This is a genomic window from Natronorubrum halobium, assembly GCF_051351675.1.
Lineage (GTDB): Archaea > Halobacteriota > Halobacteria > Halobacteriales > Natrialbaceae > Natronorubrum.
Genome location: NZ_CP195595.1, coordinates 4,223,603 through 4,446,719 on the forward strand (window position 1 = coordinate 4,223,603; position 223,117 = coordinate 4,446,719).

222 protein-coding genes, 3 tRNA genes and 5 pseudogenes (2 of these 230 cut by a window edge) are annotated in these 223,117 nt (G+C 64.6%); 107 read left to right on the plus strand and 123 right to left on the minus strand.

The window, feature by feature from the left end; all coding sequences use genetic code 11:
• On the minus strand, positions 1 to 593 hold the 5' portion of the coding sequence (locus ACSFC7_RS21080; protein ID WP_436344770.1) for a PAS domain-containing protein. The gene continues 2,269 nt to the left of window position 1, outside the view; 593 of the gene's 2,862 nt are visible here — the first part of the coding sequence; it begins with the start codon at positions 591 to 593; the stop codon falls past the left edge of the window.
• Positions 594 to 794: 201 nt separating this feature from the next.
• Positions 795 to 1,571, minus strand: a complete 777-nt coding sequence (locus ACSFC7_RS21085) for an SDR family NAD(P)-dependent oxidoreductase (protein ID WP_436344771.1) — start codon at positions 1,569 to 1,571, stop codon at positions 795 to 797.
• Between the two features lie 204 nt (positions 1,572 to 1,775).
• Between ACSFC7_RS21085 and ACSFC7_RS21090 the strand changes: the two genes are divergently transcribed.
• From ACSFC7_RS21090 to ACSFC7_RS21100, 3 genes are all read left to right on the plus strand, one after another.
• Positions 1,776 to 2,993 carry a lactate 2-monooxygenase gene (locus ACSFC7_RS21090; RefSeq protein ID WP_436344772.1) on the plus strand — a complete coding sequence of 406 codons (1,218 nt, stop codon included), beginning with the start codon at positions 1,776 to 1,778 and terminating at the stop codon, positions 2,991 to 2,993.
• The gene (locus ACSFC7_RS21095; RefSeq protein ID WP_436344773.1) at positions 2,990 to 3,730 is read left to right on the plus strand and encodes an HAD family hydrolase; all 741 of its coding nucleotides are present in this window, start codon (positions 2,990 to 2,992) and stop codon (positions 3,728 to 3,730) included. The genes ACSFC7_RS21090 and ACSFC7_RS21095 overlap by 4 nt, the downstream gene beginning before the upstream one ends.
• A 140-nt stretch (positions 3,731 to 3,870) precedes the next feature.
• Entirely contained in the window at positions 3,871 to 4,506 is a 636-nt protein-coding gene (locus ACSFC7_RS21100) for a TetR/AcrR family transcriptional regulator (protein WP_436344774.1), read from the plus strand.
• An 83-nt stretch (positions 4,507 to 4,589) separates the two neighbouring features.
• Here the strand turns inward: ACSFC7_RS21100 and ACSFC7_RS21105 are convergent, their stop codons facing one another.
• A complete protein-coding gene (locus ACSFC7_RS21105) occupies positions 4,590 to 5,381 on the minus strand; it encodes a succinylglutamate desuccinylase (RefSeq protein ID WP_436344775.1) in 792 nt (263 codons plus the stop codon).
• Positions 5,382 to 5,605: 224 nt separating this feature from the next.
• Positions 5,606 to 6,916, minus strand: a complete 1,311-nt coding sequence (locus ACSFC7_RS21110) for an MFS transporter (protein WP_436348001.1) — start codon at positions 6,914 to 6,916, stop codon at positions 5,606 to 5,608.
• 518 nt (positions 6,917 to 7,434) lie between these two features.
• On the opposite strand from ACSFC7_RS21110, the gene ACSFC7_RS21115 reads away from it, so the two are divergent.
• The 3 genes from ACSFC7_RS21115 to ACSFC7_RS21125 all read left to right on the plus strand — a co-directional run bounded on the left by ACSFC7_RS21115 (position 7,435) and on the right by ACSFC7_RS21125 (position 11,655).
• The gene (locus tag ACSFC7_RS21115; RefSeq protein WP_436344776.1) at positions 7,435 to 8,496 is read left to right on the plus strand and encodes a phosphotransferase family protein; all 1,062 of its coding nucleotides are present in this window, start codon (positions 7,435 to 7,437) and stop codon (positions 8,494 to 8,496) included.
• 699 nt (positions 8,497 to 9,195) lie between these two features.
• Positions 9,196 to 11,154 carry a 3-hydroxyacyl-CoA dehydrogenase/enoyl-CoA hydratase family protein gene (locus tag ACSFC7_RS21120; RefSeq protein WP_436344777.1) on the plus strand — a complete coding sequence of 653 codons (1,959 nt, stop codon included), beginning with the start codon at positions 9,196 to 9,198 and terminating at the stop codon, positions 11,152 to 11,154.
• On the plus strand, positions 11,155 to 11,655 hold the full coding sequence (locus tag ACSFC7_RS21125; RefSeq protein ID WP_436344778.1) for a PaaI family thioesterase: 501 nt from the start codon (positions 11,155 to 11,157) through the stop codon (positions 11,653 to 11,655).
• Positions 11,656 to 11,718: 63 nt separating this feature from the next.
• Here the strand turns inward: ACSFC7_RS21125 and ACSFC7_RS21130 are convergent, their stop codons facing one another.
• From ACSFC7_RS21130 to ACSFC7_RS21150, 5 genes are all read right to left on the minus strand, one after another.
• Positions 11,719 to 12,243, minus strand: coding sequence for a winged helix-turn-helix domain-containing protein (locus ACSFC7_RS21130; RefSeq protein ID WP_436344779.1), 525 nt, complete (start codon positions 12,241 to 12,243; stop codon positions 11,719 to 11,721).
• Positions 12,244 to 13,256: 1,013 nt separating this feature from the next.
• A complete protein-coding gene (locus ACSFC7_RS21135) occupies positions 13,257 to 13,715 on the minus strand; it encodes a MaoC/PaaZ C-terminal domain-containing protein (protein WP_436344780.1) in 459 nt (152 codons plus the stop codon).
• 267 nt (positions 13,716 to 13,982) lie between these two features.
• Positions 13,983 to 15,269, minus strand: coding sequence for a phenylacetate--CoA ligase PaaK (gene paaK, locus ACSFC7_RS21140; RefSeq protein WP_436344781.1), 1,287 nt, complete (start codon positions 15,267 to 15,269; stop codon positions 13,983 to 13,985).
• Between the two features lie 219 nt (positions 15,270 to 15,488).
• Entirely contained in the window at positions 15,489 to 16,079 is a 591-nt protein-coding gene (locus tag ACSFC7_RS21145) for an N-acetyltransferase family protein (RefSeq protein ID WP_436344782.1), read from the minus strand.
• 150 nt (positions 16,080 to 16,229) lie between these two features.
• Positions 16,230 to 16,625: a universal stress protein gene (locus ACSFC7_RS21150; protein WP_436344783.1), complete on the minus strand. Its 396-nt coding sequence runs from the start codon at positions 16,623 to 16,625 to the stop codon at positions 16,230 to 16,232.
• A gap of 383 nt (positions 16,626 to 17,008) precedes the next feature.
• On the opposite strand from ACSFC7_RS21150, the gene ACSFC7_RS21155 reads away from it, so the two are divergent.
• From ACSFC7_RS21155 to ACSFC7_RS21170, 4 genes are read left to right on the plus strand one after another with little or no spacing between them, the layout of a single operon-like run.
• Entirely contained in the window at positions 17,009 to 18,274 is a 1,266-nt protein-coding gene (locus tag ACSFC7_RS21155; RefSeq protein WP_436344784.1) for an ABC transporter substrate-binding protein, read from the plus strand.
• Positions 18,275 to 18,305: 31 nt separating this feature from the next.
• Positions 18,306 to 20,270, plus strand: coding sequence for an ABC transporter permease (locus ACSFC7_RS21160; protein WP_436344785.1), 1,965 nt, complete (start codon positions 18,306 to 18,308; stop codon positions 20,268 to 20,270).
• Complete coding sequence (locus ACSFC7_RS21165) at positions 20,270 to 21,070, plus strand: ABC transporter ATP-binding protein (RefSeq protein ID WP_436344786.1); 801 nt, start codon at positions 20,270 to 20,272, stop codon at positions 21,068 to 21,070. Before ACSFC7_RS21160 ends, ACSFC7_RS21165 begins: the two co-directional genes overlap by 1 nt.
• Positions 21,067 to 21,789 (plus strand): ABC transporter ATP-binding protein, encoded by a 723-nt coding sequence (locus ACSFC7_RS21170; RefSeq protein WP_436344787.1) that lies wholly within the window; start codon positions 21,067 to 21,069, stop codon positions 21,787 to 21,789. The genes ACSFC7_RS21165 and ACSFC7_RS21170 overlap by 4 nt, the downstream gene beginning before the upstream one ends.
• A 49-nt stretch (positions 21,790 to 21,838) precedes the next feature.
• Here ACSFC7_RS21170 and paaI read toward each other — a convergent pair whose 3' ends face one another.
• Together paaI and ACSFC7_RS21180 are read right to left on the minus strand one after the other, a co-directional pair.
• Entirely contained in the window at positions 21,839 to 22,231 is a 393-nt protein-coding gene (paaI, locus tag ACSFC7_RS21175) for a hydroxyphenylacetyl-CoA thioesterase PaaI (RefSeq protein WP_436344788.1), read from the minus strand.
• Positions 22,232 to 22,301: 70 nt separating this feature from the next.
• Positions 22,302 to 22,940 (minus strand): helix-turn-helix domain-containing protein, encoded by a 639-nt coding sequence (locus ACSFC7_RS21180; protein WP_436344789.1) that lies wholly within the window; start codon positions 22,938 to 22,940, stop codon positions 22,302 to 22,304.
• A gap of 100 nt (positions 22,941 to 23,040) precedes the next feature.
• Here ACSFC7_RS21180 and paaA point away from each other — a divergent pair, with 100 nt between their 5' ends.
• From paaA to ACSFC7_RS21230, 10 genes are all read left to right on the plus strand, one after another.
• The gene (gene paaA / locus ACSFC7_RS21185) at positions 23,041 to 23,982 is read left to right on the plus strand and encodes a 1,2-phenylacetyl-CoA epoxidase subunit PaaA (RefSeq protein ID WP_436344790.1); all 942 of its coding nucleotides are present in this window, start codon (positions 23,041 to 23,043) and stop codon (positions 23,980 to 23,982) included.
• Positions 23,983 to 23,984: 2 nt separating this feature from the next.
• A complete protein-coding gene (gene paaB, locus ACSFC7_RS21190; RefSeq protein WP_436344791.1) occupies positions 23,985 to 24,302 on the plus strand; it encodes a 1,2-phenylacetyl-CoA epoxidase subunit PaaB in 318 nt (105 codons plus the stop codon).
• Positions 24,302 to 25,174 (plus strand): 1,2-phenylacetyl-CoA epoxidase subunit PaaC, encoded by an 873-nt coding sequence (gene paaC, locus ACSFC7_RS21195; RefSeq protein ID WP_436344792.1) that lies wholly within the window; start codon positions 24,302 to 24,304, stop codon positions 25,172 to 25,174. The genes paaB and paaC overlap by 1 nt, the downstream gene beginning before the upstream one ends.
• Before the next feature lie 5 nt (positions 25,175 to 25,179).
• The gene (gene paaD, locus ACSFC7_RS21200) at positions 25,180 to 25,596 is read left to right on the plus strand and encodes a 1,2-phenylacetyl-CoA epoxidase subunit PaaD (RefSeq protein WP_436344793.1); all 417 of its coding nucleotides are present in this window, start codon (positions 25,180 to 25,182) and stop codon (positions 25,594 to 25,596) included.
• Complete coding sequence (gene paaE, locus ACSFC7_RS21205; RefSeq protein WP_436344794.1) at positions 25,593 to 25,763, plus strand: 1,2-phenylacetyl-CoA epoxidase subunit PaaE; 171 nt, start codon at positions 25,593 to 25,595, stop codon at positions 25,761 to 25,763. Before paaD ends, paaE begins: the two co-directional genes overlap by 4 nt.
• Positions 25,764 to 26,088: 325 nt before the next feature.
• Positions 26,089 to 27,369 (plus strand): phenylacetate--CoA ligase PaaK, encoded by a 1,281-nt coding sequence (paaK, locus tag ACSFC7_RS21210; RefSeq protein WP_436344795.1) that lies wholly within the window; start codon positions 26,089 to 26,091, stop codon positions 27,367 to 27,369.
• Between the two features lie 68 nt (positions 27,370 to 27,437).
• The gene (locus ACSFC7_RS21215; protein ID WP_436344796.1) at positions 27,438 to 27,824 is read left to right on the plus strand and encodes a PaaI family thioesterase; all 387 of its coding nucleotides are present in this window, start codon (positions 27,438 to 27,440) and stop codon (positions 27,822 to 27,824) included.
• 86 nt (positions 27,825 to 27,910) lie between these two features.
• Positions 27,911 to 28,072, plus strand: a complete 162-nt coding sequence (locus ACSFC7_RS21220) for a hypothetical protein (RefSeq protein WP_436344797.1) — start codon at positions 27,911 to 27,913, stop codon at positions 28,070 to 28,072.
• A 94-nt stretch (positions 28,073 to 28,166) separates the two neighbouring features.
• On the plus strand, positions 28,167 to 29,315 hold the full coding sequence (gene pdhA, locus ACSFC7_RS21225; RefSeq protein ID WP_436344798.1) for a pyruvate dehydrogenase (acetyl-transferring) E1 component subunit alpha: 1,149 nt from the start codon (positions 28,167 to 28,169) through the stop codon (positions 29,313 to 29,315).
• Positions 29,312 to 30,340 carry an alpha-ketoacid dehydrogenase subunit beta gene (locus ACSFC7_RS21230; RefSeq protein WP_436344799.1) on the plus strand — a complete coding sequence of 343 codons (1,029 nt, stop codon included), beginning with the start codon at positions 29,312 to 29,314 and terminating at the stop codon, positions 30,338 to 30,340. The genes pdhA (ACSFC7_RS21225) and ACSFC7_RS21230 overlap by 4 nt, the downstream gene beginning before the upstream one ends.
• A gap of 19 nt (positions 30,341 to 30,359) precedes the next feature.
• Here ACSFC7_RS21230 and ACSFC7_RS21235 read toward each other — a convergent pair whose 3' ends face one another.
• Both ACSFC7_RS21235 and ACSFC7_RS21240 read right to left on the minus strand, forming a co-directional pair.
• A complete protein-coding gene (locus tag ACSFC7_RS21235; protein WP_436344800.1) occupies positions 30,360 to 31,376 on the minus strand; it encodes an LLM class flavin-dependent oxidoreductase in 1,017 nt (338 codons plus the stop codon).
• Positions 31,377 to 31,779: 403 nt separating this feature from the next.
• Positions 31,780 to 33,054 (minus strand): M24 family metallopeptidase, encoded by a 1,275-nt coding sequence (locus ACSFC7_RS21240; RefSeq protein ID WP_436344801.1) that lies wholly within the window; start codon positions 33,052 to 33,054, stop codon positions 31,780 to 31,782.
• A gap of 175 nt (positions 33,055 to 33,229) precedes the next feature.
• Between ACSFC7_RS21240 and ACSFC7_RS21245 the strand changes: the two genes are divergently transcribed.
• The 4 genes from ACSFC7_RS21245 to ACSFC7_RS21260 all read left to right on the plus strand — a co-directional run bounded on the left by ACSFC7_RS21245 (position 33,230) and on the right by ACSFC7_RS21260 (position 37,669).
• Positions 33,230 to 35,290, plus strand: a complete 2,061-nt coding sequence (locus ACSFC7_RS21245) for an FAD-dependent oxidoreductase (protein ID WP_436344802.1) — start codon at positions 33,230 to 33,232, stop codon at positions 35,288 to 35,290.
• A gap of 151 nt (positions 35,291 to 35,441) precedes the next feature.
• Positions 35,442 to 35,684 (plus strand): hypothetical protein, encoded by a 243-nt coding sequence (locus ACSFC7_RS21250; protein ID WP_436344803.1) that lies wholly within the window; start codon positions 35,442 to 35,444, stop codon positions 35,682 to 35,684.
• Positions 35,681 to 37,324 (plus strand): sodium:solute symporter family transporter, encoded by a 1,644-nt coding sequence (locus tag ACSFC7_RS21255; RefSeq protein ID WP_436344804.1) that lies wholly within the window; start codon positions 35,681 to 35,683, stop codon positions 37,322 to 37,324. The genes ACSFC7_RS21250 and ACSFC7_RS21255 overlap by 4 nt, the downstream gene beginning before the upstream one ends.
• A gap of 141 nt (positions 37,325 to 37,465) precedes the next feature.
• On the plus strand, positions 37,466 to 37,669 hold the full coding sequence (locus ACSFC7_RS21260; RefSeq protein WP_436344805.1) for a hypothetical protein: 204 nt from the start codon (positions 37,466 to 37,468) through the stop codon (positions 37,667 to 37,669).
• 59 nt (positions 37,670 to 37,728) lie between these two features.
• On the opposite strand, the gene ACSFC7_RS21265 is transcribed toward ACSFC7_RS21260, so the two are convergent.
• The 4 genes from ACSFC7_RS21265 to ACSFC7_RS21280 form a co-directional block, all read right to left on the minus strand.
• Positions 37,729 to 39,753, minus strand: a complete 2,025-nt coding sequence (locus ACSFC7_RS21265) for a primary-amine oxidase (protein WP_436344806.1) — start codon at positions 39,751 to 39,753, stop codon at positions 37,729 to 37,731.
• A gap of 142 nt (positions 39,754 to 39,895) precedes the next feature.
• A complete protein-coding gene (locus tag ACSFC7_RS21270) occupies positions 39,896 to 40,861 on the minus strand; it encodes an NAD-dependent epimerase/dehydratase family protein (RefSeq protein WP_436344807.1) in 966 nt (321 codons plus the stop codon).
• A 96-nt stretch (positions 40,862 to 40,957) separates the two neighbouring features.
• Positions 40,958 to 42,655: a thiamine pyrophosphate-binding protein gene (locus tag ACSFC7_RS21275; protein ID WP_436344808.1), complete on the minus strand. Its 1,698-nt coding sequence runs from the start codon at positions 42,653 to 42,655 to the stop codon at positions 40,958 to 40,960.
• Positions 42,652 to 42,975, minus strand: a complete 324-nt coding sequence (locus ACSFC7_RS21280) for an EthD family reductase (protein ID WP_436344809.1) — start codon at positions 42,973 to 42,975, stop codon at positions 42,652 to 42,654. Before ACSFC7_RS21280 ends, ACSFC7_RS21275 begins: the two co-directional genes overlap by 4 nt.
• A 141-nt stretch (positions 42,976 to 43,116) precedes the next feature.
• Between ACSFC7_RS21280 and ACSFC7_RS21285 the strand changes: the two genes are divergently transcribed.
• The 4 genes from ACSFC7_RS21285 (at position 43,117) to ACSFC7_RS21300 (ending at position 45,908) form a co-directional block, all read left to right on the plus strand.
• Positions 43,117 to 43,584: a VOC family protein gene (locus ACSFC7_RS21285; protein ID WP_436344810.1), complete on the plus strand. Its 468-nt coding sequence runs from the start codon at positions 43,117 to 43,119 to the stop codon at positions 43,582 to 43,584.
• 115 nt (positions 43,585 to 43,699) lie between these two features.
• Positions 43,700 to 44,416 (plus strand): EthD domain-containing protein, encoded by a 717-nt coding sequence (locus tag ACSFC7_RS21290; RefSeq protein ID WP_436344811.1) that lies wholly within the window; start codon positions 43,700 to 43,702, stop codon positions 44,414 to 44,416.
• A 5-nt stretch (positions 44,417 to 44,421) separates the two neighbouring features.
• A complete protein-coding gene (locus ACSFC7_RS21295; RefSeq protein WP_436344812.1) occupies positions 44,422 to 45,021 on the plus strand; it encodes an HD domain-containing protein in 600 nt (199 codons plus the stop codon).
• A gap of 119 nt (positions 45,022 to 45,140) precedes the next feature.
• A complete protein-coding gene (locus ACSFC7_RS21300; protein ID WP_436344813.1) occupies positions 45,141 to 45,908 on the plus strand; it encodes an IclR family transcriptional regulator in 768 nt (255 codons plus the stop codon).
• Between the two features lie 352 nt (positions 45,909 to 46,260).
• Here the strand turns inward: ACSFC7_RS21300 and ACSFC7_RS21305 are convergent, their stop codons facing one another.
• Together ACSFC7_RS21305 and ACSFC7_RS21310 are read right to left on the minus strand one after the other, a co-directional pair.
• On the minus strand, positions 46,261 to 47,130 hold the full coding sequence (locus ACSFC7_RS21305; RefSeq protein ID WP_436344814.1) for an amidohydrolase family protein: 870 nt from the start codon (positions 47,128 to 47,130) through the stop codon (positions 46,261 to 46,263).
• A 599-nt stretch (positions 47,131 to 47,729) separates the two neighbouring features.
• Positions 47,730 to 50,654 carry an ATP-dependent helicase gene (locus ACSFC7_RS21310; RefSeq protein ID WP_436344815.1) on the minus strand — a complete coding sequence of 975 codons (2,925 nt, stop codon included), beginning with the start codon at positions 50,652 to 50,654 and terminating at the stop codon, positions 47,730 to 47,732.
• Between the two features lie 323 nt (positions 50,655 to 50,977).
• On the opposite strand from ACSFC7_RS21310, the gene ACSFC7_RS21315 reads away from it, so the two are divergent.
• Complete coding sequence (locus tag ACSFC7_RS21315; RefSeq protein ID WP_436344816.1) at positions 50,978 to 51,898, plus strand: hypothetical protein; 921 nt, start codon at positions 50,978 to 50,980, stop codon at positions 51,896 to 51,898.
• Positions 51,899 to 51,976: 78 nt separating this feature from the next.
• Here the strand turns inward: ACSFC7_RS21315 and ACSFC7_RS21320 are convergent, their stop codons facing one another.
• Positions 51,977 to 53,050 carry a zinc-dependent alcohol dehydrogenase family protein gene (locus ACSFC7_RS21320; protein WP_436344817.1) on the minus strand — a complete coding sequence of 358 codons (1,074 nt, stop codon included), beginning with the start codon at positions 53,048 to 53,050 and terminating at the stop codon, positions 51,977 to 51,979.
• A gap of 114 nt (positions 53,051 to 53,164) precedes the next feature.
• Here ACSFC7_RS21320 and ACSFC7_RS21325 point away from each other — a divergent pair, with 114 nt between their 5' ends.
• From ACSFC7_RS21325 to ACSFC7_RS21335, 3 genes are all read left to right on the plus strand, one after another.
• Positions 53,165 to 53,899: an MBL fold metallo-hydrolase gene (locus ACSFC7_RS21325; RefSeq protein ID WP_436344818.1), complete on the plus strand. Its 735-nt coding sequence runs from the start codon at positions 53,165 to 53,167 to the stop codon at positions 53,897 to 53,899.
• A 222-nt stretch (positions 53,900 to 54,121) separates the two neighbouring features.
• On the plus strand, positions 54,122 to 57,223 hold the full coding sequence (locus ACSFC7_RS21330; protein WP_436344819.1) for an MMPL family transporter: 3,102 nt from the start codon (positions 54,122 to 54,124) through the stop codon (positions 57,221 to 57,223).
• Between the two features lie 12 nt (positions 57,224 to 57,235).
• Positions 57,236 to 57,997 carry a TrmB family transcriptional regulator gene (locus tag ACSFC7_RS21335; RefSeq protein WP_436344820.1) on the plus strand — a complete coding sequence of 254 codons (762 nt, stop codon included), beginning with the start codon at positions 57,236 to 57,238 and terminating at the stop codon, positions 57,995 to 57,997.
• Between the two features lie 29 nt (positions 57,998 to 58,026).
• Here the strand turns inward: ACSFC7_RS21335 and ACSFC7_RS21340 are convergent, their stop codons facing one another.
• Positions 58,027 to 59,094 carry an mRNA surveillance protein pelota gene (locus ACSFC7_RS21340; protein WP_436348002.1) on the minus strand — a complete coding sequence of 356 codons (1,068 nt, stop codon included), beginning with the start codon at positions 59,092 to 59,094 and terminating at the stop codon, positions 58,027 to 58,029.
• 187 nt (positions 59,095 to 59,281) lie between these two features.
• Between ACSFC7_RS21340 and ACSFC7_RS21345 the strand changes: the two are divergent.
• Positions 59,282 to 59,800, plus strand: a pseudogene (locus tag ACSFC7_RS21345) (hypothetical protein).
• Between the two features lie 47 nt (positions 59,801 to 59,847).
• Here ACSFC7_RS21345 and ACSFC7_RS21350 read toward each other — a convergent pair.
• On the minus strand, positions 59,848 to 60,141 hold the full coding sequence (locus ACSFC7_RS21350; protein ID WP_436344821.1) for a hypothetical protein: 294 nt from the start codon (positions 60,139 to 60,141) through the stop codon (positions 59,848 to 59,850).
• A 389-nt stretch (positions 60,142 to 60,530) separates the two neighbouring features.
• Between ACSFC7_RS21350 and ACSFC7_RS21355 the strand changes: the two genes are divergently transcribed.
• Positions 60,531 to 60,845 carry a hypothetical protein gene (locus tag ACSFC7_RS21355; protein ID WP_436344822.1) on the plus strand — a complete coding sequence of 105 codons (315 nt, stop codon included), beginning with the start codon at positions 60,531 to 60,533 and terminating at the stop codon, positions 60,843 to 60,845.
• Between the two features lie 105 nt (positions 60,846 to 60,950).
• A complete protein-coding gene (locus ACSFC7_RS21360) occupies positions 60,951 to 62,729 on the plus strand; it encodes a nitrite/sulfite reductase (RefSeq protein WP_436344823.1) in 1,779 nt (592 codons plus the stop codon).
• Positions 62,730 to 62,969: 240 nt separating this feature from the next.
• On the opposite strand, the gene ACSFC7_RS21365 is transcribed toward ACSFC7_RS21360, so the two are convergent.
• Positions 62,970 to 64,613, minus strand: coding sequence for an ATP-binding protein (locus tag ACSFC7_RS21365; RefSeq protein WP_436344824.1), 1,644 nt, complete (start codon positions 64,611 to 64,613; stop codon positions 62,970 to 62,972).
• Between the two features lie 271 nt (positions 64,614 to 64,884).
• Here ACSFC7_RS21365 and ACSFC7_RS21370 point away from each other — a divergent pair, with 271 nt between their 5' ends.
• Positions 64,885 to 65,169 (plus strand): DUF6360 family protein, encoded by a 285-nt coding sequence (locus ACSFC7_RS21370; RefSeq protein WP_436344825.1) that lies wholly within the window; start codon positions 64,885 to 64,887, stop codon positions 65,167 to 65,169.
• A 27-nt stretch (positions 65,170 to 65,196) separates the two neighbouring features.
• On the opposite strand, the gene ACSFC7_RS21375 is transcribed toward ACSFC7_RS21370, so the two are convergent.
• Together ACSFC7_RS21375 and rqcH are read right to left on the minus strand one after the other, a co-directional pair.
• On the minus strand, positions 65,197 to 65,538 hold the full coding sequence (locus ACSFC7_RS21375; protein ID WP_436348004.1) for a CBS domain-containing protein: 342 nt from the start codon (positions 65,536 to 65,538) through the stop codon (positions 65,197 to 65,199).
• Between the two features lie 104 nt (positions 65,539 to 65,642).
• Complete coding sequence (gene rqcH, locus ACSFC7_RS21380) at positions 65,643 to 67,799, minus strand: ribosome rescue protein RqcH (RefSeq protein ID WP_436344826.1); 2,157 nt, start codon at positions 67,797 to 67,799, stop codon at positions 65,643 to 65,645.
• A 191-nt stretch (positions 67,800 to 67,990) separates the two neighbouring features.
• Between rqcH and ACSFC7_RS21385 the strand changes: the two genes are divergently transcribed.
• The gene (locus ACSFC7_RS21385; protein ID WP_436344827.1) at positions 67,991 to 68,629 is read left to right on the plus strand and encodes a hypothetical protein; all 639 of its coding nucleotides are present in this window, start codon (positions 67,991 to 67,993) and stop codon (positions 68,627 to 68,629) included.
• Positions 68,630 to 68,694: 65 nt separating this feature from the next.
• Here ACSFC7_RS21385 and ACSFC7_RS21390 read toward each other — a convergent pair whose 3' ends face one another.
• Both ACSFC7_RS21390 and tenA read right to left on the minus strand, forming a co-directional pair.
• On the minus strand, positions 68,695 to 69,084 hold the full coding sequence (locus ACSFC7_RS21390; RefSeq protein ID WP_436344828.1) for a hypothetical protein: 390 nt from the start codon (positions 69,082 to 69,084) through the stop codon (positions 68,695 to 68,697).
• Positions 69,085 to 69,209: 125 nt separating this feature from the next.
• Positions 69,210 to 69,869, minus strand: coding sequence for a thiaminase II (gene tenA / locus ACSFC7_RS21395; RefSeq protein WP_436344829.1), 660 nt, complete (start codon positions 69,867 to 69,869; stop codon positions 69,210 to 69,212).
• A gap of 450 nt (positions 69,870 to 70,319) precedes the next feature.
• Between tenA and ACSFC7_RS21400 the strand changes: the two genes are divergently transcribed.
• Positions 70,320 to 71,102 (plus strand): HpcH/HpaI aldolase family protein, encoded by a 783-nt coding sequence (locus tag ACSFC7_RS21400; RefSeq protein WP_436344830.1) that lies wholly within the window; start codon positions 70,320 to 70,322, stop codon positions 71,100 to 71,102.
• Positions 71,103 to 71,148: 46 nt separating this feature from the next.
• Here ACSFC7_RS21400 and ACSFC7_RS21405 read toward each other — a convergent pair whose 3' ends face one another.
• The 4 genes from ACSFC7_RS21405 to ACSFC7_RS21420 all read right to left on the minus strand — a co-directional run bounded on the left by ACSFC7_RS21405 (position 71,149) and on the right by ACSFC7_RS21420 (position 74,232).
• The gene (locus ACSFC7_RS21405; protein ID WP_436344831.1) at positions 71,149 to 72,864 is read right to left on the minus strand and encodes a tRNA uridine(34) 5-carboxymethylaminomethyl modification radical SAM/GNAT enzyme Elp3; all 1,716 of its coding nucleotides are present in this window, start codon (positions 72,862 to 72,864) and stop codon (positions 71,149 to 71,151) included.
• 131 nt (positions 72,865 to 72,995) lie between these two features.
• On the minus strand, positions 72,996 to 73,196 hold the full coding sequence (locus ACSFC7_RS21410; RefSeq protein WP_436348006.1) for a DUF7344 domain-containing protein: 201 nt from the start codon (positions 73,194 to 73,196) through the stop codon (positions 72,996 to 72,998).
• A complete protein-coding gene (locus tag ACSFC7_RS21415) occupies positions 73,106 to 73,351 on the minus strand; it encodes a hypothetical protein (RefSeq protein ID WP_436344832.1) in 246 nt (81 codons plus the stop codon). The genes ACSFC7_RS21410 and ACSFC7_RS21415 overlap by 91 nt, the downstream gene beginning before the upstream one ends.
• 653 nt (positions 73,352 to 74,004) lie before the next feature.
• Entirely contained in the window at positions 74,005 to 74,232 is a 228-nt protein-coding gene (locus ACSFC7_RS21420; protein WP_436344833.1) for a hypothetical protein, read from the minus strand.
• A 456-nt stretch (positions 74,233 to 74,688) separates the two neighbouring features.
• On the opposite strand from ACSFC7_RS21420, the gene mbhE reads away from it, so the two are divergent.
• The 7 genes from mbhE to mnhG are packed head-to-tail and all read left to right on the plus strand — an operon-like array spanning position 74,689 to position 80,827.
• Complete coding sequence (gene mbhE, locus ACSFC7_RS21425; RefSeq protein WP_436344834.1) at positions 74,689 to 77,049, plus strand: hydrogen gas-evolving membrane-bound hydrogenase subunit E; 2,361 nt, start codon at positions 74,689 to 74,691, stop codon at positions 77,047 to 77,049.
• A 34-nt stretch (positions 77,050 to 77,083) separates the two neighbouring features.
• On the plus strand, positions 77,084 to 77,548 hold the full coding sequence (locus tag ACSFC7_RS21430; protein ID WP_436344835.1) for an MnhB domain-containing protein: 465 nt from the start codon (positions 77,084 to 77,086) through the stop codon (positions 77,546 to 77,548).
• The gene (locus ACSFC7_RS21435; protein WP_436344836.1) at positions 77,545 to 77,898 is read left to right on the plus strand and encodes a sodium:proton antiporter; all 354 of its coding nucleotides are present in this window, start codon (positions 77,545 to 77,547) and stop codon (positions 77,896 to 77,898) included. Before ACSFC7_RS21430 ends, ACSFC7_RS21435 begins: the two co-directional genes overlap by 4 nt.
• Positions 77,898 to 79,580, plus strand: coding sequence for a complex I subunit 5 family protein (locus ACSFC7_RS21440; RefSeq protein WP_436344837.1), 1,683 nt, complete (start codon positions 77,898 to 77,900; stop codon positions 79,578 to 79,580). The genes ACSFC7_RS21435 and ACSFC7_RS21440 overlap by 1 nt, the downstream gene beginning before the upstream one ends.
• Complete coding sequence (locus ACSFC7_RS21445; protein WP_436344838.1) at positions 79,577 to 80,182, plus strand: Na+/H+ antiporter subunit E; 606 nt, start codon at positions 79,577 to 79,579, stop codon at positions 80,180 to 80,182. The genes ACSFC7_RS21440 and ACSFC7_RS21445 overlap by 4 nt, the downstream gene beginning before the upstream one ends.
• Complete coding sequence (locus tag ACSFC7_RS21450; protein ID WP_436344839.1) at positions 80,175 to 80,465, plus strand: monovalent cation/H+ antiporter complex subunit F; 291 nt, start codon at positions 80,175 to 80,177, stop codon at positions 80,463 to 80,465. Before ACSFC7_RS21445 ends, ACSFC7_RS21450 begins: the two co-directional genes overlap by 8 nt.
• Complete coding sequence (gene mnhG, locus ACSFC7_RS21455) at positions 80,465 to 80,827, plus strand: monovalent cation/H(+) antiporter subunit G (RefSeq protein ID WP_436344840.1); 363 nt, start codon at positions 80,465 to 80,467, stop codon at positions 80,825 to 80,827. Before ACSFC7_RS21450 ends, mnhG begins: the two co-directional genes overlap by 1 nt.
• Before the next feature lie 20 nt (positions 80,828 to 80,847).
• On the opposite strand, the gene ACSFC7_RS21460 is transcribed toward mnhG, so the two are convergent.
• The 3 genes from ACSFC7_RS21460 to ACSFC7_RS21470 all read right to left on the minus strand — a co-directional run bounded on the left by ACSFC7_RS21460 (position 80,848) and on the right by ACSFC7_RS21470 (position 84,027).
• Positions 80,848 to 81,348 (minus strand): SHOCT domain-containing protein, encoded by a 501-nt coding sequence (locus ACSFC7_RS21460; protein WP_436344841.1) that lies wholly within the window; start codon positions 81,346 to 81,348, stop codon positions 80,848 to 80,850.
• 111 nt (positions 81,349 to 81,459) lie between these two features.
• On the minus strand, positions 81,460 to 83,679 hold the full coding sequence (locus ACSFC7_RS21465) for a DHH family phosphoesterase (protein ID WP_436344842.1): 2,220 nt from the start codon (positions 83,677 to 83,679) through the stop codon (positions 81,460 to 81,462).
• Positions 83,680 to 83,763: 84 nt separating this feature from the next.
• On the minus strand, positions 83,764 to 84,027 hold the full coding sequence (locus ACSFC7_RS21470; RefSeq protein WP_436344843.1) for a hypothetical protein: 264 nt from the start codon (positions 84,025 to 84,027) through the stop codon (positions 83,764 to 83,766).
• Between the two features lie 156 nt (positions 84,028 to 84,183).
• Between ACSFC7_RS21470 and ACSFC7_RS21475 the strand changes: the two genes are divergently transcribed.
• A complete protein-coding gene (locus ACSFC7_RS21475; RefSeq protein ID WP_436344844.1) occupies positions 84,184 to 84,912 on the plus strand; it encodes a metal-dependent hydrolase in 729 nt (242 codons plus the stop codon).
• A gap of 202 nt (positions 84,913 to 85,114) precedes the next feature.
• Here ACSFC7_RS21475 and ACSFC7_RS21480 read toward each other — a convergent pair whose 3' ends face one another.
• Positions 85,115 to 85,555 carry a response regulator gene (locus ACSFC7_RS21480; protein ID WP_436344845.1) on the minus strand — a complete coding sequence of 147 codons (441 nt, stop codon included), beginning with the start codon at positions 85,553 to 85,555 and terminating at the stop codon, positions 85,115 to 85,117.
• A 246-nt stretch (positions 85,556 to 85,801) separates the two neighbouring features.
• Between ACSFC7_RS21480 and ACSFC7_RS21485 the strand changes: the two genes are divergently transcribed.
• From ACSFC7_RS21485 to ACSFC7_RS21510, 6 genes are all read left to right on the plus strand, one after another.
• Entirely contained in the window at positions 85,802 to 86,197 is a 396-nt protein-coding gene (locus tag ACSFC7_RS21485) for an OsmC family protein (RefSeq protein ID WP_436344846.1), read from the plus strand.
• 184 nt (positions 86,198 to 86,381) lie between these two features.
• Positions 86,382 to 87,428: a ComEC/Rec2 family competence protein gene (locus ACSFC7_RS21490; protein ID WP_436344847.1), complete on the plus strand. Its 1,047-nt coding sequence runs from the start codon at positions 86,382 to 86,384 to the stop codon at positions 87,426 to 87,428.
• Entirely contained in the window at positions 87,425 to 87,697 is a 273-nt protein-coding gene (locus ACSFC7_RS21495; RefSeq protein WP_436344848.1) for a DUF3006 domain-containing protein, read from the plus strand. The genes ACSFC7_RS21490 and ACSFC7_RS21495 overlap by 4 nt, the downstream gene beginning before the upstream one ends.
• 343 nt (positions 87,698 to 88,040) lie before the next feature.
• Positions 88,041 to 88,541, plus strand: coding sequence for a gamma carbonic anhydrase family protein (locus ACSFC7_RS21500; protein ID WP_436348008.1), 501 nt, complete (start codon positions 88,041 to 88,043; stop codon positions 88,539 to 88,541).
• A 132-nt stretch (positions 88,542 to 88,673) separates the two neighbouring features.
• Positions 88,674 to 89,141, plus strand: coding sequence for a DUF5799 family protein (locus ACSFC7_RS21505; RefSeq protein WP_436344849.1), 468 nt, complete (start codon positions 88,674 to 88,676; stop codon positions 89,139 to 89,141).
• Between the two features lie 296 nt (positions 89,142 to 89,437).
• Positions 89,438 to 89,725 (plus strand): DUF7545 family protein, encoded by a 288-nt coding sequence (locus ACSFC7_RS21510; RefSeq protein ID WP_436344850.1) that lies wholly within the window; start codon positions 89,438 to 89,440, stop codon positions 89,723 to 89,725.
• Between the two features lie 138 nt (positions 89,726 to 89,863).
• On the opposite strand, the gene ACSFC7_RS21515 is transcribed toward ACSFC7_RS21510, so the two are convergent.
• On the minus strand, positions 89,864 to 93,616 hold the full coding sequence (locus ACSFC7_RS21515) for a DUF7282 domain-containing protein (protein ID WP_436344851.1): 3,753 nt from the start codon (positions 93,614 to 93,616) through the stop codon (positions 89,864 to 89,866).
• A gap of 497 nt (positions 93,617 to 94,113) precedes the next feature.
• Between ACSFC7_RS21515 and ACSFC7_RS21520 the strand changes: the two genes are divergently transcribed.
• The 4 genes from ACSFC7_RS21520 (at position 94,114) to ACSFC7_RS21535 (ending at position 97,332) form a co-directional block, all read left to right on the plus strand.
• Positions 94,114 to 94,701, plus strand: a complete 588-nt coding sequence (locus tag ACSFC7_RS21520) for a biotin transporter BioY (RefSeq protein WP_436344852.1) — start codon at positions 94,114 to 94,116, stop codon at positions 94,699 to 94,701.
• 16 nt (positions 94,702 to 94,717) lie between these two features.
• On the plus strand, positions 94,718 to 95,422 hold the full coding sequence (locus ACSFC7_RS21525) for an energy-coupling factor ABC transporter ATP-binding protein (protein ID WP_436344853.1): 705 nt from the start codon (positions 94,718 to 94,720) through the stop codon (positions 95,420 to 95,422).
• A 28-nt stretch (positions 95,423 to 95,450) separates the two neighbouring features.
• The gene (locus ACSFC7_RS21530; protein ID WP_436344854.1) at positions 95,451 to 96,155 is read left to right on the plus strand and encodes an energy-coupling factor transporter transmembrane component T family protein; all 705 of its coding nucleotides are present in this window, start codon (positions 95,451 to 95,453) and stop codon (positions 96,153 to 96,155) included.
• Between the two features lie 340 nt (positions 96,156 to 96,495).
• Positions 96,496 to 97,332: an alpha/beta fold hydrolase gene (locus ACSFC7_RS21535; RefSeq protein WP_436344855.1), complete on the plus strand. Its 837-nt coding sequence runs from the start codon at positions 96,496 to 96,498 to the stop codon at positions 97,330 to 97,332.
• A gap of 44 nt (positions 97,333 to 97,376) precedes the next feature.
• Here the strand turns inward: ACSFC7_RS21535 and ACSFC7_RS21540 are convergent, their stop codons facing one another.
• The gene (locus ACSFC7_RS21540; RefSeq protein WP_436344856.1) at positions 97,377 to 97,934 is read right to left on the minus strand and encodes an ArsR/SmtB family transcription factor; all 558 of its coding nucleotides are present in this window, start codon (positions 97,932 to 97,934) and stop codon (positions 97,377 to 97,379) included.
• Between the two features lie 133 nt (positions 97,935 to 98,067).
• Here ACSFC7_RS21540 and ACSFC7_RS21545 point away from each other — a divergent pair, with 133 nt between their 5' ends.
• Complete coding sequence (locus ACSFC7_RS21545; RefSeq protein WP_436344857.1) at positions 98,068 to 100,389, plus strand: heavy metal translocating P-type ATPase; 2,322 nt, start codon at positions 98,068 to 98,070, stop codon at positions 100,387 to 100,389.
• A 13-nt stretch (positions 100,390 to 100,402) separates the two neighbouring features.
• Here the strand turns inward: ACSFC7_RS21545 and ACSFC7_RS21550 are convergent, their stop codons facing one another.
• Positions 100,403 to 100,609 carry a heavy-metal-associated domain-containing protein gene (locus ACSFC7_RS21550; RefSeq protein WP_436344858.1) on the minus strand — a complete coding sequence of 69 codons (207 nt, stop codon included), beginning with the start codon at positions 100,607 to 100,609 and terminating at the stop codon, positions 100,403 to 100,405.
• Between the two features lie 152 nt (positions 100,610 to 100,761).
• Here ACSFC7_RS21550 and ACSFC7_RS21555 point away from each other — a divergent pair, with 152 nt between their 5' ends.
• A complete protein-coding gene (locus ACSFC7_RS21555; RefSeq protein ID WP_436344859.1) occupies positions 100,762 to 101,265 on the plus strand; it encodes a hypothetical protein in 504 nt (167 codons plus the stop codon).
• A gap of 70 nt (positions 101,266 to 101,335) precedes the next feature.
• Here the strand turns inward: ACSFC7_RS21555 and ACSFC7_RS21560 are convergent, their stop codons facing one another.
• The 6 genes from ACSFC7_RS21560 to ACSFC7_RS21585 form a co-directional block, all read right to left on the minus strand.
• The gene (locus tag ACSFC7_RS21560; protein WP_436344860.1) at positions 101,336 to 102,772 is read right to left on the minus strand and encodes an FAD-dependent oxidoreductase; all 1,437 of its coding nucleotides are present in this window, start codon (positions 102,770 to 102,772) and stop codon (positions 101,336 to 101,338) included.
• A gap of 19 nt (positions 102,773 to 102,791) precedes the next feature.
• Complete coding sequence (locus ACSFC7_RS21565; RefSeq protein ID WP_436344861.1) at positions 102,792 to 103,049, minus strand: transcriptional regulator; 258 nt, start codon at positions 103,047 to 103,049, stop codon at positions 102,792 to 102,794.
• A gap of 343 nt (positions 103,050 to 103,392) precedes the next feature.
• Positions 103,393 to 103,863 (minus strand): hypothetical protein, encoded by a 471-nt coding sequence (locus ACSFC7_RS21570; RefSeq protein WP_436344862.1) that lies wholly within the window; start codon positions 103,861 to 103,863, stop codon positions 103,393 to 103,395.
• A 545-nt stretch (positions 103,864 to 104,408) separates the two neighbouring features.
• Positions 104,409 to 104,482: transfer RNA gene (locus ACSFC7_RS21575), tRNA-Thr, on the minus strand.
• 205 nt (positions 104,483 to 104,687) lie between these two features.
• Positions 104,688 to 105,935: an outer membrane protein assembly factor BamB family protein gene (locus tag ACSFC7_RS21580; protein WP_436344863.1), complete on the minus strand. Its 1,248-nt coding sequence runs from the start codon at positions 105,933 to 105,935 to the stop codon at positions 104,688 to 104,690.
• 109 nt (positions 105,936 to 106,044) lie between these two features.
• Positions 106,045 to 107,031: a class I SAM-dependent methyltransferase gene (locus ACSFC7_RS21585; RefSeq protein WP_436344864.1), complete on the minus strand. Its 987-nt coding sequence runs from the start codon at positions 107,029 to 107,031 to the stop codon at positions 106,045 to 106,047.
• A 90-nt stretch (positions 107,032 to 107,121) separates the two neighbouring features.
• On the opposite strand from ACSFC7_RS21585, the gene ACSFC7_RS21590 reads away from it, so the two are divergent.
• The 4 genes from ACSFC7_RS21590 (at position 107,122) to dph5 (ending at position 109,068) form a co-directional block, all read left to right on the plus strand.
• Positions 107,122 to 107,574: a Rieske (2Fe-2S) protein gene (locus ACSFC7_RS21590; protein WP_436344865.1), complete on the plus strand. Its 453-nt coding sequence runs from the start codon at positions 107,122 to 107,124 to the stop codon at positions 107,572 to 107,574.
• Positions 107,575 to 107,622: 48 nt separating this feature from the next.
• Positions 107,623 to 108,018, plus strand: coding sequence for a RidA family protein (locus ACSFC7_RS21595; RefSeq protein WP_436344866.1), 396 nt, complete (start codon positions 107,623 to 107,625; stop codon positions 108,016 to 108,018).
• Positions 108,019 to 108,109: 91 nt separating this feature from the next.
• Positions 108,110 to 108,184 (plus strand) — tRNA-Arg (locus ACSFC7_RS21600).
• Between the two features lie 71 nt (positions 108,185 to 108,255).
• A complete protein-coding gene (gene dph5 / locus ACSFC7_RS21605; protein ID WP_436344867.1) occupies positions 108,256 to 109,068 on the plus strand; it encodes a diphthine synthase in 813 nt (270 codons plus the stop codon).
• A 58-nt stretch (positions 109,069 to 109,126) separates the two neighbouring features.
• Here dph5 and ACSFC7_RS21610 read toward each other — a convergent pair whose 3' ends face one another.
• The 12 genes from ACSFC7_RS21610 to ACSFC7_RS21665 form a co-directional block, all read right to left on the minus strand.
• Positions 109,127 to 110,209, minus strand: a complete 1,083-nt coding sequence (locus ACSFC7_RS21610) for an alpha/beta fold hydrolase (RefSeq protein WP_436344868.1) — start codon at positions 110,207 to 110,209, stop codon at positions 109,127 to 109,129.
• A 98-nt stretch (positions 110,210 to 110,307) separates the two neighbouring features.
• A complete protein-coding gene (locus tag ACSFC7_RS21615; protein WP_436344869.1) occupies positions 110,308 to 110,802 on the minus strand; it encodes a protein-tyrosine phosphatase family protein in 495 nt (164 codons plus the stop codon).
• A 185-nt stretch (positions 110,803 to 110,987) separates the two neighbouring features.
• On the minus strand, positions 110,988 to 111,971 hold the full coding sequence (gene leuB / locus ACSFC7_RS21620) for a 3-isopropylmalate dehydrogenase (RefSeq protein WP_436344870.1): 984 nt from the start codon (positions 111,969 to 111,971) through the stop codon (positions 110,988 to 110,990).
• Between the two features lie 60 nt (positions 111,972 to 112,031).
• Entirely contained in the window at positions 112,032 to 112,946 is a 915-nt protein-coding gene (locus ACSFC7_RS21625) for a DMT family transporter (RefSeq protein ID WP_436344871.1), read from the minus strand.
• Between the two features lie 148 nt (positions 112,947 to 113,094).
• The gene (leuD, locus tag ACSFC7_RS21630; protein ID WP_436344872.1) at positions 113,095 to 113,730 is read right to left on the minus strand and encodes a 3-isopropylmalate dehydratase small subunit; all 636 of its coding nucleotides are present in this window, start codon (positions 113,728 to 113,730) and stop codon (positions 113,095 to 113,097) included.
• Positions 113,727 to 115,148, minus strand: coding sequence for a 3-isopropylmalate dehydratase large subunit (leuC, locus tag ACSFC7_RS21635; RefSeq protein WP_436344873.1), 1,422 nt, complete (start codon positions 115,146 to 115,148; stop codon positions 113,727 to 113,729). The genes leuD and leuC overlap by 4 nt, the downstream gene beginning before the upstream one ends.
• On the minus strand, positions 115,145 to 115,426 hold the full coding sequence (locus ACSFC7_RS21640) for a hypothetical protein (RefSeq protein ID WP_436344874.1): 282 nt from the start codon (positions 115,424 to 115,426) through the stop codon (positions 115,145 to 115,147). Before ACSFC7_RS21640 ends, leuC begins: the two co-directional genes overlap by 4 nt.
• A gap of 23 nt (positions 115,427 to 115,449) precedes the next feature.
• Entirely contained in the window at positions 115,450 to 116,505 is a 1,056-nt protein-coding gene (gene ilvC, locus ACSFC7_RS21645) for a ketol-acid reductoisomerase (protein WP_436344875.1), read from the minus strand.
• On the minus strand, positions 116,498 to 117,166 hold the full coding sequence (gene ilvN / locus ACSFC7_RS21650) for an acetolactate synthase small subunit (RefSeq protein WP_436344876.1): 669 nt from the start codon (positions 117,164 to 117,166) through the stop codon (positions 116,498 to 116,500). The genes ilvC and ilvN overlap by 8 nt, the downstream gene beginning before the upstream one ends.
• On the minus strand, positions 117,163 to 118,983 hold the full coding sequence (ilvB, locus tag ACSFC7_RS21655; protein ID WP_436344877.1) for a biosynthetic-type acetolactate synthase large subunit: 1,821 nt from the start codon (positions 118,981 to 118,983) through the stop codon (positions 117,163 to 117,165). The genes ilvN and ilvB overlap by 4 nt, the downstream gene beginning before the upstream one ends.
• Positions 118,984 to 119,357: 374 nt before the next feature.
• A complete protein-coding gene (locus ACSFC7_RS21660) occupies positions 119,358 to 120,569 on the minus strand; it encodes a LeuA family protein (protein WP_436348009.1) in 1,212 nt (403 codons plus the stop codon).
• Positions 120,570 to 121,034: 465 nt separating this feature from the next.
• Complete coding sequence (locus ACSFC7_RS21665; protein WP_436344878.1) at positions 121,035 to 121,643, minus strand: winged helix-turn-helix transcriptional regulator; 609 nt, start codon at positions 121,641 to 121,643, stop codon at positions 121,035 to 121,037.
• 475 nt (positions 121,644 to 122,118) lie between these two features.
• Between ACSFC7_RS21665 and ACSFC7_RS21670 the strand changes: the two genes are divergently transcribed.
• On the plus strand, positions 122,119 to 122,574 hold the full coding sequence (locus ACSFC7_RS21670; RefSeq protein ID WP_436344879.1) for a ferritin-like domain-containing protein: 456 nt from the start codon (positions 122,119 to 122,121) through the stop codon (positions 122,572 to 122,574).
• A gap of 60 nt (positions 122,575 to 122,634) precedes the next feature.
• On the plus strand, positions 122,635 to 122,925 hold the full coding sequence (locus ACSFC7_RS21675) for a DUF5779 family protein (RefSeq protein WP_436344880.1): 291 nt from the start codon (positions 122,635 to 122,637) through the stop codon (positions 122,923 to 122,925).
• A gap of 364 nt (positions 122,926 to 123,289) precedes the next feature.
• Here ACSFC7_RS21675 and ACSFC7_RS21680 read toward each other — a convergent pair whose 3' ends face one another.
• Entirely contained in the window at positions 123,290 to 123,781 is a 492-nt protein-coding gene (locus ACSFC7_RS21680; protein ID WP_436344881.1) for a ferritin-like domain-containing protein, read from the minus strand.
• Positions 123,782 to 124,045: 264 nt separating this feature from the next.
• A complete protein-coding gene (locus tag ACSFC7_RS21685; protein ID WP_436344882.1) occupies positions 124,046 to 124,729 on the minus strand; it encodes a VOC family protein in 684 nt (227 codons plus the stop codon).
• A gap of 135 nt (positions 124,730 to 124,864) precedes the next feature.
• Between ACSFC7_RS21685 and ACSFC7_RS21690 the strand changes: the two genes are divergently transcribed.
• The gene (locus ACSFC7_RS21690; protein WP_436344883.1) at positions 124,865 to 125,548 is read left to right on the plus strand and encodes a hypothetical protein; all 684 of its coding nucleotides are present in this window, start codon (positions 124,865 to 124,867) and stop codon (positions 125,546 to 125,548) included.
• 49 nt (positions 125,549 to 125,597) lie between these two features.
• Positions 125,598 to 126,020, plus strand: coding sequence for a hypothetical protein (locus tag ACSFC7_RS21695; protein WP_436344884.1), 423 nt, complete (start codon positions 125,598 to 125,600; stop codon positions 126,018 to 126,020).
• A gap of 352 nt (positions 126,021 to 126,372) precedes the next feature.
• Here the strand turns inward: ACSFC7_RS21695 and ACSFC7_RS21700 are convergent, their stop codons facing one another.
• Positions 126,373 to 126,582, minus strand: coding sequence for a ribbon-helix-helix domain-containing protein (locus ACSFC7_RS21700; RefSeq protein ID WP_160064419.1), 210 nt, complete (start codon positions 126,580 to 126,582; stop codon positions 126,373 to 126,375).
• Positions 126,583 to 126,742: 160 nt separating this feature from the next.
• On the opposite strand from ACSFC7_RS21700, the gene ACSFC7_RS21705 reads away from it, so the two are divergent.
• Positions 126,743 to 127,069 (plus strand): hypothetical protein, encoded by a 327-nt coding sequence (locus ACSFC7_RS21705; RefSeq protein WP_436344885.1) that lies wholly within the window; start codon positions 126,743 to 126,745, stop codon positions 127,067 to 127,069.
• A 15-nt stretch (positions 127,070 to 127,084) separates the two neighbouring features.
• Here ACSFC7_RS21705 and aglJ read toward each other — a convergent pair whose 3' ends face one another.
• The 3 genes from aglJ to ACSFC7_RS21720 all read right to left on the minus strand — a co-directional run bounded on the left by aglJ (position 127,085) and on the right by ACSFC7_RS21720 (position 130,792).
• Positions 127,085 to 128,101 carry an S-layer glycoprotein N-glycosyltransferase AglJ gene (aglJ, locus tag ACSFC7_RS21710; protein WP_436344886.1) on the minus strand — a complete coding sequence of 339 codons (1,017 nt, stop codon included), beginning with the start codon at positions 128,099 to 128,101 and terminating at the stop codon, positions 127,085 to 127,087.
• Positions 128,102 to 128,235: 134 nt separating this feature from the next.
• Positions 128,236 to 129,525 (minus strand): UDP-glucose 6-dehydrogenase AglM, encoded by a 1,290-nt coding sequence (aglM, locus tag ACSFC7_RS21715; RefSeq protein WP_436344887.1) that lies wholly within the window; start codon positions 129,523 to 129,525, stop codon positions 128,236 to 128,238.
• Between the two features lie 280 nt (positions 129,526 to 129,805).
• Positions 129,806 to 130,792 (minus strand): alpha/beta hydrolase, encoded by a 987-nt coding sequence (locus tag ACSFC7_RS21720; protein WP_436344888.1) that lies wholly within the window; start codon positions 130,790 to 130,792, stop codon positions 129,806 to 129,808.
• Positions 130,793 to 130,966: 174 nt separating this feature from the next.
• Between ACSFC7_RS21720 and pyrE the strand changes: the two genes are divergently transcribed.
• The gene (pyrE, locus tag ACSFC7_RS21725) at positions 130,967 to 131,494 is read left to right on the plus strand and encodes an orotate phosphoribosyltransferase (RefSeq protein ID WP_436344889.1); all 528 of its coding nucleotides are present in this window, start codon (positions 130,967 to 130,969) and stop codon (positions 131,492 to 131,494) included.
• A gap of 694 nt (positions 131,495 to 132,188) precedes the next feature.
• On the opposite strand, the gene ACSFC7_RS21730 is transcribed toward pyrE, so the two are convergent.
• Together ACSFC7_RS21730 and ACSFC7_RS21735 are read right to left on the minus strand one after the other, a co-directional pair.
• Positions 132,189 to 132,830, minus strand: a complete 642-nt coding sequence (locus ACSFC7_RS21730; RefSeq protein WP_436344890.1) for a class II aldolase/adducin family protein — start codon at positions 132,828 to 132,830, stop codon at positions 132,189 to 132,191.
• A gap of 46 nt (positions 132,831 to 132,876) precedes the next feature.
• A complete protein-coding gene (locus ACSFC7_RS21735) occupies positions 132,877 to 133,587 on the minus strand; it encodes an HAD family hydrolase (protein WP_436344891.1) in 711 nt (236 codons plus the stop codon).
• Between the two features lie 98 nt (positions 133,588 to 133,685).
• On the opposite strand from ACSFC7_RS21735, the gene ACSFC7_RS21740 reads away from it, so the two are divergent.
• The 8 genes and pseudogenes from ACSFC7_RS21740 (at position 133,686) to ACSFC7_RS21775 (ending at position 141,079) form a co-directional block, all read left to right on the plus strand.
• Complete coding sequence (locus ACSFC7_RS21740) at positions 133,686 to 133,859, plus strand: hypothetical protein (RefSeq protein WP_436344892.1); 174 nt, start codon at positions 133,686 to 133,688, stop codon at positions 133,857 to 133,859.
• 1,908 nt (positions 133,860 to 135,767) lie between these two features.
• On the plus strand, positions 135,768 to 135,956 hold the full coding sequence (locus tag ACSFC7_RS21745; RefSeq protein WP_436344893.1) for a MarR family transcriptional regulator: 189 nt from the start codon (positions 135,768 to 135,770) through the stop codon (positions 135,954 to 135,956).
• On the plus strand, positions 135,943 to 136,524 hold the full coding sequence (locus ACSFC7_RS21750; protein WP_436344894.1) for an HTH domain-containing protein: 582 nt from the start codon (positions 135,943 to 135,945) through the stop codon (positions 136,522 to 136,524). The genes ACSFC7_RS21745 and ACSFC7_RS21750 overlap by 14 nt, the downstream gene beginning before the upstream one ends.
• A gap of 134 nt (positions 136,525 to 136,658) precedes the next feature.
• Positions 136,659 to 136,901, plus strand: a pseudogene (locus ACSFC7_RS21755) (SDR family oxidoreductase); the annotation flags it as partial.
• Positions 136,902 to 136,995: 94 nt separating this feature from the next.
• Positions 136,996 to 138,183, plus strand: a complete 1,188-nt coding sequence (locus tag ACSFC7_RS21760) for a thiolase C-terminal domain-containing protein (protein ID WP_436344895.1) — start codon at positions 136,996 to 136,998, stop codon at positions 138,181 to 138,183.
• Positions 138,180 to 138,539: a nucleic acid-binding protein gene (locus tag ACSFC7_RS21765; protein WP_436344896.1), complete on the plus strand. Its 360-nt coding sequence runs from the start codon at positions 138,180 to 138,182 to the stop codon at positions 138,537 to 138,539. The genes ACSFC7_RS21760 and ACSFC7_RS21765 overlap by 4 nt, the downstream gene beginning before the upstream one ends.
• A gap of 1,444 nt (positions 138,540 to 139,983) precedes the next feature.
• Positions 139,984 to 140,553: an HTH domain-containing protein gene (locus ACSFC7_RS21770; protein ID WP_436344897.1), complete on the plus strand. Its 570-nt coding sequence runs from the start codon at positions 139,984 to 139,986 to the stop codon at positions 140,551 to 140,553.
• Between the two features lie 133 nt (positions 140,554 to 140,686).
• The gene (locus ACSFC7_RS21775) at positions 140,687 to 141,079 is read left to right on the plus strand and encodes a DUF7344 domain-containing protein (RefSeq protein WP_436344898.1); all 393 of its coding nucleotides are present in this window, start codon (positions 140,687 to 140,689) and stop codon (positions 141,077 to 141,079) included.
• Between the two features lie 563 nt (positions 141,080 to 141,642).
• On the opposite strand, the pseudogene ACSFC7_RS21780 reads toward ACSFC7_RS21775, so the two are convergent.
• Positions 141,643 to 142,263, minus strand: a pseudogene (locus tag ACSFC7_RS21780) (IS6 family transposase); the annotation flags it as partial.
• 191 nt (positions 142,264 to 142,454) lie between these two features.
• On the opposite strand from ACSFC7_RS21780, the gene thrS reads away from it, so the two are divergent.
• On the plus strand, positions 142,455 to 144,404 hold the full coding sequence (gene thrS, locus ACSFC7_RS21785; protein ID WP_436344899.1) for a threonine--tRNA ligase: 1,950 nt from the start codon (positions 142,455 to 142,457) through the stop codon (positions 144,402 to 144,404).
• A gap of 223 nt (positions 144,405 to 144,627) precedes the next feature.
• Positions 144,628 to 145,932, plus strand: coding sequence for a hypothetical protein (locus ACSFC7_RS21790; protein ID WP_436344900.1), 1,305 nt, complete (start codon positions 144,628 to 144,630; stop codon positions 145,930 to 145,932).
• On the opposite strand, the gene ACSFC7_RS21795 is transcribed toward ACSFC7_RS21790, so the two are convergent.
• Entirely contained in the window at positions 145,933 to 146,553 is a 621-nt protein-coding gene (locus ACSFC7_RS21795) for a methyltransferase family protein (protein ID WP_436348010.1), read from the minus strand.
• A gap of 168 nt (positions 146,554 to 146,721) precedes the next feature.
• Here ACSFC7_RS21795 and ACSFC7_RS21800 point away from each other — a divergent pair, with 168 nt between their 5' ends.
• The 3 genes from ACSFC7_RS21800 to glmS all read left to right on the plus strand — a co-directional run bounded on the left by ACSFC7_RS21800 (position 146,722) and on the right by glmS (position 149,013).
• Positions 146,722 to 147,414, plus strand: a complete 693-nt coding sequence (locus ACSFC7_RS21800) for a helix-turn-helix domain-containing protein (RefSeq protein ID WP_436344901.1) — start codon at positions 146,722 to 146,724, stop codon at positions 147,412 to 147,414.
• A 115-nt stretch (positions 147,415 to 147,529) separates the two neighbouring features.
• Positions 147,530 to 148,240: a phosphoribosyltransferase family protein gene (locus tag ACSFC7_RS21805; protein ID WP_436344902.1), complete on the plus strand. Its 711-nt coding sequence runs from the start codon at positions 147,530 to 147,532 to the stop codon at positions 148,238 to 148,240.
• Between the two features lie 323 nt (positions 148,241 to 148,563).
• Complete coding sequence (gene glmS / locus ACSFC7_RS21810; RefSeq protein ID WP_436344903.1) at positions 148,564 to 149,013, plus strand: methylaspartate mutase subunit S; 450 nt, start codon at positions 148,564 to 148,566, stop codon at positions 149,011 to 149,013.
• A 76-nt stretch (positions 149,014 to 149,089) separates the two neighbouring features.
• Here glmS and ACSFC7_RS21815 read toward each other — a convergent pair whose 3' ends face one another.
• The 5 genes from ACSFC7_RS21815 to ACSFC7_RS21835 form a co-directional block, all read right to left on the minus strand.
• Entirely contained in the window at positions 149,090 to 149,518 is a 429-nt protein-coding gene (locus ACSFC7_RS21815) for a low molecular weight phosphatase family protein (protein WP_436344904.1), read from the minus strand.
• A 120-nt stretch (positions 149,519 to 149,638) separates the two neighbouring features.
• Complete coding sequence (locus ACSFC7_RS21820; RefSeq protein WP_436344905.1) at positions 149,639 to 150,073, minus strand: universal stress protein; 435 nt, start codon at positions 150,071 to 150,073, stop codon at positions 149,639 to 149,641.
• Positions 150,074 to 150,155: 82 nt separating this feature from the next.
• Complete coding sequence (pdhA, locus tag ACSFC7_RS21825) at positions 150,156 to 152,264, minus strand: pyruvate dehydrogenase (acetyl-transferring) E1 component subunit alpha (protein WP_436344906.1); 2,109 nt, start codon at positions 152,262 to 152,264, stop codon at positions 150,156 to 150,158.
• Positions 152,265 to 152,489: 225 nt separating this feature from the next.
• A complete protein-coding gene (locus tag ACSFC7_RS21830) occupies positions 152,490 to 153,080 on the minus strand; it encodes a 50S ribosomal protein L15e (protein ID WP_436348012.1) in 591 nt (196 codons plus the stop codon).
• Between the two features lie 252 nt (positions 153,081 to 153,332).
• Positions 153,333 to 153,866 (minus strand): hypothetical protein, encoded by a 534-nt coding sequence (locus ACSFC7_RS21835; RefSeq protein ID WP_436344907.1) that lies wholly within the window; start codon positions 153,864 to 153,866, stop codon positions 153,333 to 153,335.
• A 279-nt stretch (positions 153,867 to 154,145) separates the two neighbouring features.
• Here ACSFC7_RS21835 and ACSFC7_RS21840 point away from each other — a divergent pair, with 279 nt between their 5' ends.
• Positions 154,146 to 154,385: a hypothetical protein gene (locus tag ACSFC7_RS21840; protein WP_436344908.1), complete on the plus strand. Its 240-nt coding sequence runs from the start codon at positions 154,146 to 154,148 to the stop codon at positions 154,383 to 154,385.
• Between the two features lie 24 nt (positions 154,386 to 154,409).
• Here ACSFC7_RS21840 and kdgK1 read toward each other — a convergent pair whose 3' ends face one another.
• A complete protein-coding gene (kdgK1, locus tag ACSFC7_RS21845; RefSeq protein WP_436344909.1) occupies positions 154,410 to 155,366 on the minus strand; it encodes a bifunctional 2-dehydro-3-deoxygluconokinase/2-dehydro-3-deoxygalactonokinase in 957 nt (318 codons plus the stop codon).
• Between the two features lie 381 nt (positions 155,367 to 155,747).
• Between kdgK1 and ACSFC7_RS21850 the strand changes: the two genes are divergently transcribed.
• Together ACSFC7_RS21850 and ACSFC7_RS21855 are read left to right on the plus strand one after the other, a co-directional pair.
• The gene (locus tag ACSFC7_RS21850; protein WP_436344910.1) at positions 155,748 to 157,286 is read left to right on the plus strand and encodes a S8 family peptidase; all 1,539 of its coding nucleotides are present in this window, start codon (positions 155,748 to 155,750) and stop codon (positions 157,284 to 157,286) included.
• 185 nt (positions 157,287 to 157,471) lie between these two features.
• Positions 157,472 to 158,203: a hypothetical protein gene (locus tag ACSFC7_RS21855; protein ID WP_436344911.1), complete on the plus strand. Its 732-nt coding sequence runs from the start codon at positions 157,472 to 157,474 to the stop codon at positions 158,201 to 158,203.
• A gap of 68 nt (positions 158,204 to 158,271) precedes the next feature.
• On the opposite strand, the gene ACSFC7_RS21860 is transcribed toward ACSFC7_RS21855, so the two are convergent.
• Positions 158,272 to 159,183, minus strand: a complete 912-nt coding sequence (locus ACSFC7_RS21860) for a serine/threonine-protein kinase RIO2 (protein ID WP_436344912.1) — start codon at positions 159,181 to 159,183, stop codon at positions 158,272 to 158,274.
• 228 nt (positions 159,184 to 159,411) lie between these two features.
• Here ACSFC7_RS21860 and ACSFC7_RS21865 point away from each other — a divergent pair.
• Positions 159,412 to 159,812, plus strand: a pseudogene (locus ACSFC7_RS21865) (ArsR family transcriptional regulator).
• A 117-nt stretch (positions 159,813 to 159,929) separates the two neighbouring features.
• Positions 159,930 to 160,766: a lipoate--protein ligase family protein gene (locus ACSFC7_RS21870; protein WP_436344913.1), complete on the plus strand. Its 837-nt coding sequence runs from the start codon at positions 159,930 to 159,932 to the stop codon at positions 160,764 to 160,766.
• A 122-nt stretch (positions 160,767 to 160,888) separates the two neighbouring features.
• On the opposite strand, the gene ACSFC7_RS21875 is transcribed toward ACSFC7_RS21870, so the two are convergent.
• From ACSFC7_RS21875 to ACSFC7_RS21885, 3 genes are all read right to left on the minus strand, one after another.
• Entirely contained in the window at positions 160,889 to 161,167 is a 279-nt protein-coding gene (locus ACSFC7_RS21875) for a hypothetical protein (RefSeq protein ID WP_436344914.1), read from the minus strand.
• Between the two features lie 102 nt (positions 161,168 to 161,269).
• Positions 161,270 to 161,944 (minus strand): class I SAM-dependent methyltransferase, encoded by a 675-nt coding sequence (locus tag ACSFC7_RS21880; protein ID WP_436344915.1) that lies wholly within the window; start codon positions 161,942 to 161,944, stop codon positions 161,270 to 161,272.
• A 60-nt stretch (positions 161,945 to 162,004) separates the two neighbouring features.
• On the minus strand, positions 162,005 to 162,781 hold the full coding sequence (locus ACSFC7_RS21885) for an NAD(P)H-hydrate dehydratase (protein ID WP_436344916.1): 777 nt from the start codon (positions 162,779 to 162,781) through the stop codon (positions 162,005 to 162,007).
• A 551-nt stretch (positions 162,782 to 163,332) separates the two neighbouring features.
• Between ACSFC7_RS21885 and ACSFC7_RS21890 the strand changes: the two genes are divergently transcribed.
• Positions 163,333 to 163,962, plus strand: coding sequence for a phosphoribosyltransferase (locus ACSFC7_RS21890; protein WP_436344917.1), 630 nt, complete (start codon positions 163,333 to 163,335; stop codon positions 163,960 to 163,962).
• A gap of 33 nt (positions 163,963 to 163,995) precedes the next feature.
• On the opposite strand, the gene gdhB is transcribed toward ACSFC7_RS21890, so the two are convergent.
• The 10 genes from gdhB to ACSFC7_RS21940 form a co-directional block, all read right to left on the minus strand.
• Entirely contained in the window at positions 163,996 to 165,312 is a 1,317-nt protein-coding gene (gene gdhB, locus ACSFC7_RS21895) for a glutamate dehydrogenase GdhB (protein ID WP_436344918.1), read from the minus strand.
• A gap of 16 nt (positions 165,313 to 165,328) precedes the next feature.
• Positions 165,329 to 165,469, minus strand: coding sequence for a rubrerythrin-like domain-containing protein (locus ACSFC7_RS21900; protein ID WP_139171254.1), 141 nt, complete (start codon positions 165,467 to 165,469; stop codon positions 165,329 to 165,331).
• A 91-nt stretch (positions 165,470 to 165,560) separates the two neighbouring features.
• The gene (locus ACSFC7_RS21905; RefSeq protein ID WP_436348013.1) at positions 165,561 to 168,575 is read right to left on the minus strand and encodes a bacterio-opsin activator domain-containing protein; all 3,015 of its coding nucleotides are present in this window, start codon (positions 168,573 to 168,575) and stop codon (positions 165,561 to 165,563) included.
• A 103-nt stretch (positions 168,576 to 168,678) separates the two neighbouring features.
• Entirely contained in the window at positions 168,679 to 169,623 is a 945-nt protein-coding gene (locus tag ACSFC7_RS21910) for an alpha/beta fold hydrolase (RefSeq protein WP_436344919.1), read from the minus strand.
• Positions 169,624 to 169,627: 4 nt separating this feature from the next.
• Positions 169,628 to 170,047: a hypothetical protein gene (locus ACSFC7_RS21915; protein ID WP_436344920.1), complete on the minus strand. Its 420-nt coding sequence runs from the start codon at positions 170,045 to 170,047 to the stop codon at positions 169,628 to 169,630.
• A gap of 103 nt (positions 170,048 to 170,150) precedes the next feature.
• A complete protein-coding gene (locus ACSFC7_RS21920; RefSeq protein ID WP_436344921.1) occupies positions 170,151 to 171,005 on the minus strand; it encodes a YihY/virulence factor BrkB family protein in 855 nt (284 codons plus the stop codon).
• Between the two features lie 95 nt (positions 171,006 to 171,100).
• Positions 171,101 to 171,307, minus strand: coding sequence for a DUF2196 domain-containing protein (locus tag ACSFC7_RS21925; RefSeq protein WP_436344922.1), 207 nt, complete (start codon positions 171,305 to 171,307; stop codon positions 171,101 to 171,103).
• Positions 171,308 to 171,923: 616 nt separating this feature from the next.
• Positions 171,924 to 172,355: a peptide-methionine (R)-S-oxide reductase MsrB gene (msrB, locus tag ACSFC7_RS21930; RefSeq protein ID WP_436344923.1), complete on the minus strand. Its 432-nt coding sequence runs from the start codon at positions 172,353 to 172,355 to the stop codon at positions 171,924 to 171,926.
• An 82-nt stretch (positions 172,356 to 172,437) separates the two neighbouring features.
• Positions 172,438 to 172,599: a hypothetical protein gene (locus ACSFC7_RS21935; protein WP_436344924.1), complete on the minus strand. Its 162-nt coding sequence runs from the start codon at positions 172,597 to 172,599 to the stop codon at positions 172,438 to 172,440.
• A gap of 152 nt (positions 172,600 to 172,751) precedes the next feature.
• Positions 172,752 to 173,327, minus strand: coding sequence for an HTH domain-containing protein (locus ACSFC7_RS21940; protein WP_436344925.1), 576 nt, complete (start codon positions 173,325 to 173,327; stop codon positions 172,752 to 172,754).
• A 303-nt stretch (positions 173,328 to 173,630) separates the two neighbouring features.
• Here ACSFC7_RS21940 and ACSFC7_RS21945 point away from each other — a divergent pair, with 303 nt between their 5' ends.
• Positions 173,631 to 174,926 carry a TIGR00300 family protein gene (locus tag ACSFC7_RS21945; RefSeq protein WP_436344926.1) on the plus strand — a complete coding sequence of 432 codons (1,296 nt, stop codon included), beginning with the start codon at positions 173,631 to 173,633 and terminating at the stop codon, positions 174,924 to 174,926.
• Positions 174,927 to 175,121: 195 nt separating this feature from the next.
• Positions 175,122 to 176,429 (plus strand): outer membrane protein assembly factor BamB family protein, encoded by a 1,308-nt coding sequence (locus ACSFC7_RS21950; RefSeq protein WP_436344927.1) that lies wholly within the window; start codon positions 175,122 to 175,124, stop codon positions 176,427 to 176,429.
• 122 nt (positions 176,430 to 176,551) lie between these two features.
• Here ACSFC7_RS21950 and ACSFC7_RS21955 read toward each other — a convergent pair whose 3' ends face one another.
• Genes ACSFC7_RS21955 through ACSFC7_RS21970 form a run of 4 tightly spaced genes read right to left on the minus strand, consistent with a single transcriptional unit; the run spans position 176,552 to position 182,532 of the window.
• Positions 176,552 to 180,034: a carboxypeptidase-like regulatory domain-containing protein gene (locus ACSFC7_RS21955; RefSeq protein ID WP_436344928.1), complete on the minus strand. Its 3,483-nt coding sequence runs from the start codon at positions 180,032 to 180,034 to the stop codon at positions 176,552 to 176,554.
• Entirely contained in the window at positions 180,031 to 181,005 is a 975-nt protein-coding gene (locus tag ACSFC7_RS21960) for a DUF7284 family protein (protein WP_436344929.1), read from the minus strand. Before ACSFC7_RS21960 ends, ACSFC7_RS21955 begins: the two co-directional genes overlap by 4 nt.
• On the minus strand, positions 181,002 to 181,478 hold the full coding sequence (locus ACSFC7_RS21965; RefSeq protein WP_436344930.1) for a DUF7285 family protein: 477 nt from the start codon (positions 181,476 to 181,478) through the stop codon (positions 181,002 to 181,004). The genes ACSFC7_RS21960 and ACSFC7_RS21965 overlap by 4 nt, the downstream gene beginning before the upstream one ends.
• Positions 181,456 to 182,532, minus strand: a complete 1,077-nt coding sequence (locus ACSFC7_RS21970) for a DUF7283 family protein (protein ID WP_436344931.1) — start codon at positions 182,530 to 182,532, stop codon at positions 181,456 to 181,458. Before ACSFC7_RS21970 ends, ACSFC7_RS21965 begins: the two co-directional genes overlap by 23 nt.
• Before the next feature lie 206 nt (positions 182,533 to 182,738).
• On the opposite strand from ACSFC7_RS21970, the gene ACSFC7_RS21975 reads away from it, so the two are divergent.
• From ACSFC7_RS21975 to ACSFC7_RS21990, 4 genes are all read left to right on the plus strand, one after another.
• Positions 182,739 to 183,941 carry a hypothetical protein gene (locus ACSFC7_RS21975; RefSeq protein ID WP_436344932.1) on the plus strand — a complete coding sequence of 401 codons (1,203 nt, stop codon included), beginning with the start codon at positions 182,739 to 182,741 and terminating at the stop codon, positions 183,939 to 183,941.
• 77 nt (positions 183,942 to 184,018) lie between these two features.
• On the plus strand, positions 184,019 to 184,450 hold the full coding sequence (locus ACSFC7_RS21980; RefSeq protein WP_436348015.1) for a helix-turn-helix domain-containing protein: 432 nt from the start codon (positions 184,019 to 184,021) through the stop codon (positions 184,448 to 184,450).
• 64 nt (positions 184,451 to 184,514) lie between these two features.
• A complete protein-coding gene (locus tag ACSFC7_RS21985) occupies positions 184,515 to 185,465 on the plus strand; it encodes a phytoene/squalene synthase family protein (protein ID WP_436344933.1) in 951 nt (316 codons plus the stop codon).
• A gap of 80 nt (positions 185,466 to 185,545) precedes the next feature.
• Complete coding sequence (locus tag ACSFC7_RS21990) at positions 185,546 to 185,698, plus strand: hypothetical protein (protein WP_436344934.1); 153 nt, start codon at positions 185,546 to 185,548, stop codon at positions 185,696 to 185,698.
• 23 nt (positions 185,699 to 185,721) lie between these two features.
• Here the strand turns inward: ACSFC7_RS21990 and ACSFC7_RS21995 are convergent, their stop codons facing one another.
• Entirely contained in the window at positions 185,722 to 185,883 is a 162-nt protein-coding gene (locus ACSFC7_RS21995; protein ID WP_436344935.1) for a hypothetical protein, read from the minus strand.
• A gap of 193 nt (positions 185,884 to 186,076) precedes the next feature.
• Here ACSFC7_RS21995 and ACSFC7_RS22000 point away from each other — a divergent pair, with 193 nt between their 5' ends.
• A complete protein-coding gene (locus tag ACSFC7_RS22000; protein WP_436344936.1) occupies positions 186,077 to 186,232 on the plus strand; it encodes a hypothetical protein in 156 nt (51 codons plus the stop codon).
• 42 nt (positions 186,233 to 186,274) lie between these two features.
• Here the strand turns inward: ACSFC7_RS22000 and cruF are convergent, their stop codons facing one another.
• Genes cruF through ACSFC7_RS22015 form a run of 3 tightly spaced genes read right to left on the minus strand, consistent with a single transcriptional unit; the run spans position 186,275 to position 189,547 of the window.
• Positions 186,275 to 187,159: a bisanhydrobacterioruberin hydratase gene (cruF, locus tag ACSFC7_RS22005; RefSeq protein ID WP_436344937.1), complete on the minus strand. Its 885-nt coding sequence runs from the start codon at positions 187,157 to 187,159 to the stop codon at positions 186,275 to 186,277.
• Positions 187,160 to 187,161: 2 nt separating this feature from the next.
• Positions 187,162 to 188,028 carry a prenyltransferase gene (locus tag ACSFC7_RS22010; RefSeq protein ID WP_436344938.1) on the minus strand — a complete coding sequence of 289 codons (867 nt, stop codon included), beginning with the start codon at positions 188,026 to 188,028 and terminating at the stop codon, positions 187,162 to 187,164.
• Between the two features lie 22 nt (positions 188,029 to 188,050).
• Complete coding sequence (locus tag ACSFC7_RS22015; RefSeq protein ID WP_436344939.1) at positions 188,051 to 189,547, minus strand: phytoene desaturase family protein; 1,497 nt, start codon at positions 189,545 to 189,547, stop codon at positions 188,051 to 188,053.
• A 174-nt stretch (positions 189,548 to 189,721) separates the two neighbouring features.
• On the opposite strand from ACSFC7_RS22015, the gene ACSFC7_RS22020 reads away from it, so the two are divergent.
• Both ACSFC7_RS22020 and ACSFC7_RS22025 read left to right on the plus strand, forming a co-directional pair.
• Complete coding sequence (locus tag ACSFC7_RS22020; protein ID WP_436344940.1) at positions 189,722 to 191,614, plus strand: formate/nitrite transporter family protein; 1,893 nt, start codon at positions 189,722 to 189,724, stop codon at positions 191,612 to 191,614.
• Positions 191,615 to 191,699: 85 nt separating this feature from the next.
• Positions 191,700 to 192,415: pseudogene (locus ACSFC7_RS22025) on the plus strand (SDR family oxidoreductase).
• 21 nt (positions 192,416 to 192,436) lie between these two features.
• Here the strand turns inward: ACSFC7_RS22025 and ACSFC7_RS22030 are convergent.
• The 9 genes from ACSFC7_RS22030 to ACSFC7_RS22070 form a co-directional block, all read right to left on the minus strand.
• On the minus strand, positions 192,437 to 194,380 hold the full coding sequence (locus ACSFC7_RS22030; RefSeq protein ID WP_436344941.1) for a DUF2339 domain-containing protein: 1,944 nt from the start codon (positions 194,378 to 194,380) through the stop codon (positions 192,437 to 192,439).
• 183 nt (positions 194,381 to 194,563) lie between these two features.
• Complete coding sequence (locus tag ACSFC7_RS22035) at positions 194,564 to 194,848, minus strand: translation initiation factor eIF-1A (RefSeq protein WP_076609512.1); 285 nt, start codon at positions 194,846 to 194,848, stop codon at positions 194,564 to 194,566.
• A gap of 118 nt (positions 194,849 to 194,966) precedes the next feature.
• Positions 194,967 to 195,479: a hypothetical protein gene (locus ACSFC7_RS22040; RefSeq protein ID WP_436344943.1), complete on the minus strand. Its 513-nt coding sequence runs from the start codon at positions 195,477 to 195,479 to the stop codon at positions 194,967 to 194,969.
• Between the two features lie 90 nt (positions 195,480 to 195,569).
• Positions 195,570 to 196,433 carry a cupredoxin domain-containing protein gene (locus ACSFC7_RS22045; protein WP_436344945.1) on the minus strand — a complete coding sequence of 288 codons (864 nt, stop codon included), beginning with the start codon at positions 196,431 to 196,433 and terminating at the stop codon, positions 195,570 to 195,572.
• A 3-nt stretch (positions 196,434 to 196,436) separates the two neighbouring features.
• Positions 196,437 to 197,552 carry a hypothetical protein gene (locus tag ACSFC7_RS22050; protein WP_436344947.1) on the minus strand — a complete coding sequence of 372 codons (1,116 nt, stop codon included), beginning with the start codon at positions 197,550 to 197,552 and terminating at the stop codon, positions 196,437 to 196,439.
• 166 nt (positions 197,553 to 197,718) lie between these two features.
• Positions 197,719 to 199,029: a hypothetical protein gene (locus tag ACSFC7_RS22055; protein WP_436344949.1), complete on the minus strand. Its 1,311-nt coding sequence runs from the start codon at positions 199,027 to 199,029 to the stop codon at positions 197,719 to 197,721.
• 155 nt (positions 199,030 to 199,184) lie between these two features.
• Positions 199,185 to 199,556: a helix-turn-helix domain-containing protein gene (locus ACSFC7_RS22060; protein WP_436344951.1), complete on the minus strand. Its 372-nt coding sequence runs from the start codon at positions 199,554 to 199,556 to the stop codon at positions 199,185 to 199,187.
• Between the two features lie 78 nt (positions 199,557 to 199,634).
• On the minus strand, positions 199,635 to 199,919 hold the full coding sequence (locus ACSFC7_RS22065) for a hypothetical protein (RefSeq protein ID WP_436344953.1): 285 nt from the start codon (positions 199,917 to 199,919) through the stop codon (positions 199,635 to 199,637).
• A gap of 74 nt (positions 199,920 to 199,993) precedes the next feature.
• The gene (locus ACSFC7_RS22070) at positions 199,994 to 200,725 is read right to left on the minus strand and encodes a fumarylacetoacetate hydrolase family protein (RefSeq protein ID WP_436344955.1); all 732 of its coding nucleotides are present in this window, start codon (positions 200,723 to 200,725) and stop codon (positions 199,994 to 199,996) included.
• A 174-nt stretch (positions 200,726 to 200,899) separates the two neighbouring features.
• Between ACSFC7_RS22070 and ACSFC7_RS22075 the strand changes: the two genes are divergently transcribed.
• Entirely contained in the window at positions 200,900 to 201,148 is a 249-nt protein-coding gene (locus ACSFC7_RS22075) for a hypothetical protein (RefSeq protein ID WP_436344956.1), read from the plus strand.
• Positions 201,149 to 201,166: 18 nt separating this feature from the next.
• Here ACSFC7_RS22075 and ACSFC7_RS22080 read toward each other — a convergent pair whose 3' ends face one another.
• The 10 genes from ACSFC7_RS22080 to ACSFC7_RS22125 form a co-directional block, all read right to left on the minus strand.
• The gene (locus ACSFC7_RS22080; RefSeq protein ID WP_436344957.1) at positions 201,167 to 202,213 is read right to left on the minus strand and encodes an amidohydrolase family protein; all 1,047 of its coding nucleotides are present in this window, start codon (positions 202,211 to 202,213) and stop codon (positions 201,167 to 201,169) included.
• Positions 202,214 to 202,592: 379 nt separating this feature from the next.
• Complete coding sequence (locus ACSFC7_RS22085) at positions 202,593 to 202,808, minus strand: hypothetical protein (protein WP_436344958.1); 216 nt, start codon at positions 202,806 to 202,808, stop codon at positions 202,593 to 202,595.
• A gap of 127 nt (positions 202,809 to 202,935) precedes the next feature.
• The gene (locus ACSFC7_RS22090) at positions 202,936 to 203,358 is read right to left on the minus strand and encodes a hypothetical protein (protein WP_436344959.1); all 423 of its coding nucleotides are present in this window, start codon (positions 203,356 to 203,358) and stop codon (positions 202,936 to 202,938) included.
• 113 nt (positions 203,359 to 203,471) lie between these two features.
• A complete protein-coding gene (locus ACSFC7_RS22095) occupies positions 203,472 to 204,221 on the minus strand; it encodes an adenosylcobinamide amidohydrolase (RefSeq protein WP_436344960.1) in 750 nt (249 codons plus the stop codon).
• Positions 204,218 to 205,294 carry a threonine-phosphate decarboxylase CobD gene (cobD, locus tag ACSFC7_RS22100; RefSeq protein ID WP_436344961.1) on the minus strand — a complete coding sequence of 359 codons (1,077 nt, stop codon included), beginning with the start codon at positions 205,292 to 205,294 and terminating at the stop codon, positions 204,218 to 204,220. The genes ACSFC7_RS22095 and cobD overlap by 4 nt, the downstream gene beginning before the upstream one ends.
• Positions 205,284 to 206,339 carry a nicotinate-nucleotide--dimethylbenzimidazole phosphoribosyltransferase gene (locus ACSFC7_RS22105; RefSeq protein ID WP_436344962.1) on the minus strand — a complete coding sequence of 352 codons (1,056 nt, stop codon included), beginning with the start codon at positions 206,337 to 206,339 and terminating at the stop codon, positions 205,284 to 205,286. The genes cobD and ACSFC7_RS22105 overlap by 11 nt, the downstream gene beginning before the upstream one ends.
• A 1-nt stretch (position 206,340) precedes the next feature.
• A complete protein-coding gene (locus ACSFC7_RS22110) occupies positions 206,341 to 206,922 on the minus strand; it encodes an NTP transferase domain-containing protein (RefSeq protein WP_436348017.1) in 582 nt (193 codons plus the stop codon).
• Positions 206,922 to 207,677: an adenosylcobinamide-GDP ribazoletransferase gene (gene cobS, locus ACSFC7_RS22115; protein WP_436344963.1), complete on the minus strand. Its 756-nt coding sequence runs from the start codon at positions 207,675 to 207,677 to the stop codon at positions 206,922 to 206,924. Before cobS ends, ACSFC7_RS22110 begins: the two co-directional genes overlap by 1 nt.
• Complete coding sequence (locus ACSFC7_RS22120; RefSeq protein ID WP_436344964.1) at positions 207,674 to 208,780, minus strand: CobD/CbiB family cobalamin biosynthesis protein; 1,107 nt, start codon at positions 208,778 to 208,780, stop codon at positions 207,674 to 207,676. The genes cobS and ACSFC7_RS22120 overlap by 4 nt, the downstream gene beginning before the upstream one ends.
• 85 nt (positions 208,781 to 208,865) lie before the next feature.
• Entirely contained in the window at positions 208,866 to 209,504 is a 639-nt protein-coding gene (locus ACSFC7_RS22125; protein WP_436344965.1) for an HAD family hydrolase, read from the minus strand.
• 121 nt (positions 209,505 to 209,625) lie between these two features.
• Between ACSFC7_RS22125 and ACSFC7_RS22130 the strand changes: the two genes are divergently transcribed.
• A complete protein-coding gene (locus ACSFC7_RS22130; RefSeq protein WP_436344966.1) occupies positions 209,626 to 210,123 on the plus strand; it encodes a helix-turn-helix transcriptional regulator in 498 nt (165 codons plus the stop codon).
• 9 nt (positions 210,124 to 210,132) lie between these two features.
• Here the strand turns inward: ACSFC7_RS22130 and ACSFC7_RS22135 are convergent, their stop codons facing one another.
• Positions 210,133 to 210,744 (minus strand): translation initiation factor IF-2 subunit beta, encoded by a 612-nt coding sequence (locus ACSFC7_RS22135; protein ID WP_436344967.1) that lies wholly within the window; start codon positions 210,742 to 210,744, stop codon positions 210,133 to 210,135.
• A gap of 91 nt (positions 210,745 to 210,835) precedes the next feature.
• The gene (locus tag ACSFC7_RS22140) at positions 210,836 to 211,222 is read right to left on the minus strand and encodes a DUF5789 family protein (RefSeq protein WP_436344968.1); all 387 of its coding nucleotides are present in this window, start codon (positions 211,220 to 211,222) and stop codon (positions 210,836 to 210,838) included.
• A 173-nt stretch (positions 211,223 to 211,395) separates the two neighbouring features.
• Between ACSFC7_RS22140 and ACSFC7_RS22145 the strand changes: the two genes are divergently transcribed.
• Positions 211,396 to 211,596 carry a hypothetical protein gene (locus ACSFC7_RS22145; RefSeq protein WP_436344970.1) on the plus strand — a complete coding sequence of 67 codons (201 nt, stop codon included), beginning with the start codon at positions 211,396 to 211,398 and terminating at the stop codon, positions 211,594 to 211,596.
• Positions 211,597 to 211,940: 344 nt separating this feature from the next.
• Here the strand turns inward: ACSFC7_RS22145 and ACSFC7_RS22150 are convergent.
• A tRNA-Tyr gene (locus tag ACSFC7_RS22150) sits at positions 211,941 to 212,014 on the minus strand.
• A gap of 128 nt (positions 212,015 to 212,142) precedes the next feature.
• Between ACSFC7_RS22150 and ACSFC7_RS22155 the strand changes: the two genes are divergently transcribed.
• The 5 genes from ACSFC7_RS22155 (at position 212,143) to ACSFC7_RS22175 (ending at position 215,868) form a co-directional block, all read left to right on the plus strand.
• Positions 212,143 to 212,823, plus strand: coding sequence for a double zinc ribbon domain-containing protein (locus tag ACSFC7_RS22155; protein WP_436344971.1), 681 nt, complete (start codon positions 212,143 to 212,145; stop codon positions 212,821 to 212,823).
• A 195-nt stretch (positions 212,824 to 213,018) separates the two neighbouring features.
• Positions 213,019 to 213,198: a ribbon-helix-helix domain-containing protein gene (locus ACSFC7_RS22160; protein ID WP_436344973.1), complete on the plus strand. Its 180-nt coding sequence runs from the start codon at positions 213,019 to 213,021 to the stop codon at positions 213,196 to 213,198.
• A gap of 2 nt (positions 213,199 to 213,200) precedes the next feature.
• Positions 213,201 to 214,376, plus strand: coding sequence for a cell division protein FtsZ (gene ftsZ, locus ACSFC7_RS22165; RefSeq protein WP_436344974.1), 1,176 nt, complete (start codon positions 213,201 to 213,203; stop codon positions 214,374 to 214,376).
• Positions 214,377 to 214,556: 180 nt separating this feature from the next.
• A complete protein-coding gene (locus ACSFC7_RS22170; RefSeq protein WP_436344976.1) occupies positions 214,557 to 215,336 on the plus strand; it encodes a nucleotidyltransferase family protein in 780 nt (259 codons plus the stop codon).
• A 97-nt stretch (positions 215,337 to 215,433) separates the two neighbouring features.
• Positions 215,434 to 215,868, plus strand: coding sequence for a hypothetical protein (locus ACSFC7_RS22175; protein WP_436344978.1), 435 nt, complete (start codon positions 215,434 to 215,436; stop codon positions 215,866 to 215,868).
• A gap of 24 nt (positions 215,869 to 215,892) precedes the next feature.
• Here ACSFC7_RS22175 and ncsA read toward each other — a convergent pair whose 3' ends face one another.
• The 4 genes from ncsA to ACSFC7_RS22195 all read right to left on the minus strand — a co-directional run bounded on the left by ncsA (position 215,893) and on the right by ACSFC7_RS22195 (position 219,011).
• On the minus strand, positions 215,893 to 216,852 hold the full coding sequence (ncsA, locus tag ACSFC7_RS22180; protein ID WP_436344980.1) for a tRNA 2-thiolation protein NcsA: 960 nt from the start codon (positions 216,850 to 216,852) through the stop codon (positions 215,893 to 215,895).
• Between the two features lie 80 nt (positions 216,853 to 216,932).
• Positions 216,933 to 217,211 (minus strand): twin-arginine translocation signal domain-containing protein, encoded by a 279-nt coding sequence (locus tag ACSFC7_RS22185; protein WP_436344982.1) that lies wholly within the window; start codon positions 217,209 to 217,211, stop codon positions 216,933 to 216,935.
• A gap of 104 nt (positions 217,212 to 217,315) precedes the next feature.
• Entirely contained in the window at positions 217,316 to 217,864 is a 549-nt protein-coding gene (locus ACSFC7_RS22190) for an NUDIX domain-containing protein (protein WP_436344984.1), read from the minus strand.
• Between the two features lie 406 nt (positions 217,865 to 218,270).
• Positions 218,271 to 219,011, minus strand: a complete 741-nt coding sequence (locus ACSFC7_RS22195) for an alpha/beta fold hydrolase (RefSeq protein WP_436344986.1) — start codon at positions 219,009 to 219,011, stop codon at positions 218,271 to 218,273.
• A 147-nt stretch (positions 219,012 to 219,158) separates the two neighbouring features.
• On the opposite strand from ACSFC7_RS22195, the gene ACSFC7_RS22200 reads away from it, so the two are divergent.
• Positions 219,159 to 219,818: a DUF7095 family protein gene (locus tag ACSFC7_RS22200; protein ID WP_436344987.1), complete on the plus strand. Its 660-nt coding sequence runs from the start codon at positions 219,159 to 219,161 to the stop codon at positions 219,816 to 219,818.
• Positions 219,819 to 219,832: 14 nt separating this feature from the next.
• Here the strand turns inward: ACSFC7_RS22200 and ACSFC7_RS22205 are convergent, their stop codons facing one another.
• On the minus strand, positions 219,833 to 220,204 hold the full coding sequence (locus ACSFC7_RS22205) for a DUF7344 domain-containing protein (RefSeq protein WP_436344988.1): 372 nt from the start codon (positions 220,202 to 220,204) through the stop codon (positions 219,833 to 219,835).
• Between the two features lie 136 nt (positions 220,205 to 220,340).
• Between ACSFC7_RS22205 and ACSFC7_RS22210 the strand changes: the two genes are divergently transcribed.
• Both ACSFC7_RS22210 and ACSFC7_RS22215 read left to right on the plus strand, forming a co-directional pair.
• A complete protein-coding gene (locus tag ACSFC7_RS22210) occupies positions 220,341 to 221,012 on the plus strand; it encodes a helix-turn-helix domain-containing protein (RefSeq protein ID WP_436344990.1) in 672 nt (223 codons plus the stop codon).
• 188 nt (positions 221,013 to 221,200) lie between these two features.
• On the plus strand, positions 221,201 to 221,380 hold the full coding sequence (locus ACSFC7_RS22215) for a hypothetical protein (RefSeq protein ID WP_436344992.1): 180 nt from the start codon (positions 221,201 to 221,203) through the stop codon (positions 221,378 to 221,380).
• A gap of 28 nt (positions 221,381 to 221,408) precedes the next feature.
• On the opposite strand, the gene ACSFC7_RS22220 is transcribed toward ACSFC7_RS22215, so the two are convergent.
• Complete coding sequence (locus ACSFC7_RS22220) at positions 221,409 to 222,203, minus strand: ABC transporter permease subunit (RefSeq protein WP_436344994.1); 795 nt, start codon at positions 222,201 to 222,203, stop codon at positions 221,409 to 221,411.
• Positions 222,196 to 223,117, minus strand: the 3' portion of a protein-coding gene (locus tag ACSFC7_RS22225) for an ABC transporter ATP-binding protein (RefSeq protein ID WP_436344996.1). It continues 92 nt past the right edge of the window; only the last 922 of its 1,014 coding nucleotides appear in the window; its start codon lies beyond the right edge, outside the window; its stop codon occupies positions 222,196 to 222,198. The genes ACSFC7_RS22220 and ACSFC7_RS22225 overlap by 8 nt, the downstream gene beginning before the upstream one ends.

Consider the following 223,117-nt stretch of genomic DNA (forward strand, 5'->3'; position numbering starts at 1 on the left):
CGTTCGGTCATGTCGCGAGTAACCTTCGTAAACCCCCGCAGGCGACCGTCGTCGTCGCGAATCGCGGTGATCGTGACGGACGCCCAGAACCGGGAGCCGTCCTCGCGAACCCGCCACCCCTCGTCTTCGACGTCGCCCTCTCTCGCCGCCGTCTCGAGGTTCCGTTCGGGAACGCCGTCGTCGACGTCACCGTCGGTGTAGAACGTCGAGAAGTGGGTCCCGACGATTTCGTCCTCGTCGTAGCCCTTGATCCGTTCGGCTCCGGCGTTCCAGCTGACGACGCGACCGTCGGGATCGAGCATGAAGATCGCGTACTCTTCGACGGCGTCGACGAACGAGGTAAACTCCTCCCGGTCGGGCCGCTTCGGCTCGGACGGACGCCACCAGACGCGAGTCGTCTCGTCGACGTCTCTCGTCCGGAGCGTCCCCCGTTCGGCGAGGGTCATCAGCGTTCGGCGGGCGGTCTCTCGCGGACACGCCAGTTCGTCGGCGACCTCGGCGGCCCCCACCGGTCTGGACGGGTCGTCGAACTGCGCGAAAATCCGCCGGATGTCCGCTGGAGAGATATCCGACGTCGAATCCGAGGAATCCATTAACGCGAGTATTGTACCCGGATCGTAAACGTATGTTGGTCGGATTGTGAGGGCCGTTTTCGTCTTCGGATTCCGTCACGGGCGACGCCACTGGGAGATTGGGTCGCGATGTGTGAAAATTCACGGATGCGATCGCAATCCGATCGCCGGGCTCGCGGCGATCGAGCCTCGAACCGCGTCGAGCGGCGGTGACGCGGTCCCTCAGACCTCGCGGTCTTCGCTGATCTGCGGGACGCCCTGGACGGTGATCGTCTCGCCGACGACGTACGACGAGGCGGGGCTGGCGAGGAACTGCGTGACGTCGGCGATCTCCTCGACGGTGCCGATCCGGCGGGCGACCTCCTCGCGGTCGATGTTGTCCGCGGAGACGCCCATCTGGCTCTCGACGCCGGGCGTGGCGACGAAGCCGGGGGCGATACAGTTGACGCGGACGTCCTCGTCGGCCCACTCGTAGGAGAGCGTCGTCGTGAGGTTGATGACGCCCGCCTTCGAGGCGCCGTAGGGACTCATCAGCGGCGAGCCGCGCTGGCCGGCGACGCTCGCGAAGTTGACGACGGTGCCGCCGCCGTCCTTGAGGTGCTCCGCGGCGGCGTGCGTACAGTTGTAGGTGCCGTGGAGGTTGATGTCGACGATGGTCTTCCATCCGTTCTCCGAGACGTCGTCGAAGTCGGCCATAAACGACGCGCCGGCGTTGTTGACCAGCACGTCCAGCCCGCCGAACTCCTCGACGGTGGCCTCGACGAGCGCCTCGACGGCTTCCCGCTCGGTCACGTCACACTCGATCGCCAGCGCCTCGCCGGGGCTGGTGCTCGCGTTGATCTCCTCGGCGACGGGGTCGACGTTCTCCTGCTCGCGCGAGCAGACGACGACATCGACGCCGTCGGCGGCGAAGCGTTCCGCGATTCCGCGGCCGATCCCGCTCGAGGAGCCGGTGATAATGGCGACGTCGCCGTCGACGCTGAACTGTTCGGTGCTCATACGCGGTCACCTGCGAACCGGCGCTGGTGAGTTACCATTGTTAGATACACCCGGATATATGAAGACACTGTTAATAAAGATAGGCATCACTCCCGAAGAGCGTAGGATTAAGTGAGTGGCAATCGCTGACACGAATACACGGACAGCGACGGGGTCGCACCTGACACCGGATATCGGCACAGACGGCCCGTCGCCGGAGAATCCATGACAGACGACACCCCAGCGGACACCCCACAGTACGGACCGAAACGGCAACAGGACGTGTATCGCAAGGGCATGCTCGAGGGCCAGCCCCCCGAGATCCCGGTCTCCTACGAGGATCTGGTCGACCGCGCCCGCGAGGAACTGAGCGACGAAGCCTTCGCCTACGTCGCCGGCGGCGCGGGCTCGGAGTCGACGGTCCGAGCCAACGACCGGGCCTTCGACGCCTGGCAGATCGTTCCCCGGATGATGCGCGACGTCTCGAGTCGCGACCTCTCGATCGAGCTCTTCGGTCACGAGTATCCGGCCCCGGTCATGCTCGCACCGATCGGGGTCCAGGGGATCCTCCACGACGAGGCCGAACTCGCCGTCGCCCGCGCGGCGAGCGAGTTCGATGTTCCGATGATTTTGAGCTCCGTCTCCTCTTACACCTTCGAGAAGGTGGCCGACGAACTCGGCGACAGTCCGGGCTGGTTCCAGCTCTACTGGAGCTCCGACCGGGCGGTTGCGGCCAGCTTCCTCGAGCGCGCCGAAGACGCGGGCTACGAGGCCGTCGTCGTCACCCTCGACACGCCGAAGATGGGCTGGCGCGAACGCGATATCGAACTCGGCTACCTCCCCTTCCTGCAGGGCCAGGGGCTCAAAAACTACTTCGAGGATCCCGCATTCTGTGACCGACTCGAGGGCGACGATCCGTGGGCCGATCCCGAGGCGTCGATCGAGTCCTGGAGCGAGTGCTTCGGCGACGCGTCGCTCACCTGGGACGACCTCGAGTGGCTGGACGAGCAGACAGACCTGCCGGTCCTCGTCAAGGGGATCCTCCACCCGGACGACGCCCGCGAGGCGGTCGAGCGCGGCGTCGACGGCATGGTCGTCTCGAACCACGGCGGGCGACAGGTCGACGGCACGATTCCCGCGCTCGAGGCGCTTCCGGACGTGGTCGACGCCGTCGAGGACGCGACCGGCGACGACGAGGACGTCCCCGTGCTCTTCGACAGCGGGATTCGCCGCGGGAGCGACGTCTTCCGAGCCGTCGCGCTCGGTGCCGACGCGGTGCTGTTGGGACGGCCCTACGCGCTGGGTCTGGGCGTCGACGGCGAAGACGGCGTCCGAGCGGTCCTTGAGAACCTGCTGGCCGACGTCGATCTGACGGTCGGCCTCTCGGGCTGTTCGAGCATCGAGGAGGTTGACCGCTCGAAACTGCGGAGGGCGCAGCGGTGAGTAGCGACGATCGGAAGCGCGGCGACACTGCCGCGACCGGCACCGCGGCGTGGGACGCCGTCTTCTGGGACATCGGGGGCGTCATCCTCGAACTCGAGTCCGTCCAGGGCGCACACGCCGCGTTCGTCGAAGGGCTCGTCGAGGAACACGATCTCGAGGTGACGGTCGAGGAGGCCGTCGACACGTGGCGGACGGCCGTCGGGGACCACTTCCGCGAGCGCGAGGGCACCGAGTTCCAGTCGGCCCGCGAGGCGTACGCGACGGGAGTCGAGGCTCTCGTCGGCGAGGATCTCCCGCGCGAGCGATGGGAGTCCGACTTCGAGCACCACGTCGAGTCGTCGATCGAACCGGTTCCGGGCGCCGTCGAGACGATCCGCGAACTCTCCCGGCGCGACGTCCACGTCGGCGTCGTGAGCGACGTCGACGACGAGGCGGGGAAGGAGATGCTCGAGCAGTTCGGCGTCCGCGAACACTTCGACTCGATCACCACGTCCGAGGAGGTCGGCCGGACGAAACCCGATCCGGCGATGTTCGAGACCGCGCTCGAAAAGGCCGACGCCGCGCCCGAGCGGTCGCTGATGATCGGCGACCGCTACGACCACGACGTGAAGGGAGCCGACGATGCGGGCATCCGCGGCGTCGCCTTCGGCGCCGAAGACGGGCCGGCGGTCGCCTATCGAATCGAGTCGCTCGAGGAGATTTTGGAGATCGTCGACGAGGACGGTCCCGGGGCGTAAGCCGGGACGAAGACGTTTCCCGGCGGAAGGCGGACGGTGGGTGAGGCTCGACGCTCGAGACGGGATCGAGCCGACGTCGACCGTGTTACTCAGCCGATACCCAAACCCTTTTTTGGATATTTTGCGACGGAAGAGATAATATGGGGGTCAACGCCGACGGCGAGCCCGTCGACACCGAGGAGGCGATCATGCGGGCCACGTATCGGGCGCTGTGCAAACACGGCTACGCGAACCTGACGATGCAGGCGATCGCCGACGAGTTCGACAAGACGAAAGGCGTCCTCCACTACCACTACGACACCAAGGAAGCCCTGCTCGTCGCGTTTCTCGAGTACCTACTGGACGCCTTCGAGCGAAACATCGCCGTCGAGGGCCACGACGACCCCGTCGAGCGGCTCGAGGCCCTGATCGACACGCTGCTGTTCGGCCCGCCCGAACGGACCGAGTTCGATCACTGGGAACTCACGACCGCGATGCTCGAGGTTCGCACGAAGGCCCCGCACAACGCCGAGTTTCGCCGGCAGTTGAGCCGCAACTACGAGACCGTCGAGGCGACCGTGATCGCGATCGTCGAGGACGGGATCGAACGGGGCGTCTTTCGCGACGTCGATCCGGAACAGGTCGCGACGCTGCTGTTGGCCAGCATCAACGGCGCGCGGATCTATCAGGTCACCCTCGAGCGCGACGACGTCGCGGAGATCACCCGGGCGAGTCTCGACGCGATCGTCCACGAGTGGCTCCGTCAGTCCGATTCGACCGACGACGAGAGCCGCTGAGGTGCGGCGAGCGGTTCCGCGTACTGCGCGCCGATCGATAACTCAGTACGCTACGTCGAGAGAGGTTGCACCGATTCGGCGCGCTACTCGGACTCTCGCGGTTCCCGATTCTCGCCGATCCACGTCGCTTTGACGTCCACGAGCGACTCGCCGATCTCGTGTCCCCGGTAGCCGAAGATGTCTTCGGCGCCGTCGTCGGACATGAGTATCGGCCAAAACGGCTCGTCGGCGGTTAGCTCCTCTCCGTCGACGGTCGCGTAGACGGTCCCCTCGGGAACGCGTTCGAAGTTCTCGACGTGGAACTCTGAGGACTCCCCGTCGGGCTTCGGAACGGGCTCGCCCATGTGGAAGTAGTCCGGATCGGCCTTCGGTGGGTCGCCGGGGAGCGCGTCGACCCGCTCGAGGAACGCGCGCGCCTGATATTCGGCGGCATCGGCCGCGTCCTCGGAGTCGTCCGCGGCGAGTTCGATCTCGACGGTGAAGCCACACGTCGTGATCGTGTGTTCGTTGACTCCCCAGTGATCGACGACGTGTGGCACGGGTAGCTCCGAGGCCAGTTCGAACTCGCGCTCCTGAGCGCTGTGTACGAGCGCGAACGGCGTGGGTTCGGCCTCGGTACCGTGCAGCGAGAGTGACGTGCGGCCGTCGACGACCTCGCAGAGTCGGGCGGCGATCCGTTCCTCCCGGTCGCCGTCCGGGTCGCCGGGAAACGCGCGGTTGAGATCCGAGTCGAGGTACCGCTCGCCGGCCTCGATCGCGGCCGGGTTGGCGAGGACGAACGCGACGCCTCGCTGGAGGTCGAGGTCGGCCCCGCGCAGGCGGCGCACCGCGCGGATGCCGCTCATCTCGTCGCCGTGGACGCCGGCCACGACCACGACCTCGGTTTCTCCCGGTCCCCGAAGGGGTCACGTCGAGCGGACCGAACTCCTCGTCTGTCGTTCTCATACGGATGTCGGACGCAGTAGTTCGCATTCAGCAAAGACGGCGGTGCTTGCGCCTGTCGGGAAGACTGCGCGCCGGATCCGTTCGGGATTCGACGTTCAATTCGAGCGGGCAGGAATCGACGATGCTCGCCGCGTTCACCGGATGTCCAGACCGATCAATCGGCGTGTTCCGACGTTCGACTCGACGCGCGGGCCGACTCCTCGAGCGTCTGCAGATTCGGGAGGAAACGGCCGGTCTCCCGATAGACGCCGCCGAGTAAGATCGCGCCGGCGAGAACGGGGAGCGTCGCACAGGCGACGTAAATCGGGACGAAGCCGAACAGTTCGACGAGCGGCAGCGAGACGATCGGTCCGAGGCCGCCGCCCACGTCGCCGAGGACGTTGTTCGTGCCGACGGCGCGGCCCATTCGATCGTCCGGCGTCAGATCGGCGAGCAAGGCCATCAACGGGCCGCTCGTGCCGCCCTGTCCGGCACCGATCAGGAGACAGGCCGCCGTGAGCGTCGCGATCGAATCGGCCGTCGCGAGCAGGACGAACCCGACGAAGGACGTACCGAGGAAACACAGCAGCGTCGGGATTCGAGACTCCGTGCGATCGCTGACGTAGCCGCCGAGGAACATGAAGATCCCCGCGGAGACGACCGTCACCGCCATGAAGATCCCCGACGACGCCTGGGCGTCGAACCCGAAGACGCCCAGATCGTTCCGGTCGAGAAAGAGGACGAGCGTCGCGAACAGCGCGCCGATGTAGGCGAACAACACCGTGAAGTTCACCAACCCGACGGTCACGGCTGGAACGCTCGTGTCGACGTCCCACGGCGAGACCGACCGGTGTTCGTCGCCCTCGATGTGCGTCTCCGGAATCGTCGCGTACGCGATCACGCTCGCGACGAGCGCGAACGCCGTCGCGACGACGAACGCCGGAACCGTTCCCGAGAGTTCGCTGATGATCCCGCCGATGACGACCCCGCTCGGGAACCCGAAGAGCATCCCACCGCGGATGAGCCCCATGTTCGCGCCCCGCGAACTCCCGTCGCTGACGTCGGCCGCGATCGTGTACGCGGTCGCGAAGACGGCCGCGCTGCCGACGCCCCAGACGATCCTCGAGCCGAGGAACCAGGCTGCGGGGATATCGGGGAGGAACCACAGCGCGGGCCTGGCGGAGATCATGGCGAGGACGTAGCCGAACGTCGCGACGGACTGGACGATCATGCCGGCGACGAACGGTTTGCGCGTCCCGACGCGGTCGACGAGGACGCCCGCCGGCGCGTTCGCGAACAGTCGCGAGAATCGGTTCGCGCTGAGAATGATGCCGACGAGGAACGGCGAGATACCGAGCACGATGCCGAGGTTCGGCAGGATCGGGAAGATCACGCCGCCGCCGAAACCGACGAAGAACGTACTCAGGATGACCGCACCGACCACGACGGTCCGACTCGTCTCCGCGCGGCTCGCGGCGTCCCGCAGTCGCCGGACGGGGTTTCTCGATCCCACGGCGTCACGCCCCGCAGGTGTGACTCGCGGTCGATCGATCGACGGGGCTTCGACAGTCGGTCGGTCTCGAGAATCCGGGACCGTCTCTGCGTTCCAGCTTCACTTAACTAACCAGTTAGTCAGTTCCGTTCAAAAGGGTTTGGGAGCAGGGGTAACGTGTGTCGAGCCAGCACCGAGCACCAGCGTCGTCGACCGACTGGCGCTGCCAGACACTCGACCGCGACGTCTCGCCGAAGCCGACGGAGAACCCGGTCGATGAACGGAACGCAGCCCGCGCGGTTCGCGCCGCTCCACCCGATACACCGACGATTTCTAGCGCTGACAACCGTGGTACTAGATACCTTCAGTCTAGGATACGATGTGAATTTAAACTCGAGTCAAAACTACTTTCGTTAAGCAGTGAAGTAATGGTACTGTACATCATCAGTACGAACCAGCGTTCGAGAGACGACAGCGCGGTCGTCCGATCGGACGGAGTTTACGAGCTACCTATGAGCGAGAACTACTACGAACGCCTCGTCGACGAGGACGCGCTCGCCGCGCACCTCGAGGAACACCTCGGTGAGGCGGACGACTACGACGTCGAGCGGCACCAGGAAGGGCATTCGAACGAAACCTTGTTCGTCACGTGGGGCGACCGGGAACTGGTCATCCGCCGACCGCCGCCGGGCGAGACCGCCGACACGGCCCACGACGTCATCCGAGAGTATCGGGTGATGAACGCGGTCTCCGAGACCGACGTTCCGGTCCCCACCCCGGTGCTCGCCTGCGAGGACCACGACATCATCGGCAGCGACTTCTACGTGATGGAGCAACTCGAGGGCGACGTGCTCCGGGAGGACGAACCGGAGCGGTTCGCCGACCCCGAACAGCGCGAACGGATCGGCGAGGAACTCGTCGACACGCTGGCGAAGATCCATCGACTCGATTACGAGGGGATCGGTCTCGACGAGTTCGGCCGGCCCGCAGGCTACACGCAGCGACAGGTCGACCGCTGGGGCAAACAGCTCTCGTGGGCGTTCGAGGTCACCGAAGACGAGCGGGAGGTACCCGTCCTCTACGAGGTCGGCGACTGGCTTCGGGACAACGTCCCCGAGGACCACCCCCACACGCTCGTCCACGGCGACTACAAACTCGACAACGTCATGTTCGCGCCGGGAACGCCGCCGGAACTGATCGCCGTCTTCGACTGGGAGATGTCCACGCTGGGCGACCCGCGCGCCGATCTGGGCTGGATGCTCTCCTACTGGCGCGACGCGAAGGATCCCGAGCCGTCGATCCCCGAACTCACGACGCAGTTCATGGAACGAGACGGCTACTCGAGCCGGTCCGAACTCGTCGAGCGCTGGGAGGAGCTCACCGGCCTCGAGTTCGAACACGAGCGGTTCTACCGCACGCTCGCCGTCTACAAGCTGGCCGGTCTCGGCGAGATGTTCTTCCGGCGGTATCTCGAGGGCAACAGCGACAACCCGATGTATCCGAAGATGGAGGAGCGCGTGCCGGCGCTGGCCGACCGCGCGAAGCGGATCATCGAGGGCGACGAGCCGCTCTAACGGGCTTTCGAACGAATACCTGACTTTCGTTTTGCGGCCGACGCTACTCGAGCGGTCGCAACGAACGCTGTTGGCGCGCTGAACCGCGACTCCGTCGCGGTTCGAATCGCGAGGGATGAGCGAGTGAAACGAGCGTAGCGCGGAACCAACGGTTCCGCGGACCATTCGAACGGGCGCGTTGCGCCCGTGAGAAGAAATCGGTTGGGGAGGGCGTGGCAATCCCTAGTAGCCAGCTCGAGTTCGAATTACCTGTTCCCCGTCCCCTCAACTGTAGCGGCCCTTGCTGGAGTATTCGAAGTCTCATCTATCGTTTTGCGACCGTGGCAACGGGGACTTCCACGTCCTCCCCAGCCGACTCGCTCGCTTACGGGTCGTCCCTCCCCGTTCACTCGCTCGTCCCTCACACGATATCGCCGGCTGACCGCACTTTCGTTCGGCAGCCGACAGCGCGTGCCACCGCAGAGCGGTTTTTCAGTGATCGATATGTTCGGGAGGTCGATATCATTCCGTTCATCCTACCAGAGCCCGCTCATCCTGATCAGCATCCGTGACGATATCGGGGAATAAACTCGAGCCACCGTTACCGAAGTTCACCGAAACCTCGAGGAGACGTACGAGCGGAACAACCGAGAACAACGCGCTTAACATTGCTAAGTCGGTGTCGGTGGTATTAAGACGATTCCGGTAGACAGCACGACCATGTCACTGGACAGCATCGACCGCGTCGCCGTGCTGGGCGCGGGGAACATGGGGCACGGAATCACCGAGGTAACCGCGATGGCCGGCTACGACGTCACGATGCGCGACATCAAAGACGAGTTCGTCGAGGACGGCTACGAGTCGATCGCCTGGAGCCTCGAGAAACTCGAGGAGAAGGAGTTGATCGACGAGGCGGCCGACGAGGTCCTCGATCGGATCGAGATCACCACCGATCTCGAGGAGGCCGTCGAAGACGCCGACCTCGTCATCGAAGCGGCCCCGGAGAACCTCGACCTGAAACACGACATCTTCGGCGACCTCGAGGAGTACTGCGACGAGAAGACGCTGCTCGCGACCAACACCTCGAGTCTTCCGATTTCGGACATCGCGGAGGCCGTCGACACGCCCGAGCGCGTGCTCGGTCTGCACTTCTTCAACCCGCCGGTCAAGATGGACCTCGTCGAGGTCATCTACGGCGAAGACACCAGCGACGAGGCGGCCGAAGCGGGCTACGAGTGGGTCGAGTCGATCGACAAGACGCCGATCTACGTCCGCAAGGACGTCCGCGGTTTCGTGGTCAACACCATCGTCGGCCCCTTCGGCGGCGAACCCGCGTTCATGGTCTCGGAGGGCGAGGCGACGATCCGCGAGGCCGACGCCACGATGGCCCACGAGCGCGGCTACCCGATGGGGCCGTTCGAACTCGCCGACCTCACCGGCATCGACGTCGGCTACCACGTCCGCAAGGAGGGCGGCAGCCCGATCCCGCCGATCACGGAGGAGAAGGTCGAGGCCGAGGAGCTCGGCCAGAAGACCGGCAAGGGCTTCTACGACTACGAGGACGGCGACGGCGCCGATTACCAGCCCGAGGACGCGGGCGACTTCGACTGGCTCCGCGTCGAAGCCCGAATGATCAACCGCGCGGCGTTCCTCGTCGGCGAGGACGTCGCCACACCCGAGGAGGTCGACACCGGCGTCCAGCTCGGGCTCGGCTTCCCCGAGGGCATCTGCCGCCGCGCGGACAAGATCGGCCTCGATACGGTCCTCGAGAAGCTCGAGACCCTGTACGAGGAGACCGGCTCCGACCGCTTCGAGCCACACCCGTACCTCGAGAAACTCGTCGAGGAGGGCAAGACCGGCGAGGAGGCCGGCGAAGGCTTCTACGAGTACGACGGCGACGACGGTGGGCTCGACTCCTATCACGACCTCAACGCGGAACTCGAGGACGGCGTGCTGCGAGTCGAACTCGACCGCCCGTCCCGTATGAACGCCCTCTCGGGCGACCTGCTCGAGGAAATCGACGACCTGTTCTCGTCGGTCGACACCGACGAGGTTCGGTGTGCGACGATCGAGGGGGCGGGCGACCGCGCGTTCAGCGCCGGTGCGGACATCTCCGGCTTTAGCGGCGTCGAACCCACCGACCTGATGGACGTCACGCCGGCCTTCGAGACGGTCAACGACTTCCCGCGGCCCGTCCTCGCGAAAGTCGACGGCTACTGTCTCGGCGCCGGACTCGAACTCGCACTGGCCTGCGATCTGCGGCTCGCGACCGAGCGCTCGGAGTTCGGCGCCCCCGAGATCAATCTCGGCCTGATCCCCGGCGGCGGCGGGACCCAGCGACTCCTCCGGGTCCTCGGCGAGACCCGCGCGAAGGAACTGGTCTTCCGGGGCGAGCACATCGACGCCGACCGCGCCGAAGACTGGGGCCTGATCAACCGATCCGTCGACCGCGAGGCGTTCGACGAGACCGTCGACGAGTTCGTCGACGACCTCCGTAACGGCCCGCCGATCGGCCTCGAGATCGCCAAGAAGGTCATGAACGAGGGCGAAGACGCGAGCCTCGAAGCCGCCCTGACCATGGAGAGCCAGGGCTTCGGACTCCTGACCAGCACGGACGACGTGCTCGAGGGAACCATGGCCTTCGCCGAGGATCGCGAACCCGAGTTCGAAGGCGAATAAATGTCACCGGAACCGGGACCTGAGCCGGACCCCGAACCGGAGCCGAAATCGGATACGTCGACCGACTGGCCCGAGTGGGTGTCGTTCGTCGAGCGCCACGGCTATCTGTCGTGGCTCGACGTCAGTGTCGACCAACTCGAGGACGGGGCGGCCGTCCTCACCATCGACCGCGACGAGGAGTTCGAGAATCCGGTCGGGAACGACGGCTACAATCCGGTCCACGGCGGCATCGTCGCGACCCTGATCGATACCGCCAGTGCGTTCGCGCTGCGGACGACCTTCGAGGAGCCGAGTCGGGCGCGCCTGACGACGACCGATCTCAACGTCTCCTACCTCCGCCCGGCGACGGGTGATCTCCGCGCCGAAGCGTCGGTGGTACGGGCCGGCGGGACGACCGGCGTCACCGACGTCTCCGTCACCGGCGCCGACGGCGAGGCGGCCGTCGGTCGGACCACCTACCGGCTGTTTCGGGACGGAGACGGTAACGAGAGCGGGACCTGATCGACCCGGTCCCGGTATCGAGTGCCGTTTCGGAGACGATACTCGAGCGCGACGGATCGCGTCCTACTCGTACTGCTCCTCCCGCAGATCCTCGTAGATTCGCGGATCCGTCCGGAACTTCAACACGTTGTGGACCGACGAGTTTCGGATATTCGCGATCACGTCGCCGTGTTCCTTGTAGCAGTTGTGGATCCACTTCGAAATCTGTTCGGAGCCGCGGAACATCATGACGGTCTTCCACTGATACTCCCCGTCGGAGAGGAAGAAAAACAGGGTGTGTTTGTCTTCTTTGATGTGCGTCATTGCGTCTCGCCAACTGTCGGCGAAGTGTTCGGCGTTGAACTTGAACTCGAACAGCGCGAAGGTGTAGTACTCCTCATTGGGAATAATCGCCTCGCGGAAGACGCCCTCGTCGCGCATTCGGCGGATCGATTCGCTAACGGTAACGTGTGAGACGTCGATATCGTACTCCGACTTGAGCACGTTCGTTAGCTCCCGCGAGGAGAGCTGCGGATCGTCCGCGAGCTCACACAAAATGGCGATATCGCGGTCTTTGAAGTCCCAGCTCGGTGATTCGTCGTCAGTCATGCTATCGTCTCCATCTGTAATCTAGTGGTTTGTATCCGTTCGTTCCAGACCGTCGAACGACCGATCGCCGCAGGCGGCCGGTCTCGGAGTCGCGACCCGCTCGGACGACGGTCGCGGCAGTCCGCCGATCGCACCGAGTTCCGTGATCGACCAGCAGACCCCTCCGTCCGCGTTCGCGGGGGTCGTCGAGCGAGTGACGGTCGTCTCCCCGGGTTCAGTACCGGGTAGACGCCGATACTGATCGCTCCAGTCGGACTCGAAAGGGCGACACGGGTTCGAATCGAACCGATCGTCCGGGCTCGATCGCGGTTCTACCTGTGTCACATCCCAGATTGGATTTCCATTGTAAAGTTATTTTGGAATAGTGTTTCGAGTTGGGGGCAGCCCATCCGCCGATACCCTCGCGGGTAATAGCTCCGACCAGCCAAATATGTCTGCGTTCTAGGTATTGTTCGATATACTATGAGAAGTGGTATCTTCGTGGATCTCGTTCGCGGTCGCATCCCGTATTCGAATCGATCGATACGATACAAAAGAGCGGCAGAGTTCTACCGTATAGATTTGCTACGGAGAACGGCAGAAATTCTCCGAAATATTCAGAGATCGGTCCATATTAGCTCTCATTCCGATATGACTATGACGTTTACACTACTACAGTCGATTCACTCCACAAATCTACCACGATCTTCCGTCAGCTATACGGATTTCCCAAATCGGTTATAGAGACGTACAGGCCATATACCCATATAGCATAGTATTAGTTAAATCTGATAGCATCTGCGGAATTGGCGGTGTCGAGTGAGTTTCAGGCGCTCGAGTCACACTGACAGCCTGACCGGATGCTAATCGTGGAACGAGAAGGCACCCGCGTCCCGTACCCAAAGCAACCCCCGTAGCCCATCGGATCGAGCGTGAGGATCGCCGACCGCGAATACTCGTCGCAGTCGGACGACATTTCGATGGCTCTCTCGGACCGTGGCCGCATGCCGGCCTCGTCGGTCACGTCGCGTGCGTTACTCCTTTCGCTTGATGAGGAACTTCATATCGCCCTGGAAGACGACGGTATCGTCCTGATTCGTCATTTCGGTGTCGAGGACGACGATCCCCGCGTCGTCGTGGTCGACGTCCTTCTTTCCGCTGACTTCCATCTCGAGCGAGATCGTATCCCCGATGTAAACCGGATTCGGGAGGTCCATGTAATTCATCCCGAGGAACGCGTACGCCGTGCGCTCGACGATCCCGGTCCGATAGACGAAGCCGGTCGCGTGGACGAACGTCATCGGGCCGTGGGCGATTCGGCCGTCGAAGGGACCTTCTTCCGCGTACTCTTTGTTAGTGTGCAGTTCCGTCCAGTCGCCGGCCAACGCCGAGTGCATGACGAAATCGGATTCGGTGACGGTTCGGCCGACGCTCTGGAACTCCTGGCCCTCTTCGAAGTCTTCGAAGTGATGTGGCTCGTAGCTATATGCCATACGTGGACATCCCAATCACGGTACAAATAGTTTACTTCGGTAAGGGGAATCGGAGACCCGGCGCAGGATTGATACGAGGAGTGTAACGGATCGGCGGCGATCGGACATCGGACACCCACTCTCGCGGGCCCCGAAACCGGTCTCGACAGCGAAACCCGCAGTTGCTCGAGACCGAACGCCGTCGTTCATCGACGCCCGACGGATCGGCTGACGACGCGTATCCGTTCGAACCGACAGCGGACGCCACTCACCCGACCGTCGTCGCGACTACCGGTGATCGTAGACGCGCTTTACCTTCCCGACTTCCGTCCGTTCGATGCTGTCCGGATCGACGATGTCCAACTCGTCCGGCGTAAACGAGAGGACGTTCGACAGGCGGGTGAGGATGCGATCCCGAAGGTCTTCGATGTCACCGTCGAACTCGGGTTCGCGCTCGATCGTCAGTTCGAGGCGGTCGAGGTTGCCCTCGCGGTAGAGGTCGATGCGGTAGTAGGGCGCGACCGCGTCGAACTCGAGGACCACGTCTTCGATCTCGCTGGGATAGAGGTTGACGCCGCGGACGATCAGGAGGTCGTCGGCGCGGCCGGTGACGTTGTCCATCCGGACCATCGTTCGCCTGCACTCACACTCGTCGTACGTCAGCGTCGTCAGATCGCCGGTGCGGTACCGAAGCGCCGGCAGCGCTTCCTTCGTGAGCGTGGTCAATACGAGTTCGCCCTCCTCGCCCTCGGGAACCGGCTCGCCAGTCTGCGGGTCGACCACCTCGGGATAGAAGTGGTCCTCCCAGATGTGCAGGCCCTCCTGGGCTTCGTGGCACTCGTTGGAGACGCCGGGGCCGATGATCTCCGACAGCCCGTAGATGTCGATCCCCGTGACGTCGAGTCGCTCCTCGATCTCCTCGCGCATCGGATCGGTACAGGGTTCCGCGCCGAAGATCACCGTCGACACCGGCAGGTCTTTGATGTCGATACCCATCTCCGCGGCCGTCTCCGCGAGGTACAGCGAGTACGACGGGGTGCACGTGAGGACGTCGCTCTCCAAGTCCTGCAACAACTCCACCTGCCGCTGGGTCTGCCCGCCGCCGATCGGGATCACCGTCGCGCCGAGTTCTTCGATCCCGTAGTGGAGCCCGAGACCACCCGTGAACAGGCCGTATCCGTAGCCGTTCTGCACCGTATCCCCCGGTTCGACTCCGGACGCGGCGAGACAGCGAGCGACGACTTCGCTCCACACGTCCAGGTCGCCCTGGGTGTAGGAGACGATCTTGGGTTTGCCGGTCGTCCCCGACGAGGCGTGGATCCGCCGGAGTTCGTCGTCGTCGACGGCGAACAGGCCGTCCGGGTATTCGGCGCGGAAATCCTCTTTCGTGGTAAACGGTAGCTTCCCGATATCGTCGACCGTTTGCACGTCCTCGGGTGCGACGCCCGCCGCGTCGAGTTCCGTCCGGTAGTAGTCGACGTTCTCGTACGCGTGGCGCACCGTTTCACGGAGTCGTTCGTTCTGCAGCTCTCGAATCTCCGTTCGAGGGGCTGTCTCTATCTGCTTATAACTCATCCTCACTCAACAATCCGGAGCGCCTCGATAAAAATCATGGGGTATGCACACGTGGCACTGATTGACATTTGGAGTGATAGAACGCGGCCGGTCGAGCGCTCGCTGTCGGTTCCGAGAGGACGAACGAGCACCGGTTATCCCACCGTCCGAACCCGCCCGCAGCGGTGCCGACCGAAAAACCTCCCTTCGTACCGATGTCCACCGGCAGGTCGCCGTCGGTCAGGTCGGTCGCTCCGCGGGCGGTAACTGAACCGTCTCGACGATCGGTTCGTCGAACGACAGTCGCATTCGGAGATCGTTCCCGCTTCGCTCGATCGTCTCGAATCCCATTCGGCGGTAGACGTGGACGGCACGCTCGTTCGCTGCATCCACGTCCAGCACGAGCGCCTCGTGCCCGGCGTCGGCAGCGGCAGCGATAACGTGACGGCAGAGTTCGCTCCCGATTCCGCGATCGTGGAAGGCCGGATCCACGAACACGACGAACTGGGGCTCGACGCTCAAGCACGGCGAGTACGCCGCGTGGCCGATAACGCGGCCCCCGTGGGCGGCGACGATGTTGAAGCCGCGCTCGAGCAGCCGTTCGAGCCAGTCTTCGATCCGAGCGCGCGTGGCCGGCGGGATCCCCATCGAACGGTGACGCTGGGGGTAGTCGACGTACATGGAAACGAGGTCGTCGAACCGCGAGAACGAGTACGGTTCGACGAGGACGGGGTCGCCGCGCTTATCGATAAACCGGGGACATCGGGGCGGACAGCCCTCGGTTCCCGTACAGTTCGCCGGATCCCACGCGGAGCAGGTGTCGGTCGTCACGAGCGTTCACACTCGAACGATGGTGTCGAAGCCGCATCACGATCGACCCGTGTATTTACGGCATTTATAAATGGGCGAAACGTGGGTAGCTCGAGGGTCTCGAGATCGAAACGGCCACGATCGCCGGTGTTCGAGGTGCCAGTCGGCTGCTTACTCGTCCGGGCTGACGGTGACGACCGGCCTGTCGGTTCCGAGAATGACCGACTGGGTCACGCTTCCGAAGACGACTTTTCCCGTCGGCGACCGTTTGCGCCCGGAGAGACAGAGCATGTCGGCGTCCAGTTCGTCGGCTGCCGCGATCAGCTCCGGTGCCGGTTCGCCGCTCGCTTCGTAGTACTCGTAGTCGATACCGCTTTCGTCGAACGCCGCGGCTGCGTGGCGAACGCCGTCGAGTTGTGGTATCGACCGTCCTTCGGGGTTGTTCTGGAACACGTGCATGAGTACCGCCGTGATCTCGTTGCTCGCCCCCGGAAGCGATTCGATCATCGACGCCTGTGCCAACGCCCGGTCTTCGTCGGTCTCGAGCCCGACCAGTATCCGATACATAGAACGGTAATTGTGTGCATCTCACATAACGTTCCGGTCTCGTTCCCACGCACCGGGCCGGTACAGCGGTATCGGAGCCGTCCACCGGCGGGCACGGTTGTACGCGAAAGCGAATCACCCTCCGTGGCTGACGAAAGTAAAAGCCCCGCGAGACGTCTGAGGGCTACCACGAGCACCGGTCCGCCGCTCGGGAACCGAACCTGCCCGTCGGACGCGAGCGCGGGCGGGCAATGGCTGCGTCGGAGCTGCTGACAGGTATCTGGTAAACCGGCGGACACAGTGATCTGTATATCGATGGTGGACCCGTATATTGCCGACGTATACTTATAAAACCGCCATAAAACGGGGTCGATTTTTATAGTCGGGTGTAATCTACTGAAGGTATGACTCGAGGTGGCAAATCACAGGGGCGGAGACGTGATATTCTCAAGGCGATTACCGCCGGTAGCGTCGCCGGAATAACCGGGTTAGCCGGCTGTGTCGGCGATCCGGACGAGATGGGGAACGGAGACGACGATGACTTCGATACGGTGCAGTTTGGGGTCCTCGAACCGTTCACTGGTGAGTTCACCGACCTCGCCAACGAACGACACCAGGGGACCGAACTCGCGATCCAAGAGATCAACGAGAGCGACGAGTACGAGTTCACGATCGAGTACAGCGAGTACGACACCCAACTCGATCCCGCGACGGCGACCCAGCGGGCCGAACAGGCGGTGCAGTCGGACGGGGCGCAGTTCATCACGGGGTGTATCTCGAGTTCGGCCGCGCTCGCGATCAACGACTTCGCGCTCAATAACGAGGTCCTCTACACGCCCGGAGCGGCGGACACGTCGATCACGGGAGAGAACTGCAACGAGTACGTGTTTCGATTCGAGACGAGTACCGCACAGGTCGCGGAAGTCATGGCCCAGTGGACCGCCGACGAACTCGGCGACCAGATCGTCTACCACATCGCCGACTACGCCTACGGCGAATCGGTCCTGAACGAGGTCGAGACGCGGATGGAGTCGATCAGCGACTCCTACGAACAGATCGGCGTGACGCGTTCGGATCCGGGATCGACGGACTTCGAGGCGTTCATCAGCCAGATCGCCGACGTCAGCGACGAGGCCGACGCGCTGGTCGTGGGAATGACCGGAGCCGACCTCGCCATCTTCCTCTCGCAGGCTGGCGCACGCGGACTACAGGACGAACTCCCCATCGTGACGACGACCGGCTCGTTCCGGGCAGTTCGGGCGGGCGCCGGCGAGGGGGTCTACAACACCTACAGCGGCGTTCGGTACATTCCAGAAATCGAAACCGGCGACAATCAAACGTTCGTCGAGGCCTACGAGAGCGAGTACGGTGATCCGCCCGATAACTTCTCGCGCGTCGGCTACGAATCGATTCGGATGGTCGCGAACGGGATCCGCGAGGCAGGGTCGCGGAATCCGTCGACGGTCGCGGAGACCCTCTCGGGGATGGAACACGACACGATCTTCGGCCCGAACGAGTTCCGCGAGTGCGACCACCAAGCGATGAACCCGGTCTGGATGGGCGAGTGTACCGAGCCGGACTCGGGAGAACTCGCCGACGTCGAACTCCTCGAGGAACTGTCCGGCGAAGAGGCCGCACCCGATTGTGAGGACACGGGCTGTGAACTGTAATACGAGTATTCGTTCCTCGATTCGTTAACCTATGATTGGCTCACTCTCGCAGGCACTGTTCGACGGGTTGACGATCGGCGTCGTGTACGTGCTGTTAGCCGCCGGGCTCTCCGTCATTTTCGGCGTCATGCACGTCATCAACTTCGCACACGGGGAGCTGTTCGCGCTGGGGGCGTACTTCGCACTGGCGCTGGTCGTTCCGTTCGGCGGGACGGGGTTCTTCGTCGCCCTGTTCGTCGCGCCGTTGCTCGTCGGTATCGTCGGCGTCGCGATCGAACGGTACACGGTGCGGCCGCTGTACGGGCGAAACCCGCTGTATCACATCCTGCTCACGTTCGGACTGGTACTGGTGATAAACGACCTGATCTACCTCGTCTGGGAGCCGGGCAACGTCAATCTCCCCGTTCCGGCGATCCTCAGGGGAACGATCGACGTACTCGGGATCAACGCCAGCGTGTACAACATGTTCATCATCGTCTTCGGTGGCGCGATGGCGTTCGCCGTCTGGGCGATGCTCGAGTACACGAAGTACGGGCTGATCATTCGCGCCGGCTCGCAGGACCGGCAGATGGTCCGCAACCTCGGGATCGATATCGACCGGTACTACTCGCTGGTCTTCGGCATGGGTGCGGCCCTCGCCGCCGTCGCCGGGATCATCCTCGGCGGCTACCAGTCGGTCAGCCCCTCGATGGGGATGTCGGTCATCATCCCGGCGTTCGTCATCGTCGTCCTCGGCGGACTGGGCAGCTTCAAGGGGGCCGTCGTCGGCGGGCTGCTCGTGGGTGTCATCCAGACGCTCCTGCGGCACTACGCCCCGATTTTCGAGGGGACGGTGATCTTCCTGCTGATGATCGCCGTCCTCCTCCTTCGACCGCGCGGACTGTTCGGCGTCGAAACGGAAGAGGAAGGCGGCGAGTTACTGACCGGGACGGGAGGATTCCTCGACGCCCAGACGCGGAACCGACTGGGGATCGCCATGATCGCGCTGTTGGCACTAATACCGCTCGGCGTGGGGACGCTGTACTCGTCCTACGCGGTCACGCTGATGATCGAGATCATCATCTGGGGCCTGTTCGCGCTCAGTCTGGACTTCGTCATGGGCTACACGGGACTGGTGTCGCTCGGTCACGCCCTGTTCTACGGGCTCGGCGCCTACGCCGTCGCGATCACGCTGGTACACGTGAGCCAGTCCGCCTTCGTCGCGATCGGTCTCGCCATCGTTATCTCCGCGGCCATCGCGTGGTTCGTCGGCTTCCTGTCGATCCGGGTCGGCGGCGTCTACTTCGCGATGATTACGCTCGCGTTCGCGGAGCTGTTCTACAACATGCTGTACCGGCTCGACATCACCGGCGGCTCCGAGGGGCTGTTCGGCATCTCGACGTACTACGGCCTCGCCGGGATGGGAATCGAACTCCACGACATCGGGTTCTTCGTCGGCCCGGTGGCACTGACCGGCCAGTCGCTGTTCTACTACATCGCACTGGGAGCGCTCGTCGCCTCGTTCCTGCTCACTCGTCGGATGCTCAACTCGCCGTTCGGCTCCGTGCTCAAATCCATCCGAGAGAACGAACAGCGGGCCACGTTCATCGGCTACGAGACGACCGTCTACAAGCGACGCGCGTTCGTGATCAGCGGCGCGCTGGCCGGTCTGGCCGGCGGGCTCTTCACGCTCAACTCGGGCTACGCGACGCCCTCGTTCGCCTACTGGCTCCACTCCGGCGAGGTGATCGTGATGGTCATCCTCGGCGGCATGGGAACGCTGTACGGACCGATCATCGGTGCGGGCGTCTTCTTCGGCCTCGAAGAGATCCTCACCGGCTTTACGGCCCGGTGGCGGCTGGTCCTCGGGACGATCTTCGTCCTGTTCGTGATCTTCCTCCCGCGCGGGTTGGTCTCGCTGCCGGCCCAACTCGCCCCGTACGTGTCGGGTGGCTCCGGACCCGGTCCGGAAACGGAACCAGCACCGGACGAGCCGAGCGTCAGAGGTGACGATTAATGGCTATGGAAACCACCGAAACGAATCCGCGAACCGCCGGGGAGACGATCCTCGAGACGGAAGACCTGGTCAAGAAATTCGGCCAGTTCACCGCGACGGATCGGATCAACCTGACGGTCGAACGCGGCGAGTTCCGGAGCATTATCGGCCCGAACGGCGCCGGCAAGACCACGCTGTTCAACCTCATCACCGGCGCACTACCCGCCACGGACGGCGCGGTGTACTTCGACGGCGAGGACATCACGACGCTCTCGCCGTCCGAACGCGTCCGCCGCGGCATCGGACGCTCGTTCCAGATTTCGAATATCTTCGGCGGACTCACCGTCCGCGAGAACGTCAGGCTGGCCTCCCAGTCGCTCGACCGCGACCGGTACAACTTCGTCGAATCGCTGTTCAAACCGACCGATCGGTACGGCGAGACGAACGAGCGAACCGATCGAATCCTCGAGCGGATCGAACTACAGGACGTCGCCGACGAGACGGCGGATGCGCTCGCCTACGGCGACAAGCGACGCCTCGAGATCGGCGTCGTCCTCGCGACCGAACCCGAACTCGTCCTGTTCGACGAACCGACGGCGGGCATGAGCGTCGAGGAAACGCAGGCGACGATCGATCTGATCGAGGAGGTCCTGGTCGATCAGACGCTGTTGCTCATCGAGCACGACATCGAACTCGTCATGGAACTCTCGGACCGCATCACCGTATTGAACCGAGGCGAGATCCTCGCGGAGGGGACGCCCGACGAAATCGCCGCGGACGGGGACGTCCAGGACGCCTACCTCGGAGGGATGATGGAATGAGCGCTCCGGAACTGCTCGAGGTCGAGGGGATCTACTCGGGGTACGGCGAGACGCAGGTCCTGCGGGACCTGTCGCTGTCGGTCGGCGAGGGCGAAATCGTCTCGCTCGTCGGCCGCAACGGGGCGGGCAAGACGACGACGCTCCGAACCATCATGGGCATTCTCACCCCGACGAGCGGGCGCGTCACCTATCGTGGCGAGGATCTCTCGACCCTCGAGGCCACGGAAACGGCGAAGAAGGGGCTCGCACTCGTGCCGGAGGAGCGCCAGATCTTCCCGGAGCTGACCGTCCGCGAGAACCTCGAACTCGCCAGCTACGGGGGTGCACCGGACGTCGACTCGCTCTCGGTCGGCGAGGCGCTCGAGATGTTCGAGAACCTGCAAGCGCGGGCGAGCAACGCCGGTTCGTCGCTGTCGGGCGGCGAACAGCAGATGCTCGCGATCGCTCGCGCCCTCGTCGGCGGCGCCGATCTCATCCTGCTCGACGAACCGACCGAGGGGCTCGCTCCGTACATCGTCCAGGACGTGATGGACATCGTTAGCGAACTCAACGAACGCGGGATCACCGTCCTGCTGGTCGAGCAGAACGTCCACGTCTGTCTCGAACTCGCCGACCGCAACTACGTCATCAATCAGGGCGAGGTCGTCTACGAAGGGACGTCCGAAGCGCTCCGGGACGACGAGGAGATCCTCGACAAGTACCTCGGCGTCACCGCCTAAGGTGCGGTTCGACGGTTCCGTCTGTTTTTCACGCTCGTCCGGTGGAACGCTACGGCTTGTACACTCGTCCGCGGAAGGTTGCGATCCGGTCGTCGTCCTCGTCGGTGACGACGACTTCGTACTCGGCGGTGCGCTTGCCGCCGTGGGTCTCCTCTGCGGTAGCGGTCAGCACGGTCCCCACCTCGACGGCCTCGAGATACGAGACGTTCGTCTCGAGCGCGACCGCCGTCTCTCCGTAGGAGTTCGAAGCGGCGGCGAAGGCCGCGTCGGCGAGCGAGTAGATCGCCCCGCCGTGGGGCGTTCCGTGAAAGTTCGTCAGATCCTCGGTGACTTCGAGTCGGGTACTCGCCGCTCCGGGCTCGAGCGAGACGAGGTCGATCCCGAGCGTGTCGCAGTAGGCGTCGCTCTCGATGCGCCGGCGAACGGCTTCTGTATCTGCCATACGGTACCACACTAACCCGGGAGTAAAAGTATCTAGTGGACGGACCTGGGAACGGCGCAGTGAAGCCTCGTTAGCTGAAGAGTTGGTGGAACAGCGCCGCCTCGCCGCGTCGGAGTCGCTCGAGAAACGCCGATTTGCTGATCCCGAGTTCGTCGGCGACCGCCTCCGAAGTTGCCTCCCGCGGAATCGAGAAGTAGCCCAGTTCGAGGGCCGCGCGGATGCACTCCTCCTGGGCCGGCGTGAGGTCCCACCGATGGCTGGGGGATTCCTTCGCTTCGGACTGCAGGGGATAGACGCGCTCGAGTTTGACGCCGACGGTTTCGCCGGCCGCCTCCATGACGCCCTTGAGGACGTCGCGGCCGACGACCGCGCCGAAGATCATCGCCGCACCGTCGCGGTACCGCAGCGTCTCGACGATGAGACCGCCGTCGATCAGTCGGTGGACGACGCACGGCTCTTTGGACAGACAGCGATACCGGTAGCGACCGTCGGTTTTCGAGACGTGCAGGTACGAGATCCGATCGTCGTCGTCGAGGACGCGAGTGAGTCGCTCGCTCTTCGGCGAACCGAACTGGAGCAGATCGTAGCCGTCGCTGCGGTGTTGCGGTGGCTGGGCACCGATCTCGACGTCGACCGCACGCGTCGCCTCCGAAAGCGGGCAATCGTCGTTCTGAACGCGGAATTCGACCGCGAGACATTCGTCGATCATACCGGGTATGTGGTCACCGTTATCATCCACCATTATATAAAACCTCGTTATATGGCGGTCAATTTCTAAGGGTGTATACAGCGTTCATTCGAATGAAACGATGGACCTGGACACAGTCAAAGACCGGGCGGGGCCGCGGGAGTTTAGCCCCGCCGACGACCTCCCCGAGGAGTACCGGAAGGCGGCGACCCGGATGATCGAATTCCACGCGAACAGCGAGATCATGGGCGCGTACCTGGAGCGTCCGTTCATCCGACAGGCGCCGAGTATCGACCGAAAGCTGGCGTGTTCCGCGAAGGTTCAGGACGAGATCGGCCACGGGCAGTTGCTCTACCGCGCCGCGGAGTCGCTCGGCGTCAAGACCCGAGAGGAGATGCTGGACGACCTCGCGAACGGCGACGGGAAGTTCCTGAACTGCTTCCACTACCCGATGGAGAGCTGGGTCGAGACGCCGATGATTGCCTTCTTCGTCGACGGGGCGGCGATGCGCCGACAGGCGACGCTCCGCCGCACGAGCTGGGAGCCCTACGCTCACGCGATGGACAAGGTGTGTTTCGAGGAAGGGTTCCACGTCAAACACGGCGAGGACATCCTCCGCGAGCTCATGTCGGGCTCGAAGAAAGAGCAGGAGCTGACCCAGGAGGCCTTCGAGGAGTGGTGGCCCCGCATCATCCAGTTCTTCGGTCCGACCGACGACAAGAGCACCCACCACGACTTCGCGGCCTCGGTGGGGCTCAAACAGCAGTCCAACGACCAACTGCGCAACGCATTCCTCGATCAGTACATCCCCAAAGCGCGGAAGTACGGCCTCGAGATTCCCGACGAACCGCGCATCCGCGAGCTGGACGACGGCACCTACGAGGTCGAAGAAGGCGACCTCGACTGGGACGAGTTCTTCACGATCGCGAAGAACGACTACGAGCCCGGTCTCGGCCAGATCAACGGCCGCAAGGCCGCACAGGAGGCCGTCCAGTGGGTCCGTGACACGATCGAGAGCGACGCCACCGCCGCCGGCGGCCACGCGCCGCAGGCGGCCGACTGATCATGATCTGGGAAGTCTTCCGCCAGGAGAAAACCGGCGGCTACCACACCCACTGCGGCAACGTTCACGCGCCGGACCGCGAGATGGCGAAGCAGTTCGCCGCCATCCAGCACGGCCGGCGCAAGCCGACCAACAGCCTCTGGGTCGTTCCCAGAGACGAGGTCGGCGAGATCGACGCCGAAGACGTCGCGTTCGGCGGGACGACCGACAAGGCCTACCGCTGGGCGACGGCGTACAACACGACCGGCGAGGACGCCCGCGAGGTCGTCGAATCCGAAGGCGAGCAGGCGACCGCCGAGAGACAGCGGGGTGACGACTGATGGCGACGAGCCTCGAGAACCCCGACGAACTGGACGAGCGCGAGCGGACGGCCCTGGAGACGCTGCTGAAGCGGCTGGCCGACGACGAGTTCGTGTTGGCCGAGCGCTACACCGAGTGGCAGGTCCGCGCGCCCAGCCTCGAGTCCGACCTCGCGCTGGCGAACAACGCCCAGGACGAACTCGGCCACGCCAGACTGTGGTACGACGTCCTCGGCGACATCGGCTTCGAGGAACGAGAGCTGGTGTTCGAGCGCGATCCCGCCGACTTCCGGCACAGTACGCTCGTCGAACTGCCCTTCGAGGACGGCAACTGGGCCGACGCCATCCTTCGGTCGTACCTGTACGACGTCGCCGAGGACCTCCGGCTCGAGGCGCTCGTCGACTCCACCCACCCGAAGATCGCCGACCGCGTCGGCAAGATCCGCAGCGAGGAGGAGTACCACCTCGAGCACGCCCAGAACTGGCTCGAACGGCTCGCCGACGGCGACGAGGGGCGCGAGCGCCTGCAGGACGCGCTCGATCGGCTGTTCCCGTACGCCTTTACGCTCTTCGAACCGGTCGATCCAGATGTCGAGGAAGATATCGTCGACCTCGGACTTCGCGACGCGACCCTCGAAGAGATGGGCGAGGAGTGGCTGTCGATCGTCGTTCCGTACCTCGAGTCGCTCGACCTCGAGCTGCCGGTGGACGGCCGCGTGGGCGACGATACCGACGAGTTCGAGTTCGAAGTAACCGAGGAGATGCTCCCCGAGGAGCGCGGTCGCGACGGGACCCACACCGACGCGTGGTTCGACCTCTACGACGAGTTTACCCACACCTACCGCGAACTCGAGCGCACCGAGACGACCAGAATCATGGACAAACCAGAGTAACCGTAATGAGTAGCAATATTCCGGACGACACCGACGCCACGCCCTGTGCGTACACCGACTACAACGAGGGCGAGGCCGTAGACGACCTTCCCGCAACCGGCGCCGACGCGACCGGCCTCGCGGCCGACGTCTGGGAGGCCCTCTACGGGATCGAAGACCCCGAGATGCCGATCAGCATCGTCGATCTCGGCCTGATCTACGGCGTCGGCGTCGACGACGGCGTCGTGACCGTCGACATGACGCTCACCTACTCGGGGTGTCCCGCTCGAGACATGCTCACGGAAGACGTCGAAGACGCGGTCGCCGCCGTCGACGGCGTCGACGACGCCGAGTTGCGACTCGTCTGGAGTCCGGAGTGGACCGTCGAGATGGTGACCGAACAGGGGAAAGACGACCTGCGAGAGTTCGGGCTCAGCATATGAGACGGAACCTCGATCCGAGCGTCACGACCAGCGGGGAGACAACGGGTGCCGAGTGTCCCTACTGCGAGTCGACCGACACCGTCCGCGAGCACCCGAAAGGGCCGTCGCTCTGTCGGTCGATGCACTACTGCACCAGTTGCGAGCAACCGTTCGAAAAGTTCGAGTGATACTGTCGAACAAACGTCCGTGAACACCCGATCGCGTCTCGAAGCCTGTCGCCACCGGCGACGGCTTCTCGAGTGCGATCGGTGTGTGAACCGTTTTGTCCAACAGTATGAACCGCGCGAGCCGTCGTCGCGTTCGCTCGTCGATTTAGTTAGCGGGCGATCCGCCAGGTCCATCGTCCGCTCGAGCGCTCGATAGCGTCAGCCCGCACCGTTTTCCTCGAGTCACTCGACCCCGCGGCGACTCGTTGACAACCGGCTATCGACGGCCGAACCGTCGAAAAACCAAGTTCTTTGGTAGTTGATACCGTGACTCGAATACGGGCACATGGCAGACACTACCCAGTACAGGTCTCGCGACGAACTGCGGCAACTGCAGTCGGCCCGGCTTCGTGACACCGTCGAGTACGCCTTCGAGAACGTCCCGTTCTACCGGCGGACCCTCGACGACGCTGGCGTTTCTCCCGCGGACGTCGACTCGATCGAGGACGTCCAGTCCCTGCCGTTTACGACGAAAGCCGACTTCCGCGAGACGTATCCCGACGGCCTGTTCGCCGTCGACGACGACGAACTCCGGCGGATCCACGCCTCGTCGGGGACGACCGGCAAACCCAAGATCGTCTCTTACACCGAAGGCGACCTCGAACTGTGGAACGAGGTGATGGCCCGCTCGATGGACGCGGCGGGCCTCGACTCGAGCGACACGGTGCAGAACGCCTACGGCTACGGCCTGTTCACGGGCGGCCTGGGCTTTCACGGCGGCGCCGAGGAACTCGGCGCGACGGTGATTCCGACCGGGAGCGGCAACACCCAGCGCCAGGTCGAACTCGCACGGGATCTCGAGAGCGACGCGATCGCGTGTACGCCGTCGTACGCGCTCTACTTCGCCGAGACGGCCGCGGAGATGGGCGTCGATCCGCGCGAACTGCCGCTCTCGACGGTGCTCTACGGAGCCGAACCCTGCACCGAACCGATGCGCGAGGAGATCGAGGAACGACTCGGCGCCAGGGGGTACGAGAACTACGGCCTCTCCGAACTGATCGGCCCCGGTGTCGCCGTCGAGTGCGAGGCTCAGGCCGGCATGCACGTCTGGGAGGATCACTTCTACCCCGAGGTGATCGACCCGCGGACCGGCGAGCCGGTTCCCGAGGGCGAGGAGGGCGAACTCGTCCTGACGTCGCTGACGAAGGAAGCGCTGCCGGTGCTTCGGTACCGGACCGGCGACCTGACGACGCTCACGCGGGAGCAATGCGACTGCGGCCGATCGATGGCTCGCATGGATAGCGTCACCGGCCGCGCCGACGACCTCCTGATCGTCCGCGGCGTCAACCTCTATCCGAGTCAGATCGAGGACGTCGTCCTCGAGTTCGACGCGGTCGCGCCCTACTACCGCATCGACCTCTTCCGGGAGGGGAGTCTCGACACTCTGGAGTTGACGGTCGAACTGACGGACGCGTTCGACGGCGACCGGGAGCGCCTCCGGAGCGAGATCCACGATCGGTTGCAGAGCGTGCTGTCGTTCAGGCCCGACGCGCTCGAGTTGGTGGAGTACGGGACGATCGAACGGACGGAGGTCGGGAAGGTCAAGCGAGTCTACGATCACCGCTAAGGCGGCTCCCGTCCCCGGTCATCCGCGTCACCTACCACTTTTATCACGGTTCGTGAGGGACGGTGTGTATGGATATCGAATCCTTCTTCGAAGGGATGCCGTTCGCGTCCCTCCTCGGGATCGACATCACCGAATGCGCCGACGGTACCGCCGAGGGTCACCTCGAGATGTCCGAGGAACTCTCCTGGAACGAAGACCAGTTGATGGCCCACGGCGGGGTCACCTTCACGCTGGCAGATACCGTCGGCGGTGCGGCGCTGGTCTCGCTGGTCGATCAGCCCGTGCCGACGATCGATATGCGTATCGACTACCTCAACGCCGGCACGGGCGACCTGTACGCGGAAGCGGACGTCGTGCGCTGTGGCAGCGACGTCGGCGTCGTCGACGTCGAGGTGTACGCCGCCGACGACGACACGCTCATCGCCGACGCTCGGGGGGTCTACAAGACCGGGTAACTCGTTTCGACTGATTCTCGAGGCCGTCGACCGTGACTCCGCGTCTCGCGCAACTATTAAGTGTAATCTCCACGATTGTATATGATATGATATCCGCCAGTCGGCAGGAAGGACGCGCCGTGACCGAGCAACTGCGACGTCTCGTCACCGATTTTAGCGCAAAATTCTTCTTCACAGGGAAACTGGCGGCCGAGACGCGGACGCGAGGCGACACACGCGCTCGCGTCGGTCCCGCGCTCTGGCCCTGACTCGAGGATCGTTTACACCGATCCCGGGGTCACCCGGACCGACCGTGGTACAGCATCACGAGCAGCCACCGGTCCACTCCCACCACCACTACCAATGAGCACGCACGAAGACGTCGACTCGAGCGAACAGACCGAACTCACGCGAACCGACGACGAACCGATCCGGATTCTCGACGCGGACGGGAACGTCCTGCCGAACGCGGAGGTACCCGACCTCTCGGCCGAGGAACTGCTGGCGATGTACGAAGACATCGCGCTCGCGCGCCGGTTCGACGAGCGGGCGATCAGCCTCCAGCGACAGGGGCGGATCGCGACCTACGCGCCGATGACGGGGCAGGAGGGCGCGCAGGTCGCGACGAGTTACGCCCTCGAGGAACAGGACTGGCTGTTTCCGACCTACCGGGAGCACGCGGCCAAGTACGTCCACGGGATGTCCCTCGAGTCGCTGTTGAAGCCGCTTCGGGGCCACCGCGACGGCTACGCGATTCCGGACGACGTCAACGTCCTGCCGGAGTACATCCCGATCGCGACGCAGTTGCCACAGGCCGTGGGGATGGCCTGGGGCCACCAGCTACAGGGCCGGGTCGAGGAGGCCGTGCTGTGTCACTTCGGCGACGGCGCAACGTCGGAGGGCGACTTCCACGAGGGGCTGAACTTCGCCGGCGTCTTCGACGTGCCCGCGGTGTTCGTCTGCAACAACAACCAGTGGGCCATCTCCGTCCCCCGCGAGCGCCAGACGGCGAGCGAGACGATCGCCCAGAAGGCCCGGGCCTACGGACTCGAGGGGGTCCGGGTCGACGGCCTCGATCCGCTGGCCACGTACGAGGTCACGCGGGCGGCCCTCCGGAAGGCGAAGAACCCGACCGACGACGAGCGGCGGCCGACGCTCATCGAGGCGGTGCAGTACCGGTACGGCGCGCACACGACCGCCGACGACCCGTCGGCCTATCGCGAGGACGACGAAGCCGAGGCGTGGCGCGAGAAGGATCCGCTCGAGCGCCTGCGAAACTACCTGTACGCGGAGGGGATCCTCGACGAGGAGTACGACGCCGAACTCGAGGAGCGGATCGAGGCGACGATCGACGACGCGGTCGCCGCGGCCGAGTCGGCCGAGACCGACCCGGACCGCCTCTTCGATCACGTCTACGACGAACCGCCGGAGCGACTCCGCGAGCAGCGCGCGGAACTGAACGCGCTCCGCGAGAAGTACGGCGACGACGCGTTCTCCGGGGTGCTAGAATGAGTTCGGCTGCGTCCGGATCCGAGCCCGAGTCCGGCGAGACCGACACGGATCGCCTCACCCTCGTCGAAGCGGTTCGCGACGGACTCTACACGGAGCTGTCGGCGGACGACCGCGTCGTCGTCCTGGGCGAGGACGTCGGCAAGAACGGCGGCGTCTTCCGCGCCACCGAGGGCCTCTACGAGGAGTTCGGCGGCAATCGGGTCGTCGACACGCCGCTGGCGGAGTCCGGGATCGTCGGAACGGGGATCGGACTGGCGCTGTCCGGCATGCGGCCGGTCGCGGAGATACAGTTCATGGGCTTTTCGTATCCCGCGTTCGATCAACTCGTCAGTCACGCCGCCCGATTCCGGAGCCGAAGCCACGGCGCGTACACGGTGCCGATGGTGGTCCGGATGCCCTACGGCGGCGGGATTCGGGCGCCGGAACACCACTCCGAGTCCAAGGAGGCGTTCTTCGTACACGAGCCCGGACTGAAGGTCGTCACCCCGAGCACGCCCGCCGACGCGAAGGGGCTGCTCACCGCGGCGATCCGGGATCCCGATCCGGTCGTCTTCCTCGAGCCGAAGCTGCTCTACCGCGCGTTCCGGGAGGACGTCCCGACGGGAACCTACGAGGTCCCGCTGGGCGACGCCGCGATCAGGCGGGCGGGAAGCGACGTCACCGTGTACACGTGGGGCGCGATGACCCACCCGACCCGCATCGCCGCGGACAACGTGGCCGACGAGTACGGCGTCGACGTCGAACTCGTCGATCTGCGGACGCTGTCGCCGCTTGACGTCGAGACCGTCGTCGACTCCTTCGAGAAGACCGGCCGGGCCGTGATCGTCCACGAGGGGCCGAAGACCGCCGGCCTCGGCGCCGAAGTCGCGGCGACGATCCAGGAACGGGCGGTCCTCCATCAGGAGGCGCCGATCCAGCGCGTGACCGGCTTCGACGCGCCGGTTCCGCTGCACGCGCTCGAGGACTACTATCTGCCTCAGGCGGTCCGCGTTCAGGACGCCATCCTCGAGACCGTCGACTTCTAACCGCTCGAGTGCCGTCTCGTCACCGGAGCCGCGGGGCGACCTCGTCACCGAGTCGGTGGACGCAGTCGACCATCTCCTCGGTGCCGACGCCCGGGTGGTACGTCCGGAGGATGAAGTGGATATCGTCGCCCAGCGCTTCGCGATAGGTCTCGAGTTCCTCGCGAACCTGCTCCGGCGTGCCGAAGATGGCCTGCTCTTTCAATTCCACTTTGCGCTCGGCCTCGAGTTCGTCGACGGACTCGCCGGAGAAGAGCTCCTGGTACCGTCGCTGGATGTAGAAGTAACCGTCGCGCATCGTCTCCCAGGCGTTCGCTCGGGAGTCGCCGACCCAGCCGTGCTGGAGGACGTAGACCGTGAAGTCGTCGTCCCCGTCGGCGAGGCCCTCCTCCTCGCGAACTCGTCGAATATCCTCGACGCGCTTGCGGACGCCCTCGACCGAGAGCGCGGAGGGGGCACACCACGCGTCGGCGGTTCGGGCCGCCCGACGGACGGCCGGCTTTGCACCGCCGCCGAGCATGATCGGCACCGACTCATCGGTTGGTTTCGGCGTGATAGAAACGTCCGTCGGCACGTCGTGAAACGACGAGTCGTAGTCGAGGTCCCCCTCGCTCCAGCCGGCCCGGAGGAACGGCACGAGGTCGGCGAGACGCTCTGCCCGCTCGTCCTGCGGGACGCCGAAGACGTCGAACTCCCGCGGGTTCGAGCCGATCGCGAGCCCCAGCGTCAGTCGGCCGTCGGCGAGCAGGTCGACGGTGGCGGCGTCCTCCGCGAGGCGAATCGGATCGTACAGCGGGCCGAGCGCGACGCAGCTACCGATCTCGAGGTCGCCCGTCTCGGCGGCCATCGCCCCCAGGGTCGGCATCGTCGCCGAGAGGTAGCCGTCGTCGGCGAAGTGGTGTTCGGACACCCACGCGCTGTCCAAGCCCGCGGCTTCGATCTCGCGGGTCAGCGTCAGCACCTCGTCGTACAACTGGCTCGCCTCGCGGTCGTCGTCCGGCCGCTGCTGGGCGGTGAACAGGCCCGTCCCGAGTTTCATACTCCCGATATCACGCGGAATCGGCTTAATTGTTGGTACCTCGGTTATCAGTCACAGGACTCGGTTTGGTGGTACGCATCGCCGTTGAGAACACCACGAAAGCCCCTGGCGGTATCCGGTCGAAGGGCTCGCTGCGCGCTCCTTCCAGTCGCGTGCTTGCGTCGCCCGTCTTCCCGGATACCGCCAGCCCCTTTCATTCCCACCCGCGGTGGCCTGCCCGACCGGCCGATACGGGTGGGAATGAAAGGGGCTGACTCGCTCGAGGAACCCGGCCGACGGAAGCACCGAACGAAGTGAGGCGCGCAACGAGGCCTGGGAGTCGAGCGAGTCAGGGGCTTTCGTGGTGTTGGTGGCTCGTGTGAGATCGAGAGCGGTCAAATCAAGTCGAGTCGTACTAGCGACTCTAATAGTCGATAACGGTGATCTCCTCGACCGGCCACTGGCTCAGGATTTCGACGCCGTTCTCCCGGACGACGACCATCTCCTCGACGCGCACGCCCTGTCGACCGGCCGGCTCCTGGGTCTCGACGGCCATCGTCATCCCCTCCTCGATCTCGATCGGATGGTCGGGCGAGAGCCCCCGCCAGATCAGCGGCACCTCGTACAGCTGGAGCCCGAGCCCGTGGGCCCAGTGGTTCGTCGTCATCTGCCAGTGTTCGTCGGCGTCGTAGTAGTCGGCGTGTTCGCCTTCCATGTCCGGGAACCCCTGTGCGATCTCGTCGGTCGTCGCGCCGGGTTCGATGCGCTCGAGGACGTCGTAGAGGTTGTCGCGGGCGGTTTCGTACGCCTCTTGCTGTTCCTCGGTCGGCTCACCCATCGAGAACGTGCGGTAGTAACACGATCGGTAGCCGAGGTAGCCGATGTTGTAGAAGTCGGCGTAGACCAGATCCCCCGGCCGAATCGCCCGGTCGGTGGTGTTGGCCTGGTGTTTGGGCCACGTGTTCGGCCCGGCGGTGAGGTAGCCGCCGCCGACGAACGCGCCGTGGCGCCACAGTTCGCGGACGGCCTCGCCCCAGACCTCCGTCTCGCGCATCCCCGGCTTCGCGGCGTCTTTGATCGTCTGGAAGCCCGCCTCGCAGATCGACGCGACCATCCGCAAGCACTCGATCTCGTCTTCGGTCTTGACCTTTCGGGCGTCCTCCATGATCGCGTTGCAGGCCTCGACGTCGGTCTCGAGGCCCTGGTCCTCGAGCGCGGCGAGCAGCCCCCGGTTGCCGACGTCGACGCCGAGTTTCTCGTCGGCGACGCCGTACTCGTCCATCGCCTCGGCGACGCCCTCGGCCATCGTCGAGAGCAGGAAGTCGCGGGCCGAGTCGCGGCCGGACGCCCGCGGAACGTTTCCGAGACCGGGACAGGCGTAGCGGATGTCGTGCAGCCAGGGACAGTTGAACCGCTGGTTGCTCGCGTGATCGGCGGTGTCCCAGTGGACGATATCGCCCTCCTCGGTCAGCAGCGTGTAGTGGTCCGCGCCGCTGCCGCCGGTCATCGCCAGCCCCGTTACGTAGCGGATGTTGGGGTCCGACAGCAGCAAGACCGCTCCAAGGTCCGTCTCCTGAAGGCGCTCGAGCGCTCGTTCCTTGCGTTCGTTTCGGAGCCGCTCGGTGTCGATTCGCTTCTCCCAGTCGACGGCCTGCGTGCCCCGGGTACCCTCCATGAAGCCTCGTTCGTAGAATGACATGGACAGGTACTACCAACCGAAGCGATCCACATAAATGGTACCGCTCTGCACGATCGAAGCGGTATTGCCGTCCCCGATGTGGACGTCGAGGTACTCGGATCCGACCGTCTCTCGGTCGTCTCGCGCAGATCGCCCGAATCGTTATGGGAGATCCTGCGTAACGTTGACTCACATCATGGAGAACGACCGAGCAGTGCTAGCCGACGATACCCCGAACGACTACTCGTTCGAGCACCTCTTCGAGCCGACATCGATCGGGAACGTCGACCTCCGAAACCGGCTGATGATGACCGGCCACACGACCAACTACGCGAGCGGAACGGAAATTACGGACAAACTGATCGACTACTACGTCGAGCGGGCCGAGGGCGGGATCGGCCTCATCGTGATGGCCTACCTCGCCAACCACCCGTCGTCGGTGAGCGGGAGCGCGATCCACGGGTGGGACGCCGAGACGATGGCTCCCCAACTGCGGGACCTCACCGACGCCGTTCACGACGCGGGCGCCAAGATCATCTGTCAGAACCTCCACTACGGCCGCCAGATAACGAGTCTCCAGAGCGAACGGCCGGTCCTCTCGGCCAGCGACATTCCCGGGCCGGTAAACGGAGAGATGCCGCACGAACTGACGCCCGACGAGATCGACGAGATCGTCGACGCCTACGCGCACACGTCGGAAGTGATTCGGGACGGCGGCTTCGACGGCGTCGAGATCCACTCCGGCTACGGCGGGTACTTCCTCTCGCAATTCATCTCTCCGTATTCGAACGACCGCGACGACGAGTACGGCGGGAGCCTCGAGAACCGCCTTCGGGTCGTCTACGAGACGCTCGAGGCGACCCGCGACCGCGTCGGCGACGACTTCGTCGTGGGGTTGCAGATCAACGCGAAGGACTTCGCTCCCGGCGGCATGGATGTCGACGAATACACGGAAGTCGCTCGCCGACTCGCCGCGACGGGACAGGTCGACTACCTCGTCGTCAAGGCCGGGACGTACCTCAGACAGGATTACATCGTCCCCGATATGCAACACGAGCAGGCGCTGTACGCGCCGCTCGCGACGGAGATCGGCGAGGCGGTCGCAGCCGAAACCCCCGACGTCACGGTCGCTGCAGTCGGGCGGATTACCGATCCCCGCGACGCAGACCGAATCGTCGGCGAGAGCGGCGTGGACCTCGTCGCCATGACCCGGGGCCACATCGCCGATCCGGCCGTCGCGGAGAAAGCTCGAACGGGCCGACTCGACGAACTCATCGAGTGCATGGGATGCAACCAGGGGTGTATCGAACGGGTGTACGACGGCGCGGAGTGTCGATGCGTGCTCAACCCCGCGACGGGGTTCGAAGACGAACTCGGGCGGGGAACGCTCCCGACGGCGACGACACCCCAATCCGTACTCGTCGTCGGCGGCGGCCCCGGCGGGATGAAGGCCGCCGAAGTTGCCGCCCGGATGGGACACGACGTCACCCTCTACGAACGCGACGATCAGTTGGGCGGGCAGGTGCGCGCCGCCAAGGAAATCGACGGCCGAGACGAGTTCGAGAAGCCGATTCTCTGGTTGCGGGCCGCCCTCGAGCGCGAGGACGTCGACGTCCGTACCGGTGTCGACGTGAGCGCAGACCTGATCGCCGAGCGCGACCCCGACGCGGTGGTCGTCGCCACCGGCTCGAGTCCGCCCGACTTCCCGCATGGGTACCGGAGCTTCGGTATCGAGCGGACGGACGTTCCCGGCTGGGACGACGCGAGGATTCTCCACAGCGCGGATGTCCTCGGCGCAAACGAGCGCGAGGCGGTCGATCCGGGCGACCGGGTCGTCGTCGTCGACGACGGCGAGCACCACTGGAAAGGAATCGGTACCGCGAAGACGTTGGCAACGGCCGGCCACGACGTTCGCTTCGTCATGCCGGGCGCAGAGCCCGCGAGCGACCTCACCGGTCCGACGAAGTCGAAACTCCACTCCGAACTCTTCTCGCTCGAGGAGCCCGTCGATCTGCACACGTTCGCGACGGTGAGCGCCGTTGAGTGGCCCGATGTCCTGCTGGAGGAACAGGGGCGCGAGACCCGCGTCGAGGGCGTCGATAGCATCGTCCTCGCCGGCTTTCACCGCGCAAACGACGACCTCTGGCAGGCGTTAGACGATCGTCCCGTCGAACTGATCGGTGATGCCGCGGCGCCGCGAACGATCATGGAAGCGATCCACGAGGGCGAGCGGTCGGTCCGGCGGTTGTTGGCCTAATCAGTCCCGTCTCGAAGCCGGTGGCAGCGGCAGCGTGTTAGCGCTTTCATCGTCGGCAGGGTTGAAATCCGGAGTAATCCTTATTAACGCCCATAATGACCCTTCGAGACATGCGGTACGTTACCTCGAGGCAGTGGCCGGTAAGGTGTGAATGGGTATCGAACGGAACGGGAGGGACGCAACGATGATGGGGTTCCTGCTCGGATTTCCGACGCCCGTCGTCGAAATCGTCGCGGTGCTCGCCGGAACCGTCGTGGCGTTGGCGATCTACTACGGATACGCCTTTGAGACCGTCGAGACGCGCGATCGGAGAGTGGATGAGGGAGAGCCGCCGACCGACGACGAGAGCGATCAACCGACCGGCGAAGACGTAGATCCGGAGGTGACCGGATGACCCTCTCGGCGGTCACGCCGCTCCAAACGTGGGGCGGCGATATCGGCGTCGAGTACTACTCGCCGACGGCGGTCATCTTTCTCGTCATCTTCTCCGTGCTAATGGTCGGTATCGGCGTCCTCGCTTCCCGCTATCAGACGAACCGGGAGGAGTACTTCGCCGCGGGTCGCCGTGGCGGGGTCCTCGTGATCGCGCTGTCGATGTTCGCCTCGATCCAGAGCGGGTGGGGAATGGTCGGCGTTACCGGAACCGGGTTCGCCGTCGGTGTGGAGTACCTCATTATTGTCGGCGTCGGGACCCCGCTCGGGTTCGTCATCTCCTACTGGCTTCTCGGGCGGAAGATGCGGATGCTCGGCGAGTTTCGCGACGCGATGACCGCGCCCGACGCGATGTACTATCGCTTCCAGGACGAGCGGGTCCGCCTCCTCGGCGTCGCGTCGGTGATCCTCGGATCCATGGGCTATCTCGCCGCCCAGTACGCCGCGCTCGGGATCATCGGCGCGCTCATCCTCCCGGTCAGCTTCTTCGAAGCGCTGGTGCTCGGGCTGATCGTCGTCGGCTTCTACACCGTCGTCGGCGGCATGCTCGCGGCGATCTGGTCCGACGCGATCCAGGGCGCGATGATGGTGATCGGCGCCCTCTTGAGCACGTTCTTCATCGTCACGAACTACCCCGGCGGCACGAGCGGGATGGTCTCGACCATCTCGACGAATCAGCCGGCGTTCTTCGACTTCACGCTGCTGGGAATGAACGGCATCGCCCCGATCGGCCTGCTGCTGTCCGTCATCGTCATCCAGTTTACCGTCGCCGGCCAGCCCCACGCCATCACGAAGTTCTACATGATACGGGACGTGTCGCTGTTGCGCTGGGGCGCGGTCATCACGGCGGTCGGCTACATGTTCACCGCGCTGTACTGGGTCGCCGCCCCGTTCGTTCAGGCGGGGATTCTCGAGGGTGCCGTCCCCGATCCCGGAAACCCCGACGCGACGCTCCCGCTCGCGCTCGTCGAGTTCGCGCCGGATATCGTCGTGGCGTTCGTCCTGACCGCAGTCATCGCCGCGATCATGTCGACCAGCAACGCCTTCCTCAACATGAGTTCGGCGGCCGTCGTCCACGACTTCTTCATCGAACACCGCGGCAGGGAGCTGACCGACGACCAGGAGGTCCGCTACGGTCGTCTCACGACGGTTGTCGTCCTCGTCGCGGCCGGCGTCATCGCCGCGACGTTCCCCGGCCTCATCTTCGTGCTGGGCGCCGCCGGCTGGGCGATTTTCGCCGCGGTCATCTTCCCCTGTATCGCCGTCGCCTACAACTGGAAGGGCGCGACGGCCGAGGGGGCGCTGTGGGGCAGCGGGACCGGACTCGTCCTCACGCTCGTCTTGGCCTACGGCGCGGAGTATCTCGGGCTGAGCCTTCCGATGGGGATTCTCGGGGGCCAGCTCGCGATGGTCGTCGGCTACGTCGTGTTCGTCACCGTCTCGCTCGCGACATCCACGAGCGACTACGAGGACCTCGATCGGGACATTCAGGAAATCGTCGATCTCGGCCGGATTCGGGGCGGTCGCGTTTCGGCGCCGACGCCCGCCACCGATGGCGGGACGGACGTCGAAACGGCGGAACCGGACGCTACCGACCGATGACCTGACGGGACATCGGTCTTCGGCAGACGAGTTTTCGAGGGACGTTCGGGACGAAACCCGAGCGGGTCAGCGACATCGCACTGTTGACGGTGATCGGCACGAGCACCGGTCTATAAGACCGTCGGAGTGCTGTGTTAGCGTATGCCAGTACCCGGCTACGATCCGGAAGACCTCGACGACGTACTCGAATCGCGCCTCTCGGACGACGAACTCGAGGACCGACTGACCGAATCGGAACTCGAGAACTACCGCGCCGGCGACGAGAGCTTAGTCGACCTCCTCGACGAGGACGAAATCGAACGAACGCTCGACCGGGGGGACGACTCCGCCGAGACGCCGCACTGAATTGCCGTCGAGCGGTTGGGAGCGAGCGGAGTGAGATGAGCGGGGGCCGAGGTCGAGGATCAGTCGTCGTCCGCGTCGGCCTCGCAGTGACCGTGTCCGGGCACGTCCTGGCCCTCGATCGCGTGCTGGGGCGGGACGTCGATCGCCGGACTCTCGTCGAAGAAGTTGGCCGGCTGGAGTTTGAAGCTGTAGACCTGCACCGGGAGGATCGGCCAGTCCTCGGGCCGAGTGACGTGATTGACGCCGAGCGTGTACCAGCACACGAGGTCCTCGCGCTCGAGGTTCCGATCCCGTGCGGTCCAGGCCGGCAGCCCCGCACCGCCCGGATGCTGGTTCGGATACCGCCCCGACGGGTACCGCTCGTCCTCGCGGAACGGCGTCGCCCACAGGTGGTACTTGATAAATCCGGAGCGGTTCATCACGCTCGAGTCCGACTGCACCGCCGCCTCGACGTTGTCGCCGGGCACGAGCCGATACCCCGTCGGTTTTCCGAGGCCGTTCGCCGCGGTCGGGTTCTCGATCTGCCAGTACCGACCCTTGAGCGAGTCGATCAGGTCCTTCGCTTGCTCCTCGCTCGTCAGTTTCTCGCGCTTCGCGTAGAAGGCGTTTCCGCCGGGGTTGTGCGTTCGATCGTCGGCCTCGCCCATCGGATCGAGGCCGTCCGGCCCCGACGGCACCTGCTGATTTTCGACGCGGTACAGCGTGTTCGGCCCGTCGTCGACGTTCGCGTCGAGACGGAAGTTGAAGAAGTGCTGGTGGATCGGCCCCGTAAGCTGCGGGGCGACGAGTTCCCCGTACCCCGACGGATCCTCGTCCGGGCCGACCGCGGAGACGCTGTCGATTCCCGTCAACCGCACCTCGACCTCGATCGAGGCGTCCTGGTAGAAGTACCAGTTGAAGATGTAGTCGTAGTTGCCCACGGCGGCGACGAACGAGACCACGAGGCGGCGCCGACGCCGAACCTCTTCGCTCCCCGTCCGCCAGTCGCTGCGCTCCCAGAGCGTGCCGTTGTCCTCCTCGTGGAGGCAGATGGCGTTCTCGAGCACGTTCGGATCGCCCTCCGCGGTGTTCATCACGGCGTCCCAGTAGTGCATGTGCCCGAGGCAGTCACAGCCGTTCGTCAGCGACTTGGCGAGGCGGCCGATGTTGTACTCGCCGACGTCCATCGCGTTCTTGAACCGGTCGTTGATATCGGTCGTGCCGTACGGAACCGACATCTCGGCGCAGGAGGCGCGGTCGATGATCGAGCGGACCTCCCCGTCGTCCTCGTAGCCGATATCGTAGAGCACGAGCCCCTCGCGTTGGGTCCAGCCCACGCGCATGTGCCACCCCTGCCACTCGAGTTTCCGGCCGTCGACGCTCCAGCTCGGACCGTCGGGCTGATCCACGTTGTACGGCGTCAGGTCGTCGCGAAGGTCGACGTCGTCCTCGCGATAGGCCATCCCCGTCGGTGGAAGCGGCTCGTCCTCGTCCGGCGGACCGTAGTCGACGACGTTGACGACCTCCATCCGGTCGAGGTCGACGAACGTGTGGATACCCGTCAGCGGCTTCGCGTACCCCTCGTCGCCGGCCTCCTCGCTCGGTCGGAGGAAGGACAGGCCGTGAGCCAGTCGCTTCGACCGGTCCACGTCCTCCGGGACGAACTCGTGGCCGACCGACCACGGGTCGACCATCGCCCGGTCGGTGTCCTCGACGCCGCGTCGCTCGACCGCCGCCTGCCACTCCGCGTTGGCCTTCACCGTCTCCTCGCAGGCGATAAACTCCTCGATGGCGATCGACGGCTGTGCGCCCTCGACGTGCTCCCAGGAGACCACGGTTTCGTCCCGAAGCGAGACGACCGCCTCGATCGTCTTTCGGTCGGTACCGTTTCTGATGACGATTCGGGCTCGCCGGTCGGGAACGTCATCGCCGTCGTCGTACGCTGCGAGCGCCTCTTTCGAGGGTTCGGCCAGTTCGATCTTGATACAGAGGCTCTCCGACCCGACGTCGCGCTCGTCGGTCAGGATCTCGTACGCCGATTCGATCTCTTCGGGTGCGAGCGGATCGAGCGGGTGGTCGGTCTCGGGAATGGTTTCCGTTGCCATGGTACACTGCTGCACGGTCTGGTATAAGAAACTTCCCGGCGATGACAGTTGCTCGAGCCCTCCGGTCGGCTCAATCAGCCCGGTTGACCCAGTCGACCCGGTCGGCCGCGAAACCGATCGAAACTCGATGGGGGACCCGACGCTACACCGGCTCGAGCCCCGCCTCCTCCCGAAGCACGTCGATGTACTTCCGGAAGCCCGACTCGAGGTCGTACTGGACCTCGTAGCCCAGATCCTCCTGGGCCTTCGTCATGTCCAGGTTCTGTGTCCAGGGGAGTTCGCCGTCGTCGGAGACCTCGAGGTCGGCGTCGGGGAGGATCGACTCGACGGTCTCGGCGGCCTCGCGGACCGTCGCGAGCACGCCGCGGACGTTGTACACCCGCTGCGTCAGGTCGGACGCCGGCGTGAAGGCCGCCCTCCGGAACGCCTGGGCGATGTCCTCGACGTGTTGCCAGTCGATCGCCTGATCGCCGTACTCGACGCTGTAGGGCTCGCCGAGCGCGGGCTTCTCGATGATATTCGCCAGAAAGGCCGAGCCGCCGGTCTCGCGGTAGGGACCGTAGGCGACCGTCGGCCGCAGCGCGACGTGGTCGAGACCGTAGTCCTCGTGGTAGACCCGCGCCTGATGCTCGTTGTACTCCTTCGTCGCGCCGTAGAGCGTGTCGGGGTAGACGAGTTCCGACTCGTCGACCCACTCCGCGTCGTAGTTGTGGGGCGGGGCGTAGGCCGCCGCCGAGGAGGCCCACGCGACGCGATCAACCTGGTCGTCGAGCGTGCGTGCGGCCTCGAAGACGTTGTTCGTCCCCATGATGTTCACGTCGGCTGCCGCACGCGGGTTCTCGCGTGCGGTCGTCGTCAACAGCGCCGCGAGGTGGACGATGTGCGTCGTGCCCGTCTCCTTGACCGCCCGGATCACGTCGGTCGGCTCGGAGACGTCGCCGCGTCGCACCTCGGTCTCGTCGACGACGCCGAGTTTCTCGAGGATCTCCGTATCCGTCGAGAGGTCGTACGCCACGACGTCGTGGCCGTGTTCCAGCAGGTCCTGTACGACGTAGGAACCGATGAAGCCGGTTCCGCCGGTTACCAGTACTGTCGTCTCGTCGGTCATGTGTGCCTCGTATTCGGCTCGGTCATGTATAGATTGGTGATCGTTCGGTCCGTTCCGGTCCGATTCGTTTCCGTCCGGTCCCTCCGCCGGGACTCGCTACTCATGCAGTCCCCCGATCGAGTCGTAGAACGAGGAGGCTAGCGTGGCCGCCATATCCTCCTCGCGGTCGATTCGGACGTCGATCACGTGGGGAACGTCGGCCGCCTTGCCGTCCTCGAGCGCCCCGACGAACTCGTCGGGGTCGGTCGCGCGCGTGCCGACGGCGCCGAAGGCCTCGGCGACTTTGACGAAGTCCGTGTCGTGGAACTCGACGCCGGCGATGTCGCCGTCCTCGTGTTGCATCTGGCGGACCATCCCGAGGCTGGTGTCGTTGAGGACGACGAACGTCGGCGCGACGCCGTACTCGACGGCGGTCTCGACGCTGTTCATCGTCATCGAGAACCCGCCGTCGCCGGCGACCGCGATCACGTCCCTGTCCGTCGTCAGCGCCGCCGACACCGCGGCCGGGTTCGCCCACCCCATCCCGCCGACGCCGCCGCTTCCGAAGTAGGTGCGGACGGCCGGCGTCCGGAGGTAGTACAGCAGCCAGAATCGGTTGTTTCCCGAGTCGGCGGTGACGATCGTGTCTTCGTCGACGACCGACTCGATCGCCTTCGCCGCGCGCTGGGGTTTGATCGGCGCCGAATCGTCCTCGCACTCGGGCGCGTCGAACCACTCGCTGGCCTCGGCCGCACGCGGTGTCGCCCAGTCGTTCGTCCCCTCGCCGGCGTCGGCGAGCGCGGCCAGACTCTCCGCTGCGTCGCCGATGAGGCCCACGTCCGCGGGGTAGACCCAACCGGCGTTGCGCGTGTCGACGTCCGCGTGGACGATCGTCTGCTCGTCCGGCCGGATGAATTCCGGCGCTTGCCAGTTGGTATCCATCGGGTTCAACCGACAGCCGACGACGAGGAGGGCGTCGGCCTCGCTGACGACCTGGTTCGCCCCTTCGTGGCCGAACGAGCCGATGACGCCGCCGGCGCGCTCGTCGGTCTCGGGGTAGGTCGATTTGCCGAGATACGAGGTGACGACGACGCAATCGTAGGCGTCGGCGACCGCCGCGAGTTCGTCGTAGGCCTGTGCGGCGTGGACGCCGTTCCCCGAGATGATCACCGGTCGGTCGGCATCCTCGAGCGCCTCGGCAGCCGTCGCGACGGTCGCTGCGGTCGGCGCGGCGTCCCACGTGCGCGTCTGTTCGCGTGCGTCCCACGCGGTAGGCGTGGGGTCGTCGGGAACCTCGTCGGTGATCGCGTCCCCGTCGAGGATGACAGCCGTGGGGCCGGGGCGGCCGGCGACGGCGTGTTTGAACGCCAGTTGCGTCGATCGCAGGGTTTCGATCGGCGTGCGCGGGAACCACCACTCCTTGGAGACGCCGTCGAGGATCGAGGGGAGGCTGAACCCGCCGTAATCGCCTCTGGCCTGCTGGTACGGGGCCAGCGTCGAGTACTCGCCGCGCTCGGAGGCCTCGGTAAGGACGACCATCGGCGACGAGGACAGCCGCGCCTCCATCTGGCCGATCATCCCGAGGCTGCCGATCCACGGTCCCTGACCGGCGAGGACGCCCGGCTTGCCCGTCAGCCGACCGTGCATCTCGGCCATGACGCTCGCCTCGCGTTCGTCGCGCGGTCGAACGAGATCGACCGTCGAATCGGGGAGGTGCTCGAGCAGTTCGATGACTCGACCGCCCGGGTAGCCGAAGACGTACTCGACGTCGAGGTCCTCGAGGGTCTCGACGAGTGCGGACGCAGTGGCCGTCATTCGTCAGCGTCCACGTGTACCGTTTCTTCGACGACCATCCGCGGCCCGGCGCCGGGGTCGATGAACTCGGCTGCGTCGTCCATGACCTCCTGGCCCACGTCGGACTCGAACGCGTCGTTCAGCGCCCGTCCGTCCTCGAACGTGAGCTCGAGCACGCCGTCGTACTCGGCGTCGTCGGGGTTCACCGGCACTGACGTGCTGTACCGTTTCAGTCCCGGCATCTCGCGGGCGATATCGGCGTGCTCGCCCTGCCATCGCTCGACGAACTCCTCGTGGCTGTACTCGTCGTTCCTGACGAGAAACTCGACCAGTTTTGTCATGCAACGTCACTGTTGCGTTCCGCCGACTTTGTTCTATCGGTGCGGTGTGTCAACAGAGAACAAATCTGTGCGTCTACGTCAACAGTGATGACTGTGGACGCGTACCGAACAGTTATGTGCGCCGGCCGTCGTGTCCACCGTATGTCCGAGATGCCAGCGATGCGCGTCGATCACGTCGGCATCGCCGTCGAGTCGATCGACGACGCCGAAGCGCTGTTGTTCGTGCTCGGTTGCGAGAAGATCCACGAGGAGGCAAGCGAGTACGGGGCGTTCACCTGGGCAACGTACGTCCTCGGCGACGCCTCCCGACTCGAGCTCATCGCCCCCGAGGACGGCTCGGAGTCGTTCCTGACGGACTTCCTCGAGCGGACGGGTCCCGGACTCCACCACGTCACGCTCGAGGTCGCGGACCTCGAGCGATCGATCGACGCGCTCGAGGCGCACGACGTTCCCGTCGCCGACTACGCCGAGTTCGAGCACTGGGGAGAGGCGTTCGTCCCGCCGTCGAACCCGACGGGTGCGTTGCTCCAGTTGATGGAGTACTACGACGGCTACGCGGACCACCGCGAGGCCGGGAAGCGACTGTTCGTACGCGACGGGCCACTCTAACGGACGCTGTGACGGTCCCGTCGTATCCAGTGCCGAGAGCCGGGAGCACAGTAGCGGCCTGCCGCGTGATCACAGCCCTCATCATTTATTGTACTGTGCGAAAAACACGCTTGTGATGTACAAACACGTAGCCCTACTGGTCCGTCAGGACGGCATGTCTCACGAGGAGTTCGTCGAGCACTGGCAGACCGAACACACGCCGATCGCCCGTGAGATCGAGGGCGTCGTTCGCTATCAACAGGTGCTGCCGACCGAACCGGACCACGCCGAGTTCGACGGGATCGCGGAGCTCTACTTCGAGGACCTCGAGGCCCTCCACGACGCGCTCGGCAGCCCGGGCTCCCGAAACTACGATCCGACGAAGGAGATGGCGGCGAGAGCCCGCGAGGACGTGGACAACTTCCTCGCGATCGAGGACCGGCCCCGGTTTATCGGCGAGGAGATCGTCCAGAAGGACGACGTCGACGGCGATACGGACGGCCTCTACAAGCATTCGGCGTTTCTCGTCCGAAAGGAGGGGATGAGTCACGAGGAGTTCGTCGACTACTGGCAGACCAATCACACGCCGATCGCCCGCGAAATCGAGGGCGTCGTGAAGTACAACACGGTCCTGCCGACCGATCCCGAACACGCGGAGTTCGACGGCGTCGCCGAACTCTACTTCGATGATCTCGAAAAGCTGTACGACGCGCTCGGCGGCGAAGGCTCCCGCGACTACGACCCCGAGAGAGGCAAGGCGAAGGAGGCCCGCGAGGACGTGAACAACTTCCTCGCGATCGACGAGCGGCCGCGACTCATCGGCCGAGAACGCCTCGTCACGGACGAGCGCTGATCGCCATGTCGGAGCCCGATTTCGATTTCGACGGTCAGGTCCGCGAGGCCGTTCCGGAACTCGAGGAGATCGAGGACGACGACCTTCGCGAACGCGTCGTCGAGGCGTGGACGCTCGGCTTAGCGCGCGGCGGCTGGCGGGACGTCGAGGACATCCCCTACGCCTGGAACATCCACGAGGTCACGAACGTCGAGCACGTCCGCGGCGTCACGCGCATCGCACTCGAGTCCGCCCGCGAGCAACGGGAGTTTCACGGTGCCGACCCGGATATCGACACGATCGTCGCCGCGTGCCTCCTCCACGACGTGGGCAAGTGCTACGAGTATCCCGCCTTCGTGGACGACGAACTGCTCGCCGACCCCGACCCGAACTACGTCAGCGAGGAGATCCCCCACTCCATCTCCGGCTACGCGCTCGCCCACGAGGTGAGCTGTCCGCTGGCCGTCCAGCGCGCGATTCCGCACTTCCTCGGCGAAGTCCCCACGCGAACGCTCGAGGCCGAACTCGTCAAGAGCGCGAACTCCGCCTCGTCGAACGCCATCACCCAGGCGACGATGGGGATCACGCTGCAGGAGTGGGTCGAGGAGTACTCCCAGACCTCGTAGCCGGGTCGGCCGAGAGACGGCTCCGGAATCCAGTATCGGGTTCGAACGATACGAACGAAACCGCCGATCGTTCGAACAGCGGGAACAGGTTTTTGTCGGTTCTGCTCGAGTGTACGCACATGGCAAGCGACTCGCGACACAGACCGGTCGAAACCGTCGAAACCGCGTTCGACATCGTCGACGCGGTCAAGCGGGCCGACGGTGCGAGGATCACCGAGATCGCCGCCGAACTCGAACTGGCGAAGAGTACGGTTCACCGCCACGTCAAGACCCTCGAGTCTCGGGGACTGCTCGTACAGGAGGGTGACACCTACCGTATCAGCACGTGGTTTCTCGATTACGGGATTCACGTGCGCAACCGTCATCGACTGTTCGACGTCGCCAAGCCGAAAGTCGACGAACTCGCCGCCGAAACCGACGAGAAGGTCTGGTGCGTGATCGAAGAGCACGGCATGGGCGTCCACATCTACGGGGCCGAGGGACGCCACTCCGTGAAAACCCACGCTCGGATCGGGCAGCGGACGCACCTCCACCAGTTCGCCGCGGGGAAAGCGATTCTCGCACATCTCCCCGACGAACGGATCGAGGGGATTCTCGACGACTACGGGCTCTCCGCACAGACGGATCGGACGATTACCGACCGCGACGAACTCCGCGATCACCTCGAGACGATCCGCGAGCGAGGCTACGCGTTCAACCGCGAGGAGTCGGTCATCGGCGTTCACGCCGTCGGCGCGCCGATCAGGAACGAGTCGGGCACCGCGATCGGAGCGATCAGCATCGCCGGTCCCGCGAATCGGCTGCGCGGCGACCTGATGACAGAGAACCTTCCCGATCTCCTGCTCGGCGCGACGAACGAAGTCGAAGTCAATCTCGCCCACTCCTGAACCGGATCGAGCCTCGCGCTAGATCGCGCCCTCGTTCGAGCTATTCGAACACCGACAAACCAGAGCACCGTTACAGTTCGATTCCGATTCGAATAGTGGGACGTGAGCGTCCGATCGCTCGGGATTCCCTCGAATGCCCGCTGTTGAGAGGGGTGAGAGATATGATAGCAAAGTAAAACTATTCGCCGCACCTATTACAAAAGTACACCTGTAATCAATTCTCTCTGTTTGAGAGAGTACAAAACGATCATGATGAATAGTGGCGGAAAGCGCGTCAGATACCGCTCCGATCCGTTCCCGTAACTCGAACACCGTGCGAAGAGCGGTCGGGTCCGACCGACCGTTCGACGGCTTACAACTCGAGGAATTCCTCGGCGGTCTCCCAGAGAATCTTGCGCTGGACCGACTCGTCGAAGTCGAGTTCGGCGAACTGTTCGAGCCACGGCTCGGGCTCGAGCATGGGGTAGTCGGTTCCGAACATGACCTTGTCAGAGAGGAGGGATTGGGCGTACTGGAGCACCTGGTCGTCGATATACCTCGGCATCCACCCGGAGAGATCCATGTAGACGTTCCCCTTCTGCTGGCAGATCGCGAGCTGTTCTTTCTCCCAGGGATAGGCGGGATGGGCGATGAGAATCTTCAGGTCGGGGTGGTCGGCCGCCACGTCGTCGATCAACATCGGATTTCCGTGCTTGATCTTCAACCCGCGGCCGCCCGGCGAACACGCCCCGAGCGTCGAGTTGCCGCCGTGGAAGACGACGGGAACACCGAGATCCTCGATCGTCGCCCAGAGCGCCTCGTGTTCGGGATCGGACGGGTCGAATCCCTGGGCGATCTGCTGGAACTTGAACCCGGAGAGATCCAGGTCTTCGACGCAGCGGATCGCCTCCTCGACGCAGTCGTCTTTGAGCGGGTCGACGGAACCGAAGCCGACGAAGAAGTCGGCGTACTCGTCGCGAATTTCGGCGACGTAGTCGTTCGGAACGGGCGGATTTCCGGTGTTCGTTTCCGCGTCCCAGCCGAGCAAGACGGCGCGGCCGACGCCGGCGTCCCGATACTCCTCGATCATGTGCTCGTACGTGTCCGGCTCGAGGTCGGCACCGAACCGGTCGGCCGCGTCTTTCATCATCTGCCCGCCCGCATCGTGGAGGAATTCGCTCGTCGGCTGGTGGGCGTGCATGTCGATTGCGCGCGGCTCGTCGAGTACCGTGGGAGAACCCATACTACGAGCGATGGGATGACACTATATGTATTTTCGTCCGCCGAACGCCCGTTATCACTCGCGCCGATTCGACGGCCGATCACAGATCTGGGAACAGTTAGGTGCCATCGCTCTAGCAATCATATCAAATATGATTTCGCGTAACTACCAGATATAATAGTGTATGCGGACGAATATTCCCGTCAGTTCCAAAGACTGCGATATGGCGCCTATAGAGGGCGTAGAGGATGGGATAAGCGCAAATAATAACTTTCCCTCGAGAATTCTGACCGACCGTCTGAAAGAGATGAGTGAGACGTATAGCGCCTATATCAGCACCTTACCCGATAAAACGGATGTTGCGGTCGATCGAACAGATATCATATATGTTTCTAAAAAATGAATAATTTAATAATATCATATCAACACCTGTGACTGTGGCTTTACGCTACTCTCGACGATACGCTACACTGGTCATTCGGACCATGCGACGGACGGATCGGACCGCGGAATCCGATCGTCGAGGGTACGGACGACCGCCGTCGAATGCACGCGGAGTCGATTCCCGCGGAACGTCGATACCGGTCGGCGCGGACGGCAACCGACTCGAGCCGGTTCGCTCACTCCGAAGAGAGTCCCCGCAGCGACCCCTCGCCGATTTCGTCGAGGACGTGCTCGTGAAACGCCTGTAAGGCGGCGCTCTCGTCCTCAGCGAGGACGACGTCGCTGGCCGAGAGGGTGGCCAATCCGAACGCCCGCGGCGTCGGCGAGTCCAGCAGTTGGCGTTCGATCGTGATGTCGTCGGCGTCGAGCGCGCCGACGAAGTCCTCGATCTCCGCGACGTCGAGTTTGTCCTCGAGGATCTCCCGATAGGTCTCCTCGATGACCGCGAACTCCTCGAGGTCCTCGGCGAAGCCCAGTAGCATCTCGCTCGAGACCTGCTGCTGGCTCGCGGACTTCTCGTAGCCCTTGTAGCGTTTGAGGATCATCAGCGACCGCGTCGCGTTGATCCGGAAGTACCGCTGAAGGAGGTCGGTGTCCGAGAGCGCGGCCCGGAGGTCCTCGCGCACCTGATCCGGCTCGAGGTCGTCGACGATCCCCTCGATATCGACCTTGCGGTTGAGCGGCATCGAGAGGACGAAGCCGTTGTCGGCGACGGCCACGCGGACGTTGGCAGTCGCTTCCTGGGCACAGCGGTAGGCCAGCAGCCGCGAGAGGCCGTCGTTGAACTGCCGACCGTACAGCGAGTGGACGTAGTAGTGGCGTTCGTACTCGTCGCGGTCGCGGACGACTTCGATGGCCAGGCGGTCGTCGGTGCTCACGCTCTCGGCACCCGCGTATCGGAACTGGTGTTCGAACAGTCGCGCGATCGCCCGCACGCTGTCGTCGTCCAGCGGGAACTTCCGGAGCCACGCGCGGACTCGCGGCGGACCGCCCGCGTCGTAGCGAGCGAGGAGTTCCCCCTGAAACTCGAGGATCTCGCGGCCGAGGTCGTACGATAACGGCAGCCGTTCGGAGTACCACGAGGGGACGGTCGGCCGCGCGCTCGTGCGGTCGACGTACACCTTCGACCCTCGACGGTAGCGGTACTCGAAGTGGTCGCCGCCGAGAACGAAGACGTCGCCCTTCTCGAGCGTGTCGAGGTAGCTCTCGTCTAACTGGCCGACCCACTCGTCACCGGCGCGCGTGGAGACGTCGCAGGTGAAGGAGTCCGGAATCGTCCCGATGTTGGTCATGTAGATGACCCGCGCCAGCCGCCCCCGTTTGCCGATCAGCGTCTCGCCGACGGGGTACTCCTCGTAGTGGTGCTCGCCGTCGGGCGGGTCGTTCTCGTCGCGCCAGATCTTCGCGTAGACGTTGCGATCCTCGAGACCCGCGTATTCGGCCGTGAGGTACCGCATCAGCGATTCGTACTCGTCGTCGGTGTAGTTCCGGTAGGGATAGGCGCGCCGCAGAATGGCCTTCAGGTCGGACTCGGGCCGAATGTCCGCGATGGCCATCCCGTAGACGTGCTGGGCGGCGACGTCCTGGGCGTTCTCGGGGATCGAGACGGAGTCGACGAACCCCTCCTCGGCCTTTTTGAGCATGACCGCACACTCGAGCAGTTCGTCCCGATCCAGCGCGACGATCCGTCCCGTCACCGTCTGGCCGACGCGGTGGCCCGCTCGCCCGACGCGCTGGAGGAGAGACGCGACCGATTTCGGCGACCCTACCTGGACCACGAGGTCGACGTGGGGCATGTCGATCCCCAGTTCGAGGCTCGTCGAGGTTGTCACCACCTCGATATCTCCGTCTTTCAATCGGCCCTCGATATCCTGTCGGACCTCCTTCGAGAGGCTGCCGTGGTGACAGCCCGAGTTCTCCTCGTCGTAGGCGTCGAACCCCTCGCGGAGGTTGTGCAGGACTCGCTCCGCGCCGGAGCGGGTGTTCGTGAAGACGATCGTGTTCGTGTGGTCCTGAATGTGCTCGTGGAGCATCCGATAGAACCGCTGTTGGACGACCTCGCGGGACGTGTTGATCAGGTCGTCGGTCGGACACTCGAGTTGCATGTCGAACTCGCGGGCGAAGCGGGCGTCGACGATGTCGTACGGGCGGGGCTCGCGGCTCATTGCATTCTCCGCTCGCTCTCCCGAGGTGCGTGGCACCTCGCTGGGTTCGCCGCCCGGCTCCTCGCGGCTCACGGTTCGTTCCTCACCGTTCGCACGTCCCGAGGCGCTACGCGCCTCGCATCCCACCAGAAACTCCGCGACCTGCGAGAGCGGTTCGATCGTCGCCGAGCAGCCGATTCGCGTGATGTCGTGGTCGACTAACGCCTCGAGTCGCTCGAGGCTCACCGACAGGTGGGTGCCGCGTTTCCCCGCCGCCAGCGAGTGAATCTCGTCGACGATGACGTACTCCACCGTCCGAAGCTTCTCGCGGAACTTGGGGGAGTTCAGCAAGATTGCGAGCGTCTCGGGGGTCGTGTTGAGGATGTGGGGCGTCTCCTCGAGCATCTGCTGGCGCTCGTAGGAGGAGGTGTCGCCGTGGCGGATGGCGTGGCGGATCTCCCCTAGCTCCGCGTCGTCGTCGCGATTTTCGACGATCTCCTCGATGCCCTCGAGCGGGACTTCGAGGTTCCGGTGGATGTCGTTGGCGAGCGATTTGAGCGGCGAGACGTAGAGACAGTAGACGGAGTTCTCGAGGCCGTCGGGAGAGTCCGTCTCCCGAGTAGACGGCCCCCGTCCGTCGACATCTTCGGACTCGCGGTTGCGCTTGTAGAGTTCGTTGATGATCGCACAGAAGGAACTGAGCGTCTTTCCCGATCCCGTCGGCGCACAGATCAACGTGTTCGTCCCCTCGTGGATCTTCGGAATCGCACCCTGCTGTGGCGGCGTGAAAAAGCCCTCGTTCTCGGGAACGAACTCGCCGAACTCCTCGAGCCACCACTCCTGAACTGCGGGCTCCAGGAGGTCGAAGACGTCGCGGTCCTCGATGGTGGTGGACGCCGGATCGAAGGGGAGGTCGTCGTCGGCGACCGGCAACTCGAGGCCGTCGTTCCCGCTCATTATCGTCGACTCGGGGGGCGGGAGGGAAGAGGGTTTGGTCAGCGGAGTGAAAGTGGACGACCGATTCGACCGATCGGCGAGACGAGCACGCGTGCCGGCAGTCGCAACCCCGTCGTATATGTACCAGACTGACGACGACCCAAAGCGCAGGACGGCTCGACGACGGCACCCGATCTCTCGACGGCCAGTCCGACCGGATCGGACTCGTGAGACGTCCGTCCGGTCGACTGTCGAGGCCATCGGTAGCCCGACCGTCGTCTCGATAGCGCGACCGCGGACGACACCCGACCGGTCGAGTCATCCGAACGCACCCTGAATAGTCCATGACTCGCCTAACGCGTCGGAATCTGCTCTGCGGGCTCTCGCTCTCGGCCGGAGCGGGAGCGCTGTCCGTCGCGGCGCGAGAGCGCCGGCCGTTCGATTCGGAGTCGGAATCGTCGTCGTCCTCCGGCGAAGTCGAGTTCGATCCGGCCGTCGACGGACTCGGGTTCGACAACTACTCGACGCCACCCACCGCTCCGAAACCGGACGATTTCGTTTCCGAGAGCGAGATCCGCGAGTATCTGACGGCTCAGTGGGACGGGACGGTCCGAAGTCAGTTCGGCCTCCCGATGGACGGCGTCTCCGAACGCTGGATTCGATCGCTCGCAGCCCACCTCTACGCGAACGCCAACCGGCTGTTCGGAACGAAGGGGTACTGCTACGGCATGGCGGCGACGGCGCAGTGGTACTTCGAGGAGCCGTCCGCCGTTCCCGTCGATTGCGATTCGACGAGCGAGATCGAACACGTCGACGCTCCGCTCGAAGATCGGTCCTCGTCGCCCGTCCGAGACGATATCGAGCGGTTCCACCGAAGCCAGTTCGTCGACCTCGAGTCGTGGCTCCGGCGGCGGGCGCTCCTCCGACCGGCGTGGATCGACTACCGGTCGCAGGCGCGAGCGCTCCGCGACGCGATCGACGAGTTCGGTTCGGCGGGCGTGACGATCACCGGCGAAAACGTACTCGAGGCCCACTACGTGCTCCTCTACGACTACGACGCGAGCGAGACCGCCGTCACGTTCGCCGTCTACGACCCGAACGACGCCGCCGACGAGTACGAGGAGACGGACGAATCGCGGATCATCGGAATCGACACGACCAGCGCCGAACCCATGCTGGGAACGTACGATGGGTACGATCGGTTCCTGTTCGATCAAACGGACCGAACCGTTAGCACTCGGGTCAGAGCGGATCGAGAGCGGTAGGGACGCGTCCGCCAGTTAGTGAGAGCGACCGTTCCCGTCGGGAGACGCGTACGGTCGCCGACGATCGGAGAGACGACGTCACAGCTCCGTCACGACTTCGACGCCTCGAGTCTCGTACTCGGTCATCGCCGCGAGTCGGTCAGACACGTCCTCGAGTTCCACCCGTCGCGTAACGAGCCGTTCGGGCTCGAGCGCGCCCGAATCGATCATCCGAAGCAGTTCGTCGTAGCGAGAGGGCGGCATCCCCCGAGAGCCGACGACGGTGACGTCCCAGCGGGTCATCTCGTCGACCGGCAGCGACACCTCCCCCTTCTCGGCGGCCGTCGTCAGCCCGATCTGGACGTGCGTGCCGCGGATGCGGAGACAGTCGACGCTGTTGCGACACGTTTCCGCGCGTCCGAGGGCGTCGACGGAGACGTGTGCGCCGCCCGCAGTAATGGTCTCGATCGCTTCCGATACGTCCAACTCCTCGCCCTCGAGTTCCGCCGCGTTCACCGTCTCCTCGGCCCCGAGATCGGTCGCCATCGCGAGTGGCTCGTCGCGGACGTCGACCGCGATCACGCGTGCGCCGAGGGCACTCGCGATCTGAACGGCAGCCAGCCCCAGTCCGCCACAGCCGTGGACGGCCACCCAGTCGCCGGCGTCGATGTCGGCCCGATGCGCGAGCGCGTGGAAGGCGGTTACGTACCGACAGCCCAGCGCGGCGACCGCTTCCGCGGAGACCCCGTCGGGGAGCGTCACGACGTTGAAATCGGCGCGGGGAACGTGGACCTGCTCGGCGAACGCGCCGGGAACGCTCGACTCGAATCCCAGCGCGTAGCCGTCCTCACACACGTTCCCGTGGCCGTTCCGACACTGATAGCAGGAGCCGTCGCCGAGGTTGAACGGAATCGCGATCCGGTCGCCTTCCTCGAGCGCGTCGACGCGCTCGCCGACCCGTGAAATCCGTCCGGCGGGCTCGTGGCCGAGGATCTGTCCGAGCGGCACCCGATCGTCGGCCCACTCGCCGTGGCCCTGCCAGGCGTGCCAGTCGCTCCGGCAGATGCCGCAGGCTTCGACGTCGACGACGATCCCGTGGGGAGCCAGGTCCGGTGGATCCACCGACTCGATCGACAGCGGTTCGCCGTAGGCCTCGAGTACTGCAGCGCGCATACCGTGGCTGTCGAGCGGTGACGTGTTAATCTATCCGGAAGGTGTGCGGCGAATCGCCGTCCGCTGCGCTCCGGAGAGGGTACGCTTATCGGCCAGGCCGTGTGAGTGTCCCGTATGCGTGTCACCTTTCTCGGAAGCGGCAGCGCGATGCCGACGGGCGAACGATTCCAGACGGGAATCCTCGTCCAGGACGACGGCCGAACCCTGCTCGTCGACTGCGGATCCGGCGTGCTCCACCGACTCCAGCAGTCCGGCGTCGGCTACGAGAGCGCCTCGACCGTGCTCCTCACGCACCACCACCTGGATCACGTCGCCGACCTGCTCCCGCTGATGAAAGCCCGCTGGCTCGCCGGCGAGGAACACCTCGAGGTCGTCGGTCCGCAGGGAACGAAGGCGCTGCTCGACGACCTGCTCGAGGTCCACGAGTACATGCAAGGGAAACTCGACCTGCAGGTTCGCGAGGTCGTCCCCGGCGAGTTCTCCGTGGCGGGGTTCGACGTCTCGGCCTACGAGACCCGACACTCGCTGCCGTGCCTGGCCTACCGCTTCGGCGACCTGTTCACCTTCAGCGGCGACAGCGAGGCCTTCGCCGGACTGGCGAACTTCGCGGAGGGATCGGCGATTCTGGCTCACGACTGTTCGTTCCCGGACGACGTCGACGTCTCGAACCACCCGACGCCGGAGACGCTCGGGAAGGAGTTGGCCGGCCGAGAGATCGGCCGCGTCTATCTAACCCACCTCTATCCGCACACCGACGGCCGACACGAGGAGATGCTCGAATCGATCGAGACCCACTACGACGGCGACGTACGGTTCGCCGAGGACCTCAAGACCATCTCGGTCGAGTAATCGGACCCGACTTGATATTCAACTGCGAATCCGTCCGCGTTCTGTGCTATCCACACCGATCACGAGACGCGGATCACGATCCGTCAGTCGAAGATGTGCTCTCGTGCGAATAATACACACGCTGACATTCGTATCCGAACAGGTATATAGCGAGAGTTTGTAGGATCGTAACAACAGCATGGTCCCCTGTACTCAGTTAGCCGATTTCGACGAGGTGAGCGGATGAGTATCCCGAACCGTCTCGCGGACGTGGTAACCAACCACTCCCGAATCGTCATCGTCGCCTTGCTACTGACGACGGCGCTCGTCGGTGCGGGGATGCCGATGGTCGACGACGACTCGTCGCTCGATCAGTTCGAGAGCGAATCACCGGAGGCACAGGCGCTCGAGGATATCAACGACCGGTTCGAATCCGAAGGTGACGAGAATACGACGTCGGTACAGGTGATAACCAGGGGTGACAACGTCCTCACGCAGGAGTCACTGATCGCGTCACTCGAGTTCCAGCAAGGGATCCGCGCGAACGAGTCGATCAACCAGACGCTCGTCGAGAACGACTCGATCACCGGCGTCGAGAACATCGTCGCGTTCACGGCGATCAGCCAAGAACAGGTCGCGGAACTCGAAGCGCAGGGTGCCGAACTCGAGGAGCGCGAGGCGGCGCTCGACGAGCGACGCGGCGCGCTCGAGGACGGTCTCAACGAGACGATCGAACTCCACAACCGGTACGAGGCGCAACTCGCAGCCGGTGACGAGGAGGGCGCTGCGGAGACCGAAGCCGAGATCGAGGCCACCGTCGAGGGCGCAGCCGAGGCGGCCGCACTCGATGACGAGCAGACCGCCGAGTACGAGGAGATGGTCGGACAGGCTCGGGCGATCGAGTCCGATCGAATCGAGATCCGCGAAGAGACGGACGACTACGAGGAGGTCGACGAATATCAGGAGCTGACCGAGAGCTTCGAAGACGTCTCCGCCGGCGCGACGTTCGGCGTCCTCGAGGACGAGTACGGCGAACTCGAGGAGGACTCCGAACAGTTCCAGGAGGAACAGGCGGCACTTCAGGAGGGTGAGAACGAACAGCCGTCGCTCGACGAGCAGATCGAAGCCCTCGAAGAACTCGACGACGACGAGTTCGAGGACGTCCTGACGGACGCGCTGTCGGACGACGAGAACGACGACGCCGCGGCGCTCGGCTTCATGGCGTCGTCGTACGAACCCGGATCGACCCAGGCGGACGCTCGCATGACCATGGTCATGCAGGAGATGGAGGGCGACGCGATGGGGATGGGCGGTGACACCGGAGGGGTTCTCGAGAGCCAGATGGACCTGCGCGAACTCGCCAACCAGCAGGACCAGGACTACATGATCTTCGGGATGGGCGTCATCACCGACGAGATCGACCGCTCGATGGGCGACAGTCTCGCGATCGTCGGCCCGCTCGCGCTGTTGTTCGTCGTCATCGCGCTGATCGTCGCCTACCGGGACCCGCTCGACATCGCTCTGGGTGTCGCCGGAATCGGTGCCGTCCTAGTCTGGACGTTCGGCTTCATGGGCTGGGCCGGAATCGCGTTCAATCAGATGATGATCGCGGTTCCAGTATTGCTGATCGGGCTCTCCATCGACTACGCGATACACGTCTTCATGCGACACCGAGAACAGCGTGAGAGCGACGGTGTCTCGAGCACCGTCCGCGGCTCGATGACGATCGCGCTCGCCGGCGTCGGCGTCGCCCTCGTCTGGGTCACGGCGACGACCGCGATCGGGTTCCTCGCGAATCTGGTCAGTCCGATCGGCCCCATCCGGGAGTTCGGCATCATCAGTTCCTTCGGGATCCTCGCCGCGATGATCGTCTTCGGCGCGCTGATCCCCGCGATCAAAGTCGAGGTCGACTCGTTCCTCGAGTCGCGCGGGATGAGTCGCCGAAAGCGCGCGTTCGGGACCGGTGAGGGACGGTTCAGCAACGCCCTCACGCTGGGGTCGACCGCGGCGCGAAAGATCCCGATGATCGTCCTGATCGCCGCGCTGTTGCTCACCGCCGGCGGCGTCTACGGCGCGAGTCAGGTCGACACGAGCTTCGACGAGGAGGACTTCCTCGCCGAGAGCCCGCCGAGCTGGACCGAACACCTGCCGGGCGGAATGGCCCCCGGAGATTACCAGGCCGCCGATAACCTCGAATTCGTCAACGAGAACTTCCAGCGCCAGGACACGCAGGCGCAGATCCTCGTCGAGGGAGATATAACCGACGACGACGCCTTACAACGGCTCTCAGACGCCCAGGACGAAGCGGCTGAGAGTAACACCGTCTACACGCTCCCGAACGGCGAGGCGGACGTGCAGGGGCCGATATCGGTGATGGAAGAGACGGCAGCACAGAACGACTCGTTCAACGAGTCGTACCAGGCCGCGACTGACGGCGACGGCGTCCCCGACGAGAACCTCGAGGAACTGTACGACGAACTGTTCGAAGCCGACGAGGAGGCTGCGAGTACCGTCCTCTACCGAACCGACGACGGCGAGTACGAGTCGGCTCGGTTGATCATCTCGACGCAGGGTGACGCCGGCTTCGACGAGACGACCGACGAGATGCGAGCCATCGCAGGAACGATCGACGCCGACGGGACCGGCGACCAGCGCAACCTCAACGCCGGTGACGGCGAACTCAACGCCATCGCGACCGGCGATCCGATCGTCAGTCACATCGTCGAACAGGACCTGCTCGATACGGTCCTCCAGAGTCTGATGATTACGCTCGTGGCCGTCTTCGGCTTCCTGACGGCGGCCTACTGGCTGACGGGCAACAGCGCGACGCTGGGGGCGGTTACCCTGCTGCCGGTCGCGTTCGCCGTCAGCTGGATTCTGGGAACGATGCACCTTCTGAACATGCCGTTCAACGTGTTGACGGGGATGATCACCAGTCTCACGATCGGACTCGGCGTGGCCTACAGCATCCACGTCAGCGCCCGGTACACGCTCGAACTCGAGCGCCAGGGCAACGTCTGGGACGCGATGCACACGACGGTCACCGGAACCGGCGGTGCGCTGCTCGGCAGCGCCGCGACGACTATCGGCGGGTTCGGGACGCTCGCCTTCGCCATCCTTCCCGTGCTCCGACAGTTCGGGATCATCACCGGGCTGACGATCGCGTACTCGTTCCTCGCGAGCGTCATCGTCCTGCCGACGCTGCTGGTGCTCTGGACGCGATACTTCGGGCCGGACGTCTCCTTCGAGACGCCGGGATCGATCGCCGGCACGCCGACCGCGAGTGACGGCGGGACCGACGCCCAGACCGAAACCGAAATGGAAGGCGACACGAGAGACGATTGAGAGGGAATACACGTGACTGACGACGAAAGTGAGGCCGTCGACGCGTTCGAACGACTCGGACTCACCAGCTACGAAGCCAAGGTCTTCATCGCCTTACATCGGCTGGGGTCCGGAACCGCCCGTGACGTCGCCAGCGTCACCGACGTGCCTCGCTCGCAGGTGTACAGCGTCGCCGAGAGTCTCGAGGATCGCGGGCTGCTCGAGGTCCAGCAGTCGAGCCCGATCCGCTACCGGCCGGTCAGTATCGACGAGGCGCAGGAAACGCTCGAGCGACGGTTCGATCGCGAACGAGAACGGGCGTTCGACTACGTGGATGCGGTCAAACGGGAGCCGGCGAACGAGGAGACCCAGGAGGACATCTGGACCGTTCGGAGCCGCGATCGCGTCGACGATCGCGTCGTCGACCTCCTCTCGCGTGCCGAGGAACAGATCGTCTTCGGAACGCGCCTCACGGAGTTCATCACCGAGTCGACGGAGCGCGCTCTCGCGGAACGAGCCGAGGCCGGCGTCCCGATTCTCGTGATCAGCCGGACCGATGCGGTTCGAGAACGACTCGGCGCCATCGACGGCGTCGAGACCGAACGGCCGCCGTCGTACCGCACCGACGATCAGCGATCGGGACGGATTATCATCGTCGACGACGACAGCCTCCTGTTGAGCGTGGTCGACGACGACGGCAGCGAGACGGCGATCTGGAGTTCCGGGTCGCTGTTCGCGTCCGTGCTGATCCAACTGATCGAGGCGAGCGACGAGCTACGCCCCGAATCGGACTGACGAAGAACCGGTCGATCCGTCCGCCGCCGTCACTCGAGTCGGTACCGCAACAGCGCCGCGATGCCGCCGAGGTTCGAGAGCTGCTGACCGGGCGGGAACTCGCTCGAGAAGACCGTCACGTCGCCGCCTTTCTGTTCGGTCGTGCGAACGATCTCGTCGACGCTTACGGCCCACTCGCCGTCGGGACCGCGCTCTTTCTGGAGTCGGTCGTCGAGGACGAGCAGGCGTTCGATTGCGCCGAACTCGGCGGCCTGCTGGACCTGGTCGGGACCGTAGGCGGCTTTCGCGCCCTCGGCCATGCGTCGGGTGAGTTCGTCGATGTACTCGGCCTCGCTCTCGATGCGGGTCTCCTGCTGGACGTCCGCGACGGCCCCGCGTTTGAGTACCTCGTGGACGCCGCGGTCGCCGACGCTGGCCGTATCGACCATCGTAATTCTCTCGGCGACCTCGGGCTCGTTGTTCTCGATGTACTTCCGGGCGTCCTGTTTCGTAAAGCCGGGGCCGGCGAGGATGATCGCGTCGACGTCCTGCCGTTTGAGAACGTCCGCGAGCTCCGAGAACAGCTCCGAGCGCCCGCGGGAGTACTCGCCCTTCCCGGTCGTGCCGGTGATCGTCGCTCGCTCCTCGGTGCCGTACTGGGCGACCGTGTGGACGTGGGCCTGCCCCTCTTCGACGGTCGCGATGGCGACGTCCGGGTTCTCGGTGGCCTCCTCGGCTTCCTCGAGTCGGGCCTCCTGATCCGGTTTAAACCGCTTCTCGATCGAGAGCTCCTCGCGCTCCTCGACGTTCAGCGTGTGGTGAAACCCTAACTGGTCCTCCCGCGAGCAGGCGACGATCTCGCCGCCCACGCGGAGCCGGTTGGCGAACTTGTGGAACTCGATGTCGTCGACGGCGATGGCGACCCACATCGGTTCGCGCTCGCCGCCCGTATCGCGCATCTGGTCGTCGTTGCGCTGGATCCGCCGGGTCGTATCGCCCGCGACGCGGTCGCCGGGCTCGAGGACGTACTGCAGGTGCCAGAGGTCGTCGACGCTCTCGGGGACGACGGTCACCCGTTCGCGCCCGCCCTCGACCTGCTCCCGGTCTTTGATCTGCATGGGCGTGGCTTCGAGCGGTATCGGTAAGTGGGCTGCGATCCCTCGAGCGGGCGGTCGACTCGAGTCGAGATCGCCTAACGCCGGGTCCATCCGGTCACGGTTCGTACCGAACCCTTCACAGTCACGATTGGGACCGTTTGGCATAGTTAGGGACGTGCGGTATCCCCATCGGGAACTAATCGTGTGTGTGAAACTCACACACGTCCAGTTCTTCGAAGCGTTCGGCACGCGCTCGCTCGCAGTCCACGCGGTCATGGTGCTCGCGTTCGTCAACGCGGTCCTGGCGGGACTGTTCATCGCGGGACAGATGGGACTCGTCTCGTTCGTCGCACTGCTCAACTTCACGGCGGGACTGTGAGTCGCCCACTCGATTCACTCGCTCGGCAACGTCTCGAGCGACGACGAGTACGACGGGATCCTGAACGAGTTGTTGGACACCGGCACCGGCGATACCAGCGACGGACTCGACACCGGCCGCTTCGGTCGCCTGCTCGCACTGATCGCGGCCGTGACCGCGGTTTCGCTGCTCACCTCCGCACAGGTCCTGCCGGGGTCCGTGTCCCCCATCGCCGTCGGCGCCGTCGCCGTCGTGACAGCGATCACCGGGTTCCTCATCGCCCTCGGTGCGTCCTACGACGAGTCGGAAGCCGACTGGGCCGGGGAGGTCGACCGACACCAGCGCGCGGAAGCCGACGAGCGGTCGTAACGTATCTGTGACCGACCGATCCTCATGTTCCCGCGATCGCGAGGCGATCAGTCGACGAGATCCTCGAGTTTCCCCTTCGTCTTGTCGACGGCCGTCTCGAACGTGTCCTCGATCTCCTCGACGGAGCGTTCGACGAGTCGAACCCGCTCCTTCGGTACGCGGCGAACCACGTCGTTGCCGTCGTCGTCGGTGCCGTACGCGAACAGCCAGTGGTCCTGAAAATAGGCGATGTGGTCGTTGTCGACGGTGGCTCGCTCGAGGTCTCCGGTCGCCGTCTCGTAGACGATCGTGGCCTTGCCTAGCTCGAGATCGGTCTCCGTGTTGGTATCCAGTTCTACCATGGTCGACGCGTCGACCGTCGGCGGTGTAGGCCTGGGCCCGGCACGTGCAGCCTGACTCGACGGGTGCTATCGCGGTTCCCTCGAGTAGCGTCTCCGGTGAATCCGCCCGCAGGTGCCGGTACAGCGTAGTACTGGTGTGCGAAAGTGGGTCGCTCGTCCCGGCAGTGACGAGTCTCCCGTCCCCGGCGTACTCGTGATCGGGCCGGCGACGAACTGCACCGTCCCGACCCACCGGTCGGACGTATCGGAAAGGCTATCCGCTATCCCGGTTTGCGCGGTCGTCACTGAAGCGACCGCCCTCGTGCGATTTTCGGGTAAACACGCGTCGTCGAATCGGTAAGCATTGCCCTGGTCGACGGATGAAGATCCGTCGCGGCCCAACCGGTCGTATGCCGATCGCACTGCGAACGCTCGACGACGGCGCGTGGATCAGCGTCAACGACAGCCGGCAGGTGAGCGTGAGCGACGTCTGGACCCTCTCTCGAGGCGTGTTCTGTAGCTGTGAGCCCGCGTACGTCCTCCTGGAAGGCTTCGTCGACGTCGGCGTCGACGGCTCGATCGTGACCGCGGACGCCGTCGGACAGTGTCTCGACTGCGGCACCCGCGACTCGATCGATCGGTTGCCCATCGGCCGCATCGTCGACGGCGAATTCGAACCGTACGAGCCCGAGAGCGTCCAATCGATCGTGGAACCCGGGCACTGAGACGGTGCGGACCGATACTGGCAAGGGTGTCCGGGACCGGCGAGAACCGGGGCAAACTGACGCCAGACGGAGGGGCTTATACGTCCCCGCCATATAACGGATCCAATGCCTACTGACGTCGAACAGTGGAAGGACGAACTCTACGGGACCGATATCCGCGCCGAAATCGAGCACTTCGCCGAGGAAGGGTGGGAATCGATCCCGGACGACGAACAGGACGCCTGGTTCGAGCGGTTCAAGTGGTACGGCCTGTACCACCAGCGAGCGGGCCAGGAATCGTACTTCATGATGCGAATCGGTCCGCCGGGTGGCGTCCTCGAGCCCGGACAGTTCCGACGCATCGTCGAAATCGCGGACGAGTTCTCCCGCGGGCCCGCGGAGAACCCCGAGTTCGGCAACGGCTGGCTCGACGTGACGACCAGACAGGCGATTCAGCTCCACTGGATCCGTCTCGAGGACGTCCCCGAAATCTTCGAGCAACTCGAGGACGCCGGGCTCTCGACGGTCCAGGCCTGCGGCGACTCCTGGCGGAACATCGTCGGCTGCCCGGTCGCCGGTAAGGACAAACACGAGCACGTCGACGCCGACGCGCTCGCGACCGAACTGCACGACACGTTCAAGCAGAACGAGGCGCACTCGAACCTGCCCCGCAAGTGGAAGGTCTCGGTAACGGGCTGTGACGAGGGCTGCGGACAGGGCGACATCAACGACCTGGCGTTCGAGCCTGCCGAAAAGGAGGTAGACGGCGAGTCGGTGACCGGCTACAACGTCCGCGTCGGCGGCGGTCTCTCGCGCAACGAGCCGCGCTTTGCGCGCAATATCGACGTCTTCGCCACGCCGGAGCAGGCCGTCGAGGTTGCGGGTGGACTGTCGGCCCTGTTCCGCGACCACGGCGACCGCGAGAACCGCTACAACGCGCGCATCAAGTTCCTCGTCGACGAGTGGGGGCCGGAGACGGTCCGAGACACGCTCCAGGAGGAGTACGTGGACTTCGAACTCGAGACCGCGGGCGACGACCTGCGCGAGTCCTACTCGTACAACGCGGGCGAGGCCGACGGCAAACACGACCACGTCGGCATTCACGAGCAGGTCGACGGCGACTACTACGCCGGACTGAACGTCCTCGTCGGCCGGATCGGCGTCGACGACGGCTACGCGCTCGCGGACGCGGCGGAAGAGCACGGCTCGGGCGAGGTTCGCCTGACCCAGCGCCAGAACATCATCCTCACCGACGTGGCCGAGGAGAACGTCGATGACCTGCGCGCGGAACCGGTGCTCGAGGACTACAGTCCGGACCCCCATCCGTTCCAGCGCGGCTCTATCGCCTGTACGGGCACCGAGTTCTGTTCGCTCTCGATCGTCGAGACGAAGAACCGGCAGGTCCGGTTCGGCCGCTGGCTCACGGACAACGTCTCCCTCCCCGAGGGCGTCGAGAACTTCCACATCCACCTCTCGGGCTGTACGGCCTCCTGCGCCCAGCCGCAGATCGCCGACGTTTCCCTGCGCGGCATGAAGACGCGCAAGAACGGCGAACCGGTCGAGGCGCTCGACATCGGCCTCGGCGGCGGCCTCGGCGAAGAGCCCCAGTTCGCCTCGTGGGTCACCGAGCGGGTCCCGGCGGACGAGGTCCCCGGCGCGATCGCGAACCTGCTCGAGAACTTCGCGGAAGCGCGCGACAGTGAAGAACAGAGCTTCCGGGAGTTCGTCGCCGACCGCGACGACGAGGAACTCGCCGAACTGATCGAGCCCGAGGAGACGGACTACGACGATCCGTACATGCACAACACGAAGCGAACGTGGTACCCCTACGCAGAGGACGACGACCTCGACGAGAGTCCCGCGCCCGCTCGCGCCGACGGGACGCCGATCCCGTCGGACGACTAACCCGCGCGACTGCGAGGGCCGTGGTCGTGTGCAACCGCGACGACCGCGCGCGACTACGATCTGCGGACGACGTTTTCGGCCGTTCCGCAGCGACTCGTTCCGACTATCGGTGGATGGTCGGACGAGTTTGATTTCTATCAGCCAGTTCGAAACTGAAACGTCAGGTCCGGTGGCACGTGTGCGAATCTACCGTTACCACCCGCTCATCTGCCTGCAAAACCGCCGAACGGAGATACGCGTTTACGTTTGGGACTTCGGAAGAGAAACGAAAAACGTAGACCCCTCTCCGCGTTCGGACTCGACCCATATATCACCACTGTGGCGCTCGACGATTCGTCGACAGAGCGCGAGTCCGATACCAGTGCCGGCGTACTCGACACGGCTGTGGAGCCGGTGGAATACCTCGAAGATGCTGTCTCGATCGGCAGGCTCGATGCCGATGCCCTCGTCACGGACGGCAATGACCCACTCTTGTCGCTCCCGTTCGGCCGAGATGTGGACACTGGGCGGTTCATCACCGCTATATTCGAGCGCATTTTCCACCAGATTTTGGAACAGTTGACGGAGTTGGTGACCGTCCCCTTCGACCTGAGGGAGGGTCTCGACGGTCATCTCGGCACCGCTTTCTGCTATTTGCCGCTGGAGGTCAGTTCGCACGTCCGCCAGCACATCGTTCAAGTCGACGGGTTCGAACGGGGCACCCTGCGTCTCGACCCGCGAGTATGCGAGGAGTCCGTCGATCATCGCGCGCATACGGTCGGCGCCGTTGACGGCGAACTCGAGAAATTCGTGGGCGTCCTCGTCCAAGGTGTTTCCGTACCGTTTGTCGAGTAACTGGAGGTGACTGGAGACCATCCGGAGGGGCTCCTGCAGGTCGTGCGAGGCCGCGTGTGCGAACTGTTCGAGCCGTTCGTTCGACCGCTTCAATCGGCTGTTCAGAGCTTCGAGTTGTTGCTCAGCGTGCTTTCTCTCCGTGATGTCGATGAGTGCGCCGGGGAAGGTAACGGGGTTCCCGTCCTCGTCACACTCGACGTGCCCGCGGGCGATGACCCACCGGAGTTCGTCGTCCTCGTTCCAGACGCGGTACTCCTCCTCGTACTCGCCGCCGGACTCGATGGCTTCCTCGATCCGTCGTTCGACCCGATCGCGGTCGGCCTCGTGGATGGCGGAGACGAACTGGTCGAGCGAGACGCCCTCTCGGGCCGCGTCCGGGTCGACGCCGAACGTCTCGGCGAACGAGGGTCCGGAGACGAACTGGTCGTCGGGAATGTGCCACTCCCAGGTCCCGACCGTTCCGGCCTCTACCGCGGCCTCCATCTGTAACTTGGCGTCGCGTAAGGACTGCTCACGCTCTCTCTGTGCAAGTTGGGAGTTCACCCAGTTACTGACGAATTCGACGAACGTCACGTCCCAGTCGGAGAACTCCTCCGTTCGTGCCTCCATCCCGTAGAAGCAAAAGGTTCCGTAGACCTCGTCGCCGGCGAACACCGGTGCCCCGAGATAACAGGCAATTCCCCAGGTCGGGTCCGCTAACTCCGTTGCTTCTGCCTCGACGTCCCGCAGAACGAGTGTCCGTTCGCTCTCGACGACGCGCTTGCAATTCGGGAGTTCCGAAAGCGGAACCGTCTCTCCCGCCTGCAGGTCGGCATCGGCCGGTACGTCGACCGCCTCGAAGATATGGGTGTCGTCCTCTACACACGAAAAGGTCGCGTAGTCCGTTCCAACCACGTCACGAACGAGCTCCAAAAGATCGTCGATTTGTTCGATAAACGATTGATCAGTCTGTGAGATGATCTCAGAGGCCTGTTGCAAGGCATCTTCACGATATCCGAGTTCGGCCAACAGATCCCTCTGAGAGTCGCTTGATCCGTCCCGTCCACTCATCGTCTCTCAACACGGGGGACGGACTGAAAGGACTGTTCCATCCACATCGGTTTGGAGAGGGCTATCACACGTATATCATCGTTTGTGCCTCCTCTGTACTGAATTTTACACGTATCACCCGTATTTACCGTGAGTTTCACGAGGGGCGATCGAATGCCGGAAGCGTATACCGTCCGCTGTTTCCCTGCAACGACTCGCTCCGATTGCCCCGCAGCGACTGTTTCCGGCTCCCGTCGAGTCGCCTAAGTGCGTTCGACGGCTCTCAGGAGACATGACCGACCGACTGATGAAAGTCAACGCCTACACGACGCTCGACCTCGTCGACGCCGTCGCGAGGGGACAGGAGTTCGAAACCGAGGCGTTCGCCGTCGCGAACGCGACCTCGGATAAGAAGGTCCCCGACTGCGTCCGACTGCAGTTCGAACTCGACAACATGACCGAGGAGCACCTTCCCGCTCACATGGAGGAACTCGAGTTGACCCCCGATCAGGCCCGAACGCTCGCGGCCGACCTCGAGAAACACGCGGACCGCGTCGATGACGCGAGCGACGGATAGCCCCGGACGGAAGCGAGCCCTGTCGTCTCAGGAAAGTTCGGCGGTAACGTCCGTCGAGGAAACCATCCCGACGTAGTCGTCCTTCTCGACGACCGGAAGGTGTCCGATGCCGAGACTGGTCATCATCGCGGCGACCTCTTCGAGATAGATGTCCGGCGGAACGGTCTCGACCGACTCCGTCATCACGTCGGCGACCTGCACCGCGGTCGGATCACGGCCGTCGGCGGCGACCGCCACCAGATCGGTGCTCGTGATGATCGACGGGGGGTCAGTCGCCACGACCAGTGCGTTGATCTCGTTTTCGCGCATCGCCGTCGCGGCCTCCGAAATCGTCGCGTTCTTCGAAACGGTCTCGAGCGGCGTCGACATTACTTCTTCGACGCGAGTACTGTTACCAGGCGACATACGTACGGATTCGTCGGCGAGGATTATTGACTTTGCGTCCGTCAGCGGGAACGACGGTTCCGAATCGATCACTCGTCCGCGATCCGACTGCCACCCGGCGGCATGAAGTGCTGGATCCGGTCCGGGCTGGCGATCTTGCGGACGAACGACTCGTCTTCGAACTGCTCGCGGAAGCGCCGATAGAGCCGCTTGGCCGCGTCTGCCTGGGCGTAGCGACCCGGCTCGAGTTCGATCGTCGTCGCCGCCTGATCCACGATGGCCGACGGCGGGCCGCCGATGACGCGCGTGTAGGGCTCACACTGAATGCCGACCGCGACACCGACCGGCGTGTCGTCGTAGTAGGTTCGATCGCCGCGGATCGCGAAGCCGCCCTTCTCGAGGTACTCGCCGCTCTCGGGCGTCTTGGTCACCTGATCGGAGTCCACGGCGTAGACGTCGCCCGCGTAGCGGCCGTCCTTCCAGACGGAGGCGTAGGAGACGGCGAACTGGGCGGCCTCCTCGATGCTCGACTCCGGCAGTTCGATGTCCGAGGAGGACGCCTCGCTGGGATCAGTGGCCTTCAACACGGTAACTGGGCCGCCGTGGGCCTGCGTGTGGAGGACCGTATCGCCCGGTTCGAGGTACTTCTTCACCAATTCCTCGTTCTGGTCGGCGTTGCGCCCGCCGATCACGAGGTAGCCGTCGCTGGTGTGGAACCAGCGGAACCGATCGTACCAGGGCTCGTTCTCGCGGATCGGAACGGAAGGCATCGAGAGCCAGTCTCGGTCCTCGCGCTCCGCCTCGTCCTCGTCGGCTTCGTCCTCGCCGTCGTCGGCCTCCCACTGGTCGCGGCGACGCTCGGCCTCTTCGAGGTCCTCTCGGGTGTTCTCGATGGCCGCCAGCGCCCCCTCCTTTTTCTCCTCGACGCCTTTTGCCTCGGTGTAAAGTCGGTCGGCGTTCTGCTCGACGCCCTGGTCGGCCTCGAGGTCGATGTACTCGCCGTCGACCTCGACGGTGACGATTCCCTCGCTGCCGTCGACGTCGATGACCGCCTCCGCGGCGTCGATGCCCTGCTCCGCGCCGGCCTCGAAGCGTTCCTCGATCTCGTCCCAGGGCCGGTCCTGGGCGCGAGCCTCCTGAATCGTCGAGAGAATCTCGTCGACCAGACCGTACTCGGCGTACAGCGACTCGGCCTGCTCGCGCAGCATATCGGCCTCCTGCTCGAAGCCCTCGATCGCGCCCTGCTGTTGCTCGATGATCCGTTCCTGTTTGGCGATCTCCTCCTCGAAGTCCGGCCGCTGATCGGTCGGATCCGGCTCCCCCTCCTCCTCGAGTTCGAGGCGGAAGAAGTAGTCGTCGAGCGCGCTCAGGAAGGAGTCGTACGGCTCCGACGCCAGTTCGACGTGTTCCTCGAGCGGGAACGGCGTCGCGTCGACGACGCGCTCGGCGCTCGAATCGGCGCCGTCTTCGCTGCCGTCTCCGTTTTCATCCTCGCCGTCCTCGACGTACAGTCGCGGATCGAAGTTGCCGTTGCGGAGGTCGAGCGCGAGCCGTTCGATCGCCTGATAGAGGCGGTCGTAGACGTCCTCGCCGGCGTCGCTGATGTTCATCGCCTTCTCGACGCCCGCACGGGTACAGATCTCCTCGGCGTAGAGCCCGCCGAAGTTGAGTTGGGTCGCCAGGGTTCGGACGACGTCGGTGTCCGACTCCTCCATCTCGTAGTCGAACGCCTCCCGGGAGACCGTCAGCGGATTCGTCCGGCTGTCGGGGAACTCGTAGCGCGAGCCCGGAACGACCGTTCTGGACTTCAGGCGAACGGTCTCGAGGCAGTCGATCACCTCGTACTCGCCGTCGGTGACGGCGACGTTCCCCTGTCCGAACAGTTCGACGATGATCCGGGTGGTGCCGTCCTCGCGCTCGAAGGTGAACTCGAGGATGCGGTCGAACTCGAACTGCTCGACGCCGGCGAAGTCGGCTCCGGAGAGCCGATTTCGGAGCATCATCGCGAACTGCGGCGGCCGGCCGGGCGCGTCTGGCACTCGCTCGGGGGCGACCGTGTGGGCGCGTTTGACCTCGCCGACCTCGATGAGGAGTTCGAGGCGGCCCCGATCGAAGTCCCGCATCTTGAGTCGGACGAGATCGTCGCCGTAGAGGTAGGCCTTGTCGAGCTTCGCTCCCTCGTAGGTCCCGAGTTCCCCGACGAGGGCGGCGAGGTCGACGCTCGTAAGCTCCCGCTTTGGATCCATATCATAACTGCCCGGCGCTGTCAAAAAGGCGTGTCGCTCCGGCCTGGCCGCGACGAGCCGAAATCACAGTCGAAAACACTAATCCGCGCCGACCTCCTTCGTCACCGTATGAGCGACACTGTCGACGCCGGACGGAAGCGGGACGGGAGCCGCGTCCAGCGGCGCGAACGGGTTACCGGAGGCCGCCAGCCATGAGCCAACCCGACGACCGGCCGTGGAAGCGCGTCTCCAGGTTCCCCACGTTCGTCGACCACCTCGAGGACGAAGGCGCGTTCTCGGTTCGAGAGATCGTCGCGAACCTCGACGCGGACATTCCCGTCGACGGCATCGTCTACCACGACCGGGGCATCCGCGCACCGGGGTACGACGCGACCTTCGTCCACGAGCCGTCGCGGAGTCGCCCCGCGTTCAGCCTCGAGGTCGACACGATCGGCCCGCGAAACACGTGGGCGGTGTTCGACGCCCAGCTCGGGTGGGACCTCTATCTCCTCCAGGCCGACGACGTGGCGGCGCTCGCGTGGGTGACCGACGAGGAGTACAAGACCGAGGAGGCGACGATGTTCGACTCGAAACACGACGCCCTCGCCGCGGGTCGCTTCTCCTTCGGCGTCTTCCTCTACGCCGGCAGCGACTGGGAGGAGCGCGTCGACCGAATCCAGCAGACCGACGCTCCGGCGTATCTCAAGCGCGACGACGGCACGCCGGTGATCCCGCAGTCCCCCTCGGAGTTCTACGAGTACATCGGCTCGAGCGCGACCGAGTTGCGCCAGAGCGGCGGCAACGCACCGCCGTATCTCGGGATTCTGGAGCTCGAGGTCACGATCGACTGAGCCCCCGGCGAAGGGAAAATCGTCGGTTCGGACGCCGTCGTTCTCGGTCCCCAGAATCGACCCGCTCACTGCGAGCGGGACGCGCGGTAGCCGGCGACCGACTCGCTCACGAAGTAGGCGAGCAGCGTGAGGACGATCGCGGCGAGGCCGACCATCTCGAGTTCCACCGTCGCGACGGTTCGCTCGCCGCCGTAAAAGACCACCGCGCCGGCGACGAGCAGGACGGCGAGCATTGCGACGTACCGCCACCGCGCGTCGACCGGGACCAGTCCGTCCTCGCCGCGAACGGCGAGGTAGAAGTGTGCGCCGCCGAGGACGAGGCCGTAGAACAGGAGGAACACCGAGACCGGCGTCGGCCCCTCCGCCGGCCCGATGCCGACGTATTCGACCATAACGAGGACCGCGATTCCCAGGAGGACGGCACCGACGTGGACGGACGTGTCACGGGAGACCATATTACGGATTGACGTGAACGGTCAAAAACACTTTCACAACCCGTCGCCCCGGGAGAATCGGCCGGCACTCGGCGTCTCGAGCCCGGCGAGCGGACGGCGAGGCGTCGAGGCCTCGAGCGTTCCGGTCACAGCTCCCACCCCTCGAGCGTGTACGCCATCTCCCAGAATCGATACTCGAGTTTCGCGCTCGTGAGGAACGCCTCGCGCATCGCGTCGTGCTCGCCGGGATACCGCTCGCCGCACTGATCGACGAACTCCCGACACCACGCGGTGGCCTCGCGGAACTCCTCGCCGGTGTACATCTCGATGAAGGGCGTGTACTGATGCTCCTCGGCGGCCAGTTCCGCCATGTGTTCGGCGACGTCGAGGTAGCCCTGCATGCAGGGGTAGAGCGCCGCGGCGATTTCGGCGATCGATCCCTCATAGGCCGTTCGAACGAGAAAACTGGTGTAGGCGACGCAGGTCGGGGCCTTCTCGACTGACTCGAGTTCTTCACGGCTAGTTCCGTAGTCGGCGGCGAACTCGCGGTGGAGGTCCATCTCGTGATCCAGTACCTCGTAGGCGACGCCCAGTAGGTGGGTCATCGTCTCCTCGTCGCGGGCTTTCGAGCCGGCGATCGAGAACAGCCGCGCGTAGTCGAGCAGATACCGGTAGTCCTGTTTCACCCAGTGGCGAAACGCCGCCTCGTCGAGGGTTCCCGCCGCGAGTTCGCGGACGAACGGGTGGTCTTTCTGTGCCGCCCACACGTGCTCACCGTCCGCGAGCAGTCGGTCGCTGAAGGCCATCGTGTCTCGACCGAGGCGTTCCACGGTATTATAACCAGCCAATACAAGACGCTAATACGACTCGCGAACGGCAAACTGCACTCGAGTCGACGGAAACCAACGAGAACCGAACCGCGCTGGGAATCGGCGAGACGGCGGAAACGGAAATCGACGCGCCGAAGTTCGTTCGGTGGGGGAGGAACGAACCGGGGAGTGCGGGCGCGCCGAGAGGCAACTCGGTGTGCCGCTGTCGGTTTGGGGAGTGATGACAACGGTGCCGACGGGCGTCGGCAGCTAATCGTGCCAGACGACACGGTATAAATTTTATGTACCATCTCGTTATTTTACTCGGACTAAGAGGCGAGACACGGAACGGCGTTCGGAGACGAGGACTCCCGGACCGAGGAGGATCGTCCGTCGCGCCGATTCCCCACCGGAGGCCTTTTCTCGCGAATCGGCGAACACGGTGGCATGACGTTCCACTCCGCCCTCCGTGACCGAGAGCCGCTCGTCGGGACCTGGGTCGCGCTGAGCGACCCGGCGATCGCCGAACTCAGCGCCCACCTCGAGTTCGACGCCGTGATGATCGACGGCGAGCACTCGACGAACTCGATTGAGACGATCACCGAGATGGCGCGAGCGATCGACGCCGCGGACGTCGACACCGACCCCGGAGCGATCGTCCGCCTCTCGGAGAACGACCCGACGGAGATCAAGCGCGTCCTCGACGCCGGCGTCGACGGCGTGATGGCGCCGATGATCGACACGCCCGAGGACGCTCGAGCGCTCGTCGAGGCGACCCGCTACCCGCCCGAGGGCGTCCGCGGCGTCGGCTACGGCCGCGGCACCGAGTACGGCGAGGCGTTCCCCGAGTACGTCGAGCGCGCGAACGACGAACTCGTCGCGATCGCCCAGATCGAGACCGAAGCCGGTCTCGAGAACGTCGCGGAGATCGCCGCCGTCGACGGCCTCGACGGACTGTTCGTCGGCCCCGCGGACCTCTCCGCTGCGCTCGGCATCTTCGGCGAAACCGCGGGTGACGAATTTCTCGAGGCCGTCGATCGCGTGCTCGAGGCGGGCCACGCCGCCGACAAGCCCGTCGCGACGCTCGCGTTCGAGGAGGACGAGATCCAGCGCTGGGTCGACCGCGGCTTCGACTTCGTGCTGGCCGGGGTCGATATCGACTACGTGAAGGCGGGCGGCCGGCGGGCGAAGGCGATGTTCGAGGACGCGATGGAGAAGCGAGACGAGTGATCCGTGCGCGTCGGTTCGAGAACGGGAAAGAGCGAAGCGCCGCCCGTCAGAGCCGCTTGCTCACGTACGGCCCGTCCTGATGGTACCCCAGTTTCTCCCGGTAGTACTCCCGCGCGCCGATACCGGAGATGACGCTGACCTTGTCGTAGCCGGCGTCGGCGGCGAGTTCCTCGGCGTGCTCCATGAGTCGGCGGCCGTAGCCCCGGTGTTGGTGCTGGTCCGTCTTCCCCTCCTCTCCCATGGCGACTTCGGTGCCGTAGACGTGGAGTTCGCGGATGAGCGCGGTGTTCTCGAGTTCCGGTCGTACCGGATCTACGTCGGACCAGTCCGACGAGGATCGCCCGGCTGCGCCGGCCTCACCGCTCGGGAACCGCAGTCGGCAGAAGCCGATCAGCAGGTCGTTCTCGAAGTCCTCGAACGAGATGAAGTGTTCCGTGCCGCCGCAGGCGTCGTACGTCAGCACGTCGAGTTCGATTTCGTCGGGTTCCTCGTCGTTCATTCCGGCTTCGCGACAGCGGATACACTCGCACTCCCAGCCGTGCTCGTCCATGCGCTGTCGGGCGAGCTGTCGGAGGTTGGACTTCCAGACGCCGGCGTCGATGTAGTCCGCCGGAATGTCCCGCTGGACGCGCTGGAGGCGCGTGTAGCGCGGGATCATGTCCTTGATCTCGGCGACCAGATCGGCGGCCTCCTCGTTGTCGAGCGGGTCGTACTCCCCTTCGTGCCACCAGTCGTAGGTCGCCGTCCCGCGGACGATGAGCGTCGGATAGATCTTCAGGAAGTCCGGTTTCCACTGTTCCTGCTCGAAGATCCGCCGGAAGTCCTCGAGACACATCTCTTTCGACATGCCGGGCTGGCCGGGCATCATGTGGAAGCCGACCTTGAACGCCGAATCCCGGAGTCGCTGGTTGGCCTCGATCGACGCCTGCGCGCCGTGTCCGCGGTGCATCTCGCGGTTGATGCGCTCGTAGGTCGTCTGGACGCCCACCTCGACTTTCGTCCCGCCGAGGTCGAGCATCCGATCGATCTGCTCGGGGTCGCACCAGTCGGGTTTGGTCTCGAACGTCGTCCCGATGTTGCGGATGTCGTTCGTCTCGTTTTCGGCGATGACGTCCTCGAGATACGTCCACTCGTACTCCTCGGGGTCCTGTGCGAAGCTGACGCCTTCCGCGGGTTCGGGCTCCTTGTCGACGTCGAAGTCGTTCATCGCCTCGAGCGCGCGCTTGACGAACCACTCCTGGTAGTCGTGGCTCCGGGCGGTCATCGTCCCGCCCATCAGGATGAGTTCGACCTTGTCGACGGGGTGGCCGATCTCGCGCAGTTGCTCGAGTCGCAGCGTGACCTGTCCGTACGGGTCGTAGTCGTTCTGCACCCCGCGTGCGGCGGCGGGTTCGTCGCCCGTGTAGCTCTGCGAACTCGAGAACTCCGAGTCCGGGCCGCCGGGACAGTAGAGACACTTCCCGTGGGGGCAGCGCTCGGGCGAGGTCATGATCGCGACCGGCGAGACGCCGGAGGCCGTACGGACCGGCTTGCGCTGGAGGACCGCCTCGAGTTCCTCGCGGCGCTCCTGGGGCGCGTAGTCGAGAATCTCGGAGTTCTTGGGCACTTTCGGTGCCGAGTACTCCGAGCAGGTCTCGAGTTTGGCCGTCTCGACCTCGTCGCGTTCGATCTCGCCCGCGAGGATCCGCTCGACGAGCGTCGCACAGACCTGCTCGAACGCGTCGGTCTCGGTTGGATCGGAATCGGGCGTCTCGGTACTCACTGTACGGATTTGGTCGTTCACGGCGAATAAGCGTGTCGGAGTCGCGCCCGCTCGCTCGGTACGCGAGCACGCGAGAAACGGACGGCGTTTCGGACTCGAGTTCGAGCGTGGGGAGCTACCCCCGACTCGAGTTACGAGCGTGAGCGGAGCGCGGCGAGTTCGACGTACGGGTCGATCGTCTCGGGATCGGGCACCAGCGTTACCGTCTCTCGGTCGACGTCGTACCGAACGATGGCGGCGTCTACCAGATGCGGAACGTGCTGGTGAGAGAGGCTGACGAGGACCCGCTCGTAGCGGTCGCGCGTCGGTTCTCCTTCCGCGATGGGATGTATTCGGCGACGTCGCCGAGCAGCACGGCGCCCGGTCTGTGCGCGAGATACTGCAACAGCAGTTGGCGACGCGGCGACGCGAACGCTTCGAAGAGCGTCGTGGGTGACGGATCTCGCAGGTCGGTACCATCGTCCGGGGTAATCGTGTTAGTCTTCATAGTATCTTCCAACTCGGCCTACGGCGGCACGGCAACGACGTGGTCATCTCTCCCGGCGACTTCAGCGGAGTACACGCAACGATGTGTCCACCACCACTATAAATTCTATGATTCGTTAACTGAAAATTTCCGATACAGTCTCCGTATGCGGAGTGTACGGGAAAGTGTCTGATGCTTGACCTCCTCCACACGACTGAAGTCGTGGGATTCCGCGAAGCGGAGTTCAAGGTTGCGCGTTTCCTCGGTGGTCAAGTCCCCTTTCGGGAGCCACGTCGACGGTTGCCATCCAATTATGACTGAGGACGTGTGTTACAGCGCGTATAGCCCGGTCAAACGGGCCTTCCGTCCGACGCGCGGTCGGCGCTTCCACAAGACGAATACCGTTCGCCCCTCCACGGCGGGGTATTCAGCCCGCACGGTACCACGATTCGCGTCGGCCAAGCCGTTACGTCGTGGACTGGTTCGGTCGGATTTGTTACCACGCGAGAAGTCAGAGCAAAGCTCTGGTGCCGTCGAAGACGGCGTTGCTCGACGTGGGAACTCCGGTACTGCCGTCTCCGGTGGAGAGTGGCATAGGGCTTACAGATTCATCCCACGGCTAACGCCGTGGGCTTTCTCCTGCCCTACTGTAATCCGCGCCGGCTCGGTCGGTCCTACTCGTCGAGGAGTTGCGGTTCGTACGACGGATCGTCGTCCCCGTAGATCTTCTCGATCCTGACGCTCCAGTTCGGTGCACCCGTCACGGAAGACGGGATCTCCCAGGTTCGCTCGAGCGCCGCACCGCGGGCGAACGAGTCCGCGATGAGGTTGCGTAACTCGCGTTCGAACCGACGCGTCGGATCGGTGTCGGCGGCATCCGGGGAGGGGGTATCTGGCTTCATTATCGGGAACGGGCGTCGTAGAGTGATGGCCGATCGGGAGCCACGCTCGAACGCTCAGCCGTTTACAGGTCGCGGACGGGGATAACCGAACCGGTCGTGCTCCGCCGCCGTACTCGCCGCAACAGCTGCACGAGGGGTCGTAGTGCTGGACGACGCGCTCGTCGGGACGCGTACCGGACCCCGCCCAGTCGTCGACGTTGCTCGACCCGCCGAGACCGAGACGCCCGCTCAGTTCGACGACCGCGGGCGATGTGCCCACAGTACAGAGCCGCCGCGCGATCGACACGAACGATCGTAGCGACTCGATAGCGTCCGCGGCTGGCAGGCCGTATCCGATCGACCGGCTTCCAGATACCCACCAGTCGTCGGCCCGCTCGAGACGGGGATGTCGACCGAGCCGCCGCGTACTCCAGCGGAACCGTTAAGCCGTCCCTGCTGGTAGCCACACTGGACTGAATGTCCCCGGAGCTGTCGGTGGTCCTCCTGGCCGTGGCGCTACCGTTCGCAGTCGCGGCTGTGACGCCGCTGCTGTTCCGACTCCTCGGCGAAAAGACGGGGTACGCCGGGACGGCGACGGCGCTGATCTGTTTCGGCTTGCTCGCCAGTCAGTACGGCACGGAGGGGACCGTCGCCCTCGAGTGGATCCCCTCGCTCGAGGTCGCGCTGCGGTTCACCGTCGATAGCTGGGCGCTGCTGTTCGCCTTGCTCGCCAGTGGCATCGGCGCGCTCGTCTTTCTGTACTCGACGGCGTACATGCACGGCGAGTCGGGGCTGGTCCGGTACTACGCCGCCCTGCTCGCCTTTATGGGATCGGTCATCGGCGTCGCGATGGCCGCCGATCTGCTCTCGATCTTCCTCTTCTGGGAGCTCACCAGCCTCTGTTCGTTCGTCCTGATCGGCCACTACACGGCCGACGACTCCTCGCAGTACGCGGCCCGGATGGCCATGTTCGTGACCGTCGGCGGCGGGCTCTTCCTGCTCGTCGGCTTCCTCCTCCTGGCGCTGGTCGCGGGCGACGCCCTCGGCCCCACGGCGGCGTTCGACCTCGCAACGATGCTCGAGAATCCGGACCAGATGCAGTCCGCGCTTCGCGAGGAGGGGCTGTTCCTGCCGGTGCTCTGCCTGCTCGCGATCGGCGCGGGGACCAAATCGGCACAGGTCCCGATGCACTTCTGGCTGCCCAACGCGATGGCCGCACCCACGCCCGTCTCGGCGTTCCTCCACTCCGCGACGATGGTCAAAGTCGGCGTCTACTTCGTCGGCCGCGTCCGCCCGCTGCTCGCGAGCCTCGAGTGGCTCCTCCTCTTTGCCACCCTGGGGCTGACGACGATGACCGTCTGTGCGCTCCTCGCGGTCGCCTCGACGGACATCAAGGAACTGCTGGCGTACTCGACGGCGAGCCACCTCGGGCTCATCACGGCCGGCTTCGGCTTCACGTCGGTACTCGGCGCCGAAACCGGCGTCTTCCACCTGCTCAACCACGCGATGTTCAAGGCGGCCCTGTTCCTCGTCGCCGGCATCGTCGCCCACGAGGCGGGCACGCGGCGACTCGAGAATCTGGGCGGCCTCCGGCACGACCTGCCGATAACGGCCGCCATCACCGTGATCGTCGCACTCAGTATGGCCGGCATTCCGCCGTTCAGCGGCTTCTACTCGAAGGAACTGCTCTTCGAGGCGGCCGTCGAGGCGAGCCACGTCCACGACATCGGCGTGCTGGGCTGGCTCTACCCGGCCGTCGCCGTCTTCGGGAGTATCTTCACCGTCCTCTACTCGCTTCGATTCCTCTCGCTGTTCTTCGGCGGGCGACCCGACGCGCTCGAGCACGTCCACCGGCCGTCCGTCTTCCTGCTCGTGCCGCCGGCCCTGCTGGCCGCGCTCACGGCCGTCGTCAGCGTCGATCCCGAGATCGCGGTCCGCGCGATCGTTCAGGGCGGCGTCGACGCGACCGCCGTCGACACCCACGAGATGCACGTCGGCATCCCGACCTCGTACTCCCCCGCGGTGGGGATGAGCATCGTCACGATCGGGCTGGGATTCCTCGCGTATCCCTTCTACGGCACCATCCACGACGGAATTCGCTCGATCCCGCGGACGGCCCCGCCGATCAGTTCGAACTGGTGGTACGACGCGATCGTCAACAACCTCACGGACGGCGGCTCGTGGCTCGCAGGCCAGATTCACAACGGACTGCTCAGGACGTACGCGAGCTGGACGCTCGCCGCGACCTGTGCCCTCGCGCTCGCGGGCTTCGCCGCGACGGGGGCGATCGTTCCCGTGGAACTCGTCGACATCGACGCCCCGCCCGTGATCGTGCTCGTCCTGCTCGTCGCGGTGATGGCCGGCATCGCCGTCGTGCTCTCGACGTCGCACATCGCCGGTATCCTCACGCTCTCGATTCTGGGGTTCATGATCGCCATCTTCTACATCCTCGCGAGCGCCCCCGACCTCGCGCTGACCCAGCTCGTCGTCGAGACGCTCGTCCTCGTGATCTTTCTGCTCGTGATCGAGGAGATCCCGGAGTACTACGAGGTCGGCCTCGGCCGGGTCGCTCGCGACGCCGCCCTCTCCGTCGCCGTCGGCGTGACCGCCTTCGTCACCGTCCTCGTCACGACCGACGCGCGCCCGGAGGGAAGTACCGCCATCGCCCGCTACTACGCCGAACGAGCCGTCCCGGAGGGCGGCGGGACGAACATCGTCAACGTGACCCTCGTCGACTTCCGCGGCTTCGACACGCTCGGCGAACTCGTCGTGGTCGCGCTGGCGGCCATCTCGATTCTGACGCTGATCGTAATGCGCGAGGGAGGGGCCGACGAATGACGCGAGCCGACACCCGCACCCGAGGTGAGACGCGATGACCACCGTCATCATGCGCACGACCGCTCGAGCGGTCGTCCCGATCATCTTCGTCGTCGCGGCCTCGCTGTTCGTCGAGGGCCACAACCTCCCCGGCGGCGGCTTCATCGCCGGCGTGCTCACGACGACCGCGTTCGCGATCATCTATCTCGCCTTCGGGCTGGATTTCCTGGAGAGCGGCGTCCTCGGCCGCGACGTCGAACCCGGAAAGGAGCCCTCGCGGGATCGCGTCGTCGTCGCCTACCGGCGCCTGTTCGAGTACGGGCTGGCGGTCGCCGTCCTGAGCGGCCTCGTACCGCTGCTGTTCGGCCTCCCGTTCCTCTCGCAGTCGTACGTCATTCTCGAGGGGGTGCCGATCTACGACCACGTCGAGATCGCGAGCGCGATCGCGTTCGACTTCGGCGTCTTCTGCGTCGTCGTCGGCGGGCTCCTGACAATTCTCTCGGTGGTGGGAGCCGAATGACGGCGTTCGTCGTCGCGCTCGTGGTCGGCGCGCTGTTCGCGCTCGGCACGTTCTTGCTCCTCAGGCGCGACCTGATCCGGGTCGTCTGGGGGCTGGCCATCATCAGCCAGGCGGCGAACGTCTACCTGCTGGCGATGGGCGGGATCGCGGAGGGAACCGCCGACACGGTTCCCGTCCTGGCCGGCCACGGCGAACACGTGCCGGAGACGGCCGATCCGCTGGTGCAGGCGCTCGTCCTGACCGCGATCGTCATCGGCTTCGGCATGACCGCGTTCGCGCTCGTGCTGTCGTATCGGGTCTACGAGGAACACGACACGCTGGACGTCTCCGACCTGGGTGATCGCGACTGATGATACTTCCACTGGCCACACCGCCGATCGGCACCGAATCGCAACTCGTGATCGCTCCGATGCTCGTCGTCCTCGTCGCGGGCGTCGGAAGCCTGCTGTTCGGCCGATGGCCGCGGGCGCGAATCGGCGTGAGCCTCGCGGGCGGCCTCGCCTACACGGTCGCCGTCGCGGCGATCGACTGGTACATCGTCCTCGCGCCGGACGCGCCGGGGATCGCGACCTACCAGGTCGGCGACTGGCCGGCACCCTTCGGCATCACGCTCGTCGCCGACGGCCTGTCGGCGTTCATGCTGACCATGGTCGCGATCCTCGGAATCGCGTCGCTGGTCTTCTCGACGCGCATGTTGCCCGAGATCGACCGCCGCAGCTACTACTTCCCGCTGTTTCACTTCCTGGCGCTCGGCGTCACCGGCGCCTTCCTCACCGGCGACCTGTTCAACCTCTTCGTCTGGTTCGAGGTGATGTTGATGGCCAGCTACGTCTTCGTCGCCTACTACGGCGGCCCCCAGCACACCCGCGCCGCGTTCTGGTACGTCGCGCTCAACCTGCTCGCGAGCGCGGTCTTCCTGCTCGGCGTCGGCGGTATCTACGCGACGACGGGCACGCTCAACATGGCGGATCTCGCCCAGCGACTCGCCGCTCCGACGGCGTACGGGATCGATCCCGGCCCGGTCGTCGGCCTGCTGGCCCTCCTCCTGTCGGTGTTCGCCATCAAAGCCGGCCTCGTCCCCTTCCAGTTCTGGATCCCGACCGCCTACCGGGCCGCACCGCCGCAGATCACCGCCCTGCTGGCCGGCGCGACCAAGAAAGTCGGCATCTACGCGATCATCCGGCTCTCCTTTACCATCTTTGCCGGAGCGCAGGTCGGGGTCTCACTCGAGGCACCGATCGTCGGAACCGTCGCGTCCGGGGACTCCCCCACCGCGTTCGTCGGGACCGCGCTGTTCGTCATGGCCGCCGGCAGCATCCTCGTCGGCGGCATCGGCGCCGTCGGCCGCGACTCGATCGAGGGGGTGCTGGCGTACTCGAGTATCGGCCAGGTCGGCTTCATCGCGCTGCCGGTCGCCGTCGCGGCGACGACCGCGAGCGCCGAGTTGCGCCACCTGGCCATCGTCGCGGCGCTGGTGTACGCGCTCAACCACACGCTGGCGAAGGGGCTGCTCTTCCTTGCGGCCGGCGCGGTCAGATCGTCGACCGGAACGAGCCAGTTCGTCGACCTCGGCGGACTCGCGGGGCGGTCGCCGCCGATGGCCATCGCCTTCTTCGTCGGCTCGCTCGCGCTCGTCGGTATCCCACCGCTGTCGGGCTTTTTCGGCAAGTTGCTCGTCTTCGATACCGCGGCTCGAGCCGAGTTGGCCTCGATCGTCGGCCTCCTGCTCGTCGGTTCGCTGCTGACCATCGCCTACGCGACCCGGATGTGGAACCGGAGCTTCTGGGGCGCGCGGACGACCGCCGTCGAGAACGCGACCGTCGATTCCGTCCAGGTCGGCGTTCTGATCACGCTCGCGGCGGTCATCGTCGCGGTCGGCATCGGCTTCGAACTGGTCTACGAGTTCGCAGACGCCGCCGCGACGGCCGCGCTGGACGGGGAGGGATACATCGACGCCGTCGATCCGACCGATCCCGGCGATCTGAACGAACTGGACGAGACTAGCGATGGTAACGGCGGTGAGCACGCGTGAAGGTTCGAGCCTGGCCGGTCGCCGGCGTCGGCTTCGCCGTGCTGTGGATCTTCGTTCGCGGCGTCGCCCTCGCGCCCTCGGTACTGCTCGGTCAGTTCCTCTTCGGCCTCGCGGTCGGCTTGCCGACGGCGTACCTCTTCCGGCGGCTGTACGGTACGCGGGTCGATCTCGGACGGGGCGTGCTCGCGCTGCCCTACGTCGGTCTCTATCTCGCGACCTTCTCGTGGGAGATCGTCCGCGCGAACGTGGACGTAGCCTACCGAGTGCTCTCGCCGGGGATGCCGATCGAACCCGAAGTGATCTTGGTGCCGCTGCGCGTCGAAACCGACCTCGCGGTCACGACCATCGCCAACAGCATCACGATCACGCCCGGGACGGTCACCCTGGACCACGACGAAGAATCGAACGCCCTCTACGTGCACGCTATCGAAGGCCGCGATCCGGAGGCGATCGTCGCCCCCATCCGAACGTGGGAGGGCTACGCCCTCGAGATGTTCGACGAAGACGCCTCGCCCGACGATCCGCCGCGCGAGTTCGTCGTCTCGGGCGGGGAGCGGAGTCAACGCTACGGCGGGGAACCGCTGGGTGAGAACGATGAGTGAACTGATCGGTCCGGACGTCCTCGAGCTGACGGTTCGCGCGGCGCTGATACTCGTCGGCCTGCTCTGCGTGCTCTGTAGCTACCGCGTGATCCGCGGGCCGACGAACCCCGATCGGGTGGTCGCCTTAGACGCCATCGCGACGAACGTCGTGGCCATCGCCGTCCTCTTCGCCATCCAGACCGACCGCGGGCTATTTATCACCGTGAGCCTGGTGCTCGCGATCATCGGCTTCATCGCGACGGTCGCGGTCGCGAAGTTCGTCATCGAGGGGGAGGTGATATAATGATCCGAACCGCCGTCGTCGTCGCGCTGATCGTCGTCGGCGTCTTCTTCCTGACGGTCGGCACGATCGGCCTGCTCCGCCTGCCCAACGTTTACAACCGGATGCACGCGACGAGCAAGCCCACGACGCTCGGCACCGCTGCGATCTTCCTCGCCGGCTTCGTCCAGTTCGGACCGGGCAACGAGGGACTCACCTCGATCATCGGGATCGTCTTTCTGTTCCTGACCGTTCCGACGGGCGCGCACATGATCGCTCGCTCCGCCGAACGGATCGGAATTCCGTTCCTCGGCAGCGTCACCTGGCCCGACGAGACGGTGTTGATACGAGAACGGCGAGAGCGAGACGAAGAACCGGACGACTGAGTGTTCGGCCGCGCGCTCGCTTACGAGTCGTACTCGAGGTCCCGATCCCGAGTCCGGCGTCGGTGCTCGGGTGGGCGCTCCTCACGGTGACGCTGCACCCGTTCCTGAACGTCCTCGATCGTTTCCGTCTCCAGCAGTCGCTCGAGTTTCCGTTCGAACTGCTCGTCGGTGAGTTCGCCCGCGGCGTAGCGCTCGCGGAGGGTCTCGAGGGCGTCGCCGGGCGCGGTTTCGTCGGCGCGTTCCGGGTTCGAACTGGCGCTCGGCGAGTCGTCTCGTTCGTCCCCGTCTCCCCACCACTCGTCCCAGGAGTCGTCGTCCCACCAGTCCCACCACTCTTCGCGGTCCGATTCGTCGCCGTACAGCAGGGCGACGATGGGAACGACGACGATGTACCCCACGAGCAACGCGGCGAGCCACCACGACTGGCCGGTGAACATCGCTGCGAGCCAGATCTCGGTGACGATCATCGACGTAATCTCCGTGATATGCTCACGGACGCGGGTCGCGGGATCGTCGCTCATGGGAGTGGATACACCCGCTGAACCGAAAGCTGTTTCCACCGAACGGCGTCGCCACTGCGCGAGTAGAGCGGTGTGGAGGAGCGGGACTGACGCGTGTCCGGTGTGCGTTGGTTACGCGAGCGTCTCGCCGAGTGCCTCGAGTGCCGCGTCGCGAACGGCGTCGCGTTCGCCCGGCAGGAAGGCGACGTGACCGTCCCGTCCGCCGACGACGTGCACGCCGGCGTCGGGTGCAGCGGCGGCGACGTCGTCGCCGAGTGCGCGGACGTCTAGCTGGTCGGTCGCGCGGACGTGCAGTTCGTCGTCACCGACGCCGAGGGTGACGAACGGTTCGTCGTTCGCCTCGCGCTGCTCTCGGTGGAGCGCGTCGAGCAACAGCGTCGTCGTCGGGAAGTTGTACCGGTGGGTGAACGCGCCCGTGTCGAGGACGGCGACGGTGACGCCGTCGACGTCTTCGGTCGTCAGGTTCTCCCGGGCCGTCTCGAGTTCGGTCTCGAGTTTCGCGCGGAACTGTTCGGAGACGTGGGCCGCGAGATCGCCGTCTCGAGGGATCTGTGATCCCTCGCCGTCCGCGAACAGCAGGTCGATCACGAGTTCGCGCTTGTCCTTGTACGACTGGTAGTAGGCCTCGAGCGCGACGGCTTCGCGGCGCTCGGAGACGCCGGTCTCGTCGTAGCCGGCCTCGCTCGCGAGGTCGACGTACGCCTCGGGGGCGTTCTCCCAGTAGCTGACGGCGGGGAGGTGGACGAGGTCGTCGCGGACGTCGTCGTTGACGTGAGCGGCGACGTTCGCCGAGAGTGCGGTCGACGTGACGTCGGCGACGTCGACGCCGGCGAGCGACGGCGCGACGGCGAGCGAGACCGCGTCGGTGATCTCGTCGTCGGCGCGACTGTCGTCGATCACGATCGTCTCGGCGTCGTACAGCGAGAGCAGATCGTAGCCGTCGACGGACTCCTCGGTCGAGCCGGCGTCGACGAGAAGCACGAGCGGCAGTTGCTCGCCGTGTCGGTCGCGGGCCTCGAGCATCGAGGTGACGTCGTTGGTCGCGGCGTCCATGTCGTAGACGCGGCCGTCGAGCGGTCGGCGCTCGAAGTAGTGGTACTCCGCGTCCTCGCGGGTGTGTTTCTCGCGGATCAGCGGGAGGACGGCGCGCTCGATGGCGGCACCGGCGACGTAGCCGTCGGCGGTCGCGCCGTGGCGCACGACGATCGGTCGGGCCTCCATGACGGCGCGACGGATCGCGGTCGCGGCGTCGACGAGTTCGTCCTCGACGGCCGCCACGGCGTCGTGGTCGGCCAGCAGGGAGACGTCGGCCGGGCGGGCCTCGGACTCGATGGCGTCCTCGAGTCGCTCGCGAACAGTCTCGCCGTCCTCGCCGTCGAGGATCTCGAGCGTCTCGGTCTCGATCTGGAGGTCGCCGTGGTGGCGTTCGACCTCGCCCTCGAGTGCGACGACGTCGTCGATGTCGACGTCGGGGTAGGCGCGGACGCCGGCCTCCTCGAACGCCGCACACTCGACGGTAGCGGTTTCATCGCGCAGTTCGAAGACGGTCGGGCCGCTGGTCTGACGGACGCCGGTGATCTCGCCCTCGAGACGGACGACGGTGCCGACCTGATTGTCGATAGTGTCGATCGTCGTTCGGTTGAGTGCCGGTTCGGCGTCGGCGGCGTCGTCGGTCGCCGGCGTCGACGCGGCGGCGCTCTCGGTCGCGACGGAGCCGCTGCCGGTGGTGACGGTCTCGGACGCGTTCGGCGCGCCGGTGTCGTCGCTCGGTCCGGAGTCGTCGACGGCCGTCTGCAGGTCGCCGGCCTCGACGTCGGCTTCGTCGGGTGACTCGCTGGCTGCAGCGGCGTCCCCGGTGGCTGCAGTAGCGTCCTCGTCGGACGCGGCTGCGGAGCCACCGTCGTCGGACGACTCGCTATCGGCGGCCGACTCGCTCCGGTCGTCCCCGAACTCCTCGGGGAGCACCTCGTCGTCGCCGGTGTCGATCAGTTTGCCGCGGAACTCGCGTTCGCGCTGGCGGATCGACCAGCCGAGGTCGACGTTACCGTTGTCTCTGACGCTGAGGACCTGGACGTAGACGTCGTCGCCGGGTTCCCAGTCGAGACTCTCGAGTCGTTGGTCTAGTTCGCTCCTGTGCAACAGGCCGGTGACGTGGTCGCCGATGTCGACGAAGACACCGAAGTCGGCGTAGCCGTCGACGGTGCCCCGGTAGTAGCGTCCGGGGGAGAGCTCTGAGGCCGAACTGCCTCGAAATTCGAAGACAGCATCCTCCTCGTGACTCTTACAGATCTCGCCGTCAACGGGTGTGCCACAGATGATACAGTTACCCATCTACTCGAACCAAGCAGTTTCGCCCTAAAACGGTTGTCGAAATGCGCTCGGCACTCGATCACCGAGCGCGAACGGTTCAAACGCTTACTCGAACACCGGTGAATCGTCCTCGAGTGCCTCGATATCGCTCGCGATCTTTCGAACGTCTTCGGGAAAGAGCGACACCTGCACCTCGTTTCCGTCCGCGTCCTCGAAGACGAGTTTGACGCGCTTGTCGCCGAACTCCCGCGCTTCGGCATCCTCGACCTCGAACAGCTTGACCGTCGCCGACTTGTTCGTCGGGCCGACGTTCTTGATCGACCCCTCGTTCAACTCCACCATGAACTCGTCGAGGTTCAGCGTGAGCATACGCGTCGTACGAGTCGGGGGTAGAAAACGCCACGGCATCGCAGCCGTCCCGTTTCGACGAGCACCGTGACCGTCGCGATTCGACGGCCACCGTCACCGATCGAGACGACCGCTCGGCCAGCTTTAAGATGAATTCGGACCAACGATTGGCGTGCTATGCAAGTCACCTGGCACGGCCACTCGACGTGGCACGTCACCGTAGGAGAGACGGAACTGCTGATCGATCCGTTTTTCGACAATCCGAAGACGGATCTCGAGCCGTCGGACGTCGACACGCCGGATTACGTGTTGCTCACGCACGGCCACGCCGACCACATCGCCCACGCCGGCGAGTTCTCTGACGCGACCCTGGTCGCCACGCCGGAGCTCGTCTCCTACTGCGAGGCGGAGTTCGGCTTCGATGACGCCGTCGGCGGGATGGGGATGAACCTCGGCGGCACCGTCGAGTGCGACGACGCGTACGTCACCATGGTCCGTGCCGACCACACGAACGGCATCATGACCGAGAACGGCAAAAGCGGCGGGATGCCCGCCGGCTTCGTCGTTTCGGACACGAAGCCGACGCAAGTCAGTGACGAAGAGTCGACCACCATCTACAACGCCGGCGACTCCTCGCTAATGTCCGAGATGCGTGACGTCATCGGCCCCTATCTCGAGCCCGACGCGGCCATCGTTCCGATCGGCGATCACTTCACGATGGGGCCACAGCAGGCCGCAATCGCCGTCGACTGGCTCGACGTCGATCTGGCGCTCCCGCAGCACTACGACACCTTCCCGCCGATCGAACAGGATCCCGAAGACTTCGAGCGCGAAGTTGCGGCGACGGGCAGCGACGCCGAGGTCGTGACGCTCGAGGCCGACGAGCCGTTCGCAATCGACTCCTGAGCGGTCGCTCGAGCGGCGGATTCGCACCGTCGTTTTTTTGGGTCCCGAACGTCGATCCGAGATCGCTGAGGCGAATCGGTTCTCCGTTCCAGTGGCACTCGAGGAGAACGTAATTTGCCGGCTCTATTCGCTTCGATAGCCGATTATTTGGCGCCTCCGACGGTACGTACAGGTGAAGGAGATACCGAAGAAGTCGTACCCGTCAGTCCTCCCGCATAACGGCTAACCGGAACTTCTCGAACGACCGAATCACCTCGACAAACTCGCCGGGGTCAACCGGTTTTTCGAGGATCGCATCTTCGTCCGCATCGTGATCGAGGTCACGGGATTCGATCAGGTCTTCATCCATCCCGGTCAGGACGATTACGGGAACGCGATCCAGTTCGGGGTGGTGTTTGATTTCGTGTAGAACATCTTTACCGTCCACTTTCGGGAGTTTCAGGTCGAGTAATACGATGTCCGGTCGAGGCGCGCCCTCGTATTCCCCGCGTTGATTGATGAAGTCGAGTGCTGCTTGGCCATCGGTGACGGTGTTGAGTGTGTTAGCGATATTGCCGTCTGAGAAGGCTTCTTCGATGAGGCGAACATCACCAGGGTTGTCTTCTACCAGCAGTATTACCGCTTCTGATTCCCCGTTTCCCATAGTGTAATTATCTGGGTTAACGGCATAAGAGATTCGGTGAAGCGCTTCATAGGCGGAATTTCACGGATTCGGAGTTAGCCGTTGCTACAATCATCGTTCGGTACGCAGATCGCGTCGTCGAGACGTTCGGATAGAGTACGTCGAAGAGACGACCGACCCCGAACGTCCCGATTCGTCTCAGTCGACCGGACGGTATCGCTTCGGAGAGCAACGTTTACACCGTAGGCTGTGGACGTCTCGAGTGCTATGGCGAAACAGGTCACCACCGTCTCCGAGGAGGGATACAGCGCGACGAACGAAATCCGCGATTTCGAGACGACCATCGACGCGACCGGCGAGGAGGCACCCGATACGCTCGAGGCGCTGCTGGCAGCCTACGCCTCCTGTTACGTCCCCGCACTGCGGGTCGGCGGCGAACAGCGCGGCGCCGGCGATCTCGGACGGGTCGAAATCGAGTCGACGGGTGACCTCAACGACGACGACAAACTCGAGTCGGTCTCCTTCGACATCCGCGTCGAGGCGGACGTCGACGACGAGACGGCGGACGAGGTCATCGAGCGCGCGAACGAACTCTGCAAGGTCCACGACGCGCTGAAGTCGGACCTGTACGCGGAGACGAGTTTCGAGAGCGGCGCCTTCTGACGGGCGAATCGATGTATCGAGCGGGGTCAGTTCGACCGTACCCGATGGACGACCGCTGCTGATCTCTCGGTCGTCCGTCGGCGGTTACCGACTCGAGGACGAGTCCAGAGATGATAGTTTTCAGAACAGTACGGGCTGAGAGACGGTCCCAACCCACATATTGGGTGACGCCGTCGGGGTGAGTATGGGAGGGCGACGCGGTCTGGTAGTCGTGTCAGTTGCTGGATTACTCGTGCTGTCCGGGTGCATCGGTGGCTTCGGCAGTAACAGCGACCCCGAATTCGGCGACGAGGGCGACGACGCAGTCGATGGTGACCTCGAGATTCACCACATCGACGTCGGACAGGCCGACGCGACGCTGCTCGTCACCCCGGCCGGTGAGACGATACTGATCGATACGGGCGACTGGCGACAGGACGGCCAGGGGGTCATCGACTACCTCGAGAGCGAGGACATCGACCGGATCGACCACCTCGTCGCGACGCACGCCCACGCGGACCACATCGGCGGTCACGCGGCCGTCATCGAGCACTTCGAGGAGAACGGCGAGGGCGTCGGCGCGGCCTACGACTCGGGCGTCGTCCACACGAGTCAGACGTACAACGACTACCTCGACGCCGTCGAAGCGTACGAGGTCAGACTCTTCGAGGTCGCCGAGGGCTCTACCCTGCCCCTCGAGGACGACGCCGTCGAGGCGACCGTGTACAATCCGCCCGACGGTGACACCAGTGGCGGATTTCACTCCAATAGCGTCGCGCTCGCCGTCGAGTTCGGCGACTTCACGTACCTGACGACCGGTGATGCCGAGCGAGACGTCGAACAGCGACTGGTCGAGTCCCACGGCGACGACCTCGCGGCCGACGTCTATCAGGCGGGTCACCACGGCTCCTCGACGTCCTCGACGGATCCGTTCCTCGAGCGCGTAAGCCCCGACGTGGCCGTCGTCTCGGGCGGACTCGAGTCCCAGTACGGACATCCGCACGACGAGGTCCTCGAGTCGTTCGCCGACCGCGGTGTCGCGACGTACTGGACGGGTGTCCACGGCGACGTCGTCCTCACGACCGACGGGAACGACGTGTCGGTGACCGCCGAGCACGACGAACCGACGGATCCGGAGACGCTGCTCGAGCGAAAACACGAGGCGCAGTCGGAGTCGGCGTCACTGGAGCCGCCCCGACCGTCGGTGGGGGCAGGAGTTGATGGTCCGTCCCCCCTTACACTCACCCCATGACCGAGACCTACACCGCGGTCGTCGATCGGATCGTCGACGGGGAGACCGCCGTGCTCCTGCTCGAGGCCGACGAAACCGTCGTCGAGGAGCGCACGCTCCCGGTCGGGTCGCTCCCCGAGGACGGCCGGCACGAAGGGGCGGTTTTCGACGCGGAACTCGAGGCCGACGAACTACTGGACCTGACACACCGGCCATCGGTGGAACGAGAGCGACGACGGAGTGCACAGGAGCGATTCGACCGCCTCTCGGAGCGACTCCCCGACGAGTAATCGGGCAACTCGCTACGCTGGCGGTCGTGTGACGGAGAGAGGTGGAAGGAAGGTGGGGTTAAAACCCCAACTGGTGGTTCGGGGTGCGTGGGATGACACGACGACGGAGCCCCGTCAGTCGGAGGGACGGATGTCCGTCGTCAATCGGTACTTGGACGGACGACGCATTAGCCGTAGTGCCAAATTATGTTGGAATTGCTGTGCGGATGACTATCACGACACGAACTCGGTGTCGTCGGATGGGACCGCAGCGCCTCGCTGACTCGACGTGACGTTCGACTGCGAGAGCGAGGCCCCGACACCGATGGGCAGTTTCAAGACGTTCCTCGAAGCAGGGGCAGGCATGTTACGATCGTTCGACGGGAAGGAGCCGCAGATCGCCGACTCGGCGTACGTCGACGAGGCCGCAGTCGTGATCGGGAACGTCGCCGTCGAGGCCGACGCGAGCGTCTGGCCGAACACGACGCTTCGAGGCGATCACGGCCGGATCGTCGTCGGCGAGGGTGCGAACGTCCAGGACAACGCGGTCCTCCACGAGGACGCCGAACTCGAGGCCTACGCGACGGTCGGTCACAGCGCGATCGTCCACGACGCGACCGTCGGGGAGCGCGCGCTGGTCGGCATGAACGCGGTCGTCCTCGACGGCTCCCGCGTCGGCGAGGGTGCGGTCGTCGCCGCCGGCAGCGTCGTCACCGAAGACACCGAGATCCCGCCGTCGACGCTCGTCGCCGGCGCGCCCGCCGAACCGAAGACCGAGATCGACGATCCACGACTCGAGCAGACGGCCGACCGGTACGTGGAACTCTCGCGGCGGTACGCGGAGACGTCCGAGCGATTCGACTGAGACGCAAAGCGAGACCGATCCGCTGCCGGGAGGGCACGCCGAGTACGCGAGTCCGCCTCGCAGCCGAAACTCGTGGCTGTTCGTCCACGAGCGATGAAAACCCTGATAGCGCTACCGTTCCAAACAGTGAGTATGAGTGACAGCCCGTGGACGGACCGGATCGTCGGCGCGCGAATGACCGTCGATCAGGAGTTCACCTCGCGGATCACGGAGTCGCAGTTTTCCAGCCAGCAGTGGAGTCTGATCATGACCGCCACGGAGTTCGAGATCGAACACCCCGACGATCCCGACCGCGCACGGATCGTCGCCAACACCGAGAAGGTCGAGCAGATCATCCCCGAACTCGAGAACGTCGCCACCGGAATGGGTGCGATGACCGGACAGGGACAGGGTCAGCAGGGAGGCCCCTCGGGCGGCGGGATTCTCGGCTCGATCAAAGGCGCACTCGGCCTGGACGGCGGCGACGGAAGCGATTCGCACGCCGAACAGGAGCGGGCAGCCGAGCAACTCACGCAGGAGTACGCCGACCAGTTACAGTCCCACCTCGAGTCCAACGGGCAGTGGGACTCGGTTCGACAGGTCGCAGCGACGGAGGAGTAGGACCGCAGATCCGATCGGTCTCGAAACGAGTCACGTCGTCATAGGGTCGGTTGTAACTGTTTACCGGCGCAACCGCAAGGCATTCGCGGTTGCGCCGGAAATGACTTACAACCGATCCTATCAGTGACCGACGCGGGAGACCGCGTACTCGCTGGTTTTGGAGTTCGAATTCGACAGGAAGCCACCTACTGCATCGACGTCAGCGAGCGAAACCGCCGGAGTGCCCACGAACGGACACACCCGACGCTCCGCTTCAAGCCACAGCACCTTTACGGACGCTTCACTACGATAGGGGTATGACAGACGACATCGAGACGACGACGTTCGAGATCAGCGCCGACGACAGCACCGACGAGGTAACCATCCCGTCCGGACTCGTCGATCTCGTCGCCGAGGGCGACCAGACCGACGCCGAGACGATCGCCGACGTCACCCTCCTCTCCTTCGCCAGCCGCGCCCACCACATCGTCCACCACGGTGAGGGCGCAGACGAGGAACTCGAGGCCCAGGAAGACCGTATCATGGACCTGTTCGAGGAGCGATTCGGCGTGACCTACGGCGAAGCGACCGGCCACCAGCACTGAGTCGGCGACTCGAACGCACGATCCGAGTTCGAACCGAACTCGAGTGGCGTTTTCCGCGACAGTATCCGAAACCGACAGCGCGTCGTTCGCACCTGATTCGAAGCCGTACCGAACCGGTACCGACGTAACTATCGGCGGCTACTCGGCCGCTTCAGCCGGTTCCGTACCCGAATCCGAATCCAGCCCGTCGGGTTCGTCAGGTTCCGTCGACTCCTCGGAAGCATCGGACTCCTCGGATTCAGCAGTGTCCGTCGGCTCCGCAGATTCCGTCGGCTCCGCGTCGCCACCATCGTCCGTGCCGGTCGCCTCGTCCCCTTCGGATTCGTCAGACGGACCGTCCGTCTCGTCCGCTTCCGCAGGCGATTCCTCGGTGGTGTCCTCGGGCGTCTCTTCCTCGATCGGCTCCTCGGTCGGCGTCTCGTCGTCGACGGGGTCGTCAGCTGGCTCGTCGACTGGTTCTTCGTCCGCTGGCTCGTCAGTCGGATCGGCCGCGTCCTCGGTCGGATCGATCTCGCCTGCGGGCTCCGTCGCGGCGGGCTCGACCGCGTCGTCCTCGTAGTCGTAGTTGCTCACGTCGACGGCCCAGACGAGTCGCTCGTCGTCGTCTTCGGGCGTCCACTGGACGGTGAACTCGTTCGTTCCGGGCTCGAGTTCGTCGACCGGTTCGTCGTCGGTCGTCCCCTCGACGAACTCGCTGCCGACGAGCAGTTCGGCGTCGTTGGGGTTCTCGTAGCCGAACGTGACGTCGATGCCGTCGTCGGTCGACTCCGTGTCCTCGACGGAGAGGTCGGGCAGGTCGGGTCGGACCTCCTCGATGCAGTCGCTCGCGTCGGGGTTCGGATGATCGATCGATCCCGGAATTGCATCCGGCGAGGCGAAGCCGGTGATCGCGGTTCCGAAGTTACCCTCGGGGACCGTGACGGTCGCGCCGTCGTCAGTCTCCTCGACGGTGAATTCCTCGCCGGTCTCGTAGGTGATCGTCCCCTCGAACGGCGCCTCGACGTCCTCGCCGACTGTGATCGCGTACTCGCCCATCGTGTTCCCGAAGCCGCCCGATTCGTAGAATCCGGTGGCGACGATGATCATGTCGCCCTCTTCGAACGACCCGGTTACCTCGGCCTGCGAACAGTCGACGAACGTCGCCTCGAACGCCTCCCCGCCGTCGACCGTGTACTCGATCGTCTCGCTCGCGAGGACGCCGTCGGCGTCGGTGTCGGCCACAGCGCCGTCACCCGCAGTGTCCGCCTCCGTCTCCGCTCCGACCGATTCGACGGCCACCTCGAGCGTCGCGTTCTCCTCGAGCGGCGGCTCGAGGTCGAGCGACTCGAACTCGACCGTCTCGTTGGCCTCGAACGGCTCGCTCGCCGCGCGCTGCTCGCCGTCCTCGTCGGTCACGGTGAGCGCGTACTCGACGTCGGCGCTCGCTTCCTCGACGGTGACGGTCTCGCCGTCACCCGTCTGATCGCTCACGTTGAGCGTCGCGTCGGGATCCGGGGTCGGTGGCTCGTCCTCGAGCGTGTACTCGAGCGAGTCGTTCGCGAGTTCTTCGTCGTCATCGCCGACGACGCTTACGTCGACGGTCGTGGACTCCTCGATCGGTGGCTCGAGGGCCAGTTCGAGCCCCGTTTGCGTCTCGTTCGCTTCGAACTGCTCGCTCTCGACCTGCTCGCCGTCGTAGGCGGCAGTGACGGTGAAGTCGGTGTCCGCGCCCGCTTCGTCCACGACGAGCGTCTCGCCGTCACCCTCCTGGTCGCTGACTGCGAGGGTCGCTTCCGGATCGGCCGGATCGTCCGGGTCGTCAGGTGCATCGACCGTCACGAGCGCCGTGTCGAGCACCGGTGCCCCGGCTCCGGTGACGTACGGCTCGTCCTCCTCGCCGTCGGACGCCGCGTACTGGAACGACTCGTCGTCGGTCGTATCGTGGTGGGCCACCGCGACGAGCGGCTGGTCCCCCTCGATCGGCTCCTCGAGATCGATCTCGACGTCGGTGTGCTCGCCCGCATCGAGGTAGCTCGAGACCCCGATCACTCCGTTCGGATCGGCGGCGGTGTCGCCCGCGTAGATCGCTACGAAGCCGCCCTCGGAGAGATCGACGCTGTCGACGGTGACGCTCTCGCCGTCGCCGTCCTGATCGGCGAACGCGATCGACGCCGTGCCCTCGAGTTCGTCGACCTCCTCGATCCGCTGTTCGATCTCGATTTCGATGTACTGGCTGATCTCGATCGGGTTGCTGATCTCTTCCTGAACGGCGTACGCCGTTGCGTCACTCGCCGTCTCCTGGGTCAGGATCTGCAGTTGCGTGATGCTGATCTGCTGGTACTGGACCACCTGCGCCGTCTGCTGGCAGGCACTGCTGGCAGCGAACTGGATCTGTTCGACGGTCGCCTCCTGGTGTTGTACCAGGACGCCGCTCGCGCTCCCGCTCGCGAGGCTCTGGACCTGCGTGACGTCGACGACCTGCGTCTGGATCACCGCGCCCTCACCGGCCCCGAACGCGGCGTACTGAACCTGTTCGACGTTGACGACCTGCTGTTGGATCGCCCCCTCGATCGCGCCCTCCGACGCGCCGAACGCGGCGTACTGGATCTGCGTGATCGAAATCTCCTGTTGCTGGACGAGCACGCCGCCCGCGGCGCCTTCAGCCGCGGCCTGGATCTGCTCGACCGTCGCCTCCTGGCTCTGGGAGATCGATCCCTTCGCCGCACCGAAGGAGGCCTCCTGGATCTGCGTGATCGAAATGCGCTGGACCTGCTCGACGGTGACCGTCTGCACCTGTTTCAGCGCTCCCGCACTCGCCCCCCGTGCCGCGGACTGGGTCTGCTCGACCGTCACCTCCTGTTGCTGGACGAGCGCGCCCTTCGCGCCGCCCGTCGCGGCCTTCTGGATCTGCTTGATATCGACGCGCTGGTACTGTTCGACCTCGACGTCCTGTTCTTGCTCGAGCGCCTCCTGCGTGGAGCCCTCGAGTGCGCCGCCCGACGCGCCCGCCGCGGCGTGCTGGACGTGCTCGAGCGTGACCTGCTGGCGTTGCTCGACGGTGATCTGCTGGTACTGCGCTAAGACACCGTACGCCGCGCCCTGTGCGGCCTCCTGGATCTTGGGCTTCTCGTCGATATCTCGAGCGCCGGCCTCGAACGCGGCACCGGCGGCGGCGCCGCGCGTCGCGACCTGGATCTGCTCGACCTCGACGCGCTGTTCCTGGGCGAGCGCGCCGTGCGTCGCACCCCACGTCGCGCTCTGCATCTGGCTCGCCTCGACCGTCTGGTACTGGGCGAGCGCCCCGTCGGTCGCGCCGCCGACGGCGTACTGGATCTGCTCGGCCTCAACCTGCTGCGATTGCATCAGCGAGCCGTGGACCGCACCTTTCGTCGCCTCCTGGACCTGCTCGACCTCGGCTTCCTGGTGCTGCGTGACCGACTCGCTGGCCCCCTCGATCGCCGCCGCTCGCTGCTCCTGCGTCACGTTGACGCCCTGGGACTGGGCCAGTTCGATCCCCTCGTCGACGCCGGCTTCGACGGCGTCTACCTGCTCCTGTGCGAGGGTCGCCTGAAGATCCGCATCCGTTTCTGTCGTCTCCGCGGCAGCACCGGATTCCGGCTCCGAGTCGGCCGCGTCCGCGTTAGCGGTCTCCGCGGCCGCCGTCGTCGGCCCCATCGCGACCAGTTCGAGCGACTCGCTCGAGTCAGCGCGCTGGGCGTCCGAGGCACCGTTCGAAGCCTGTTCCTCGCCGGTATCGATCTCGGGTGTGTCGCCGTTCGAATCGTCGGGTCCCTCCTGACCGGCATCGAACGGAGCGACGGTGCCGCCGAGCAGCGGCAACGCCATCACGCTCGTCACCATCAGGAACGCGACGAGAAGCGTCGCAGCGAGTGCAGTCCGTCCCTTGTTCATGCCTCGACTCCCCCGCCGATAGTCGTCACGCGCCGTGGACTGCGGTCCGCGTGCTGTCGACTGGCGCTTCCCCGCCGTCGGCTGTCGGTCGGCCACCGCCGGTCGTCGTCGCACCCACGGTTCGGCTGTTGGTCACGGTTCTCCCGCCGGCACCCACGATCGAATCTCATACTCACAGATCGCATCAGTTCTCAGTCATCGGGCCGAACGAGTGCTTAAGCTACGTCGGTCGTTTCAGTTAGAAACGGAACACAATCACTCATTACGACCCTCGAGACCGTCGAATTCGCGGTGTCTATCGAACGACCGGATCGAGGGCCGACAGTTCGTCAAACGGCTCGATACTGCGCCTCGATCTCCCGAGAGTATGACAGGAATCCGCCGTTTTGCGTCGTTCTCACGTCACCGGTATCGCTACCAGACGACCGATATGACGGCCTTCTGTCGTATTTCTCGGAAACCGAAGTGTTGAACTGGGTTTACGAACGAGTCGACCCATGGAAACGGAACGGAGTTCGGTGGAACTCGTGGAGGGTGACGTCGTCCGGCAGTTCGCGCGGGCAGCGGTGCTCGCGGCGCTACTCGGGGCAGTGGCACCCGTGTCGATCCCGATACCGCTGTCACAGGCACCGATCACGTTGCAAGTACTGTTCGTCTTCCTCGCCGGACTCGTACTTGGGCCGGTCTGGGGGACAGTGTCGATGCTGCTCTATCTCACCGCCGGTGCGATCGGGATTCCGGTCTTCGCGGGATGGGAGGCCGGAATCGGAACGCTGTTCGGGGCGACGGGAGGCTACCTCTGGTCGTATCCGGTGGCCGCGGCGCTGATCGGCGCCGTCGTCCATCGCGACACCGATCTCCGCGACCCCGCCGACGTTCCGTTGCCGATCGTCGTCGTCGCGCTCGTGATGGGAACGGTCGTCATCTACGCCATGGGAACGGCGTACGCGGCCTGGCTGCTCGAACTCGAGGCCTGGGAGGCGATCACCGCCTTCGCGCTCCCGTTCATTCCCGGCGAACTGCTCAAGATGGCCGCGGCAATCGCCATCGTCCGGAGCGGCCGGATCGAGCCGATCCAGTCGTGAACGGAACGGAAACGCAATGATCGAATTTCGCTCCGTCTCGTACGCCTTCGACGACGTCTCCGTCCTCGAGGACGTCTCGCTCACCATCGGTGACGGCGAGTTCGTCGTCCTCGCGGGCGCCAACGGCAGCGGGAAAACGACGCTGTTGCGTCACTGCAACGGCCTCCTGACCCCGGACTCCGGAACCGTTCTCGTGAACGGGACGCCCGTTTCGGACGACCTCATCGCCGCCCGATCGAGCGTCGGTATGGTGTTCCAGCACCCGCGCGACCAGTTCGTCGCCGCGACGATCGGAGCCGACGTAGCTTTCGGCCCGGAAAACCTCGGCCTCGAGCGCCAGGAGATCGATCGACGAGTCGAAGAAGCCCTCGAGGCGGTCAACATGGGCGGCCGCGAGGACGAGCGCATCGACCAGCTCTCAGGCGGCGAGCAGTCCCGCGTGGCTATCGCTGGCGCGCTCGCGATGGAACCGACTCACCTCGTGCTCGACGAACCCTTTACCGGGCTCGACGATCCGGCGCGGCGATCCGTACTCTCGCGCCTCGAGTCCCTCGTCGCCGACGGCACCGGCATCCTCCTCGCGACCCACGACCTGCGGGACGTCGTCGGCCTGGCCGACCGCATCATCGCCATGCGCGACGGCCGCGTCGTCGTCGACGACCCGCCCGAGGGCGCACTCGAGGAACTCGCGGGACTCGAGGTTCGCGTTCCCGACGCCTGATCGACTCAGTTCGACGACTCTCCCGACGATGCTCACCTACGACCCCGACGACACGCTCGCACACCGGCTCGATCCCCGCTCGAAGCTGGCGGTCCAGATCGGGTTCGCCGCGACCGCACTGGCTCACACCGGCTCGCGCGCCCTGCTGATCCTCTCCGTCGTTGCCGCGCTGATTCTGCTCGCCGCTCGCGTCTCGGTGCTCGGGACGCTCTACGCCTACCGGTTCGCGCTGGTCTTTCTCGGGCTCGCGCCGCTGCTCGCGGGGCTCACCCTCGGCTCGCCGTGGTTCGCTCTCGAGGACGCCGAAACTTCCGCCCGCGCGAGTTACCGAGTCCTACTCGTCCTGCTCGTCAGTGCGGCCTACATCCGCTCGACGCCGATTCGCGCGTCTCGAGCCGCGATCCAGCGGACGATCCCCGGCAAACCCGGCCAGCTACTCGGCGTCGGCGTCTCGCTCGTCTTCCGGTTTCTCCCCGTGCTTCAGGCCGATCTCCGGACGATCCGCGACGCGATGGCCGCCCGACTCGGTGACGAACGCGGCGTCGTCGAGCGCGCGAGCACGATCGGCTTGCTCGGGCTCACGCGGGCCTTCGATCGGGCCGATCGACTCGCGCTCGCCATGCAGGCGCGCTGTTTCGCCTGGAATCCGACCCTTCCCGCGCTCTCGTTTTCGCGGGTCGACTACCCGGCACTCGGGCTGGCTGCCGTCCTCGCGCTCTTGGCGCTGCTCTAACCCGCGTGTCTCTCACGGGGGACGCCCGCGGTCCGAAGGAGAGCGATCGACGAGCGGCGTCCGGTCGCTATCGGTTCGGAGGGACGATATCGTTCGGCCGGCCGACGACGCCGTAGGCTTCGATCGGCGGGTGCTCGTGCACGGGCGATCGTTCGAGGACCAGAACAAAAAAAGCCGGACCACAGACCGGAGGCGATCAGCCGCGACTGACGGCGAATCGAACTCCTGAGCTACTGCTGACGCGGTCGTGTGCGGTCACACTTCCGCTGAGCGCTGTCCGCGCCTCGAGCACGCAGTCGCCGCGCCAACCCCTTTCGGGCCGGATACTGCGACTAGCGATATGGACTACGAGACCTGGTCCGACCGACAGGGATCGACGACGGTTACGGTCGACGAACACGACCTCGAGGTCGCCTACGACGACGAGGGAGATGGAGAACCGGTGGTGTTCTGTCACGGCATTCCGACCTCCTCGTACCTCTGGCACCGCATCGCGCCCGAACTGACCGACGAGTATCGCGTTATCGTCCCGGACATGGTCGGCTACGGACGGTCGGCCATGCACGACGGCTTCGACCGCTCGATCAGGGCTCAGGAGGAGATGATCGACGGACTCCTCGAGGAACTGGACCTCGAGTCCGTCTCGTTCGTCGGCCACGACCTCGGCGGCGGCGTGGGCCTTCGGTACGCGGCGCATCAGCCCGATTCGGTCTCGAAACTGGTCCTCTCGAACGCCGTCTGCTACGATTCGTGGCCCGTCGAAACGATCCTCGATCTCGGACTGCCGGACACCGTCGAAGACACGGGCGTCGACGGACTCCGAGAGATGCTCCGCAAGATGTACCGAAACACACTCTACGGCGACGATCCGAGCGACGAGTTCGTCGACGGCATGGTCGCCCAGTGGGATTCGGAGGAGGCGATGATCTCGCTCTCCCGCAACGCCATCGGGACGAACACGAGCCACACCACCGAGATCGATCCGAGCGAGATCACGGCCGAGACGCTCATGCTCTGGGGTGCCGAGGACGAGTTCCAGCCCCTCGAGTACGCCGAGCAACTCGAAGACGATATCTCGAACGCCGACGTCGTCGGACTCAAGGAAGCCTCCCACTGGGTGCCGGAGGACCGTCCCGAGGCGTACCTCGAGCACCTCGAGGAGTTCCTGGCGCAGTGAGACGAGGACGGGAGCGCCGCCGTCTCAGTCGCGCACCTCCGGCGTCACTCACTCGCCGACGTTGATTGCTCGTCCGACGATGGCGATTCGCTCACCCGAACGAACGCGCGTTCGAGCAGGTCGCGGACGATGAACTCCTCGTAGTGTTGGGTCTCGCAGTACTCGCAAGGTTTCAATTCCCGGGCGACCGCCTCGATCTCGTCACCGTGCTCCGCCGAGAGGGTTTCGACGAGATCCGCCACCGCGTCCGTCGCCGTCTCTCGAGCCTCGGCGAGCGTCTCCTCGCCGTCGTCGGGAAGGTCGTAGGAGTAGAGCCGCGTGTTCGATCGGTAGTACTTTCGCGTCCCGCCGCCGGCCTCCTCGAGCCGCGAAATTTCGACCAGTTCGGCCTCCTTCAGGACGTTGACGTGGTGACGAACCGTCGTTTCGGCCTTCGTCTCGCCCCGTCGCTCGAGTTCGTCGTGGATCTCCTCGATCGTCAGCTCCTCGTCCGCGAGGCTATCCACGATCTTCGCTCGGACGTCGTTGTCCAGTGCTTTGGCCGTCCCCGGATCGGTCGTCACGACCTCCCGGATCGGGACGTCGGATTCGAGCAGCGTCATCGTATTCGTGAGAATTAGGAGAACGACGACGGTAAGAGTGTCGGAACGATAGTCAATTCGGCCGCACTAGTATTGAACCGCTATAATATTCGTCATAACGATTTTCCACGCGGAGCGAGTAGGCGACGATACGATGGGAGAGACGCGAGCGCAGTTCGACGTCGGCGGGATGAGTTGCTCGTTCTGCGCCGAGAGCATCCGAAAGGCGTACGATCGAACCGACGGCGTCGACGACGTCGACGTGAGCCTCGCTCACGAGGAGGTGCTCGTTCGCTACGACGACGACCGGGTAGACGAGGTCGCACTGACGGACACGCTTCGAGACCTCGGCTACACCGTCCGCGATCCGGATAAGCAACGGCGGTTCGACGAACAGCGGGCCGAACTCGAGGACGCCCGTCGAAAACTCCTCTTGGTCGGCGGCGCCTCGATCCTCACGGCGGTGCTGATGGGCTGGATGCTCGTCGGCACGGGACGGTTCCACTCGCAGTCGCTCGCGATGGATCTGACGACGCTCGGCCTCGCGCTCGCGACGATGTTCGGTCCCGGCCGGTACATCGCGACGAAAGCTTACCAGAGCCTCCGACGCGGCATCTTCAACCAGCACGTCCTGCTCGAGGCGGGCGCGTTCGCCGGCCTGCTCGGCGGGCTGCTGGGACTGACGGTGTTCCCCGGGTTCCCAACCGTCCACTTCTTCGCCGTGTCCGTCTTCATCACCGCGTATCACGTCCTCTCGGAGTACACCAGCCTCGTCGTCCGCACGCGCGCCTCGCAAGCGGTTCACGACCTGCTCGACCTGCAGCCCGATACCGCACGCCGCGTCACTGACGACGGTCCGGAGGAAGTTCCCGTCGACCGACTCGAGGTCGGCGATCGCGTTCGCATCAAGCCCGGCGAGACCGTCCCGGTCGACGGCACCGTCGTCGACGGAACGTCCGCCGTCGACGAGTCCGTCGCGACCGGCGAGTCGATCCCCGAGGAGAAGACGCCCGGCGACGAGGTGGTTGGCGGGAGCGTCAACCGAACCGGCACGCTTCTCGTCCGCGTCACCGCGACCGGCGACGACGCCTTCCTGAATCGGGTTGCTCGCGAGATCGAGGAGGCCCGAGCGACGAAACCCGGAATCGTTCAGCTCGCCGACCGCGTTCTCAAGTACTTCGTTCCCGGCGTGTTGACCGTCGCGGCACTGTCGTTCCTGTTCTGGCTCGTCGCCCCGGCCGTCTGGCCCGGCGGCCCGTTCGGGACGGGACCGAACGTCCAACGCGGCGCGTTCGCGGCGCTGGCCGTCCTCGTCCTCGGCTACCCGTGTGCGCTCGGGATGGCGACGCCGCTCGCGCTCATCCGCGGCGGCGGAACGGCGGCGCGTCAGGGCATCCTGATGCGTTCGGGCGACGCCTTCCAGATCTTCCCGGACGTCGATCACGTGGTCCTCGACAAGACCGGGACCATCACCGTCGGCGAACCCGCCGTCATCGAGATCGTCGCGCTTGAAGCGACTCGCACGGACGTGCTGACCGCGGCGGCGAGCGCGGAAGCGTTCAGCGAGCACCCGCTGGCCGACGCGATCCTCGACGACGCCGGCGAGCGAGATATCGCGTACGGCGACCCCGAGAGCTTCGACGCGGTGACCGGGAAAGGCGTGCGGGCGACGGTCGACGGCGACGACGTGCTGGTCGGCAAACCGGGCTGGCTCGCGACCGAGTCGGCCGACATCGACGCCACATCGGACGAGATCGACCGCCTTCGAGACCGCGGGCTCACCGTCGTCGGCGTCGTCCGCGACGGCCAGTTCCTCGGACTCGTCGGTATCGGCGACGAGATCAAGGACGACGCGACCGAGACCGTTCGCCGGATGGAGCGCGCCGCTATCACCCCCGTAATGCTCACCGGCGATAACGAACGGACGGCCGCGGCGGTCGCCGACGAGGTCGGCATCGATCGGGTGATGGCCGACGTCCTTCCCGAGGAGAAACGCGACGAGATCGGACGACTCCAGACCGGCGAACACTCTGCGGACGGGTCACGATCCGCCGCGGACCGACAGTCCAACGGCGGCCACCGCGTGGCGATGGTCGGCGACGGCATCAACGACGCGCCGGCGCTCACGCAGGCCGATATCGGTATCGCCATCGGCGCGGGGACGGACATCGCGATCGAATCGGCCGACGTCGTCCTGATGGGCGAGCGCCTCGGCGGCGTGATGGACGCCTACGAGATCGGCCGCGAGAGTTACCGGAAGACCCGCCAGAACCTCGTCGCAGCCTTTTCGTTCAACGGAATCGGCGTCGCCGCGGCGACGACCGGACTCGTCCATCCGATTTTCGCGATGATCGCGATGGTGCTCTCGGTCTCCGTCGTCCTCGCAAACAGCTTCGCGGGCCAACTGCTCTCTGGCGAGGGCGTTACCACCGACTTCTCGGTTCCCGAAGAGGGACCGACCGCGGATGACAGCTAAGTAGATCGCGCCTCTACGCCACGACTTCGTAGCCGGCGTTTCGAATCTTGTCACCGAGTCGGTCCTCGGAGACGTCGTCGTCGGCGACGATCTCGACCGTACCGTCCTCGTGATCAGCGTCGATCCGCTGCACCCCCTCGAGGGTCCGGAGCGCGTTCTCGACGGCCCGTTCGCAGCCGGTACACGACATCCCCGTGACGGCGATCGTTTTCCGTTTCATACCGGAGAGTTGCGCTCACGGTTAGAAACCACTTTTGCCGGCGACTGGTGCCCACTTGAGACGACGTTACCGGACGGTTATCCACTAACTAGTCACTCAGCGCACACTTACACCTTACCAGTCCATAGTTGGTTACAGAAGGTAATCACGCAATGGTGACTGAAACGCAAACGACGACGGCGACGACGATCGGTAACGCAACGTTCGGTGAGTGGACGGCGGGCGCAGTCGGCGGGTTCCTCGGAAGCATCTTCTTCGGTCTGCTCATGCGGTACGTGATTCCGGCCCCGATGCTCGAGATGGCGATTCCCGCGATGTACGGCATCGAGGGACCGGCGCTGGCGGCCGGGTGGGCGATCCACCAGTTCCACGGCGTCGCCCTCGGACTGGCGTACGTGGCGCTCGTCCAGTGGGAACCGCTCCGTGACCCGGCGAGCCGTCTCGGTCCGGCGATCGGACTCGGAATCGGCTACGGCGCACTGACGACGCTGCTGCTCGCCGTCCTAGTGATGCCGATCTGGCTCGCGACGCTCGGGTTCCCCGGCGCGCCGCCGTTCCCGAACCTCGCGATTCCCGGCACCATCGTGAGCCTACTCGGCCACGTCGCGTTCGCCGTTCCGGTGGCGATCGCGTACGCGCTGGTCGCCCGAAACTGAACGGCGCGAACCGGCCTGTAGTCCCGTATTTTACCGAGTAAGAACGAGCCTCGATCAGCAGCAGAGCCGGTTACCGCAGTTTACCCGCGAGCACCTTCGCCGCGACGAGCACCGGATCCCACGTCGTGTTGAACGGCGGGGCGTATGCGAGATCGTAGTTTTCCAGTTCGAAGACGGTCGCCCGCGCCTCGAGCGCCCCGACGATCGCGTGACTCCGGTGGACGGCACCCTCGCCGTACTCGCTGACGAGGCTCGCGCCGAGTACGCGCCCCGTGTCGCGGTCCGCAGTGAGCGTGACGGTCACCGTTCCGCCCTCGGGATAGTAACCCGCACGCGATTTCGCGTCGATCGTCTCGGTGATCGGATCGAACCCGGCCTCGAGTGCGTCGTCGCGGTTCAGGATGCCGGTTCGCGCCGCCTCGACGTCGAACGCCTTGACGGCCGCCGTCCCGGCGACGGCACCGCCTTCGGCCGGCCGTCCCGCGACGGTTTCGCCGACCGCGCGGCCGTGACGATTCGCGGTCAACGCCAGCGGAACGTAGACCGACTCACCAGTAACGGTGTGGGTCGCCTCGGCGCAGTCCCCCGCCGCGTAGACGTCGGGGACGTTGGTTTCGCGGTATGCGTCCGTCGCGACCGCTCCCGTCGGACCGAGTTCGATCCCGGCCGCTTCGGCGAGGTCGGTCCGCGGTCGAACGCCGGTTCCGACCAATACCATCTCGACGTCCACCCGTTCGTCGGCGGTGACGACGGTCTCGACGGCTCCGTCTCCGCCTCCACCGGTCTCCCCGCCCTCGAGCGCCAGCACCTCGCTCTCGAGGGACAGCACGACGTCCTGTTCCCGAAGGTGGTCGGCGACCGCCTCGCTGGTCGCCTCGCTGAAGCCCGTCAACACGCGGTCGCCGCGCTGGAACAGGTTGACCTCGAAGCCGTTCGCGGCCAGCGCTTCGGCCATCTCGAGGCCGATGTACCCGCCGCCGACGACGCCGACGGGGCCGGTACAGTCCTCGAGATACCGACAGGCCGGGCCGCGGTCCGGCTGCTGGAGCGACTCCCCGTCGCGCGCTCGAGCGACGTACTCGCGTAGTTCCTTCCCGTCGCTCATCGATCCGAGCGTGTAGACGCCCTCGCGATCGATCCCCTCGATCGGTGGCACGACCGCCTCGGCACCGGTCGCGAGCAGCAGGTGATCGTACGACTGGACGACCGTCCCGGCCGTTCCGTCGGCCGTGACCGTCCGGTCGTCCGGATCGATCGCGACGACCTCGTGGCCCGTTCGCAGGTCGATGTCCCGTTCCTCCCGGAACTCCTCGGGCGTGATCGAGACGAGCGCCTCGAGCGATTGGATCTCACCTTTGACGTAGTATGGGAGGCCACAGGCGCCGTAGGAGACCCACTCTCCCTTTTCGAAGACGACGACCTCGAGGTCGGGATTCTCTCGCTTCGCTTTGCTCGCGGCGGACATTCCCGCCGCGTCGCCGCCGACGACGACGAAGGTCTCCGTCATCGATCGATAGCGTCACCCATTAGCGGGACGGGGCTCGTACTTGCTCGCCGGTTTCCGTCAGCGAGTACACGGATTGGCGCGCGTCCCTGAACGACACCTGATCTTCGACTAACCCACCCTCCTTCAACCGAGAGAGGCCGAATCGAGCGGTCCGTCGCGGCAACATCGTCTCGTCGGCGATCTCTCCTTGCGTCAGCGAGCCGTTGTACTCGAGCACTTTGAACACCAGTTTCGCGCTCGGGGGCAGGTCGGACAGCGTCTCTGAGGGAGGTTCCATCGACGTGTGCTTCGACTCGACTACGTGTAAACCATTGCCTGCTCGTGCACCCCTCGCACACAACCGAACGTGTCACCGCGACGTTCGCGTTGAACACGCAAGCACCTCGGATTTATCTTCTAACGCCGCACGACGGGAGAAACGACCACCGAACGGGATCTCTCTGCCCGTCGCCCGCCTGGGGACGACATCGACTTCGCGCTCCGGCAGCGGATCGTCGAACGGCACGGCGGCAGCATCCGGGTCGATCCCGAGGAAGCAGATGGGGCGACCGTCTCGGCTACACTTCCGCCAGCGTCCGACGTGGCGAACCGGCTCCCCGAAGACGGCACATCGATTCGGCTTATTCGGACGCGGGAAGCGGGACGTCGACGGCCGTAATCGGGTGGTCGCGTGACCGGATCTCGACGGTCATCGTCTCGTAATCGACGGGGATCCAACTCCACTCAACGTCGATCGTCGCCGTCCCGCCCGGCTCGACGACGGTCTCGTTTTTCGGCGTCATCTTCTCGTCCCCATCGTCGAACGAGAGGAGGATCTGCGTCACGGGTAGCTGCGTCGTGGTTCGGTTTTCGACCGTCACGGCGAACGCCTCGACGGCGCGTTGGGTCCCTTCAGTTTCGAGCTCGAGGTGAACGTCGGTGATTTCGGCTCTCGGATCCTTCGATTCCGCACGTCGGTCGAATCCGGTCCCCCGTTCGGCGGACTGCGCGTCCTCCTCGTCGGCCGGCGTGAACTTGTGAAAACACCGCCAGCACCGGTAGTACTTGTTCTCCGGCGGAAAGAGCGCCCCACCCGTCCGAATCCTCGACACGAAGAGCCGTCTCTCGCAGCTAGGACAGGGCGGACTGATCAACACACCTCATTAAACGTGTAACTCGTATGAGCTTTGTGGAAGGGGTAGGTTGTAACCCACAGTCGCAGCGAAGTTGATCCCTGCTGTAGCGTTCCGTTCGTAACGCGGGAAGCGCCGGCGAGTACCTACTCGTACGGGCAACTGAAACGGCGACTACTGCTAGTCGCCGATCGCGACGCTGTCTGCGGTCTCGAGGCCGAAATCGGCGTCATCGATGCACACGAGTGTATCACAGAACGGGCCGAACCCGTCGGTTGCGGCGTTCGTACCGAGCACCCCGGGCAGTGCCGCTGGAAGAACGGCGTCGAATCTCGTATTCGGACCGCAGAAACACAGAATTCCGGGAGTTCCGAGGGCCGCAGGTAGACGCTTTGAGACTGATGAATGATGCCGGTGGAGGGGATTGTGAACCACGGCGAGACCGCTCGCTTCGCTGCGCGTCTCGTCTGGTTCAAATCCCTCCAGAATATCCTTCCGGCTCACGGATTTGTTCGCCGGAAGAAAGCCGGTGGAGGGATTTGAACCCTCGACCTAATCCTTACGAAGGATTCGCTCTGCCAGTCTGAGCTACACCGGCACACTCGTTCTACTCGTGTCCCGTGCTTCGACGACGGACGTCGTCTCAACACCGGCGCGAGTGTCTACTTCATTCGTAGGGTCGATACCAGCCATAAGGATTGCGAATCGATACGGACGTGCGACGAACTCGCGTGCCTTCGATTACCGCACGGGTCGCAGTCCGGACACACGTTCCACTCGTGTAGCCCGGAGACCGACCCGTCCTAGCCAGTTCCACGGATGGCGAGGATTCCCTCGTCGGTAATCGCGTACACCGCTCCGTAGGCGACCCCCGGCATTCCCTGAAGTCGTCGGTCGAACTGATCGCGGAGCGAGCCGTCCTCGCGGTCGAAAATCGCGATTCCGCCGCGTCCGCTCAACACGACTGCGTCGTCGGTGACGATCGGTGGATACCACGCGTCCGGGTCGCCGGTGAGTGACTCGAGCAACTCCTCACTCGTACCGGTCCAGCGACGGCTGCCGTCGTCGCCCTCGAGTGCGATCAGCCCGGCTTCTTCGTGAGGCAGATAGACGGTTCCGTCTTCGTCGACGGCGGGACCGATCCGCGCATCAGGCGTCTCGGCGCGCCACAGTTCGGCCCCCTCCGTCGCATCGAACGCGATCGTCTCGCCGCCGACGCACCTGATGGACTCCCGACTCGAGTCGGTGAGTGCGACCGCCGTCCCGTCGTGGATCGTCGGCGCTTGCCAGATCGGATCGGCGACGTCGGTCTCCCACTCGAGCGACCAGTCGCTGGTGTCGTAGCCCGCGAGCTGACCGCTGTGGCCCTCGTTCGTTCGGACGACGACGACGGCGGCCGAATCGCCGACGGCGAGCCCTTCGAAGACGCCGTCCAATCGGAACCGATGGCTGTCGAGTTCCTCACCGTTCTCCGGATCGAGTCGGCCGACCGAATCCCCGTTGTACAGTTCGCTGTCGGTGCCGGTACGCGGCGATTCTCTCGGTACTCCCTGGCCGACGTCCCAGACGAGTTCGCCGCTCGGGCCGTCGATTCTGGCTAACCGCCCTGAGGTACTAACGAAAATGTCGTCACCGATCGCGATCGGGACCGGCGTTCGATAGAACTCGGCGTCGTGGACATCGTCGATCACGTCGTCGAACCGCCACAGCACGTCGCCGGTAGTCCGGTCGAGCGCGGACGGCGATGTGTGCATGTCGGCGGCGGTGGCGTACACCGCAGCCTCCGTGACGACGATGCCGGGTTCCGGATACGGCCTCGACGACGAGGGCATCGAAATCGATCCCGAAAACGACCACAGCGTCTCGAGTTCGTACGGCGACTCGAGCGTCGTATCGGCGGAGCCGGTCTGTGCGACGTCACCGCGGTATGTCGTCCACGCCGACGGGTCTGTCTCGCCGAGCGGGACAGCAGTCGATCCGTCGTCACGACCGAGGGCCGAGCAGCCGGTGAGCGGAACGGTTCCGCAGACGGCGAGCAGTCGTCGTCGCATTCGTTATTGCTTGTTAACTTGTTATGGCCGTATAAATGGGTTGGGAAGCCAATACGTGAACTCAATGCTGCGGATTCGAGTCGGCCCGCCGATTCACTGACTCGCTCCGCTAGTCGGTTCGTCTCAACCGCACGTCCAGACACACGTTCAGTTCGTGTGGCGCGTAGGACCGAACCGTTCGCCGCGTCTCGACGGAAACCTCGTACTCCGGTTCGGCCGCATCCCGAATAGCGCGCTCGCCCGGACCGAACGGGTCGTCCTCGTGCTGGATGTCGTAGTAGTGGATCACGCAGTCGTCGCCCGCGAGGGTAACGGCGCTCTCGAGGAACTCGTCGGCGCTGTGGGGAAGGTTCATCACGATCCGATCGGCCCAGTTTGCGTACTCGTCGGCCACCTCGCGCACGTCCCGACAGATCGCCGTCACGCGATCCTCGACGCCGTTCCGACGCGCGTTCTCGCGCAGGTACTCGATCGCGTCCGCGTTGACGTCGACGCCGACGCACTCCGCGCCGCGTTTCGCGAACGGGATCACGAACGGACCGACGCCGGCGAACATGTCGAACGCTCGCTCACTCGCCGAGACTTGCCCCGCGACCCGATGGCGTTCGGTCGCGAGCCGCGGCGAGAAGTAGACCTCCGCGAGGTCGAGCGCGAACTCGCAGCCGTACTCCCGGTGGACGACCTCGGTGTTCTCGCCCGCGAGAAGGTCCCAGTCGCGGATCCGCGTCTCGCCTTTGACCTTGGAGGCCTTGTTGAGGACCGTCTCGAGGGGGAGATCCGACTCGAGAACGGCGTCGGCAATTTTCCGTGCGCGCTGGTCGTCGTCCTCGTCGAGCAGAGCGGCTCTCCCCAGTCGCTCGTAGGACGGCTCGCACCCCAGCAGGTCGGCCGGCGTGGTCTGCGTCTCGCGCTCCTCGACGGGTCGGGAGACGACCTCGAGACCGTCGGGAACGGCCTCGGGATCGGTGATGGGAACGTAGAGACTGCCGTCCGCCACCGAAATCTCGTACTCGTCGTCGATCAGGTCCGCGTCCGCGAGTTCGCGGCGCGTGGCTTCGCCTTCCTCGCGCGGGACGCGGACGCACGGCACTTCCATACGCGAACGAAGCCGGGCCGCCGCCGTAACGGTGACGTTTTCCCGACCTCGGCCGTGAACAGTTTTCAGGCTTCGTGCCGATCCGTCCGTATGCACAAACTCACGACCGTGGAGACGGTCCACGAGGACGGCTCGTGGCTGTTCACGGTACGGGACCAGTACGGCGAGCGAGAGGAGGTGATCCTCGTCCCCTGTGACGACACTGTCGAGCACAGTTCGACAAGCAGTCAGAACGGGAACCGTTCTGACGACGGCGTGGAGGCGTGGATCAACCGCTGTACGCACGAGGCCCAGCGGTTCGATACGGGTCGGGGCGTCCCAATGCGCGACGGCCAGCTCATCTGTCCGCGTCACGGCTCGCTATTCGACTCCTGTTCGGGCTACTGCGACAACGGCGAGGCGTCCGAGACGACGCTCCCGTCGGTATCGATCACGGTTCACGGCGACGGGACCGTGTTTCTCACCGACGACGACGCGACGTTCGTCCACGAAGGCGGGATCGACGACGGCGGTCCCGACTCGACGTCGCACATCTCGCTCTGAGGGGAAAGTTCGACGGACGCTTTTCACGGTAGCCCGTCTGCTCACCGCATGGAACGGACACGCGTCTCCAGTGGCACCGAGTGGGAACCGAAAGTCGGCTACTCCCGGGCCGTTCGCGCCGGCGCACAGATCCACGTTTCGGGGACGACGGCGACTGACGGAGACGGAACCGTAGTCGCTCCCGGCGATCCGTACGAACAGACGAAACGCGCCCTCGAGATCGTCGCGGACGCGCTCGCGGAAGCCGGCGGATCGCTCGATGACGTCGTCCGGACCCGGCTCTACGTGACCGACATCGACGACTGGGAGGCGATCGGGCGGGCCCACGGCGAGGCCTTCGGCGATATTCGACCCGCGGCCAGTATGGTCGAAGTCCGGCGGTTGATCGACCCCGATCATCTCGTCGAGATCGAGGCGGTAGCAGTCGTGAGCGACGACGAGTAGTGCCCCGTTCCGACGGAGAGGAGACCCCACACAGCCCGTCTCGGCAGTACAAGGGACGAGTTTTATTGATTCGTTCGTGATAACCGACTGGTGGCCGGTAGCTCAGATCGGACAGAGCGTTCGGTCCCGTACCGAACGGTCGGGGGTTCGAATCCTCCTCGGCCAACTCTCCTCGCGGTCGCGACCCGCGGCGACCGTCTCGAAAACGTATTCCCACCGCTCCCACTACGGGCCCTCATGCTCACGTTCATCGGCCTCGGCCTCTACGACGAGCGATCGATCACCGTCGAGGGCCAGGCGGCGTTGCGGAACGCCGACCGCGCCTACGCCGAGTTCTACACCAGCAAACTGATCGGAACGTCCGTCGAGGACCTCGAGTCCCACCACGACGTCGAGATCGAGGTCCGAGACCGAGCGGGCGTCGAACAGCATCCCGAAGACGTCCTCGAGGCCGCCGAGAGCGAGGACGTCGCCTTCCTGACCGCGGGCGATACGATGATCTCGACGACGCACGTCGACCTCCGCCTGCGGGCCCACGACCGCGGCATCGAGACGCGGGTCGTTCACGGCGTCACGGCCCAGACGGCTACGAGCGCCCTCACCGGGTTACAGAACTACCGGTTCGGCAAGGCGACCACGCTCCCGTTTCCCTACGCTCACGGCGCCGAGGGACTCCCCGCCAGCGTCTCGAACACGATCGACGACAACCGGGCGGACGGCCTCCACACGGTCGTCTATCTGGATATCAAGGTCGACAACGAAGCAGCGGCCCGTCGAAAGGGTCGTGACGACGGCGACGAACTGTACATGACCGCCGACGTCGGTGCCGAACTCCTCGCCGAGGAGTACCCCGACCTCGTCGGCGTCGTCGTCGCCCGCGCGGGGAGTCCGGATCCCCTCGTCGAGGCCGGGACGATGACCGAACTCGCGGATCGGGAGTTCGGCGATCCCCTCCACCTGCTCGTGGTCCCCGGCGACTGTCACCTGCTCGAGGCCGACGCGCTGGTCGAACTCGCCGGCGCTGATCGGGACGCGCTCGACGTCGTCTGAGTGCCGACCGTACTCCCGTTTTCCTCGCTCACTCGAGCAAATCCTCGATCCACCTGTCTCACTCGAGCACGCCCTCGAGTTCGCCCAGAAAGTCCCCGGGCACTTCGAGGTGTGGCGCGTGTCCCGTATTGCCGAAGACGACCTCCTCGAACTCCCCGCCGGCGTCCGCGTACTCCTCGAGCACGGCGCGGGTCTGATCGACCATCGGCTGGGGCGGGAAGACGTCCTCGCCGGGCCAGCCGGGCACCTCGCCCATCTGACCGAGCGTGCCGACGTCGAAAAAGGACTCGTTGGAGACGATCTGATCCGAGTCGCCGCGAATCCAGAGCACGGGCGGTTTCGCGTCGGGGTCGACGTCGGTGATCGCCTCGAGCGAGCAGTACTTCGGCGAGATGGCGTTGTTCACGCCCTGCTCGCCCGGCGCGGCACCGGGCCAGTTCTCGCTCGGCGTCGCGTCGCCGGGATAGTTCTCGTCCCCCGTGGCGGTGTCGAGCATCCCCGTCAGATACGACTCCTCGCGTTCCGCGTCGAACTCGTGGGTCGGATCGACGTAGAACGTTCGCAGCACCTTCCGCGGCGAGGATTCGCCGTTCTCGCTGCGGTCGCGCTCGGCGAGGCCCGCGACGAACTCGTCGTTGCCGAGTCCGCCGCCGGAGCCGGCGTGGTCGTCGAAACACGGCGTTCCCGCCTCGTCTTTCGTCCCGCCGAAGCCGTACGGGGAGAGCGGGTTGATCAGCACGAGCGAGTCGACTGCGTCCGGGTTGTCGATCGTGTACCGCATCGCGACCCCGCCGCCGTTCGACCAGCCGACGAGCGTGATGGGGTCCTCGAGGTCGAGTTCGGCGATCAGCGCGCGGAGATCAGCCTCGAAGTCCCCGAGTCCGTTCGTCGCATCGACCGGCTTCGTCTCCGAGTCACCGTAGCCGCGCAGGTCGGGAGCGATCGCGTGATATCGAGTCGGCAGTTCGGTCATCGCGTCCTCGAAAAACCGGGAGGAAGAGACGTTTCCGTGGACGAAAACGACGGTCCCGTCGACCCCGTCGGAGCCGGATTCGCCACCCGACTCGAGATAGTGCGTCTCGAGTCGATCGGTCTCGACGGTTTGCGACTGGATGCCAGCGAGCGTATCGTCTCGAGTCATCGGATCCGGCTACCACGTCCGTCGCCATAATTGTCCGTCCGGCACAGACGGTCGGTCGGCTCCCCTGTGCGGTTCCCGCGTCGACACCACGGGCTGGCTCAGACGCGCTCGAGCAACTCGTACAATTCGCTCTCGGTCGCGTTCCCGTCCCGGATCGCCTCCCGCGGCGCTCGCGGCCAGGGCCGCGTTTCGACGGCCTCGGCCGCCGACTCCGGCGTGCATCCTCGCTCGCGGACCAGCCACCCCGCGGCGACGACGCCCGTCCGCCCCAGTCCGGCGTTGCAGTGGATCGCGACGCGGCCGCCGTCGGCCGTCGTTTCCTCGAGGAAGTCCACACCGTTCCTGAGGCGGTCGACGTCGGGAAGGTGGCGGTCTCGAATCGGAACGTGAGCGGTGTCGAACGTCTCGTCGTACTCCCCGGGGAGTCCCCAGCAAGACGCTTCGCGCTCCGAGAGGAGACAGACGACCGCTGAGACGTCGTGATCGGTGAGGATCTCGGTCCACTCCGCGAGACTCCCGCCGAGGTGGCCGGGACGGCAGGCACCGAAGAGCGGGCCGTCCGCGACGATCCGGCCGAAGTTCGCGGTCGTCATCGTCTCACCCCCGTGCATCGCTGCTCGAGCGGACTCGAGCGCACTCGGACGGATCGAACGGCAATCGGCATCACGGCGAAGATACGCGGACAGAGGCGGTGATCCCACTTGAATCTGTATCCCAGCGACGCTCTCGCTGGGAACCGTACTCGAGCGTACTCGAACGGAACGGCGCGAGGCGAGCGTTACAGCCGATCGATGATCGCGTTCGTCACGTCCTCGGTCGAGGCGTCGCCGCCCAGATCCGCCGTCCGCGGTCCCTCCTCGAGCGTCGCTTCGACGGCCTCGCGGACCGCCTGGCTCTCCTCGTCGTAGCCGAGGTACTCGAGCAACATCGCGGCGGAGATGATCGTCGCGGCCGGGTTCGCGACGCCCTCGCCGGCGATATCGGGTGCGGTGCCGTGGACGGGTTCGAACAGCGCGCGGTCGGGGCCGACGTTGGCCGAGGGGAGCAGGCCGAGGCCGCCGACGAGGCCGGCGGCGAGGTCCGAGAGCACGTCGCCCGCGAGGTTCGGACAGACGATCACGTCGAACTGCTCGGGGTCGAGACAGACCCGCGTCGCGAAGGCGTCCATCAGCACCTCGTCCGTCTCGACGCCTTCCTCGTCGGCGACCGACTTGACGGTGTCGCGGAAGAGCCCGTCCGTCTCGCGCATGACGTTCGCCTTGTGGACGATGGAGAACCCGTCGTGCTCGTCGGCCTCCGACACGTAGTCGCAGGCGAACTCCGCGAGGTCTCTCGAGGCGGTCTCCGTGACGACGCGGGTGAGCGTCGAGACGTCCTGCGTGAGTCGGTCCTCGAGCCCCGAGTAGACGCCCTCCGTGTTCTCGCGGAGGAAGACGAGGTCCGTCTCGGGGCGGACGGCGTCGATCCCCGGATACGCCTTCGCGGGCCGGATGTTGACGAAGGAGTCGACCGCGTCCCGAAGCGGGAGGATGACGTCCGCGGCGGTCTCGCCGGCCGCGCCGAACAGGGTCGCGTCGGCCGACGCCGCGAGGTCGTAGGTCTCCTGCGGGAGCGCCTCGCCGGTTTCTTCCAGCACGGCGTCGCCCGCGTCCGCTTCGACGAACGCGAAGTCGATCTCGAGGGCCTCGAGGACGTCGACCGCGGCGGGGGTGACTTCCTGTCCGATTCCGTCGCCCGGGATGACGGCGATTTCGTGAGTCATGCTCGACCATCTCGTGGCGGCCGAAAAGAGGGTATCGATACGGCGACTCACCGGGTCGTCTCAGGGCGATCCGACGCCCGCGGAAATCCCCACCGCATCGACGATGGCGCGTCGCTTGAGCAGGGCGAATCCGACGGCGACCAGTCCGAACCCGACCACGGTCAGCGCGCCGATCGACTCGTCGAGCAGGAAGACCCCGGCGACCGTCGCGACGATCGGGACCAGATAGCCGATGAGCGCCGCCTCGAACGCCCCGTGCTCCTCGAGGATCGTGAAGTAGATCATGAAGGCGATGGCGGTCGCGAAGACGCCGAGGTAGAGCAGAGCACCCAGCGACACGGGGACGATCACGTCGGCGCTCGGAAACTCGCCGGCGCCCAAACTGACGAGGTGCAAGACGAGCGCGCCGACGAACATCGACCAGCCGACCAGCGGGAGCTGCTCGAGGGACGGGCCGGCCCGCTGAATCAGGACGCCGCCGAGCGCGACGCTACAGACCTGACCGACGATCAGCAGCCTCGAGGCGGTATCGCCCGCCAGCAGGTTTCCCGGATCGGGCTGGACGATCAAGCCGACGCCGAGAAAGCCGATCGCCGCGCCGACGGCTCCGAGCGGCGAGAGCCGTTCGCCCAGCAACGGGATCGCCCAGAGCGCGGTGATGATTGGGACCAGCCCCTGCAGGATCGCAGCGACGCCGCTCGGAACGACCTGCTGGCCGAGAAAGAGGAGCCCGTTGCCCGCGATGAGGAACACGCCGCCGCCGGCGACGGCCAGCAGGTCGTTCCGGGCGGTCGGCCGCCACTCCTCGACCCGGACGACGGCGGCGACCAGCAGCAGAACCGCCGCGATGTCGTAGCGAACGGCCGCGAACAACAGCGGCGGGAGATACTCGAGACCGACCGAAATCGCCGGAAAGGACAGCCCCCACAGCACGGCGAGCACCAGGAAAAGCGATGCGTCGAGAGACCGAGACATACACGCAGTTTCGGACAGCCGCCGAAATCACTGACGGTGGCCGGACGGTCCTGCCGCTATCCGTGCGAAGTGATATCGTACGAATGCGGTGATCGGCGGTCTCGCTCGAGCGAAGGAACACCGTGAACAGCGAAAAGCGTGAGTCGGGTTACTCGGATTCGGGAATCGCGTCGTCGGTGACGTACGGCAGTTCCTCGGCCGTCTTCCGCACTTCACCGGCGTTGGACTTCATCAGCGCCGTCGTGTCCCAGACGCCCTCGACGAGCGCCTTGCGCTGGGCGTCGTCGACGGTGACGTCGATCGTCTCGTCGCCGTACGTAACCTGTTCGGCTTCGACGTCGATGTCGATCTCGCCGTCGGGATTCGCGTCGACCCAGTCCTGCAGGGCCTGGATCGTCTCGCTGTCCGCCGTCACGGTCGGAATACCGAGCGCCAGACAGTTGCCCGCGAAGATCTCCGCGAAGCTCTCGCCGATGATCGCGTCGATGCCCCAGCGCATCAACGCCTGCGGGGCGTGCTCGCGCGAGGAGCCACAGCCGAAGTTGCTGTTGACGACCATCACCGAAGAGTCCTGGAAGCGGTCCTCGTTGAACGGGTGCTCCTTCTGGTTGTCGTCGTCGTCGAACCGCAGATCGAAGAACGCGAACTCGCCCAGTCCGTCGAAGGTGACGACCTTCATGAACCGCGCGGGGATGATCTGGTCGGTGTCGATGTCGTTGCCCCGAATCGGGACGGCCGAGCCGGAGACGTAGTTGACTTCCGGAATTTCGACTTCGTCGCTCATACCGTACGCACCTCCTTCAGATCGCGCACGTCAGAGACCTCGCCGTTGATCGCCGCCGCGGCGACCATCCGCGGGCTCATCAGAACGGTCCGTCCGTCCTTGCTGCCCTGACGGCCGACGAAGTTTCGGTTCGAGGAGGAGGCACAGGCCTCGTCGCCCTCGAGTTGGTCCTCGTTCATGCCCAGACACATCGAACAGCCGGCGTTGCGCCACTCGAAGCCGGCCTCCTCGAAGATGTCCTTGAGTCCTTCCTTCTCGGCGGTCTCCTGGACGCGCTGGCTCCCGGGAACGACGAGCGCGCGGACGTCGTCGTGGACCTGCTGGCCCTCGACGAGTTCCGCCGCACGACGCAGGTCGGGCAGTCGGGCGTTCGTACAGGAGCCGAGGAAGGCGACGTCGATGTCGTACCCTTCCATCGTCTCGCCGGGTTTGACGCGCATGTGCTCCTGGGCGCGTCGCGCGGTGTCCTGCTTGTCAGCGGGCAGCGATTCGGGTTCCGGAATCGGATCCGTGATGCCGATACCCTGGCCGGGCGTGGTGCCCCAGGTGACGACCGGCTCGAGTTCGTTCGCGTCGATCGTGACGACGTCGTCGTACTCTGCCGTCTCGTCGCTGCGGATCGACTCCCAGTACGGTTTCAGTTCGTCGAACTTCTCGGGGTTCTCCTGGAAGTAGTCGGTCTCTTTCATCCACTCGTAGGTGATCTCGTCGGGGTTAACGTAGCCCGCGCGAGCGCCGCCCTCGATGGACATGTTACAGATCGACATCCGACCCTCCATCCCGAGGTTCTCGATGGCCTCGCCGGCGTACTCGTAGACGTAGCCGACGCCGCCTTCCGTACCGAGTCGGCGGATGATCTCGAGGATGATGTCCTTCGCTTCGACTCCCTCGCCGAGCTCGCCGTCGACCTGGATCTTGCGAACCTTCTGCTTCTCCATCGCGACGGTGCCCGTCGCGAGCACGTCCCGGATCTGGGAGGTCCCGATCCCGAACGCGAGCGCGCCGAACGCGCCGTGGGTCGAGGTGTGGCTGTCGCCACAGACGATCGTTTTACCGGGCTGGGTGAGCCCCTGCTCCGGACCGATGACGTGGACGATCCCCTGATCGCCGGTCGTCGGGTCCGAGAAGTCGATGCCCGCGTCGCGGACGTTCTGCTCGAGTTCGGACATCATCTCCTCGGCCGCGTCCTCCTCGTACGGACGGGACTGGTCGGCCGTCGGCACGATGTGATCGACCGTCGCGTGGGTCAGTTCCGGGAAGGCGACCTCGAGGCCGCGCTCGCGGAGCATCCCGAACGCCTGCGGACTCGTGACCTCGTGGATGAGGTGGAGACCGATGAACAGCTGATCCTGTCCGGTCGGCAGGCGGGTTACTTTGTGTCGATCCCAGACCTTGTCGTACAGTGTGCCCTCGCTCATTCCTCTTCCTCTACGGTGGGTTTACGGCCGCGTTCGAAGACGCGGTTCGCGTCGTCGGCGTCCTGTGGCGGGGTGTGTTCGACGTCCGCCATCGTCTGTGATTCCTCGTCTGTGCGTCCGTTCGAATCGGTCGCCGTCGGCTCCTCACCGTCGGTTCGTTCTCCGCCGTCAGTGACGACCGTCGGGCCGCGGCTGAACAGCTGACCAGCCGTCTCCCCGGTGAGGGGATTCTTGTGGCTGACGTCGGCCATCGTGTCTGTGTTCTCGTTCTGGCTCATTGGTTCCTAATCGTGTGCTGATCTCAGTCGTCCGCCTGCACGCGGACGGAGTCGTCTTCTTCTTCCGTGTCGTCCTCCTCTGCCCACGCGAACAGGTCGCGCAGTCGGGCGCCGACCTCCTCGATCTCGTGGTTCTTCTCGGCCTGTCGGAGCTGGGTGTAGCTCGGTCGGCCGGCCTGGTTCTCGAGGATCCATTCGCGCGTGAACTCGCCGTTCTGGATCTCCTCGAGGGTCTCTTCCATGTTCTCGCGAACGTGCTCGTCGACGATGCGGTCGCCGCGGGAGAGGCCGCCGTACTCCGCCGTGTCGCTCACGGAGTCCCACATCTCGGCGTGGCCGCCCTCGTACATCAGGTCGACGATCAGTTTGAGCTCGTTCAGGCACTCGAAGTAGGCGATCTCGGGCGAGTAGCCCGCGTCGACGAGCGTCTCGTAGCCGTGTTTGACCAGCGAGGTGACGCCGCCACAGAGGACGGCCTGCTCGCCGAAGAGGTCGGACTCGACCTCCTCCTGGAACGTCGTCTCGATGACGCCCGCGCGGGTACAGCCGATCGCCTTCGCGTACGCGAGGGCGCGCTCTTCTGCATCGCCCGTCGTGTCCTGATAGATCGCCAGCAGGCCGGGCGTCCCCTCGTCGTTCTCGTAGTTCCGGCGGACGAGGTGGCCCGGACTCTTCGGGGCGACCATCGAGACGTCGACGCCCTCCGGGGGCTCGATCTGGCCGTAGTGGATGTTCAGGCCGTGGGCGAACTGCAGCGTGTCACCCGCTTCGAGGTTCGGCTCGATGTCGTTCTCGTAGACCGACGCCTGGACGGTGTCGGGGACGAGCACGGAGACGTAGCCCGCCCGTTTGACCGCCTCGTCGGGCGTCGCGACCGTGAGGCCGTCCGCTTCGGCGGCGTCGCGCGAGGCCGACCCCTCGCGGAGGCCGACGATCACGTCGACTCCACTCTCGTGGAGGTTCAGCGCGTGAGCGTGGCCCTGGCTCCCGTAGCCAAGCACGGCCACGGTCTCGTCGTCGAGCGTCGATACGTCTGCGTCGTCGTCGTAGTAAATCTCGGTGGTGAATTCGTCAGTCATCGTCAGCTGTCTGTGTGTAAGTTCCGTCTTGGTTCGCCCCGTCGGCGGCCGATTCGGTCGCGCTCACCGGCGCGGCGGTCTCTTCGGTGCCGCGGGCGAGCGCCGTCGTGCCGGTTCGGGATATCTCTCGAACGCCGAACTGGCCGAACGTCTCGATCGCGGCCTCGATCTTCTGGCGGGCCCCCGTGATCTCGAAGGTCGCCGTCTCGGGACTCGAGTCGACGGTCGTCGCGTCGTACATGTCCGCGACGGCGTTGACCTGTGCGGGCTCGTCGGCGGTGACTTTGACCAGCGCCAGCTCCCGCCGCATCGCGTCGGGCTCGAGCTCTCGCACCGAGATCACCGGCACGAGCTTCCGGAGCTGTTTCTTGATCTGGTCGATGCCGGGATCGGGCTCTTCGACGACGACCGTGATCCGCGCGCGCTCGTCGTCTTCCGTCGGTCCGACGGTCAGGCTCTCGATATTAAACTGCCGTCTCGAGAACAGTCCCGAGACGTCCGAGAGCACGCCGGGTTCGTGGGTGACCAGCGCCGAGATGACGGTTCGGCGCGGCTCGTGTTTCGCTTCGACCTCCGGGTCGATGCGAATACCCTGCTTGTTGCGCCGACCGTCGGGGGTCGGTCGCTCTTCCGGGGCGGGGCCGTCCAGCCCTCGTTTCATAGGTGATCATCCTCCAGCGCGAACTGGCCGTTGTCGCCGCCGCTCGGCACCATCGGGTAGACGTTCGCCTGCGGATCGATGTGGACGTCGATCACGGACGGGCCGTCGTAGGCGATTGCCTCCTCGATGGTGTCCGCGACGTCGTCGTACTCGTCGATGCGGAAGCCGGCGGCGCCGAACGCCTCGGCGAGCTTGTCGAACTCGGGCATCCAGTTGTAGTTCGACGCGGAGTGTCGGCCCTCGAAGAAGGCGTCCTGCCACTGTCGAACCATGCCGATGTACTCGTTGTTGAGCACGGCGACCGTGATGTCCAGGTCCTCGCGGACGGCCACGGAGAGTCCCTGCAGCGTCATCAGGAACGAGCCGTCGCCGTCGATACAGACGACGTCCTGCTCGTCGTCGGCGGCGAGTCGCGCGCCGATGGCGGCGGGCAGTCCGTAGCCCATCGTCCCGAGACCGTGACTCGAGACCCACGTGCGGGGCTCGGTGTAGGTCCAGTACTGGCAGGCCCACATCTGGTGTTGGCCGACGCCGGTGGTGACGATGGTGTCGTCGTCGGTGGCCTCGTCGAGCGCTTCGACGACGAACTCCGGCTGGACGGGTCTGTCCTCGGGCGCGTCGTAGGCCATCGAGTAGTCGGACTTCCACTGCTGGCACTGGACGCGCCACTTCTTGGCTGCCGGCGAGGCGTCGACGGCCTCACTGAGCTGCCCGACGACCGTCTCGGCGTCGCCGATCAGCGGATAGTCCGCGTGGATGTTCTTGCTGATCTCCGCGGGATCGATGTCGACGTGGATGAGCTCCGCGTCGGGGGCGAAGGTTTCGATGCCGCCGGTCAGGCGGTCGTCGAATCGGGTCCCGATCGCCAGCATGGTGTCACAGTGGGTGATCGCCATGTTGGCGTAGCCCGTGCCGTGCATGCCGGCCATCTCCATCGAGAGTTCGTGATCCTCGGGGAAGGCCCCGATGCCGGGCATCGTGGTGATGACCGGAATCTCGTGTTCCATGGCGAACTCGCGGCAGGCCTCGCTGGCCTCGCCCTTGATGACGCCGCCGCCGAGCAGCATGACGGGGCGGTCGGCGTTCTCGATCCGCTCGGCCGCGGCGTCGACGATCTCCGGATCGGCCCGCTCCTGAACCTGGTAGGTGTCGGGCGTCTTCGGCGCGTCGGGTTCGCGGTCCGTTTCGGCTTTCGTGATGTCTTTCGGCAGGTCGACCAGCGTCGGCCCGGGTCGTCCTTCGCGGGCGAGCGCGAACGCCTCGCTGACGTCGCTCCCGACGCGGTCCGGATCCGACGAGAAGGTGTTGTCCTTCGTGACCGGCGTCGTGACGCCGGTCGTATCGGTCTCCTGGAACGCGTCGTTGCCGACGAACTCCGTCGGCACCTGGCCCGTGAGTGCGACCAGCGGATCCGAGTCCATGTCGGCGTCCGCGATGCCGGTCACGAGGTTCGTCGCGCCCGGTCCGGACGTCGCCAGACAGACGCCCGGCTCGCCCGAGACGATGCCGTAGGCGTCCGCCGCGTGGGATGCGCCCTGTTCGTGGGCCATCGTCACGTGGTAGATGTCCGAATCGTACAGCGCGTCGTAGACGGGCATGATCGCCCCGCCCTGCACGCCGAAGGCGTACTCGACGCCCGCGTTCTCCAACGCGCGAACGACGGACTCGGCACCGGTCGTGACCGGTGCTGGCGTCGTCGCTTCGTCAGCGTCGTCGTCGACCTCGGTGGCCGCGTCCGGCGCTGCGCTGTCGGTGATCTGGTCGTCCGTCTCTTCCTCGGTTTCCGCTGGAGTAACCTTTGCTGCGCGTTCGCTCATCGATTGCCTCCCGCCGCTGTGCGGCGATCCGTTCTGCGTGCGCTGTGTGTGTGATATGCTGTCATCTGCTGGATTACGTGTCGCTCTGAAAACGATGCGACGAATTCCGGTCCGGAGCTACGAGGTACTAGAGATGGGGCGAGAGTGCCCCTACAATACGAATCGGAGCGAGCGCGCTGACGTCGACCGGCTGCGTACGAGCCGACAGTGAAGCGCGGACCGTCATTACTGATACCATAGGTTGCTCGAGGGTCATAATGGTTGCGAGTCCCACGGGTCTTGCAATTTTTGCGCGAGCCGTGAACCGCGGACGTTGGACCGCTCGAGCGCGACAGCAGAGGCTCGCGGCCGGTGGCAAACGAAACGGACATCCCTCAGACGCGCACCTCCTCTTCCTCCTGTTGCTGGCGTTCGACGCCAGCCTCTTCGGCGAAGCGCTCCAGATCGTCGACCGTGACGCGGCGCTTCTCGGCACCGTAGTCTTTGACGCGGCGGGTGACCGCTTTGACCTGCTCGTCGGTCGGATCGAAGCCGGACTCGACGAGGCGTTTGCGGACCGAGTGCGTCCCGGTGTGTTTCCCCATGACGAACTGGCGCTCGGCGCCGACCATCTCCGGGGTCATGACGCCGGGCTCGAAGGTGTCCGAGTTTTCGATGATGCCGGCGGCGTGGATACCGCTCTCGTGGGAGAAGGCGTTCGAGCCGACGACGGGCTTGTTGCCCGGCGTCCCCATACCGCTCTTTTCCTCGACGATCTCGGAGAGTTCGGTGATGCGGGTCGTGTCGATCCCCGTATCGGTCTGGTAGAGCGACTCGACGGCCATCACGTACTCCTCGTAGGCAGCGTTGCCGGCCCGCTCGCCGATGGAGTTGACCGAGACCTGCGCCTGGTCCGCTCCCGCTTCGATGCCGGCCAGCGCGTTCGCGGTGGCCAGCCCGAAGTCGTCGTGCGTGTGGACGTCGATCCGTGCGTCGGTGTGGTCGCGGATTTTCTCGACCAGCACCTTGAATCGCGTCGGCGTGGCGACGCCGCACGTATCCGGAACGTTGATCCAGTCGACGCCCGCCTCCGTGACCGCTTCGATCACGTCGATCAGGTACTGTTCGTCGGTTCGCGTCGCGTCCATCGGCGAGAACATGCAGGTCGTTCCCGATTCGACGACACGTTCGACCGAGTCGACTGCGCGCTGTACAACTTCGTCCCGCGTCGTATGCATCGAATCCTCGATCTGGACGTCGCTGGTGCTGACGAACAGGTGCACCATTTCGACACCGGAATCCAGTGCGGCTTCGATGTCACCATCGACGACGCGGGCTAACCCGCAGGTCGTCGTCTGGGTCGATGACGCGATATCACGAACGGCCTCGAACTCGGCGTCCGAGTTGACCGGGAACCCCGCCTCGATGACGTGGGTACCCATATCGTCCAAGATGGACGCGATCTGCCGTTTATCGTCGTAGGAGAACGAAGTCCCGGGCGACTGTTCGCCGTCCCGGAGGGTCGTATCGAAAACACGTGCTGACTCTATTTCGTCAGTGGAATCTAACGTGCCCTGGAAGAACTCGACCCCCCTGACTGGTGTCAGAGGACGGGTTGTCTTGTGAAGACATTGTATCTGAACCCGAGGTGCGACGTCCTATATAAACTTGACGCTGCGAGAGCCGATCACTGCACTGTTACTGACACGCACGCTTCCCTCAAAGACGGAAAACCGCACGACACCAACGGCCTAATACACAGCCCACATCCTATTATCATACAGTTGCCCGTTCGGAAGTCGGCCCGTTATTGGCTCGAGTCGACCCGAATGACCGCGCCCCGACCGACGCGAACGCTCGCGCGCACCACAGTGGACATCCGGACAGAACGAGACGCCAACTGCGGCGGTGAGATTGGGTTTTCACGAAGTTACAGGGTTTTTCGTCCGTTCGTCCACCACCGCTGCCGCCCTCGCGTCTCGTTCTCGGTTCCAGCAGGCGGTCCGCCGTCTGCCGCTCGACGCCCGCACTGTCACGATTCCCTCTCTGGCACGCGACGTCCCGTTCTGGTACTACTCGAGGGCCTCCTGGTGCGACTCGTACTCCTCGACGTACCGGGCCTCACACGAGGGACAGCAGAACGTCTTCACTTCGCCGCCGACGGTCCGCGTGACGCCGTCGTCGGTGATCCGCTTGCCACAGACGACACACTCGAGGGAAAAGCCCGCCGCCGAGAGGCCGGCGACGCGATCCGACCGGGCGAGCAGCGTGACGTCGTACCCCGAGAGCCACGCGAGGTCGAGTTCGGACTCGAGCCACGAGCGCGCGGTCGCGTCGGGTACGGTCGCGTCGGGTACGGTCGCGTGGACGATCACGCGCCCGTCCATCGCCTCCGAAACGCTGTCGACGCCCGGCAACTCGGCTGCGGCCGCGTAGACGTCGTCGACGGCGTCGGGTTTCGCTTCGAGTTCGACCAGCACGGGCACCTCGTCTCGGAGCTTCTCACGATCGACGTCGATCGTAAAGCCCTGGACGATTCCCTGCTCCTCGAGTCTCGAGATGCGATCCGAGACCGCCGGCGGGGTGAGATCGACCCGGTCGGCGATCTCCTTGTACGGTCGACGGGCGTTCTCGAGGAGGAGTTCGAGGATCTCGAGGTCCGTGTCGTCGAGTTCGCGCATGATCCGCTATTGGAGCGGCGCGGACAAGAGTGTACGGAGCCGCGATCCCTTTCGAGAGCGATGGATCGCTATCGGAGACCGACTCAGCAACTCGGGAGTGGCGTGCTACTTGTCGATTCGATCGCCGTAATCGGGGGAGAGCCATCCTGCACACGCCGGCTACGGTGATGGGCCACGTCCTCCAACTGATTTCTCCTCACGGCGCAAGGCGCCGTGAGAATGGGTCGCGGAACCGCCGGTTCCGCGCTACTCGCGGCAACCTCGCACGAAGTCGAATCACGGTTCGCCAGGCTCACGGTTCCCGTTGGTCACCGTTCGCGTTCCGAGACGTTCGCACTACTCGCGCCCCGCTCTCGCTCACCGCAACACAGCGCGCGCCACCGCACGTCGGTTGACCGATCGACTGGGCGAAACACCAACGACAGGCACGCGCGGGTGGTACCACTTTGGGCCCTCCTGTGGTAGGGACTTCGGCATGACAACCGACGAGATCACCGACCTCCTGAAGGAGGCCTACGTCGACGAACTCGAGACCGTGATGAACTACCTGACCAACGCCATCGTCCTCGACGGCATCCACGCCGAGGAGGTCAAGGAGAGCCTCGAGGCGGATATTCAGGAGGAACTCGATCACGCGCAGATACTCGGCGAGCGTCTGAAGCAACTCGACGAGTCGCCGCCCGGCTCCGAGGGGTTCGAGGCCAACCAGCACAGCCTCCAGCCGCCCGAGGACACGACCGACGTCCAGGCGGTCATCGAAGGCGTTCTCGAGGCCGAAGACGACGCGATCGAAACGTACCGATCGCTCCACGAGGCCGCCTCGGAGGCGAACGATCCCGTCACCGAGGACGTCGCGGTGACGATTCTCGCCGACGAGGAGGCCCACCACACGGAGTTCCGCGGGTTCCACAAGGAGTTCCCACAGAACTAGGGACGCGGTGAGAGTTCGAAGAGGCGAACGTTTTTCTCACCCCGGTTCGACCCACCCGGTATGAGCGATTTCGACCTCGACTTACGGACCGTCGAGGAGCACATCGACGAAGAACTCGACATCGAGGGCAGTATCATCCTCGGAATGCTCGATGGAACGACGCCCGCCGAGGAGTGGCTCGAGGCGATCTCGAAGGGGAACGTGCTCGTCCTCAACGTCGAAGGCGACGTCAACGAACTGGCCGCCGGATTCGCCCGCGACATCAAGGAGTCGGGCGGCAACCTCGTCCACTTCCGCGGCTTCCTGCTCGTGACGCCGCCGGGCGTGGACGTGAGTACGGATCGACTCTAGCACCCGCATCTAACCTACGTGCGGTGGCGCGCGCTGAGTCGCGGCGAGTGACTAACGAGTCGCGACTCGAAGTTGCGCGAGGTCTTCGCGAACTCGTGAGCGAAGACTTGTCAGAGCCAGCTCTGACAGTGGATGAGCGAACGACTGAAAGGAGTGAGTGAATCGGCTGGGGAGGACGTGGAAATCCTCGCTGCCAGTATGAGAATCGAGGTCACCTTCGACTCGATCCGTGAACGTTCACTCCCAAGATCAACACTCGAGACCCGTACGCCTACTCGAGCGGCTGCTCGAGTCCGATCACTCAGTCATCACGAAAAAGATCGAATTCGACCGATCCGGCCGCTACCCACTCGATCCGCGAAGTTTAGGCCTCGAGTTCGCCGTAGTCGAACTGCTCGCCCATTTCCGAGAGGGTCTCGAGTTCGTCCTGCTCCTCCCGAAGCGTCTCCTCGAGGGTGTCGGCGGCGTCGTCCATCCCGAGCTGGTCCGCCATCGGGATGAGGTTGCCGTAGACCGAGATCTCGTAGTGTTCGGACTTCTGTCCGGCAGCGATGTTGAACCGATCGATAGCCTGGTCGCTGGGGTCTTTGTCCATAAACTCCTCGTGGGCTTCGATCATCCCCTCGACGACGGGATCTTCCTCGGCTTCCGCCTCGGCGTCGAGCTGGTCGAAGACCTGCTCGATGCGGTCGATGTGGATCTGCGTCTCCTCGCGGTGTTCGGCGAACCCGCTCTGGAGCTCCTCGTTGGAGGAGGTCTGCTCGAGTTCCTCGAGGGCGTCGACGAGTCGCTGTTCGGTGTAATACGCGTGCTTGAGTCCGGATACGAAGAGGTCTTCGGTTGATTCGATGCTCATGTCTCCGTCTGTGAGGACAGCGCTGATTTCGATAAACAGCAGGCTTGCGCTGGGCAGGCAGTCGCTCGAGTGCGTCGAGAACGCGGTACTGAGAGTGACTGTTACCTACGGCTTCGAATGTCCCGATTCGGTTTTCGAGTTGCGCATCACTGGGCTCACGGGTCGCTGTGCTCCCCGCTCGCTTTTCCGAGGCGCTCCCGCCGGTCGCGCCTCGCAGCCAGCGCGCGCCACCGCACACGGATCGACCGGTCCAGAGCGATCTGTTCACGTCGTAAACGTCAGGAAATGCCCGTCCGGATCCCGAACGACGACCACTTCGTCGTCGACCCGATCGACACGCTGGACGCGATCCGAGACCGCCTCGAGCGCCGCCGTCGGCTCGCTGGTTTCGAACCCCAGATCGACGTGGACGCCGCCGCGGGCGTCCGCGATCCCCAGGTGTGGCTCCCAGAGCTCCAGCGCCATCGGCCCGTTCATCCGGACGCGCTTGCGGTTCGCCCCGGTATCGACCGTCTCGAAGCCGAGATCGGCGTAGAACGACTCCGCCCGCTCGAGGTTCTCGACCTCGAGGACGACCTCGAAGATGCCGTCGATCCCCGGCCCCGCGACGTCCTGCTGGCCGAGTTCGACGCAGTTGCCGTCGGGGTCGTAGAGGTAGAGCGAACTGGCGGGACCGAACTGGGCCTCCTCGAGGTCGTACCCCTCGCTCAACCGGTCCCACCAGTCGTCGTACTCGGCCTCGGGAATCGAGAACGCGTAGTGCGTGTGGAGCCCGCCGCGAGGGAACTCGTCGGGGCGTCGCAGAACGAGATCGGTCTCGCCCGCCTCGAACGCGAGTTCGTCGTCGCCGCGCTCGTGACAGGTCAGTTCCAGCGTCTCCTCGTAGAACGACCGCGACCGGTCGAGATACTTGGCCTCGAGTGCGAGCCAGGAGAGCCCAGTGAGCATAGCTGGACGTAGTTCCGGGAGGGGCATAGAGGCGTCGCCGACACGCTCGCGGTGAATCGGTGTCACCGTGCGCCGAGTGAACCGTCTCCGCCGGGACACCCACGTTTATGCTCGAAACGGCCGTAGCAGTCGGATATGACTATTCGAGCCGACGAGCGAGCGACCGATTTCGCGGAGTGTAACCGCTTCGATGGCGGCGTCAGCTGGATCGCTCACCCCGACGAGGCCATGCAGCGAGCGAGCCACGCCCTCGAAATCGACGGCGAGGTCTGGCTCGTCGACCCGGTCGATGCCGCGGGGATCGACGACCTGTTCGCCGAGTTCGGCGACGTGGCCGGCGTCGTCGTCCTGCTCGACCGTCACAAACGCGACGCCGCCGAGATCGCGAACCGGCACAACGTCCCGGTCTACCTGCCGCGGTTCTTCGAGGGCGTTACCGAGGAGGTCGACGCCCCGGTGGCCCGTTTTACGGACGAACTCTCCGATACCGGCCTCGAGGCCCACACCGTCGTCGACAACCGCTTTTGGCGGGAAGTCGCGCTCTACAATCCGAACGATGGAACCCTCGTCGTGCCCGAATCGGTCGGGGCGGTCGACCACTTCCTCGCCGGCGGCGAACGCCTCGGCGTCCACCCGATGCGTCGTCTCGTCCCGCCACGGGACGCTCTCGGCGGGTTTTCGCCCGAACGGATCCTCGTGGGCCACGGCGCCGGAATCACGTCCGACGCGGCGAGCGCACTCGAGGAGGCGCTCGCGAACTCGCGGCGGGGGACGCCGCGACTCGTCGCGGAGATGCTCTGGCAGTTCAGTCCGATCTAGTCGACGCCTGCGGGGATACAGCTAATTACGCTCCGCACGTACAGTCGGTGTGGTCTACATCACGCGCGCCCTCGTCGACGTGTTGCTCGACCTGGCCAGCGACGCCGACCCGGATCGCGTGACGACGGGCGTCTCGATCACGTCCGCGGCCGAACTCGCGGGCGCGTCCGGGCTCCCACCCGAGACGCCGGTTTTTACGGACTTCTTCCTTCCCGACCCCGGCAACGCCGTCAACGCCGTCTTCGGCGTCGACCTCTCGACGCCCGCTCGTCAGGCGCAGGGACAGTTCGTCTCGCACCCGGTCCGAGAACTCGAGGTGACGAAACGGGACGACCTCGCGGAGGTGATCTTCGTCGCCGTCCCGCCGTGGGAACTCGACGAGCGCTCGTTCGCCGCCTTCGACCGACGCGGCGAGCGCCGGCCGCTCGAGATCATCGACGCCCGTCCGCCGGACCAGTCGCTGTCGGAGTGAGCCGTCGCCGAACTGAGTCGTCGCCGAGGGACATCGCTGCACGACCGAATCGAGTCGCCGCTCGGCGCGGTTTCGACCCTCGAAAAAACGGACGATTCGGCCGGACCGCTATCGAGTGGGACAGAGGACCCGATAGCAGTCAGCCACTGGGTGTCGACGGTCCGTCGCCGATTATTCGGTCGATGATGCTCCCGCGGTTCGACTCTCGCCCGTCCTCGTCGTCGTTCGATCGCGATGGAAAGTCAGGAATGTGTGGCATGCATCTCGACCTCCGTTCGCAACTAGGTGGCTCGAGTCGGATAAGCGGTCGGCCCGTCGTCGGACTGAAACGACCGGCGAAGCCGAATGCCCGTTACTCGAGGTAGCCCAGTCCGCGAAGCTGTTCGGTGATCTCCTCGAACTCGGCTTCGGTGAGTTCGCCCCGTTTCTGATGCTGGATAACGATGCTTCGGAGCAGGAATCGGGTGAGGTCGCTCGTGCTCTGGAAGCTGGTGCCTTCGATCGTGTCCTCGACGCGGTCCGCGAGATCCTTCGGGATCGAAACCGTCGTGTACTCGGTCATACGCGATACTCCGTCGCCGGCGTCAAATGCGTGTCGACCGTCGGCGCTGAGCGCAGTGACGGCGGCCGCCACTTCGGGGGCGTGTTCTCCGCGAGTCCTCGAACGTTTTTCTCCGCGAGTCTTCGTAGCGGTTTTGCTATCGGACTCCCTACGGGTCGGTATGGGAGTCCGGCCACCCTCGGGCGGAGACGACGAACCGGAGAGCGTCGAGTTCGGAATTGCCGCCGTCGACGCACGACTCAGACACGCCGATCTCTCGTTTCCGGCGAGCAAAGACGACGTCGCGGCGGAACTCGGTCACGAACAGATCCCCTACGACGTCCACGGTAACACCGTCGCGCTGGGCGAGATGCTCGAAAGAGTCCCCACGGCGGAGTTTCGCTCCCGCCAGGAGCTGCTCAATCAACTCCACGAACCGTTCGAGGAGCACCGTCGGAACAACTCCGGCGGGGTCTTCCAGCAGGTCCGCTCGATGTTCCCCTTCTAACTCACCCGACCGCCACTACTCGTCGTCTCGCTCTCGAGACTTTCGCGTGATCTGCTCGAGACGGCGCCGCTGCTCGCGGTGGAGCGTGACGAGCATGTCGGAGAGGACGCCGAACATGAGCAACTGAACCCCGAGCAGGATCGCGGCCGCGGAGACCATCGCCAGAATCTCGTGGCCGATCCCGTGTTGCACCCACTGCCAGAGGACGTAGGACGCGACGACACCGCCGGAGCCGATACCGGCGGCGCCCAGGCTGCCGAAGTAGAAGAGCGGATTGTTCGTCTTGGCGAGCGAGTACAGCGCGAGGATGATCGTACCGCCGTCTTTCAGCGGGTGGAGGTTCGTCTCCGACTCCTCGGGTCGGGCGCCGTAACTGACCGGAACGACCGCCGTCTCGATCCCGTGTTTGACGCACTCGACCGCGAGCTCCGTCTCGATCGTAAAGCCGTCCGAATCGAGTCCGAGCCGCTCGAACGAATCGACCGTGAATGCGCGGTACCCCGAGAGGATGTCGTCGTAGTCGGCGCCGTGAATGAACCGGAACGATCTGTTGATCAGCCGATTCCCGAAGCCGTTCAGCGCCTTCATCGCGTCGTCGTCCATCTCCGCGAAACGGTTCCCGATGACGTGGTCGTACCCCTGCGAGAGCGGCTCGAGCATCCGATCCGCGTCGGCCGGATCGTACGTCCCGTCGCCGTCGAGCATCAACACGTAGGGGACGTTGATGTACTCGAGCGCCTCGCGGACGGCCTGCCCCTTCCCGTCGCCGGACTGGACGAGGACGTGGGCCCCGCGGTCGCGGGCGATCTCGCGCGTCTCGTCGCTCGAGTCGCCGTCGACGACGAAGACGTTCGTGTAGCCCTCCTCGTGAAAGCCGTCGATGACGTCGCCGATCGTGGCCGCTTCGTCGAGGGTCGGAATGAGGATACAGACATCCTCTGCGCGGATCTCACGCGTCTCGCGGCTCATAGCAATGACCTCTCCGTCGCCGACAGAGATACTGGACTCCGCGCGAACCGCGTCATCTTCCATCGGGAAGCATTCCCGTCCGTGACCGCAAAAGCGTACTGATTGAGCAGTAAGCCGTTTATTAGCAGCATATCAACTCGAATGACGGTCGTTCGGTCGTGTCAGACGTGTTTACCGTTACCAGAGACATTCAACGGCTACCAGGTGAGGCCCTCGTAGACCTCGAGGTCGTCCTCGTCGACGTCGATCCGACGGCCGTCGATCACCACCCGCCGGACCATCCCGTCGAACGCGAGGTCGTCGAACTCGGGCCAGTCGGTCGCGACGACCGCGCCGTCGGCCCCCTCGAGCGCCGCGGCCGCGGAGTCGGCGTACTCGACCTCGGGGTAGTCGGGTCGGACGTTCTCGATCGCGACCGGATCGTAGGCGACGACGCTCGCGCCGCGATTCTGCAGGTACTCGATCACGTCCAACGCGCGCGATTTGCGGATATCGTCGGTGCCGGGCTTGAACGAGAGCCCGAGCACCGTGGTCCGAGCGCCCTCGAGCGGAACGTGGTTCTCGAGCAGGTCGACGAGTCGCCGCGGCTGGGCGTCGTTGACCGCGACGACGGCGTCGAGCAGCGCGGGGTCGTAGCCCTGGTCGCGCGCGCCGGCCCGCAAGGCGTCGACGTCCTTCGGGAAACAGGAGCCACCCCACCCCAGCCCCGAGCGCATGAACCGATCCGAGATGCGGTCGTCGAGGCCGACCGCCTCGAGCACCTCGTAGGCGTCCGCGCCGTACTCCTTGGCGATGTTTCCGAGTTCGTTCACCAGCGAGACCTTCGACGCGAGGAAGGCGTTGTTGGCGTACTTGATGAGTTCCGCTTCCCGGATGTCGGTCTCGACGAGATCCGTCTCGTCGCGCGCCAGGATCGGCTCGTAGAGGTCCCGCAACGTCGCTGCAGCCCCCTCGCTCGTCGCGCCGACGACGACCTTGTCCGGCTCGAGGAAGTCCGTGACCGCCGTTCCCATCCGCAGGAACTCGGGGTTCATCGCGAGCTCGAGGCCGTCGCCGATCCGTTTTCCGGACTCCTCCTCGAGGATCGGTCCGACGACGTCCTCCGTGGTTCCGGGCAGGACGGTGGACTTGACGACCACGAGGTGGTCGCCGGCTTTCTCGGCGAGCGCCTGCCCGAGGGATTCGGAACCGGCCCGCATGATCGCCAGATCGAGGCTCCCGTCGTCGGCCTGCGGCGTCGGCAGACAGAGGAAGGTGACGTCGGTCTCCCGAATTTCGGCGTAGTCGGTCGTGGCCCGGAGGTTCGTCCCCGCGTGTTCGGCGATGCGGTCCGCGAGACCCGACTCGTGAATCGGGGCCTCGCCGGCGTTGATCGTCTCGACGATCTCCTCGTCGATCTCGATGTTGATCACGTCGTGGCCGAGATCCGCGAGGCAGGCGGCGACGGTCGTTCCGACGTAGCCGCTGCCGACGATAGAAACGTGCATGCTGTAAGCGATGTACGCCCGTCGTTAGATGGTTTTGGATTGGTCGTTCCCCGGACGAATCGCGTCCTTCGAGCGTCGGCAACTACACGAGACACGACGGGGTACGCCGTAGAACGGCGATAATCGAGACGTTCGTACTGATTCCGGCTTTCGCAATCATGCTGCTCGGCCGCCGCCAAAAGCTGGGCGCTCGTTCGGTACTCGTCGCGAGAGCCAGACGACGGCGATTCTGACGATCCGTAACTCCCGCTTGGTGTGACGGAAGCGACCGAGAGGCGGGTCACTCGAGCGCGCGCCGTAAATCGCTCACGGCATCCTCGTGGGCCGCGTGGGCGCGGTCGAGGTTCACCGGCTCCGAGATCATGCCGAAGAAGCCGTGGACCATGTCGTCGTAGTTGCGATAGATGACGGGAACGCCGGCGTCCTCGAGTCGCTTCGCGTAGGCCGCTCCGTCGTCCCGGAGGGGATCGAATCCGGCAGTCAGCACCGTCGCGGGCGGCAGCCCGGAGAGATCGTTCGCGAGTCGCGGCCAGGCGTAGACGTTCCCCCGATCGATCTCGCGCGCGAGGTACTGTTCGCGGAACCAGCTCATGTCGTCGGCGCTGAGAACGTACCCCTCGCCGTTTTCCTCGTAGGCGTCCGTCTCGGTCGCGTCGCCCGTCCCGGGGTAGACGAGTAGCTGGTAGGCGATCTCGGGGCCGCCGCGGTCCCGGGAGAGGAGCGCCGTCGCCGCCGCCAGATTTCCGCCCGCGCTGTCGCCAGCCAGAACGATCCGGTCCGGATCGGCCGCGAGGTCGGGCGCCGCGTCGACCGCCCACTCGAGGGCGGCGTAACAGTCCTCGAGGCCGGCGGGGAACGGGTGTTCGGGCGCGAGCCGGTAGTCGACGCTGACGACGGGGTAGCCCGAGTCGTTGGCGAGTTTGCGACACGTATTATCGTGGGTTTCGATGCTCCCGATGACCCAGCCGCCGCCGTGGAAGTGCAGAATCAGCGGTCGGCCGCCGTCGGCGTCAGTACCGGCACTCGCATCGCCGACCGTTCCGGGGTCGTAAATCCGAATCGGTACCTCGCCGTCGGGACCGTCGATGGTGCGATCCTCGACGGACTCGAGGTCGACCACCGGATCGCCGCCGAGCTGCATCTTGTCGAACATCCGGCGCGCCTCTTCGGCCGAGACCTCGTCGAACGAGGGCGTGTCGAGGGAGTTGTACATCTCGAGGAAGGTCTTGACGTCGGGGTGCGGTTCGGGTGCGCGAGATGCTGTCATAACTCGTTACACTCACCGAAGAGAACAAAAAGCTTCGTCCGCAGCGGGGGCAGGTCGACGGCGACGGACGGGTTTCGGGTCGCCGGCATTCGATCGCGACCCGCGCCGATCCGCCGCGCTCGCCACCGCGCCGTTCCACACCGCTTATTTCGGTTCGGTGCGCCCCTTCGAGCAATGACGAACCAGGCACTCATCGACGCCCTGCGCGAGGCGGAGGCCGTCCAGTTCGGCGAGTTCGAACTCTCCCACGGCGGCACCAGCGAGTACTACGTCGACAAGTACCTCTTCGAGACCGATCCCGACTGCCTCGAGACCGTCGCCGACGCCTTCGCGGAGCGCGTCGGCGCGGACGACAAACTCGGCGGCGTCGCCCTCGGCGGCGTCCCGCTGGCCGCCGCAACGAGCGTCGCGGCCGGGGTTCCGTACGTCATCGCGCGCAAGCAGCGCAAGGAGTACGGCACCGGGAACCTGATCGAGGGCCGACTCGAGGAGGGCGAGGAGGTCGTGGTGCTCGAGGACATCGTGACGACCGGCACCAGTCTCGTGGACGCCATCGAGGCGCTCCGCGAGGCCGGCGCGACCGTCGACCGCGCGCTGGTCGTCGTCGACCGCGAGGAGGGCGGCCGCGAGCACGTCGAGGACGCCGGCGTCGAGATGGAGTCGCTCGTCACCGCGAGCGACCTGCTGGCCGACCGGGACTAGTCTGCGTTCGCCCGTTGAGTAGTGAACGTCTCGCGTGAATAGCGCGCGACACTGCGGCTGCGGAGAGTCACTGTCGATCACGTTTCGTCGAAAACGTCACAGAAAGCCCTCCCCAGGCTCGCGGTCGCTCAGACGGATATCCTCACTGCGTTCGGATAGAGCCGCCTGAGCGACTCACTTACAGCGCGAGCCTGCTTCGCCCTTTCAGTCCGCCAGGACCACGCTCGGCCGTACCTGCCTTCCCCCGGATCGCGCGACTCCGCGCGAGGTGCGCGGAGCCGCGTTCTCGGCCGTATGGCGCGCTGGCGAGTCGTTCGAGCGACCGCGAGAACGACTCGCTGACCCGCGAGGGGCGAGTGAGTGACCGAGGGGAACGAGCGAGTCGGCTGGGGAGGGCGAGGCTGCGGTGGGTGGGACTGAAAGGGGCCGACGGGTTGAGCGAACGCCCTCGCGTTCGCGATGCTCGGGAGAGCAACGCTCTCCCGTTGGTCGAGGAAGGCGGACGACGTCCTCGCGAGCGAAGCGAGCGAGGGGGAAGCGAGACGTGCAGCGTCTCGCAGAGTAAGCACCACAGCGAGCGAAGCGAGTGCGGAGCGCAGCGAGGCCCCCGACTCAATCCCGTCGGGGGCTTTCGAGGTGTTCACGATCGTATCGTTCTCCCGCGTGTGAATCGATACGAGACTGGTACTCGAAATTACTGCCCATAGGACTCGAACTTCTCGAGCACCGTCTCGAGCTGTTCGTCCGAGAGCGTCTCCGGTTCCAGCCCAGCCGCGCGGGTCTCGAGGTACAGCCGAGCCAGACTCTCGACGTGATGGGTGTTCTCGAGGGCGGTCTCGAGATCCGAGGCCGTCACGACCAACCCGTGATTCTCGATGAACGTCGCCGTCGAATCGGCGTCGTCCATCGCGCTCACGATGTTCGCGGCCAGCGCGTCGGTGCCGTAGGGTGCGTACTCGGCGACCGGCACGCGCTTGCCGACCGCGACGATCATGTAGTGGATCGGGGGCAGCGGCTGGTGGGCGACCGCCATCGCCGTCGACCAGGGCGAGTGGGTGTGGACGATCGCGCCGACGTCTTCCCGTCGGTAGATCGCGGCGTGCATCGGCACCTCGCTGCTCGGCGCCATCTCTCCGTCGCGGTGCTCGCCGTCGACGCCGACGACCGGGGTGTCTTCCGCGTCGAAACTGTCGTAGGGGACGCCGGTCGGCGTGACGGCGAAGGCGTCGCCGGTATTGCCATCGCGAACGCTCAGGTTGCCCGTCCGGCCGGGCGTCAGCGCCGCGAGGTCCGGCGCGTGCTCGACCACCTGTCGTCGCTGGCTCTCGAGAATCACAGTACCACCTCCGGAGCGAGCTCCGGCGTACTCGAATTCGCTACGCTCATTCGACCACCCCCGTTAGGTCGCCGAATGCATCTATCCTGTGGTCGGGCGCTCGGTGGCCCTCGAGCGGGTCGTCGTCCTCGTCGACGTCAGCATTGAACAACACCGTCTCCAGGCCGACGGCGTTGGCACCCACGACGTCCGCTTCGACGTTATCGCCGACCATCACCGCTTGCGACGGACAGCACTCGAGTCGCGCCAGGGGCAGCGTGAACATGGCCGACCCCGGCTTCTCCTGGCCCGTCTCCTCTGAGGTCAGCAGCAGATCGATCGAATCCTCGAGTCCCAGCGCCGCCAGTTTCTCGAGTTGGATCCGTGTGGTGAGATTCGTGACGATGCCGACGTCGATTCCGCGCTCGCGCAGGGTCTCGAGGGTTTCCTCGACGCCGGGGAAGAGCGCCATCTCCTCGATGTACGCCTCCCAGTAGGCCTCGCCGAGCGCGAGCGCGTCGGTCGGTTGCGGACGGCCTGTGTGCTGCTCGAGGGCGTATTTGAAGTACAGAAACCGCTCGTGAGAGGCTGCCGTGCCGGGGACCTCGCGCTTTATCGCCCGACGTCCCTCCTGGTAGAACGCTTCGAACGACTCTTGATTGAACTCGTAACCGAGATCCTGAGCGACCTCGCGGGCCGCGTCCTTCCCCGCCTGATTGCACGGCGAATAGGGGTAGAACGTGTTGTCGAAGTCGAAGAGAACGGCATCGACGGTCATACTCCGATATCACGGGGCAGCGAAAAACGAGTATCGGTCCGAACGAGCGTGTGACACACGTATCGATCCGAGCGGTCGGGCAGACTCGCACGCGCGTGGTGCCAGATAACGGAGCCGGTGAGGACGGCGGCGTGTTCGCCGAATTCGGGCGACTCGTCGAGACCGTCACCGAGGACGACCCGGTACTGACGTTTCCCACATCGGATCCGGCCGAACTCGAGAACGAGATCGGGAGCGACGAGACGATCGCCACGACGATCGACCAGTTCTGACGCGGGCGAGGCCGGTTCTTATCCGTGTGAGGAAGCAACGATCATTTCAGAACAGACAGCAGAGGGAGCAATCGAAACCGGGTCAATCGGTTCTAGTTCTCCGGCCAGATGGCGAATGTTCGCGTCGTCGATTGGAACGGTGTCTCCGCACAGGAGTCACCGAGCACACCGGATATTCGCATTGATTACGGCGTTCCTGTCCGGAAAGATAGCAACTAACCAGTAGCGGTAGTCACGCTGCCTGCGGGGAGCTGAGCTTGTTGTGTCTGCTGCTTCAGTTAGGGAGTTGGCCGTTGTGGACGAAGATCGGCTCTTTCGCCTCTTCTGCTTCGCGGAGCGTCTTGAGTAACTCGTCCACCGTGGAGGTCGAGTGAGAAGGCTCAGTACCGGATCTCGCGGAAGTAAGGTTCGTGAACCGCAGATACCCAGGGCCGAAGGGCCGTAGAAACGTGCTCCCATTCGGATCCAAATCGTAGGCTTCGTCTGCTTATTTTTAAGCAGGACAACTCATTGGTTACTTCACCGATATTATAAATTTTGGATGAACTGTAGACTAGCGACACGTGTGGAGAGACGGAGACGTTCCTTGAGCGCTAGGCCGATACTGTGGGTAAGACTGTCTAATTTAACATTGTGAACAGTTATTCTCAACTGGCGTGTTACGCGCTGTACATGACAAGCCGATTGTCAGCACTTCTCCACCGCCGGCTCGTTACTTTTCGTGATCGCATCGACACTGCCACAGGAAAGGCGGCAGCGGTAGGCGATTATCGCCGTCTCTCTCATGAGCAGAAGTTCATTCACAGATTGCGAGCTCATGAGGTCTGTTCACAAATTCAGACATAAATCGAGCGGCGGCTCATGAGATTACTGAGTCTAGCGCATCGGTTTCGTCTTGCCAAAAACCGAGAAAAGGCTAGGTCGACCACTGGACCGACTCCTACGCCATCGCTGACGGGAGCACCGGATTGATGAATAGTAAGATTGGAGATCACAGCACGTTAATATCAGATCTTGTCGGTTAGTAGTCCAGAGCCGCTTACAGCAAGCAGATTGGTTCTGGACTCCTGCTCTGTGGAAGATCTGCGGACGTATTCTTGGTCAGTCTGACGCCATTATTAACTACAAGATTGACGGGATACCCCTTCATCGAGAAATACCCAGCCTTGGATAACATCTTCGGCTAAAGGAGCCAATGCTGAGAGCAGTATCCGAATCTAGAGATTGGAATTGCGTCGGTTCACAGGGATCGTTTCTCCGACCCTCCGTCAGTTCCCAGCTTAATACATTCAGAACGAGGATATTGTCGGAAGCGTTCGCTTTCCAATCCCTCCGTGCTATTAACGGATGTCTCTCTTACCTCTGGTGGGGTCAACAGGGCTCTTACCGCCCTATTATCATTGGAAACATAGAGTGTTATCACAGCTTACGCTCGAAAGATACCGGACATCCCCAATTATGTTGGAGTCACGGATTTCCCCTTTGAATCCATGTGATTACTATGCAGTTGATCCAGATCTTGTGTCTGGACCTGCGCACGGCTGGCCGTCCAATGGCGGCCACTCGTGGACATCATATCGGGCTAACTCATAGCTCTGTACTCTTCCGATCATAATTCTCAGTCAAATATATATGTAGTATAAGAGATCGTAGCTGAAATATACTGCCTTGGATTTGCCATAGACTGACGTTCTTACCGAGGGAAAATTCCTGGTCAAACTGTCTCTATAAGATACAATAATCTTTTTGTCCTTTGATATTCCTTGGTAATACTATTTTATTATCGTAGTTCCCTCTGTTGGTTTCCACAAAAGTATGTGTCTTCCTCTCACCCTGAATTTATATAGCCGGTCGTGGCATTGGGATATGATGTCCACGAGTAAACCGTCCAATGAGCAACGGTTGACGATGCCGGACGAACTTGCATCAGCCCAGGCCAAACTTGTCTATCTCGCTCTCCATATCGCGGAGGAGGCGACAGCGACTGATCTCCAGCAGTTAGTGGGACTGTCCAAACTCACGCTCTTCGCCGTCCTTGAGACGCTTGTCACGAAGGATCTCGTCCAGCAGACGGAGGATGGGTATGCCATCCAGTAAATTCATGAATTCTCCGACCCCCACTGTCGGTCAACAGGAGAACCTCAAGGTCAACTGCTACATCCGGTCCACTGTGCCCACGGCCATCGCCGAGACGATCGACACTATCGTCGAGCGCCTGCAGCGCCTCTGTGACCACGGACACATCACCAACTGTCAGGTTTCTCCCTGGCCGCCGGAATACCACGCAGCCACCGAGACGAACGAGACGCACGAGTCGACGAGACAAGAATTGGTGGCCGAGTTTAACCGCTGGGCCAAGCAAGATAGGTACTCGCTTGAGCCAGCGTTCCGTCAGCAGGAGACTCCGCCATCACCACTCGGACCCGCTGAACTGCGCGAGCAGGGACGGGTCCCCCTCGTGGCGCTGGCCCTCTACGAGGACGGCACCACGACAGACACAAAAACACTCCGTGGAGTCATTCCATATTCGGAACAATCTCCCACGGGTGACAAGCAAACATACACTGTCGACGACTGGCTCACTGCAGTCGAAACAGAAGGAGACGAGAAGGTCACACGGGACGCACAGGCCGATCGACGGTCACCTCTGGAGGGCCAGCAATGACAGCGGAGCTCACCGAGCGGCCAGCCGACGTGAAACAGCCGACTCGCCAGCCGCTTGCAGGACAGACGTGTCTCGTCACCGGCGCCTCACGTGGGATTGGACGCGGCATCGCCCAAGAGCTGGGGCGGTACGGCGCGCTCGCGCTCGAACTGGCGGGGACGGGAACGACGGCGAACTGCATCGCACCCGGATTCACGCGAACAGAAATGGTCGAAGCTCTTCCTGACCACATTCAGGACGAGCTCCGCGCCGACATCCCCCTTGAACGGTTCGCCAGCGTGGACGAGATCGCCGGGCTTGTCCGCTACCTCGCCAGCGAGGAATCTGGCTATATCACCGGCGAAGTGATCGACATCAACGGAGGGATCGATCTATGAGGTGCACGGTGTTCCAAGAGCCGGGTAGACAGCACTCCGCTAACTGGGCGATACAGCCCAAGGACTCCCTGCTACCACTCGAGAGGGAGTGCGAATGACGACTCGCCACCAATCCGCGGACGGACAGACTGATCGTGTGGCGGTGATCGGCGCCTCGATGACTCAGTTCGGCCAGCGTGAGGCGTGGATCCTGGACCTCCTGGCAGAGGCCGGAATCGAGTGTCTCGAAGATGCGGGCGTCGGCGCTGACGAGGTCGACCACCTGTACGTCTCGAACATGGCCAGCGGCGAGTTCGAAGGGATGACAGGTGTGATGAACGCGCTGGCGCACGATCTCGACGCGATGCCGGCCTACACCCAGCGCGTCGATCAGACGAGTTCCAGCGGTGGCGCCGGCATCTACACCGCCTGGCAGTCGATCATCAGCGGCGCAAGCGAGATGACACTGCTGGTCGGCGGCGAGAAGATGACCCACAAGACGACCGGTGATACGACCGATATCATCGCCTCAGTCGGCCACCCCGTCGAATACAAACACGGCGTAACGCTACCGTCGTTCGCCGGACTGACGGCGCGCCATTATCTCGAGCGGTTCGATGCGCCACGAGAGAGTCTTGCCCAGGTTGCTACCAAAAACCATCGAAACGGTGTCGATAACCCCAACGCGCAGTTCCAGAAAGAAGTCGACGTTGAGACGATTCTCGAGTCGCCGATCGTGGCCGATCCCCTGCGATTGTACGACTTCTGCCCAATCACTGACGGCTCGGCCGCGCTATTGTTCTGCCCGGAATCGATTGCCCAGGAGTACACCGACGAGTACGCCGTGATCGCGGGTGTCGATGGCGCGACTGACACTCACGTCGTCCACGAGCGCGAGGATCCGACCGTCATGCGCGGTGTCGTCGAGAGCGGCCAGGGCGCCTACGAGATGAGCGGCTACGGACCCAGTGATATTGACGTCGCGGAACTGCACGACATGTTCACGATTCTGGAGTTCCTGCAGATGGAAGGGCTGGGCTTCGCCGAGCGGGGCGAAGCCTGGCAACTCGTCGAAGACGGCTACACAGAGAAGGACGGCGAACTGCCGGTCAATACGTCCGGCGGCCTCAAATCGAAGGGGCATCCGTTGGGCGCAAGCGGCGTCGCTCAGGGCGTCGAGATCTACGAACAGCTCGTCGGCGAGGCCGGTCCGCGTCAAGTTGCGGCCGACGTAGGACTGTGCTGTAACGTCGGCGGTTTTGGAAACTGTGTTATTACCACTATCATGGAGGCAGCACGATGACGATGGAAGCGACGCGCTACGAGGACGGTTCGATCAGTTACCCCGGTCACCCGCGTGGCCCTGGCGGCGCAGAACCGGTGGACACGATTGACCTCAGCGAGTACACCGCTGAGGTTGTTACCTGGACAACCAGTACGGCAACACCGCCCGGCGTCCGCGAACCGAACACGCTCGCGATCGTCGAGTTCGAGATCGACGGCGAATCAGTCCGTACAATCGGCCAGTTGACCACCGGCGACGTTGAGACGGGCGACGCAGTTGAGCCGGTCTCCGTCGACGAACTCCGCGAACCGGGTGAAGGCATCAGAGAGCCAGAGAGCCAGAACTGGGACGGCTACCGCTTCAACCCTATCTGAGAACACGCTGAACTGCCAGTATCTGGCCGTCACCCATCCTCCCTGTAATCAGACTGCGAGTTGCCTCCTCGCATAGGATATACCTGCCGCAGCCAGCAGTGACGGATGCCCGATGCGGAGAATATACGGAAACGGAATGCAGTGACGAGTGGAGGAAGCCGAGGCGGAGGCGACAACCGAGTTCGTGGAGCGTCCCAGTGGGTGCTACGACACAAGAAAAAGGTCTTGAATGGCGGATCTCGTCGGCCTCCTGTCCCGGACTAATCTCATGACGGCGTTCGACATTATCCAGGCTAGCGGGACGCCGTCGCAGCTTATCGACCGCACCGTTCGCACTGATGGCGAACAACCAGAGAGCGAGCCATGCTGACAAACTAGCTGATCCCGTGGGTTGTGCTCTGTGTGTTCCGTTTTAGCGGTTCTGGTGATCTCCGCAGAAAGTGATCAGGTTATCAACCCCACTGGCACCGATAGCAAAGCTATCTATTGGGTGCTGTTGCCAACAGCGTCTTCGGTCCACGGTTCACTGAGTTCGTCCATCTCGGCAGTGGCTTCCCACCGACATTCTCATCACCCGTGGCTGCGTCTTTGGAGTCCAAGGTTCCTTCTTCTTCTTCGCCAATGACCGCGGTATCGAGTCTCTGGCGGGGTTCGCCCTAAAACTCACGCTGATCTTGCTTACCCTGACGAATGCTTGACGAGGAAGATAACCAGGATGTGTCTGACCGAGAGCCGCCCGGACGCCGTGAAGAGCCCTCACTGTTCCTGTATGGGTTCCCGGTATATGACGGGACAGACCAGCCAGAGTCACCGCTTAACCCTGGACAGTGTCCTACCTGTGGCACCCTCAATGACCTGTTTGATAGCTATTGCTGGAGTGTATTACCCGGCTTCAATGAACGTAGCTGAGGACCGCACCGATAAGATCATGTCGCTCTAGACTGCGGATCTGGACTGACACCCACGACTGGCTGCTCCAAGGTCCGGTGGTTCTGCCACGGTAGCAGGACATGGTTATCTCCAAACGGTAACAAAACGGGGGTCTCTGTTTCTGTTTGGCGGAGAGTGGCGACCGAACAGGGTTGGTCCTTATTTGGACCCGATCAGAGAATTAGAAACAGGCGCTACATTTATTCTCCACTAGTATTACTAGGACATAGCAGGTCACTCTGCCGATTTTTATACAACTGCATGGGAGTTTTTAACAGTGGGTTTATGTGCCTATCCGTCCATGCTCCGGTGATGTCCACGAGTGAACACCAATTAGCGTTGTCAGACAATTCTGTACTATTACAGGCCAAATATGCCGGGTTAGCCGTCCACGTGACGGAAGAGACGACAGAACCCCATCTCCAGCATTGGTTGGGGCTGTCAAGACGGACACTTCGACCAGCCCTCCGGTCATTCGACGGGAGGGAGCTCGTTCGGGACACGGAGGAAGGATATGCCAGTCAATAAGCCCGTGGCAACTCCCGCCATCGCGATCGATACAGCGGAGACTCTTCGGATCGACTGCTACGTCCGGTCCGCTGTCCCGGCCCCGCTTACCGAGACAATCGATGCAGTCATTGAGCGGCTGCAGCGTCTCTGCGAACACGGGAGTATTGCCGAGTACCATATCTCCTGCTGGCCGCCAGAAACGGTCGAGACGAACGCACCAACGCGTGATGAACTCGTGGCCGCATTTGAACGCTGGGCCGAACAGCACGGGCATTCACTGAAGCCGGCGTTCCATCGGCAGCGGATCCCGTCCTCACCGCTTGGACTTAACGAACCATACGAGCGCGTGCGAGTACCCGTCGTGGCGCTGGCCCTCTACGAGGCAGGTACTGATGAAGAAACCGACACGGAGACACTCTGCGGCGTCGTTCCATACACGGAACAGACCTCTGCAGGCGACAAACGAACATACACCGTCGAGGAGTGGCTCGCTGCAGTCGAACCGGTCGGAGATGAGAAGAAAATGCACGGCTGCCAGGTTGAACAGTGGTCGCCCATGGAGGGACAGCAATGACGGTGATGCGCGGGTTACCACCGTGCAGGAGATCACTGGGCGTGTCCGCCATCTCGCGTCTCAATAGTGAAGAGTTGATTTCCAGTACTGGTAAAGTCATCAAGATCAACGGTGGTCTCAACCGCTATAACGTATGAAAGACGATAATAGTGATCAGGAGCCCGTATCAGAGGAACCCATCGAGTCGAGCGTCCCCACCAACGACCTGTCGGTGACGGTAGTGCTCGAAGTAATTGCACACCGTCAGCGACGGGAGATCCTGAGATTCCTCATGGACAGTTCTGATACCACGACGACCATTGACACTCTTGCAGCACACCTTCGTAGCCGAGCGGTCGAGCAGACCGGGAACCATCTGGGGCGCTCCCAGATCCAGATCAAGACGTCTCTCTACCATACCCATCTGCCGAAGTTGGAGGAGGCCGGTATCATTGAATACGATAGGCGGTCGCAGGAACTGCGGTACTGGAATTATCCCATTCTCGAGGACATTCTTGAGTGCCTCCCGGCCGAAGGGAACGGATAGGTACTGCCCGGGTTCCTCCCTGCAGTAGCCAAACTACTGGCCTGCTGTTGTACTCTAGCTGGGCCTGCTTCTATTTGCGGTTTCTACCACGGAAACTGATAGACGATTACGCTACAAATCCAGTATTGAGTTTCGAACCGCGTCCACGGTTATTCTTCCGGCGTCGTCACACGAAGTTCGCCGTCGACCTCGTAGAAGTAGCCTCGCTCAAGCAACCGGGTGAGTGCATGGTTTGCGGCCTCGGGTTCGAGGACCAATTCATCGGTACTGCAGAGGACCTCGAGCGCTTGCTCTCGAGGGATCGACTGCACGTCTTCATGCTCAGCCGAGCTGAGACTGTGAGTACAAAGGAGATCGTACGCGTCCAAGATCCATTCCGGAAGCGGTGGCCGTGGATCAGAGAGATCATTCATCTCGACTTCGTGCTCCCAATCTTTGCTATCGACTTGCTTAAGAATATCCCTCAGTGGGGTACAGGACTGCCGCCGTGAGGTATCAAACGGTCTCGGGGTACTACTTCGAACAAACTGAAACTGAGATCTCATACAAAAAGGCACTGTCTTGTTCAGCACCTCCTCGGCAGGCGTTCGGCCATTTAGTGCCTGATTCGGTCGATCGTGGTTGTAATGGTGTCTGAACCGTCTGAGCCAACGGCGAGCACTGGCTGGACTGCCCCGCCAGAAGGAATGAAAGCGGTCAATTCGTATTGAGACAGTCTGAAACCGCTTTTCAATGTGGTTTCGGTCGCTGTAGTCGAGTTGACCGCTCAATTCGTGGCGAGCAAGGGCAGTCGGATAGCCGCCAGCATCAACGAGAAACTCTGTCTCGTCGGTTTCGTGATTCTCGGTGAGACGGTACAAGAATGCCGCCGCGGGGTCAGTTCCGCGGCGGCTGAAGACGTCGATTTCGAGCAGTAGCTTCGGTTCTATGTCGATCGCGGCGTACAACCACTTTTTCTCACCATCGACCTCGATCTGTTTCTCGTCGACCGCGACCCGCGACGGCGCAACCGTCGGCGGGTCGCTCTGAGCTTCTGAAAGCGTATGCGCCCAGTTCCAGATTCCGCCATGAGAACGGTCAATACCGATTACTTCGAAGACTACGACGGCCTCTCGAACTGATAATCCCATCGAATGCAGGCGCACCCCGAACACCCTGACGGGTGTTGGGGTGCGCTCGTCCATCCAGAAGGCTTTTATCCCGCTCGAGACAATTCGAATTCACGATGGTAGGTGTCCGCTTTACAGGGGCTTTCGCCCGCTTCTAATCCACACCTACCGCTCGCTGTGTCGGCCCGAACGCACAGCCGAGCGGCACACGCGGACGCCCGACCGAACTTCTGTATGAAGTTCACCAACCAGCCACAGCTTCACCCATGTCAGAATCAGATTCCCAGTCAGAAGAACGGATCGTAGTCGTGCTACCAGACGGTTCCGAACTCGAGGTCCCGTCCGACGCGACGGTCGAAGACTGCGCCTACGAGATCGGTCCCGGTCTCGGCCGCGACACGGTCGCCGGTAAACTCGACGGCGAACTCGTCGCCAAGGAAGCGCCGGTCTCCGACGGCGTCGACCTCGAAATCGTCACGGACCAGTCCGACGAGTATCTCCGAGTCATGCGCCACTCGGCGTCGCACTGCCTCGCTCAGGCCGTCGAACGGCACTACGACGACGTCGACCTCGCCATCGGTCCGCCGACGGACGACGGCTTCTACTACGACTTCGACAACCTCGACATCGACGAGGAGGACCTCGCCGCCCTCGAGGACGAGATCGAGGAGATCGTCGCCGCGGACTACGAGATCGAGCGCGAGGACGTCTCGATCGAGGAGGCCGAGGAGCGACTCGCCGACGAGCCGTACAAGCTCGAGTTGGTAGAAGAGTTCGCCGACGAGAACGACACCGTGAGCTTCTACAAACAGGGCGAGTGGGAGGACCTCTGTGCCGGCCCGCACGTCGACTCGACGGGCGAGATCGGGGCCGTCAAACTCCTCGAGATCGCGGGCGCCTACTGGCGCGGCGACGAGGAGAACACGATGCAGACGCGGATCTACGGCACCGCGTTCGAGGACGAGAGCGACCTCGAGGACTTCCTCGAGCGAAAGCAGGAGGCTGAGAAGCGCGACCACCGCCGGATCGGCAACGAGATGAACCTGTTCTCGATTCAGGACGTCACCGGCCCCGGACTGCCGCTGTATCACCCGCCGGGGAAGACGGTGCTCAAGGAACTCGAGGACTTCGTCGAGGACCTCAACCAGGACGCTGGCTACGACTACGTCGAGACGCCCCACGTCTTCAAGACGGACCTCTGGCACCGCTCGGGCCACTATCAGAACTACGCCGACGACATGTTCATCTTCGACGTCGGTGACGACGAGTTCGGCCTGAAGCCGATGAACTGCCCCGGCCACGCCGCAATCTTCCAGGACCAGTCATGGAGCTACCGCGACCTCCCCATCAGGTACGCCGAGAACGGCAAAGTGTACCGAAAGGAGCAGCGCGGCGAACTCTCCGGTCTCTCGCGGGTCTGGGCCTTCACGATCGACGACGGCCACCTGTTCATCCGGCCCGACCAGATCGAGCGCGAGGTCGAGGAGATCATGGACATGATTACTGAGGTCCTCGAGACGTTCGACCTCGACTACGAGATGGCCCTCGCAACGCGCCCCGAGAAGTCGGTCGGGAGCGACGAAATTTGGGAGAAGGCGGAAGAACAACTCGAGAACGTCCTCGAGAAGCGCAACCTCGACTACGAACTCGAGGAGGGCGACGGCGCCTTCTACGGGCCGAAGATCGACTTCGCGTTCGAGGACGCCATCGGCCGCTCGTGGGACGGCCCGACGGTCCAGTTGGACTTCAACATGCCCGACCGGTTCGACCTCTCCTACGTCGGCGAGGACAACGAGGAACACGAGCCGGTGATGATCCACCGCGCGCTCTACGGCAGCTACGAGCGGTTCTTCATGATGCTCATCGAGCACTACGAGGGTCGGTTCCCGCTGTGGCTCGCGCCCGAACAGGTCCGCGTGCTCCCCATCTCGGATAACAACCTCGGCTACGCGCACCGCGTCGCCAACGAGTTCGACGACTTCCGCGTCGAGGTCGACGACCGCGACAGCACCCTCGAGCGAAAGATCCGCGCGGCCCACGACGACCGCGTCCCCTACCAGATCATCGTCGGCGACAACGAGGAGGAGGACGAGAACATCTCGGTCCGCGACCGCTTCGAGGACCAGGAGTACGACGTCGAAATTGAGGAGTTCCGAAGTCATCTCGAGGCCGAACGCGACGAGCAGCGGACGGAGCCGGACTTCCTGCAGGGCTAACCTCTCCTCGCTGATCTTCGTCCTGTCCTCGTGCGATGCGTCGATCGACGGCCGACGAGAAGTTATTTATCTGACGTCACGAATCTGATCGTATGTTCTCCCTCTGGTCCTCTCGACGCCAACCCCTCGGCACGGTTCTGGCGGCGACCACTCCGTTCATTGCGGGCTGTGGGAACGACGCAACCACCGAGAACAAATGCGACGGCGACGCGGAGAATGACGAATGACGGGTCTCGGTCGACGAACCGTGCTCGGTTCGATCGGGACTGGCGTTCTCGGAGCGACCGCCGGCTGCCTCGAATTTTTCGAGTCGGACGACCCGCGGCGACGGTTCGAAGCCGACGAACTCGCGCCGATCCTCGCGATGGACCGCCCCGAAATCGAGCGTCCGGCCCCTGTTCAGCCGAACGAGTCGTCCGTCGGCGAGGCCATCGTCCGTCTCGACGAACTGATCGACGTCGTCCCGGAGCCGCTCGAGGCCGACGACGTGCCGAACGAGGCCGTCCGAGACGAAATCGATCGAACGCACGAGATCGCACGGGACAGACGCGACGCGCTGGAGGACTCGTCGGATCGGTTCCACGCGCTTCAACGCAGCGTCGTCGCGCGTCGGTACGCCGGAGAGGCGGCGGTTGCAATCGAGGCGGTTCGAGACGAGCGCGCCCTCGAGGATGTCGAATCGGAACGCGACGATATCAGAACGCGAATCGAGAACCGACGCGCCGCCGTCGACCACGTCGGCGACGACGTACAGCGAACGCTACTCCTCGAGCACCGTCTCGAGAGCGAGTTGGAGATCGCCGAGTGGTGGCTCGACAATCGGCCGCGCGACGGCACGAGCGGCACCTTCGCTGTCGGATCGATCGGCGGCGTCGTCGAGCGGGCCCGAGCGGCGGTCTCGTTCGCCGAGGAGCTCGAGCGGCGACACGAGGAACGGCTCGAGGACGAGCGCTCGTTCGAATCTCGATTCGAAACTGCACTCGAGCGATCGCTCGACGCGATCGAGGAGGCGGACGTCCCGAACGACTCGACCGAACCGACGGACCTGGTCGACGCCGAGGTCTCGGAGACGATCGCCGAACGGGTGCTTCTCGAGGGGGAGATCGCGGTCGTGAACGCGAGCGAACAAACGACGGATGCGGCGACGAACGACGAGACGTCGACCGCCCTCTGGTACGCCTGCGCGTTCGAACGTGACCGACGCGCGCTCGAGACGATACGCGAACGGATCGAAGACGGCGCACACCGATCCCTCGAAACGGCAGACGATGCCCGTACCGTTCGCGAATCCGCGCTCGAGTCCGCAGCTGACGTACCGTTCGAACCCGAAGAGCCGTCGCTCGGCGGGGATCACCTCGCCGACGGGTACGAACGGCTCGGACTGGTAGATTCCCGAATTCGGGGTACGATCGACGACGGCTGGCGTACGGAGCTGTTCAGCGAGTACGCGGACTACGTCGTGATCGGCGCACAACTCGAGGCGTTGCCCGAAGCGGTCGTCGTTCTCGAGGATCGACTCGAAGCGTAGTCACCTCGAAGTACTCACCCCGTCAGTCTCGGCGATCGCACGTACCGTCCGAAGTCCTACGAACCGGGGCACCCGCTCGACGTAGCGTTCGTACTCCTCGCCGTGCCGCTCGTGCAGCCACGGCTCCTCGGCGAACGGCAGCGCGAGCCACCAGCCGAGGAAGCACGCGCAGATGATGGCCACCAACGAGGAGTTCGCGAGGAGTACGAATCCGACCGTCGCCGCGATGTAGCCCACGTACTGGGGATTCCGCGAGTACCGATACCAGCCGCCGGTTCGCAACTCGCCGGACAGCCCCTTCGTCTCCTCGACGCCCAGATCGTAGCCGGCCGCGAGCGCGACGGCGAAGCCGCCGACGAACAGGGTCGCACCTGGGACGAGACTGGGAATTCGCGGGAGTCCGAGGCTGTTCCAGTCGAGGTACGCGACAACCGCCAGGACGACGTTGAGTAGCTGTGAGATTCCCCAGTGGGCGTAGAACTGCCACCCTCGCTCGCCTGGCGGCCAGTAATCGGCGACACCGAACGCGCTGGCGACGATACCGGCGAGGTTGGTGAGTACGAGACCGAGGCCGACGATGAACGCTACTGTCGTCGGCGTGAGTGCGAGCGAGTCGAGCACGGTTACGGGCGCACCTCCGTCGACCGTTCGATCGCTGTCCACCGCTCGATCGCTGTCTGCTGGTGCAGACGCATACCCGATCGTTACCCCACGATCACCCTGGGGGTTCTCACGGCTCTACTAGTCAATTTATAAGCGTATCGCGAGTGTAACTTCGAACGGTAGCCGATGAAGTACCTCGACGTCCGACTCTCTCAGCCCGACTGGATGCTCCATCCGATGCAGCGGTTCATCCGCGAGGAGGACGCGGTCACGTACGAGGAACTCCAGACCTGGAACGTCGCAGGCCGCGAGGACGGCCTCGAGTACGAACTGTTCTACGCCGAAGCCGAGCGCGAACCCTACGAGAAGACACTCGAGGCGGTCGACTCGGTTCGCTGGTACGACCTCACGCCGATCGACGACGATTCGTTCTACGTCTACGTTTGCCAGGAGACCCGACCGGAGGACGTGCGCTGGCGCGAGGCGTTCGCCGCGCTGGATCTCGTCGTCGTTCCGCCGATCGTCTACGATTCCACTGCGGCGTTTTACATGACGGTCGTCGGCAGCGGCGACAACCTGCAGGCGATGCTCGACGGACTGCCGGACGAGATCGACGTGACCGTGCGGGCGATCGGAGAGTACGACCGCCGGCACGCACCGCTCACCGACGGGTTGACCGAACGACAACTCGAGGCCGTCGAAGCCGCCGTCGAGGTCGGCTACTTCGAGATCCCTCGCGACGCCGGCGTCGAGGCCGTGGCCGACGAGTTGGGCTGTGCCTCGAGTACGGCCGCGATGCTCCTCCAGAGGGCACAGGCGCGAGTCATGCGACGGCTGGTCGACCGCTACGGGCGCGAAAAACGTCCGGACGGCCGGTGAGTTTCGGGTCACGAATTCGGGATCCGATCGTGGCGAGCAAACCTGTCACGTTCGTGCAGATCCGGTGTGAGTTTTCGATCGAAATACCCATAGTTGCGGAATCGTGCATATCCGTATGAACAGAGCCGAGAAGGCCGCCCTCCAGCTGCGGGCCGTCGACGTGTTGCGGATGTTGAAAGAGACGCGGACCTACGACGAACTCGCCGAAACCACGGCGCTTCCGGCGGGCGACCTCAACCGGTACGTCAACGGGCACGTCCTCCCGGGAACCGATCGCGCACGCGAGGTCGTCGAGGATCTCGGCCGGGAGGCACTCGGACAGGAACTCGAGGCCCGGATCCGGGTCGACGACGAGGGCTACGTCGACAACAGTTCGGCCGTCTTCGATCAGCCGTTTCTCGACCTCGTCGCGCCGGTCGTCGCCAACGGCTTCGAGTTCGACCGTCCCGACGTGGTCCTCACCGCCGCGACGGACGGCATCACCCTCGCCGCCTCGCTCGCGAGTTACTACGGGACGCGGTGTGCCTACGCGAAAAAACGCAAGGAGACGGCCGTCGAGGAGTTCATCGAGGCACGAGAACGACTCCAGTCGGGGATCGAACTCACCTACTATCTGCCCGAGTCGGCCATCGACGAGGGCGAGTCGGTGCTCGTCGTCGACGACCTCATCCGCTCCGGCGAGACCCAGGAACTCCTCCTCGACATCGTCGAAACCGCCGACGCCGACGTCGCCGGCGTCTTCGCGCTCATCGCCGCGGGCGAGGACGGCATCCAGCGCGCCCGGGACCGAACCGACGCACCGATCGGTGCCCTGACGACCGTGTGATCGGTCCTGGTACTCACCGCTTCAGCCGCCTCGAAACCGCTACTGTCTGTTCTGCGATCGCGTGCGAACGTTCGACCGGTCCACGCTCACGTCTCGACGTGAGCAAATTTCGGATCACGACTCTCATCGCAGCCTGAACGGACTGTCACCGGCCGATGCGAGTCGAACGGTGGGATTTTGCCTCGAGCACGCGCGCACACGACCGAAACGAATACCGATCCGTCTACAGTGGCACCAATCGCACGACGGCCTCCGTGTGAACCATTACCACATTATTAATCATTAGGTTTATGGTGGTCGCCGTATTCGGTGGGAGTACGAACATGACGAAGACAGTCATCCTCGGCGTGATCGGGTCCGACGCCCACGTTGTCGGGATCACCATCCTGGAACAAGCGTTTGAGGCGGCCGGGTTCGACGTCGTCAACCTCGGAGTGCAGACCTCCCAAGACGAGTTCGTCGACGCCGCAACCGCCCACGACGCTGAGGCTGTACTCGTCTCCTCGCTCTACGGTCACGCCGAGCAGGACTGTGAGGGGCTCCACCAGGAGATGCTGGACGCCGATCTCGAGGACGTCACGACCTACATCGGCGGCAACCTCGCCGTCGGGCAGGACGACTTCGACGAGACTCGCAAACTATTCCGCGAGATGGGGTTCGACCGCGTCTTCGACTCCAAAACTGATCCGGAGGATGCCATCGAAGCGCTTCGGGCCGATCTGGACGTTCGTCCGTCGGAATCCGAGCAAGAGAGCCAGACCGTCTCGGCGTAATCGAACGTCCCGGTAGCTGCCGGCGCGGTTTCTGCGGTCCGAGATCGGGAGCGGCGGTGCTGCCGGTTTCGATCAGTTACTCGCCGCGAGTCGCTTCGATCTCGTCGAACAGCGACTCGACTCGCGTTCGAATCTCCTCGCGGATCTCGTGGATCGTCTCGAGGTCCGCACCGTGGGGGTCGGGGAGGTCCCAGTCGCGGACGTCCGTCTCCGCCTCGAGGTCGAGCGTCGAACAGCCCATCGTCGCGACGTACTCACAGGACTCGAGCGTCTCGTCGGCGACGTGCTGTGGCTCGCGGTCGGAGAGATCGAATCCGACCTCGTCCATCGCCTCGCGGACGCTATCGTGAACCGCGTCGGCGGGGTGCGTGCCACCGGAGTGGATCACGACCTCGTCGGTGAGATCGCGCGCCTCGCGCTCGCGTTCGGCGTAGGCCGTCGCCATCTGGCTCCGGCCGGCGTTCTGGACACAGACGAAGGCAACGCGGGTTTCGCCGTCGGTCATATTCGGGAGGAGTAGCTGGGACGTCCTAATCGTTCGTATGTGCGTTCCTGTGCGTACTATACACACGGGTATCGATCACGAGAGGCGGACGCGATCGACCCGACGGCTGACACGCCGCGATCACCGAACGATGGTCACCGGAACGGGCGACCGACGCGCGACCTTCTCGGCGACGCTACCGAGCAGGATTCGGCTCGCGCCCGTCCGGCCGTGACTGCCGATCGCGATGTGATCGACGTCGTTGTCGTCCGCGTACTCGACGATCGACCGCGAGATGCCGCCGACGATGTGGTCCGTCTCGATTTCGACGCCGTGCTCGGCCCCCAGTTCGCGCGCGTGATTCAGGATCTCCTCCGCCCGGGTCTCGTGGGCGTCCTGAATCTCCTCGTAGTTGGCCATCGCACCGCCTTCGATTCCCGTCGCGGCGTAGAAATCGCCCGGGTCGAGGACGTGCAGCGCCGTGATTCGGGCTTTGGGGTACTCCCTGCAGACGAACTCGAGCGCCTGCGTCGATCGATCCGAGTCGTCGACTGGAACGAGGACGTGGTCTACCATATCTCGGCCTACATCGCCCTCCAAAATAAGCCTCGGGTCGGAATCGTTCGGAAACCGGAACCGACAGCGGCGTGACCGGCGGCTACAGCGAGACGACCCGTTCGATCGCCGTCCGGATTCGCTCCTCGTCGGGTCGGTAGGCGTCCTCGCGACCGAAGAGCGGGACCGGAACGTCGTATCCCGCGACGCGTTCGATCGGCGCCTCGAGGTGCCAGACCGCTTTGTCCGAGATTCTGGCCGCGATCTCGGCGCCGAAGCCGCCCGTCCGCGGCGCTTCGTGGACGACGACGCACCGGCCCGTCTTCCGGACCGACTCGAGGACCGTCTCGGCGTCCATCGGGCTAATCGACCGCAGGTCGATCACGTCGGCCGACACCTCGCTCGCTTCGACGGCTCCCTCGACCTCGCGGACCATCGCGCCCCAGGTGACCACGGTGACGTCGGTTCCCTCCTCGACGATGCGTGCCTCGCCGAGGGGAACGGTGTGCTCCTCGGGGACCGGCCGGCGGGCCGCCCGATACAGCGGCATCGGCTCGAGGAAGAGCACGGGGTCGGGATTCCGAATCGCGGACCGAAGCAATCCGGCCGCGTCCTGTGCGGTCGAGGGAATCACGACCTTGAGCCCCGGCACGTGGGCGTAGCCGGCCTCGTAGCTCTCGGAGTGGTGCTCGAGGGCTTTCACGCCCAGTCCGTAGGGCGCCCGAATCACCATCGGACAGGTGAGCGTACTGCGGGAGCGACTCCGAAGCCTCGAGACGTGCTGGTGGATCTGGGAGAACGCCTGAAAGCTAAAGCCGGCGAACTGGATCTCAGCGACCGGCCGGTAGCCGGCCACCGAGAGCCCGACGCCGAGTCCGACGATGCCGGCTTCCGCGACCGGGGCGTCGTGGACCCGTCCCGGGAACGTGTCGAGCAGACCCTGCGTCGCCCGGAAGACGCCGCCGTCGACCCCGACGTCCTGCCCGTAGACGAGGACGTCGTCGTCTCGTTCCATCTCCGCGCCCAGCGTCTCGCGGATCGCCTCGACCATATTCAGGCGCTCGACGCCCTCGGTGACGCCCGACTCGGTCGCCGTCGAGCCGCCGTCGCCGCGCCGGCTTCCGTCTGCGGGGGCGACCTCGCGTCCCGAATCGCCGGTGAACGCTTCGCGCTGGCGCTCGAGGTACTCGGGCGGATCGCCGTACGCCGTCTCGAACATATCGGCGGGATCGGCGTTCGAAGCGGTCTCCCGCGCCGCCTCGAGGTCGTCCTCGAGAACGTCCTCGATGTCGCTCTCGATCTCCGCGACGGTCTCGTCGTCGAGGATCTCGCGGTCGCGGAGGTAGCGTTCGAATCGCAGGATAGGGTCCAGCGGCTCCCACTCCGCTTCCTCCTCGACGGTGCGGTAGACGGAGGGGTCGTCCGCGGTGGTGTGCATCTCGCGGCGGTAGGTCGTCGCCTCGATCAGCGTCGGGACGCCGCGTCGAGCGCGCTCGATCGCCTCCTGCGTGACCGTATAGACGCCGAGAATGTCGTTGCCGTCCACCTGAATCGGTTCGATACCCGCAGCGACCGCCTTCTGGGCGAGGGTGGCGGCCCGCGTCTGCTTCGACAGCGGCGTCGAGATCGCGTACTGGTTGTTCTGGCAGAAGAAGATCGTCTGGGCTTCGTAGACCCCCGCCAGATTCATCGCCTCGTACACCTCGCCCTCGCTGGTCGCGCCATCGCCGAAGTAGGTGAGCGCGACTCGCTCGCCGTCGTTCATCGCTTCGGCCCAACCGATCCCCGCGGCGTGGAGCGGCTGGGTACCGACGGCGATCGACGGCGGCATGATCGGGACGTCGTCGGGCGGTTCTCCGCCCTCCTCGAGCCCCATCGCGTACTCGAAGATCCCCCGTGCGGAGAGGCCGCGGGCGAGCGCCGAGGGGTGTTCGCGGAACGCGGGGACCGTCCAGTCGTCGTCCGAAAGCGCCGCGGTGCTCCCCACCTGGGCGGCCTCCTGTCCCGTCGACGGCGCGTACGTCCCCAGTTCGCCCCGCCGCTGGAGGGCGATCACCCGCCGATCGAGTCGGCGGGCGTGTTTCATCGTCCGGTACCACTCGAGCAACCGCTCGTCGGCGACATCGGGTTCCAGGGACTCGTCGACGCGGCCCTCCTGATCGAGCACCTGCACGCGATCGATCGTAAACTCGGCGACCGGCGATCGTGGCATACTCGCCGTACCACGGACGGCTACTTAGTGTCCGTCTCGGATATCGCGCGGATGAGGACGGACGTCCGCGACTGGACCTCCCCGACCCCCACGGTGCACTGGAGCGCGGAGCGTCTCGTCGCCCGAGAGTCACACCGCCGTCTCACGACGCCGTCGCTCTCGAGTGGAACCGAGTCCGATAAAAATCGACGTCGGCGCGAAGCCGGCCGTAATCGGCGGACCGGGTTACTTGCCGCGGCCTTTGCCGCCGTTGTTCGACGGTCGGACCTTCTCGGCGCCCTTGCCGCGGTTGTTGAGACCGCGGTTGGCCTTGCCAGCGTTGGTGAGGCCGCGGAACGCGCGGTTCTTGTGCGCGTCGTCGCAGATCCAGTTGAGATCGTCGTCGTTCTGGATGGCGGGGTGTTCCGGATCCACGAGGATCACTTCGAACCACTTCTGCGAGCCGTCTTCCCCGACCCAGTAGCTGTTGAGCACTCGCAGGTTGGGGTACTTTCGGGAGACGCGCTCCTCGCCGATGCGCTGGATGTTCTTGCGCCGCCCGATGCGGTTGACACCCTGGCGCTTGGTTCGGCGACCGGCCGTGAATCGCTCCTTCCGGGCGGTCCCCTTGCGGACCGAGACCCGGGTCACGATGATGCCCTGCTTGGCCTTGTAGCCGAGTTCGCGCGCCTTGTCCAGGCGGGTCGGGCGCTCGATTCGCTCGATTGCGCCTTCCTTTCGCCATTCCTGTTTTCGCTGCCACTGCAGCTCCCCGAGCTTTCCGTCGTCGGGGTCCTTCCATGCGTCCTTGATGTGGGAGTAGAAGCTCTTTGCCATAGCTATCACCGCGGGCGTTTCCTGGTTCAATCCCGACCGGGGCCGGTCCCCGCGGATCACATCCCGACCTGTGGTGGCGTCGACGCCGAACAGGTGCCCGCTGATGCCCGCGACTCAGCGAGTCTACGTCATGCTACCCAACTCTCGAGTATAAGGGCTTCGAACTCCGGGGACGCAGACGCGGTCGAAACGAGGAACCGGTGCGCACGCGAGCAACCGGTAGAGACGGTCCGCATGAGTCGACGCGGCCGCTCAGCGCTCGAGCGGAACCCGCTCGCGCAGGCCGACCGGTGCGACGCCGTTAACCGTCGCGAACACGGCACCCAGGAGCAGCCCGTAGACGAGGTGGCCGAGCGCGAACAGCAGTGCACTGATCAGTTCGGCGGCGACGCCGGGCACCGGCAGGAACGGCAGCGGCAACGTCGCTACGCCGGCCCCCTGCATCGCGACCGGGAACAGGACCCCGCCGGCGAAGAGTCCCAGAACCGCCCCGAAGAGCAGGCCGACGACGACGTAGTCGGTGAACGTGACCAGTAGTTGTTGGACCGTACTGCTCGAGGCGATGGCGGCGAACAGCAGTCCGAAGACGACGCTGAGCAGCAGGTGAACGGTCCAGCCGACCGCGACCGCCGTCCCCGTTCCCGGCACGAGGCCACCCAGTAACTCGATCTGGTTCGCACCGAGGTGGAGGACCAGTCCCATGGCGATCCCGCCGACCAGGCCGCCGGTGAAGCCGCCTCCCCAGATGCCGATACCGTCGAGTGTGCGCGTGTCATTCTCACCCATGATAGTGCCTATGTGCGCGAGCCAAATTAAACAATCAACTGTCAGTGATAATGATAGGTATTGGATCGAAGATGTTCGTGTCACTCGTCGTCAGTACGGCGAAAGCGATCGAACTCGAGATTCTCGAGTCGGAATCCGACGCGTAACGATCCACTCACCGATCGATACGCACTCGAGACGCACCCGCGTTTTCGTCTCGCAAACACACTCGTTGCAGCGGTAGGTTCTGTCACTGGGACGTATCACTGCGCTAAAGTCGTCTGAAACTGACTCCCGCCTATGACAGAGAGACAGCGAGTACGCCAACGAATCGAAGAGAGCGGAATCGTCGCCGTCCTTCGCGGCGTCGACGCGGACCGAATCGTCCCGGTCGCACACGCGATTCACGACGCCGGCGCGGCGGCCGTCGGCGTCGGCAGTTCGATCGTCGATTACGACGCGATCGAAGCGGACGACACGGAACAGGTCCGCCGAACCGCCGCGACGGTAGTCGACGCAGTCGAGAACGCTCGCCAGTAAGCGGTCCGATTCGTCGCGGACGACTCAGCGCGCGATTCCGTCCGTCGTCTCGTCGATCACTCGCGACACCTCTGCGGGCGTCACGACGGCCAGATCGCCGTCGAGCGTCCGCTTCAGCGCCGCCGTCGCCGCGCCGTACTCGAGTGCACCGGCGACGTCGGCGCTCTCGAGAGACGCCGCGAGGAACCCGCCGACGAACGCGTCGCCGGTCCCGATCGGATCGGTCGTCTCCGCGGGGAACGCCGGCTGATCGTGAATCGAGCCGTCGCCGTCGATCGCGACCGCGCCGTCGGCGCCCTGGGTGAGGACGACCACGTCAGGCGCGTACCTCGCCGCGAGGTCCGCGCAGATCGACTCGTCGCTGCCCTCCCGATCGAGCACGGTGCGGGCGTCGCGCGCCGCACAGACGAAGATATCGACGTGCTCGAGGAGCGGCTCACAGCTCTCGCGAGCCTCGGCGGGCGACCAGAGCTTCGAGCGGTAATTGAGATCGAAGACCGTCGTCGCCCCCGCTTCCTGGGCCCGTTCGAAGAGCGCGCTCGTCGTCGCCTCGAGTTGCGCCGAGAGCGCGGGTGTGATTCCGCTCACGTAGCAGGCGTCGCCGGCGGCGAGATCGATCGCGCCGAACACCTCCTCCGGGGTCGTCGTGCGGACCGCCGCGTCGGTTCGATCGTAGATCACGTTCGTCCCGCGGGGCTCACCACCGTCTTCGACGTAGTACGCACCCTGTCGCCCGTCCTCGGACCAGACCACCGACGGTTCGACGCCGTGACTGCGCACCTCGCGAGTGACGCGGCGGCCGAGCGGCGAGTCGGGAAGCTTCGAGGTCCAGACGGCGTCGACGCCGAGGTTCGACGCGGCGATCGCGACGTTGCTCTCCGCACCGGCCGTCCGAAACTCCAGTTCGGTCGCCGTTTCGATCCGCTCGCCGGATTCCGGCGCGAACCGGAGCATCGTTTCACCGAACGTAACGAGTGACATACGCTCGAGAGGGCGCCGCCTCGGCAATAAATACCCCGCATTCCCTCGACCCGTAGCGACGGGAACCGATACGCGGCCGGAATCGCGCGCCGGTCGTACGACGGTCGATCATCCGGACGCCAGACGGCGATTCGCACGGCATCACACGGGTTGCTCGCCGACGGTGGTGATACGAAGCGCTCACCCACTTCGCGCAAGCGCCGGACGACGTCACGGACTCCGACCGGTACACGTTCGGTCCGCTCGCCGTCTCCTCCGACACGGACGAGGACGGGACGCTGACGGACGGGTCGCGCGGCGCCCCCAGACCCGAAGGCGGTATAAATGCGGTGTGATACGAGCAGATACAATTACATTCAGCATTGTATAATACGAACTCAGATGACAAATGGTGACACGGGACACCGACGGACTCGACGGACAGTACTCAAAGGACTCGGCGCGGGCATTACGGGCAGCGTCGCACTCTCCGGTACGGGCGCAGCGCTCGATCTCGGAGACGCGCTCGAGGGACTGACCGCTGTCGGCGACACCCTCGTCGACGAAACGCTCGACCTCGAGAGCGACGTGCTACAGGAGGTGTTGGTCGTCTTCGAGTCGAACGCGGACGTCGTCCGCCTCGAGGCCCTAACCGTCGAGGTCGCGGTCGGCTTCGACGTGCTGCCGATCGGCTACGCCGAACTGCCGGGGCCGCTCATCGAAACGGTCGCCGGCTGGGACGAGGTTCGGTACATCTCTTCGAACTACGAACTCGAGTACCACAACGACGACGCTCGCGGCGACACGAACGCCGACGCGGTGCAGGCGGGCGACGGACTCGAGACGCCCTACACCGGTGAGAACGTCCACGTCGCGGTCATCGATTCGGGGATCGACGGGCTGCATCCCGACCTCGAGTCGACCCTCAAGGCGAACTACCGGTACGTCGGTGTTCCCGTCGTACAGGACGAACCGCTCTGGTGGCAGGATGTCGGCTCGATCGACACTGACCGGAGTGGTCACGGCACTCACTGTGCCGGTAGCGTCGGCGGAACCGGCGACCAGAGCGACGGCGAGTACGCTGGGATGGCGCCGGACGCCGACCTGACGATGTACTCGGCGGGCGCCGGTGGATTGCTGATCGTCTATATCGTCTCCGCCTACGACGATCTGCTCCGCAGACAGCGCGAGGGCGAACACCGGATACAGGTCGTCTCGAACTCCTACGGTCCGACCGACGACGATCGGGCGTTCGTGCCCGACGATCCGGTGAACGTCGCGACGTGGCACGCCCACGAAGCGGACATCCTCCCCGTTTTCTCCGCGGGCAACGACGGCCCCGGGTACGGAACCCTGAACCAGTACGCGAAGGCACCGCACGTCCTCGGCGTCGCCGCGACCGACGACGAGGAAACCGTCGCGGACTTCTCCTCGCGCGGGCGTCCGCGAAACGGGTCGTACGACGCGGACAATTACGACCGAGCGACGGCCTACGAGAACCTCACGCGGCTCTACGAGGGCGTTCCCGAGGACGAAATCGACGGCCCGCTGGGCGTCTACCGTAACGGCGTCGCCGCCAAGGGCGAGGACGTGATGAGCACGCTCAATCCGGCGGACCCGCTGAACGCCATCGAACCCGACGAGGAGCCCTACTACGGGCTCATGTCCGGAACGAGCATGTCCTGTCCCGTCACCGCCGGCTGTGCCGCGCTGGTCTACGACGCCGCTATCGAGCGCGACGGCGCCGACGGCGCGCCAGATCCGATGGACGTTCTCGTGACCCTCGAGGCGACTGCCGACGAAGGGCGCCGCGACACCTACACCGCCGAATCGGTCGGCGCGGGATACGTTGACGCGCTCGCGGCGGTCGAACGGGCGGAAGCGGGTGATCTCGCGACGTTCGACGAAATCGACGTGGCCTGGAGTAGCGACGCCGGGTAACCGAGTACGAGAAAACCTGCGCCCGGCACATTTTATATCGCATTATGTGATTTACTATTCGAATTGACCAACACTCGTATCCGCACTTACGGCGCTTCTCAGACCGTCTCGCCGGCGAGATCGTCATCGAATCCGATACCTGTAATGGGTGCTACATATATCTACTCAGCGCGCGTATTACCCTCATGGTCTTTAGCATCATCGACGCGATGACTGATGGGTTCGACCGCACCCGCGAGCGGAACGGACTCATCTTCGTCGCCGTATTTGCCGTACTTGCCGTGGTGAACGCCCTCGTCGCTCCCACGAACCTCGGTCCCGCCGCGGAAACGGCACCGACGATCGGACTCGTCGACGTCGCTACGGGACTCCTCTCGTTCGCCATCACGATCGCGACGCTCGTCGCCGCGATCGTCGCGCTTCGAACGTTCGCTTCCAACGAACGGGAGATCATCCCGCGTGAGTTCCAGCGCAGAAACATCGGACTGGCCACGCTCAACCTCTTCGTCGGGGCCATCGTCTTCGCCCTCGCCGTCGCGATCGGGAGCGTCTTCCTGCTCGTGCCGGGGCTGTTCATCCTCGTCAGCCTCTACTACTGGAGCGTGTTCGTCGCGGTCGAAGACCAGAACTTCGTCCGGGCGTTCCGCAGCAGTTGGGCGTTGACCCGCGGCAGCCGACTCCGACTGTTCGGTCTCGGCGTCGCCGTCGTCTTCCTCGGACTGATCGTCAACGGCGTCGTCGGAGTGCCGGCGGTCCTGGCCGGCGGGGTTATCGGCACCGCGCTCCTCCAGATCGCGAGTGCCGTCGTCACCGTCTACGCCCTCGCGACGACCGCCCGCGCGTACGATCAACTTCGCACGCTCGAGCAGCCACCCGAAGCCGAGCCACGACCGGGCCCCGCCGGAACGCCGGCGTGAACCGGTTTCCGGAGAATGGGTTCTGAGACAGCGTTGTTTTTACGAGAATTGTACAGTCGGTTCGGCCGCTACGACCCGATTTCGGCCACCGTCTCGAACGACCCGTCGGCGATCGATTCGGCGACGTCGTCGCTCTCGAGTTCGTCGGGGACGCGCTGGGGGTACTTCCGACGGAAGTAGCCGAGAATGTTCGTCAGATCACGCCGGAGGAACTCGTCCGCGTTCTCGTGCTCGACCGGAACCGCCTGTGGCCAGTCGAAGACTTTCACGCCCTCCTCGCTGACGAAGACGTTGTACTCGCTCATGTCCGCGTGGACGTAGCCCTCCTCGTACGCGCGCGCGACCTCGCTCACGAGCAGGTCGAGGACGCCGAGTACCTGTGCGTCCTCGAGTCTCGTTCGCGAGAGTTCGACGCCGTCCATCTTCTCCATGACGATGGCGTGGCGGTTCTGGCCGATCGGACGGGGGACCGAGACGTCGGGATAGAGTTCCTCCAAGATGTCATACTCCCGTTCCGCGGCTTTCCGGGCGGTGTACATCCAGGAGACGTGTTCGTTATCCGATGTGTAGTCCCGCTCCTTGTGGACCTCCCGGAAGTTCGTGTACCCCTCGCGGTGGTACTTCAGCGCGTGGGGCTTGTAGGACTTGACCTCGTAGACGTCGCTCTCCTTGCCGACGCCCAGCGGCGAGCCGAACTCGCTGATCGTGTCCTGCTCGACGAGCGCTCGCAGCGCGAGGATATCGTACCCCTCGAACTGGAGCGTGTAGCCCTCGTACTGGATCGTTTTCTTCTCGATCAATCCCCGTTTGAGACAGCGTTCGAGCCGGTAGTCGACTTCCTCCTCGGTCAGGCTCGAGAACTTCGGGAGTTTCTCCCGCTGGACCCACTCGGAGAAGCGCATTCCCTGCTCGACCCCCGACAGGAGATAGAAGTCTTCGGCCTCGAGTTCCGGAAGTAATCCGGCGACGTTCCGCACCATAGCGCGTGGTAGCCGGCGTGTACGTAAAAACGTCGTGACGTACGGGTCGGAGACTGGAATCGATTCTCGTATTGGTATATTCTATGCTGCGATATGAAATCCGGTTTGATCTCAGTAGTCGACTACTCGCAGCCGGAACTAACGCTCGCAATATCGAGCAACCGGAAGTCCACGAATCGATCCGATAATAGTTGTATTTTTATCAGGAATGGGATCGGACGATCAGATATGGACCCGGGAACGCCACACTTAGACCGAGAATTCGACACGTGGTTCGCCCTCCAGAAATCGACGGATAGGACGCGTGCGAACCTCCTCGCGGATATCGTCGGACATCTGAAAGGCGCGCCGAGCGTCAAAGAACTGGACTACACGAATCCCAGCCTCGAGGCGGATGCGATTCGCCGCCACCTCAAGACGCTGCTGGAAGTCGGGGTCCTGGAGGAACTCGAGGTCGAACCGGGAACGCGCGGATTCGAGGCTATCCGTACAAGTTCTACCGCATCAGCGAGGCGGCGCGGGAATTGTTCGACCGAAACGATCTCTTCCCGGAGGACGCGTGGAAGCGACAGTACGAGCGAGTTCAGAAGACGGGTGAGATCGAAGCGATGCCTCGCCCGAGTCCGTAACGACCGTCGATACTGCACTGCGTTTCCGATCTGATCGACATCGAGACGAATCAGGCACTCGGTCTGTTCGCTCGCCGGGTCGCAATCACTAACTCGGTTGCGGATGATCGAACGGGTATGAGCGACCTCGCTGATCGAGAGTGGCGGTTGATTCGGGACGACCCCCGCGCGGGGGACGTACAGATGGCCATCGAGGAAGTGGCCGCGCGGACGGCACTCGAGGACGACCTGCGGACGGTCCGCGTCTACTCGTGGGAGCCGAGCACGCTCTCGCTGGGGTACCGGCAGGATCCCGAGACGGTCGACTGGGAGTACTGCGATCGGGAGGGAGTCGACGTCACACGCAGACAGACCGGCGGCGGCGGGATCTACCACGATCGCTACGCAGACATCTCGTACACGATCGTCGCGCCGGCCGACGAAGTGCCCGGGAACCTGATGGACTGTTACGACCTGTTCTGCCGGCCGGTACTCGAGGGACTCCAGCGAATGGGCGTCGACGCCGACTTCGCCGCGGTCGAACAGTCGTCTATCTACCAGCCCTCGTGCTATCTCCGCGATATCAATCCGGCCCACGACGTCGTCGCGCCGGCGAGCGCGGGCGAGGACGCGAAGAAGATCAGCGGCAACGCCCAGTACCGCCAGCGCGACATCGTCATCCAGCACGGTTCAATCAGCTACGACCTCGAGCCCGCCCATCACGTCGGCGTCTTCGACACGGGTCTCGAGCACGAGACGTTCACCGACCGGGTGACGAGCATCCGAGAGGAAGCCGGTATCGACCGCGAGGAGGCCGTCGATACGCTCGCGTCGGCGCTCGGGGAGTGGTGCGACGCCGACGAATCGGGATGGCAGGCGGGTGAACTCGAGGCCGCCCGCGACCTCGCCGACCGGAAGTTCGGTGCCGACGCCTGGATCCGGAATCGAGAGGTGCTCGAGGCGAGCGAGCAGTGACTCCCGCGGGCGGCGCCGTGGCTCCGGGTCAGTGACCGAAAATCGGAAACCGGGGACCGCCTCGAGCCACACCGTGAGACGATAGCGGATTGGTTCGTCGACGACGAGCGGGTCGTACCCGTTCAGCTTATAATCGCCTTCCAGCTCCAGCCGCCGACGATGATCACGATCAGCGCCAGGACGAAGAACACGCCCCACTGCTGACCTTCGGTCTCTGCGATCGGTGCGAAGACGTCGACGAGGCCGGTAACCTGCATCGCTGCGAGCATGATCAACAGCAGCGAGAAGATCGAGACGACGGCGATCCCGATCCAGTTCCGGGCCATCCACTGTCCCTCCTCCTCGGCTTGCTCCGTGGAGGTCGTGGTCGTCTCCGTTGGCTCTCGATCCGGTTCGGACATACACTGCTCTTGAACAGACTCGCGGGAAACAGTTCCACCTGCAGACTCCGGGTTCGGTGGTTTCGGCGGCGAAATTCCCTCCCTCGTCCCGGGAGCAGACCGCTATTCGAGCACGCCGTTCTGCCGGCGACGCAACGTCCCCTGGACGACCGGCGTCGCCGGGAAGACGCCGACGTCGAGCCGATCGACCTCCTCGACGGCGAGTCCGTCGTGACCGACGAACCGCGGGACGGTCTCGCGGGTGAGGTGACAGCCGCCGGCCCCGCGCTTCCAGAGCGGTTCGAGCAGTTCCTGTCCGGTCCCGCGCCAGCCGTCGGCGCGAACGTGCTCGAGGAAGCGGAACTCGCCGCCCGGTTTCAGTACCCGCACGGCCTCCTCGAGCGCCGCGTCGGGATCCTGCACGGTACAGAAGACGACGCCGGCGATGACGGCGTCGAAATGCTCGTCGGGGTAGGGCAGCGACTCGGCCCGCGCGTCCCGGAGGTCGACGTCGAGCCCGGTCTCGCGAGCAGCGTCGGCTGCCCGCTTGCGCATGTGCGGATCCGGCTCGATCGCGTGGTACTCGAGGTCGCCCGCGGCGCCGTCGACGACGACGGGGAACATATCGCCGGTGCCGCAGCCGAGTTCGAGCACTCGACCCGAGAGGTCCCGCGCGAGGTACGCTCGCTGTGCCGTGAGTTGATCGGGTTCCGGACACAGGTCATAGAGCGCGGCGAAGACGGGGTGAGCGATCTCGTCCTGCGTCGTCGCCGCGGGTGGGGAGTGCTGTTCGGACATCTCGCTAGAAGTGATGACGCGTCGAGAAGTAATTGTTTCCTGTCCCAGCAGAGGTGTGACTCAGCGGATCGTATCCGGAATCCGATCGATCACGTCGGTCGCGAGGACGCCCGGGCCGTACTCGGCCGTCGCCAGTTCGCCGCTCTTGCCGAGGATCCACGCGCCCAACTCCGCCGCGTCGCTGCGGTCCATCCCCTGACCCAGAAGCGAGGCGATGATGCCGGCCATCGTATCCCCCGTTCCGGCGACCGTCAGCGCCGACGTGCCCGTCTCGTTGCTCGTCCGTTCGCCGTCGGCGACGATCTCGTCGACGTTCCCGGTCAGCGTCACGACGGCCCCCGTCTCCTCGGAGAACGCCTCGAGCGTGCCGTAGGCGTCTTCGATGGGGTCGACCTCCTTCCCGCTCGGCGTGAGGATCGCGTTCGAGAGGTCGGCCTCGAGGGCGGGTTCGATCGCGAGGGCGTCGACGACGGTCGGAACGTCGACGGTCTCGATCGCTCGGCAGACGGCGTCCTCGTCGGCGTCGACGAGGCCGGGGCCGATCACGAGCGCGTCGGCCCACTCGCTCATCTCGCGGGTGCGTTCGACGGCGCTCTCCTCGAACTGTTCGCCCGCGTAGCGGTCGACGAGCAGGTTCGGCTCGTGGCTCGCGACGATTTCGTAGATCGGATCGGCGACGAACGCCCGGACGTGGTCCGAACCGGTCCGGAGCGCCGACCGCCCGACGAGTACGGGCTGGTTCGGATACTCGACGGCTCCACCGACGATGCCGACGCGACCGTTGTCGATGCCACTCTCCTCGGAGATATTCGACAGCGTTCGCTGAAGACGACCCATACACCAATTCCCGAACGGCGACGGGTAGCCGTTCGGCAGGCGTGTTCTGGTCGCTTTGCGACGCTGCACGAAACGACCGGATACACACCCCAACGGAATAATCAGTGCAGAGAACGTTTCGAACGTGCGCTACTACTGGCAACTAGGGATGTCCACGCCCTCCCCCAACCGATTTCTCCTCACGGCGCGACACGCCGTTCGCACGGTATGCGGGACCGTCGGTCCTGCACTATTCGCACGGTCTGCGAGACCTGTGGTCTCGCACTAGTCGGATGGTTCGCGGAACCGCTGGTTCCGCGCTAATGTTCGTTCCCTACGATCTCTCACTCATCCACCTGAAGACGCTTCGGAGCCTTCGTTCGCGAAGACCTCGCACGGGATTGTCGGTGTACTCTCGCTATCGTTCGAGCACACGACAGCGTGCGCCTCCGCACAGGCGCGCCACCGCACGTGGCTGACCACCCCCGTTTGAACACGTCCGTTGACGAGGGTGACTCTCCCCCGTCGTGTGCCACACCAAAGCATAGGCCGTAGCCGTCGTAGCTAGAGCCATGTTCGACGACAGAACCGACGCCGGCAACCGACTCGCCGCCGAACTCGAGTCCCGCGGTCTCGAGGCCGATATCGTCCTCGGAATCCCTCGCGGTGCGCTTCCGGTCGCCCGTCCGGTCGCGGACGCGCTGGACGCCGACCTCGACGTGGTAGTTGCCCGAAAAATGGGCGCACCGAAGAACCCCGAACTGGCGCTGGGAGCGGTCGCCAGCGACGGCAGCGTCTGGTACAACGAGAACCTCATCGATCGGCTCGGCGTCTCGGACGACTACCTCGAGGAGGTGCGAGCGTCGGAAGCGAACAACGCCAGCGAGAAGGCAGCTCGGTATCGCGAGACGCCGGGTCTCCCACCCCTCGAGGGGAAACGCGTGGTGGTCGTCGACGACGGCGTCGCGACCGGCGCGACCGCGACGGCCTGTCTCCGACAGGTTCGCGAGGCCGGTGCCGCACACGTCACGCTCGCCGTTCCGGTCGGCTCGCCGCGCGGTATCGAGGATCTCGAGGGGGAAGCCGACGACGTGATCGCACTCGAGGAGCCCCAGTCGTTCCGCGCGGTCGGGCAGTTCTACCGGACGTTCGGGCAGGTGAGCGACGAGGAGGCAATCGAGTACCTCGATCGGAACGCGTAGTCCGTCGTTGCGGGTATCGAATTGAGGTCCCGATCAGGGCCACAGTCCGCGCACTTCGTGGGCCTCGGCGACCCGCGACAGCGCGACGACGTAGGCGGCGTCGCGCCAGGTCAGCTCCTTCGACTCGACCTCGTCTCGCACGGCCGACCAGGCGCCGATCATCTCGGACTCGAGTTCCTCGTGGACGCGCTCGAGGCTCCACTTCCGGCGGTTGATGTCCTGGAGCCACTCGAAGTAGCTCACCGTCACGCCGCCGGCGTTGGCGAGGATGTCCGGGATGACGTGGATGCCGCGCTCCTCGAGAATGGCGGCGGCGGCGAACGTCGTCGGGCCGTTGGCGCCCTCGACGACCATGTCAGCCGCGATGTCGGCGGCGTTGTCCGCGGTGATAACGTTCCCGACGGCGGCGGGCACGAGGACGTCGACGTCGAGTTCCAGCAGGGCCTCGTTCGAGAGCCGCGTGATATCGGTCGCCTCGGCCGCGTACGCGGTCACCGCCTCCGGTTCTTCGTCGTGGGAGGGGATCGCCCCGACGTCGATCCCGTCGGGGTCGTAGACCGCACCGTTGACGTCGCTGACGGCGACGACGGTGGCGCCCCACTCCTCGAGCAGGCGGGCGGCGTTCGCACCGACGCTCCCGAAGCCCTGGACGGCGACCGTCGTGTCCTCGAGCGGGTAGTCGTAGTAGTCGCAGGTCTCGCGCGTGACGATGGCGACGCTGCGACCGGGTGCTTCCTCGCGGCCGTAGGAACCGCCGACGACGGGCGGTTTGCCGGTGACGACGCCGGGAATGGTCTCGCCTTCCTGCATGCTGTAGGCGTCCATCAGCCAGGCCATCGTCTCGGGATCGGTCCCCATGTCGGGTGCGGGGATGTCCGTCGTGGGACCGATTACCGACCGGATCTCCTGCGTGAACCGCCGCGTGAGCCGTTCCTTCTCGTCGTCGCTCAGCGATTTGGGGTTGACGACGACGCCACCCTTTGCACCGCCGAACGGGAGATCCATCACGGCGCACTTCCAGGTCATCCACATCGAGAGCCCGACGCACTCGTCGCGCGCGACCTCGGGATGGTACCGGAGCCCGCCCTTGTACGGTCCGCGGACGCTGTCGTGCTGGGCGCGATAGCCGGTGAAAACCTCGACGCTCCCGTCGTCGCGCTCGAGCGGGACGGTCACTTCGTGGACTTTCGCCGGGTGCTCGAGGCGCTCCAGAACGGCGTCGTCGATCTCGAGGTGGGCCGCGGCGCGCTCGAGCTGTCTGCGCGCGGTCTCGAGTGCGGTTTCGGGTTCGGCCGCGTCGATCGATCGCTGCTCCTCGGTAGACACTGCGGACGGTTGGTTTGAAGCCATGAGATCAAAAACTGGATTACTCGATCGGCGTTCGACGGTTGCGCATGTCGGCGCCGCAGTCGGGACAGCACGCGGCCGTTGTCGCACGGACGACGGTTCCACAGTCGAAACACTCGTAGCTCGATACCTCGTCTGGGTTGAACTGGACGTCTTTCATGGGAGAGGGGGACGTTGCATTTAGGAATAATAAGGATATTAGGATAGGTATATTCGTCAGATAACTAGCCCCGGCGCGATCGAAGGGTTCACTATTCAACCCCTGGTGCAGTATTTGCCGGGAGTCCGATCTCGTCGAACAGGATTGTGAAGAGTTTGCGCTGAACGGTCCGGATGTGGCGGTAGAACGCGGCCGGTGAGATACCCAACGTGTCGGCGACGTCTTCGCCCGACCGCTCTCGCGGTGAGGCGAAGTACCCGCCGTAGTACGCCAACTGGACGACCTCGAGCTGTCGCTCGGTGAGTCGCTCGAGCAGTTCGGCCCGGAGGTCGCGTGCGGTCGTCCGGTCGACGCTTCGTTTAGCGTGGAGGTCGACGTCGGCGAAGGCGTTCGAGATGACGTCGACGCTGCCGCCCGCGTCGACGGTCCGTGGCACGTCGACGACGACGCGCGTCCCGTCCGGATCGGCCTCGACGCTGCGCAACACGACGCCGTGGTCAGCGAGTTGCAGCGCCAGAAACGGCGGTGAGAGTTCGAGGAGTACCGTTCCGCTCGCGGTATCTGCAGTATCGTTGTGGTGGTCACCGGCATCGCCGTCACCGCCGTGATCGCCGTCATCGTGATCTCCACCGTCGATGACCTGGACGCCCTCGACGGCAACGAGATCGGCGGCCGCATCTACGACGGCGTTCGGTGAGCCACCGTCGACGGTTACAAACACGGCTGCACCGTCCTCGTGTAGCCGGATACCACCGTCGAACGAAAGCGTGCAGTCGGCTCGGCGCGCGAGTCGAGCGAAGACGAAGCTCTCGTCGCGGACGTCGAACTCGAGGCGGGTCCGGGAGTCGGTCAACAGCGCCCGTTTCCGTTCGACGGCGGCGATGGCGGAGGCGATCGTCTCGCCGAGTTCCGCGAGCACCGTCCGCGTGACGCCGTCGAACGCGTCGGGCTGGTCGGCGTAGACGGTCAAGACGCCGTAGGTAAACTCGTCGTACGCCAGCGGGACGCCGGCGACGGACTGGTACTCTCGCGACAGCGCCTCGGAGCGCCACGGTTCGTCGCGGAGCCGGTCGACGACGTTCGAGACCACCGTCACCTCGCGGGTGGCCGCCGTCCGGGCCGCGGGCTCGCTCGCGTCCGCCAGCGAGAGCGAGACGCTGTCGAGATAATCCTGTCCGCGACCCGTACCGCCGTGGGTGTTCGCCTCGAGGCGCTCGTCCGCGACGTCCGTCGTGCCGATCCAGGCGAACGAGAACCGGTCGGCCGAGGTGAGTCGCTCGCAGACGGCCGCCTCGATCTCCTCGCGAGTTTCGGCCCGAACCAGCGCCGCGTCGATCTCGCGGATGATCTCGTTCACCCGGTTGAGTCTGGAGAGCGTGCGGTTCTGCCGTTTGAGTTCCCGATCGCGCTCCCGAAGGGTTCGCTCCCGTGCGACGCGGTCGAGCGCCGCTTCGGCCGTCGCCGCGAGGAGATCGGTCAGTTCGCGAGTGACGTCGTCGAAGGCGTCGATTTCGGATGATCCGACCACGAAGACGCCGTGATCCCCTAGCGGGACGAATCCCGCGCTCCTGACGTCGGTCGCCGGGTTCGCCAGCGCCTCCGAGTCGTAGACGTCTGCGAAGAACCGAGCGTCGCCCTCGACGAAGACCCGGCCCGAGATGCTATCGCCGTTGGCTCGCCGGCGAGAGAGCGGGCCGTTGAGGCGGTTCAGCCCCGAGGACGACGCGGCCGGTTCGAGGACGTTCTCGTCCGTGTCGAACAGATACGCGCCGCTCGCCTCGAGGTCGAGGACGTCGGTCGCGTCGTCGACGACGATGTCGGCGATCTCGCGCTCGCTCTCTGCGTAGAGCAGTTCCCGCGCGGTTCGGTGGAGGGCCGTCAGCGCCTCCTCGCGGCGCTTGCGTTTCGTCACGTCCCGGCAGCTATAGAGGGTCGTCCCGTCCTGAATCGAGACCTCGCGGACGTTGACGAGTAGCGTGTGCTCCCGGCCCGACCGGTCGGTCGCCGTACACTCGATATTCGTCAGCACGCCGTCCTCCTCGAGGGCTGCGCGGTCGTACAGATCCGGTCCGAGCAGGTCGTCGATCGTCCCCATCTCGCGGATCTCGTCGTCGTCGTAGCCGAAGATGAAGTGGACGTTCGGACAGACGTAGGTGAACTCGCCCGCATCGTTCGTGATGAGGACCGTGTCGGTCATGTTGTTCAGCGTCACCCGGTGGAGCTCCTCGGACTCGCGTAGCTCCCGCTCGAGTTCCACGCGTTCGGTGACGTCGCTCGCCCGTGCGAACAGGGAGACGACGGCGCCCGAGTCGTCGCGGACCGGTCGAATCGTCACCTCGAGCGTCCGCGACTCCAACTCTGCGTCGCCGTCAGTTCCGACTTCGTACTCGTCCGACTCGGCTCCGTTCCCGTTCGCATCGCCGACGCCGATCTGTACCTCCCGGTGGACGACCGTCCCGTTCGCCGCCCGTTCGATCGCGCTCCGGAGTATCGTCGGCCCCGCCTCGGCACGCTGCCACCACGCCAGTTCCGGAAACGGCCGTCCGCGCACGTCCGCTTCGGTCGCGTCGATCGCCTCGAGTGCGGTCTCGTTGGCCCGCCGGACGCAGCCGTCGGGATCTACCACCCACGCGTACGTCTCCGGGTCGTCGAACACCGCGCCGAACTGGCGCGCTCGCGCTCGACGCTCCCGTCGATCCGCTCCGTGTTCGATCGCGCGCTCGAGGACCGCTGTGAGATCCGTGGTGGATCGGTCACTCGGGACGTACTCCGTGGCGCCCGCCGCGACGGCCTCTGCGGCGAGCGATTCGTCACCGTCTCGCGGCGCGAAGACGATCGGCAGCTCGGGCTCGCGCTCGCGAACTCGCTCGACGAGATCGATACCGCTCCCGTCCGGCAGCGTCTGAGTGGTCAGCACGCAGTCGACGAGGCGCTCTTCGAGTATCTCGAGAGCCGCGGCTGCGCTCGAAATCGTCTCGATAGCGCCGATGCTATTGTTCTCGGTCTCTGCTCGGTTCGTCCACCAGCTCGACGCCGTTCCCGCCCCCTCGGCGTCGAGTCCGACGATGAGTATCCGAGCGTCGTCGGCGATCCCTTCGGAAGCCATTCGTCGCGTGTACGGACGCGAGGTGATAGAACCCATCGATTCACCGGGACTCTCGGCCGAACATCACCTCGTCAAAAATGGCCACTTCCGCCGGACGCACAGCTCAGTCCGCCGTCGGTTTCTCGACCTCGACTCCGACCGACTCGGGGGTCATTTTCTCGGGAACGTCGACGTCTTCGCCGCGGATATCGTCCAACACCGGTTTGAGATACTCGATGAAGAGGTCCGGATTCTCGCTCATCGGGAAGTGGCCGATGGCAGACATCTCGACGGCCTGCGCCTGATCGCCGATCCCCTCTGCGACCTCGCGGGCGTCGTCGGGATCGGTCGCGAAGTCGTACTCACCGTTCATCACGTACACCGGACACTCCGGATTGACCTGATCGAGGTTACCCCTGTAATCGTGATCGACCGAGTAATAATACAGGTCACCGCGGAACAGTCCGGTCGAACTCTGCTCGTAGAGATGCATCGTCTCCCTGCGCGCTTGTTCCGGTCCCTGCGGGGCCATCAGTCCCCAACACGCGTACGCGCTCGCCTCGGCGATATTGACCTGCGGGTCGTGGAACCAATCGAGGTAGTAGCCGGGACTGTACGTCCCGACTTCGAGGCCGATGAGCGCGCGGAATCTGTCCGGATGCCAGTCACCGAGTTGCAGGATGACGTTGCCGCCGATACTCGAGCCCATGTAGACCGGGTCCTCGAGATCGAGCGCGTCGGCGATGCTGACGATGCTCTCGGCGAATTTGTCCTCCGTGAGCGTGTAATCTTCGGTCCACCACTCCTCGCTCGTCGGCGGCAGCGACTTCCCGTGGTGGGGCAGGTCGTACGCGATAACTCTGTAGTTCTCGGTGATATCGTCGTCCTCGAGCAAGTGTCGCCACTCGTGCCCGTGATTCCCGGCCGTATGCTGACAGAGCAGCGGAATTCCGTCCTCGGGCCCGGCCTCTTCGTAGTAAACTCGTTGGTTTACGCCCTGAATTTCGACGCCGATGTACCGGCCGGTTATCCCTACGCGTTCGCCGTGTTCTGGTGCTTCGATGGTCATTGGTCTACGAATGTTGCGTTTCTCGCATCAGTTCGAGCGCTCGCTGGAACGGGCGCAGGTTCTGGAAGATCTTCTTGTTGTCACCGTGCAGTTCGAGATAGCCGTCCTCGCCCCTGACCGCGGTCCGGTAATCGGACGCGATGATCTCGTTGTTGTGTGCCGGCGGAATCTCCTGAAGGAACTCCTCCCAGACGTCTCGGCTCCCCGCTACGCCGAACGACCACTCGCCGTTGACGCCCGGGTTCGCGACGACGTCGATAACTTCTCCGCCGTACATCTCGATCATGTACGTGTCGTCGTCGATTCGAACGAAGAAGTTATCATCAAACTGATCGTGCCCGCGAACGCTCATCTCCTGGTCAGAATTGACCGTATCCTTGTACTCGTTCCACCATTCTGAACTGGCTAGTTCTGCATTCGACATACGTTGTGACACCTATTCTTGGTAGTGAATGACTACCAAGACATGCTATCACGCACCTCCGAACGACTTATAACCACGAGGGGGCAGGCGCAACGTCGAGGAATTAGGCGTACTTCTGCCACACCTCCCGCATCGGAACCCATCCGTCTTCGGGATCGACGCGGTCCGCGAGGACGGCGTTGAGGACGGCACCCAGCAGGAGGCAGAGGCCGCCGAGGTAGACCCACGTCAGGATAATCAGGATGGCGCCGGCGAACCCGAACAGCGCGATGCTCTCGGAGGTCGCGACGTAGACGCGGAAGCTGACCGCCAGCGCGGTCCACGAGAGAGCGGCGAACGCGGCCCCCGGGAGGATCTCGCCGACCGAGACGTCGGGCTGGGGGAAGAAGTAGTACATCGGGAAGAAGACGGCCAGCAAGAGCACGGCGAGGAGGACGGCGCTGGCGGCCGTCGCCAGGATACCGCCGACCAGTATCGAGAGGCTGATCCCGACGACGCTGACCAGTGTAACACCGATCGCGACCGTGGCCGTCACGAGTACGACGTTGAGCGCCGTTACGAGCGTGACCGTCGCGGCCGTGTTGGCGTACGACTCTCGCTTTCGAGCGCCGTAGACGTCCGTAAACGCACTGTTGACCGCCTGGAACAACCGGACGGCACTCCACAGCAGGATCACCAGCGCGAGTAACGCGGCCCGCGTCCGGTCGGCGCCGTTTCCGGCCAACTCCTCGATGCCGTCGTCGGTCACGACACCCTCGAGACCCGCAGCCGACTCCAGCGCGGCCACCAGCGGTTCGAGCGCGTCGACGAGTGTCACGGCGACGAGGGCCAGGATGACCAGCGGGACGAGGGTGTTGAACCCGTGGTAGGCCAGCCCCGCGGACTTGACGCTGATCTGTCGTTCGCGGGCGACCGCGGCGACGTCGCGAGCGAGCGACGAGAGACTCGAGTCGGCCATATCTCGATATCGACGGCGTGGCGGAAATCGATTGGGCCGGCACGCGGGGCCGATAGTGGCAGACCGAATCGCGGTAAAAGGGTGGGCGACGAGGACTACTCGTCGTGGACGACCGACTGCACGTGACCGACGACGCCGTTTTTGAGTTCGACCTGTGGCCCTTCGGGTTCGTCGCCGTAGATCGTCGCGACCTCACCGATGATCGGTTCTTTATCCTCGGACTGCACGTCCTGGTCGCCCTGCACGATCTCGACGGTGACTCCCTGTCGCAACTCTTCGGCGGTTGGTCGTTCGTTGGACATGGATGGTGGTGAGTCAGTCCGCTCGAAAAGGGTAGTGCCTGCACTCGCGTCGATGTCCGGCCTGGTCGGTTGTTGATCAGCAGGCGGTCGTCGAACCCGTCGCCGCGTAGTAGTGATAGGCCGGTCAGCTTATCTCGAGAGTAGTAGCAAGAGGTGGGATCCCTGCGAAGTTCAGTTCAGGGCAACGAGTTGCTACTTCGGTTCGGCCAGACCACGTGCGGCGACGCGCGCTGAGTCGCGTCGAACGGACAGTGAGGCGCGGCTCGCAGCCGTGCGAGGTCGTCGCGAGCGGAGTGAGCGACGGCTTGGAAGACGCAGCGCGTCTTCCTGTGGATGAGCGAGCACCTCTGGTGCGAGCGGTAGCGCGGAACCGGCGGTTCCGCGAACCATCCGGATAGTGCGAGACCGAAGGTCTCGCATACCATGCGAACGGCGGCAAAGCCGCCGTGAGCAGACGGGTGCGAAGCACCCGTGAGGAGAAATCGGCTGGGGAGGACGTGGCACTCATCGCCGCCAGCGGCAGAAAACACTCGTCTTCATTGAATCCTCGTTGAAACAGCTCCGTTCAATACGCTCAGCGACTGAGAACCAGTTCCAGAGAATCGATCGTCGAGCGCTACTCGTCGTCGAACTCGAGCGCGGCCGAGTTGATACAGTAGCGTTTCCCGGTCGGTTCGGGGCCGTCCTCGAAGACGTGGCCGAGGTGGCCGCCGCAGTTCGCACAGAGGACCTCGGTGCGTTGCATCCCGTGGCTGTTGTCCGGTCGGGTCTCGACGATGTCGTCGTCGGCGTCGTAGAAACTCGGCCAGCCGCAGCCGGACTCGAACTTCGTCTCGGAGTCGAACAGTTCGGTCCCGCAGCCGGCACAGGCGTAGCTCCCGTCGTCCTTGTGGTCGACGTACTCGCCGCTAAACGGGGCTTCCGTTCCGGCCTCGCGCAGGATCCGGTACTGTTCCTCGCTCAGTTCCTCCCGCCACTCGGCGTCGCTCGAGGGGAGGTCGGCATCGGACTGGCCGTCGGAGGCGTGCTCGTCAGTGTCGTGTTCCATACGAGGTCCTACGGGCGAGAGCCTCAAGAGTCTGTCCGCGCACGCCCGTTCGCTCCGCTCGAGATCGTACCTGCCCAGGATCCTACCTGCTCGTAATGACGTCCGTACTCTCGCAGTCGGGACACTGCGTCATCCGACCCAGTTTCGGGACGTCGATCCGCCGCCAGGCGTCGTCACCGCCGGGTGCTTCGAAGCCGCAGTTTCGACACCGTGACGGGCCGAACGTGACTGAGTCGCTCACCATACGGGAGATTATGCTATAGAATGGCATAGTAATTGTCCACGACGGTCGTGAACGTTCCGATACCCGTACTGTACGACGCGGTATTTCAGAGCGGGCTCGAGAACGAGCGGGCGCCGGAGAACGAACGACCCCCCACAGTCGATCGACAGGCGTCAGTCGGAGCTCGGAGAGAACGGTTCGACGCGGCCCCGTCCGTAGCTGGTCGTGCGGCCGGACGGCCGATCGGTCATCACCTCGTCCCGTCGGCGATCACCGTCGGCGGTCAGATTCCGGTCCGTGCGCTCGAGCAGCGCGTCGAACCGATCGAAGACGTCGACGGTCCGCTCGTCGTTCCGGCACGGCGCGACGTGGAGGAGTTCGTCGTCCTCGTCGAACTCCGCGAGCGCGACCGTCGGGAGCCGCCAGACGTCGTGGGACGTTTCGGTGATCGTCGACTCGACGTGCGTGTTCCTGAAGAACGGCTCCAGCTGCCGGCCAGTGCTGTCTGCCCACGTCTCGAACGCCTCGAGACGCGTTTCGATTCGCTGGAGCTGTGGAATCCGAGAGGCGTGGTCCGTCTGTTCGACTTCTTTGCCCCAGACGCCGACCTCGACCGACTCGATCGGGTCGCTCGACTCGAGTTCCTCCAGTCGCTCGAGGGCGCGTTCCTGGGTCGGCCCCGCGGTGGCGGGGGCGAACGATCGGATCCAGAGTTCAACTGTCGCTGGGGTGGGAGTGGGGTTCGACACGTTGTCGTGGCTGTCGTCGGAAACGTACAAAAGTGTTGTCTCAGCTATCAATCCTCCTGAAATACCGTTTCAAGTCGTTCGTGGGGAATAGCAGCGTGCCACGCGATGACGCCGCGGAGCCGATATCGACAATCGGTGCTACGTGTGGGGACCGGCGGTTGCCAGTCGCGATAGCCAGCCGGTTCTCGGTAGGGATCCTCATAGACAGGTACCACCGGGGCTACCGGCGACCGATACCCGAACCGCTCGCTCGTCGGTCCACAACGCACACATTCACGGTCCCCGGTCGCCAACCCCTCACCGATGACAGTTGCGCGAACCGTCGAACTCGAGGGGCACATCATCGACTCGGGGACGATGGGCATGTGTTTCGGGGTCGTGATGGACATGGGTGGCGAGTTCGAAGTCGAGGAGTTCGAGGTCGGCCGCCACAAACACGCCGAGACGTACTGCCGAATGCGAGTGATGGCCGAGACCGAGGAAGAGCTGCGGGCCATCCTCCACGAACTCAACCAGCAGGGCGCGACCGTCGCCGATCCGCGGGACGCGACGCTCGAGGCGGCCCCCGAGGACGGGGTCGTCCCGGTCGAGTTCTACTCGACGACGAATCACCCGACCTTCGTCCGCGTCGACGGCGAGTACGTCGAGGTCGAGGACGTCGAGATGGACTGTGCGTTGATCGTTGAACGAGCGGGTCCGGAGGACCCGCAGGGAGCCGACAACGCCGACGGCAAGGGAGCCGACGACGCCGACAGCGACGACGGTGACAGCCCACGCGTGTACACGAAAGTCCTCAACGCCGTCGAGGAGGGCGACCTCGTCGTCACCGGCGAGACGGGTATCCGCGTCGAACCGCCCGAACGGCCCCGAAACGGCGGCGGCTCCTTCGGGTTCATGCAGGGCGGCGTCTCGAGCGAGCGCCCCTCCGCGTCGCTGATCGAGGAGATCGCCGACGAGATGCGCGAGGTTCGCGAGAACGACGGCAACGTGCTCGTCGTCTGCGGCCCGGCGATCGTCCACTCCGGCGGGCGAAACGCGCTGGCCGATATCGTCCGTGCGGGCTACATCGACGGGCTGAGCGCCGGGAACGGGTTCGCCGTCCACGACTTAGAACGGGACCTCTACGGCACGTCGCTGGGGGTCGACACGGAGAGCCTCGAGCACCCGCGAAAGGGGCACAAACATCACATCTACACGATCAGCGAGATCGCCCGTCTCGGCGGCATCGAGGCGGCCGTCGATGAAGGGATCATCGACGAGGGCGTGATGTACGAGTGTATCCAGAACGACGTTCCCTACGTCCTCGCGGGATCGATCCGCGACGACGGCCCGTTGCCGGACACGATCACCGACTCGATCGAGGCCCAGAACGCGATCCGCGAGCAGGCCCAGGAGGCCGACCTCGTACTCATGCTCTCGACGCTGCTGCACTCCGTCGCCGTCGGGAACTGCCTCCCCTCGACCACCAAAACCGTCTGCGTCGATATCAACCCCGCCACCGTCACCCAGTTGCTCGACCGCGGCAGCGCACAGGCCATCGGCATGGTCACCGACATCGGGACGTTCATCCCGATGTTGCGCGACGAGTTGCTCGAGTAACGACCGTCAGCCTCGCTCGTCGAGCGTCTCGAGGTCCATATACGTCGGCGACCCGGAGACATCGAATTCCGTCTCCTCCATGAGTGCCGATCCCTCGAGATGGCCGCTCCGATCCTTGACCTCAGTATACGTTTGAAAGACGATATCCCCACGTGAAAAGTTATTTAGTTGATTGGTTCGGATACTTCGTATAATATGACAGAGCGATCGAATCGAACGCGTCGACAGTGGCTCGCCGTCTGTGGTGGTGCGACAGCAGGACTGACGGCACTTGCCGGCTGTATGGGCAGTGACGACGATCCGGAGACAGACAATGGCGAAGACGATGAGACGGAAAAAACTGATAACGGCGAGTCCACCGAGACCGCTAGCGGCTCGTGGCCGATGGACCGGTTTACCGCGGACAATCGGATGGTGGCCGACGACCGGAGCGGTCCTGACGGGCCGCTCGAGGAGCGCTGGACGACCGAAGTAGAAGACGTGACCCTATCGGGCCCCGTCATCGATCACGGACTGGTATACGTTGCCGACGAAACACCGACACTGCACGCAGTCGACCTGGCGAGTGGTAAAATCGAGTGGACGTTTGAAGCAGAGTTGCCGCCACGGGCACCGTCGAACCCGCAGTGGGACCCGACGACACCAGCGGTAACCGATGACGCGGTATACTTTCTCACCGACAGGCTCTACGCGATTGAACCGGACGAAGGCGAGGAGTTGTGGTCGATCGAACTCGGTTCGTTGTACGCCGGCGATATTCGAGTCTTCGACGGGATCGTCTACGTCAACAACGACGGAGAGTTGTACGCGATCGATAGCAGCGACGAGGAAATTATTTGGGAGGGCGAAACTAGCGGAACAGAAGATATCGCGATTGGAGATGATGGAACGCTCTTCGTGATCCGGCGAACGAACAACGATTTCGAAGTGATCGCGTTCGACGTTTTCGAAGACGAAACACTGTGGACGTATTCGCCACCAGGAAACAGTCCAGCCGGGTTTGAGCTGATGGTCCGAGATGGAACGGTCTATACGCACGAAGAGACCAGCGTAGTTGCAATTGATCCCGAGACTGGTGATGCAGAAACACTGGCAGAGTACGAGCAAACAGAAGAGACGTATCCAGTAAGTGGTCCTGCACCAACAGTTTCGAACGGAACGATCTATTCGGGGGGTGCATATAATTATCCTGCAGTGTTTGCGACAGATTTGGAAACTGGGGACGAACCCAGCGAATGGGAGTCAAGAAACATTGAAGACGGCCCAAATGGGCATCAACCATTCGTTTCAGATGGTACGCTCTACGTCTGGCGTGATTTTGGCTACGTACACTTGGACGCGTTAAATCCAGACACTGGAGAACAACAGTGGACGACTCATACGACTGATCACGTCGATTTACTCGGTGGAATTGTCGAAGGGTATGCCCTACTCGAAAATTCCGTCGTATTTACGTACAACGCCGGCGGCGGGGGTGCGATCAGTGCCCTCGAGGCAGAATAGTACTACCTGCACTGTAGTCTGGTTTGGTCACACAGCAATTGTCAGCGACAGGACGGCCGTTTTAGCTACCGACTGGATTTGTTACTACGCTCTGACTGGAGACAAAACAGGCAAAGTAACTGTTAATCCTCACCGTCAGGGTCCTGTGGCCCAACGTCGTCGTACTCATCACTCGCTACGGGTTCTTCCGTTGCGACTGTATCCCCATCGAGAGCGTTTACTAACGTGCTAAATCCGATATCCTCACCGAAGGCAGGATCACCAGTGTTCGGCGGCGCACCTGTCTGCATCGGCATGAGCCCAGGCATGATGATCACGATCTCGAGGGAGGTCTCGAACTCGATCGGTTCGACCTCACCGATTTTCCGCTCGTTACCGTTTCCGAGATCAATGTCAACATCCATCCGATCGCGAACGTACGTCGTACTCTCACCGTCGGCCGGATCACCCGCCGTCGCACTGATCTCGAACCGAGAGTACTCGCCCTCGAGATCGACGTTGTAGCTGTTAACCTGCAAGACGTACAGCGCCGGTGGCCACGGAATCAGCGGCAACCCTGGTGTTGGAAGCCGTTGTGTGTATTCGGCACCGAGTGCCGCGTGTTCGCCGGCGACGTCGTTATCCATGACCGTAGAGTCCGGCGGACGGACCGACGGCACCTCGCTATCGTCGACCGTCTCGAGATCCATATACGTCGGCGACCCGGACACTTCGAACTCCATCTCGTTCATGAGTTCTGATCCCTCGAGATGGCCGCTCCGTTCCTCGACATCACCGGCGAAGATATCCTGAATGAACCCGAGGGAGTCGTCGAGTGCACCGTCGCCGCTGGACATCGCGTCGTCGACGTCCTCGACCGTCTCCTCGTGAAACTCGGCCATCTCTTCGATTCGATCGGTGAGAATGTCGAAGTAGGCCTGTCGAACCTCCATTCGAATCAGATCCGGAACGTTATCGTACGACCCCGTCGCCATGACATCGTTCTCAACGTCCTCGACCTCGTCTTCGAGTTCGTTGAACGGAGAGTCGCCACTCAGGAACTCGACCCGTTCAGCCGTAACCGGATCCGTCTCTTTCTTGACAAGCGCATTTATCTCGTAGAGATCGGCTTTCAGCCACGCTTCGAGTTCGTCCGTGTCGAGATCCGATCCGCTCTCGAGATCACCGAAGTCGTAGCTCGTCGAACTGGCTCCGTCGATCGAGTTTTCGATCGTGTTCTCGACCTCGTCCTCGGTACTCTCGTTCGAGTCCGGAATATCGATGGTCGATATCGAGTCGGTGATATCGGCTTCGATCTGATCCTCTAAATCCGCTCCCGAATCGAGCGAGCCGACGTTGAGCAACGTTTCGAGTGAATCGACGACCACGGGTTCGAAGTTATCGGGGTCCGAAAGTTCCGGGATATCGCCACGCTCGTCGTACCCCTCACCGGCTTCGAAATCGTCGTGAATCCTGCTTTCGGGGACCTCGAGGTCTTCGACGAGATCGGCGTCGATATCGACACTGACCGAGACCGTTTGCGTCTCAGGCGCTCGGAGTTCGGTTATCGTGTCGCTCCCGTTTTCCGTGGTGTTTTCGAAGACCGATCGCTCCTGGTACTCGAATTCGACGTCGATATCGAGACTGTGGATGTCACGGTCGGAGTAGTCGCCCTGAGTGGTCCGCCAGTCTTCCGACAAGGAGACGTCGACGTCCTCGAGTCCCTCGTACCTGTACTCCGAGTACTCGTACGAGTAGTTCTCCGGTGACCCGCTCCGATCCGTCGGAAGCGACCAGGACGACGTACTCGTCGTTCGCTCGACGTCGACGTCGTATACGCTATCGATGTACTCGTCCTCCATGGAACTGCCAGGGAAGCTTTCGTCGTAACCGATCGGCGACTCGCTGCCATCGATATCGTCGGGATTCATCGCGTCAGGTAGCTCTCCCAGTTCGTCGGTCAATGAATCGACACCGATCAGCTCGTAGTACGCGATATCCGCCATATCGTTCGGCGTGACCTCCTCTTCCGCCGTTAGCGGGTCCATATCGCCGAACATACTATCGATGATCTCGGCTAACGACGGTGCGTCGGGCAGATCACCGTCTTTGTCACCGAAGATATAGTCCCGGTACTCACCACAGATACTCTCTTGGATATCCGGATCCTCGAGGTGATCGAATATCCCAGCGTCCGCTTCGAGATCGTCGAGCGCCGCGTCATCTTCCGGCGTGAGTATCACGGCACGTGACTGATCGACCTCGACCGTCTCCGAGTAGTCCTCGTAGCCCTCGGCGAAAATCTCGAGGGTGAACTCCGTCTGTCCGTCGTCGAGGTCGAACGATCCGTCGACGCCCTCCTCGTAGGCGAGTCCGTCGTCCGTCCAGATGTGGACGTCAGCGTCTTCGATCGGTTCTCCGGTCGGACTGTAGATATCGATCGAACGGTCCGTCGATGAGACGAGGTCGACCGTCGTACGGTCGTTCGACTCGCCGAACTCGACGTTCTCCCGTTCGAACCGCTCGTGGTCGTCTTTCACGACAACAACGTCGTACGACCCCGTTTCGTCCAGTTCGAACGAGACGTCGCCGGAGGCGTCTGTCGTCCCCCGGTTCTCTCCGCCGACCGAGACGGTTGCACCGCCTCCCTCCCCGACTGAGACCGTCGCCTCGAACGAGTCGTCTTCGTCGTCGTCATCGTCGCCGACCATCTCGTCGATCATGTCTGCGGCGAAACACGCCCACGCAGGACGCATCACGCGGTCGGCGTACGGATCGACGGCATCGTCGCCGAACACCTCTTTCTGGACGCCGAAGATGGCGTCGTTCGCCATCACTTCCGTGTGATCGTGTTTGAGGATTTCGTCGAACGTCCATGGATTCAGGTCATCGCCGGTACCTGGATCCAAGCGATTAATGAACGACTTGAAGTACGCCATCGGGTAGAGACGCACAGCCGTCTTGTGGGCGAAATTGTCGAGATCGGACGGATTCCCTTCGAAGAAGCCCTCGTTGAGGCTCTCGTTGAACTCCTGGGTCTTCTCCTGCAACTCGAAGATCGGCGTGCCGACGGTGACGGTAAGCTCCTCGATCGTCCGCTCGCTGATGACTCGATCGTCGTCCTCGAGCGTGATCGTCACTTCCTCGAGAGCGACCTCGATCGTGCCGTCGTCGGGATGAGCGATGTCGACCCTGTCGTCGGCATCGCCGACCGCGGTGTTGGGATCGCTGGAGAGACCATCGATGGACACCGTCGTTTCGGCGTCACCGATCGTCTGGCCCGCGTTCGGCAGCGTCTGCTCCGCTCGCAGGTGAATCAAGAGTTTGAGATACGTTTCGAACACCTCGTCCGGATCGCCATCGAGGGTGTCCAACTCGGACGTCGTCACCGGCTGGGCTGCAGCCTGATGAGTCGCGTCGACGACCGCACCGCGGAGTTCGTTCTGGGCAGCCGATTCGGTCTGCTCCATCGCGAGCGACTGATCGATGTTCGTTTCGGGCGTATCGCGCGACTCGAGTACCCCCACGATCATGATGCTGCTGACGAGCATCAGGACGCCGATGATCGCGAACGGAATTCGTGCTCGGTCGTCGATCGAGATGGTGTGTGGTCGGTGTCGTGTCATGGGTCCCACGTATAAACGGTCAGTTCGACGGTTCCCGGCGAGACTGCAGCTTCGAAGTACGCTTCCAGTTCGTCCTCGTCGTCGCCGATCTCGTCGAGGTCGTCGCCGGTCTGTCCCGACTCGAGGTCGTCGGCGATCAAGTCGGCGAGACCGTCGACCAGTTCCTCGTTGGCGTCGTCGGCCCGTGCCTCGGATCGGGCCAGCGGAGCCTCGTTCCGGTCGAGGTCGGCCCCGACGATGTCGGCCATTCGGAGGTAATGCGTGGACTTGATGGCCCGATCGAGGTTCTGTCGCTCGAGCGCCAGTTGCGATCGTTCGGTGGGGAAGTAGCCCTCGACGATCGACTCCGCGATCAGTTCGGCGGCCTCGTCGGCACCCTCGGTGGCGTAGGTATCGGCCAGCGCTTCGTCGTCGACGGTCGGCATGCCGCTGTCGGCGCTCATGGTGACGGCACTGATGTCGTCGGTCACCGGCGGTTGGTTACCGACGGTGGTGTTGCCGTGTATCGACGCCTCGTCGTAGGGCTGCCAGGTGGCGGTGACGTAGACCTGGTGGTTGGCCCCGACGAGACGGCTCTCGACGTGTGCGGCGACGCTCTCGCTGAACGAGTCGGCGTACAGAATCAACTGCTTTCCGTCGAATTCCGCGTTCACGACCGCCGCTTCGGCGATCGTGCCGACCGCTGGGCCGTACATCGTTCGCTCGTAGCTCTCGATCCCTTCGGGTTCGTCATAGTGACTGCTGTTCGTCACGTTCTCGACGTCGTAGACGACCGAGACGGTCGACCCGCTGAGGGTTTCGGCGGTGTGATCGGCTCGATCGACCTCGAGATCGTCGTCGCCGTTGAGGTAGAGCCCGATCACGAGCACGCTCGCAGTGATCAACAACAGCGCCAGCGCGATGTCGAGGACGGTACTGACGGCGCGATCGGACGTCACCGGTTCGGTGCTGACGACTCGGTCGGCTCTCACGGCGACCACACCTCGACGTGGAGGGTCCCACCGCGGACGTCACCGGCGACGTCGGTCTCGACGGGGATGGGACGCTCGCTGACCTGCGTCTCGATACCGGAGCCGTCCTCGGGCGGGCCTTCCTGTGGGGATGCGCTCGTTCCGTCGGAGTCGAAGTGCAAGGAGTCGACGACGCGTTCTCGACCGTCGTCGTCGATTATCGTCACCTCGACGTAGACGTTCTGTCCCTGGGGCAGCGAGGCCATCTCGATGTCGGAGAGATCGGTGCCGCGGTCGGACGAGTAGACGCCGTCGTGAGAGATATCGTCCCAGATCAGATCGATCGCGACGTCGTCGGACGTTCGATCGGTGCGGTCCGTGAGCACGTCGGTGACGAACCCGCCGTAGAGGACGATCGCCATCCCCAGGACGATGATGGCGACCAGGGCCGCGAGCGGCTCCGTTTGGCCTCTAGACGACGACGAGCGTGACATGGTATTTCTCCGTCTCGTCGTTTAATTCGATCCAGGTCAGTTCGTCGACGCGTTCGTCGGAGTCCGTGCCGACCGAGCAGAGATATTCGTCGTCCGTCGAGGACGTGAGCGTCGCACTACACGTGGTCTCATCGAACTCGGCGGTCACAGTGAGCGGATACTCACCGATCCAGACGTTCTCTCCGCGATCCCAGGAGATGTGACTCGAGAACGTTATCTCGTCAGTTCCCTCCTCCGAATACAGCTTCACGTCTCCGTCACCGTTATCGATCTCCGCCACGTGACCGGGATTAATTTCGTCTTCCGGATCGACGTCGTCGTCACAGTCCGAGAGCCAGCAACTGACTGAATCGACCCAGTCCGAAAACGTGTCTTTGGCCTGTTCCCAGAACGAATCGGAGTCGTCGTACTCCTCTTCGATGACGGACTCACCCTCGATCGTGTAATCGACGCCAGTAAATCTGCTAAACCCTTCGTACGTCGCATCTATCGATTGAGGAACGTCGTCGTGGGTACTCGCAATGAGATCCACGGTTTCGTGCGACCCGACCTCCACGTGAATATTCGTCGTTTCGTCGGGCTCCACGGTAACTTGCCGAACAGTCAGTTCGTCCGACGCTGTGAGCCACTCGCCCGAATTGTTCTCCTCGGCGTCTGCGACACGCTCCATGAACACTGTCGCCGCATCTTCGTGTGGATCGTCGAGTTCGTCCTCGAACTCCTCCTCGAATACCTCGCCGTAGACGAGTCGTTCCAGTCGGTCGTCCCCGTTTACGACGACGACCTGCTCGTACGTGAGACTCGAGCGATCCGTCCCGCCCTCGTTTCGCAGTTCGATGGTTTTTCCGTCGATCTTGATCTCGTCGGCATCGTACCCGTAGGTCGAAGCGGCCTCGTAGGAACTGCCGGCCGTCTCCTCGATCGCGTTCGCCGTTCGATCGGCGTCCGGCGGTGGGGCCGTTGGGAGTCCGAGCACGATTCCGGCCATCGCGAAACTGACGATGGTGACCGCGACCCAGACGTACCACGCGTCAGCGGGAGCCTCCCAGTCCATGTCCACTGTGGCCGCCTGTTCGTATTTAAACTTCAGACGTAGCGCATAAATCAGATCGGAAGATGTGGGCAACAATACGGGTGAGTCGAGAACCAGTGGTGTTCCACCGGTGGCGGCTGTCAGTATCGATGTCTTCGAGCCGTCATCCGAGCACGACACGTCAGCCGATGTGAACGTATTTGGTACCGGAGACTCACGGTCGACGTATGCATCGGAGACGATTTCTGTCGACTGTCGGCGTATCGGCTGCAACGCTCTCACTCGCCGGTTGTACGTCCGATCTCGGCACCAACGGTTCGGACGACGGAACTGCGGATGACGACGATTCGGACGACGGAACTGCAGATGACGGCGATTCGGACGACGAAACCGAGAACGGTGACGACGAGCTAAACGGTAGTACTGACGACGCTGGGGATGCGGACACTGACGACGACGCTGTGAAGACGAATACTGACGACGGTGACGAGCCGTTGGACGACGCCGAGGACGAGTTAACCGAGGACCCCGAAGACGACGCAGTCGCGGGCGATAGCGAGACGGCCACACTGATCCGATCGGCCGAAGCCGAACTCGACGAGGCCGGCGACGAGTTCGATACGGCGCTCGAGGAAACCGACGATCCGATGGACGACGAGTCCCACGCGCTCGAGACCCGACCGATCGATGCGCGCCTCGACGCGGCCGAGGACGATCTGTCGGCCGCACGTACGGGGGCGACCGACGAGCAGCGCGAGACGATCGAGGCGCTCGAGGCGGTCGTCGGGTTCTTTCGCGACTTCGTCGCCGTCTTTTCGGCGTTGGGCGACGCCATGGACGAGTTCGAGCGCTGGGAGCAGTATCTGGAAGCCGACCGCTGGGACGACGCCACCAGTGCGGCCGAACAGGCGAACGACTACAATCGGGACGCGATGGAGCGGCTGGCGATCGCCCGGTCGACGTTCGACGATATCGACACCGGGGCGCTCGACGGACTCGACGAGATCGACCGCGTCGAGATGGAAACCTCGCTCGAGGAAATAGAGGGGGTCCTCGGGATGTTCGACGTGCTGTTCACGGGAAGCGGACGGATGGCCGCGGCGATGGAGCCGTTCCTGGACGGGGTCGACGCCCTCGAGGAGGACCGGTTCGACACTGCCGCGTCGGAGTTTTCGGCGGCGTCCGAACGGTTCGGGAGGGCGTATCGCACGTTCGACGAGAGTGAAGACGACGTTCCGGCGGAGTTCCAGAGCGACCTGACCGAGATGGCGTGCGAGATGGAGGCACTGCGCGACGCGACGGAGTACTATGCGCTCGGCGCTGAAGCGTACGGAAACGGGGAGTACGAACGCGGCCGAGCGTACTTTGCAGAGGGTGAGACAGCGGCAGATCGATGTGAAAACGACGAGATCACGCTGTCACTGCACTGACGGCGACGGCCACACCACTCGCGTTCGACTCGAGTCGTCCACTTTCGTTATGTGGTTCAAGCGCGAACGTCCAGTCGATACACTCCGGGAACGCACTCGCCGAGGCGACGCTCGAGACGCTCCCGGTTACCGTCGGTGTGATCGACAGCGACGGGGAGATTCTGCTGACCAACCGGTCCAGGCGCGAGTTCGGTCCTGACGAGTACCGGACGGATCACGTCGGCGTCAACTACATCGCAACCGCCCGGATGGGTGACGACGAACACGCCAGACGCGCGGTCGATGGGCTCGAGGCCGTCATCGCGGGCGAGCGAGACACGTTCGCGATGGAGTATCCGTGCCACTCACCCGACCGAAAACAGTGGTACGAGTGGCCGCGGAACGTCTCGGGGGAGGACCTCGCACGGTCGATGGATATCTCCCGATCGACGTTTCACCAGCATCTCCGGTCGGCCCAGCGAAAGCTCCTCGACGAACTGTTCGACGGAGACCCGCTTAGTAAGGGGTAGCCGTTTTATATGCACCTATCGTACGAATTACACCCCATAGCGGTGAGTTGGGCACGAGGAGAGAATGCAACAGGAACACATCGACGCAGGCAAGGCGATACAGAAGCGAACCGGGAAAACGTTCTATCTCGCGACGAGATTCCTCCCGGAGCGCGTTCGCCACGCCACGCACGTTCTCTACGCGTTCTTCAGGATCGCCGACGAGGTCGTCGACGACGCGAACGGTACGCCACCCGCCCAACAGCGCGCCGAACTCGAGGAGCTTCGCGCTCAGGCGCTCGGTGAGATCGAACCCGACGGCCCCGTCCTCGAGGCGTTCGTCGAACTCCGCCGCGAGTACGACATCTCCGACGCCGAGATTCACGCCTTCGTCGACGCGATGCAGTCGGATATCGATACCGACCGCTACGAGAGCTACGCCGACCTCGAGTCGTACATGCGGGGCTCGGCGTCCGCGGTCGGCGTGATGATGACCGCGATCATGGAGCCCGACGACCGAGAGACGGCGCTTCCGCACGCTATCAAACTCGGCGAGGCGTTCCAGATGACGAACTTCCTGCGAGACGTTCGCGAGGACGTCCTCGAGCGCGATCGGATCTACCTGCCCCAGGAGACGCTCGAGACGCACGACGTCTCGCCGGCACAGATCGAGCGACTGGAGTACTCGGACTCGTTCGCCGCCGCGATGGCTGCGGAACTCAAGCGAACGGAGGATCTCTACCGGGAGGGGGTCGCGGGGATCCGCTATCTCCCCGAGGACTGCCAGCTTCCCGTGTTGCTCGCGGCCGTGCTCTACGCGGAACACCACACCGTCATCCGGCGGCAGGACTACGACGTCCTCAGTCGTGACCCCGCGCTGTCGACGTCCCGAAAGCTGCGGTGTCTCGCGAAGACCCGCTGGCACTGGCACTGGAACCGCGACCCAGAGGCCGTCTTCCGACGGGTCTCCGCCGTCCCCGCACTCGAGACGGAGCGCCACGACTCCGGTCACGGCGGTCGCGTGCCGATCCAGTGACGCCGCCGGACGGCCACGTATCAACCCCCGCTATATCGTGGATGTCCCGTTGTGGACCCTCGCGTACTAGTCGATCCCGTATGTCCACCAGCGACCCACACGATCCGCTCGACATCGACCGCCGAAACGCCCGCACCGCCGCGATCGGACTCGGCGTCTGGTTGGCGATCACGTTCGCCGTCGTGATCCTGTTGCTCCTGTTCGGAAGCACGCTCACCGCCATCTTCGTCTGACCGCCGTCGACGTCCGATCGTCGTCACTCCGAGACGTCCTCGTCGCCCAGCGCCTCGGTTTCGGCGACGACGAACTTCGCTAACGTCTGCTTCGAGTGTGTCGCGACGAGGTGTTCCTCGAGATTCTGCCCACGCGTTAGTTCGTCGTGACAGAGGGGACATTCGAGCGGCGCTCTGGTCGCCATACACCCACCACCAGCGACACGAGCAAAAGCCTACAGCAAGCATGTTCCCCCGCTGAAGTTCCGCGTGCAAGGTCGGCGATTTGCGACTCGGATCGGCGTTATTACGCGCTGTCGTGCGGTTTTCCCCTTCGATATGTTCATATCCAACACACGTTGGAAGAACCGTAATCGTGACGACGCTCCTGACCATCGCATGGCACTTGCTCGCACACCGACGAAAGCCATCGTAAGCTGTACCCAGTGCGGCTGCATTCTCTGTGCCGAACTGGACGACGACGGCTCGTTCACGCCGCTCGGAACGGAGGACGATTGCGCCTGTGGCGGGGAGGCGTTTTCCCGGCTTCGGTGAGCCGGTTCGCGAGCGGGCGCGTCCGCCAGCGGCGAATCGAGATCAAGAATCGCGACCCCCGATGCCGCTCGAGGAGCGCGAGCGCCGGATCATCTCGCGGTCGTACCGGTCCGTCCGGAACAGGCCGAGACAGAACAGTCCGGCGACGCCGGCCGCCAGCCAGTTGCCGTAGAGCAGGTTGATCGTCCCCCAGAGCAGGACGAAGCTCACCAGATCGTCGAGGATGAACTCGCAGGTTCGGACCCGCTCGAGCAGCGACGCGCGCTCGAATGCGAGATCGACGAGCGCGACGGCGACGGTGCCCGAAATCAGCCAGCCGACGTAGTTCGAGGCGGGGACGCCGTAGTATCCCCCCGGGGGGACGAACTCCCAGAAGCCGATGGCGACGGCGGCGGGATCGAGCACGAGGTCGATCGCGACGACGGCCGCGATCGCCGACGGAACCCTGACGAGCGGATTCGCACTCCAGTCCTCGAGCACGAGCAGCGTGAGCAGGTAGGCGTTCACCACGAGCGGGATGAAAAACAGCGGCAGCGCCAGCGGCACCTCGCCGAACAGCATCGGTCCGAGCTGAATGGTGTACTCGAAGGCTCCGTAGGGCCAGTCAGTTCGCACCCCCACGGTCTCGATCGCGTACGTGTACGCCGTCAGCAGGCCCAGACAGCCCAGCGCCCACCAGCCGATCCGCGGGAGCAGGCCGACGACCAGCGGCGAGCGCATCACCATCGTGCCGAAGAAGATCAACAGCGGGTTGTACGCCAGCGGCTCCGGCACGAGTCCCTCCGCGCTGGCGACCAGCGTCACCGCGCCGACGAACGGAAAGACGACCGCGATCGTGAACCGGTTCTCGCGGATGACGGTCTCGAGGCGCCGCTGGATCCTCGTTCTGCGCTCACCGGCAGCAGCCGTCGAGTTCCGCCGATCCATTCTCAGATCAGCCTCCAGAGCCCGCCCAACGTCAGGAGCGCGCCGACGACCGTGTTGATCGCCGGGAACCACCAGTAGGCCCGGTCGACGGCGACGCTCGAGGTGACGATCGCCGCGACGAGTGCGGGGTAGATCAGCATGAGCGCGCCGAGACGGACGTCGAGCGCGGCGAACGCGAGGGCGCTCGCGAGCCAGCATGCGCCGCAGTAGGCGTACGTGCGTCGCTCACCCAGCACCGTCGCCGTCGTCCGGATGCCGGTCTCGCGGTCGGGTTCGATGTCGGGAATCGCCGAGAAGGTGTGCATCCCCATCGCCCACAGCCAGCCGCCGAAAATAGCGAGTAGGGGTGGTTGCGACCCCGCGACGGCGGCGTACGCTGCCGCACCCGGCGCGATGTAGAGGCCGTTCGAGACCGAGTCGAAGAGTGGGGTCGTCTTGAACCGGATCGGGGGCGCGCTGTAGGCCGTCCCGAGGACGAGAAAGACCGCGATCCAGGGCCAGGCCGCCGTCGAGACGAGCGGCACGAGCGCCAGCGCCAGGAGCGCACAGCCGGCGACCGCGATAGGAACGACTCGCTGGCCGCGATAGCGCGCCTCCTTTTCGTCCTTCTTGGGATTCGCGGCGTCGATGTCTCGGTCGTAGACGTCGTTGACCCCGTAGAGGAAGACGTTCGCTGGAACGAGGAAGTACCCGAACAGTGCGATCGCAGCGGGTGCGAACAGGTCGCCGACCGAACTCGCGGCGTACGCGACGCCGACGAGAACTGGTCCCGCCAGATAGAGCCAGAACCGGGGCCTCGAGAGCGTCAGCAGGTACGATAGCTGACCGGTGAGACTGTCGTCAGTGGTGGATGTCGATCCCGTCGTCATAGCTGACTGGCCGGAGACGCGATCACTGTTCTACCGGCCGTCCGTGGTCCTCGAGGATCTTCTCGGCGGTCAGTTCGCCGCTGATGAGACACATCGGGACGCCGATACCGGGCGTGGTGTCGCCGCCGACGAAATAGAGGCCGTCGACGCCCTTCGCGCGGTGAGGCGGCCGGAAGAGGGACGTCTGTCGGAGCGTGTGGGCCAGCCCCAGGGCGGTCCCGTCGTAGCTGTTGTACCGATCGGCGAAATCCTCGATACAGAAGCGCTCTTCGAAGACGATTCGATCGCGAAGTTCCTCACCGGTGTTCGCGGCGATGTCCGCGAGGATCTTCTCGCGGTACGCCTCGCGGATCTCGGGCGTGTCCTCGAGCCCCGGTGCGATCGGAACGAGGACGAACAGGGTGCTGTGGCTGTCGGGCGCGACGGTGTCGTCGGTTTCGGAGGGGACACAGCAGTAGTAGGCGGGCTCGTCCGGCCACTCCGGGTCCTCGAAGATCTGGTCGAAGTGCTCCTCCCAGTTCGTCGGAAGGACGAGCGTGTGGTGGGCCAGTTCGTCCACCTCGCCCTCGACGCCGAGGTAGAGCAGGAACGCGGAGGGTGCGTAGGTCCGCGACTCCCAGTAGTCGGCGTCGTAGCCCCGTCGTTCGGGCGGGAGCAGTTCCTGCTCGGTGTGGGCGTAGCTGGCGTTGCTGACCACCAGATCGGGCCGTAGCGGTCCCCGTTTCGTCTCGACGAGGAACGCCCCTTCGCGACCCTTGATCGCCGTCGCCGGTCGATCGGTGTCGTACGTGACGCCCAGTTCGCTCCCCAGTTCCGCGATCGCGTCGATGACGCCGCCGATCCCGTCCTCGGGGTACCAGACGCCCAGGTTGAAATCGACGTGGCTCATCAGGTTGTAGAGCGCCGGCGTGTTCGTCGGCGATCCCCCGAGGAACACCAGCGTGTACTGCATGATCTGCTGGAGTTTCGGGTGGTCGAAGTAGTTCTCGACGTGGCCCTGCATCGACCCCAGCAGGGAGAGGCCGCGAGCCTGTCGCGCCACGTCGAGGTCGACGTAGTCTCGCAACCGCGTGCGATCCTCGTAGACGAAGTGTTCCATCCCCACCTCGTAATTTTCGCGGGACTTCTCGAGGTAGCGCTCGAGCGCGTTGCCCGCACCGTCCTCGTACTCCTCGAAGACGGCTTTCGTTCGCTCGAGGTCGGGCGTGACGTCGACCTGATCCCCGTCTTTGAAGAAAATTCGGTAGTGCGGATCGAGATGCGTCAGTTCGTAGTAGTCCGACGGCGTTCGGTCGAACGCGGCGAAAAAGCGCTCGAAGACGTCGGGCATGAGATACCACGACGGTCCCATGTCGAATCGGAACCCGTCTTCCTCGAGTCGACTCGCGCGGCCACCGAGCTGTTCGTTCTTCTCGATGACGTGGACGTCGGCACCGGCATCGGCGAGATAACAGGCCGTCGAGAGCCCGCCGATACCGGCTCCGATGACGACGACGGACTCGCCGGCCAGCGGTTGCATAGTCGTACGTGAGTGCGGGCTCGCTGATAAACGTGGGTCATACTTACGTAGGGTTCCGACGGGACACCGCGCTCGCGGAAGCGTCGATGGGCAGCCGTATCGAACCCGACAGCCGCCCCGTCTCGTCGTCTTCAAAGCCAAGTGCTTAGTTCATCTACCGATTCGGACAACCCAATGAGTGATTCTGACAGCCCCGAACGCGTAGACAGGGGGGATTCATCTCAGGAAGCGTCGATCCCGCCGGACCAGTCGGAGCCGGAGTCAGAGACGGAGACGGTCCGCGATGCGGTCGAACGGTCCAGACACGGCGCTCCGGCAGTCGGCTCCGTCGTTCGCGATCGGTTTTCAGCCGACGAAGTCTTCCAGCGGATCATCGCGGCCGCCGACGAGGAAGTCACCTCCGGGAACCGCGAACTGTTCTTCAGCGGAATGGCTGCCGGCTTCGCGATCACGATCACGGTACTGCTCTACGCCTCGCTGTACGGCTCGACCGACGGCCACCCGATCCTGAGCGCGCTACTGTACCCGCTCGGGTTCATCTACATCATCATCGGGGGCTACCAGCTGTACACGGAGAACACGCTGCCGCCGGTCGCACTCACTCTCGAGCGACTCTCCAGCATTCCAGCCCTGCTTCGTCACTGGTCGATCGTCCTCATCGGTAACTTCACCGGCGGGGCGATCGGCGCGGCAGTGCTGGCCTGGGGCGGCGTCTTCTCCCCAGAAGCAGCCGATGCGGCGATGTACCTCGGAACGCACGGCGCGGAGACGGCGTGGTGGGATCTGTTCTTCAAGGCTACATTCGCCGGATTGATCGTCGCCGGCGTCGTCTGGGTGGAGTACGCCGCCCGCGAGACGGTCGCCAGAATCGTGATCGTCTACATGGCGTTCCTCGCGATTCCAATCGGCAACCTGTTTCACGTCGTCACATCCTTCACCGAGATGACCTACGTCGTCTTGCTCGGCGAACTCGCCCTTTTCACCGGTTTGTTCCACTTCGTCCTGCCGGTCTTCCTCGGTAACACCATCGGCGGCATCCTGCTCGTAACCGTTATCAACTACTTCCAGACGAGCGAGAAACGCCTCGAGTCCGCGCGTTTTTCCGGCATCGAACGCCGACTCTCAATTCAAGAGTGGACGTTCGGGAGCCTCGTCGGTCGCTCGTACGTACCCCTGATCGATACCGCCGATACGACTGCACCCGACGACGACACCTACCGGGTCATGGTTCCGATCGCGAACCCGCGCACCGAATCGCGGCTCGTCGAACTCGCGGCGATACTCGCAAGTATGCACGAGTCCGCGATCGTTCACGTCGTCCACATCGTTCAGACGCCCGACAGACCGTCGGCAGCAGGCAGCAACAAACAACGCGCCCGAATCGTTAACGAGTCCGAACGGCTGCTCGAGGACGTCTGCGGGTCCGTCAACACCGATATCGTCGATACCGACACCGTCGACTACGAGACCTCGACGATCGTCACCCACCGCTCGTTCGAAGAGGTTTTCGACACCGCTAATCGCCAGCACGCCGACCTCGTGATGATGGACTGGGGCGGCAACAGCCTGTGGGACGCTGCGCGCGCCGAACAGCCCCTCAGCGAGTTGACCAGCAAGCTTCCTTGCGACTTCCTCGTGTTCAAGGATCGCGGACTGGACACCTCGAGAATCCTCCTGCCGACCGCCGGCGGCCCGGATTCGGATCTGAGCGCGGAGGTCGCGAAGGCGCTCGATACGGCCGTCGGTGCCAACGTCTCCCTCCTGCATATCGTCGATACCCCCGAGAAACGCGAGGCCGGCGAACGGTTCCTCGCGGAGTGGGCTGCCGACCACAACCTGAGCGACGCCGAACTCATCGTCGACGACTCCGGCAACGTCGAGGAGGCAATCAGTCGCGCCGCCGCCGAGCACACGATGCTGCTCATCGGCGCGACGGAGCGCGGCCTGCTCTCGCGGCTCGTCACGAGTTCGCTCCACCTCGACGTCGTCACCGATGTCGACTGTTCGGTGTTGCTCGCCGAACGACCGAGCGGACGGAGCCTCTTCAAGCGACTGTTCGGCCGCTAGGCGACGGTCACATTCCGAACGATCGAGCCGTCGCTTTCGTCTCCGCGTTCGATGGTTTCCTGTCGGTGCCGTGCGTACGCAGCCTATGACTCTGACTGGAACGACAGCCGTCATCACTGGCGGGACTCGCGGTATCGGTCGCGCCGTCGCCGAAGCCTTCGCGGACGAAGGCGCGACGGTCGTGATCGGTGCTCGAGACGGCGACGCAGTCACGGACACCGTCGGTGCGCTCGAGGAACGAACCGAATCCGCCGACGCGATCGCGGCGGGCGTCCGCACCGACGTGCGCGACGAGTTCGACCTCGAGCGTTTGGTCGAGACCGCCTCGCGAACCGGCGAGTCGGGCGGGATCGACGTCCTCGTGCCCGCGGCCGGCGTCTATCACGGTGACCCGGGATCGACACCGACCGACCGCGAGTCGTACTCGGCGTTCGACGACCACTGGCGAATCAACGGGAGAGGGGTCTTCGCGACGATTCTCGAGTCGTTGCCGCACCTGACCGACGACGCACGCATCCTCGTCCCGACGGGATCGATCGCACGGGAGACGGAACCGGGGTACGGCTCCTACGCGATCTCGAAGGCGACCGCCGCGGCAGTCGCTCGAGGGTTCGCTGCCGATACCGACTACACCGTCGGCTGTCTGGATCCGGGACGGGTTTCGACCGGACTGTCCGGCGGTCAGGGACGGGACCCGGATCCGTTGCGGGGATGTTCGTCTGGGCGGCGCTCGAGGCGGACCCCGCGGAGATCAACGGCGCGGTCGTCGGGCTGGCCGACTGGAAGCGAGCCACGCGGTAACGCGCCGTCGGTCGAGAGCCGCTACTTCCGATCGGGAAGGTAGCCGAGATCGAGGTCGCCACGGGACCGGGCGTAGCTGTAGGACGCGGCGAGCAACACGGCCCCGAGGACGAGAAACGAGATCGTCCGGGCGACGGTATCGAGATCGCTCGTGTCGAGCAGGAACACCTTTGCAGTCGCGAGCACGAGGACGGCGATTCCGAGCACTCGAACGCCCAGACGGTCGACGGAGAGGCCGATCCCGAGCAGCGTGAATCCGTACAGCGCCCACGCGACCGAAATTCCGGTTCCTGAGAGTTCGAGCGCGAGACCGATCACGCCGAGCCCGGTCGCGGCGACCGCGTAGCTGCCGGTAACGGACCGGTCGACGCGACGTTCGACGGCAGTCAGTGACGTCTCGCGGATCGAGAACCACCGCGAAAGCGCGTAGAAGGTGGCGACGGCGAGCGCGAACGAGGCGGGGCGACCGGTGAGTGTCGCCAACGGATCCGCGGCGTCGAACGGCGAGAGCGCGGTCGCGTCGACCGCGAGCAGTTTCAGAACGAGCACGCCGGCGACGACGTGCGCCCCCGCTCGAAATCCGACACCGGCCACGTCGGATCGGAACGAGAGTCCGACCGCTCCGCAGACGACCGCGAGCGCGACGACGGTCGTCGCGAGCGGCTCGAGAGCCATCTGAAGTCCGCCGACGAGGAGGACCACCGAACCGGCTGCAGCCGCGACGTCGCGTCGGCTCGAACGCCGTATGACGACCGTGTACGCACCGGCGAGCGCGATCGCGACGGCGACCAATCCGAGACCCTCGACGGCCGCTTCTGGGAACGCGTCGCGGACGGATAGCTCGAGGAACAGCGCCGCGGCGACGGCGTTGACGACGGTCAAGATGATCAGGTGGATGCGATATCGGCGTTCAGTGACGCGGTCGCTTCCCCGAAGGACGTACCCCCCGAAGAGATAGAGCGGGAACGCGACTGCGGTGACCGCGGCGAGCGCGGCCGCTGGCGGGTCGACGTCCAGGAGCCACAGCGCGAGAACGCCGTAGGTGGCGAACGTACTCGAGACGACGGGACGGCTCCACGGTCGTACCGTCGCAATCGCGACCAGACCGGCGGCGAGCAACAGGACGTAGACCGGGGTCACCACGAGCGTCGCAGCGTCAGTGCTCAGCGAGGCGGTGACGTAGCCGAGCAGGAACGCCTCCCCGACGACCAGCGGTGCCCCGTCGCGAACGGACACCAGCGCCGTGACGGCTACGAGTACCGTCAGCGCGACGAGGACGGCCCACAGCGGCGTCCCGATCGTCTCGCGGTAGGTCTCGAAGCCGTAGGCCGCGTAGAGACTGAAGTACGCGACCGCGAGCCCCGCGCCGGACGCGATGCGACCCCAGCGGACGTACCGCTGGCGGGTCGCGGCGTAGCGGCCGCCGCCGAACAGCGCCGCGCCGCCGATCGTACCGACTGCGACGCGTCCGAGCGGACCGAGCAGCCCCGTATCGATAGCGAGTTGAACGAAGAAGACGACGCCGACGACGAGCGCGAGCGAGCCTGCGAGACCGAACCAGCGGATCCCGACGGCGACCTCCCAATTGCGGCCGTCGTCAGCCGATTCGACCGTCGAGTCGCTCGCGGCGTTCGACTCGCTCGTCGATTCCGTTCCGGCGGGGTGGCTCCCCGATTCAGGGTCGGTCTCGGCGGGAAGGCTTTCCGATTCAGGGTCGGTCTCGGCTGGATCACCGCCCGGTTCGACTGCCGTCGCATCCGAGTCGAGATCCGAAGCCGAAGAGTCGGCAGTCTCGGGTCCCGGAATCGGACTATCCTCCGACTCAGTCCCCGGCGCTGCCTCCGTTCCTGACGAGCCGTGGCCGCCATCGTCGCTCGCGGCTTCGAGCCTCTCGAGGCGTCGCTCGAGAGCAGCGACCTCCTCGCGAAGGCGCTCGATCTCCCGCTGGAGCGATTCGTCGTCCATAACCGAGTGGATATGTCTCGCAGCGGTGATAAATACCGGGCATAATAATACGTATACTGATACGTGTTCGAGGAGGCCGTCGCTTCCGCTGTGGAGGTGCTGGCGACTGAAGCGTCTTACAGAGCGGCCGCTCGTCTGCGTCGGACACGGGAGAAATCTAGTTTGCAGGCCGAAACCGAACGATCAATCGATGTGGCCTTCGCGACGCAGTTGATCTGCGTCCTGGCTGGTGTAGCGCCACTCGATCGTGGCCTTCTCGTCTTGCCAGTCCCACGGTTCGGCGACGACGATGTCGTCTTGTTCGATCCAGGTGCGGTACTTCATGCGACCTGGGATGCGGCCGAGCCGTTCCTCGCCGTCCTCACAGCGGAGTTGTACGTGGTTCCCTCCGAGGTGTTCGGTTACGACGGCGAATACTTCATCACTGTTGGGCATACGGAGGTTCCGTCGCCCGGATTCTTCTGTCACAACCGTACTACGTGGGGAGGACGTTTAAAACATTGGAGAGCCGTGGTAACATCTACCCATATCGTGAACGTTCGGCCGCGTGATCGGTACGTAGAGTACCACGTCGCCGGGGCCGATGCTACAGTTCTCGGTCCGAATCCGGGTTCTCGAGTTCCCACAGCACCTCCGGCAGGAACGCCTCGAGGTTGTCGACGACGCTCCGGTCGCTGACGTTCAGTCCCTCGCAGTGGTCGTGGGCCGAGTCCCGAATGTCGACGTGGAGGTCGCCGTCCTCGAGCCAGACGCCCAGCGGGAAGACCGAGCATCTGGTCGGCTTCCAGTCCTCCTCCAAGTGCAGCGAGCAGAGACCGTCCTCCCGGAGGAAGGCACAAGCACAGCCGTCCTCGTCGACGTGGTCGTCTCGGTCTTTCTCCTCGCGCGTGACGAACTTCTCGCCGCGAAAGTCGGTCGTGGTCTCCGCGAGGTTCGCCCGCTGGGCTAACTCGAGGAGGTCCCGGTCGTACAGGAGCACGCCGTGCTGGCAACACCAGGTACAGTCCTCGACGCACTCGAAGGTGAGGTCGGGATCGAACTCGACGACGACCTCTCGGTCGGGGTATACTTCGACGCGTCGCGTAGCGTCAGCGCTCACATCGGCTCGAAGGGGGTGCCAGCGGAAGTGCCTTTCTTCTCGACGGCTCGGTTCGGACCCGGACGGGTCGGCTGGCAGGGTCAGCGGGGATCACTCGATCTCGAGTGCGCCGTACATGAAACCCGCATGGGGTGAACAGTAGTACGGCTGGGTGCCAGTCTCGTCGGCGTCCCACTCGAAGCTGTCGCCCTCGCTCGAGAGCGTCTCGTCGAACTCGTCACCACCGCCGCTGCGGGTGTCGATCGAGTCGGTCGACGTGACGGTGTGGAAGACGCCGTCGGTGTTGACCCACTCGACCGTCGTTCCCGCGTCGATGCGGACGAACGCCGGATCGAAGACGAAGTTCGGTTCGTCCTCGGCGTCTCCCTTTCGAGTCTCGATCTGGATGCTGTCTTCGCCGGTCATATCGACGAACTCCTCGTCGATTTCGGTATCGTCGTTGACGTCGGTCGTGTCTTCGTCAGCGTCGTCTTCGTTCTTTTCTGGTTCCGCCGCATCGACGTCGCCGATCTCGATCGTCCCCTCCATGAACCCGGCGTGCGGTTCGCAGTAGTAGTGCTGAACCCCCTCGTCCTCGGGCGTCCACTCGAATTCGTCTCCGTCACTGCTGAGGGTCTCGCTGAACACTTCGCTCGGTGATTTCTCCTCGAGCGAGTCGGTCGCCGTAACGGTGTGGAAGACGCCGTCGGTGTTGACCCACCGAACGGTCGTGCCGGGTTCGATCTCGACGTGATCGGGGTCGAAGACGAAGTTCGGTTCGTCCTCGTCTTCCTCGCCCGCTCGGGTTATGATTTCGACGATACCCTCGTCGTCGTCTCCGTCTTCACCGTTCTCGTCGACGTCATCGGTCTCGACGTCGTCTTCCCCGAGACAGCCGGCAAGGGTCGCGGACAGGACGCTCCCGGTAGCGGCGACCGCAAGCAGTCGTCGACGGCTCAGACGTTCTCTGTCCATGAATTACTCGGGCGGTTCGGTGGGCATGAACTCGCGATCGATACCGACCTCGACCTCGCCCCACGGCATCTCGTGGTCGCGGGTCGCATGGTGGACGAGCCAGGCACCCCACTGTTCGGCGTCCTGCCCGCCATGACCGGCGTCCCAGCTGTCGGCCTCGTGCTTGTGGAAGTGGGTGAACTCCTCGTTCTGGCCTGCCGGGATGTCATCACCGGTGAACTGTCCGCGCTTCCCCATCCCGAAGTAGATGAGATTGTCGGCCTCCTCGGCGTTCGGTTCGTCGAAGTGGAGGAAGAGGAACGTTTCCGGGGACACCCACTTCCAGACGTGTGCTGGCGTGCCGTGCGGTGCGTCGTCCTGGCCTTCTGTCCAGTTGTCGTCGAATATTTCGAGGAGTGCATCGCGGTCCTCGTCCGAGATGTCGCCCTCACCGCCATCAGGTGCATCCCAACTGATGTCGTGACCCTCGCTACCCTCCTCGGGCGGCGTCGGCATGAAGCCGAAGTCGACCTGCGGCTCGATCGGTTCGTCGTGGAAGGGGTACTGAATCTCTCGGGTTGAAATGTGGGTCAGCCAGTAGCCCTCGTCGCCCGTTTCGCCGCCGTGAGAACCGTCCCAGCTGTCGCCGGTATGCTGGTGGAAGTGAGAGAACTCCTCGCTGGGCTGGCTCTCCTCGGTAAAGAGCCCCTTCTGTCCGATCGTGATGTAGTCGAGTTCGGTCGCCGCCTCCGGGTTCGGGTCGTCGAAGTGAAGCCCGATGAAGTTCTCGTCGCTAACCCACTTCCAGACGTGTCGCGGCGTGTAGGACCGGTCCTCGCCCTCGACTTCGTGTTGGGCCTCGCTCATTGGCTGATCGTCGAAGAGGTCGACGAGTGCGTGGATGTCGTCTCCGATAAGCGACTCGCCTTCGGGGGTGGGCTCGAGGCTCGCGAGTTCGGACTCCTCCCCGTTTGCATCGTCTTCGTCGCCGTTCATGGCGTCTGTTTCGTCGCCATTCTCGTCCGCGTCGTCCGCCGTTTCGTCGTCGCCAAGGCAGCCGGCGAGTGCGAGCGCGCCGCTCGCACCCAGCGCTTGCAGAAGCCGTCGTCGGTCGATCGATCGGAGTTGGTCGGTTGGCATACAGATGTACCCACGGCGGAACGGACGATGTCGGTATGCCGGTCGTGTGTGGGCATCGCACAGACCCGAAACGCATTATGGCAACGGCTACTCAGTCGGTCGTCGCTCACAATACCGTGCGAATCGAAGGAACTCTCGCGAAAAGTCTCCCCGCTGGAAGTCGATGTCACCCGCAGTAACAGTTGTCGTCCGGACAGTACGTCGGCTCCCGGTCGCCGAACTCGAGACCCAGCGAAGCAAGCGAGCCACGGAGCTGCTGACTGGTGCTCGTCTCCGGACGAATCATGCCGCCGACGGCACCCGTCGGCGACTCGCCGGCGTCGATCGTCGTCACAACCTCGCGCTGGGCGTGGTCGATGACCGCCACGTGGTTTGCCGTCTGGACGGGGACGTACAGTTTCTCCCGGTGTGGGCCCCACGCACCCGAGAGCGCACTGCCGCCGATGTCGAGTTCCCGGTCGACGGCCCGGTCCTCGAGATCGACGACCGTCACGCTGTCCGCGTCGGGCGTGAACACGTATCCCGCCTCGCTGTTCGGATCGATCTCGCTCGTAAGCGGCATCGCCGGGAGCCCGTCGTCCCGCGTGATTCGGTCGAGTTCTTCGGGTTCGTCGGGCGTGGAAATGTCCCAGATGCTCTCGGACCCCTCTCGGGGAACGTCGGGATCGGAGCCGAGGGTGCCTTCGCCGTTTTCGACCAGCAACAGGTCACCGGCAACGGAGGCCGTACACATGAACGGCAGGACGTTCCCCTCACCGACGGGGTCGCCGACATCGATCTCGGCTGCGGTCTCGAACGGATCGACGCTGATGACGCGTAGCGTCTCGGCGGCGATGTCCGCGACGTACGCGTACTCGCCGGTGGGCTCGAGCGTCACGTCACACGGGCCGGTGTAGCCGGTCCGAATCTCGTCGGTTACCTCGCCGAAGGTTTCGCTGTCGCGGTCGGCGTCGACGCGAGCGATCACGTGGTCGTCGGGGTCGTCCGGATTGGGATCGATCGTCGTCGTCCCGCCGGCAGCCACGATCAGGTGGTCCTCGTTCGGCGTCAGATTAGGGTAGTTCGGCTCGAAACCGGTCTCGACGTGGGCGAGTTCCTCGAGCGTGTGCGCATCGAGTGCCCTGACGCCGCCGCTGACGTTGAGCCAGAGGGTGTCGTACGTCGAATCCGCGCCGGTCCCGTACTGGTTGGCCGGAAACGACGCCGTGGTATCGACGTGGACGGTCTCGACCGCCTCGTCGCTCTCGGCGTCGATGACGGTTGCCGTTCGATCGCCGGTGTTGAACGCGTAGACGGTCGGAACCCGCTCGCTACTCTCACTGTCACCGAGACAGCCGGCCAGGGCGGTGGTCGCACCGACGGCGACCGACGATCGCATGAGGCGCCGTCGATCGATCCCGGCGGCGAACGGGTTTCGTCGGTCCGGGGTACTCGAGCGGTCGTCGGTCGTCTCCGTGTGATTTCGGGATGGATCCATGCGAAATTGTATCGGCGTCAGCTATCGGGCGAAAGCGGCTACTCCGCGGTCGCAGTTGCTAGACCTAGCGCACCAGTCCGACAAAAGTAGCGTCCCGTCTGGCACGGCGCACACACAACCGATCGACTCCGCCGGCTGATTCACGGGCAGAACCCTCACGGACCGAACTCGTCGATCCGCCCGTGTACCGTCTCCGCCCACTCGTCGACCGCCTCGTGCATGGATTGCTGTGCGTCCGGCACGGGCACGGCGAAATACTGATAGACGTAGCCGCCGCCCTCGAGGAGTCGGCGTTCTCGCTCCACCAGCCCCGTTTCGCACAGGGTCGATAGCGAGCGATTCACGTTGCTCCTGTCGCGCTCGAGGGCGTCCGCGAGTTCGGCGACCGTACTCCCCTGTAACTCGAGTAACCGAAAGTAGGTGCGCGTTTCGTGGGGCTGGATCCCGAAGACGCACTCCATTATCCGCTCGAACTCCGGGTTGTCGACGAGCATTAGCCCTTCCATGCCCTGATCGGGATCGGTCATCAGATACTAGAGAGACGGCAGGACGGAACCTATACATTGTGGACGCCTCGCGCCGCGATCAGTTCGGCAGACGGCACCTCACTCGCTGACGGACGACGCCGTTTCTTCTTCGGGCCCGTCAGCGGAGTCCGCTCTGGCGAGTCGATACCGCTCGAGACACCGTTGCATCTCCTCCTCGCTCTCGAACGTGAGCAGTTTCATCGGCGTGTCACAGTAGTACGTCCCGCCCTGGCGACGGAGTGCCATCTTCAGCGTCTTCCCGAGGATCTCGACTTCGATGATCACGCGGTTCCCGTTCCCGAGTTCCCGAAGGACCTCTCCCGAAGTGAGGTCCTTTCGGCTGATGTAGATGGTCTCGGTCATTGACTGACTCAACGGGCCACAGCCGTAATAAGGCACACGTACGGAGTCGACGAGCTCGGAGACAACTGGCTGTGTTAGCTATCGTGGGACGCAGGATCCACGACCGTATTCCGAAGCGTACCGACACCGTCGTAGGTAATTTCGACGGTATCACCGGGCTCGACCAGTCCGGGATTAGCGGGACTGCCGAAGGCGACTACGTCGCCGGGACGGAAGGTGAATCGGCGGGAGAGGAAGGCGACGATCTCGTGGGGGTCGAACAGCATCAGTTCGGTGTTGGCTTCCTGCCGACGCTCGCCGGCGACGTCGGTCCACATGTCGATTCCCGTCGGATCGACCGCGGTTTCGATCCACGGGCCGAGCGGGCCGGAGCCGTCGAACGCTTTCCGAGCCGTGCGCCCGGCCTGATCGAGCGCGTCCATATCGTTCATGATCGTGTAGCCGCGGACGACGTCCGGCACCTCGTCCGCCGAGAGGTTGCGGCAGGGTTCGTCGATGACCGCCGCGAGTTCGCCGGCGTAGGTGAGTTCGTCCGTAAAGCCGGGATAGGGAATCGGATCCCGATGGCCCAGTAGCGACGCCGGTGGTTTGATGAAAAAGTCGGGTTCCTCGGGTCGTTCGTACGCCATCTGATCGAGCGTCGCCGCGTAGTTCCGACCGACGCAGTACAGCGCCGACGGCTCGCAGGGCGGCAGGAACGTCCCGTCGGCACCGACTTCGTAGACGCCGTCGTCACCGTGGACGACGCCGTCCTCGTACTGGCCGCTGATCGGTCCGTCTTCCGTCGCGATCCGCGCGAGTTTCATTATCTACGGTCTCGAGTCCAGAACGGTAGTGGTATCGATTCGATCGGAGATCGGTTCGAAGCCGTCCGCTTCAGTCGAATCCGGTCCGCCCATCCCGTCGTCGATCACGTTGGCTCACGAACACAGGCACATGTAGGTCCGACGTATACCCCGTCCCTTGGCGAACGTGTAGGTATGTGCGCTAACCTCACAGTAGACGACGAGGAGAAGCCGGTCGTCAACACGAACGGAAAGGAAATCGGCGTCATCGACGAGGTCGGTGCGGGGGTCGCGTACGTCGAACCCGGACCGGAGATGAGCGAGTCGATCAAGTCGCGGCTGCATCGAGACCGGGACATCGCCGGCGGCATGGAGCGCTATCAACTCGACGAGGACCACATCGACGAGATCACGGCGGACGAAATCCAACTGCAGCGATTCTGAGCGGACCGCGCCTGACTCTCACCGGAGCAACCCCTCGAGGTTCCGGTACCGGATATTCGCCCACGCGTCCGCGGGAAGTTCGAATCGGTCGAACAGTCCCAACTGTGGCACTGCCTGCTCCGGAGCGAGGAAGTCCGTTCCGAACACCAGCCGTTCGTGGTGTTCCTCGAGGAACCCCTGCGCGTACTCCGCGTCGCGCGTGAGCGCGTTCCAGCCCGAACCGGCCGAGACGTCGCCGTAGATGTTATCGTAAGCGGACAACAGTTCGGGGACGCGCCCGCCGGGTTCGATCGGCCCCGCCGGATAGTCACCGCGGTCTTCCCGGCGTACGTCCGCGGAGATGTGCGCCCACCACGCGTGGGCGTGTGCGACGAAGTCGACCGACGGGAACGAGGCCAGCACGTCCTCGAGTCGCGGCAGCCCGACCTCGTCCTCCATCGCCTTGTCGTCGGTGTGAAAGAGGATCGGGAGCCCGTGGTCGGCACACGACTCGTAGAGCGTCTCGAGTCGCGGATCGTCGATCGGCAGCCCGGCCTTGAGCTCCCCGAAGCCGCGCGCGCCGCGATCGACGTATCGCTCGAGCAGATCGGTCACGGCCCCGAACTCCTCCTCGTAGACCAGCGTTCGAGGATCGATCGAACAGAATGGGATCAACCGGTCCGGATAGGCCTCGACCTGCTCGAGAACCCACCAGCTCGGCGCCTGCACGGGGTAGGCCTCGGGCGACTCGAGGGCGTGAACGACCGCCTGATCGACGCCGGTGTCGTCCATCCGCGAGACCAGTTCGTCGGCGTGCAGCGGATCCATATCGAGCGTTTCCTCGGGAATCACGTGCGTATGCGCGTCGACCAGTGGCAGGTCCGCGAGGGGATCGTCCTGCCTCGCTTCGACACGAGCAGTCATCTCGCCGTTGCCGTCCGTGTCGCGGTCCATAGCCCCTGCCGACGACGCTCCCATCCCAACGATACCGGCGGTGCCGACGAGACCGGCGACGCCCTCGAGAACTCGTCGTCGCGTCGTCGGACCGCGGGAGTGTATCGACTCTCGGTCCCGAGCGTCGGTCATGCGAACTTCTCCCACGATCCCGGTGAAAACGATACGGGTGACCGGTCACGAGCACGACCGGTCCGCGATACTGACGGAGGCCGAGAGTGCCCGTCGGGCGCGGACGGTGTCTGCATCTGACGACTGCGACGACTACCGCTCTCGTCACCGACCCACTACAGCGCCAACCCGAGAGGGGAAGCGATACCGATGCTCGCGACGGTCAAAACGCAGCATTTCAGTTCAGTCGAGAACCGAACTGACAGGGACTATACGCGGTCGAGCCGGACGCGAAATACGCTTCCCGGAACCCCTCTGCGTGGCTCCGGTCCGGAACCCGGCGCCGATAGCCGCTCGTCCCCGATCCTCGCGGCTCCCCCGGAGCGGTCGGCCGATTCGCTCAGTCCTCGAGGACGAGGTAGGTCCGCGCGCCGCGGTGCTCGAGCGAGACGTAGTCGGTGTCGACGTTCGACTCGACGAACTCCTCGATGCCGGCGGCGTGCAGGTCGGTGACGTCGATGCGGCGTCGCCCCGGTTCCGGCTCGAGTGTGGTCGCTGCGCCGGTGCGGTCGGTCTGCTCGGTTCGGTCCTCACTCCGGTCGACGATCAGTGCCATACTGGTCAATGAGACGGATAGTACGTTAATCCGATCCACCCGGAGTGAAAGTGAAAGTGCAGGACAGCGCGCGTGTGACGGAAAAATTCGGGAACGTCGCCGAGAGCGGGGCTCGGCTCGCGTCGCGCTAGCCGATCCGTTTGACGTCGACGGAATGCGGGCCGTCGTCGGTCTCGAGCGTGACTGCGTCGACGATCGCGTCGCGCGCTCGTGCCTGCCACTCTTCGACTGCCTCGGCGTGTTGCTTTCGGACGTGGTCGGTCTCCGCCGGAACGACGTCCTCGAGTTCGGTCTCGAGCGTGGGGTAGTCGTCGAGGACGTCGCGCTCGATGACGTCCGCTGGAGGGACGTGGACGGCACCGGTCAGTTCGGTGTCGTCGAGACGATAGACGTGGATGCGTGCCCGCATCCGGCCGTGAAACGGCGGCGTCACGCGGAGTACGGCCTCGCCCGGATTCTCCTGGGTATACGCGTAGGCGTCGGCGGCGTCCGCCGGCGAGAGCGCGAGCGAACGGATCGCCGTCGGATCGTCGTCTTCGTCCCCGGCCATTGTCGGAATGTTCGCCTCGAGACGGGTTAACGTTTCGAGCCGATGGGGATCAGCCAGTGAGAGACCAACGGGAGAGCGTTGCTCTGTCGAGCGTCGCGAACGCTTCGCGTAGCTCAACGCGTCGGTCGAAAAACGGCCGCCCTGGCGTCGGTCGAGACGCCGTGGGTCGCGTCCCCGATCGAGTCGGGGAGGGTCTCGTCGCGATCCTCGTAGTGTGCCCGAAGCGAGGCGGAGACGGCGTCCCGAACGCAGGCGCGCGTCGCCGCGCCGACGTCGGTCCCGCTACCGGAGAACTCGACGCGCTCGCCCGTCGGATCGTGGCCGACGACGACCGCGTCCGTCGTCGTGCCGGGAAACCCGGTCTCGGCGAGCAACGTCGCCGTCTTCGCCTCCGCGGCGACGGCGATCAGGTTCGCCAGCGCGCCGGGTGCGAGCGCCCGCGTCGTCCCGACGATCACGTTGACCGTTCCGCGGCCCGGCCGGGTGCTCGAGTTCGAACCGGAACCGTCGACGTTCGACTGTCCGTCCGGATCCACGGGTAACGCGGCTGGATTCGAGATGCCGGCGGTCGCGTAGGCCGTCACGGGACCGTACTGTGCCCCGCGGGCATCCGCCTGATCGACCCCCGTGAGCAGAACCGGGGCGTCGCCGGCGTGAGGAAATTCGGCCCGCTCGAGGCGCTCGTCGACGTACGCCCCGAGATCCGTCCGCCCCCACCCCTCCGGAACCGAGACGTTGTACGCGGAGTCGGCAGTCGTTCGACCGCCGTTCCAGCCGGTCGAGAGCCACTCAGTTCCGGGCCGACGCACTCGGAGGACGCCGTCCCGACGGATCGCACCGTACGCTGGATCGAAATCGGTCATTCGGACGTTCTCTGCTCGCTGGACTCGTCGAAGCGGTGGCTGTCGGCCTCGTACACCCCGAGCGCCGAGAGCAGTCGGTCGTTCCGTTCGCGATCCTTGACGGCGACGCGGACGTGCGAGTCGAGACCGCGGAAGGTCGTCGCGTCGCGAATCGCGACGCCGTGCTCGCGGGCCGACGCGATCACGCTGTCGACATCGCGGTCGCCGACGTCACACAGCAGGTACGGTGCGTCCGACGGCGCAGCGTCGAACCGTCGCTCGAGCGCCTCCCGCATCCGCTCACGCTCGCGTTCGACGCGCTCGCGCGTTTCGCGGACGAACGCGTCCCGGCGCAGACAGTGCGCACCGACGCGTGCGGCCGGCGTGCCGAGCGACCACGCGCGACGGGCCGTCTCAAGCGCGTCGCGCCGCTCGCCAGTCGCAATCGCGAACCCGGCCCGCAGCCCCGGCAGCCCGAACAGTTTGGTCAGCGAACGGGCGACGATCACGCGCTCGGTCTCGAGTCGGGCCGCCGATGGCAACTCCGTGAAGCCGAGAAACGCCTCGTCGACCAACAGCGTCGTTCCCGCCGCTCCACAGCGGGCCGCAAACGCCGCCAGCGCGTCCGGATCGGCCGCTTCGCCGGTGGGGTTGTTCGGCGTGCAGACCACCGCGAGCTGACAGTCCTCGAGGAGTCCGTCCTCGACTGCCAGTAGCTCGTCGTGCGGAACGAACCGGGGCGACGCACCCTGAAGCCGCACTTCGCGTGCGTACTCGCCGAAACTCGGGGAGGGAATCAGAACTTCGTCGCCGGGCTCGAGGGAGCACTCCATCGCCAGCCGAATCGCGGCCAGTCCGCCGGGCGTGGGGATCACTCGCTCCGGCTCGCAGTCGACGAACTCGGCCGCAGCGGTCCGGAAGTCGGGATAGTCGTCGTCCGGGTATCGACGGGACGCCTCGAGCGCCCCTTCGAACACCCGCTCGACGCCGTCGGGCGTGTACGGGTTGGTGTTGGCCGAGAAGTCGAGGACGTCCCGGTCGGGCTCGCCGCCGTGGGGGACTCGGTCCCCGGTTCGTATCGACTCAGGGTGCACGATCAGCCTCCGAATTCGAATTCGCGGGTTCGTCGGCGTACCCGTCGCCCGCTTCGTCGCCGCGATCGATCCCGAGGCGGGCACAGACCGCCTCGAACCGGTTCAGGACCGCGGGCATCTCCTCCTCAGGGACGAGCGAGAGCGCGCCGCCCATCGCGACGCCCTCTTTCGCCTCGCCGGCGCAGTAGCGCTGCATGGAGACGTGATCGCGCGCGTCGAAGCCGGGATCGGTCACGGTCAACTCGCAGTTCAGCCGATAGCAGGCCTCGCCGAGCCGGTCGCCCTGCTCGCTCTCGACGAACGAGGTGGTCGCGATCGAGAACGGGGCGTCGACGTCGGCGTGGCGTAAGACGGTCGCGACGGCCACCATCTGGGTGCCGCCGGCGAGGGTGACGTCGATACCCGACTCGAGCGCGCCGGCGGCGATCCCGGCGACGGTCGCCTGCACGGGGTCGCCGACGGCACGGATCGCCTCGAGCGGGCGGCCGTCGAAGCTCCCGGCCGCGGCGTCACTCGCTGCGAGCGCCTCGTCAACGACCCGGCGTTTGCGCTCGATGGGATTCTTCGGCAGCGAGGAGGAGACGCCGGCCGGCTCGCCGAGGGCGGTGAGAACTGCGAGGGCGGTCGTCGTCCCGCCGGGGACCGTCTCGCCGATCACGAGTTCGTCGTCGGGCAGATTCGCGCCGTAGGCATGGCCGCGGTCGAAGATTGCCTTCGCGTCGGGAACCGCGACGGGGTCGCGGATATCCGCTCCCGGCTCGACACCGAGATCGACGGTGGGTGCCCCGGTCGCCTGTGCGAGGCCGGCGTCGACGACCGAGACGTCGAAGCCGATCACCTCGCGAACGGCTCGCGTCACCGCGGCTGGCGTCGGACAGCCGCTCGGACTCACCGGCGTGACGGGGGCCATCGTCGGCTCGCCGTACTCGAGGATCTCGACGTCCGCGGAGGGCGTGTGTTCCATCAGCTCCGGGGCGGCCCCGGCAGCGCTGATGCCGTCGATCAGCGCCGTCTCGGTCGTGCCGGCGGGGAGGATCACGCGCATCTTATCTTCCCTCCGTGTCGGCGCGCCGTAGTTCGTTCGCCGCGATGCGGGCGTCTTCGGGTCGGTTCACGTTGATCGCGAGTCGTGGGTCGTAGTGTATGTCAGTCATGGTCTGAGAATCGGTCGCGTCGCCGACGACGTTGACCCCGGTCGGCGCGAGGTGGGTTTCGGGCTCGAACATCGAATCGACGCTCACGCCGAGCCGGCGTTTGAGCGCGACGGGGACGCAGACGGTCCGCGAGGCGTCGCGCTCGCCGTGGGTAGTGCAGATTCGGTCGATAACGGGGGCCTCGAGCAACGGCAGGTCCGCGGCGACGGTCAGCACCGGGGTCGATATGGCGGGCCGCTCGAGGAGGGTCAGCAGGTCGGCCACGTAGCCGTCGCCGGCCGTCTCGACGGTGATCACGCCGTCGACGAGGTGGGCGCGGGTATCCGGCGCGTTCGGCGAGGTGGCGGCGTAGATCGCGTCCACGCCGCTCGCCTCGAGAGCCGTCAACACGCGGTCGACCATCGCCACGCCGTCGACCGGGTGGAGCGGCTTTTCGTGGGCGCTCTCGAGGCGAGTGCCCTTCCCGCCGCACATCACAACAGCGTCCACGCGATCACCCCCGCGTGAACGCCGGCGATACGTCCGATTTCGTTCGCTGCGCCGAAGACGTCACCGTTGATACCGCCGAGGTGGCGGTTCGCCCAGTACCAGGGGAGGACGATGCCGGCGACGGCCCCCGAGAGCGCGACCGCAGCGACCGGGTGAGGCCAGGAGAGGGCGGCGGCCGGCAGGGCGACGACCGCTGGTGTGACGAACGAGTTGGGCGTAGCCCCGCTGGTGAACTGCCGTCCCATGCCGTCGTGGCTCGCGCGACCGAAACAGGCCATCGCCGCCATCCCGAGTTTCGTCCCGACTTCGGCGGCAATTGCGACGCTGATCGCGACGAAGACGGGGAGTCCGGCGAGTCCGAGGCCGCCCAGTGCGAGCCCCGCGACGGTGAGCGCCACCGCGAGCACCGCGCCAACGCCCGTCGTCGTATCCTTCAGGACCTCGCGGCGGCGGTCGACGTCGCCGTGGACGACGAGGGCATCGCCGAGGTCTGCCACGCCGTCGAGGTGGTGGATCCCCATCACGGCGTAGACCGCGAGCAGATAGCCGAACGCGACGGTCGGCGCGGCCAGCGTCTCGGTCGCCAGCAACGGGATCGCCGCGATAGCGCCCGCAACGAGCCCGACGATCGGGAACGCCGCGGGTCGGGTGCGAAAGGCCTCCCAGTCGCCGTCGCGGTAGCCGACGGGAAGCCGCGTCAGGAACCCGAGCGCGCCCCGGACGGCGGCCAGCCAACTCATCGACTCACCTCCCAGCGCCACGCAAACGGCTCGAAACCGCCGTCAGCAGCCGCCTCGAGAACCGCGGTGGTGGCCGACGGTACCGCCTGAGTTCCCTCGAGCGTCGTCACAACAGTCGCGACCCCTGCGGCGAGAGCGATAGCGAGGAGCACCGAGACGACGGCAGCCAACCCAACTACGGAAACGGCTCGCTCGCCGTCGTCGACGGTCGGTAGCTCGTCGGCGGTGTTCAGATCGTAAACGTCCGGCTTAGTGAGTCGAACCGAGAGTACGCAGGCGAGCGTCGCCATCGGCCACCCGGAGTTCGGTGATGGTGGATCGCGCGCCCACTCGCGTGCGCGATACAGCGCGAGGGGATCGGCTCCGGCAGCGGCGATCGTGACCGCCGCGATTCGGGCGGGGAGCCACATCACGAGGTCGTCGAGTCGCGCGCTCCCGGTTCCGTGGGGTTTCGACGGATAACCGAGCATCGAATCCAGCGTGTTGACGCCCTTGACCCACGCCGCGGCCGCCGCCGCCGCCGGCAGCGAAATCGGGGCGAGCAGGGCGAACGGAAGCAGCGTTGCGACCAAGCCGTCTGCAAGGTTCTCACCGGCGCTCTCGACGGCCGCGCTGCGGATTTCGGCGGGCGAAAGGGTCGAGGTGTCACGGCCGGCGAGGCCGCGGACCCGCTCGCGGGCCGTCTCGAGGCCGTCGTCGGTGTCGGCAGTCCTCCCGTCGGTGCTGGTCGCATCGCTCCCGTCGGGACGGAACTCGTCACCGACGTCGGTCGCTGCCACGACGGTCTCGGTCAACTCGAGCAGCGAGCGCAGGCTGGTCGTCAGGAAGAGCACGAGGCCGGCGACGATCGCACCCGCGAGCGGAGAGCCCACACTCGCCAGGAGAACGATGCTACCCGCGGCGACGGCCGGAATCAGCGGTGCGAACAGTGCGATGGCGACGCCAGCCAGTCGCTGGCCGCTCTCGCTGTCGGCCCACTCCCTGTCGAGCGTGCCGACCAGACGGCCGAACCACGCCACCGGATGGAACGCGTTCGGCGGCTCACCGATCAATAAATCGAGGCTGAACGCTAATCCGACCAGCGCGATCGTCGTCAGTATCACGTTTGGCCCTCCGATGGGTCGTCGCAGACGCCCTCGTCGGCGAGGCGGTCCACGCTACTCACACCCTCTACGTCCCGCCGTTCGGTCATGACTCCTGTGACTCCGCGCGCGCGTCCAATTCGGCCGGAATCGTCTCGAGCGGGTGCTCCTCGAGCAACAGCGCCGTCCCGCCGACCGCCTCGACGCCGCCGTCGGTCCGGGAATCGTCGCCGACGTGGACGAGTCGGGCCGGGTCGACGTCGAGCTGGGCGGCGGTGAGTTCGAAGATCTCGGCGGCGGGTTTGCGCCAGCCGCAGCCGACGCTCGTCACGACGGCGTCGAACTCGTCCCGATCGAACGCCGACCGGACGAGCGTCCGACCGACTAGCTCCGGAACGCTGCAGTTCGAGCAGATCGCGACGGGACCCCGCTCACTGGCGGCGTCGACGGCCGCTCTGGCACCGTCCCTGGTCTCGACGTCGGGGTCGAACGCGGCGACGACCGCCCGCCGGGCGGCGTTTCGCTCGTAGCTGACGTCGCGGCTCGCGAGCGCACGCGAGACGTGAGCCGGCAGCGGCACCTCCGCACCCTCGGGCGCGTCGATATGTGGCTCGGCGTAGGCGTCGGCCCAGTCCGCGGGTACGTCGACGTCTCGCTTCTCGAGTTCGGTCGCGACGGCTGCGGCCGGATCGGTCGGTCTGTCGGCGGTTACGAGCGTCCCGAAGAGGTCGAACGATACTCCCACGTACGTGTGACTACCACAAGCTGTCTTTAATTTCGCGGTCCGCGACGTGCCGTGTTGCCGTCGACTATTGGATGGTTTTGTGAATATCCCTATCACGTCCCGGTGGCCTGAGTCAGCCACGATGACTCATCGACGACCACCCGCTACCCCGCTGGCCGACAGAGCCCGCCGCATCGTTCAGTGGGGACTCGAAACAATCGGATCGCTGAGCCCGACGGTCGAGACGGGAGACCGCACTGGACGGACCGGCGACGGCGAATCCGCACCCGACATTCGTCACCGGTCGGCCGAACGGTCGACGTCGAGCGACGTCACCGATCCCGTTACGGGACCCACGAGTCGCAGCGAAATCCTCGAGTACGGCCTCTCGCCTGCAGAGTACGTTCGTGCCGTGGCCACCGAACACGGTGGCCGAGTCAAACAGTGCCGGTTCGTCGACGAGTACGGCTGGTCGTCGTCGACGATCAGCCGACTCCTCTCGGATCTCGAGGATCACGGCGCGATCGAACGCTACCGAATCGGCCACGAAAAAGTCGTCCAGCTCCCCGAGGCGGGCGCCGTCGCTCGGGAAGCGAGCGGACCCCGCAAAACCCATCGACGACCGGCCGAAATCGAATAGCCTGCGCGATCAGGCGAGTCGAGAGAACGCGAGGTTGCCGGAGATGTTCTTGATGTAGATTTCGACGACGTCGCCCTCCTCGGCGCCGGGAACGAAGATGGTGTACTTGCCTTTCTCGGCGACACCGTCGCCCTTGCGGCCGGTGCCGGTGATCTCGACGGTGTAGGTCTGGCCCTCCTCGACGGCGTCGGCCTGCTGTTGCTGCTGGCTGCTCGTCGAGCGCTTGGTGACGGGGCGGAACGCACCGCAGGCGTCACAGCGCAGCATCGGCGTGCGGTCCTCGCGGACGAGACGGGTGTCCGGCAGGCCACACTCCGAACAGAGCACGTACTCGTCGACGTAGGCCTCGACGGCCGCGTTGAAGTCCTGCTCGGAGAACGTCCCGTTGTACCGGCCGCGGCCCTCCTCGAACTTGCCGCTCGTCCCCATCTCTCGCTGGATGAACCGGTGCAGGTGTTCGTCCTCGCGCGAGAGTACGTCCGCGATCTCGCCGAGGTTCGTAAACCGCGTAAACGCACCGTCTTTCTGAATCGTCGCGTCCGGAATCTGTAGTCGCTGTTCGTCGCCGCCGATGTCCGGAACATCGTCCATCGCTCGGTCGAGACTCGCTTCGTAATCCATACTCGAGAACAGACGACGCTGACGTAAATCGGTTCTGCTATCACGATCGGGGGCGGGCGTGGCGTCTCTCGAACCCCCGTAACTCATCCGCTCAGAGCGAGTCGCTGCCGCTCTCGCTGATCGATCCCTGACTCTCCTCGTCCAGACTGGTGAGATCGCGTTCGGTATTGGCTTCGTTCGGACTCCCCGCCTGGCCGGTGATCTCTCCGTAGACCGCTTCCCGAACCTCCTCCGGACTGTCGTACTGTTCGCCGGCCAGTCGGTCGAAGACGCTCCCCAGCGACTCCGTCTCGTTGGGCATATCGATCGGTTCGCTTCCGTACTCCGAAGCGATCTCTTCGCTCGTGATCGGATACTCGAGTTCGCCGAGGTGGCGCTCGACGTCCTCGAGGATCGACTCCGTCTCGTCGGCCCGCTCGGACTTTCGTTGCTCGGCGCGATCCTGTGCACGGTCGCGGCTGGGGCCGTCGTCGCTCATACGCGGTGATACCCCTGGCCGACGGAAAAGCGACCGGCCAGCGATCGCCTGTGTCCGACCATCCGGATTCGGTCCCATCGAGAGCTGTTGTTACAGCAGTCGTAACAGTGCTGTTGTCCCTTGGATCCTCGAAGTAGATTCTTATCGGCGGTCTCGAGAATCAACACCACGAGATGGCCCACGGCGACGAGAACCGGCGGAGTATCGCGATGTGTGATGAATGTGGCGCCCTGTATGCAGCACTCGAGATCGGGGAGGACGATTTCCGGCCCATCGGCCGACGCGACGGCTGTCAGTGTGGGAGTTTGGAGTTCACACCCGTCGACGAATCGGTCTCGGATCTCTCGGTCGACGACGACGCGACCGACGAGTGACTCGGTGTCGGGGAGCCGACGGGAGTACGCTGTAAGACGAGTGTCTCACAGTGGCACTACTGGGGTCGTGGCTCGAGGTTCGATTCTCTCCGGACGGCCGTTTAGAAGTCAGTTCTCCCCGATTTGAACACTGTGAGACGTGCTCGCTTCGCTGCGCACGACTCACAAGCTCGAATCGGCTCGGGATAGATTCTCGTGAACTCGTTCGGTGAGCGGAGCGAACCCGACGGGTTCACGAGAAGTTCCCCTCCCCGATTTGAACAGATGCCAGACGGTCGCGCTCACTTCGTTCGCGCGCTGCGACTGGCGTGTTCAAATCGTGTCGGTCGGATTTTCAGAGAAAATCCGCCCTCCCCGATTTGAACGGGGGACAAGTCGATCTACAGTCGACTGCTCTACCAGTCTGAGCTAAGGGCGGTCGCATCTCAACGTAGCCGCTCTGGATAACATAAGGGTTGTTATTCTCGGCGACGGGAGAGGTATGACGATCAGTGAATAGAAGAATGATTGATATACCTAGAGTCACAATACCGGGTGTATATCGATATGAGCAAGATCACGTTCCGCGCCGACGATGATCTCGTCGACCAACTCGAGCGCCTCGACGTGTCGAAGAGCGAAGCGATGCGTGAGGCGCTTCGAGCGTACCTCGCGGCCGACGGTCCGACCGGAGCCGACCGAGGAGCGGGACGTGCGTCGATGGGGTCTACGGAACCCGAACGGGCCGGCGCCATCGATGACCTCATTCGAAGTCGCGTCGACGAACTGCTCGCGGACCGACTCCACGAGTACGGACTCGATGCCAGTAAACAGCGAGCCTCACACGCACACGGGTCACACACGCGCAGAGACCGTGCCGGTGACGTCACCATCACCGTCTCGCTCGAGGACGACCGACGGGTTCCGGAGCGGTCGACGCGAGTCGACGAGCGGACACAGACGGATGCACACACACGCGTAGATGATCACGACGGAGCGGCCGAGAGGGACACCCGTGACGGCGCCGACGGTCCGCAGTCACTCGACGACGACCCGACCGGCGAGTGTGAGCAGTGTGGAGAGCACGTCGACGACGAACACGTCTACTGTCCGAACTGTGGAGAGAAGACCTCGCGACGACTGTTCTGTGACTGCGGCGACGAAATTCGGTCGGATTGGGCCTTCTGTCCGGGCTGTGGCCGTCGAACCCCAGCCGCAGACGTACTCGGTCGTGACAGTCCTACTTAACGACCCGTGTAAGACACAGAAAGTCGCGCCCGACGAAAGATTTATTGTCTATGCCAGTATTTCACTTATTCGCGTAAGACGGTCGTCTTACAACGGTCGGCGAATGCCGGAAAACGCCCGATGTCGGGCGGATCCGTGTAAGACACGCCGCGTCTGACAGGGGCGCGCGCCGTCTTACCCCAAGGGAATACAACTATGGAGCGTGTGACACTGCGAATTCCGAAACAGCAGATCGATGAGGTAGAGCAGCTGGTCGACTCGGGCGAGTTCCCGAACCGGAGCGAGGCGATCCGGTCAGCCGTTCGAGAGATGATCAACGAACAACAGGACGCGCCGAGCGAACAGTCCGGCAAACGCAACTGGGCCAAGGTGTAACGATGCAGGATATCGTACAAGATGCCCTCGAAAATGCCGAACAGGAGTCCCGGGAGATGGAAGACATGGACGACGACGAGTTCGGCGATCCGCGGATCGTCATCGTCGGCTGTGGCGGTGCCGGTAACAACACCATCAACCGGCTGTACAACATCGGCGTCGACGGTGCTGACACCGTGGCGATCAACACGGACAAACAGCACCTCAAGATGATCGAGGCCGACACGAAGATCCTGGTCGGCAAGTCGCTCACGAACGGACTCGGCGCCGGCGGTGACCCCTCGATGGGCGAACGCGCGACCGAGATGGCCCAGGGCACGATCAAGGAGGTCCTCGGGGATGCAGACCTCGTGTTCGTGACCGCAGGCATGGGTGGCGGGACCGGTACCGGTGCCGCCCCCGTCGTCTCCGAGATCGCCAAAGAGCAGGGAGCGATCGTCGTCGGGATGGTCTCGACGCCGTTCAACGTCGAGCGCGCCCGCACGGTCAAGGCCGAGGAAGGCCTCGAGAAACTGCGCGAGCAGGCCGACTCGATCATCGTGCTCGACAACAACCGACTGCTCGATTACGTCCCGAACCTCCCGATCGGCAAGGCGTTCTCGGTGATGGACCAGATCATCGCGGAAACCGTCAAGGGAATCTCGGAGACGATCACCCAGCCCTCGCTGATCAACCTGGACTACGCGGACATGTCCACGATCATGAACCAGGGCGGCGTCGCCGTCATGCTGGTCGGTGAGACCCAGGACAAGAACAAGACCGACGAGGTCGTCAAGGATGCGATGAACCACCCGCTGCTCGACGTCGACTACCGCGGTGCCTCGGGTGGCCTCGTCCACATCACCGGCGGTCCCGACCTCACCCTCAAAGAGGCAGAAGGAATCGCAGACAACATCACCGAGCGCCTCGAGGCCTCGGCGAACGTGATCTGGGGCGCCCGGATCCAGGAGAACTACAAGGGCAAGGTCCGCGTCATGGCGATCATGACCGGCGTCCAGAGCGCTCAGGTGCTCGGTCCGACGACGCAGAAGCAGGCCGACAAGTCGCGACAGAGCATCGAAGGCGTGAAGGATACCGACTTCGACGCCAGCAAGAACGTCGACAACGGATTCAACGCCCACAGTGACGGTGGCCGCGAGGAACTCGACAAGCAGAACGGCGTCGACGTCATCCGGTAATCGGACCAAACGACACACCACTGCAGTCACGGCAGACGACCGACGGTACGCGACACACCACTTGACACACCACCTGCGTGCCGTTCGACGGTCGTTTTCGCCGTTCGCGACGTATCCTACGGGAACTCGAGTCCGATAGTCACAACACTCGGTACCGTGTACTATCCCGCCGAGCAGCCGATGCACGCACTCGTCTTCGCCGCCGGCCGAGGTACCCGTTTACGGCCGTATACGGACCGAACGCCGAAACCGCTCCTCGAGATCGCTGGCGAACCGATGCTCGTCCGGACGCTGCGATCGGTCGTCGACGCCGGGGTCGACGAAATCGTCATCGTCGTCGGCTATCGAGCGACCGACGTGATCGACACTGTCGGCACCTCGATCGACGGTGTCCCGATCGGATACGCCTCACAGGACGTTCGTCAGGGGCTCGCCCACGCCGTCTGTACGGCGTTCGAGGACGGATACGAGCTCGCGAGTCCCGGCGAGATCGACCGGAGTAACGACGGCTCGACCGACGTCGTGACGGTCAACGGTGACAACGTGTTCGATAGCGACTGTGACCTCTCGAAATTGGTCGACCGCCATCGCGAACCCGACGTCGACGGAACGCTCCTGCTCGATCGCGTCGCGAGAAACGAGGCCGAGACGACGGCTCGCTGCGTCCTCGCCGAGGACGGAACGGTACGATCGCTCGAGTCGTCGATCGGTGAGCCCGAACCGGGGTATATCGCCGGTGGGGTCCAGACCCACGACGCTCGGACGTTGTTCGAGGCGTGTCGCGCGGTCGAACGAGGCGACAGCGGGGAGTACGAACTCGCGGACGCCCTCGAGAGGCTGATCGCCGACGGCAGGCGGTACGTCGGCGTCGAACTCGAGGGCTGGCACCTGAACGTCAACACGCCGGCGGACCTCGAGCGAGCGCGTCGGTATTTCGGTGCGGACGATTCGACCCGGTAGCGACCGCCAGCGGCATCGACCGGTCGATCGTGCGGTCGGTGATCGGGAACCTGTTCGTTCGGAACTGTTTAATGGGAGTCAGCAGACACTATTCGATATGTCCCTCCGTACCGCCCTCCAGGTCGTCGGGCTCCTCGCCGCTGGCTACCTCCTGATCGTGGTGCTCCTCGCGATGGGGCCGATCGGACTGTTCGTTTTCGGACCGCTGCTCGTGATCGGCGCCGTACAGGTGTATCGAAACCGAACCCGGCGGGGCGGCTCCGAATCCGTATCCGAGAGCCCGAGCTATTGCCGACACTGCGGCGCAGCGATCGATGTCGACGCCTTCGACGACGAGCGGGAGGCCGACGGGCCGTGGGAGGTCCGCTACTGCCCGGACTGCGGTGCGCCGCTCGAGCCCGAAACGAAAACCGACCGCGGAGCCGACACCGTCGAAACCGGGTCCGCGGGTCGCACGAAGAACTGTCCCGACTGCGGCGCACCGAACGAACCGGATCGAACGACGTGTACACACTGCGATGCCGAGTTGTGACGGCTACCCGGTCGCAGTTCCGAATCAGACGAGCGACTCGAGCAGCGAGCACTTCCGACAGACCTCGCGGGTCGTCGTCGAGCCGCACTCGACACACTCCTGCAGATTGGCGCCGTCCTCGCCGCTGAACTCGTCGGACACGATGCTGGCCAACTCCTCGTAGCCCGAGAGAATCGAGTGGCGGGTGCCGGGATGGTTCTCCTCTAACCCGTAGAGCAACCGCTGAATCTCGCCGCGGTAGGCCTCGCTCGAGTGGGGGCACTCCGTGATGTGGGCCGGGAGGTCGTTGACGTGCGCGTAGAGGGCGACTTCCTTCTCCGGGACGTCGCGCAGGGGCTTCGCCCGCGGGACGAACTCCTCCTGTTCGTCGCGTTCGGAGAGGGGGCCGAGGCTGGCGTCGAAGTGTTTCGCCATCTGTTCGACGTCGCCCTCGAGGAAGTTCATCAGCGCCGTCTGGGCCTCGTCGTCGAGATTGTGCCCCGTCAGCAGGAGGTCCGCCTCGAGTTCGTCGGCGTAGTTCGACAGTAAATCTCGGCGGAAGACCCCACAATACGCGCAGGCGGCCATGTTCTCGGGGTCGTCCTCGACGACGTCGTCCATCCGAACCCCGAACTCCTCCTCGTAGCTGACGACCTCGTGGCGGATTCCGAGCTCGTCGGTCAGTTCGACGCAGGCCTCGAGGCTCTTGTCCCGGTAGCCCTCGATCCCCTCGTGAATCGTCAGTCCGACGAGTTCGATGCGGGGGTCCTCCGCGAACGTCTCGTGGAGGATCTCGGTGAGGACGACGCTGTCTTTCCCCCCGGAGAGGCCGATCACCCACGTCAGGGGATCCTCGGGCGTCACACCGTGGGGAACGAGGTCGTCCCGTCGGACCCGTCGGCGAACCCGCTTTTCGACCGACTCCCGGAAGTGATCCGTACAGAGGTGTGCCCCGGAGTAGGCGGCGTGCATGATCGCCTCCTCGTCACACCGGTTACAGTCCATTAGCGGTCCGTTGACGGGCTGTGCCCATCACGGTTTCGTCTGCGCGAGGTGAGGAGAACGCCAGTCGTCCCGTGACGTCGTTACATCCAGTCGGGAGCGAGGTGGTCCGCAGTCGCGACGAAGCGGGGGTAGACACGCTCGAGGTCGCCGTCAGACCGCCACTGCGTCACCGGGTAGTTCGTGATTCTGCCGTCGGCGTCCCGGGTTGGACGGACGTCGTGGGGGTCCGTTTCCGTCGATTCGTCGAGACATCCGGCAAACGCCGTAGCGACCGTTCCCGCTCCGGCGACCTCGAGAAACTGCCGTCGATCGGATCGTTCCCCAGCCGGTCTCCATCGGTCGTGTTCGTCGGTACCCATTACCGACTTCAGTTCTGTCACGATGCCATAACCGTTCGAGCGGCTATCACGTCGGGTGGCGGGATCCGTCCGGTCTCGAACGGCTGCCCGGTCCCCGCGTGCCGTCACTCGAAGAAGAGCCGGGTTCCCGGCGGCTCCACCGCTTCGTCCGGGAGTTCGTCGACCCACCGGACGGTGTCCGCGGTGGGCTCGTCGGACCGGCGCGCGGGCGACGAGCCGGCCGCGGTGTCGTCAGTCGCGGGCGATGCACTGAAGACGACGAACGTACGCGTCGCCACCCGGTCCGTCTCCACCGACCGCGCCTCGTACTGCCACATCCCTTCGACGGTCTCGAGGGTGATCGGGAAGCCGGCCTGCGATTCGACCCACTGTCGTGCGGCGTCGACGTAATCCTCATCGGGGCCGACGGACGCCGTGGGTACTTTCAGTTCACAGTCTGCAGTCACTCGTAACAGCAACACGTCGCCGTCGTCGTTCGTGACGCCGACGACGGCCATGTCGTCGAGACCGGCCAGCGTGTCGACTGTCGCGTCGTCGACGGAATCGGCTTCGTCGTAAACCGGAACGTCGGAACGGTCGCGCAGGGACTCGTGGTCGATAATCGGGTCGACGGAAGCGGGTGCTGTCGGCTCGTCTGCGGGTGTTGAAGTCATGGATATCGTTGTCACTCGGCGGCTCTGCGCTACGGCGCGGCGGCCGTGTTGCGGTCGGTTCCGCGGTCGATCGAATAGGTACTGTCGGTCGCGAGTGTCACTGCCGGAGCTGGCGGCTCGAACGCCAGTACTGCTACTGTGTCTGAAGTTAGGATAAAACCACCGTTTTCATTTCAACGGAATGCCACGTGTTCGAGTATGACGATGTACGACAGATCGCCGTCGACCGGCTACCGACTCATCGACGAGTTCGGCGGTGTCCTGCAGAGTGGCGAAGCAAGGCTCGTCGAACCGAGTTCGACGGTGGCTTCGGCTGGCTCGCACGCCCCGACGAGACCGGGTTGCGAGCGAGTTACGCGCTCTGAAAACGGCGAACGACGGCACGTACAGCACCGACTCGAGCGTCTCAGGCCGGAACCGGCTCTTCCTCGTCCGCCTCGTCCTCGTCGTCTTCGACGGCGTCGGCGCCGTCCTCGAGCGCGGCGAGTAGCGTATCGACGTGACGGTCGCGGCTCGCGGAGGAGAACAGTTCGTGGCCGCCGTCGTAGAGGACGACGTGTCTGGCGGGGACGCGCTCGCCGATCGGGCGCAGGCTGACGACGGGGTCGCGCAGTGAGCAGAAGACGACCGCGTCGTGGTCGATCGTCAGCAGTTCTTCCTGTGCGCGCCGCGTCTCCCGGACGAACGCCGGCGACACCCAGTTCGGCGTCGTCGCGATCTGGTGGTCGGTCGCCAGTTCGCCGAGAGCCTGCCGGTCCATCTCGCCGGTCGGAAGACACGGAAGCGTCGTCGGCAGTTTCGAGGCCGCATCCAAGAGCAGCTCCGAGTACTCCGCTCCGTACCCCCACCACGGACTCAGGTAGACGTGGTTCTCCGCCCCGTCGAGCGCCTGTGCGACGAGCGCGCCCGCGCTGTGGCCCAGCAGCTGGTACTCGTCGAGATCGACGACGTACTCGGCGATCGGCTCGAGCCAGTCGGCTTTGAAGTCGTCGATGTTGGTGGGGAGCTCGAACGCGTGAACGCGGTAGCCGGCCTCGGTGAGCGTCCCGATGAGCCAGCTGACGTTCTCGTGGGTCCAGCGGTTCCCCCAGCCCATGACGAAGACGAGTTCGTCGTCGCCGTCCTCGTTGAAGATGCGGTGTCTCATAGCGTCGTGTTCGCCGGGAACTGATAAAAAAGGTACTCTCCTGACACGTGTGTGACGGGTGAACACGATCGTCGTCGACGCCCTCGAAGCGGCCGTCCGGGAACCGTCGAAGAAACCGTTTTGCGACTCGAGCCCCGAATCCCGGTAATGAGTGGATTTGACCGCCGCGACGCGGTCGACCGGCTCGAGCGACTCGTCGACACCGTCGAGGAGGAACGCATGCCCGTGCCGGTTCGAGAGGTCTGGGCCTTCGGCGACGTCGCGCTCGGACTCGATCCGGTCGAGCGTCTCGATGTGTACCTGACGAAGGACATCCTGATGCGAGACGATAGCGCCGCCGGCGATCCGGACGCGGCGTTCGCCGTCGAGGGCGTCGGCAAGTCCGTCCGGGCCGACTGGGCCGCCGACCATCCGGAGTACCTCCGGGCGAACGCGAACGGCCACGCCGCCCCCGAGAAGTGTCTCGCCGCCCACCTGCTGGGCGATGCCAGTCAGGAGGAACCGATCCACTTCGAGGTCTGTAACGCGCCCTTCGAGGACAACGTCACGCAGCGCCTCCGCGGCGCGGCGATGCGTGAAGACTACACTCAACTGCTCGATCCCCGCGGCGTCTGTCTCTGGGCCGACGGCACCCGAAGCGAGGAAGCGTTCCGGAAACTTCGCGAGAGCGAGCTGGCGCTGCCGACGCTCTCGAGCGCCCTCGAGATGCTCGGGATGGACGAGGACGCGGCCGCGGACGCGGCCCGGGAACTGCACGCCTGGCGCGAGGAACAGGACGGCGTGACGGTTCGCGGCGACGTGGTCTGAGCCGGTTGCTGTCGTTATCGGTCAGTCACAGACTCTCCGTCCTGCAGATCTACTACCGTCGCGTGAACGGCCTCGAGGCGGTCCGCGACCGCGGATCGATCGACGCGGACGACCTCGTCTCGTCGATCGTACTCGATCAGCCCGGTATCGGCCAGCTTCGGCAGGTGGACGTGGCGGAGTTCCGTCGCGAGGTTCCGTCGTTCGAGGTCTCGGTCGGCCGTGTCCGGCGCTCGGTCGGCGATGTAGTCGACGAGCGTCCCCGGCGTGACGGTGTCGGCCTCCGTCCGCATCACGTACCGACAGAGGGCCCGTCGACTCGGATTGCGCAGTACGTCGAACGATGTATCGATCCGCGAAGGGTCCGCATCCACGTCGCTATGTGTCATCAGGTATCACTGGTTGATACCACCGGATAGCTCCGACGCGTAAGTATTCACGTCCTTTATGTGTGGGCGTCAACTGTACCGAGAGAGAAGACGGGACCACGGAAACCGTCCCGTGCGTCATCCATCGAAACCCGCTATGCAACTGGCCACGCTCCTGGTCGACTACCCGATTCTCCGCGAGGCGCTATCGCGCGCTCCCGGCGTCACCGTCAGGTGGGAACGGTCCACGCTCACCGAAGCCGGCGAGCACCAGCTACTCGTCTGGGTCGACGGCGGTGACGACGACCTCGAGGCGTTCGACGACAGCCTCGAGGCCGATCCGACCGTCCGGCCGCCGACTCGAACCGTCGCGTTCGACGACCGCCGCCTCTACCAGTTCGCGTTGACCGACGAGGGCCGCCGCGCGAGCGTCCATCCGCTCGTGATCGAAGAGGGCGGGATCTTACACGAGGTGACTGCCACATACGAGGGGTGGACCATTCGCGTCGCGTTCCCGACCGACGGGTCGCTCGAGCGGTGTTATGCCTTCTTCGTGGATCGGGGACTGACCGTCGAGGTCCGGCAGTTGTACGACAACAGCGAGACCGCCGGCGGACCGATCTCTCACCCGCGGTACGGGGTGACGGAACGACAGCGCGAGGCGCTCGTGGCCGCCGTCGACGCCGGCTACCTCGACATTCCGCGGTCGTGCTCGCTCGCCGAACTCGGCGACCGACTCGGCATCTCGCCGAACGCGACGTCCGAGCGCTTCCGCCGCGGGGTGACGACCCTCGTCGAGAACACCGTGTATTCGGACGACGAATCGTAGTACGCGGCCGCGAGCGAGCGACGCGATCCGTTATAGTAACAACCGAAGCGATTCACACACCGATCGCACAATCCGCGTTTCTCACTCTCGTTGCTCGCGGCTGTCGCCGCTCGTCTCGTCGCGGGCAAAACGCGCCGCACACGCCACCGTGCCCGACACTTTTGACCGTTGGATCGCATACTGTCAGTATGGTTCGCGGACTGATCGCCCGGCTACGCGAGTGGGTTGCCGTCGAGGACGCCGAAGAGCGTATCGAGGGCTCCGGTGATGCGATCACGTCGCCCCAGCATCGTCGCTCTCCGGAAGCGGAACGGGAACTCGACCGACTCGAGGAACTCTCCGACGAGCACCAACGCGATGACTCGTAACTCGGGTCGACGGACCGTTGAAAGAATACTATTCGATATCGCGCCGTCTGAACCAGAGCTGGCTGCCGACGACGCACGCGACGGTCATCGCGATCAGGACGCCGGCACCGGCGAGGTCGTAGGTGCTCTCGAGCAGGATTTCGTTCGGATCGAAGTACCGCATCGGCGCGATCGCACCGATCGCTTCGTAGTCGGTCCCCGTGAGCAGCGACTCGAGCATGAACAGCCCGAACGTGACGCCGAGGGCGATCCGTTGAGCGATACTCGTGCGGTCGACGACGACGGAGGTGACCAGCCCGATCCCGGCACAGGCGAACAGATACGGAATCGAGAGGAGGTGGACGGCCGCCAGATCCGCCGCCGAGAGCGGTTCGCCGACCAGGACCGCCGTGACGTAGACGACGGCCGGCGTGAGGACGTTGACGACGACGATCGGCACGCCGAGCGAGGCGAACTTCTCGCCGACGGTCCGGGCCCGCGAGATCGGCATCGACAGCAGGATGTCCATCCGGCCGCGCTCGACGTCGCCAGCGATCGTCCCGGCCGCGAGGTAGGCCAGATAGAGTCCGAGCAGGATGATCCAGCCGAAGACGTAGAGTTCGAACGCGAGAAAGCCCTCGAGGGAAGCCATCGTCTGGATGTCGAACATCTGGATGACCTGGTCGGGGTAGGCCTGCAGGAACTCATCGTCGACGTCCTCGAAGGAGCCGCTGAACGAGGGGTAGATCCAGATCACGATGACCGCCAGCAGCGACATCGCGACCGAGAGATAGACGCTGCCCTTCAGCCGGTGGCGGCCGTCGTAGCGGGTGAGTTCAAACATCGTCGGTCACCTCCGTCGCGCTCGCGTGCTGGTCGAACGCGGTGTTCTCCTCCCCGCCCTCCTCGCTGCCGTAAAACCGCATGAAGACGTCCTCGAGGGGCGCTTCCTCGATCGACAGGTCGAGCAAGGGGTACTCCCGCAGGCGCTCGAGTAACGTATTGACGTCGCCGGTGAACGTGAACGTACACTCGGTAAACGCTTGGCTCGTGCCCTCTCGAGTCGACTCCGCGGTCGATTCAGTGCTCGTGTCCGAGGTACGATCCGGCGTCGTCTCGAGGTCGTGGACGCCGTCGATCGCGAGGCGCTCCGTGGGGATCGGATCGGCGGCGCGCAGGCGAACCACCTTCCCGCTGCGGTCGAGCAGGGATTCGACGGGTTCGACCGTGACGAGGCGGCCGTTGCGGATGATGCCGACCCGATCGCAGAGCCGTCGCACCTCGCCGAGGATGTGCGACGAGAAGAAGACGGTCACGCCGCGCTCTCGTTCCTCCCGAAGGAACTCGGTGAAGCGGTGTTGCATCAGCGGATCGAGTCCGCCCGTCGGTTCGTCGAGGATCACCAGCTCCGGGTCGTGCATAAACGTCGTCACGAGTCCGAGTTTTCGGACGTTGCCGTGGGAGTAGTCCCGGATCGGTCGATCGATCGGTGGGTCGAACAACTCGAGCAACTCGTCGCTGCGCTCGTCACCCTTGATCGAGGCGTGTAACTCGAGGATTTCCCGGCCCGTCGCGGTCTCGTCGAACGCGGGACTGTCGGGGAGGTAGCCGAGTCGGCGTTTGGCCTCGAGGAGTTCGTCCTCGTCGGCGACGTCGCGGCCGAGTAGCCGGGCCGAGCCGTCCGTCGGTGACAGAAAGCCGAGCAGCGTCCGGATCGTCGTCGTCTTCCCGGCCCCGTTCGGTCCGAGATAGCCAAAT

Bases quoted from the DNA above. Each gene is read 5' to 3' on its own strand.
- ACSFC7_RS21085 (WP_436344771.1), bottom strand. From the start codon at position 1,571: ATGAGCACCGAACAGTTCAGCGTCGACGGCGACGTCGCCATTATCACC.
- ACSFC7_RS21090 (WP_436344772.1), top strand. From the start codon at position 1,776: ATGACAGACGACACCCCAGCGGACACCCCACAGTACGGACCGAAACGG.
- ACSFC7_RS21100 (WP_436344774.1), top strand. From the start codon at position 3,871: ATGGGGGTCAACGCCGACGGCGAGCCCGTCGACACCGAGGAGGCGATC.
- ACSFC7_RS21115 (WP_436344776.1), top strand. From the start codon at position 7,435: ATGAGCGAGAACTACTACGAACGCCTCGTCGACGAGGACGCGCTCGCC.
- ACSFC7_RS21120 (WP_436344777.1), top strand. From the start codon at position 9,196: ATGTCACTGGACAGCATCGACCGCGTCGCCGTGCTGGGCGCGGGGAAC.
- ACSFC7_RS21125 (WP_436344778.1), top strand. From the start codon at position 11,155: ATGTCACCGGAACCGGGACCTGAGCCGGACCCCGAACCGGAGCCGAAA.
- ACSFC7_RS21130 (WP_436344779.1), bottom strand. From the start codon at position 12,243: ATGACTGACGACGAATCACCGAGCTGGGACTTCAAAGACCGCGATATC.
- ACSFC7_RS21135 (WP_436344780.1), bottom strand. From the start codon at position 13,715: ATGGCATATAGCTACGAGCCACATCACTTCGAAGACTTCGAAGAGGGC.
- paaK (WP_436344781.1), bottom strand. From the start codon at position 15,269: ATGAGTTATAAGCAGATAGAGACAGCCCCTCGAACGGAGATTCGAGAG.
- ACSFC7_RS21150 (WP_436344783.1), bottom strand. From the start codon at position 16,625: ATGTATCGGATACTGGTCGGGCTCGAGACCGACGAAGACCGGGCGTTG.
- ACSFC7_RS21155 (WP_436344784.1), top strand. From the start codon at position 17,009: ATGACTCGAGGTGGCAAATCACAGGGGCGGAGACGTGATATTCTCAAG.
- ACSFC7_RS21160 (WP_436344785.1), top strand. From the start codon at position 18,306: ATGATTGGCTCACTCTCGCAGGCACTGTTCGACGGGTTGACGATCGGC.
- ACSFC7_RS21165 (WP_436344786.1), top strand. From the start codon at position 20,270: ATGGCTATGGAAACCACCGAAACGAATCCGCGAACCGCCGGGGAGACG.
- ACSFC7_RS21170 (WP_436344787.1), top strand. From the start codon at position 21,067: ATGAGCGCTCCGGAACTGCTCGAGGTCGAGGGGATCTACTCGGGGTAC.
- paaI (WP_436344788.1), bottom strand. From the start codon at position 22,231: ATGGCAGATACAGAAGCCGTTCGCCGGCGCATCGAGAGCGACGCCTAC.
- ACSFC7_RS21180 (WP_436344789.1), bottom strand. From the start codon at position 22,940: ATGATCGACGAATGTCTCGCGGTCGAATTCCGCGTTCAGAACGACGAT.
- paaA (WP_436344790.1), top strand. From the start codon at position 23,041: ATGGACCTGGACACAGTCAAAGACCGGGCGGGGCCGCGGGAGTTTAGC.
- paaB (WP_436344791.1), top strand. From the start codon at position 23,985: ATGATCTGGGAAGTCTTCCGCCAGGAGAAAACCGGCGGCTACCACACC.
- paaC (WP_436344792.1), top strand. From the start codon at position 24,302: ATGGCGACGAGCCTCGAGAACCCCGACGAACTGGACGAGCGCGAGCGG.
- paaD (WP_436344793.1), top strand. From the start codon at position 25,180: ATGAGTAGCAATATTCCGGACGACACCGACGCCACGCCCTGTGCGTAC.
- paaE (WP_436344794.1), top strand. From the start codon at position 25,593: ATGAGACGGAACCTCGATCCGAGCGTCACGACCAGCGGGGAGACAACG.
- paaK (WP_436344795.1), top strand. From the start codon at position 26,089: ATGGCAGACACTACCCAGTACAGGTCTCGCGACGAACTGCGGCAACTG.
- ACSFC7_RS21215 (WP_436344796.1), top strand. From the start codon at position 27,438: ATGGATATCGAATCCTTCTTCGAAGGGATGCCGTTCGCGTCCCTCCTC.
- ACSFC7_RS21220 (WP_436344797.1), top strand. From the start codon at position 27,911: ATGATATCCGCCAGTCGGCAGGAAGGACGCGCCGTGACCGAGCAACTG.
- pdhA (WP_436344798.1), top strand. From the start codon at position 28,167: ATGAGCACGCACGAAGACGTCGACTCGAGCGAACAGACCGAACTCACG.
- ACSFC7_RS21230 (WP_436344799.1), top strand. From the start codon at position 29,312: ATGAGTTCGGCTGCGTCCGGATCCGAGCCCGAGTCCGGCGAGACCGAC.
- ACSFC7_RS21235 (WP_436344800.1), bottom strand. From the start codon at position 31,376: ATGAAACTCGGGACGGGCCTGTTCACCGCCCAGCAGCGGCCGGACGAC.
- ACSFC7_RS21240 (WP_436344801.1), bottom strand. From the start codon at position 33,054: ATGTCATTCTACGAACGAGGCTTCATGGAGGGTACCCGGGGCACGCAG.
- ACSFC7_RS21245 (WP_436344802.1), top strand. From the start codon at position 33,230: ATGGAGAACGACCGAGCAGTGCTAGCCGACGATACCCCGAACGACTAC.
- ACSFC7_RS21250 (WP_436344803.1), top strand. From the start codon at position 35,442: ATGGGTATCGAACGGAACGGGAGGGACGCAACGATGATGGGGTTCCTG.
- ACSFC7_RS21255 (WP_436344804.1), top strand. From the start codon at position 35,681: ATGACCCTCTCGGCGGTCACGCCGCTCCAAACGTGGGGCGGCGATATC.
- ACSFC7_RS21260 (WP_436344805.1), top strand. From the start codon at position 37,466: ATGCCAGTACCCGGCTACGATCCGGAAGACCTCGACGACGTACTCGAA.
- ACSFC7_RS21265 (WP_436344806.1), bottom strand. From the start codon at position 39,753: ATGGCAACGGAAACCATTCCCGAGACCGACCACCCGCTCGATCCGCTC.
- ACSFC7_RS21270 (WP_436344807.1), bottom strand. From the start codon at position 40,861: ATGACCGACGAGACGACAGTACTGGTAACCGGCGGAACCGGCTTCATC.
- ACSFC7_RS21275 (WP_436344808.1), bottom strand. From the start codon at position 42,655: ATGACGGCCACTGCGTCCGCACTCGTCGAGACCCTCGAGGACCTCGAC.
- ACSFC7_RS21280 (WP_436344809.1), bottom strand. From the start codon at position 42,975: ATGACAAAACTGGTCGAGTTTCTCGTCAGGAACGACGAGTACAGCCAC.
- ACSFC7_RS21285 (WP_436344810.1), top strand. From the start codon at position 43,117: ATGTCCGAGATGCCAGCGATGCGCGTCGATCACGTCGGCATCGCCGTC.
- ACSFC7_RS21290 (WP_436344811.1), top strand. From the start codon at position 43,700: ATGTACAAACACGTAGCCCTACTGGTCCGTCAGGACGGCATGTCTCAC.
- ACSFC7_RS21295 (WP_436344812.1), top strand. From the start codon at position 44,422: ATGTCGGAGCCCGATTTCGATTTCGACGGTCAGGTCCGCGAGGCCGTT.
- ACSFC7_RS21300 (WP_436344813.1), top strand. From the start codon at position 45,141: ATGGCAAGCGACTCGCGACACAGACCGGTCGAAACCGTCGAAACCGCG.
- ACSFC7_RS21305 (WP_436344814.1), bottom strand. From the start codon at position 47,130: ATGGGTTCTCCCACGGTACTCGACGAGCCGCGCGCAATCGACATGCAC.
- ACSFC7_RS21310 (WP_436344815.1), bottom strand. From the start codon at position 50,654: ATGAGCGGGAACGACGGCCTCGAGTTGCCGGTCGCCGACGACGACCTC.
- ACSFC7_RS21315 (WP_436344816.1), top strand. From the start codon at position 50,978: ATGACTCGCCTAACGCGTCGGAATCTGCTCTGCGGGCTCTCGCTCTCG.
- ACSFC7_RS21320 (WP_436344817.1), bottom strand. From the start codon at position 53,050: ATGCGCGCTGCAGTACTCGAGGCCTACGGCGAACCGCTGTCGATCGAG.
- ACSFC7_RS21325 (WP_436344818.1), top strand. From the start codon at position 53,165: ATGCGTGTCACCTTTCTCGGAAGCGGCAGCGCGATGCCGACGGGCGAA.
- ACSFC7_RS21330 (WP_436344819.1), top strand. From the start codon at position 54,122: ATGAGTATCCCGAACCGTCTCGCGGACGTGGTAACCAACCACTCCCGA.
- ACSFC7_RS21340 (WP_436348002.1), bottom strand. From the start codon at position 59,094: ATGCAGATCAAAGACCGGGAGCAGGTCGAGGGCGGGCGCGAACGGGTG.
- ACSFC7_RS21350 (WP_436344821.1), bottom strand. From the start codon at position 60,141: ATGGTAGAACTGGATACCAACACGGAGACCGATCTCGAGCTAGGCAAG.
- ACSFC7_RS21355 (WP_436344822.1), top strand. From the start codon at position 60,531: ATGCCGATCGCACTGCGAACGCTCGACGACGGCGCGTGGATCAGCGTC.
- ACSFC7_RS21360 (WP_436344823.1), top strand. From the start codon at position 60,951: ATGCCTACTGACGTCGAACAGTGGAAGGACGAACTCTACGGGACCGAT.
- ACSFC7_RS21365 (WP_436344824.1), bottom strand. From the start codon at position 64,613: ATGAGTGGACGGGACGGATCAAGCGACTCTCAGAGGGATCTGTTGGCC.
- ACSFC7_RS21370 (WP_436344825.1), top strand. From the start codon at position 64,885: ATGACCGACCGACTGATGAAAGTCAACGCCTACACGACGCTCGACCTC.
- ACSFC7_RS21375 (WP_436348004.1), bottom strand. From the start codon at position 65,538: ATGTCGACGCCGCTCGAGACCGTTTCGAAGAACGCGACGATTTCGGAG.
- rqcH (WP_436344826.1), bottom strand. From the start codon at position 67,799: ATGGATCCAAAGCGGGAGCTTACGAGCGTCGACCTCGCCGCCCTCGTC.
- ACSFC7_RS21385 (WP_436344827.1), top strand. From the start codon at position 67,991: ATGAGCCAACCCGACGACCGGCCGTGGAAGCGCGTCTCCAGGTTCCCC.
- ACSFC7_RS21390 (WP_436344828.1), bottom strand. From the start codon at position 69,084: ATGGTCTCCCGTGACACGTCCGTCCACGTCGGTGCCGTCCTCCTGGGA.
- tenA (WP_436344829.1), bottom strand. From the start codon at position 69,869: ATGGCCTTCAGCGACCGACTGCTCGCGGACGGTGAGCACGTGTGGGCG.
- ACSFC7_RS21400 (WP_436344830.1), top strand. From the start codon at position 70,320: ATGACGTTCCACTCCGCCCTCCGTGACCGAGAGCCGCTCGTCGGGACC.
- ACSFC7_RS21415 (WP_436344832.1), bottom strand. From the start codon at position 73,351: ATGAAGACTAACACGATTACCCCGGACGATGGTACCGACCTGCGAGAT.
- ACSFC7_RS21420 (WP_436344833.1), bottom strand. From the start codon at position 74,232: ATGAAGCCAGATACCCCCTCCCCGGATGCCGCCGACACCGATCCGACG.
- mbhE (WP_436344834.1), top strand. From the start codon at position 74,689: ATGTCCCCGGAGCTGTCGGTGGTCCTCCTGGCCGTGGCGCTACCGTTC.
- ACSFC7_RS21430 (WP_436344835.1), top strand. From the start codon at position 77,084: ATGACCACCGTCATCATGCGCACGACCGCTCGAGCGGTCGTCCCGATC.
- ACSFC7_RS21435 (WP_436344836.1), top strand. From the start codon at position 77,545: ATGACGGCGTTCGTCGTCGCGCTCGTGGTCGGCGCGCTGTTCGCGCTC.
- ACSFC7_RS21440 (WP_436344837.1), top strand. From the start codon at position 77,898: ATGATACTTCCACTGGCCACACCGCCGATCGGCACCGAATCGCAACTC.
- ACSFC7_RS21450 (WP_436344839.1), top strand. From the start codon at position 80,175: ATGAGTGAACTGATCGGTCCGGACGTCCTCGAGCTGACGGTTCGCGCG.
- mnhG (WP_436344840.1), top strand. From the start codon at position 80,465: ATGATCCGAACCGCCGTCGTCGTCGCGCTGATCGTCGTCGGCGTCTTC.
- ACSFC7_RS21460 (WP_436344841.1), bottom strand. From the start codon at position 81,348: ATGAGCGACGATCCCGCGACCCGCGTCCGTGAGCATATCACGGAGATT.
- ACSFC7_RS21465 (WP_436344842.1), bottom strand. From the start codon at position 83,679: ATGGGTAACTGTATCATCTGTGGCACACCCGTTGACGGCGAGATCTGT.
- ACSFC7_RS21470 (WP_436344843.1), bottom strand. From the start codon at position 84,027: ATGCTCACGCTGAACCTCGACGAGTTCATGGTGGAGTTGAACGAGGGG.
- ACSFC7_RS21475 (WP_436344844.1), top strand. From the start codon at position 84,184: ATGCAAGTCACCTGGCACGGCCACTCGACGTGGCACGTCACCGTAGGA.
- ACSFC7_RS21480 (WP_436344845.1), bottom strand. From the start codon at position 85,555: ATGGGAAACGGGGAATCAGAAGCGGTAATACTGCTGGTAGAAGACAAC.
- ACSFC7_RS21485 (WP_436344846.1), top strand. From the start codon at position 85,802: ATGGCGAAACAGGTCACCACCGTCTCCGAGGAGGGATACAGCGCGACG.
- ACSFC7_RS21490 (WP_436344847.1), top strand. From the start codon at position 86,382: ATGGGAGGGCGACGCGGTCTGGTAGTCGTGTCAGTTGCTGGATTACTC.
- ACSFC7_RS21495 (WP_436344848.1), top strand. From the start codon at position 87,425: ATGACCGAGACCTACACCGCGGTCGTCGATCGGATCGTCGACGGGGAG.
- ACSFC7_RS21500 (WP_436348008.1), top strand. From the start codon at position 88,041: ATGTTACGATCGTTCGACGGGAAGGAGCCGCAGATCGCCGACTCGGCG.
- ACSFC7_RS21505 (WP_436344849.1), top strand. From the start codon at position 88,674: ATGAGTGACAGCCCGTGGACGGACCGGATCGTCGGCGCGCGAATGACC.
- ACSFC7_RS21510 (WP_436344850.1), top strand. From the start codon at position 89,438: ATGACAGACGACATCGAGACGACGACGTTCGAGATCAGCGCCGACGAC.
- ACSFC7_RS21515 (WP_436344851.1), bottom strand. From the start codon at position 93,616: ATGAACAAGGGACGGACTGCACTCGCTGCGACGCTTCTCGTCGCGTTC.
- ACSFC7_RS21520 (WP_436344852.1), top strand. From the start codon at position 94,114: ATGGAAACGGAACGGAGTTCGGTGGAACTCGTGGAGGGTGACGTCGTC.
- ACSFC7_RS21525 (WP_436344853.1), top strand. From the start codon at position 94,718: ATGATCGAATTTCGCTCCGTCTCGTACGCCTTCGACGACGTCTCCGTC.
- ACSFC7_RS21530 (WP_436344854.1), top strand. From the start codon at position 95,451: ATGCTCACCTACGACCCCGACGACACGCTCGCACACCGGCTCGATCCC.
- ACSFC7_RS21535 (WP_436344855.1), top strand. From the start codon at position 96,496: ATGGACTACGAGACCTGGTCCGACCGACAGGGATCGACGACGGTTACG.
- ACSFC7_RS21540 (WP_436344856.1), bottom strand. From the start codon at position 97,934: ATGACGCTGCTCGAATCCGACGTCCCGATCCGGGAGGTCGTGACGACC.
- ACSFC7_RS21545 (WP_436344857.1), top strand. From the start codon at position 98,068: ATGGGAGAGACGCGAGCGCAGTTCGACGTCGGCGGGATGAGTTGCTCG.
- ACSFC7_RS21550 (WP_436344858.1), bottom strand. From the start codon at position 100,609: ATGAAACGGAAAACGATCGCCGTCACGGGGATGTCGTGTACCGGCTGC.
- ACSFC7_RS21555 (WP_436344859.1), top strand. From the start codon at position 100,762: ATGGTGACTGAAACGCAAACGACGACGGCGACGACGATCGGTAACGCA.
- ACSFC7_RS21560 (WP_436344860.1), bottom strand. From the start codon at position 102,772: ATGACGGAGACCTTCGTCGTCGTCGGCGGCGACGCGGCGGGAATGTCC.
- ACSFC7_RS21565 (WP_436344861.1), bottom strand. From the start codon at position 103,049: ATGGAACCTCCCTCAGAGACGCTGTCCGACCTGCCCCCGAGCGCGAAA.
- ACSFC7_RS21580 (WP_436344863.1), bottom strand. From the start codon at position 105,935: ATGCGACGACGACTGCTCGCCGTCTGCGGAACCGTTCCGCTCACCGGC.
- ACSFC7_RS21585 (WP_436344864.1), bottom strand. From the start codon at position 107,031: ATGGAAGTGCCGTGCGTCCGCGTCCCGCGCGAGGAAGGCGAAGCCACG.
- ACSFC7_RS21590 (WP_436344865.1), top strand. From the start codon at position 107,122: ATGCACAAACTCACGACCGTGGAGACGGTCCACGAGGACGGCTCGTGG.
- ACSFC7_RS21595 (WP_436344866.1), top strand. From the start codon at position 107,623: ATGGAACGGACACGCGTCTCCAGTGGCACCGAGTGGGAACCGAAAGTC.
- dph5 (WP_436344867.1), top strand. From the start codon at position 108,256: ATGCTCACGTTCATCGGCCTCGGCCTCTACGACGAGCGATCGATCACC.
- ACSFC7_RS21610 (WP_436344868.1), bottom strand. From the start codon at position 110,209: ATGACTCGAGACGATACGCTCGCTGGCATCCAGTCGCAAACCGTCGAG.
- ACSFC7_RS21615 (WP_436344869.1), bottom strand. From the start codon at position 110,802: ATGACGACCGCGAACTTCGGCCGGATCGTCGCGGACGGCCCGCTCTTC.
- leuB (WP_436344870.1), bottom strand. From the start codon at position 111,971: ATGACTCACGAAATCGCCGTCATCCCGGGCGACGGAATCGGACAGGAA.
- ACSFC7_RS21625 (WP_436344871.1), bottom strand. From the start codon at position 112,946: ATGTCTCGGTCTCTCGACGCATCGCTTTTCCTGGTGCTCGCCGTGCTG.
- leuD (WP_436344872.1), bottom strand. From the start codon at position 113,730: ATGAGCGACGAAGTCGAAATTCCGGAAGTCAACTACGTCTCCGGCTCG.
- leuC (WP_436344873.1), bottom strand. From the start codon at position 115,148: ATGAGCGAGGGCACACTGTACGACAAGGTCTGGGATCGACACAAAGTA.
- ACSFC7_RS21640 (WP_436344874.1), bottom strand. From the start codon at position 115,426: ATGAGCCAGAACGAGAACACAGACACGATGGCCGACGTCAGCCACAAG.
- ilvC (WP_436344875.1), bottom strand. From the start codon at position 116,505: ATGACTGACGAATTCACCACCGAGATTTACTACGACGACGACGCAGAC.
- ilvN (WP_436344876.1), bottom strand. From the start codon at position 117,166: ATGAAACGAGGGCTGGACGGCCCCGCCCCGGAAGAGCGACCGACCCCC.
- ilvB (WP_436344877.1), bottom strand. From the start codon at position 118,983: ATGAGCGAACGCGCAGCAAAGGTTACTCCAGCGGAAACCGAGGAAGAG.
- ACSFC7_RS21665 (WP_436344878.1), bottom strand. From the start codon at position 121,643: ATGCGCGAACTCGACGACACGGACCTCGAGATCCTCGAACTCCTCCTC.
- ACSFC7_RS21670 (WP_436344879.1), top strand. From the start codon at position 122,119: ATGACAACCGACGAGATCACCGACCTCCTGAAGGAGGCCTACGTCGAC.
- ACSFC7_RS21675 (WP_436344880.1), top strand. From the start codon at position 122,635: ATGAGCGATTTCGACCTCGACTTACGGACCGTCGAGGAGCACATCGAC.
- ACSFC7_RS21680 (WP_436344881.1), bottom strand. From the start codon at position 123,781: ATGAGCATCGAATCAACCGAAGACCTCTTCGTATCCGGACTCAAGCAC.
- ACSFC7_RS21685 (WP_436344882.1), bottom strand. From the start codon at position 124,729: ATGCTCACTGGGCTCTCCTGGCTCGCACTCGAGGCCAAGTATCTCGAC.
- ACSFC7_RS21690 (WP_436344883.1), top strand. From the start codon at position 124,865: ATGACTATTCGAGCCGACGAGCGAGCGACCGATTTCGCGGAGTGTAAC.
- ACSFC7_RS21700 (WP_160064419.1), bottom strand. From the start codon at position 126,582: ATGACCGAGTACACGACGGTTTCGATCCCGAAGGATCTCGCGGACCGC.
- ACSFC7_RS21705 (WP_436344885.1), top strand. From the start codon at position 126,743: ATGGGAGTCCGGCCACCCTCGGGCGGAGACGACGAACCGGAGAGCGTC.
- aglJ (WP_436344886.1), bottom strand. From the start codon at position 128,101: ATGGAAGATGACGCGGTTCGCGCGGAGTCCAGTATCTCTGTCGGCGAC.
- aglM (WP_436344887.1), bottom strand. From the start codon at position 129,525: ATGCACGTTTCTATCGTCGGCAGCGGCTACGTCGGAACGACCGTCGCC.
- ACSFC7_RS21720 (WP_436344888.1), bottom strand. From the start codon at position 130,792: ATGACAGCATCTCGCGCACCCGAACCGCACCCCGACGTCAAGACCTTC.
- pyrE (WP_436344889.1), top strand. From the start codon at position 130,967: ATGACGAACCAGGCACTCATCGACGCCCTGCGCGAGGCGGAGGCCGTC.
- ACSFC7_RS21735 (WP_436344891.1), bottom strand. From the start codon at position 133,587: ATGACCGTCGATGCCGTTCTCTTCGACTTCGACAACACGTTCTACCCC.
- ACSFC7_RS21745 (WP_436344893.1), top strand. From the start codon at position 135,768: ATGCCGGACGAACTTGCATCAGCCCAGGCCAAACTTGTCTATCTCGCT.
- ACSFC7_RS21750 (WP_436344894.1), top strand. From the start codon at position 135,943: ATGCCATCCAGTAAATTCATGAATTCTCCGACCCCCACTGTCGGTCAA.
- ACSFC7_RS21760 (WP_436344895.1), top strand. From the start codon at position 136,996: ATGACGACTCGCCACCAATCCGCGGACGGACAGACTGATCGTGTGGCG.
- ACSFC7_RS21765 (WP_436344896.1), top strand. From the start codon at position 138,180: ATGACGATGGAAGCGACGCGCTACGAGGACGGTTCGATCAGTTACCCC.
- ACSFC7_RS21770 (WP_436344897.1), top strand. From the start codon at position 139,984: ATGCCAGTCAATAAGCCCGTGGCAACTCCCGCCATCGCGATCGATACA.
- ACSFC7_RS21775 (WP_436344898.1), top strand. From the start codon at position 140,687: ATGAAAGACGATAATAGTGATCAGGAGCCCGTATCAGAGGAACCCATC.
- thrS (WP_436344899.1), top strand. From the start codon at position 142,455: ATGTCAGAATCAGATTCCCAGTCAGAAGAACGGATCGTAGTCGTGCTA.
- ACSFC7_RS21790 (WP_436344900.1), top strand. From the start codon at position 144,628: ATGACGGGTCTCGGTCGACGAACCGTGCTCGGTTCGATCGGGACTGGC.
- ACSFC7_RS21800 (WP_436344901.1), top strand. From the start codon at position 146,722: ATGAAGTACCTCGACGTCCGACTCTCTCAGCCCGACTGGATGCTCCAT.
- ACSFC7_RS21805 (WP_436344902.1), top strand. From the start codon at position 147,530: ATGAACAGAGCCGAGAAGGCCGCCCTCCAGCTGCGGGCCGTCGACGTG.
- glmS (WP_436344903.1), top strand. From the start codon at position 148,564: ATGACGAAGACAGTCATCCTCGGCGTGATCGGGTCCGACGCCCACGTT.
- ACSFC7_RS21815 (WP_436344904.1), bottom strand. From the start codon at position 149,518: ATGACCGACGGCGAAACCCGCGTTGCCTTCGTCTGTGTCCAGAACGCC.
- ACSFC7_RS21820 (WP_436344905.1), bottom strand. From the start codon at position 150,073: ATGGTAGACCACGTCCTCGTTCCAGTCGACGACTCGGATCGATCGACG.
- pdhA (WP_436344906.1), bottom strand. From the start codon at position 152,264: ATGCCACGATCGCCGGTCGCCGAGTTTACGATCGATCGCGTGCAGGTG.
- ACSFC7_RS21830 (WP_436348012.1), bottom strand. From the start codon at position 153,080: ATGGCAAAGAGCTTCTACTCCCACATCAAGGACGCATGGAAGGACCCC.
- ACSFC7_RS21835 (WP_436344907.1), bottom strand. From the start codon at position 153,866: ATGGGTGAGAATGACACGCGCACACTCGACGGTATCGGCATCTGGGGA.
- ACSFC7_RS21840 (WP_436344908.1), top strand. From the start codon at position 154,146: ATGACAGAGAGACAGCGAGTACGCCAACGAATCGAAGAGAGCGGAATC.
- kdgK1 (WP_436344909.1), bottom strand. From the start codon at position 155,366: ATGTCACTCGTTACGTTCGGTGAAACGATGCTCCGGTTCGCGCCGGAA.
- ACSFC7_RS21850 (WP_436344910.1), top strand. From the start codon at position 155,748: ATGACAAATGGTGACACGGGACACCGACGGACTCGACGGACAGTACTC.
- ACSFC7_RS21855 (WP_436344911.1), top strand. From the start codon at position 157,472: ATGGTCTTTAGCATCATCGACGCGATGACTGATGGGTTCGACCGCACC.
- ACSFC7_RS21860 (WP_436344912.1), bottom strand. From the start codon at position 159,183: ATGGTGCGGAACGTCGCCGGATTACTTCCGGAACTCGAGGCCGAAGAC.
- ACSFC7_RS21870 (WP_436344913.1), top strand. From the start codon at position 159,930: ATGAGCGACCTCGCTGATCGAGAGTGGCGGTTGATTCGGGACGACCCC.
- ACSFC7_RS21875 (WP_436344914.1), bottom strand. From the start codon at position 161,167: ATGTCCGAACCGGATCGAGAGCCAACGGAGACGACCACGACCTCCACG.
- ACSFC7_RS21880 (WP_436344915.1), bottom strand. From the start codon at position 161,944: ATGTCCGAACAGCACTCCCCACCCGCGGCGACGACGCAGGACGAGATC.
- ACSFC7_RS21885 (WP_436344916.1), bottom strand. From the start codon at position 162,781: ATGGGTCGTCTTCAGCGAACGCTGTCGAATATCTCCGAGGAGAGTGGC.
- ACSFC7_RS21890 (WP_436344917.1), top strand. From the start codon at position 163,333: ATGTTCGACGACAGAACCGACGCCGGCAACCGACTCGCCGCCGAACTC.
- gdhB (WP_436344918.1), bottom strand. From the start codon at position 165,312: ATGGCTTCAAACCAACCGTCCGCAGTGTCTACCGAGGAGCAGCGATCG.
- ACSFC7_RS21900 (WP_139171254.1), bottom strand. From the start codon at position 165,469: ATGAAAGACGTCCAGTTCAACCCAGACGAGGTATCGAGCTACGAGTGT.
- ACSFC7_RS21905 (WP_436348013.1), bottom strand. From the start codon at position 168,575: ATGGCTTCCGAAGGGATCGCCGACGACGCTCGGATACTCATCGTCGGA.
- ACSFC7_RS21910 (WP_436344919.1), bottom strand. From the start codon at position 169,623: ATGACCATCGAAGCACCAGAACACGGCGAACGCGTAGGGATAACCGGC.
- ACSFC7_RS21915 (WP_436344920.1), bottom strand. From the start codon at position 170,047: ATGTCGAATGCAGAACTAGCCAGTTCAGAATGGTGGAACGAGTACAAG.
- ACSFC7_RS21920 (WP_436344921.1), bottom strand. From the start codon at position 171,005: ATGGCCGACTCGAGTCTCTCGTCGCTCGCTCGCGACGTCGCCGCGGTC.
- ACSFC7_RS21925 (WP_436344922.1), bottom strand. From the start codon at position 171,307: ATGTCCAACGAACGACCAACCGCCGAAGAGTTGCGACAGGGAGTCACC.
- msrB (WP_436344923.1), bottom strand. From the start codon at position 172,355: ATGGAACACGACACTGACGAGCACGCCTCCGACGGCCAGTCCGATGCC.
- ACSFC7_RS21935 (WP_436344924.1), bottom strand. From the start codon at position 172,599: ATGGTGAGCGACTCAGTCACGTTCGGCCCGTCACGGTGTCGAAACTGC.
- ACSFC7_RS21945 (WP_436344926.1), top strand. From the start codon at position 173,631: ATGACAGTTGCGCGAACCGTCGAACTCGAGGGGCACATCATCGACTCG.
- ACSFC7_RS21950 (WP_436344927.1), top strand. From the start codon at position 175,122: ATGACAGAGCGATCGAATCGAACGCGTCGACAGTGGCTCGCCGTCTGT.
- ACSFC7_RS21955 (WP_436344928.1), bottom strand. From the start codon at position 180,034: ATGACACGACACCGACCACACACCATCTCGATCGACGACCGAGCACGA.
- ACSFC7_RS21965 (WP_436344930.1), bottom strand. From the start codon at position 181,478: ATGTCACGCTCGTCGTCGTCTAGAGGCCAAACGGAGCCGCTCGCGGCC.
- ACSFC7_RS21970 (WP_436344931.1), bottom strand. From the start codon at position 182,532: ATGGACTGGGAGGCTCCCGCTGACGCGTGGTACGTCTGGGTCGCGGTC.
- ACSFC7_RS21975 (WP_436344932.1), top strand. From the start codon at position 182,739: ATGCATCGGAGACGATTTCTGTCGACTGTCGGCGTATCGGCTGCAACG.
- ACSFC7_RS21985 (WP_436344933.1), top strand. From the start codon at position 184,515: ATGCAACAGGAACACATCGACGCAGGCAAGGCGATACAGAAGCGAACC.
- ACSFC7_RS21990 (WP_436344934.1), top strand. From the start codon at position 185,546: ATGTCCACCAGCGACCCACACGATCCGCTCGACATCGACCGCCGAAAC.
- ACSFC7_RS21995 (WP_436344935.1), bottom strand. From the start codon at position 185,883: ATGGCGACCAGAGCGCCGCTCGAATGTCCCCTCTGTCACGACGAACTA.
- ACSFC7_RS22000 (WP_436344936.1), top strand. From the start codon at position 186,077: ATGGCACTTGCTCGCACACCGACGAAAGCCATCGTAAGCTGTACCCAG.
- cruF (WP_436344937.1), bottom strand. From the start codon at position 187,159: ATGGATCGGCGGAACTCGACGGCTGCTGCCGGTGAGCGCAGAACGAGG.
- ACSFC7_RS22010 (WP_436344938.1), bottom strand. From the start codon at position 188,028: ATGACGACGGGATCGACATCCACCACTGACGACAGTCTCACCGGTCAG.
- ACSFC7_RS22015 (WP_436344939.1), bottom strand. From the start codon at position 189,547: ATGCAACCGCTGGCCGGCGAGTCCGTCGTCGTCATCGGAGCCGGTATC.
- ACSFC7_RS22020 (WP_436344940.1), top strand. From the start codon at position 189,722: ATGAGTGATTCTGACAGCCCCGAACGCGTAGACAGGGGGGATTCATCT.
- ACSFC7_RS22030 (WP_436344941.1), bottom strand. From the start codon at position 194,380: ATGGACGACGAATCGCTCCAGCGGGAGATCGAGCGCCTTCGCGAGGAG.
- ACSFC7_RS22045 (WP_436344945.1), bottom strand. From the start codon at position 196,433: ATGGACAGAGAACGTCTGAGCCGTCGACGACTGCTTGCGGTCGCCGCT.
- ACSFC7_RS22050 (WP_436344947.1), bottom strand. From the start codon at position 197,552: ATGCCAACCGACCAACTCCGATCGATCGACCGACGACGGCTTCTGCAA.
- ACSFC7_RS22055 (WP_436344949.1), bottom strand. From the start codon at position 199,029: ATGGATCCATCCCGAAATCACACGGAGACGACCGACGACCGCTCGAGT.
- ACSFC7_RS22060 (WP_436344951.1), bottom strand. From the start codon at position 199,556: ATGACCGATCCCGATCAGGGCATGGAAGGGCTAATGCTCGTCGACAAC.
- ACSFC7_RS22065 (WP_436344953.1), bottom strand. From the start codon at position 199,919: ATGACCGAGACCATCTACATCAGCCGAAAGGACCTCACTTCGGGAGAG.
- ACSFC7_RS22070 (WP_436344955.1), bottom strand. From the start codon at position 200,725: ATGAAACTCGCGCGGATCGCGACGGAAGACGGACCGATCAGCGGCCAG.
- ACSFC7_RS22075 (WP_436344956.1), top strand. From the start codon at position 200,900: ATGTGCGCTAACCTCACAGTAGACGACGAGGAGAAGCCGGTCGTCAAC.
- ACSFC7_RS22080 (WP_436344957.1), bottom strand. From the start codon at position 202,213: ATGACCGACGCTCGGGACCGAGAGTCGATACACTCCCGCGGTCCGACG.
- ACSFC7_RS22085 (WP_436344958.1), bottom strand. From the start codon at position 202,808: ATGGCACTGATCGTCGACCGGAGTGAGGACCGAACCGAGCAGACCGAC.
- ACSFC7_RS22090 (WP_436344959.1), bottom strand. From the start codon at position 203,358: ATGGCCGGGGACGAAGACGACGATCCGACGGCGATCCGTTCGCTCGCG.
- ACSFC7_RS22095 (WP_436344960.1), bottom strand. From the start codon at position 204,221: ATGACCGATTTCGATCCAGCGTACGGTGCGATCCGTCGGGACGGCGTC.
- ACSFC7_RS22105 (WP_436344962.1), bottom strand. From the start codon at position 206,339: ATGCGCGTGATCCTCCCCGCCGGCACGACCGAGACGGCGCTGATCGAC.
- ACSFC7_RS22110 (WP_436348017.1), bottom strand. From the start codon at position 206,922: ATGTGCGGCGGGAAGGGCACTCGCCTCGAGAGCGCCCACGAAAAGCCG.
- cobS (WP_436344963.1), bottom strand. From the start codon at position 207,677: ATGAGTTGGCTGGCCGCCGTCCGGGGCGCGCTCGGGTTCCTGACGCGG.
- ACSFC7_RS22130 (WP_436344966.1), top strand. From the start codon at position 209,626: ATGACTCATCGACGACCACCCGCTACCCCGCTGGCCGACAGAGCCCGC.
- ACSFC7_RS22135 (WP_436344967.1), bottom strand. From the start codon at position 210,744: ATGGATTACGAAGCGAGTCTCGACCGAGCGATGGACGATGTTCCGGAC.
- ACSFC7_RS22140 (WP_436344968.1), bottom strand. From the start codon at position 211,222: ATGAGCGACGACGGCCCCAGCCGCGACCGTGCACAGGATCGCGCCGAG.
- ACSFC7_RS22145 (WP_436344970.1), top strand. From the start codon at position 211,396: ATGGCCCACGGCGACGAGAACCGGCGGAGTATCGCGATGTGTGATGAA.
- ACSFC7_RS22155 (WP_436344971.1), top strand. From the start codon at position 212,143: ATGAGCAAGATCACGTTCCGCGCCGACGATGATCTCGTCGACCAACTC.
- ACSFC7_RS22160 (WP_436344973.1), top strand. From the start codon at position 213,019: ATGGAGCGTGTGACACTGCGAATTCCGAAACAGCAGATCGATGAGGTA.
- ftsZ (WP_436344974.1), top strand. From the start codon at position 213,201: ATGCAGGATATCGTACAAGATGCCCTCGAAAATGCCGAACAGGAGTCC.
- ACSFC7_RS22170 (WP_436344976.1), top strand. From the start codon at position 214,557: ATGCACGCACTCGTCTTCGCCGCCGGCCGAGGTACCCGTTTACGGCCG.
- ACSFC7_RS22175 (WP_436344978.1), top strand. From the start codon at position 215,434: ATGTCCCTCCGTACCGCCCTCCAGGTCGTCGGGCTCCTCGCCGCTGGC.
- ncsA (WP_436344980.1), bottom strand. From the start codon at position 216,852: ATGGACTGTAACCGGTGTGACGAGGAGGCGATCATGCACGCCGCCTAC.
- ACSFC7_RS22185 (WP_436344982.1), bottom strand. From the start codon at position 217,211: ATGGGTACCGACGAACACGACCGATGGAGACCGGCTGGGGAACGATCC.
- ACSFC7_RS22190 (WP_436344984.1), bottom strand. From the start codon at position 217,864: ATGACTTCAACACCCGCAGACGAGCCGACAGCACCCGCTTCCGTCGAC.
- ACSFC7_RS22195 (WP_436344986.1), bottom strand. From the start codon at position 219,011: ATGAGACACCGCATCTTCAACGAGGACGGCGACGACGAACTCGTCTTC.
- ACSFC7_RS22200 (WP_436344987.1), top strand. From the start codon at position 219,159: ATGAGTGGATTTGACCGCCGCGACGCGGTCGACCGGCTCGAGCGACTC.
- ACSFC7_RS22205 (WP_436344988.1), bottom strand. From the start codon at position 220,204: ATGACACATAGCGACGTGGATGCGGACCCTTCGCGGATCGATACATCG.
- ACSFC7_RS22210 (WP_436344990.1), top strand. From the start codon at position 220,341: ATGCAACTGGCCACGCTCCTGGTCGACTACCCGATTCTCCGCGAGGCG.
- ACSFC7_RS22215 (WP_436344992.1), top strand. From the start codon at position 221,201: ATGGTTCGCGGACTGATCGCCCGGCTACGCGAGTGGGTTGCCGTCGAG.
- ACSFC7_RS22220 (WP_436344994.1), bottom strand. From the start codon at position 222,203: ATGTTTGAACTCACCCGCTACGACGGCCGCCACCGGCTGAAGGGCAGC.